Origin of the sequence: Peptostreptococcus sp. (assembly GCF_036639115.1) — a bacterium.
Lineage (GTDB): Bacteria > Bacillota > Clostridia > Peptostreptococcales > Peptostreptococcaceae > Peptostreptococcus.
Window position 1 is genome coordinate 6,267 of sequence record NZ_JAVWJH010000002.1, and the last position, 230,686, is coordinate 236,952.

Consider the following 230,686-nt stretch of genomic DNA (forward strand, 5'->3'; position numbering starts at 1 on the left):
AGAAGTATAGAAGTATAGAAGTATAGAAGTATAGAAGTATAGAAGTATAGAAGTATAGAAGTACAGAAGTACAGAAGTATACAGAGGAGTGATATTATGGGTTTGGTAGACAGATTAAAAAACGAAAATAGAGAATTGGTATTTAAAGAGTTACTAGGTAAAAAATATAGTGATTTAGATGATTTTGATATAGTGTATTCTCCAAATGAAGAGTTTATATTGATTGATGTTAAAAGATTGGTTTTAGAGCATAAAATTAATGAAGCCGAAGATGTTTTATTTGCAAGCCTGGAGAAAAACAGATCTATAAATATGCTTTTTATTGCAGGTGAATTTTATACGATGCTTATGGATTTAAGTGATGAAGAATTAAGAAAGAATAATTTTTCTAGAGGTGAAGTTAAAGAAGGAATGAAGGATGCTAAGGCTATGTTTAGTAAGTCCTAATTTTCAAATAAAAAATAAAAGTTTTGATAATTAATAAAATTTTTAAAAAAATGAAAAATACTTAAAAAAAGGCTTATAATAAAGAAATTAATATTTTTTTGATTAATAAAATAAATATATAACTTGAATTTTAAAAAGAAAAGTTGTATAATAGGTACTTAGTTAAATTTCCGAAAAAAAACACGCAGCAAAAAAGCCACATGTCAATGTATAAAATGAATTTGTGATGGAATTCTATTTTATTACATTATTTTTGAATTGTCAATGTTTTTATTAGAATTTATCTAAAATAATTTAATTAATATAGGAGAGTGCAAATGAAGATAGGTTTTGACCACAACAAATACTTAGAGGAACAGTCCAAATATATTCTAGAAAGAGTTAATAACTATGATAAGTTATATATAGAATTTGGCGGGAAACTAATAGGAGATCTACACGCTAAAAGGGTATTGCCTGGCTTTGATGAAAATGCAAAAATTAAGGTTCTTAGCAATATGAAAGATCAAGTTGAGGTAGTTATCTGTGTGTATGCGGGTGATATAGAGAGAAATAAGGTTAGAGGTGATCTAGGTATCACATATGATATGGAAGTAATGAGATTAATAGATGATCTGAGAGGATACAACTTAGATGTTAACTCAGTAGTTATTACAAGATATGAAAATCAGCCTGCCGCAACTATATTTATCAATAAGCTTGAAAGAAGAGGTGTAAAAGTCTATAGACACCGACCTACTAAGGGATATCCTACTGATGTAGATACAATAGTAAGTGAAGAAGGCTTTGGAGCCAATCCCTTTATTGAAACAACAAAGCCTATAGTAGTCATGACAGCACCTGGACCAAATAGTGGTAAGTTGGGAACTTGTTTAAGCCAACTTTATCACGATAATAAAAGAGGAGTAACAGCTGGATATTCAAAGTATGAAACATTCCCAGTATGGAATTTGCCTCTTAAGCATCCTGTGAATATAGCATATGAGGCCGCTACAGTAGATTTGAAAGATGTAAATATGATAGATTCTTTCCATTTAGAAAAATACGGAGAGACTACAGTAAATTATAATAGAGACTTGGAGTTATTCCCAGTATTAAAGAAAATAATAGAAAAAATAACAGGCAAAGAAAGTATATTCCAATCACCTACTGACATGGGAGTTAATAGAGTTGGATTTGGGATAATAGATGATGAAGTGGTAAGAGAAGCTTCTATTCAAGAAATTATAAGAAGATATTTTAAAACTCTTTGTGAATATAAAAAGGGTGGTATAGACAAAGAAGCTGTTTCAAGAATGAAAATGATAATGGAAGAGCTTGGATTAAAAGATGAAGATAGAAAAGTTGTTAAGGCTGCAAGGGATTATAGAACCAATGATTGTGAACACGTAGATGGAATTTGCCCTGTGGTTGCACTTGAATTGGCTGATAAAACAATGATGACAGGAAAGTTTTCTAGTTTGATGAATGGTTCAGCAGCAGTAATACTGAATGCAATAAAGTATTTAGCTGAAATTCAAGATGATATGCACATTATTTCACCCGCTGTATTGGCACCTATTATCAATTTAAAGCAAAATGTATTAAAGAGTAGAAATGTATCTTTAAATGCAGAGGAAGTGTTGATGGCATTAAGTATTAGTGCAGTTACAAATCCAGTGGCACAATATGCTATGGATAGATTATCTTTGCTTAAAAATTGTCAAGCTCATTCGACCGTAATTTTATCTAAAAGTGATGAACAAGTGTTTAGAAAGTTAGGCATAGATGTGACTTGTGACGCAGAATTTCAATCTACTAACTTATATGAAGGATAAAAATAAGAAAAAATTGTAAAAATACATAAATAAAAAATAAAAACTGCACACAAAAGAGTTTGTTTTTTTAAAAACAAGCTGTGTGTGGTTTTCTTTTAGCTTGAAAAAAAAGATAAAAATATACTTTATAAAAAAAATAAGCTGCAAATATAAAAAAAGTGTTGTATAGATACATATAATTGCTATTTTAATAATTATAGTTAAGAAAAGTAAATTATAACAAAATTTTTAAAATTTATTAAAAAAATATGCAAATTAGACTATATAATAATGCTTAGTATATGCTATAATAGTATATATGGATATTACGCAGCGAAAGGATGTTATTATAATGGAAAACAATTTAACAATGCAAGAACTACTTGACATGCAAGAACAGGAGTTAAGTAAAATTAATGTAGGTGATGAAATCATTGGAAAGGTAACACAAATAAACCAAGACAGTTTAGTTTTGAAGCTAGATGTTGACTTTGATGGTGTTATACCTGATGGTGAACTTAATCTTGACAGAGGTCAGAGTATAGCAGATGTTTACAAAATAGATGATGAGGTAACTGGAGTTATAACAAATATCAGTTACAAAGATGCAACTATCAAAATCTCTAGATTAAAGTTAGAACAAAAAAATGATCTTAAGGAATTAATAGACGCAATGGAAGAACGTCAGAAGATAAACGTTCATTCATTCAAGGCACTAGAAAGAGGATTATATGTAAGATATAAGTCTCATACTATGTTTATGCCTATTTCTCAGATCGACACAAAGTTCGTAAAGGATACAAACGAATATGTAGGTCTAGATATGGATGCCTATGTTAAGGAAGTAAACCCTAGAAAGAACAGAATAATAGTTTCTCATAGAGAAGTTGCTCAGGAAATATTAGATGCTGAGAGAAAAGAAAGAAGAGAAAGCAGAAAGGCCGAAAGAGATGCTGAAAGAGCTAAGATAAAGGCTGAGAAGGAACAGAGAAAGGCTGAAAGAGAAGCTTTATTTAATGAACTTGTTCCTGGAGAAAAGAGACATGGTAAGGTAACTAACATAATGCCTTATGGCGCATTTATAGACTTAGGTGGCATAGAAGGTCTTGCTCATATAAACAACCTTTCATGGACAAGAGTTGAATCTGTTGAATCTGTGGTAAATGTTGGAGATGAAGTTGATGTATTTATACAAAATGTAGATCCTGAAACTCATAGAATAGCATTATCACTTAAGGATCCAGACCAGGACCCTTGGAAGTTAATAGCTGATGAAGTAAATGTTGGATCAGTTATAGATGCAAAAGTACTTAGAATTATAGACAAGGGAGCTTTTGTTGAAGTTAAAAAGGGTGTAGAAGCATATTTACCAATAGGTGAATTAAGCGAAAAGAGAGTTAATAAAGTTGAAGATATAGTTAATATTGGAGACACTGTTAAGGCAGCAATAATAAAATTCAACCCTAACAACAAGAGAATGATGCTTTCTATAAGAGAATTAACAAGAGAACCTGAAGAAGATTTATCTAAATATATGTCAATAGGTGATGATACAATTGGCAATATCGGTGAAGTTCTAAAGGAAAAGACTGGATCATTAGACGAAGAATAATGGATTCGTATAAATAAAATAGTTAAGATATTATAAAGGGGGGTGCGTAGGCGGCCCTCTTTTTATTACCAGTAGTATATTATATAAAATTTAATGACGAGGTATGGGGATGGAGAATAAGCGTAATATCAATTACGTGTCTATTATTATATTTACATTAGTTTTTGTATTAATATTTTTTTTAAATGTAAACACACCGTTTGTAGCGGATGATTTTAACAATATGTTTGTCGAGGGGAATGTTAGAATCACAAATATATCTCAGGTTATAAGTAATCAAGTATACAGATACTATAATACGAATGGTCGAGTTATTTCGCACACTATAGGTGGAATAATTTTAATGTTTGATAAAAAAATTATTAATATAATTAATTCAATAGGTTTTTGTTTGTTATTATATATAGTATATAGATACACCGATTTAACTGAATCGTATGGAAGAATTAAGCATAAGAAACACAAAAATATAATTGATGAAACTAGAAGAAAAATAAATTTACACAATGCTCTTTTTGTTTTATTAGCTTTTTTATTGATTTGGAGATTTACACCAACTTTTGGTCAAGATTTTCTATGGGTAATAGGTGCAGCAAACTATATGTGGACTAATATTATTTTATTATCAGTACTTATAATTGCTAGAAAAATTGCGGTACTAGAGAAGCCTATTGAAAAGACCTCCTTTTTATTATTTACAATATTATTATCTGTTATAGCGGGATGGACAAATGAAAACTCAGTACCTGCAGTACTGTTAATATTGTTGTATTACATAATTAAGATGTATGTAGATGGAAATAAAGATATAATTAGCATGGTGTTTATATTTTTTAGTATGTTATCAGGATTTTTAATAATGATAACTGCTCCAGGAAACTTTAAGAGGGTACAGTTTTTTAATGAACCAGATGAATTATTTTTAAAATACTTTCTAAGATTATCTAAAATGAATGAAAATTTCACCAAATATTTTCTAATTTTACTTCTTATATCGATAGCATTAGTCATATTAGCTAGATTTATACATACTGGGAAATCGATTGAGACAGAAGTTTATTTAATAGCAGCTCTTGTATCTTTTTATGCTATGATAATGGCCCCAACATATCCTTGTAGGGTTATGGTTATTACTGTATTATTATTCACTATCTCAATAGTAATGAATATATCGATAATAGCTAGAATCAATTCAAAGCTTTCAATAATAATAATGACTTCGGCTATACTTGTGTTTGGATATTATTTTTCTCAAAGCTACCCCGAAGCTCTAAAAGATAGCAGCGAATATTACTCGAGATATAATGCCAGAGAAATGATAATAAAAGACAATAAAAATATGGGTCACATAGATGAAATACAAGTACCAGAAATAACAAGTGATAATCCGTATACAGCTGCATATGGTCTAGAGGACTGTAAATATAATAAAGAAGATTGGATAAACGTTACTATTGCCAGATACTACGGTGTAAATTCAGTGGTATTGAGAGAGTGAAAACTTAATAAATATAAATTATAACCATAAAAATATATAGATTGGAGGAAACATTATGTCCAAAAAGAAAGTAAAAACAAATGCAATGCGAATCTTAGAATCGGAAGGCATAGAGTATGTGGAACACTCATACCCAGTAGATAAGGATCATGTAGATGGTATTACCGCAGCAAAGCATTTAAATAAAGATCCTAAAACTGTATTTAAAACCTTGGTAACACAGGGGCAAAGCAAGGAATACTATGTATTTGTAATTCCAGTTGCAGAAAATTTAGATATGAAAAAAGCTGCAAAAGCATGTGGAGAAAAAAAGATAGAAATGATCCATGTAAAAGACATAAGCAAGATAACAGGTTATGTACGTGGAGGATGTTCTCCTATAGGAATGAAAAAACAATTTGCTACTTATATAGATAGCTCAGGGGAAACTATAGAAAGTATTACTGTGAGCGCAGGAAAGATAGGATATCAAGTAGAATTATCGCCAATAGATCTAATAAAAGCTTCTAAGGCTGAGTATGCAGATTTATTGATGTAGGTGGTGGGAAAATGAGAAAAATTAATTCGAAAGTAATAGAAGATTTGGTCAAAGAAATGTGTATCGATGGATGCATCAATCTAGATCAAAGTGTGATAGATAGTTTTAAGGAAAATAGAAAAAAAGAAGATAGTGAAGTAGCAATTAATATATTAGATATTTTAATAGAAAATGCGAATATAGCGAAAGAAACAAATAAGCCACTATGCCAAGATACAGGTATGGCAGTTTTCTTTGTAAAAATTGGACAAGATGTTCATATCAAGGGAGATACTATTACTGATGCAATTAATAAAGGGGTGAGCAGAGGATATACAGAAGGCTACCTTAGAAAGTCAGTAGTAAGTCCTATTGAACGAATTAACACAAATGATAATACACCAGCAGTAATTCATTACGATATAGTGCCTGGTGATAAAGTTGAAATAGAATATGCGGCTAAAGGATTTGGAAGTGAAAATATGAGTCAGATGAAAATGCTCAAACCTTCTGATGGAATAGAAGGAATAAAAAGCTTTATCCTGCAAGTGGTAAAAGAAGCAGGTCCTAATCCATGTCCTCCTATAGTTGTAGGAGTAGGAATTGGTGGAACGGTAGATAAATGCGCACAAATAGCAAAAAAATCACTATTTAGAGAAATAGGAGTGCATAATTCTAATGAAAAGATAAAAGCGCTAGAAGAAGAGATGCTTGAAAAAGTTAATAATCTTGGCATAGGTCCTCAAGGCTTGGGTGGAAAAACGACAGCATTAGCTGTAAATATTGAAACTTATCCGACTCATATTGCAGGTCTTCCTGTAGTCGTAAATATAAACTGTCACTCATCAAGACACAAAAAAGTAATAATATAGGAGGAAATGTATGATTGAATTAAAAACGCCTTTTGATCAAAAAGAAATAAACAATTTAAGAGCGGGAGATATAGTAAACATAACAGGAACTCTATACACAGCAAGAGATGCTGCACACAAAAAAATGTGTAGCTCAATAGAAAATGGGGAAAAACTTGCATTTAATCCACAGGGGCAAGGAATTTATTATGTTGGTCCATCTCCCGCAAAGCCAGGTGAAGTGATAGGTTCAGCAGGTCCAACTACAAGTTATAGAATGGATGACTTGACAATACCACTTTTGGAAAAAGGATTAAAAGTTATGATAGGAAAAGGAAAGAGAAGTAAGTCTGTTATTGAGGGAATGAAAACATATGGAGCCGTATATTTAGTAGCAATTGGAGGTGCAGGAGCATATATATCAAACTGTATCAAAGAATGTGAAGTAATAGACTATGAAGACTTGGGAGCAGAAGCGCTCAGAAGGCTTGAGGTGGAGAATATGACTCTAACTGTATGTATAGATTCTCAAGGTAATAATTTATATGAAAAATAGATTTGAAGCTTCAAAATATCAGATAAAAGTCTATTCAAAATCGATTTTTAAAAGTATAATATAATTTAAATAGAGTTATTTAAAACTAATTAGATTGGAGAAATAAATGAACTATTCAGAAGAGGCATTGAAAATTCATTCAGAGAAAAAAGGAAAGATAGAAGTAATAAGTAAGGTTAAGGTTGAAAATAAAGATGATTTATCTGTAGCATATACTCCAGGAGTTGCAGAACCTTGTCTTAAAATAAATGAAAATATAGATGATGTTTATAAATACACATCAAAGGGAAATATGGTAGCTGTTGTAAGTGATGGTTCTGCTGTGTTAGGTTTAGGAAATATAGGAGCTGAGGCATCTATACCAGTTATGGAAGGAAAGGCAATTTTATTTAAAGAATTTGCTAATGTAGATGCGTTTCCTATATGTATATCTTCTCAAGAAGTAGAAGATATAGTTAAAACTGTAAAAATGATAGAACCAGTATTTGGTGGAATAAATCTAGAGGATATATCAGCTCCAAGATGTTTTGAAGTAGAGGATAGATTGAAAAAAGAATTAAATATCCCAGTATTTCATGATGATCAGCATGGAACAGCGATTATTGTTACAGCAGGAATAATAAACGCTGTAAAGTTAATAGATAATAAAGAGATGGAAGATCTTGAAATAGTGATAAATGGTGCTGGTTCTGCAGGGATTGCCATTTGCAAAATGCTTTTGAACATGAAGGTTAAAAATATTGTATTATGTGATAAAAATGGAGTTCTAGAAGAAGATTCAGAAGGAATAAATTGGGCTCAAAAAGAAATGTTAAAATTGACAAATAAAAACAAGGAAAAGGGAAGTTTATCAGATGCTATCAAGGGGAAAGATGTATTTATAGGAGTGTCTCGTCCAAAAATGCTAACTGAGGCTATGATAAAGACAATGAATGATCAGTCTATAGTATTTGCCTTGGCAAACCCTACTCCAGAAATAATGCCAGATGAAGCCAAAAAGGCAGGGGTGTTTATCATTGGAACTGGAAGAAGTGATTTTCCAAATCAAGTAAATAACGTATTGGCATTTCCAGGTGTATTCAAGGGAGCTTTGGAATGTAGAGCATCTCAAATAAATGAAGAAATGAAGGTAGCTGCAGCCAATGCAATAGCGGATTTTATACCTAAGGAAAAATTAAATACTGAGAATATACTTCCAAACGCATTTGCTGTAGGTGTGTCTGAAGCAGTGGCAAATGCTGTAAAAAAGGCAGCTATTGAGACTGATGTAAATAGGATTTAAGAGAGGTGAAAAATTGATAGAATTCGGAAAGATTAATAAATTAGAAGTAATAAAGCAAAAGGAATACGGATATTTTGTAGGAATTAAAGATGGTGAAGATAAGATAGAAATATTACTGCCAACTGGTAATATAGTAGATCCTGAATCAGTAGTAATAGGTGAAGATGTCGATGTATTTGTATACAAAGATTCACTTGGAAGACTTGTGGCTACTCAAAAGACTCCTAAGGCATTTGCTGAGGAGATAGCAGTATTGACTGTTGCAGAAAATACTGAAATAGGTAGTTTTGTTAACATAGGTTTGGAAAGAGATGTCCTTGTACCTTTTAGAGAGAAAAAGTATCCTATATTTGAAGATGAAAAATATCCTTTTTATGTTTATGTTGACAAGTCAGGAAGATTGGCTGCTACAACAGATATTGAGGAACATCTATCTCTAGATAGCAAGATGAACTTGGAAGATACTTGTAATGCATATGTATACGGATTTCAGAGCAATCAAACTGCGCTTGTATGCATAGAGCCAAATATATCAGGAATAATACTAAGAGATGAGTATTATACTTCTTTAAAAGAGGGCGATTATTTGAAAAACCTTAGAGTGATAAAAATTTATGAAGATGGTAAGCTTGGTCTAACAACAAGAGCTGAAAGAAAAGAAGAAATGGATTCTCTAGAAAAAAGAATCTTCAGCTATATGGAAGGCAATGACGGATTTATGAGATTTAATGACAAGTCCAATCCAGATGATTTAAGAATGGTATTTAATACAAGTAAAAAGAATTTTAAAAGAACTTTGGGAAATATGATGAAAAACAATATAGTAAGACAAGATGAAGATGGAACTTGGTTAATCTAAAGCGAAATTATTGCCGAATATATTGAATAAATGAAAATAAATTGCAAAAAAATATAAAAATGAAAAAAATTATCTTGAATAAAGTGCAATAAAAATTTATAATATAGTTATAGCATGAAATATTTACACAAAATAACATTTGAAACGAGAGAGAGAGGGATTTTTGTGAAAATTTACGTTTGCAAGGATTATGAAAGAATGAGTAAAGTAGCCGCTAATTATTTAGCAGCCCAAATTAATATTAAACCGGATTCAATACTAGGTCTAGCAACAGGTTCAACACCAGTAGGTATGTATGAAGAATTGGTTAAAAAATGTGAGTCTAGAGAGATAAGTTTTAAAAATATAAAGACTTTTAATCTAGATGAATATGTAAACCTACCAAAAGAAAATATAAATAGTTATTATACTTTTATGCATAGTAATTTATTTGATAAGGTGGATATAAATCAAAATAATATAAATATGCCAAATGGAAATACTAAGGATTTTGATAGCTATTCAAAAGAATATGAAGAGGCAATAGCATCAAATGGGGGACTTGACTTACAAGTTTTGGGAATAGGAAATAATGCTCATATAGGTTTTAATGAACCAAATGAATATTTCTCAAAAGAAACAGGTGTTGTTGATTTGACAAAAAGCACAATAGATGCAAATTCAAGATTTTTTGACTCTATTGAAGAAGTTCCAAATCAAGCAATTAGTATGGGAATAGGCACTATCTTTAAATCAGAAAAAATAATTTTATTGGCATCAGGTAAGACAAAGGCTGAAGCGATAAATAACACTGTAAACGGACCTATAGATCCACATGTTCCTGCATCTATACTTCAGTTACATAAGAATGTTTTATTAGTTGTAGATGAGGAAGCAGCATCTTTGCTAGATAAAAATAGCTATGAAATTGTATAAATTTTTATAGTGATTAACGAAATTTTGGAATTTACGTGCAAAATCACATAAAAAAGCTTATAATAGAAGAGTAACATTGTAAGTTTTATTACAATGTTGTCGTTTGACTCCCAACGATTTTGTTGTAGAGGAAAAACACCACTAAAACAAGTGGTGTTTTTCCTTTTTTAGAAGATATTCCAATTTATATAACAATAAGGATATATAGGAGATATACTTCCATATATACATAATATATATGAGTGATAATAGGGAAGAAATCTGATAAGAAGATAATCTAAAAAAGATTGAAATATAAAGGGATTAAAGGGATTAATGGTATTTAAACAAAAAAAAAGAAAGGTTGAAAAGATCAACCCCTCTTTTTATGTGAGAAATACTTAAAAAGAAATGTAATTTTTTAAGTATCTTTATTATACAATAAGTTAGTCAAAAAGTCTAATAAATTTTATTATAAATCTCTATCTTGTGATATAATAAAATAGATTTGTTAGTTATATATTGATTATAAATTTGCAATTATAAATATTAAATTTTGCAATAGTATTAACGTTTTAAAAAATTACAATACCAAAGGAGAGTTATATGTCGTTTTTAGATACATTTCTAAGTAAACAAGATAATGTTGAAATTAAGAAGTTAAATAAAATAGTGGAAAATATCGAAGGATTGGAAGAAGAAATATCATCACTTTCAGATGAAGAATTGTCAAATAAAACTTCTGAATTTAAAAAAAGATTAAAAGATGGAGAAACAGTAGATGATCTTTTGGAAGAAGCATTTGCGGTAGCTAGAGAAGCTTCAAAAAGAATTTTAGGAATGAGACAATATAAAGTTCAGTTAATCGGTGGAATAGTACTCCATCAAGGAAAAATAGCTGAAATGAAAACAGGTGAAGGTAAAACTTTAGTTGCAGTTGCACCATGTTACCTAAATGCTCTTGCTGGTAAGGGAGTGCATGTAATAACAGTAAATGACTATCTAGCGGAACGTGATGCTGATACAGTAAGACCAGTCTTTAATTTTTTGGGTATGACTGTAGGTACAATAATAACAGGACAAGATCCAAACACTAGAAGAAAGCAGTACAATTGCGATTTGGCATATGGTACGAACGCTGAGTTTGGATTTGACTATTTGAGAGATAATATGGTTAAAAGATTATCTGATAAGGTACAGGCTCCACTATCATATTGTATAGTCGATGAGGTTGACTCAATACTTATAGATGAGGCTAGAACACCTTTGATAATATCTGGAGAAGGAGATCCAATAAGTGATCTTTATTATAGAGCAGATGATTTCATAAGAACAATTGATGAAGATGATTATGATCTAGATAAGAAAGAACATACAGCTTCTCTTACTGAGTCTGGATTTAAGAAAGCAGAACAATTTTTTAAGATAAGAAATATTACCAATATAAATAATATGGCAATATATCATCATATGAACCAGGCACTTGCAGCTCATAAATTGATGGATATAGATGATGATTATGTTGTTAAAGATGGGGAAGTATTTATAGTTGATGAGTTTACAGGCAGAATTATGGATGGAAGAAGATTCTCAGATGGTCTTCATCAGGCATTGGAAGCTAAGGAAAGAGTAAAAATTAACTCAGATAATAAAACTATGGCAACAGTAACTTATCAAAACTTTTTCAGAATGTATGACAAAATGTCTGGTATGACAGGTACAGCTAAAACTGAAGAAGGAGAATTTGAACAGACATACCATACAAATGTTGTTCAAATACCTACAAATATGCCAGTAATAAGAAAAGATTTGGATGATAAGGTATATACTACTGAAAAAGCTAAGTTTGAAGCAGTAGTGGAAGAGATAATAAAGATACACTCTACAGGTCAACCTATCTTAGTAGGTACAGCAACAGTAGAAAAATCTGAATATCTATCTTCACTACTAAATAAAAGAGGCTTAAAACATGAGATTCTAAATGCTAAAAACAATAAAAAAGAAGCTGAAATAGTAGAAAAAGCTGGTACTATAAATGCTATTACCATTGCTACTAATATGGCAGGTAGAGGTACGGATATAAAACTAGGTAACAATGATTCAGAGATGGAAGAAAAGGTAAAAGAGCTAGGTGGTCTATATGTTATAGGTACAGAAAGACATGAAGCTAGAAGAATTGACAATCAGCTAAGAGGTAGATCTGGTAGACAAGGTGATCCTGGTGTATCAAGATTCTTTGTAAGTATAGAAGATGAAATAATCAAACTATACGGTGGTGCAGCCATTAAAAGAGCAAGTAAAAGATTAAAGCCTGATGAACATGGAGCAATCTCTAGTAAAAGGCTTAGTAGGGCAATAGAGAATGCTCAAAAGGGAATTGAGGGTAAAAACTTACAACAAAGAAAAGATGTACTTAAATATGACAATGTTATAGATAAACAAAGAAAAGTAATATACGCTGAAAGAGATAAGGTAATAGAAGGAGTAGATCTTACAGATACTATTATGCATATGGCAAATGACGTAGTAAAGGAATATGTAGATAGATACATAGACTGTAAACCTAGAAATTACTTCAAATACTATAAGAGTATGTACAATGCATTTATGCCGGATGCAACTCTTATTATTCCAAATGCAAGTCAAATGAATCCGAAAGAATTTACAGATAGCACTCTTGATATAGTAAAGAGAGTATATGAACTAAAAATGATGCTTTTGTCAGAAGAAGAATTCTATATGCAGCAAAAGGAGATACTACTAAAAGTTGTCGATAAATATTGGGTGGATCACATAGACCTAATGGATCAGATGAGACAAAGTGTAGGTTTGGTATCTGTTGCACAAAAGGACCCAGTAAAAGAATATACTATTGAAGCTTATGAAATGTTTGAAACTCTAAATAGAAAGATAAGAATGGAAACACTAAAGTTTGTGTTCTCATTTGAAGGTTTAGAGGACGACGAGTAATATGGAAACAAAAGGAGTTAGCAGCCTTAAGCAATTAGTTGGTGAATACTATATAAAGATTAGAAATTATTATTTAAATAAAAAGAGAATAGATGAAAAATACATTCAAATTAGAGTAGAATCTATTGATTTACTACGAGGTATCGCAGTTATATTTTCAATATTTTTGATATGCCAAGGACTTGAAGAGAGTGTAAATCCGAAACACATGATCTCTATTTGGAATGGAATGGCGTTTGCAGATTTGATATTACCATTTTTTATACTAATAATGGGTATGTCAATACCATTTTTTGTAAAGAAGAATCATCAAAATGGAAAAAACGTCTCTGAAATATCAAGGAAAGTATTTAAAAGGTCAATAGCACTATTTGTTATTGGTATAATTTATAGTATTTTGTTTTTGCCATCTAATGGCGCTGTCAGATTGACAGGACCATATCAGCTGCTAGCAATCAATTATGTAATATGTACAATGGTTTATTTAGGGTTTCTTAAGTTGAAAATAAAAAATAATGCATTAACATATGTATTTATTGGTATAGGTACTTTTGTATCTGTTGTTTTCACTGCAATAGCATTTAAAAATGGGTATTCAATAGAAAAAAGCGTATTTGTAACATTAGATAAATTGATACTTAAAGGATTTTCTAGTCGTTCATTGGCAAATCCAGAGGGTATACTGGCAACATTTTCTGCTGTGTCTTTAACTATGTATGGATTAGCTTTGGGTTGTATATTAAACAAAAAACCTATAGAGGATAAGAAGTACATAAAGTATAAAAGAAAAAAAATGATAAAAGAACAGGGATGGAGCTTCAAAAATTTGGGATCAGATATAAAGAACTGGCTAAATCCAAAGTCAATAAAATCATTATTAAGTAACTATTACAGACTTAATAATGAAGCAAAAAAACTTATAAATTTAATACTCATGGGCATAGGCTTTTATCTAATGTCCAAAATATTAGGGGTTTGGATACCTCTCAATAGAAATGTGTTTAGTATTACTTTTGTCATGAGAGTTAGCTCATATATGTTTTTTATAGAGACTTTGGTCTATGTACTATTTGATATCATAGGTTTTGAGTTTGCTACATACTTAATCAAGAGAATAGGTAAAAATGCAATATTTGTTGTTTTGTTTATTTCATTGTTTCATAGATTGTTGAATTTAATAAAGATCAAATCAATCTATACAGGAGCTTGGATGAGCTTTAACAATTGGTTTACAAATGATTTTATTCTTCCAATCTCAGGTGTTGATTCTGCATCTGCAATATATGGTATTGCAGTAACTTTAATATGGGTATTGATTATGAATCTACTTGAGAAGTATGAGGTAAAAATTAATATATAGTGGTGGAGGAAATATGTTTAATAAGAATATAGGAAAAGAAAGGATAAAAATAAGGATAAAAAAAATGGTTATCCTTATTGTTTCTTTGATTTTGATACTAGGTCTCTTCAAACTATTCCACTATTATGGAAGTCAAAGAAAGATAATATCTGAATTTAAAGATACAAAGATAAGAGAAAGATTGATAACAAATAATAAAAAAGTACAAATGGACAAACCTTACAAGGTTAGAAATGATATTGTATATGTACCAGTATTGGAGCTTTGTAAAAATTTCAATACCAGTGCAAGCTATAAGTTTTTACCAGGTGGAAAAATCAAACTAAAATATAGAAAATCTACGTATATTTTGGAGAGAGGGTCCAATGAAGTAAGGTTTGAAGATAATCACAATGTTATAAAGATGGATGGTATCGTTGAATTTATGGATGATACTCTTTATGTTCCACTGGACTTTATCTATAAAATATTAGATGTAAATGTTGTTCAGGCAAGTGATGGAACAGTATATATGGATAACTACCCAAAGAAGTTTAATTATTCTTGGGTAAAAGAAAATAGATATATAGCACATGCTCTAGGTGGAATAGATGGAAATGTATACACAAACTCTAGAGAGGCTATGGAAAAGAGTTATAAGAAGGGGCTAAGAGTAATGGAGGCAGATATGTCACTTTCATCAGATGGAAAGCTGATACTCCTTCATTCTACAGATGCGACAAGTCTATCTAATCTTGGATTACCAACTTCTTGGAAGAAAGAGATGCCTTCAGAAAAAGAATTTCTTGAAGAAAAGATATTGAATAAATATCATACTCTTAACTTTAAGCAGGTGGCTGAATATATGAAAGAACATCCAGATATGTATCTTGTGGTGGATTTAAAGAAAAATGATATACATGAGGTTGAGGATTGCTATAGAGAATTGGTAAAGGTTGGTAAGGATGTAGACCCAACAATTCTTAATAGAATAATACCACAGATATATTATGAAGAAATGTATAGACCTGTAATGAATATATATGATTTTAAATCTATGATATTTACGACTTATAGAATTGAAGAGATGGAAGTAAATAAAGTGGTAGATTTCTCATATGAACATGGAATAAAAATAGTCGCAGCAAATAAATTTAAATTCTCTAAGGAACTGACAACAAAACTAGTTGATAGAGGAATTAGTCTTTATATGTTTACATATAATGATGAGGATGCTGTAAATGCATTAAGAAATAATTACGTAAGTGGATTCTATACAGACTTCTTACCAAAGGAAAAAATAGAAAGAAATTCAGAAGGCAAGGTAATAATTAATAATAAAGATTCAAACAAAGAAAAAGAAAATGAAGAAAATAATGAACAGTAAATATATAATAAAAGCAAGTTCTTTAAAAGGGTTTGTATTTATATAGGAAGCTTGATAAAAAGATAAAATAAATTAATATTATTATTCTAGGTTACAAACTGTAACTTTTGTGCTATAATATATCGAGAAGAGTTGATATAAAAGTATGAGGAGTTACAGAATGTAACCTTTGTGCCTTTTATTTTAAAATGTAATCATGTGATAATTTTTTAAGGAGGACAAAAAGTGAAGTATATTGCTAAAAAATGTGTGGCAATTGCCCTAGCTATGATGATGGTCAGCTCAGCTGTAGCCCCATCTGTATTTGCCGAATCTAATGTATCGGGAAATAGCGAGGAAGCAGTTGAAACGATTGACAATAATCAAAAATCAGTTCCCACTGAAGAAAAGAGTGGTGAAGATTCATCTAAGAATCTAGAAAATGCTAGTCAGGGAGTAGATATGACTTCCGAAAGTAAATTGGATGCTGATTATGCAAAACAAGACGCAGGTGTAAAATATCTATACGGAAGTAATAGATTTAAAACAGCGGTTAAGGTAAGTCAAGAAGGTTGGCCAAATGGTGCAGAAAATGTAGTTATAGTAAATAGTAAAAATACTATAACGGGAATTATTGCAACACCTCTTGCAACTGCCCATAATGCACCTATACTTATGACAGAAGAAAATAACTTGATAGGTGATATATCAAATGAATTAAAGAGATTGAAGCCTAAAAATATCTATATAGTTGGTGATAGAAGCATAATATCAAAAGAAGTTGCTGATAGCATGAAATCTGCTACTGGTGCAAATATAGTAAGAATCTTTGGTAAGTACCCTGGAGAAATATCTGCTGCTGTAGCACAGAACATTGCCAAGGTAAAAAAGGTAGATACAGCATATGTAGTAAGTGTTACAAATGGTGTGGCAGATGCCTTAACAATAGCTTCTAAGGCTGGAGAAACTAAGAACCCAGTAATAGTAGTGGATCAAAATTATATAAATGCAAATGCATTTACTTTCCTATCTACTAATGTATCGAATGTATATTATGTAGGAGGAGAGAAATCAATCTCAACTTCTTTGATAAATCAGATAGATGGGGTAGTAAACAATGCAGGTGCAGGAAATAGAGTTTATGGGTCAAATAGACACTCAACAAACGTAAATGTTGTAAATAGATTTTACAAAGATGCAAATCTTCCAGCAGTAACAGTAACAAAATCGGATGATGTAGGTCTTGTAGATACTGTTCCAGCAGGTCCTTTGGCGGCTAAAAATAATTCACCTATAGTAATAACTGAAAAAAATTCAGTTCCAAAGGTAACTAGTGAATTATTGGATTCAAGAAAAACAAATAGTATTTATCAAGTTGGTGGAGGAATATCACCTTCTGTAACAAATACTATTCAAACTAAGTTATCAGAAGATGCAAAGCCACTTCCAGAAGATCCTAAGCCAGATCCAGAACCAGAAAAGCCAACTACACCTCCAGATAACGGAGGAAACAATAATGAAAATCCTGGAATAGTAAATGCTATCAAGGGTAAGAAAATTGTAATAGATGCTGGTCATGGTGGAAGTGATAGTGGAGCGTTAGGTTTATATGGAGTAAGAGAGAAAGATTGGACATTAAAGACTGCTAAGGCATGTGCAGATTACCTGACTAAGGCAGGAGCTGTAGTTATAATGACAAGAACAACAGATGTGTACCCAACACTTCAGGATAGAGCAAATTTAAGTAATAGTAAAAATGCTGCATTCTTCTGTAGTATACATTACAACAAGGGTGGTAATGTAATAAATTCATCAACAGGAGAACTTAGTGGTACAGGAGTAGAAGTATTTAAGGGTGAAGGATCATATGCGAATAGGGCTTCACAGAATGTATTAAATAGTATACTTCAGGGATTTGACCTTAGAAATAGAGGTACAAAAGATGGTACACAGTTATATGTAGTTAGAAATACAAATGCACCTGCAATTCTTGTAGAAGGTGGTTTCTTATCAAATTCTAAGGACGTTAGGTTATTAAATAACGATGCAGGACTAAAGAAAATGGGAGAACAAATAGCTAAGGGAATAATAGCGACATTTGAAGGAAAATAAATAAAGATTAGTTAAGATGACATACATTAAAATTGTATGTCATCTTTTTTGTGTTCAATAATATCTATATTCAAGAAGAAAAGCTAATAAAAAAGGCCCTGCAATCTAAAAAATACTAAATTTAAATTAAATATATAAAGTGAAAAAGCTTTAAAATAACAAGATTTAGATTTAAAAAATATGTATAGTATATGAGGTTTTTGAGAATATAAAAAGAAAAAGCTGTTGTTTTTTAGATAAAAAGTGAATTTTGTTTTTTATTATTATGTGTTTATACTTTTATAAACAAATTAACGGCTTATTAAGAGTTTTAAAAAAATGTAATTTATAGTATAATAGAGAAGTGAAAATTAATGATAGAAATTATAAAATATTAGGAGATAGTAAATGAAGAAGTATTTAAAATATATTGCCATAGTATTGGTCTTGGCAGTAGGCTACAAGGTAGCGGATAAAGTATTGGATAAAGTATACTTATCAAAATATGACATAGTAGACTATACAGGAGATACTAGATACTCTACGGTTAATGAAGTAATGGATAAAAGATTTAAAAAATCAGACACTGCGATTTTAGTTAATACAAACTATCTAAATCAAGCAATAGCAGTATCACCATATGCATATTCAAATGATATTCCTGTTTTATATACTGAAAAAAATAAAATACCAGAACCAGTATATGAAGAATTGGAAAGGTTAGGTGTAAAGAAGGTTATAATGATCGGTGGAGTAAACTATATCTCCAATGTTGTAACTAGATCTTTAGATAGAAGTGGATATGAAACTGACAGAATAGTGGACTCAGGTGGTATCAACTTTTCTGTGAAGATGGCAGAAATGATGGACGATCAAAAGAATATAGATTCAATAGCAGTGGTAACGGATGATGAACTAGATATTCCAAACGGAATATCATTTTTACCTGTAGCACAGACACAAAATATTCCAATAATGGTAACAACAAATAGTGATGATGATATTATAAAATTACAGAAATTTGTAAAAAAACATAATATCAAAAAAACATATTTAGTTGGAATAAATAATTACTATAATACAAATATAGAAAAAACTCTTCCAGGAGTTGTAAGAATATCTGGAAAAGATAGATATGATATAAATAGAAAAATAATGGATAAGTTCTTCAATGACAAAAACAATAAAAAGGTATACGTATCTAAAGGTGGAGAAGTAATACACAAAAGACACATTGCTCCAGGGCAGCTAATAAACGCTCTAGCAATAGCTCCTCTAGCATCTGATAACAAAGCACCGCTTATGTATATAGATGAGAACTACTTTAGTTCTGATGAGTCCAGATTGATAAATGAAAAAGGCTACAAGGAAATTAATCAGGTAGGCTTTAAGATAGAAAGAAGAAACTTTTTCAATGTGGAAAGATTTAAGGTATTTACTACTATAGTTTTAATTCTTATATCATTGCTAATGGTAATTAGATTAATTAGGTTTAAAGTCAAATAGATAAATGTAATTATAGATACAAGCTAGAGTGGTATTCTAATATTAGATAGCTTGTATTATAATTGTTTTTTTAGTATAATATCATTTGGCGTATAATGTGAAAATAGATATTAGAGGCTGTATTTATGCAGTTTTTGAAATCATTTCTAATCTAATTTTCTTTAGAGAGTCGAAAATTATACATAATCGAAATTAACTTTACACGGTACAAATATAGTGCAGTACTTTGTAAATATGGAGGGAGGACAGTATGTCTTTTAACAAATATTCAGGAGAAGACACTGTATTAAAGGAATACATTGATAGCATAGATTATAGCATTGTCAAACATGGGAAGCTATTTGAATCATATCAACGTTTTTTTGATATATTGCTATCGCTAATAGGGCTTATTGTAGGTGTACCAATAATAATTATATTTGGTATACTAATAAAGATAGAGGATAGAGGTCCAATTACATACAAGCAAGAAAGACTTGGGAAAAATGGGGAAGAGTTCTATGTATATAAGCTAAGATCTATGAGAACTGATGCAGAAAGATTTGGAGCACAGTGGGCAGAAAAAGATGATCCAAGAATTACAAAGGTAGGTAAGTTTATAAGAAAAACTAGAATTGATGAAATTCCTCAGCTTTGGAACATTCTTAAAGGCGATATGGGAATTATTGGACCAAGACCAGAAAGATCTATATTTACGAAGGAATTTGAAGAAAAATATTCGAATTTTGTTTATAGATTGGCAGTTAAGCCAGGACTGACTGGGTGGGCACAGGTAAATGGTGGCTATGAAATGGACCCTGGTGAAAAATTGGAATATGATTTATATTATATAAAAAATAGAAGCGTGCTACTGGACATTAAAATAATTTTTATGACTGTAAAAGTTGTCTTTACTGGTGACGGTGCGAGATAGAAAGGAAATTTGAATGAGTAAAAAATTTATTGATAATCTGGTTTCTGTGATTGTACCTGTATATAATGCTGAGGATTTCATGAGAGAAACTTTAGATAGTATATTAGATCAGACATATAAAGATATAGAGATAATGTGTATTGATGATATGTCAACTGATTCTTCTAGAGATATTATAGCTGAGTATGCATCAAAGTATGATAATATAAGGCCAATACTTCTTGAAGAAAATGGTGGTGTGGCAAATGCTAGAAATACTGGTATAGCAAATGCTAGGGGTAGATACATTGCATTTTTAGACAGTGATGATGTTTGGCTACCTGAAAAAATAGAAAAACAGATTAATTTTATGAAAGAAAATAACTATGCATTTACCTTTACAAGCTATAGATTTATGGATGTAGATAGTAATTTGCTAAACACTGTTGTTAAGGCAAAAGATGAGTTGACGTATAAGAAGTTGTTAAGACACAATGCGATATCATGTCTGACTGTGGTAATAGACAGAGAACACATAGAAGATATTTATATGCCTAAGATTCATCATGAGGACTATGCAGCATGGCTTCGTATATTAAAAAGAGGTCATAAGGCTTATGGACTAGATGAAGTGTTGGCAAAATACAGAACCAGACAAAATTCTTTATCTGGAAATAAAATTAAAGCTGCCGGATGGACTTGGAATATATTAAGAAATGAGGAGAAGCTGGGATTGTTTAAATCTATATACTGCTTCTGTTATTATGCAATAATAAATGTTTATAAACACTTTATTTCTAAGTAAAAGGAGGTAGTATGAAATTTAGCTTATTGCTCGGTACATATGGATCGAGACTGAAGGAATTAGACTATCTTTTTGATAGCCTTGATAGACAGACATATAAAGATTTTGAACTTATAGTTGGTTCTCAGTCAAATTTCGATGAGATTGAGGAACTTCTAAAAAAACATAAATTTGAATATAGACATGTGCGTGCAGATGGAATTGGGTGTGCAAATAGTAGAAATGCTACTATGAATTTGGCTAGTGGGGATGTTTACACATTTACAGATGATGACTGTTGGTATAAAGATGACACATTAGAAATAGTAAAAAAATATTTTGAAGAATATAATCCAGATATTGGAACATTTCAACACTATGACCCAATAAAGGAAAAATCGACAATAAATTACCCTAAAGAAAAAATACTTGGTTTAAGTAAGTTACAGACCTTAAAACAAGCTACTTTGGATATGTGGTTTAACTCATTGAGTATAGATCCACATACTCATAAGTTTGATGAAAGGTTTGGAATAGGAACTAAGTATAATTCTGGTGAAGAAAATATATACATTATGGATGCCTACAATGAGGGAAAAAGAAAAATGTATTATTTCCCTGAAATAGTAGCCTACCATCCATATAAAGAGGTAAACTATATAGATAAAAAATCAATGATAGGAAAAGGACCTTTATTTAAGAGGTTATTTGGCTCTTTTATGGGATTTTTTATGTTTATAGCATTTGGATTTAAAAAGAAAAAAGAAATAAAAGAAAATAATAACGGTGAATTTTGGGGGATATTTGGGGATTCTCTAAAGGAACAATTGAAGTTTAAATTATAAAATCTTAATAGAGTATTAAATTGCTACTAGATTAAAGAAGAAATAGATATTAGGCAGAGATGTCTATATAGAAATGAGGTTTTAATATATGTTAAACGAGAAGTGGAAAAATAGGTTGGGAGTAGCCGTTATATTCTTAGCTATTATGAAATATTATGGAGTATATTTTGGATTTAGTAATTTTTCGAAATATTTTATGTTGATTTCTTTGGTGTTGTCAACAGTACTTATTATTTCTAATAGAAAACAATACAACATTGTACATATAGGATTTTTATTATTAGCTGGATTACAGTTTGTGATATCTAAAAATATTACAGTAGTCTACACATATTATTTGTGTCTTGCACTTTATGCAGCTGATTTTAGAGTAATAGTAAAGTGGTTTACCATTACTAATGCTGTATTATTTTCTATATATTTAGCTATGAATGTAGTGGGAATACACCCTACAGAATATTTAGAAGGAAGAAATGACTTTGGATTTGGAAATCCAAATACAGCATTTATAAGTATGTTTCTAATATGGTCTGCATACTTTTACTATGTGTATAATAAGAAAAGAAAGATTGACTATATACTTTTGTTTGCTCTGATATTTTTAATGTATACTCAGACAACTACTAGGACTGGACTTCTTACAGCAGTAATGACGATTCTTGCGTTTATAATACTTGAGAATATGGATCTGAGTAAGAAATATGCTAGGATATTTGTATCATCATTCCCAGTATTAATGTCATTGTTGAGTTTGGTAATCGCTATATTCTTAAGCGATAATTATTTCTTCAATAGTGTGCTTTCTCACAGACCCTTATATTGGCATTCATATGTAATGCATCCTTCAAGAGGAATAAACTTATTTGGATATGCTTCTAATATAAGAGATATATTATTTACTCAGAGAATGCCACTTGATAGTGGATATATATGGTCTTTATATAGTTCGGGGATATTGGTATATACAGCTCTTATAGCTATGATGTGTTATACGCTATATCAGCTATGTAAAAAGGACAAAAAGGCAGAGATACTTTTAATTGTCAGCCTTTTGATATATTGTTTTGCTGAAAGTATAATGTTAGATTTGGCAACGAATATAGGACTTGTATTGATAGTTGGTGGAGTATCAAATCTTAGTCTCGAAAATATAAAAAATATGAAATTAAGAGTTAAGTCAAAAAAAACCGTGTAATTTCATATGATGAATGAGGAGAATATAAATGAAAGATGCTTTAGTATCAATAATAACTCCTGTATATAATGCTGAAAAGTTTATAATAGAGACAATTGAGTCGGTGCAAAATCAGACATATACAAATTGGGAGATGTTATTGATTAATGATTGTTCTACAGATTCATCAGCTGATATAATAAAAGAAAAGGCTGCTGAAGACTCTAGGATAAAATATATAAAACTTGATAAAAATTCTGGTGCAGCGATAACTAGAAACACGGGTATCGCAAAAGCTCAAGGTAGATATGTTGCATTTTTAGATAGTGATGATATCTGGAAGCCAGACAAGTTGGATAAACAACTTGCACTTATTAAAGAAAAAGGTGTTGGTTTTTGCTTTACTTCATACAGATATGTAATGCAAGATGGAGTTCCTACAAATAAAGTTGCAAGGGCACCAGAAAAGATAGACTATAACGGTCTGCTAAAAAATACTATTATAGGATGTTCGACTGTTTTGATAGATAGAGAAGTAATAGGCGATTTTAGAATGACTAATGTAAGAAGGGGTCAAGATACAGCCACTTGGCTTCAGCTTCTAAAAAGAACAGAATATGCATATGGAATTCATGAGGATTTGGTATGGTATAGAGTGGTCGATGGATCGCTTTCTCATAACAAATGGAATGCAATTAAAAGAACTTGGAATACATATAGAAATGTAGAACATTTGAGTCTACCAAAAGCTATGTATGTTTTTGTTTTTTATGCGTACAATGCTCTAAAGAAGAGAATAAAAAATGAAAAGTAGTAAATATAGTAGGGCTTTGTATAGTTTTGTTAATTTATCTGAAATTAGACAGGCTTACAAAGTCCTTTTTAGTTTAGATTAAGAGGGGTTTGCTATGTGTAATAACTATAAAATATCAAAAGTTATGATAATAGGGGCTGGTGAAGCTGGCCAAATGGTAATAAGTGAAATAGATAAGAATAGAAAAAAACTAAAAAGAGAAGTAGCTGTGATAATAGATGACGATAAAAGTTTGTTGGGCAAATTAGTATGTGGTCATGAGGTAATGGGAGATACATCTAAAATTTTAGAACTGATTAAAAAAGAAAATATTGATGAAATAATATTTTCTATAGCAAATATTAAAAGCAGCAAAAAAAGAGAAATATTAGATTTATGTAAATCTAGTGGATGTTATACGAGAACAATACCTAGTATGACAGAAATTATAGATTGTCAGGTTGACTTTAAAATAATAAGAGAAGTTGAAATAGATGATTTATTGGGAAGAGACCCAATATATCTAGATACATGTAAAATTAGCCAGCAGATAAAAGGTAAGGTTATAATGGTTACTGGTGGTGGTGGAACAATAGGGTCTGAACTTTGTAGACAAATATCAAAGTATCATCCCAAAAAATTAATTATACTAGATAATTTTGAAAATAATGCCTACGCTATCCAACAAGAGTTAAAAATGAAATATCAAAATGAACTTGATTTGGAAGTTGTAATAGCTACTATAAGAGAAGAAAAAAGATTAGAAAAAGTATTTGCTAAGTATAGACCGGATATTGTATACCACGCAGCAGCTCATAAACATGTTCCTTTGATGGAAGATAATAAAACAGAAGCTATAAAAAATAATGTATTTGGAACATTGAACCTTCTAAAGGTAGCTGATAAATTTAAAGTTCAAAGATTTGTACTTATATCAAGTGACAAGGCAGTTAACCCAACAAACATGATGGGAGCTACTAAAAGAGCTGCAGAGATGTTGATACAGACATATAATGATATTAGTAAAACAGAGTATGTGGCAGTTAGATTTGGAAATGTATTGGGAAGTTCAGGATCAGTTGTACCTTTGTTTAAAAACCAGATAGCAGCAGGAGGCCCTGTGACCGTTACTCATAAGGAAATCATAAGATACTTCATGACTATACCTGAAGCAGTATCTCTAGTAATGCAGGCAGGAGCTATGGCTGATGGAGGAGAGATCTTTGTTTTAGATATGGGTGAGCCTGTAAAGATAGATGACTTGGCTAGAAATATTATAAAACTTAGTGGATTTGAGCCTGACGAAGATATAAAGATAGAATATACTGGGCTAAGACCAGGTGAAAAGTTATATGAAGAACTCTTAATGGCTGAAGAAGGTCTTAAAAATACAGAACATAAAAAAATATTTATAGGTAAGCCAAAAACTTTCAATAAAGAGGAAATATTTTTCTTGCTTGAGAAACTAAAGGAATCTGCATTTAATGAAAGAGAAGAGGAAATGGATCCTATTATGAGAAAATTAGTTACTACTTATATTAGGCCAGAAGATGTAAATGAAAAACATCTATAAAAAATATCAATGAGAATTAATTCTATTTAATTATATAGAATTTGCTAGAAAAACGAACTAAATTGATAAAGAAATATTTTGAAGAATTAAACCATAAATAAAAATAAAGATTTAGTAATATTAGAGGAGAAAAAAATGTCAAAAACAGCAAAAGCGACCTTTCTTTTGATGGTGGTCACTATTTTGTCAAAGATTTTTGGGTTGGTTAGAGACAGTGTTTTGGCGGCTGCTTATGGTACAGGAACTTACGCTGCTGTATATGCTACTGCCAATAATATACCAACTGTTTTGTTTGCGGTGATAGGGTCAGCTCTTGCAACGAGCTTGATACCACTTTATAGTAAGCTCGCAAATGAAGATTCAGAAGAAAGAGCAATGTCTTTTTTGAATTCAATAATAAACATGGTAGTATTAATTTGTCTAGTTCTATCAATAGTTGGTGTTATATTCGCAGGACCATTGGTGAAAGTATTTGCACCAGGATATAAGGGAGATGTATATGCTCTATGTGTTCAGTATACAAGAATATTGCTTCCAAGTATTGTATTTGTAGGACTTGCAAATATATTTACAGCCTATCTGCAAATTAAAAAGAGATTTGTTATACCAGGCTTTATTGGAATGCCATACAGCATAATAATAATAATATCAATATTTTTAAGTATAAAAACAAGCCCAATGGTACTTGTAATAGGAACATTAATTGCAATAGCCTCAAAAGCACTATTTCAAGTTCCGTTTATTTATAAAGAAGGATACAGATATTCTCCAAAAATTGATTTTCATGATAAAGTGATGAAGGAGATGCTTATTCTAGTAGTTCCAGTAGTAATAGGCGTGGGAGCAAATCAAATAAATTCAGTAGTAGATAAATCATTAGCATCTCTGTTGGGAACCAATGTGGTAGCATCATTTAGTTATGCAATGAGACTTTATGAGTTTGTACAAGCACTTTTTATTACATCTGTATTAGCAGTTGTATATCCTAAATTTTCAAAGCTAGTAGTTAGCGACAAAATGGAAGATTTTATGGGAAGCATGTCACAAACTATGAATGTGATTATTGTGGCATTAGTTCCTATAATAGCTGGATGTATGGTTCTTTCCAAACCAATTGTAGAAGTGTTATTTCAAAGAAATGCATTTACGACGGAAGATACTATTATGACAGCGAATATATTGGTAATATACGTTACTGGGATCTTAGCATTTGCTCTAAGAGATGTTATGAGTAGAGGATTTTATTCTTTAGAAGATAGTAAAACACCTATGATCAACAGTATTGTAGCAATAGTATTTAATATTGTATTAAACCTTCTATTTATAAAACCACTTGGATATAGAGGCTTGGCAATAGCTACAGCAATATCTGCTTATATAGGATTAATTTTGTTTAATAAGAGTATGAAAAAGAAGATAGATATATATACTCCAAAAAATAATATAATAGTATTTATAAAGAGCTTTATATCATCCGCAATTATGGCTTTGGTTGTAAAATTTGTGTATGATGGACTGAGTCCATATCTAGTTGGAGGACTTTTAATGAAGGTTGCTAATTTAGGTATAGGTGTTCTTTCTGGTGTAGTAGTATATGCGATAGTTATGTATTTTATGAAAATAGATGAATACACAATGATTGTAAATCTAGCTAAAAATACTTTGAAATCAAAATTAAAAAAGAAATAATATAAGACAATTAAAAATAATACTAAGTAATTATTTGGGAAATTTAATAGAAATATTAAATTTCCCATTTTTTGTTTTGTTTAACAGAAGGTTTAAAAAACAAAAAATAAGTATATTTATATGAAAAAAATATATTTTTATTAATTATAAACCATTTAAAAAACAAAGTTACTAAAAAAGATACTAAGAAATAAAATTAGAATAAAAATAAAAAAAGATAGTTTTTTTATTTGCAATTACTTATAAATGTTAAAATAAATGGCTTTTATGAATAAAATACTTAATAAAATATTGTATTTATAAAATAAGCTAAGTCAATTTTTTGAATATTTGCTTAAAAAGTTACAAAATAATAAAGAAAAAGTAACGAATTACATTAAAAAGTTACAAAATGTAATTTATTCCTTGCATATTGGAATATGATGTGATAAAATTAAATTTGTCGAATAACAGAAGTGATAAGAGGAGGTTGTGATGCAGTTTAGTAAAAAGAGAAATAAAAAGATAATAGCTGTAGCCTTGGTTACTCTGATGATGGCCTCTGGTGCAGGGACTTTGGTCTCGTCAGCAGACACTGTAGAACAGACAGAATATATTACAGAGTTTACGGAAAATCAGGAGAATAACGAAGTTACAGATAACAATAGTATAGAAGACAATACGGCAAAGGAAGATACAGTCAGTCTTGAGACAGATGTAAGTTCTGAGACAAATACTACTAGTCTAGGGGGGGAGCAAAGTTCAGCAAATAAAGCGAACAGTATTAATGGAGAAATTATCCAAAATGCACCCGACAATGTAGTTGAAGAAAGCTCAAGCTTAGAAGCAACAGATCTCAATATGGCTGCTAAAACTGCTTCAAAGTCTTTTAACGGATTTTCAAAAGAAAATGGAAAGTGGTACCTATACTCTAATGGAGCAAAACAAAAGGGATGGGTCGATTATAATGGTGTTAGATATTATATATTAAACACATATGAACTTCCACAGAATATGTGGAGAATGATTCAAGGTCAGAAATATTATTTTAATAAAGATGGTGTTATGATTAGGGATCAGAAAATGAGCATAAATGGAAAAATATATCAGTTCAATAAAGAAGGACATCTGATAGCTAATGATAATACCACACATGTTGGTATTATGACAGAGCAGCAAAAAGCAATTTATGCTAAGGGTGAAAAGAACCTTGTTGATGCTGCAAAAAATGTGAAAAATGGTATATTCCAAGAAGATGGAAAATATTACAAATATGTAGATGGTCAAAAAACAAGAGGCTGGTATCAGGAAGGAAATAAAAAATACTACTTCCTCAATACATATAACAGAGCAGAAAACATGTGGAGAAAAATAGATGGCAAATTATACTATTTTGGAAAAGATGGTGTTATGTACGCTAATACAATTAAGTACATAGGTACACAAACATATAAGTTTAATCCAGATGGATCTCTAAATGCCAATGCAGCCACTACAATTGCACTTATGGACATATCTATTAGAACTAAGGCTGACAACAGCTCACAGATAATAGGGAAGTTTATAAAAGGCAATGGAGTAGAAGTAATTGATAAGAATGGAAATTATTCAAAAGTGAGAACAGGTGACGGAGGAGTTACAGGTTGGATACCAAGTAATTCTATAGTTACGCTGTCACAAGAAAAAATAAATAGTGTAATATCGGTAGCTAAATCTAAGTTAGGAAGTCCATATGTATGGGGGGCAACTGGCCCATCGACATTTGACTGTTCTGGACTTATGTTGTATTCATTTAAAAACGGTGCAAATATTACCTTGCCAAGAGTTTCTAAGCATCAGGCTACTGTAGGTAGATATGTATCTAGATCTGAGCTAAGACCTGGAGATATGGTATTCTGGGGTAATCCAGTTCATCATGTGGCTCTTTATATAGGAGATGGCAAATATATTCATGCTCCTCAACCAGGTGACTATGTAAGAATAGCAAATTTAGGTTCATACACTACTGCAAGAAGAGTAATAGAATAATAAATAGTTAACTAAGGTGAGGTTTTCCTCACCTTTTTTTAATTATACAATGGATGAATATAAAATGATTGTTAAAAAACTAATTTAATAAGCTCGAAAGTGAAAAATCTTTAAAAAGAAAGCATTTTTCAAAATAGTCTTACAAATTAAAAAAAAACTATTGTTTTTATTTATAATACATGATAACATTGATATAAGATATAAGAAACAACAGAAATACATCTAAAATACATGTTAGCTTTTGAATTTTTGAGAGTTCATATGATTTTATATTTATTTCTAATTAACTTGTATTATATTCATCCCTTGTGTAAAATTATATTTAAAAGTATAAATTTAGGAGGGGAAAAGTATGAAGAAATTAGTATCAATAGCAATGTCTATTGTATTAGCACTTGGTATAGTGATTATACCAAAGGGTCAACAAAATACGGCCAAAGCTGATAGTACAGAAATGAGAGCAGCATGGATTTCTACAGTCTATAATATAGACTGGCCATCAGATTCATCAAAAGGCAATCCAGAAATGCAAAAAAGACAATACATTGAGTTACTAGACAAATTAAAACAAGCTGGAATAAATACTGCAGTAGTGCAGGTAAGACCAGAGTCAGACGCATTGTATCGTTCAAAGATTAACCCATGGTCAAGATTTTTAACTGGCACACAGGGAAAAGATCCAGGTTACGATCCACTTGCATTTATAATTCAGGAGTCTCACAAGAGAGGTATCAAGGTTCATGCATGGTTTAATCCATACAGAGCGAGTATTTATGCTGATAAATCAAAGTCAGCTGCAAATAATCCGATTAACCAACACCCTGATTGGACTATAAAGCATAATAATAAGTGGTATTATGATCCAGGTAATCCAGAAGTAAATAAATATATTGTGGATACAGTGGCTGAAGTAGTAAGTAACTATGATATCGATGGAGTTCATTTTGATGATTATTTCTATCCAGGATCAGATTTTCCAGATGAGGCAACATTTAAGAAGTATGGATCTGGAAATAAGGATAATTGGAGAAGATCAAATATAAATAATATGATTAAAAGTGTAAGAGATAAGGTTCACTCTATCAAACCAAATGTTTCCTTTGGTGTAAGTCCTGCAGGTATATGGAGAAATTCATACAATGATCCAAATGGTTCAAAAACTTCTGGAGGAGAGTCTTACAACGCGCAATATGCAGACACTAGATATTGGATAAAGAATGGTCTTGTAGATTATGTGGTTCCTCAGGTTTATTGGAGAATAGGACATCCAAAGGCGGATTATGCGACACTAGTGAAATGGTGGTCAGATCAGGTAAAGGGTACAGGAGTAGATCTATACATTGGACAGGGAATATATAAACATGGTCAAGCTGAGTATGGTGGAGAAAATGTTGCTCGAGAAATTAAGAGTCAAATAGAGTTAAATAGAAAATATCCTGAAGTAAAGGGAAGTATGTATTTCTCAGCAAAAGATATTGTAGATCAACCTCAGGTTTATAATGACCTTAAAAATTTATATAAAGATCCTAATGAAAGACTTCCTTATCAAAATGCAGTTATGGGTAAAGATAGATCTGAAACTGCTATAGAGGTAAGTAAAAAAGGATGGGCCAAGGGCTCTAAAAACGCAATACTTGTAAATGGTGAAGACTTAATGTCAGGAGTGATTTCAAGCCCACTAGCAGCTAGCTATGATGGACCTATATTACTTAGCTTCCATAACAAGGTGAGTCAGGCAACAATAAACGAAATGAAAAGACTAAAAATAGATACGTTGACTATTTTAGGAAATAGCAATTCGATATCTCAAAAAGACATAGAAAACATAGAAAAAAATATACCAAATATATATATTAATAGAGTATTTAGTACAAATCCACAAGATGAATCTACTAAGATAGCAGATTTGCTTCAAAAAGAACATGCGGCAGATACTGTATATATCGCAAGTGAAGAAGCAATGGTAGATGTATTGTCTATAGCACCTAAGGCTGGAAATGAAAGAAATCCAATACTTATAAGTGGAAAAGATAGCATGAGCCAAAATAATATTAATTGGATAAAAGAACACAATATAAAGAATATCTACTTTGTAGGTGGACCAACTGTTCTTTCAGATAATGTAATAAATCAAGTTGCTAAGGCAACTGGCTTAGATTTGAGTCATAATAGATTCTTCGGTTCAAATAGGATAGAAACAAACTCTAAAATAATTGATAAATTATACAATGATAAATTTTCATTGAAGGCATTTGTAACGAGAAGTGATGCACCAATAGATGCTATCACAGTAAGTGCTTTTGCACAAAAGACAAATTCTCCTGTTATACTTGCTGGAAATAATGTTTCTACTTATCAAAGAAATGTTTTGGAACCAAGAAGTGCAAGTTTAGTTTATAAAGTTGGTGGTGGAATTAACCAGAACTCTTATAATCAGATATACAATTTACTTGGTGGTATAATGAAAAATTAATTTAGATAACTATGTATATACCCCCAAGTAATTGAGTAGAGAGTATTATTCGGAAAGGCCGATTAATATAATTTAAATAATACTTTGGGGGTGTTTTACGTGAGTGAAAGTTTATTAAAAATTGTACAATCCATAAACGGTGTTTTATGGGGGTACGTTCTTATCGTAATGCTTGTAGGTTGTGGAATCTTCTTTACTTTTAATTTAAGAGGCATTCAGGTAAGAAAGTTTGGAAAGGCTTTTAAGCAAGCCTTTGGTGGATTTACGCTTAGAGGTAAAAAGGCTGGTAAAGATGGTATGTCATCATTTCAGTCACTTGCTACAGCAATAGCAGCACAGGTTGGTACAGGTAATCTTGCCGGTGCAGCTACAGCAATAGTATCTGGAGGTCCAGGAGCAATATTTTGGATGTGGATAAGTGCATTCTTTGGTATGGCTACAATATTTGCCGAAGCAGTACTAGCACAGACGTTTAAGAAGGAAGTGGATGGACAGATTACAGGGGGTCCAGCATATTATTTGAAATATGGTATGAAGAGTAAATTCTTATCTACTCTATTTGCAGTATCTATCATAATAGCGCTAGGATTTATAGGTAATATGGTTCAGGCCAATTCAATTGGTGTTGCATTTGAATCTGCATTTAACATGGAGCCTTTGATAGTAGGTATAATTCTTGCAATAGTTGCAGGCTTTATATTTATAGGTGGTATAGGAAGAATAGCATCTTTTACAGAGAAGCTTGTTCCTATTATGGCAGCTTTTTATATTGTTGGTGGTGTAATAATACTGGTAATGATGGGAAGCGCTACTGGAGATGCTTTCAGACAAATATTTATAGGTGCATTTGACCCAACAGCAGTTGTTGGTGGTGCAGCTGGTATCGCAGTAAAGGATGCAGTTAGATATGGTGTTGCTAGAGGACTATTCTCTAATGAAGCTGGTATGGGTTCAACTCCACACGCACATGCAGTTGCTAAGGTTGAAGATCCAGCTCAACAAGGTCTTGTAGCTATAGTAGGTGTATTTATAGATACATTTATAGTATTGACTATTACAGCATTAGTAATAATTGCAACTGGGGCAAACCTATCTGGAGAAACAGGTATTGCAGCCACACAAAAGGCTTTTGAAATAGGCTTTGGTCAATTTGGTATAGTCTTTGTAGCGATAGCATTGTTATTCTTTGCATTTTCAACTATTATAGGCTGGTATTTCTTTGCAGAGGCAAACGTTAAATTCTTATTTGGAAATAAAGCCCTAAATCCATTTAGAGTAGTAGTATTGCTATTTATAATAGCAGGAACAACTATGCATGTCGAATTAGTCTGGGAACTAGCAGATATGTTTAACGGTATCATGGTAATACCAAACGTTATAGGTTTAGTTGGACTATCTAAGATAGTAAAGAAGGCTATGGTAAGTGCAGAAGAAAAACATATGATATAATTTAAGCTATAGATTTGTTTATATAGGCAAGATTTATTTATATAAATAAATTGATATATAGATATAATTTTATTAAAAATCAGAAATGGTTATTACAAATATTTCTCAATAAAAACCCCTAAGAAGTTAACTAACTTCTTAGGGGCTTTTTTAATTATTTTATCTATCGAATATATATGATTTTACAAGTGCTAAAGCTTCTCTTAAATATGATTTTATCAAGACTGATTCAGGAGTTTTTGCAGGGACTCCATAGGGATCAAAATTATTTCTCTGGGCCAACATCTTGGCTCTAAATATATGGTATTTATTAGAAACAATATTAACTTTTATTCTTCCATCTTTTTCTATCATTTCTCTAGACATCTTCATATTTTCAAATGTATTTTCAGACTTGTCTTCTACTAATATTCTACTTTCATCGATACCTTTTGAAATGAAGTATTTTTTTATTGCTTGACCTTCAGGGATGCTTTCATCATGACCTTGACCACCTGTGGCTATAAGTATAAGCTCAGGATCCTTTTGCATATATTCTAATGCCGCTTCCATTCTATATTTCAAGGATTTAGAAGGTCTGTCACCATGAAGTTTTGCACCTAAGACCATTATATAATCAGCATCTTCATTATAGTTATTTCTACCTCCGTATATAATGATAGCCTCTAGTATTAGCATGACACATACAAATATCAAAATTAAAGTTTTTATAAGGGAAAAAAGCTTGTCCATACTGATTGATCTCCTTTCACAAAGTAATAGAGTTCCAGTTAGGAACTCTGTTACTTAAATATATGTTTTTATTCTAGATAATATATTTTAAATTATTTTATACATACTACAAATAAATACAAGATGTGTAATAGGAAAATTAATAATAAAATATATGAAATTTTTATATATTTAGAACATGAACTAAAAAACAGATAAAATTTAATAGTTTGTCTGTACAAAATAAAAATTAAAACTATTTATTTTCGTTAAATTCAATATCATTAAATATAAAGTCTTTTAAAAACTGTATTGATTCATCTTCGTATCTAAGGACCCATCCATAGTTACCATATATTCCTCCAGTAGAATATTTAGGTGAAGAAACTATCGGGAATTCCATTTGTTTCATATTATCTGGGCCAATTCTCATTATATCCATACCATATTTTAACATATCCATTGTTTTCATATTAGTACTAACATAAGGAGCTGCTGCCTTAAGTATAAATGGATATTTAAACTTAGGAGTATTTTTCATTTCTTTTATAATGCTCATTACTATCATACGCTGTCTATTATCTCTACCAAATGCACTATCATTATGTCTTATTCTTGCATATGATAAGGCCTGATAACCATTTAATTTCTGTTCACCAGTTTTTTCTATCAGTTTCATTTCACCCTTATCCTCATTAGTGCTCCATTTATATGTTTCTGGTATAAACTTATTTAACTCATTGATTTCATTTGCAGTAACATCTAATGTTACACCATCTAAAGCATCGATAATGGCAATGAATGATTCAAAATTAATAAGAGCAAAGTCATTGATATCAATACCAAAATTTTGTTCGATTGTCTTTATCAAAAGATCTTCTTTTCCAAATGCATATGCATGAGTTAGTTTTGAATATCCATGTCCTGGAATATCGACAAAGGTATCTCTAGCAAGTGATGTAATTTTAATATCTTTATGTATTTTATCTACAGTAAGAATCATCATAGAGTCTGTTCTAGCGCTTGTGTCTCCTGGTCTAGCATCACTTCCCATAATAAGTATGTTACTAATACCATCCTTGTTAGAGTGAGATAGGGTATCTAGAGAATCTGTTTTAATATTAGAGTCATGCATATCTCCCAACATAGAAGAGGTTAGTCCAAATGCAGCTACGGGAAGTGCAATCACCAATATTAGTAAAAGCACCACTATTTTTTTTAGTTTTGACATATTTTTTATCATCCTTCCTTGTTAAGCAGGCGAAATAACATTTCACCTTGTAGTAATTTTTCTTGAACAAAATATATTACTATAAGATTTCTTTTTATTCATATTTAAAAATTAATACTAGCAATTATATCATAAAATAGATATTTTTTATATACATTTACTTTTTATATATATTTGCACAACATGTATATAACATTCTACATCAAAAAAATTAATTTAAGCATAAGAAAAAGCAAAAAAAATATTAATAATATCTTAAATTATATAAATATATAATTTAAAGCGGCTGTTAGAAGACATACAATTTAAGATATAAATTAAAAGAATATAAAATAAAAAGACTGCCTAGGCAGTCTTTTTGTGAGTTAATATGAAATACTGGAGTATTCTGGGTCAGATGCATATTGCGACTCCTCACCCTTTTCTTTCCAATCATTTGATGCTTTTTCAATATCTTCTTTTGTAGGTTTTTTATTATCAAAAATAAATCCATGTAAAAGAGGAACTTCATACTGTTCAAATGGAATGACATATCCAGATTCTGGTAGTCTAATTTCATTTTCAGGGTGTAGTGGGAACTGCATTGTATTTAGATGCAAATCACCAATTCCTAGAACTTCTTTTCCAAGAGCCATTATAGATCCTGGATCCATGTTTGTCTGAACATAAGGAAGAATCGAATTTAATAGTTTTGGATATTTTGTGACAGACATTTTACTTACTTTTGTAATAATAGCTTCTATAACCTGTCTTTGTCTATCATCTCTTTCCATAGTACCATCATTGTGTCTTATACGAGCAAAGGCAAGAGCCTGGTATCCTGTAAGATTCTGTACACCAGTTTTCTTCATGTATCTAATAGGGGGCTTGTTGCTCTTTTTATCCCATTGATAACACTCATATATAAACTTATTCATTTCTACAATTTCTGGATCTGTAATTTCGACTTCTATTCCACCTACCGCATCTACTATATCGATAAATGAGAAGAAATCAACCTTCGCATAATTCTGAATATCTAGCTTGAAGTTTTGCTCAATAGTTTCGATGAGCAGTTTTTCTTTACCATACGCGTAAGCATGAGTCAACTTCTGAAATCCATGACCAGGAATACTAACATAGGTATCTCTACCAAAAGATGTTAGCTTTAAGCTTTTGTGTTTATTATCAACTGTCAATATCATCATTGAATCAGATCTTGATACAGTTTCTCCTGGACGCGCATCGCTTCCGACCAATAAGATATTGGTAATTTCATTATCATATTTGTATTCGTTTGAAGCAAGCATATCGAAATTTCCATCGATTTGCATGGTTTTAAGTTTTGAGTATACTACTCCTGCACATGAAGCAGGTATAGCTACTACTAGCACAGCTAGAAAGATTACAAACTTTCTAAGACCGGACAAAAAATCACCTTCTTTTCATTTTTAAGTTACACATTACCTATTATATTAAATAAAAGCATTATAGTAAAGAGATAATATATAAATTTTTCTGTATTATATAAGTAGAAAACTTCAACTCTATGTTATAATAATGGTGATACTAAACTTTAAGGAGGATTGAATGGTAAAATTAGTAGTGGTAGATATGGATGGGACTTTTTTAGATGATAACAAAAAAATGAGTCCAGAATTTGATAAAGTGTTTAAATATTTGAGATCTCACGGTATATATTTTTGTGTAGCAAGTGGAAGACAAATGGCAAGTTTGAAAAAAGAATTTGCAGGTTATGAAGATGATATTTTATTTATAGCAGAAAATGGAACAGTAGTAGAATTTGATGGTGAATTAATATCAGTTGATGAATTAAGCATAGAAGTTACCGAAAAAATACTAAATAGAATAAAATATTTGGGACCAAAAAAGAAGGTAGTATATTGCACTAGAGAGTGTTCTTATATAGATGGATTAGAAGATGAGCAGGCTATAAAAAATGCACAACAATATCTTCCAAGTCATAAAATAGTTGATAATTTCGATGAAGTGGATTCACTTCCAGTTAAGGTATCATTTTACTCAGAAGATGGATATGATCATGACTTTGAAGCTATTGTTGAAGAGTTTGGAGATTTGGCAACCGTGTGCACATCTGGATTCGAATGGTTAGATATTATTTCCAAAAATGCTAGTAAGGGAAATGGCATTCAAAAGATACAGAAACTTTTAAATGTTGATGATAGTGAGATTATGGCTTTTGGGGATCAGATGAATGATTTTGATATGTTGAGCAAGGCATATTATAGTTATGCTATGGATAATGCTGTCGATGAAATAAAACAAATATCAAGATTTAGTGCTCCTTCAAACAATGAATATGGTGTTATTCAAGTTTTAAAGGAATTTTTTAAGATAGATTAGAGGTCGCTATGAAACGAAGAAATAGAAAAAGAAGAAAGATAAATAAGAAAAAGCTTTTATTAGTTTTTATTGCATTAGCTCTTTTACTTTTCCTTATTTTTAAATTAGCGGTTGGAATAAAAGGATTTGTTTTACCTAAGACGAAGGAAAGCTTGCCTATAAAATCAGAACAAGACGTAAATCAAGAGGAAAAAAAGATAATAAATATCATGATAGATCCGGCAAAAGGTGGATCCAATACTGGAATGTCCACTCCGAGTGGTACTATGAGTGAAAAAGAAATAAATCTTGACATTGCTAAGAAAATACAAACCTATATTTCTAAGCACAAAGATGTAAGGGTAATGCTTACTAGAGAATATGATGATGATAAAAGTTTGAAAAATAGAGTAGATCTTGCAAGAGAAAATGAAACAGATGTATTTGTATCTATAAGGTTAAATGCTCAAGGAGTATCAAATCAGGCAGAAGGGCTGGATACATACTACCTAGCACCTAAGCCAGTGAAGACATCGAAGAATGATACAAAATCTCAGAAAAAGGAAGGCAAGAGCTCAGAGGAAGGTTCAAATGATGAAGAAGAGTCCAAATTAGATTCAAACTCAAAGAAAGAAAAAAAATCAGAGACCTTAAACGCTAAAAATAAAACAGATGATAAAGTAAAAGAAAAAAAATCAGATGAAGAAAAATCTGAAAAACAAACTGTTGTAAAAAGAAAAAATCTATCTGAAACTCTTGCAAAATCGATACAGTCAACAACGCTCTCTTTTGTAGAGATGAAAGACAGAGGAGTAATACAAAATAATTTTGATGTTTTAAACTACACTGATATGCCATCAGCAATAGTTCAATGTGGGTTTATATCAAATAAAAATGATGCTGAAAAGCTTTCAAATGAGGCTTTTAGACAAGAGTTGGCTGATGGAATAAGTGAAGGCCTTCTTTGCTTCATAGATGATAATAGAAACGATATAATAAAAGATAGAGTAAATTATAGATAATTTTGGAAGGAGATAGCTCGTGAACCTTTACAGCACTTCAAAGGACTATAGAGAGCAATTGAGTGAGGAAAAGTGTAAAAAAAATGGTATATATTATACTCCGGAATCAATTGTAAAGTTAATGGTAAAAGAAGTTTTACAGGAAAAGAAAGAATATGATGATATTAAAATATTGGATATTGCTTCTGGATGTGGTGTTTTCTATAGTGAAGTTTTGAATTACCTAATAGAAAAAAACAGGGAAAAGAAACCTTTACTTGATGTGAAAGATTACATATCAGATAACTTGTATTCGGTAGAAAAAGATATTGGTTCTGTTGAAGTGTTGAAAGGCTATCTTCAAAAAAATTATAATCTGAAAAAAGGTTATAAAAATAATATAGTCACGGATGATGCTTTATTTCCAAGAAATAAAGTGCTCAAAAAAGGAATGTTTGATATTATTATTGGAAACCCACCCTATGTAGGTCATAAGAGCATAGATATCGAATATTCAAGTAAGCTTAGGAAGTACTATCCAGAAGTTTATGCAAATAAATCAGATATATATTATTGTTTTTTTAAGGTTGCAATTGACTATTTAAAAGAAGGTGGAGTAGCATCTTTGATTGTTCCAAGATATTTTTTGGAGTCACAGTCTGCCTTATTGGTGAGAAAGTTTATAGAAAATAATGTTACTATTGTTGATATTGTGGACTTTAGAAACAGTAATGTGTTCTTAAATGGGGTAGGAGTATCTCCTTGTATAATAACTTTTAAAAAAAATAGAAGTAAAGAGTCAGAAGAATTGTATAAAAAAAGGGATAATCAATCTAGAGACTCTAAAAAGACCGTTGCGTCTTTGAATTTACCGAATATTCGTATAATAAAAGATAAAAAAGATTTAGAAAGACTTTTAGAGGGTAAATTCATAATAGGCAATGGCTATATGGATATAGATAAAACATCGTGGTCTCTTATTACTCATAGAGAAAAAATGATAATGGATGCAATTAGAAAGAAAAAAAGCTACAGGCTAGGTGACATTGTCAATAATTATCAGGGGATTATAACTGGATGTGACAAAGCATTTATATTGGACAATGACTCTGAGATGCTTGAAGATATAGATAAAAAAACTAAAAAAAGGTGGATTAAATCTAAGGATATAAATCCATATTTTATAGGAAACTCAAATAAAGTTCTTATATACACTGACGACATGGAATATAAGGATATTCCTAAGAGATATAAGGCTCAGCTTAAAAATTATGAAAAAAAATTGAGTTCTAGGAGAGAAGTCTTAAGAGGCATCAGAAAATGGTATAAGCTTCAATGGGGAAGAGAAGCAAAAACATTTGAACAAGAGAAAATAATATATCCATTTAAGAGTAAAACGAATCGATTTGCTTTAGATTTGGGTGAATCTTTTTTTAGTGCAGATGTTTATTTTTTTACGATAAAAGATGAATTTAAAGAAAAAATTTCTTATATATATTTGTTATCAATTTTAAATTCAAGGGTATATCAAATATATATGCAATCTTTTTTAAAAAAGATGGGTAATTCTATATATGAATACTATCCATACAGGCTGTTAGAAACATATATATTGCTGGATGAATCTTATGAAGAGATAGAAAGTTTAGGCAAAAGAATTCTTTTGGAAGAAAATGAAGGTAATGTACAGAATTTGATGAATAAAATTGATCTTATTTTAGAAAAAAGTTTAAATGTAACAGACTTTGCAAAAAAGTAAGAAAAATGTGGAAATTTTTCTGTAAATGTTATAAAATAAAATCATAGGTCTTATTTGTGATATATTTTTAAATAAATAGGGACATAAATTGACCACGAGGGTCAATAAGTGGTAATTAAAGATTAATTATGAATATATAATGGAGGTTTTATTATGAAGAAGGAAGTAACAATAATCAATGAGACAGGTCTACATGCAAGACCAGCAAGTATGTTTGTAAAGAAGGCGTCAGAATTTAAGTCTTCTGTAGAATTAATTCATGACGATGAAAAGGTAAATGCAAAATCTATAATGGGAATAATGAAGTTAGGATTAGCTAAGGGGACAACTGTAACTATAGAAACTCACGGTGAAGATGAAGAATTAGCATTAAATTCTATCGTGGAATTAGTAGAAAACGGTTTCGGCGAAAAATAGTATATTTGAGATGAGATGTTAAGGGCTAAGCCCTTAACATTTTTTATAAAATTAAAAAGAATAATAAAAAATAAAAATAAACAGAAGATAGCAACTTCTTACTTCTGTATTAATGTAAGAATTTGGAGGTAGAATTATGATGATGAAAGGTATAGGGGCGTCACCAGGAATAGCATTAGGAAAAGCTTTGGTAGTCGAAGAAAGCGAAATAATAATAGATAAAAAAACAATATCAGATGTAGAAGCAGAGCTCAAAAAACTTTCTGATGCTGTATTGTTATCAAAAAAAGAATTGACAAAAGTAAAAGAAAAAGTAGCTCAAGAAGTTGGTGAAGAAGAGTCTGAAATATTTGGAGCTCATTTATTAGTTCTAGAAGACCCTGAATTCATTGGTGAAGCAGAGAATAAAATAAAAAATGAAACTGTAAATGCTGAATACGCATTAAATGAAGTAAAGGATATGTTCGTATCTATATTTGAATCTATGGATAATGCATATATGAAGGAAAGGGCAGCCGATGTAAAGGATGTTACAAATAGAGTATTAAGACATATATTAGGGATAAAAGTGGTTGATTTATCATCTTTATCTGATGAAATAGTTTTGGTGGCTCATGATCTTACTCCTTCTGATACTGCAACTATGGACAAGGCAAAGGTTTTAGGCTTTTTAACTGATATAGGTGGAAGGACATCTCATACAGCTATTATGTCAAGAACTCTTGAAATCGCAGCAATAGTTGGGCTAAGTGATGTAACTAAAAAAATAAAAGATGGCGATATGATTGTATTTGATGGAGATCTTGGAGAGGTATTTATAAATCCAGATAAAAATCTTATAGATGAATATAAAGAAAAGAAAAGATTGTTTGAAGAAGAAAAGAAGGCACTTGAAGAGCTTAAGGGAAAGGCATCTATAACATTAGATGGAAAACACGTTGAATTGGCAGGTAATATAGGAACACCAAATGATATTGAGGGTCTTATTAAAAATGATGCAGAGGGAGTAGGTCTATATAGAACAGAATTTTTGTATATGAACAGTGATAAATTCCCAGAAGAAGAAACACAATATGAAGCATATAAGGCTGTTCTTGAAGGTATGAATGGTAAACCAGTTGTAATAAGAACATTAGATATAGGTGGAGATAAGAAATTGAGTTATTTTGAGATGGAAAAAGAAATGAATCCATTCTTAGGTTATAGGGCTATCAGATTATGCTTGGATAAAACTGACATATTCAAAACTCAATTACGAGCACTTTATAGGGCATCTGTTCATGGAAAGCTTAGAATAATGTTTCCTATGATATCTTCGCTTGAGGAACTTTTAAAGGCAAAAGAAATATGTGAGGAGGTAAAATCTGAACTAAAGTCTGAGTCAATAGTATATTCAGAAGATATTGAAATAGGTATGATGATCGAAATACCTTCAGCAGCTATTATTTCTGATGTGCTTGCAAAACATGTGGACTTCTTCTCAATCGGTACAAATGATTTGATTCAGTATACTTGTGCAGTTGATAGAATGAATCAAAAGATTAGTTACCTGTATAACCAGTTTAATCCAGCAGTTCTTAGACTTATAAATTTAGTTATAAAAAATGCTCATGCTGAAGGAAAATGGGTAGGAATGTGTGGTGAATCTGCAGGAGATCAGAAGATGATTCCAATTTTGCTTGGATTTGGATTAGATGAATTTTCTATGTCACCAATATCTATCTTAAGAGCCAGAAGATTGGTAACTTCAGTCAAGCAATCTGACATGAAGAAGCTATCAGATGAGGTTTTGAGTCTTACAAAAGCGGAAGATATAGAAGCATATATGGATAGGTTTATAGAAAATAATTAATTATAAGTTTATTATAGAAAAATAATTTAATATTGTTTATAAAATTAAAAATACTTGTAAAAGACAGCATATGCTGTCTTTTATTTTTGTATAAAGTTTTATTGGAAAGTTTGCATTTGAATTTTTGTATTTTTTATAAGAAACTAGAATATATAATAATGTAAGTACAAAATATAAATTTAATGTAAAACAAATGTAGGTTATAAGTATGCCTAAGAAATAAAAATGGTGCTAAAAAGTATATTGAAAAAATCCTAAAATTTATTAATATATAAAAAGTATGCTATAAATAATATTATTTGCTTTTTAGTAAGAATTTATTTAAAACAATTTGAATAATTTTATTTTAAATATAACTATTGACTATGAATATTGCAATTTCAACAGAAAGTTTAGAAGTTTAAAATAGTGGTCAAAAAAAGTCCATTAGGGACGAAAAAATACACTAATACAATATATATAAGTGTTTTTATCTTTTTACACATATATATGATATACTATATATAAAAAGTAGGCATATATGATAGCATATATGCTGTCTATTTTGATTAAAAGTATAGACAAGTACAAAAAATTATGCTAATATAAAATTGTAAAGAAAAACAAACATATTTAAAATTACAAATAAAATATATTAAAATTACGGGAGGCGCAACATGCTAGGAGATATTGTAAGATATAATTTTTTCGCTTTAGATGATGCTAGTGAGGAGACTTATTTATTGGACTATGCTATAGTTTTAGATGGAGACGATGAAAACGATAACATTAAGATACTACCATTTACAAGTAGGTATAATAAGGATTCAATAGAATCTTTTTGCATTGGATGTATTCCTGGTTTTGTAGAAGTAAAAAATGAGGGATATGTAAACAATAGACAATATGTACATTTTAATAAAGTTTTGGAAGTGGATAAGGCTGAATTGTATCCAGTTCATCATCAAGATGTATATGGACGTGTTCTAAGAAATAATGTTGGAAACCCTATGAATGTAGCATTAGCAGAAGAACAGTTAGATAGAATAATGGATAAGTACGGAATTTATGAAGAGGGTGAGGAAAAAAATCTCATCAATTTACTAAAAAAATCTCATGCGACTTTTACTTTAAATAGCGATCAGAATAATATTGAAGAGCTACGTGAAGTCTGTGGTAAAGAGATGGAAAAATACAGAGAATACAATTTCAATGATAAGAAAATAGTGGTATTCTTTGTGGATGGAGAAAGATATTCAGTAGTTATGAGAGATACTAATAATAAAGATTTAGATACTAGAAATAACGACTTAAAAGAGATATTAAGCTAATACGAAATGATTAAATTCATATGTGATCATTATATATGAATTTATACAACAATAAATTACTAATACGTTTTGTTTACAAAACTACCATAATCACTTAGAAATAGTCAGTCGCCAGCTGGCTATTTTTTTATTTGTTCAATAATATTTTATAAGGGTATATAAGAAAATATAAGCTTGTGCTTTTTAAAAAGCATTCTAGCAATATAGATATATATAATATATGATAAAATTATTCGAAAATGTTAATGAATATATTTAAATTTATGAATAAATTAATGAGTATATTTATAAGTTTAAAAATTCAGTTCATTGTCTGAAACTTGCTTACAAAACAGAAAAAATATAATTTTGGAGCATATCAATATAATTGCAATTAGTAGTTGACATATTGATAGAGCTAGTTGCTTGCTATCAACTATAGAAATTCATATAATTAATGATAGAAAGAAAAGAAAAAGAGAAAAAAACATATTATATTATTAAGGAGGCAATGTTTATGATTTTTGCAGATAAGTTGATACAACTACGTAAAAAAAATGGATGGTCACAAGAAGAACTTGCTAATCAGTTAAATGTTTCAAGACAGTCAGTTTCAAAATGGGAGGGTGCACAGTCTATTCCAGAATTAGAAAAAATAATAAAACTTTCAGAAATATTTGGAGTGAGCACTGATTACCTATTAAAAGATGAGATGGAAGCCGATAGAGAAGATTTTCATGCTCAAGAGAAAAGTTTTTTAAAAAGGGTGTCTATGGAAGATGCTCATAAATTTCTCGATTTAAAACTAGAAAGTGCAAGGGCTATATCTTATGGAGTTTTTCTTTGTATACTATCACCAATAGCTTTATTGATATTAGGTGCTATGAGTGAAGATCCCAGATATGGTATATCGGAAAATATTGCAGCTTTAGTTGGAGTTATAATACTACTTATTATCGTATGTATAGCAGTTGTAATATTTATGTCATCTGGAAATAAGATGTCTTCCTTTAAATACCTAGAAGAAGATGTATTCGAAACAGAATACGGAGTAACTGGAATGGTAAAAGAAAGGAAAGAAAATTATAGAGATAGCTATAACAAAAAAAACATTATTGCAACATGTATATGTATAATTGCTGCGATACCAATACTTGTAGGAGCTATGATTAGTGAAGATAATGATATATATGCTGTATTGACGATATCATTTTCATTGATAATTGTAGGTATAGGAGTATTTATGTTTACTAAAAATGGTATAATTTGGTCCAGCTTTGAAAAATTACTACAAGAAGGTGATTATTCAAAGAGTAAAAAACAGGAAGAAAAAGATTTTTCTAGTATATCGGCCGCTTATTGGATGATTATAACAACTATATACCTAGGATATAGTTTCATCTCAGGAAATTGGGGGCTTAGTTGGATTATATGGGTTATAGCAGGGGTGCTGTACCCAGCCATAGTATCTATAATAAAAGTATTTAGAAAAAAATAGAGTAAAAAACACCTATCTATAAATAGATAGGTGTTTTGATTTCATTAAAAGTTAAAAATTATTTTAAATTAGTTTCCATTATATCCTTGCTTGAATGCACCAACAAATATTGATCTCGCTTCAGAAACTTGACCACCCTGTATTGGATTATCTCCTTCAAGGTCGTTAAACATCTGAGAAGCAACTTGATCTATGTTTGATCCATCTCCACCACTTTGCTTGTAGCTAAGACCCGAACTGTATCCAGAGCTTCTTATTTCACTTCTAATATTATTATTTAGGCTAGAAACAGGTGGCACAAATTCATCTCCACCGCCATTATTTCCACCGGAATTATTGTTTCCTCCAGAATTGTTATTTCCACCAGAGTTATTATTTCCGCTTGAACCATTGCTTCCGCTAGAACTGTTATTTCCGCTATTTCCACTAGAACTGTTATTGTTTGAGTTGCTAGAGTTGTTCGAACTGTTAGAGTTTGAACTATTGTTATCTTCGTCATCGTCACTATTATTGTTCTTAGAACTATTCTTAGAACTATTCTTGTCACTTGAATCCTTATCGGAATCATCGTTTAAAGAATTGATATCAGAGCTCTTACTTCCATCCTTGTTCTTACCATCTGAATCCTTATCATCAGTAGGTGCCTTTCCACGAACCTTTTCAACATCAGAACGTATCTGATCCATCATATCCTTAAACTCTTCGAATAATTTATCGTATTCTTTTTGTTTTTCTTGATACTTACTAGGTTCTGTTACTACTGTATCTGCTAACTCAAGAGATATACCATACATCTTGATTAAAACAGATTTGGCCTCAACTAAAGGCTTATATAAGGTTTGAGTATTCTTTAATAGTGTAACACCATTTTTAATAGAGTCTTTTGCAGTTACTGCATCTCTTTCAAGATCAGGGTTTTTGCTGACATCATTTATTGTCTTTAGATTATTTTTCAAATCATTGTAATAAGAAAGAATTTCCTTATACTCAATTACAACCTCTTCAACATTATCTTTTGTTATTTCAGTTATATATTCAATTTTTTGGTTAGCCTTGTCTGTAGTGTTGCTTTTCTTTTTTGGACCACACGCAACCATAGTTGCTGACATAGTCAAAGCAAGCAACGTTACCATCGTTTTTTTGAATAATTTCAAAATATTCACCTCCATTTGTACATATGTATCATTATAACATAGAATTTTAATTTAAAATATAAAAAATGTCAAATTAAGTGTGGGATAAAAATATAAAAATATAAGCTAAAATCCATCAAAATCAAGAGAAGGTGTACTTTTTATAGGGCATAGGCTTTATATTAATAAAAAAAAATAGATAAAAATAAAAAAAGATAAATAATTATGAGAAAGTACTTTTTTTATTATATGAATTTCTTATTCTTTTTAAAACTCTTGTATATTTATGATATAATGATATTTGAATGATTTATAGAAATTAAAGGAGGAATATGTTTTGAAAATAATACATAAGTATAATATGAACGGCTACAATATAGTAGTAGATGTAAATGGCGGTGCAGTTCATGTTGTAGATGATGTAACTTATAGAGCTTTGGACTTTTATGAAGATAAAAATTTAGAAGAAATTATATCACTATTGGCAGATGAATTTGACAGACAAAAAATAGAGGAAGCATACAATGAAATAGAAGAGCTAGTAAAGGAAGGTCTTTTATATACAGAAGATGAATATGAATTTCATCCAAGCTTTGTAAATAGGGAACCAGTAGTAAAGGCACTCTGTTTAAATGTTGCTCACGATTGTAATTTAAAGTGTAAGTATTGCTTTGCAAAGCAAGGAGACTTTGGTGGTAACGCTGAGTTGATGTCTTTAGAAGTAGGTAAAAAAGCAATGGACTTTTTAGTGGCAAATAGTGGAAATAGAAGAAATCTTGATATAGATTTCTTTGGTGGAGAACCACTTATGAACTGGGAAGTTGTAAAAGAGTTGGTAAAATATGGTAGAGAAATAGAAAAGCCAGCTGGAAAAAATATGAGATTTACAATTACTACAAATGGTGTGCTATTAGATGATGAAAAGATAGATTTCATCAATGAACATATGCACAATGTAGTACTTTCATTAGATGGTAGAAAAGAAATAAATGATCAGATGAGATTGACTGTAAATAATAGAGGAAGTTATGATACTATAGTACCAAAGTTTCAAAAGTTAGTTAGCCAAAGACCTAAGGACAAGTATTACTATGTCAGAGGTACATTTACAAGAGACAATCTTGATTTTTCAAAAGATATTAATCATTTTTCAGATTTAGGATTTGAACTAACATCGATAGAACCTGTAGTAGATGACGAATCAAATCCATTTGCACTTAGAGATGAAGATTTACCTAAAATATTTGAAGAATATGAAAACTATGCAGCTGAGCTTGCACAAAGACAGTTAGATGGTGAAAAATTGAAATTCTTCCATTTTATGATAGATTTAAATCAAGGACCTTGTGTAATTAAGAGAATAACTGGTTGTGGAGCAGGTAATGAATATGTATCAATAGTTCCAAATGGAGATATCTATCCATGTCATCAGTTTGTTGGAAAAGAAGAGTTTGTAATGGGAAATATTTATGATGATGAAATAACACTTCCTGAAGCTATGAGAGAAATGTTTAGAGAAGCTCATGTATACAATAAAGAAAGCTGTAAAACTTGTTGGAATAAGTTCTATTGTTCAGGTGGATGTCATGCAAATGCAATTAATTTTAATGGAGACATTAGAAAGCCATATGAACTAGGATGCGAAATGCAGAAAAAGAGAACAGAATGTGCAATAATGATACAGGCAAAGCTATTGACTGAAGGAAAATAATTTAAACAAAAAATATAGAAAGACTGCAATCTTGTATAATTAAATAGATTATTATAGGTGCAGTCTTTTTTGAAATATCAGTTAACTTTTTTGAGTAGTGGTTTTGCTTCAATAAATATTTTAAAGGGTGAAGATTAGAATATGAGAGTAAGCTATAAGTATCTAGGTAGGTATAAAGAAATTGCTACAGTTTTGATCAAATATGGATTTGGATTTGTAGTGGAAAAACTAAATAAAGATGCAGTTGCTTCTAAAGTGAATACTCACTCTCCAAAAGGTGAAGTTAAATCAATGACTACAGGTCAAAGGATGAGACATGCTTTTGAAGAGTTGGGTCCCACTTATGTTAAAATTGGTCAGATTTTAAGTACAAGAAAAGATATTTTTGATGACGAGATAATATCAGAGTTATCTAAGCTAAGAGATCATGTAATACCAATAGACAATGACGTGGCAATGGCGATATTAAGAGAAGAACTTGATTGTGATTTGGGAGAAGTTTTTACACGTATTAGCAAAGAACCACTTGCAGCAGCTTCTATAGGTCAGGTGTATGAGGCAAATTTAATAGATGGTACAACTGTAGTAGTTAAGATACAGAGGCCAGAAATTGAAGAAACCATAAAGGCAGATCTGAATATACTTAAAAGACTAGCAGACAGTCTTAGTTTTTTAAACAAAGATTGGAATATAGATGCTAGGGAAATGATAGGGGAGATGGAAGTTCAACTGTTAAGGGAGTTGGATTACAAATTTGAAGCTATAAACGGCATTAAATTAAGAAAAATATTTGAAAATAGTAATGAGGTATTTATTCCGAGAATATTTGATGAATATACTACAAAAAAATTGTTAATAATGGACAAGGTAGAAGGAATATGTATTTCTGATATTGAAAAATATCAGGTTAGTGAGGCTGATAAGAAAAAAATTGTGGATATAGGCGTTAGATCATTTTTTAGACAAGTTATGACGTGTGGCTTTTTTCATGCAGATCCACACCCAGGTAATATATTTATTACTGGAAATGGAAGCAACAAAAAACTTGCCTATATAGATTTTGGTATGATCGGTTTAATAGATGAAAAAACTCTTAAATATTTAAATCAATTGATAATAGCATCAACTAATAAAAATATAGATAAGATAGTTAGAATACTAACAGATATGAAAGCAATGCCAACGGAATCTAATAATGAAACTTTAAGAAGAGATCTTTTGTATTTGATACATTACTATTATGACGTTCCTTTTGATAAGATGAGTATTGCCGAGATATTGAATGAAGGTTTTAGGTTTATGAGGACTCACAATATAACACTTCCTTCTCAGTTAGTTTTGCTAGGGAAGACCGTAATCACCCTAGAAGGAACTTCTAGAGGATTATACCAAGCCTTTAGCGTGGAGACGATAGCAAAGTCGTATATGAAGTATTATAGAGATGAAAAATTAAATCTTAAGAGAAATATGTCAAGATTGAAATCTGATATAGATGAATACTATTATGATATGGTTACAGTGCCAGGACAGTTAAAAAATATTTTAAATATACTTGAAAAAAATAAATTAAAATTAGAAGTTGGAGAGGTAAAAGCTCCTAAGATGGAAGAAAATATTACTAATTTTACTACACAGTTATCAATGAGTGTAATGTTGGCAGCCTGTATAGTAGGTTCTTCTTTAATACTATCATCTGATAATATTAAATCTAATAAAATGATTCAATATATAGGAATAATGGGATTTATACTATCTTTTATCATCGGTATTGTATTAGTCATTTTAATACTGAAGAGTAATTATAGAAAAAACAAGTAATTTCATAAACTAAAATAAGAAAAATGTTTTTGAAATTAGAAGGGAGGTGCTTTATGAAAAAATGGACATTGTTGAAAAAAACAAAAGCAAGTGGAAATAAATTTACAAGGCAATTAAATATAGATGACAATATAGCACAAATAATGTTAAATAGAAATATATCAGAATATGAAGATATAGAAATGTACATAAATCCTTCATTTGATTTTTTAAGAGATCCATTTTTATTGTTGGACATGCAAAAGGCTGTCTCTAGAATAAAATTAGCAATTGAAAAGAATGAAAAAATATGTATATATGGAGATTATGATGTAGATGGAGTTTCTTCCACATCGATACTAAAGATATATTTTGAATCAATAGGCTATCCAGTTGACTACTACATACCAAATAGGTTAGAAGAAGGATATGGATTGAATAAGGAGGCTATTGACTGTGTTTATAACATGAAAACAGACCTTATGATAACTGTTGATTGTGGTATTACATCTGTATCTGAAGTAGATTACGCAAATAAATTGGGTATAGATGTAATAATAACAGACCATCATGAATGTCAAAGTGAAATACCAAATGCGTATGCTGTGATAGATCCTAAGAGGAAGGACTGTGAATATCCTTTTAAAGGCTTATGTGGATGTGGTATTGCTTTAAAGCTAATAAACGCTTTGAGTGGAAAAGAAAATTTCAAGGAAAATATTAATGATTACCTTGAAATAGTTTCTTTGGCAACTATTTGTGATATTATGCCTGTATTGGATGAAAATAGAATAATTGTAAAAAATGGCCTTGAAATTCTAGCCCGTGGAAATAATGTGGGCATGAAGGCTTTGATAAAGGTTTGTGGATTGGAAGGTAAGAAAATAAAGAGCTCACACCTTGGGTTTGCAATAGGGCCAAGAATAAATGCGTGTGGTCGACTAGGATTTTCAAATCTAGGAGTTGAACTATTCACAGAAAAAGATCCGATAAAGGCAGAAAAAATAGCCGAATTAATGGATCTAAAAAATCAAGAAAGACAAGAGATAGAAGCTAGAATTCATAAAGAGGCAGAAGAGATGATAAGCGCAAATCCTTCATATGAAGAGGGGAAAGTAATTGTTCTAGCAGCAGAAAATTGGCATCATGGAGTAATAGGTATAGTTGCCTCAAAGCTTACAGAAAAATATTACAAGCCATGTATACTTCTTTGTATAGAAGGAAAAATGGCCACAGGATCAGCTAGATCTATAAAGGGATTTGATCTATTTAGTGCACTTTATGAATGTAGAGATTTAATGGAAAGATTTGGAGGTCATGAGCAAGCAGCAGGGCTGACTATTGACATAGATAATATTGATGAGCTTAGAAGAAAAATAAATAATATAGCAGATAATAAACTAGAAATAAAGGACTTGATTGAAGAGATAAAGATTGAATATGAGATAGAAGAAGAAAATATCAATTTAGATTTTGTAGACAAACTTCATGTGTTAGAACCTTTTGGAATTAAAAATCCAACTCCTTATTTTTTAATGAGAGAGTGCTATGTAAAAAGAGCATACTTAATTGGAAAAGATAAGAGTCATCTTAAGATGACTATAGTAAAAGATAAGGAAATTGAATGTATTGGATTTTCGATGAGTTATTTAATGGACAAATTTGACGTTGAAGATATGGTGGATATTGTTTTTCAAATAGATGAAAATACATACAATGGCAAGACAAAAGTTCAACTACTTTTAAAAGATATAAGATTAAATCGACCAAAAAATATTTTAAAACGTCCTCAGTATCTAAAAGAAATAGACAAACTATTAAATTTAAACAGAGCTTATATAAGTTCTAATAGGCAGAATTCTTCTAATATTGAAGAATTAGATATGGCAAATAAAGAAAAAGAAAAAAATAAAAAAATAGACACTCACAATGAAAAAAATGATAAGAACAACATAATAAATACTGATAAAATAAATAATAAAATAAGTGAGTATTTTGATATAACAGGCAATAAAATATGTAAAATAGCAAATATAGCTGATATACTAAGTAATGATGATTTAATAATCATAAATAGTATGAGAGGTTTTTTTAGAGCTATTTCTGATATTAATATAGCTTCTGATGAAAAAATCAACTACATATTTTTATCCAATATTGATAAAATTGATTTAAAAGTATATAATAAAATTATTATGTATGATTATTTTGATAATTATCAGGAAATGGAATACATTTTAAAGAATAAAAATAATAATTCGGAATTTTTAATTAATTTTGAAAGCAGTGATTACATATATATAAGGAATAAATTTAGGGAGATTGACTTTGTGAGAGACAATTTTGTATTAGCTTATAAGTTTTTTATGGTAAATAAGAAACAAACTATGCGCTATAGCGAATTTATCGAGATACTAGGACTTTCTCCTATTAAAGTTTATACTATATTGAAAGTATTAGAAAGTGAAGACTTACTGAACTACAAGATAGACTATGATAAAGATTTATTTGAATTTGAGTTGTTGCCAAAGCCAAATAAGAAATTGGATTTAGAGCAAAATAAAATTGTGAAGTTTCTCAATTCGAAAATACAAATTGACTAAAAAGCCAATATTTATGGAGGAAGAAATGAATTTAGAAAAAAAAATTAGAAACATACAGGATTTTCCAAAGCCTGGTATAGGGTTTAAGGATATCACTACTTTACTAGCAGATGGAGATGCTTTTAGATATGCTATACAGCAGATAGCAGAAAATATAAAGGGACTAGGAGTAGATGTTATTGTTGGTCCTGAAGCTAGAGGCTTTATACTAGGAACTCCTGTAGCATATGAGCTAGGCATAGGATTTATACCTATAAGAAAGCCTGGTAAACTTCCAGCAGAAGTAGAATCATATGAATATAGCCTAGAATATGGTACAGATCGTCTTGAGATACATAGAGATGCTATAAAGCCAGGAGATCGAGTTGCAATAGTTGATGATTTGTTGGCAACAGGTGGAACAATCGCAGCAGCCACAAAATTAGTAGAAAATTTAGGTGGTGAAGTAGTAGCATTGGAGTTTTTAATAGAGCTAGACTTCTTAAATGGTAGAGGCAAATTAGATGGATATAATGTAAACTCACTGGTACATTATTCAGAAGAATAGCTGTGAGTCTTGTTACTTTTAGTTTGAATTAGCGAAATAGAATTAGAGGGGTGACATTATGTATGATGAAGATTTAAAAAAATTAATAGAGAAAATAAAAACATATTCACCAAATGCTGATTTTGATAAAGTGGCAAGGGCTTATAATTTAGCAAAAGAAGCACACGAAGGTCAGTTTAGAAAATCTGGTGAACCGTATTTTATACATCCAAAAGCTGTAGCTAATATACTAGCGGACATGCAGTTAGATGAAGACACGATCTGTGGTGGGCTTTTACATGACGTAGTTGAAGATACTGATTATGAGTTGGATTATATAGAGGAACAGTTTGGTAAAGACGTTGCAATATTAGTTGATGGCGTTACCAAATTGGGTAAGATCAAGTATATGACTAAAGAAGAGTCACAATCTGAAAATTTAAGAAAAATGTTTTTGGCTATGGCTAAGGATATGAGAGTGATACTGATCAAACTGGCTGATAGACTTCATAATATGAGAACTCTTGAATATATGAATCCAGAAAAAGCTAAATATAAGGCTCAAGAAACACTTGATATCTATGCTGGGATTGCTCACAGATTAGGTATTTCCAAAATAAAATGGGAACTTGAAGATCTTTCTTTGAGATATCTTGACAGCGAAGGATATTATGAATTAGTAAATATGGTAAAAATGAAGAGGGAACAAAGAGAGAAATATATAAAAGATATTGTAGATTTACTCGAAAAAACCTTCGATGATATGGATATAAATTGTGAAGTATATGGAAGACCAAAACATTTTTATAGTATATATAAAAAGATGCAAAAAAAGCATAAAAGTTTTGATGAAATATATGATTTAACAGCGGTAAGAGTTTTGGTAGATTCAGTAAAGGATTGTTACGCTGTTTTGGGAGTGGTCCATACTTTATGGAAACCAATACCAGGAAGATTCAAGGATTATATAGCAATGCCAAAGCCAAATATGTATCAATCACTTCATACTACAGTAGTTGGTCCAGATGGAGAACCTGTAGAGATACAGATTCGCACTCATGAAATGCACAATATTGCTGAGTATGGTATAGCAGCTCATTGGAAATACAAAGAAGGTGTTTCTGATGATGATATGTCAAAGGCTGATGAAAGACTACAATGGCTAAGACGAATGATGGAGTGGGAAAAAGATGTTACCGACCCACATGAATTCTTAGATGCCTTAAAAGATGACGTGTTTAGTGCACAAGTATACGTGTTTACACCACAAGGAGATGTAATAGAACTTCCTAATGAAGCAACTCCAATAGATTTTGCCTATAGAATTCACTCTAAGGTTGGAAATGCTTGTGTTGGTGCAAAGGTGAATGGAAGGATAGTTCCACTAGACTATAAGTTGAAAAATGGTGAAATAGTAGAAGTGTTGACTTCATCGAACTCTCCAGGACCAAGTAGAGATTGGCTAGGAGTTGTAAAGACACCGAATGCAAGAAATAGAATAAGGCAGTTCTTCAAAAAAGAAAGACGAGAAGAAAACATTGAACGTGGAATAGAAATTTTAGACAAAGAATTTAAGAGAAACAATATAAATAGAAATGATGCAGAGACTACAAACATATTAAAAGAAGTTGGTAAAAAATTTAATCAGCCTGATTATGAAGATTTTTTGGCAACTATAGGATATGGTGGTATAGCTGCAAATCATGTTTTAACCAAAGTAAAGGATGTCTTGCTCAAAGAGGAAAGAAAGCAAGAAAAAGAAGAAAGAGCAACTCAAGAGGAAGATATTGAAAGACACAATATCGGTGAAACAGATAAATCAAAATATAAGTCTAAGAAAACAGAAAAAAGACATATAGGTGTACAGGTTGATGGATTAGAAGGAATATATGTTAGATTTGCAAAGTGTTGTAATCCACTTCCAGGTGATGATATAGTTGGATATATTACAAGGGGAAGAGGAGTTACAGTACATAGAGTAGACTGCGAAAATATTATTCGTGATAAAGAACAAAATTATAGTAGAATGGTAAAAGTATCTTGGATAGATGACAATAACTCTAGATTTGAAGCTGAGATAGAAGTAATAGCTGCAGATAGAAGAGGAATTGTAAATGAAATTACCCATGTTATATCTAATGAAAAGATTGGCCTTGCAGGAATATATGCAAGAAAGGGACATGAATTAGGAATAACTGTAAATATAATATTGGAAGTCAACGGTATTGAAGAATTAAAAGATATAGTAAAGAAAATAAAAAATGTACCAGGTGTAGAAAATGCATTTAGAGTACATGGAAAATAAAAATTGAAGGAGTATCTATGAGAGCAGTAGTTCAAAGAGTAGTATCATCTAATGTAAAGGTGGATGGTGAAACTACAGGTGAAATTGACAAGGGGTTATTGGTTTTACTAGGAGTAGGAGAAGATGATACTCCCAAAGATACCTCTTATATGGTAGATAAGATAGTAAACCTTAGAATATTCGAGGACGAAGATGAGAAGATGAACTTGTCTTTGAAAGATGTTGGCGGAGAACTTTTAGTAGTTAGCCAATTTACTCTTTATGGTGATTGTAAAAAGGGAAGACGTCCAGGTTTTAGCGATGCTGCAAGACCAGATAAGGCTGATGAATACTATATAGATTTTGTTAATCAGGCAAGAGAGTTAGGAGTTAAAACAGAGACTGGAAGATTTCAGACACATATGATGGTAGAATTGATCAATGATGGACCTGTTACACTTCTTGTTGACTCTAAGAAGAATTTTTAGGAGGAAAGAATGAAGATAAAAGTGTTTGTAGATTCGGTTATGCAGGAAAATTCATATATATACTATGATGAAAAAACTTTGGAAGCTATAATAATAGACCCTGCACTTTGTTTAGAAAAGGAAAAAAAGTTTATTGATGACAATAAGCTTGATGTAAAATATATAATGCTTACACACTCCCATGCAGATCATGTTGCAGATGCAGAGGCACTGAAAGAATATACTGGTGCACCTATAATTGCAAATAAGGATGAGAGAGAAATGTTAATCGATGCAAAAAAGAATTTAAGTAGCGATTTCTTTACACATGGAATTGAATTTGAAGCTGACAAGTATGTTTCTGAAGGTGATAAGATTCAGTTAGGAAATCATACATTTACATTTATTGATACTCCAGGACACACAACAGGTGGTATGTGTATTAGATGTGCTAATGATTTATTTACAGGTGATACACTTTTCATGGGATCTATAGGAAGAACTGATTTATATGGTGGTGATTACGATAAAATGTTAAAATCACTTAAAAAACTAAGTAAGTTGGAAGATGGCTTAAAGATATATCCAGGTCATGGACCAGCAAGTACTATAGGTGTGGAGAAAGAAAGTAATTATTATATGAAATTGGTGATTTAATGATAAAAGTACTATTGCAAGGGCACGATTATAGATATGAAATTGCAGAGTTCTTGAAGTTATTTTCTTCTGAGTTTTCCTTTTTGGATAGCTCAGAAGATTTTGCTGTTAATCAAGATATGCAAGATTCAGAAGTGTTAGTAAATGAGTTGAAAATTGTAAAAGGAACAGATAAGGTATTAATATATACGAATACTAAAGTTTTTCTCAAGGGTATAGAAATATACAACGGAGAAATAAAAGAAAGTATAGATATAGAAACTGCTGAGAATTCATTGGTAAGTAATTGCGAAAATGAAGAAGATGGAATAAATATAAAAACAAAACTAAAGAATACTTCAGTAAGTAAAGTAATTGAAACTGAACACAATAAAAAAATATTTGCAAAAACTAATAAAAAATTAGATAATAATATTAAGACCATATCAAAGCGAATAATCCAAAGGAGTATGTATAATTATCTATTAGATAAATTTGATGCAAACGTTCCATGGGGCATACTTACTGGTATTAGACCTGTAAGTATTGTTAATTCACTATTTGATACAGGTATGACAGAAGATGAAATAAGGGAAAATATGAAAAGAGAGTACCTTATAAAGGAAGAAAAGCTAGATTTAATTATAAAAACTGCATCAATAGAAAGACAATATATATATCCTTTATCAGAGGATAAAATTTCTTTATATATCAGTATTCCATTTTGTCCTACAAGATGTTTATATTGTTCATTTCCATCACATCCTTTAGGTAAGTTTGGAAGCTTAAGACATGTATATGTAGAAACACTTCTAAAAGAAGCAAGAGGTGTAGCTGAATTGATAAAGATGCAGTCAAAGGAAATAGAAACTCTTTATATAGGAGGTGGAACTCCTACAGCTCTAGAAGCAGAGGATTTAGAATATTTAATTTCAGGAGTGTTTGATATATTTGATCTATCTAAAATTAAAGAATTCACTGTAGAAGCGGGTAGACCAGATACTATTACAGAAGAGAAGTTAAAGACACTAAAAAAACACAATGTTTCTAGAATAAGTATAAATCCGCAGACTATGAATCAAAAAACTTTAGAAACTGTTGGAAGAGAACATACAGTCGAAGATATCAAGGAGTGTTTCTATATGGCAAGAAGATTAGGCTTTGATAATATAAATATGGATGTAATACTAGGGCTCCCTGGAGAAAGTCCTGAAATGGTAGAAAATACTATTGAAGAAGTTGTATCTTTGGATCCCGAAAGTGTAACAGTTCATACCTTAGCTCTAAAAAGAGCCTCTGATCTAAATATAAACATGAATAGTTATAAAGACGCCTTAGCAAGCTATCAAAAAATGATAGAGATGATAGCAATATCAAGACGTCATATGAAAGATAATAATTATAATCCTTATTATATGTATAGACAAAAACATATGCTTGGTAACTTAGAAAATATTGGTTATTCAAAAGAAGGCTATGAGTGTTTATATAATATGCAGATTATGGAAGATAGACAGTCCAATTACGCAATAGGTGCTGGAGCAGTATCGAAATTTGTTTATTTGGAGGATACAAGAATTGAAAGAGTAGATGACGTCAAGAATCTAGAGATATATCTAGAGAGAGTAGACGATATGATAGATAAAAAATACAGGGAGGTAGAAAAAAATGCTAACAAAAGCTCCAAGAGGGACTAAAGATATTACACCTTCAGAATCATATAAATGGAATTATTTGGAGACAAAGTTCAAAGATCTTTGTTCATTATATGGATATAAAGAAATAAGAACACCAATATTTGAACATACAGAATTGTTTCAAAGAGGTGTAGGGGATACTACTGATATAGTTCAAAAAGAAATGTATTCCTTTAAGGATAAGGGAGATAGAAGTATCACTCTAAAGCCTGAAGGTACAGCTGGTGTAGTGAGAGCCTTTATAGAAAATAAGATGTATGCAGATGCTCAACCAACAAAATTATGTTATATTACGCCATGTTTTAGATATGAAAGACCTCAATCAGGAAGACAAAGACAATTCCACCAATTTGGTATAGAAGCCATAGGAAGTGATACGCCTTCACTAGATGCTGAGGTTATAGAACTTGCGACTCAGTTTTTAGGAGAAGTTGGTCTAAAAGATTTATCAGTATCAATAAATTCAGTAGGTTGTCCTGTATGTAGAGAAAGTTATAATGAAAAATTAAAAGAATACCTAGCTGCTAAGGCAGATGTTCTTTGTGATCTATGTAATGAGAGACGAGAAAAAAATCCTATGAGAGTTATTGACTGTAAAAACGAGACTTGTCAGGCTAATATTAAAGACATACCTCTTATAGCTGATAATCTATGTGAAGATTGCCAAAATCATTTTGATACCCTTAAGAGTTATCTTGATGAAATGGATATTAAATATGAGGTTGACAAAAAGATAGTAAGAGGACTAGACTACTATAAGAGAACTGCTTTTGAGATTATTTCAAATGATCTAGGAAGTCAGTCAACTGTGTGTGGTGGTGGACGATATGATGGCTTAGTAGAACAAATAGGAGGTCCAGAAGGATTCAGTGGTATTGGATTCGGATTGGGTGTAGAAAGACTATTGTTGACATTAGAAGCTAATAATATTGAAATACCTAAGCCTGAAAATACAGACATATTTATAGTTACTATTGGTGATACTGCAAAGCTTAAGGCATTTAATATTTTAAAAGAATTAAGAAGCAATCACATTTCTGCTGATAAGGATCACCTTGATAGAAGTGTAAAGGCACAGTTTAAATATTCTAATAAAATAGATGCAAAATATACAATAGTAATTGGCGATGATGAACTTGAAAAAGATGAGGCAACGCTTAAAAATATGAACACTGGGGATCAAAAGCTTATCAAGCTAAGTGAACTAGTTGAAGAACTAAAAAAGGAACTATAATTCGGAGGTAATTAATTGGATAATTTAAAGGGATTTAAGAGAACTTGTTACGCAGGAGAATTAAGATCTTCTGATATCGGAAAAGAAGTAATAATAATGGGTTGGGTCCAGAAAAAAAGAAATCTTGGTGGACTAGTATTCGTTGACTTAAGAGATAGAGGCGGAATATCACAGGTTGTATTTGATACTGATGTGAGCAAGGAAGCCTTTGAGAAGGCAGAAAAGCTAGGAAGTGAATACGTAATAGCCGTAAGAGGTAAAGTATATGAAAGACAATCTAAAAACCCAAATATTCCTACAGGAGATATTGAAATATTCGCTGAAGAACTAAGAGTATTAAACGAATCTCAGACACCACCAATATATATAAAAGATGATGATGATGTAAGTGAAGCGTTAAGACTTAAATATAGATATTTAGATCTTAGAAAGCCTAAGATGCAAAGAAATTTGATGCTAAGACATAAGGTAGCCAATGTAGTAAGAAACTATTTATCAGATAATAACTTCTGTGAAATAGAGACACCTTTCTTAGTGAAGCCAACTCCAGAAGGTGCTAGAGATTATTTAGTACCATCTAGAGTAAACCCAGGAAGATTTTACGCACTTCCACAGTCTCCTCAGCTATACAAGCAGTTACTAATGGTTAGTGGAATGGATAGATACTTCCAGATAGTAAAATGTTTTAGAGATGAAGACCTTAGAGCGGATAGACAGCCAGAGTTTACTCAAATAGATTGTGAGATGTCTTTTGTTGAAGAAGAAGATGTTATGACAATGATGGAAGGTATGCTAAAGAAGATATTTAAAGAAGTAATGGACAAAGATATAAATATACCTTTCCCAAGAATGACATATGCAGAAGCTATGAGTAGATATGGCTCAGACAAACCAGATACTAGATACGGACTAGAATTTGTCAATATTACTGATACAGTTGCAAATTGTGGATTCAAGGTATTTTCAGGATGTGCCAAAGAGGGATATTCTGTAAGAGGTATCAATGTTGAAGGTGGAGCAGATGAATTTACTAGAAAGGGAATAACTCATCTAGAAGATCATGCAAAGACTTATAAGGCAAAGGGACTTGCTTGGATGAAGGTAACTGATGAAGGTGTTACTTCACCAATAGCAAAATTCTTTAATGAAGAAGAGTTAGATTCTATAATGAAGGCAATGAATGCCAAGGTTGGAGATTTACTTTTATTTGTAGCCGATAAGAATTCTGTAGTACTTGATGCTCTAGGACAGGTGAGAATAGCAGTAGCTAATAAATTGAATTTAGCTGACAAAAATCAGTTCAATATGCTTTGGGTAACTGAATTTCCAATATTTGAAGAAGATGAAGAAAATGGAAGATTCTCAGCAATGCACCATCCATTCACTTCTCCACTTGATGAAGATGTAGATGATCTAGAGAGTGGTGATAAGCTAAAGTTAAGAGCAAAGGCTTATGATATAGTAATGAATGGGTACGAAGTGGGTGGAGGATCAATAAGAATATCAGATTCAGATATCCAACAGAGGATGTTTAGAGCATTAGGTTTCACAGATGAAGAAGCTTACAGCAAATTTGGATTCTTGATTGATGCATTTAAGTTTGGTACACCACCACATGGAGGACTAGCCTTTGGTCTAGATAGACTTGTTATGCTTCTTGCAGGAGCTGATAACATTAGAGAGGTAATTGCTTTCCCTAAGAATCAAAATGCAGTTTGTCCGATGACAAATGCACCTTCAGTAGCAGAGGACGAACAATTAGAAGAACTAAGCATAAAGATAGATATAAACGAAGATATAAAAGAGTAGTTTATATAGATCTATTTGCTTTGTAGCTATAATTATTTTAGAAAAAGAGGTTGCAAATGGATCAGAGAGGATACGTTGTAGACGTTGTAGACGATAGAACCGCTAAATTTAAGATGCAAAGGCAGTCAGCTTGTGCAAAGTGTGGAAAATGCTTTGGATCAAAGAGTAGTGAGTCACAAGATATTATCGTTGAAGTAGATAATGAATTAGGTGCTAAGGTAGGAGATTACGTTGAAGTGAGTATGGAGCACGTAAACGTTATGAAAGCTATTGGTATAGCATATGGAATACCATTGATTGGACTATTGATAGGAACAATAGGATCATATTATATTTTACAAAATGTAGTAAGTGGATCTAGACTAGAATTTTATAGTATAGGTATAGGACTATTATTTACTGCATTTGCATATTTAGGAATAAAGCTTAAAGATGCGTCTATTAGAAATAGTAGGAAGTATATGCCTACAATAACACGCATTATGATAGATTTAAGTACACAAAAAGTTAAATAACTATTTGATGTGCTAAATAAAAATTTGGAGGAAAAACATGGAATTAATTGATAGCTTAAAAGCTCAAATCGAAGGTAAAAACGTAAGAATCGTATTACCAGAAGGAACAGAACCTAGAATAATAGAGGCTGCTTCTAGACTACACAAGGAAGGGGTAGTAGTACCAGTACTAGTTGGTAGTGTTGATGCTGTTAAGACTGTTGCTAAAGAAAAGAATATAGATTTGAATGGCGTTGAAATAATTGACCCAGCAAACTATGATGAATTTGATGCTATGGTAGCTGCTTTTGTAGAAAGAAGAAAAGGTAAGGTTACAGAAGAAGATGCTAGAAAGAAACTTTTAGACGAAAATTATTTTGGAACTATGCTTACATATATGGGTAAGGTAGATGGTATGGTAAGTGGTGCAGTTCACTCAACAGGTGACACTGTAAGACCAGCTCTACAGATAATAAAGACTAAGCCAGGCGTATCTAGAACAAGTGGTGCCTTTGTAATGATAAAGGAAGACACTAAGTATATATTTGGTGATTGTGCTATAAATATAGAACTAGATGCTGAAGGTCTTGCTGGCGTGGCTGTAGAAAGTGCAAAGACAGCTAAGATGTTTGGAATAGATCCAAAGGTAGCAATGTTAAGTTTCTCAACTAAGGGATCAGCTAAGCACGATCTTGCAACTAAGGTTGAAGAAGCTACTAAGTTAGCTCATGAATTAGATCCAGAATTAGCTTTAGATGGTGAATTGCAGTTTGATGCTGCAATGGTAGAATCAGTTGGACAGCAGAAGGCTCCAGGATCTAAGGTAGCAGGTAATGCAAATGTATTTATATTCCCATCTCTAGAAGCTGGTAATATAGGTTATAAGATTGCTCAGAGATTAGGTGGATTTGAAGCTTTAGGCCCAATACTTCAGGGATTAAATAAGCCAATAACTGATCTATCAAGAGGATGTAATGCTGAAGATGTTTATAAGTTAAGTATAATTACTGCTTGTCAGAGCGTTATGTAATTTAATATTCAAACAGTACCCCTAGGGGTACTGTTTTTTTATATAAAGTTTTATTTGGATAAGTAATGATCAGTGAGGATAAGTAGATATTGGATTTCATACGTTATAAAACGGCTTTTATTTGGTCTAATGAAGTATTTTAAAATATCAATTTAGAGTTAAAAAATAACTGTAAGGATAAGGAAGAAAAAAGAAGTAAGTACTTACACATTCCAAAATCGGCTCAAAATAGTAGTTAATTTATGTTATAATATAAGAGGTTAACTTATAAAGACCGTTAGTTAAAATATTTTTAGAAATAGGATAGGTTAGATATTTATGGGGATTAAGAATAAATTAGAAAAAATTACTAGATTGGCGAAACAATCAATCAATATGATATACTATAATTTTAAAGCAAAAGCTTATAAGAATGATTCTAAGTACAGAGATTTATGGATAATATCTGAAAGAGGTACAGAGGCAAAAGATAATGGCTTTTGTTTTTTTGAATATCTTTGTAAGAATCATCCAGAAATAAATGCTAGATATGTGATAGATAAAAAAGCAGCTGGAGAAGACTACAAAAAACTTCTTCCGTATGAAGATAGAGTGATAGCTTATGGTGGAAGTGAGCATAAGATAGCATATATTTTAGCTAGCCATGCAATATCATCTCATGCGGGATTTTTAGAGCCTTGGAGCTATAGATTATACAAACTTTTGCTTGATAGAAAAGATAAAAAAATATTTATTTTTTTACAACATGGTGTGATACTTCATGATTTGAGTGAGTTCGTATCAAAAGAAAAAATAAAAGCAGATTTATTTATAACTACCACAAAAAGGGAATTTGAATCAATATCCTCAGATAGATATGGATATAATGAAGGAGAAGTTGTTCAAACAGGAATTGCAAGGTATGATAAACTCAATGAATTTGAATTGAAAAATGAAATACTTATAATGCCTACATGGAGAGAAGGTATAATTACTCCATCATATAAAAAGAGCGACAAAAAAGATATTGATTTATTTGTAAATAGTGAGTATTTTAAAAGATTTAACTCTCTGATAAATAATAAGCGTTTAGAGTTAGCTTTGAAAAAAAATAATATAAAGTTGATTTTTTATCCTCATTATGAAATACAGCCATATTTGGAATGTTTTAAACAGATAAATAGTGAATTAATATTGGCATCAAAAGAAAAATATGATGTTCAGGGGCTTTTAAAGAGTTCAAAAGCTTTAGTTACGGATTTTTCTTCTATACAATTTGATTTTGCTTATATGAGAAAACCGCAAGTATACTATCAATTTGACTCCATAGAGGAGCATTATAAAATGGGCTATTTCGAATACGACCGTGATGGATTTGGTCCAGTGTATGATAAAGAGGAAGAAGTCGTTGATTATTTAATAGAATTAATGGAAAACAACTTTGAAATAGAGGAAAAATATCTGGAAAGAATTAATAAAGATTTTAATATTAGGGACTCACATAATTGTGATAGAATATTTGATGAAATAATGAAGATAAAAAAATAGAGCTGTTAAATTGAAAATATTTCAAATGGAAGAAAAGCTTCAATTTAAATAGTAGAAAATAAAAAGGAAAGAGGAATTTATATGAAAATTGCTATTGCTGGAACAGGATATGTTGGCCTAGTGACTGGCGTATGTTTAGCACATAAGGGTATTCACAATGTGATTTGTGTTGATGTTGATGAGAATAGGATAGAAAAATTAAAAAATGGAGAATCTCCTATATATGAGAAAGATTTAGAGGATTTATTGAAAGAAAATCTTGAAAATGAAAATATTGAGTTTACAACAGATAGCAAACTGGCCTATAAAGATGCAGACGTAATATTTATAGCTGTTGGTACTCCTGAAAGATCAGATGGATCAGCCAATCTAGAATATATCAAGCAAGTGGCACGTCAGATAGCAAATTTTGCCCAGAAGGATTGCTTAGTGGTAATTAAATCAACAGTTCCTGTTGGTACCAATGAAGAAATTGAAAATTATATAAAAACACATATAAAAAATGATATATGGATAGAGTTGGCATCAAATCCTGAGTTTTTAGCACAGGGAACTGCTGTTAGAGATACCCTATATGCCTCAAGAATAGTAATTGGTGCTGAAAGTCATAGGGCAGGAGAAATACTTGAAAAGGTATATGAAAATTTTGATTCACCAAAAGTAATTACAAATAGAAATTCTGCAGAAATGATTAAGTATGCTTCAAATGATTTTTTGGCACTAAAAATATCGTATATGAGTGATATAGCAAATCTGTGCGAAATAGTAGGTGCAAATGTCGAAGATGTGGCTCATGGAATGAGCTTTGATGATAGAATTGGATCTAAATTTTTAAGAGCAGGTATAGGTTACGGAGGTTCTTGTTTTCCAAAGGACACAAAAGCACTACATTGGCTATCGAATTCAAATGGTTATGAACTTAAAACTATAAGTGCGGCAATAGAAGTAAATGAAGCGCAAAAGTTAAAATTAATTAGAAAAGCGGCTCAGGATATGGATAACTTTGATGGCTTAAAGGTGGCCGTTTTGGGTGTAACATATAAGCCAGGAACAGATGATTTAAGAGAGGCACCATCAATTGTAAATATAAACAATTTACTTGAAAGAAACGCCTCTGTATATGCATATGATCCAGTTGGATTAGATAATGCAAGAAAAATTTATGATGATAAAATAAACTATTGTGACACAATAAATCAAGCCCTAAAAGATGCGGATATATGTTTTATAATGACTGAATGGGAAGAAATTAAATCGATTGAACCTGAATCTTTTGTAGAACTAATGAATGATCCACTTGTGTATGATGGAAGAAACTGTTATGACCCAAAGGTTATGGCAGATAATAATATTACTTATTATTCAATAGGTAGAGCAAGTTACTAAAAATTGAAAGAGGAAATATATAATGAATGTATTAATAATAAGAAATGCTGAAGCAAGCACAAATGCAAATATTCGTAGAGTGGTTTCGGCTCTTTTATCTGCAGGTCATAAACCAATTATTTTGTCTAGGGCAAGAACTTGCCAAGAAGATGAGCCTGTCTATATGAAAAAAGACATTATTGTAGATGACGTTAGAGTAGATAATTTTGAACTTCAGTTAAAGGGAAAAACGGAAAAAGGTCTAAAAAATATTACAACAGTATATACATATATAAAAACAGTAACAAGATGGATGATGGAGAATATAGATAGTTTTGAGGCTATACATGCATTTGATTTGGACAGTGGTTTGGCTGCTCATAAACTTGTTGGAAAAAAATACTTTGTCTATCACATAGCAGATTTTTATGCAGATAGTAGAGCGAAGATACCTAAGGCATTGAAAGATATGATAAAAAAGATGGAATTTGATATTATAAAAAGTGCTGATCATACAATAATATGCACAGATGAAAGAAAAAAACAAATAGAGGGTTCTAAGCCTAAGAAGTTAAGCGTTGTTTATAATTCTCCTAGTATAGATAAAAATATGGAAGAAAGCATAAATAGTGGTTTGGATAAAAAAGCAAGTGATATGAAAAAATTAAAGCTCTCTTATATAGGGATGCTTTCAAAGAGAAGATTTATCGATACTGCTCTAGAAGTAATATCAGAGTTTGATGATGTGGAATTAACCCTTGCTGGAAGTGGTGACTTGCTAGATATGAGCAAGGAATATGCAGAAAAATATGATAATATACATTATATTGGCAAAATTCCTTATGAAAAAACTTTTGATATATATAAAGAGTGTAATCTTATGTTTGCTATATATAATCCAAATATAAATAATCATAGATATTCCGCAGCCAATAAAATATATGAAGCGATGCTTTTAAATAAAGCAATTGTTGTGGCAAAGAACACATCTATGGATGAAATAGTAGACAAACATGACATTGGATTTAGTATTGATTATTCAAAGGAAAGTTTCCGTGAACTTATAAATAAATTGAGAAATAATTTAAATATATTAGATGAAAAATCTGGTAATATGAAGGGTGTATATGAAGACTATTCTTGGGAAAAAATGAAACAAAGACTAGTTGATATATATGCTGAATTAGGAGATGAAAATTAAATATGGTAAATGTGGTTGGTCTAGGCTATATAGGTCTCCCTACATCTTTGATGCTTGCTGCACACGGAATAGAAGTTGTAGGAACTGATGTAAATATAGACATAGTAAAAAAATTGAGAAACAAAGAAATAACATTCAAAGAAGAAGGATTAGAAGAACTTCTTGATAGGGCAATTGATAAAGGAATAGTTTTTAGTGATGAATATCAGGTCGTTGACTACTATATAGTGGCAGTTCCTACACCATATGACTCACTTACAAAGCGAGTAGATACCGTGTATCTTAAACAAGCGGTAGAATCGGTGGTAAAGGTATGTAATAATGATGCTACGATAATAGTAGAGTCCACTGTATCACCTGGAACGATAGATAGAGTAGTGAGGCCAATAGTAGAGTCTAGTCATAAAAAATGTAACATAGTACATGCTCCTGAAAGAATACTTCCAGGAAATATGGTATACGAACTCCAGAATAACTCTAGAACTATTGGTGCAGATTCAGAGAAAGTTGCAAAAAGAGTAAAAAAAATATATGAATCTTTCTGTAAAGGTGAAATAGTAATTACTGACATAAGAACAGCAGAAATGACAAAAGTAGTCGAAAATACATATAGGGATATTAATATAGCCTTTGCGAATGAACTTGCAAAGATTTGCAGATATGATGATATGGATGTTTATGAAATAATAAAAATAGCAAATAGACACCCAAGAGTAAATATATTAAGCCCAGGCCCAGGTGTAGGTGGACATTGTATATCAGTAGATCCATGGTTTTTGGTGGGAGATTATCCAAAGTTTTCGCAATTAATATCTACTGCAAGACATATAAATGATTCTATGCCGATATATGTTATAGATAGAATCAAAGAAATTATGGATAAAAATAATATAGATTCCTTTTCTGATGTAGGTCTATATGGCTTGACTTATAAGCCAAATGTAGATGATACAAGAGAATCACCAACTATTCAATTATTGAATCAGTTGGATGAAAAAGATAGAGATGAAATAAAAAAGTATGACCCTATGATAGAAAAGAAAATGTATAAAAATCAATTAAACAATTTACAAGACTTTGTAGATAGTGTAAAGCTTGTAGTGATAATGGTTGATCATAGTGAAATACTTAATTCGGAAAAACTATTAAATGATAAAATAATACTAGATACCAAAAATGTAATAAAAAATTTACCAACATACAAGTTATAAATATTTTAATTATTATAAGTTGTAATCTAAACACCAAATAAAATTGTGTTATAGTTGGTAGAGGATTTGATTTTATATTCTGGTGTCAAAATGTGAGGTAAATACATGAAAAAGATAATGTTGGTCTTTGGAACCAGACCTGAAGCAATAAAGATGGCTCCTTTAATAAAAGAATTAGAAAAACGTGAAAACATAAAAACTTTGGTATGTGTTACAGCTCAACATAGGGAGATGTTAGATCAAGTACTAGATATATTTAATATAGTTCCTGATTATGACTTAGATATTATGAAGGAATCTCAGACTTTGAGCTATATTACAAGCAGTATATTGAATAAAATAGATAAGATAATGAAAAAGGAATCACCAGATGTAGTAGTTGTACACGGAGATACAACCACTACTTTTGCAACGTCTCTAGCAGCTTTTTATAATAAAATAAAAATAGCACATGTTGAGGCGGGTCTTAGAACATACAATAAGTATTCTCCGTATCCAGAAGAAATAAATAGACAGATGGTAGGTTTAATTTCTGACTATAACTTTGCTCCAACAAAACTAACAGCGAATAATCTAATTGAGGAAGGTAAAGATAAAGGTTCAATATTTATAACGGGAAATACGGCTATAGATACACTGGCCTATACCATAGATGAGGATTATTATGATGAAAATATAGAGTGGGTAGGAGATAGTAGGTTAATACTTCTTACAGTTCATAGACGTGAAAATATTGGAAAAGCAATGGAAGATATATTTGAGGCTGTAAGAAAAGTTTTGGAAAAATTTGAAGATATAAAGGTAATTTATCCTCTACATAAAAATCCAGAAGTTAGAAAATACGCAAAAAAATATTTTGCAGATCTGGATAGAGTTAAATTGATAGAACCTTTAGATGTAGTAAAATTCCATAATTTGATAAATAAATCCTATTTAGTAATGACGGATAGTGGCGGTATTCAAGAAGAGGCTCCAGCACTTGGAAAGCCAGTATTGGTACTAAGAAATGAAACCGAAAGAAAAGAGGGTGTAGAGTCTGGTACTCTAAGACTTCTAGGAACAGATAAAGAAAATATTTTTAAGAATACATGTGAAATTTTAGAAAATGAAAAAATTTATCAAAAAATATCAAGCTCTAAGAATCCTTATGGAGACGGTAGAGCAAGTGAAAAGATAGCTGATATTTTGCAAAGAGAGGATATCTAGATGAATATATTATATTTAGTAAATATGAATGAAAATAATATAAAGGGTCTCTTTACAGCTAATCATGAAAAGATAATGGCTATCCAAAGTTTACTAGGTAAAAATGATACTTTAAATATGTATTCTGTTCAATTTTATGATGTAGGTGTAGGAAAAATTCTTAAAAAAATAAAAGGTAAGAAGTTGTTTGTAAACAACGGAGAATCTTTTGAGAGAGATGGAGTAGTCTATAGAAAAGAGTACTTAAAAGTAAATATAAGAAATAGAATGATAGAAAAACAAGATGATGATTATGAAAAATATAAAGAGTTTATAGAAAAGCATGAAAAAGAAATATTAAATTGTGATGCAGTGGTTGCTATGTGGGGCTATCCTCATGGTAGGCTTGCATATCATATTGGAAAAAAATATAATAAACCATACTTTGTTCAGTATTATGGAAGTGATATACACACTAATCCATATAGAAATGAAAATGTTAAAAAAAAGGTTGTAGAGATACTGAATAATGCAAGTAATAATTTTTTTGTGAGTGAGAAATTAAAAGAAAGTGCAAATGGTTTAGGTTGGAATAAGAATAACTGGTCTTTAACAAAAAATGGAGTTAATTTTAAAAAATTCTATCAAATAGATAAGAAAGAAAAAGAAGAATTGAAAAATGAATTATCTATTAAAGATGAAATAGTAATTGGATATGTAGGGAGTCTTACAGAAGTAAAAAGATCAGATGCTTTAATTGATATATACTCTAAAGTAGATGAAAAAAGAAAATGTAAATATATCTTTGTTGGAGACGGCGATATGAGGTCTCAAGTGGAAGAAGATGCGAAAAAAAATAATTTAGATACTATTTTTACAGGAAATGTAGATATTTCTGATGTAAATAGATATATGAATTTGATGGATATTATGGTACTTCCTAGCAGAAGAGAAGGATTTGGTAGTGTAATTGTAGAGGCAAATTCATTAGGAGTACTAGCTATTGGATCAGATGCTGGAGGTATTCCTGAAGTAATAGGTAATGACAGATATATAGTCAAAGAAGGGGAAAACTTCGAACAAAGATATGCTGATACAATAATTGAATCTATTGACTCTGGATGGAGTAAGGAAGAATTAATAGATAGAACAAGAAAAGAGTATGATTGGAAAAATATAGCTAGAGACGACTTAGATATAATCAGGAGAGTAATTAAACATGAAGAGTAAAAAAATGGTAAAAAATGTAGTCCTTCTTATGGCTTTAACATTAATATCAAAATTTATTGGTTTTTTTAGAGAAATAGTAATGGGCTATTGCTATGGTGCATCTATGCATAGTGATGCTTATTTTACAGCATACGATATACCAAAGGTGCTTTTTTCTTTAATTGCTACAGCTATTGCGACTACCTTTATACCACTTTATTACAAATCAAAGGAAGAAAAAGGCGAACAAGGTGCAATAGATTTCACCAATAATATTATAAGTATAACTTTGTTGTTTGGTATTGTAATATCTGTGTTTGCCTTTATATTTATGGAAAAACTGGTAAATATATTTGCAATAGGTTTTAAAGGGGACATTCTTCACGAAACTGTATTCTTTGCAAGAGTGATGCTACTTGGCTATATTTTTTCAGGTCTAAGTAGTATTATGAGTGCCTACCTTCAAAGTAATGAAGAATTCTTTATACCAGGAATCATTGGTATTCCATATAATTTAATAGTTATAACATCGATGATTGTTAGTGCTTATACAAAAAATATTTATATATTACCTATAGGAGCTTCTTTGGGCTTGATGTCTCAATACTTGGTACAAATACCTAAGTCTGTAAAGCTGGGTTATAGGCCAAGATTAAAGATAGATTTTAGAGATAAATATATAAAAGAAATGTTGATATTGGTACTACCTGTATTAATTTCAGTATCAGTTACCCAAATCAATACGGTCGTGGATAGAACTTTGGCATCCACTCTTGTGGTAGGAAGTATGTCATCTTTAAACTATTCCAATAAATTGATGGGATTTTTTATTGGTCTGTTTATTACAACAATTAGTATAGTAATATATCCACAGCTATCTGAGCTATCTACCAAATCGAATAAAGATGAGTTCAATGAACTTATAAAAAAATCGATTAATATAGTATTTATTTTGATGATGCCCATAACTTTTGGATGTATAATGCTAGCAGAACCTATAGTATCAGTTTTATTTATGAGAGGCGCGTTTGATGCTCAGGCGGTAGAACTTACTACAAATGCCTTGATGTTTTATTCTGTAGGTATGATTGGTCTTGCAGTTAGAACGGTAATTACAAAAATTTATTACTCTATAGGGGATACTAAAACTCCAATGATCAATTCAACTTTGGCTGTGTTAATAAATATAGTTTTGAGTTTGATATTAATAAAACCTATGCAAAATGGAGGTTTGGCATTTGCAACAAGTATTTCTTATATTATTAGTATGACTATGCTTTTGGTGAAGCTAAAAGGAAAAGTTGGAGATTATGGTATATCAGAAGTTAGGAAGACAATAATCAAGACTACGCTAGCTTCTGCAATTATGGCATTAGTAATTAAATTAGAATATAGCCTAATATTTGATATGGTAGGAAATGGTAAATTACAGGATCTGATATGCTTAATTATAGCAGTTGCAACGGGTATTGTTGTATACTTTGTTTCTGCAAACATTTTTAAAATACCAGAAATAAAATATGTTGTATCTGAAATTAAAAATATAAAAACAAAAATAAAGAAAAAACATTAGGGGGGCATATGAATAAAAAAACAAGTATTTTATTATGCTCTGTTCTTCTGTCTAGCAATTTGATGCTATCTACATCATCAGCAGAAACTAACGTAGATCAAGAATCTAAGAGTGAGATGGAAGTAAGAGATAGTTTAGATCCAGAATCAATAAAAACTTATAATAAAACAATGAATACTAATTTTAATACAATAACTGGAAAAGATAGGTATGAAACTTCAGTAAACATATCAAAAAAGACATTTGAATCTTCAAGGTATGCGATAATAGTAAACGGAGAAAAATATCCAGACTCCATAAGCTCGATACCAGTGGCAGCTAAGCTCGAAGCTCCTATAATTTTGACAAGGGGTGTAGAATTAGAAAAAGAGATAAGCGAAGAAATAAAAAGGCTTGGAGTAGAAAATGTATATATAATCGGAGGTATTAACTCCGTATCAAATAAAGTAGAAAAAGAATTAAAGGATGAAAAAATAGAGGTTACTAGATATAGTGGGCAGAATAGATATGATACAAATAGAGAAGTAGTTGATAAAATATTTGATGAAGAATTTGATAGGTGTGTGTTTGCTAGTGGTGAAAATTTTGCAGACTCAATATCTATAGGTAGCTACGTTTATAAAGAAAGACTTCCAATACTTTTAATATCTGATTGTAAAGAAAAAAATGATTTTAAATATATTGAAGGCAAAAATATTAGGGAGTCACTTGTTATAGGTGGAGAAAAAGCAGTATCTAAGGAGGACTTCAATAAACTAGAAAATCCAAGAAGATACAGTGGAATAAATAGATATGAAACATCTGAAATAGTTAATAGAACATTCTTTAAAGAAAAATCTACCCTAACAATGACTACAGGAGACAATTTTGCTGATGCTTTATCAGGTGTACCTTATGCCGATAAAAATAATTCCAATCTTGTATTGTATAATAGAAATCCAAAAACATATCCAGCAACTGAATCATATGAAACAATTAATGTTGTAGGAGGATCTTTGGCAAAGAAAATTAAAAAAGTTGTTCAAGGTAAAATAGTATACAATGATGACTATATCAAATATGCGGATTTGTTACTTGAAAATAAAATAGCAAAAGATGCTAATATAAACGATTTTTTTGTGTTTGATGGAGATTTTAAGAAGGCTTCTAGTGAAAATCGTACAGATCAAAGAAGGATATATGGATTTTTCTTTTTAAACGATTTGTCAAATGCTTATAATGATACTGGCAAGAGAGAGTACATAAGAAAGGGAATTGAGTATATAAAGGCATTTGAAAGTCAAAATAAATTTGATCTGTCAAGTATGATGTGGCATGATGAAACAGTTGGAAGAAGGCTCAACTATTATCTTAATTTTTATAAATCGGGATATAATGTTATGAGCGCGAGTGAATTGGATTTACTTAAAAAGGCTATGGCTGATATGGCTAATAGGATTGCATACACAAACTTTTGGGCTGGAATCAATAATCACGGAATGTTTCAAGATTTAGCGATTTTATGTTATGCAGATGAGTTTGGAAATAAAGATATGTATAGATTGGCAGCTAGAAGGCTAGAAACCTACTTTGAAGAGTGTTTTGATAAGGATGGAGTCCATCTTGAAAATTCACCAGAGTATCATTTTGTTATTTTGGGCGAATTAAAACATGTTATAGATAATGTGGACAAGAATGCTTTTAAAGATTATAATCATCTATACCAAACATACAAAAACTCCGAAGCTTTTTCTAGAGCAATTATTCTACCAAATGGATACCTACCTAATATTGGTGATACAAAAACAGAAAAAATTAATTTAAATGATTACTATGCAGGGGATCCAAATAATGAGAAAATCTATGGAAGAAGTACTTTTTATGATGCAGGTTATGATATAGTTAAAAACAGTGAATCATATTTATTATTTAGAGCAGGATATAAAAATGATGTTCATCACCACAATGATGATTTATCAATATGGCTGTATAAAAATGGTAATATAATTACAGAAGTAGGTTCCTTTGGATATGAATATTCAAATCCATATGCAGATTATTCTACCTCATTTGAGGCTCATAATAATTTGGTAGTGGATGGAAAAAATGTGGCTAAGGGAAGAGATGTAATATTACAACAAGCTCCTAGTAGCAATACTATGAAGGGATCAAGCAAGAGGATACAAAAGGTTAAATTTGAAAGACAGCTCGATTATAATGATAATCTTACAAACGTTAAAATTACCGATAAAATAGAGTCTCTTGATAAAAAAGAACACAAATATGAACTAAGATTTCACTTAGATCCAGAAATAAGAGCGGAAATAGTAACAAATTCTGATGGTGAAAAATTGGTACAATTGTATAGAAGAAATACATCGATAGGACAGATAAAGGTAAATACAGGTGATATATCGGTGATAAAAGATGTTTATTTTCCATATTACTATGCTCAACCAGAAGCAACTGATGTGGTCCATATAGAATTAAATGCAAAAGATGCAAATATAGAAACAAATATAGAATTAAAGTAAAAATAAATTTTAAAAATTAAAAAGCTTAAAAACAAAAAAACTCCTAGGCGATCGCCTAGGAGTTTTTATCGTCTTAAATTTTGAATGAATATTTGAAAATCTGAAATGGACTGTGCATTTTTAAAACCATATCTTCTAGCTATATGATCGCTATTATTTATAAGTTTTTTTATTGGATTGCATATGCTATCAAATGAATTATTAGGGTTGATTTCATGTGCCAGATAAAGTACGATACAGATTACAAGAGCAATTCTATTTGTAGATGAGTTGTCCTTAAATAAAAACATAAATTCTTTCCATTCTTCCCTAACAACAGGCATTGTTTTTATTTTTAAATCAATCCCATTTTTATTATGAGCGCATATATTTCTTATTATTTTTATTAAATTCATCCATGTTACCAACTCATTTTTTGTGCAGCGATAATGGTTGGAAATTTCTTTTAAGTTAGCTGTAGACATACAGTCCAAGAGCTTGATCACTTCTCCAAAAGAAATTATATCTACCATTATCCATACAGTGGGATATTCACCTTCTATTTTATAATGTTCAAATTCTGACTTTTTTACCCTTTTTACGGAATTGTGTAATGTATATTTAAATTGTTTTTCAATAAGTTTAATTGTTTTTTTATTATACAACTCTCTATTAGACCAAGATGAGAAGTTGAGATAGCCCATAGCTCCATAGCGAGCACTTAGGGTGTGTGCAATCTGTGTTTTGATGGAAACTTCAATATCCTCTATAAAATGGAGAAGAGACAGTCTAAAATCTTTATCTTGATTATATCTAAAAACAACTTCATTAAAAGAAATATTACTATATCTCATCTTTAAAAGCTTATTGCTTGTTTCTGATAAAGTTGCAAATGGATATGTGAATTCCTTAAGTTTATAATATCCTATATCCTGTAAAATATTTGCAGCTTTTTTTCTATCTTCAACATACATGCCTCTATCAATGAGCAAATCTATTTGTTCCTCAAAAGTAAGGTGTTTCTCATATTCTTTGTAATTTTTGGCCATAATGTAATCCTCAAATTCTTTTGAAATTAAGATTATAAAAAATAAAAAGTTTTTTAATAATCCTTTGCATAAAAAAACCTCCACATCAGAACGTATCTGTAATTTGGTGGAGGTATCGAAATCTTTCTAAAAACTATATCTTTTATTAACTTGATTATACTATAAAAAAACTATTTTTGCAAATAGTTTTTCAAAAAACAAAATTTAGAAAATTTAGTATTCAAGATTTTTATAAAGATAAATAAGGTTAATAAATATATGTATTATAGAAATAATACTACAAAGTCGTAAAAATAGTATAAAAAATAAAAGTATAAAAAAGAGTGGTGTTTTAATGAAAAATCCGTATTCAGTAAAACTCAATATAAATGACTAATTATAATTTTTTATAGTTAAATATAGTAACAATATAATTATAAAAATGTCTTAAAAAATTTTTTATATTATCAATTTTAATATTTTTCTATGTATAAAAATTATTAAAGATTAAATAGAAAATTAATAATATTGGATGGAAAAATTAGAATTTAAAAAATAATTTGCATTTTCTGAATAATGTGTTACAATATAGTTATAATTCATTTTAAATGTTCCTTTTAAAAAATTGTTTTTTATTTAAAAGTACTGGCTGTCCATTTTGGGCAGCCATTTTTCTGTTAATTATAATATAAAATATAATTTTAAATATATAATATAAAAAATACACAAAAATGAAGATTAAGTGTTAACATAGAATATAGTGGATTTTGAGTATAAAAAAATAATGAAGACAATAATAAATTATAAAATAAGAAAGTGGAATTAACAGGGATAATAATGAAAAAAATTATATTAAACAATAAAATAAAATTTGAAATTCAAAGAAAAAATGTTAAAAATATAAATCTTAGAATAACGAAAGAAAAAGAAATTTATGTTTCTGCAAATAAGTATATTTCAGAAGAAAAAATAATAAACTTCGTGAAATCTAAGGAAGAATGGATTTTAAAAAAGTTTGAAGAAATTGAAAGTAAAAGGCTTATATTAATTGAAAAAAGGAAATATGGAACAGGAGAAAACTATAAGATTTTGGGAGAGGATTACTTTTTAAAACTAATTTTAAATGCTGAAAATAAGGTGATTGAAAAAGATAATACAGTACAGTTATTTTTAGATGATTTAGATAACATGGATCTAAGAAAGGATCTTATTGAAAAATGGTATGAGAAAAAAATCAATAATATATTCGATAAATCTTTAAAAAAAATGCTCGTCAAACTATATCCATATTATAAAAAGACACCACTAATTGATCATAAGGTGTTTTCTAATAAATGGGGAGTTTGCATGGTAAATAAGAATAAAATAGTTTTAAATACTGATCTGATTTGTATATCAGAAGAATGTATTGATTTTGTAATGCTACATGAATTGATTCATTTCATACATCCAAATCATAGTAAGAGTTTTTATTCGCTATTGGAAAAATTAATGCCTGATTGGAAAATAAAAAATGAGAAACTAAAGCAAATTATAATAAAGAGATTATAATTTATAAATTAAAAATCGTATTTTTGGGTATTATTACATGTATAAGCAATTTACAGAATATTTATTTAAATTATATATGAAAAGTGGAGGCTTGTTATGAAAAGAAAGATATTATCTGAAGTTAAAGGATTTGAAACAACGGATGGAGCAGGTGTTCGTTTGATGAGAGTTTTAAGTAGAAGATCTTCCAAAGCATTCGATCCTATACTTATGTTAGATTCTTTTGATAGTACCGATCCAAAAGATTATATAGCTGGATTTCCAATGCACCCTCACAGAGGAATAGAAACAATTTCTTATGTTTATAAGGGCAATATGTTACATAAGGATAGCTTGGGTAACCAGGACGCTATCACAGATGGCGAATTACAATGGATGACTGCAGGATCTGGCATCTTACATTCGGAAGAAATACCTGTATCAGAAAGAATGTTGGGAGTACAGCTTTGGCTGAACTTACCTGCAAAAGATAAAATGGTAGCACCAGAATATCATGCTATTAAAAATAAAGATATAGAGGAAATAGAAATTGATGGTGGAAAATTAAGATTGCTGGCAGGTAATTATAAGGGAAATAAAGGTTATCAGTCTAAGCATCTACCACTGAACTATTATGACATACAGCTAGCTCCAAATAAAAGTTTCAAAATTGAAACTGAGAAAGATTCTTCGCTTTTATTATTTACTTTAGTAGGTAAGGCCTTAATAGATGATAAAACTATAGAGGAAAAAACAGCAGTAAAACTTGGTGATGGTGATGAAATTGTAGTTTCGAGCCTTTATGAAGATTTGCAATTGTTATTTGTGGAATCAAAGTATTTGGGAGAGCCAATATCTTGGGGTGGACCTATTGTAATGAATACAAAGGAAGAATTAGACAGAGCTTTTGAGGAATTAGAAAACGGAAACTTCATAAAAGATGAAATGATATACGATTAAAAAGCTAGATAGATTTTTAAATTAGAATAACACAATCTAACCTAGTTCTATATACAGAGATAAATGTTATATAAAGATGAAAATTATGCATGTTATTAAAATATAAGGCTTGATTTAGATTGATATTTTATAAAAATAATATTAGGAGGTCATTTTATGACAAAAATAAATGAATCATTGAGAAAAAGAAGAACATACTACAATATAAATGGAGAATCCCCAGTATCAGAAGAGAAGATAGTAGATACTATAAAGGAGCTTACAGAACTAGTTCCAGATGCTTTTAATATGAAATCTCAAAGAGTGATAGTTGCCTTGGGTGATAAGCATAAAGAACTATGGGATGGTGTCTATGATGCCTTTGATGGACAAGTTTCTAGAGAGAAATTGGACTCTTTTAAAGTAGGAGTGGGAACTGTATTATTTTTCTATGATAATAAGACAGTTCAGACAATGAGAAAAAATTATGCTCTATATGAAGCTCAGTTTGAGAAGTGGGCATTACAATCAAATGGAATGCTACAGATTTCTGTATGGTCAGCACTTGAAGAACTCGGATTGGGAGCATCTTTACAGCACTATAATCCAGTAATCGACGATATGGTAAGAAAGATGTTTGATGTGGATGAAGACTATATAATGTTGGGTCAAATTGTTTTTGGTGGTGTGGCATCAAATGCGGATCCAAAAGATGGTGAAGATGTAGAGAAGAGATTTAAAGTAGTTAAATAAATATAAAAATATATGATAATTGAGTTTTAGTGTAAATTATTGTAAGATTTTAAAGTGATCTTAATTTATTAAGATCACTTTGCTTATATATAGGAAATATTAAATAGCTAGTTGGTTAAAATAATAATTAATTAATTTAACTCAAAGAAATAAGATAATGTTGTTTTATTATTTGTTGAGCATTATATACAGGCTAATAAAAATATATAATTATTTTGTTTTTACAAATAAAATCAAACTGTTGAGTGTAAATAAAAAATAATTAGCTAGAATATTGAAAGTATAATATAAAAAATATTTTTAATGATAAAATAAATTTTAAAGATTGATGAAGAGTGTATTTTAATTAAATATCTATATAACAATTTTCTATAGAATTACTTTTTAAATAGAATAATAATAGTCAAACTTATTTTAAGAAAAGTCTGTATAGTTTTAAAAAAGAAAAGATTATTCAGTATTATCAATAATAATTAAATGTATTTTTTTAAAGAAAGAGAATACATTATAATAAAATGACAAAATATTAATAAAGTATAAAAGTAAAATTGATAATTCAATATCTATTTTTTAATTTATAAAAAACATTTTCCTTAAAAATTAAAAATACTATTTACAAAACTATAAAAGAGAGAGTACAATATAAAGAGACATAAAAAGGTGTTTTACAATGTGAAATTTGGGGGTGCTTATGAAAATTTCAAGTATAAATAAAAGTATAGCAATTTCATTTAGAGAGCTCATGTCAGAATTACGCCCAGAGATTGCGATAGAAATTTTAGATGAAGACTACGAGTTATTAAGATTGGGAATGATCGAAGAAGATGCTTCTTGCACAGTTAAAATTGATATTTCAGATGACGAAGTAGAATCTTTATGTGATGAAATTGTACAATTTCAGGCTGATTCATATGATATTTTAGATGATATTCCTGACTTTAATAGTGAAAACTACAAAAAATACGAAAGATATAGATGGTTACCTAGTATGTTTTTATAAAGTCACATAAAAAATTGTGATTTTGTATAGAAATAAATTATATATTTATACTCTTTTCAATATATTCTATATAAGTATTGAAAAATTATAAATAACGTTGAAAGTATTTAAGAAAGGTCTAAAATACTTGATTATTAAAAAGGCTAACAAATATATGGTTTAAAGGCAAATTCTAACAAGTTTAGAGTTTGCTTTTTTATTGCCTGTAGTTGGGTAATATATAGTATATAAGACTTAACACAAAATATTATAATTGATAGAGTTTAAAGCGGTAAAAATAAGTAAAGTTATATTTTGTAAGTGTTTGAAAAAAGTTTTTAACAGTGAAAACATGACAAATTAATCTTATTATAATTGAATTTATATTTTAAAAGTATTATTTGTGGAGATAAATAATAAATGGAAGAATAATAATTTATGTAAATGAATATCGTATTATTTTGCTTAGAGTAAGTAAAGGATGCTTGTATAGAATATAAGTATCTATAGTTTGCTTATATTTAAAATTTAAGTAAATTATACAAGATGAAAAAAGTTATATAAAAAAATTGAGTTACGAGGTAATATGTATTGAAATCTATTAATTGATAACTATAATCATTGAGGGCTTGTAAAAAGTAATTGCTAATATTATAATTATATACAAGAAGATAAATAAAGGAGGAAGTTATGTTAGATAAAAAAGTTTTGTTTAATGTTATCACTTCTGCTATGCAAAATGGTGCAGATTTCGCAGAGGTATTTGTTGAAGATAGAAAAAACACAACATTACTATATTCAGATAAAAAAGTAGAAAATGCGGTGTTAGGAAATGATTTTGGTGTAGGTATTAGAGTAATAAAGGCTTTTAATACTGTATATGCATATACAAATGATATAAGCGAGGAAAACTTAATAAAGGTGGCAAAAGACGCTGCTTTGGGATTAAAGTCTTCTGTTCTAAATCAAGTCTTAGATTTTACAAATAAAAATATTGTAATCGATAATACTCCTATTAAAATATATCCTTCTGATGTTGATTTATCCAAAAAGTTGGATATTATAAGGGAAACACATGACACTATTATGAATTATGACGATATTATAGTACAGGCCAGTACAGGATATCTTGACTCTGATCAAAAGATACAAATAGCTAACAGCGAAGGTCTTATGGTAAGTGATAGAAGAGTAAGAACAAGGTTGATTCAAAACGCTGTTGCATCCTACAATGGAGAGATACAGTCTGCTGGTTCGAATCCAGGTGCCGCTATGGGATTTGAGTTTTTTGATACAATTGATATAAATGATGTAGCAAGAGAGGCAGCTAGGATTGCAGTCACAATGGTAAAATCACCGTTTGCACCCTCAGGAGTAATGCCTGTTATAATGGATAATGCCTTTGGAGGTGTATTATTTCATGAAGCATGTGGACATGGCTTAGAGGCTGAGTTTGTATCAAAAGGATCTTCTGTTTATGCTGGCAAAATGGGTGAAAAAATCGCATCAGATGTCGTAACAGCAGTGGATGATGGAACGCTCAAAAATCAGTGGGGTAGCTCAAATATCGATGATGAAGGAACTGCCACTCAAAGAAACACTCTAATAGAAAATGGTGTATTAAAATCGTATTTGGTAGATAATCTTAATGGAAAAAGAATGGGAATGGAATCTACTGGATCTGCTCGTCGTCAATCATATAGATATGCTCCTACATCAAGAATGAATAATACTTTTATAGACAGAGGTACTTCAAGTTTTGATGATATGGTATCAGGAGTAGATCATGGACTATATGCGGCAAAACTAGGCGGCGGTTCTGTGGATGTAGTCACAGGTGAATTTAATTTTGCAGTGATGGAAGGTTATATAATTAAAAATGGAAAAATTGATAGTCCAGTCAAGGGAGCCTCACTAGTAGGAACTGGCTTGGAGGTTCTTCAAAAGATTGATATGGTTGGTAAAGACTTAGAGCTTGGAGAAGGAATGTGTGGGGCTAGCTCAGGAACTATACCAGCTGGTGTAGGACAGCCACCTGTTAGGATTAAGGGTCTTACTGTAGGGGGGAGAGATTAGGAGGTTATAACTGTGAAATATACTGAATTAAAAGAAGAAATTTTCAATAAAGCTAAAGATAAATTTGATGATTACGAAATTTTTATAAATAATATTAATACAAGCGTTGTGTCTACGTACAATGAACAATTAAATAAATATACAATATCTGAAAGTGGAGGAATATCTTTTCGTGGAATAAAGGGAAATATGGAAGGTTATGCATATAGCGAAAATGTATCCAAAGAATCAATTGATTATTTGATAGATATGGCATATCAAAGCATGATAGCTGTTGGTGAAAAAGAAGAAATATTTATATACAAACCCAATCAAGAGGAAAAAATCAACATAATTTCTCAAAAGAGTAGCATTAGCTCTGATAAGAAAATAGAAAAAATACTTTCTATGTACGACTTAGCAAAATTAGAATCAGAAGAAGTACATCAGCTAGATGGACAAGGAGTCGAAATATTTGAAGATAAATATATTGCTAATAGTCATAATTTAGAAAAATATGAGGAAAATTCATATAGTTATGCATATGCCTATGTAATATTAAAGAGAAACGGTGAGATGAAGTCGGGTATGGAATTTGCTTTTAAAGATAATTTTATGGATTGTGACTTTGAGTACATAGCAAAGAGTGCTGTAAAAAAGGCAGAAAGAGAATTTGGAGCCAAAGCGGTTGATAGTGGTAAGTATGATATAGTAATTCTTAATGAAGAGATATCTAGCCTGTTGGGTTCTCTTAGCCCAGCATTTTCCGCAAAAAATGTTCAAAAGAAAATGTCTCCTCTTGAAGGGATGTTAGGCGAAGTTATAGCATCAGATAAACTGACTATTAGAGATTTGAGGTCTTTACCTGAAACAAATGTTATTGAAAGTTTTGATGATGAAGGTATTGAAACTAAAGACTTAGAAATAATAAAAAACGGAAAATTATTATCTTATGTACACAATATGGAAACTGCTAGCAAAGATGGAATCGACACTACAGCAAATGCTTCTAGATCATACAAATCTGTATCTAGTCCAAGTATTAGAAACATGGTGATAGATGGAGGTACTTTAGATTTTGAAGGACTATTAAGAAAAATGAATAACGGCTTGTTGATAACAAGTCTTCAAGGTCTTCATTCAGGGTTAGATCCAGTTTCGGGAGTATTTTCCCTTCCTTGTAACGGCTTCTTAGTAGAAAATGGAGAAATAAAAAGAGCTGTTAATCAGATTATACTTTCATCAAATTTAAAGGAGTTTATTAAGTCTATTGATGAGGTTGGGACAGATAGAAGAATTACTTTGGATGGATCATATGTTGCAAGTATGTTAGTAAAAAATATAAGTATTTCAGGAATATAGAGTAGAATTTATAGATATCTTGATATAGTCTAATTTTAAGATTATATCAAGATATTTTTTTTGTGAAAAATCATGGAAAAAATTAAGTTAAACAAAGTTTATTCAAAAAAACACAGAAAAAAAGGAAATAATAATGATAAAAAAATATTTATGTTAGTTATACTATTTTAATATAAATTTAATATGAAAAAATTAAGAGGTGTTTTTGATTATAATAAGATGAAAATAAGTTGAAAAAATAAAAAAGCTTCTTAAAAGTATAGTGAAAAGGAAAAACGCTTTTTTGCACTTTATTTAGCAGTAATTTCAGTAAAAAGGAATAGGTTACAGTTTTAAAAAACTATTGAAAAACAAATGGAAAATTGATAGAATATAAAAATAATGATTAGAAATAAGGTATTATTTTTAAAAAATAACAAAAAGATAGGAGTGATAAATATGTTAGCATTGGAGTATTTCAACCGCACAGATTTTGGGCAATTAATTAGTTGGATTGACTCGCCAGCGTTTTTGCTCCACTGGGGTGGTCCGAAATTTGACTATCCAGTTGATGAGCTACAGTTGGAAAAATACATTAAGGATTCAAATAATAGTAATTCAGAAAATTTGATTTACAAAGTAGTAAGTATAGAGACTGGAAAGGTTATTGGACACATTTCTCTAGGTGAAATAGATAGAAAAAATAAGTCAGCAAAGATAGGAAAAGTTTTGATTGGTGACAAGGATGTAAGGGGCAAGGGTATTGGTCAGAGAATGATAAAAGAAATATTGAGAGTAGCATTTGACGAGCTAAATCTTCATAGAGTAAATCTAGTAGTATTAGAGACTAATGCTTCTGCTATTGAATGTTATAAAAGGGTAGGGTTTGTTGAAGAAGGTAGAATGAGAGATGCAAGGAAGAAAGATGACAAATACTACAGCTTGATCGAGATGAGCATTTTAGAGAATGAATATTATGCAAGCAAAACCTAGCGAATATAGTTAATAAAATCAATTGAATAATCTAAAAAAAGAATAGCAATTATCTGAAAATTATAATTAAACTTTATTTAAGTAGAAGATTCTAAAATTAGAGTCTTCTACTTTTTCTATTTCAAGAAAAAATAAAAAATATATATAGTTATATTTCAAACGATAATATCCTATACAATGTAGAAAAAAATTGAAAAATATAAGTAAATCATAGGAAAAAAAGAAAATAATTAAAACTAATAAAAAAAGATACTTCATTTAAAAGCTTAGAACACTATGATTTTAGACTATTTTTTAAAGGGAATGTAAAACAAAAACACACATATGGAAAATATTGGTTAAAACTTAACAAAATGTAGGTAAAAATTTGTTTTTTATTAAAAAACAAATTAAAAACAAAAGACCAAATTATTAAAAATAAACATCTATTATAAAATAAAGATTTAAAAAAGAAAGGTGTTTAGCGTAAAATAAGTATTTATTTAATAAAAATAAATATATGATAATGTTTTCTTTCGCATTAATCAAGATTAATTTTAAGATTGAATTTAATATTATTTAGTGGTAGTATAGTTACTGTAATAAATTTCAAAAAGAAAGAAGGTTTTTTTATGGAAAAGAAAATCGGTTTAAAAAGCTTGGTTTTCATGAACGTTTCTGCCCTTTACGGAATTAGATGGATAGCAAAATCAACATCAAATAGTTTCGGATTAGGCCTAGGAGCGATACCTACATGGTTTATTTTTGCAATAGTATATTTTATACCAGGATCATTAATATGTGCTGAATTAGCGGCTACATTTAAAGATAAAGAAGGTGGACTTTACGATTGGGTAAAAGAAGCTTATGGTGAAAAGTATGGTTTTATGGTTTCTTGGTTGAATTGGGTAGCTAAGATATTTTGGTACTCATCATTTCTTACATTTTTGGCGATAAATGTATCTTATACTTTAGGAATGCCAGCTCTTGCAGATAACAAGTATTTTACACTTATATTCTCTATAGCAATTTTTTGGGTATTATCATTATTATCTACAAGAGGAATAAGTTTTGCTCAGATATTTACTAATACAGGTGCATTAGGATCTACAATCCCTAGTTTAGTATTGGTTATATTTGCGGTTATTGGTGTTTTAGTACTTCAAAAGCAGGCCCCAGCATCAGTGTATAGTGTACATACATTGATTCCAAAGATGAATGCAGACTCTTTTGTCGCAATATCATCTATTATGTTTGGATTTGCGGGTGCAGAGACTTTGGCACCATTTATAAAAAATATTGATGAACCTGAAAAGAATTTCCCTAAAGCAATATTAATGTCAGCTCTTTTGGTAGCAGTTTTATATGTAGTGGGAACTATTTCTATAACACTTCTTATAAATCCAGATGAAATAACTGCTTCTAAGGGATTGCTAGATGCTATAGGCAGAGGTTCAGCATTACTTGGAATAGGACCATTCTTCTTGCAGATCATTGCAGCAGGAATTTCTTTTTCTGTAATTGGAGCGATAATACTTTATATATCATCTCCAATTAAGATGTTATTTGGATCTGTAGATGGAGTATTCAGTGAAAGATTAACTAAGACTAATAAGTATGATATACCTGTAAATGCAGTATATGGACAAGCAGCATTAGTTACTATAATACTTCTTCTTACAAACTTAATGCCATCAGTAGACGCAATATATAATGTTCTTTTAACTATGACAGCTCTTGCTTCTTTATTCCCATACATTATTTTGTATGCTAGCTACATAAAGTTGAAAAAGGAAAAGCCAGAATTAGAAAGACCATATAAAATGGTTAAAAATGATAATACAGCAATATGGATTGCAAGATTCTTATTGACAATTACTGTTATAGGTCTTGTACTTACAGCATCTCCAGTTATGAATTCATTTGCAGAAAACGTGATATATGAAATAGAAATGATAGGCGGAGGTATATTAATAATAATTTCAGGCCTATTAATGTGGAGACGTAAAGAAAAAAAGGCAATTAACTAATATTTATATAAAGAAAAAGGAGCAGAATTCTGCTCTTTTTTTATAAAAATTTATTAACTTAATTTGTAAAGCTCATTCGCTATATAGTATAATTGAAGTATTTTAGAAGGGAAGTGATTATAATTTTAATAGTTAGAAATTTAAAAATAGGAGAGGGATTGCCTAAAATATGCGTGCCAATAATTGGGGAAAATAGAGAAGAAATACTTCAAGCAGCAAGAGAAGTTAAAAAGCATGGTATTGATATTATTGAGTGGAGAAGTGATTATTATAAGGAGGTATTAGACTATGATAGGCTGATATCTTTATTAATAGAACTAAGAGAGGTGGTAAAAGAAACAGTAATTATTTTTACTTTTAGAACTTCAAGCGAAGGAGGCAACGGGGGAGTAAGCGATAAAATTTACGAAGAACTTAATATCAAAATAGCAGAGAGTGGATTGGTAGATATAATAGATATAGAATGTATGTCAAAAGAAAAAATAGCAAGAAAGCTAATAGAAAAAATTCATGAAAGAGGTACTAAAGTGATAGGATCTAGTCATAATTTTAATAATACTCCAAGTACAGAAATTATAGAAAAAAAATTCATGAAAATAAATAATTTTGGAGTTGATATCTTGAAAATAGCAACAATGTCAAATAGTGAAAAAGATTCATTAAATATGATTTTAGCTAGTAAAAATATATCCGATAAATTGTTTGATAAGGCGGTTATTTCGATTTGTATGGGAAATTATGGCATGGCAACTAGACTCTTAGGCTCAGCAATAACATTTGCTTTTATGGGTGAAGGCTCTGCTCCGGGGCAAATATCAGCATTGGATTTAAAAAAAATATTTAGATAAATAGAAATAAAAATAGCAGCTATATAGACTGCTATTTTCAGTTATTAATTAAATTATTTTTATATAGAAAAATAGCCCTAATGTCTAATTTGTTTGCATCACATTCTAGACATTATAAGTAACTATTATTCGTTGGCATTGAAGATAGATTGTTGCAAAAGTACAACAAATAATAATATATATAAAATTTCTTAAAAGTAAGAAAAAATATATAAGTTTATCTTTAATTAGAATAAAATTAAAGTAGAATGTATATAAAACTTTAGAGTACTCTTAAAAAAAGATTTATTACAAACACATTATACTAGAAAAATATATTATTTGCAAGAATATAGCTTACATATAGAATATACTAATAATGTTTGTATAGTGTATATACTTATTTACACAATATAAAACACCCTTGATATCAAGAGTGCCTTATATTGTATAAATCTATTAAATTTTATAAAATAATGATTGTAAAGTTTTAGTTATAAAAGAGTATTACTTATATAGTTTTATAAAAAATATTATTTTATTTTCACTAAAATACATATATATTAAGACAAAAGTAATAGGAAAATATATTAATCCTGAAGGTAAGCTTGTATTAATCTAAAAGTATTTTCAGCACCCTCGATGTGACTTCTTTCGTAACCATGTGAAGCATAAACACCTGGTCCTATAAGGCCGTGTCTAATGTCGTGTCCTGCTGCCAAAGTAGCCTCAACATCTGATCCATAGTAAGGGTATATGTCTACTGCATATCCGATTTCATATTTATCTGCCAAGTCGATTAATCTGTTGACTACATCATAGTTATAAGGACCACCCCTATCTTTTGCAGCTATTGATACTTGTTTTTCTGTGCAGTTTAGCCCTTCACCAACACATCCCATATCAACAGACCAAGCTTCAGTAACACCATCAGGGCAAGGTGAAGATCCACCATGACCAACTTCTTCATAGATAGTAAAATGCATGTAGACTGTTCTATCTAGATCAATTTTATTGTCTGATACGTATTTTGCATATCCTAGAAGGACAGCTGCTGAGAGTTTATCATCCAAAAATCTACTTTTGATATATCCTGATTTTGTAACTCTAGTTCTTGGTTCAAAGCATATATAGTCACCAGATCTGATTCCAAGCTTTTCTACATCTTCTTTAGAAGAGACATCTTCATCGATTACGATTTCAATACTGTCCCAATTACGTTCAGTTTTATTATATTCTCCATTCACATGAAGTGAGGCATTTATAAGCTGACATGTACCTTCATAGATATTACCTTTTCTTGTAATTATTCTAACATTTTCGGCTTCAGCATTATTTGGATTCATTCCTCCGATGTTAGTCATTTTAAGACGTCCATCTGATTTAACTTCATGAACCATTGCTCCCAAGGTATCACAGTGCGATTCAAATAATATTGCATCATTTTCGTTCTTTCCTTTAAGCTTTGCTACAACGCCACCCTTTATAGTTTGGTAGGCGTATACTCCCATGCCTTCTAGTTCTTTCATCAAATAATCCATAACAAATTTACCATAACCAGATGGGCTATCAATGTTTAATAGATTCTTTGCCTCTTGAACTATGTAGTCGCTATAATCCATATAAGCATCTTTTTTAAAATTATTCAAAACTAAATCCTCCTGTATTAATAACTTAGCAAATTCCACTATATATAATTTATAATATCGGAATATTTTGCTGAATAGTTTTTATTATAAATATAATAAAAACTATTACCTAATTATATGATACTACTTAATGAACTTTATTTGTAGGGGTATATGCAAAAATTTTGAAAAATTTTGAAAAATCACTACCTTTAATGAATAATAAAACTGCTCAACAGCATTTTTACTGTTGAGCAGTTAATATTAATCTTTTTTAGTTGTACTTCTTTCAGTTGTATCTTTTTCCATTGTATCTATTTCTGTTGCAGACTTACTATCTATATTTTCATCAAATTTATTTTCATCGAAGCTATTATCCGTATCTTCATAGTCAATAGATGAGCTTTTGTGATAAATTTTAACGTCTTTTTCAATGCAATTTCTTTCCTGACAAATTTGATCAGGTTTGCAATTACAGTCTTGCTTATCTTTATTTTTTTTCTTCTTTTTTGAAAGACCCAAATCTACTGCAAAATCTTCAGTTCTGCTTCTTTCCATTTTTTCTATTTCTTCTCTTTCTCTAGAAGCTATATCGATATTTAAGCTATTTAACGATTCATTCATTTCTTTTCTATCTAGAATGAATCTATTTCTAGTTCTATTTTTGCCAAAGTTTACCCAATTTTCATATTTAAAAGAATCATTTTTCATAAATGCTTTTTTTAGCTGGTAGAGGTTCAATACCTTTGACATTGAAGACATTACCAATATTCCAAGAGCTATTCCCAAGCTAGTTATAAAAGCTCTAGTACCAACTGTAGCAGCCTGTAAATATTCCTTTTGAATAATATAGTAAACTGTATTATATAGCCCGAGTCCAGGAACAAGCGGTAGTATACCTGGAATTACAATTATAATAGCAGGTTGTTTTAACTTTCTGGCTAGGTACTCTGCTGATAGAGAGACAAATCCCGCAGCCATGAAAGAAAATATCATTGGATTTTCATAGTGTTGGGAAGCTATTACATATATAAGCCAGCCAATTCCACCTACCATTGAATCATAAAAGAGTATTTTTCCTCTAACATTAAAAAATATGGCAAATCCACAAGTTGCTATTGCAGAAAAAATAAAGTGTTGCCATAGTGGAACATCATATATACTCATTTTATACACCTCCAATTCCAAGTACAAGAGCTACACCAGAAGCTATAGCAGTTACTATTACAAATACCTCAAATAACCTCGATGTTCCAGAAACCAAATTTCCAGAAATCAAATCTCTCATTGCCTTTACAAATGAAACACCAGGAAGAAGTGGCATAATGGAACCAACTATCAATGCTGATGGGCTAGAGATTATACCCCAATTATGCATTACAACTCCCATACCAGTAATCACTATGGAAGCAAGAAGTGCGGAGAACATCACTATAGCACTATATTTCATTGTTTTATCATATACAAAAGTACCTATTATTGAAACTAAAACAGTTAACATAAAGGTATGAATCTGATTACCGCCCAAAGTGGCAGCAAAACCTGCAGATGCAATTCCTGTTCCTAAAAAATATATAAGACTGGGATAAGCATTTAGCTTATCAATCCTATGTAGTTCTTTTATTTCTTCGTTAATATCCGGGTCAACTTTGTTTACAAATTCTCTTGAGAAATTGTTTAAAAGAGAAATTTTATCTAGATTCATTCCTCTTGTATCAATTGTTTTCATAAAACATAATCCATCAAACTTATCATCTGATATAATAATTACGGTTGGAGTGGTAAAGCAGTTTATATGATTGTATCCTCTAGATTTGCATATTCTAAGAACACTGTCTTCTACTCTATATGTTTCGGCTCCATTTTTAACCAACAATTCTCCAAGAAAAAGTGCAAGTTTAATTGTTTGCATTTTATATTCTTTATCTTCAAGTTTATTTACCACGGATGTCCTCCTTTCTATACATAAAATGTATACATCAATTTTATTTTATTATACTACAAGATTGTTTTAAAAGTATTGATTTTATAATGTTTGTAAACACACTGTTTCTATAAGAGCTATATGTAAAATGTATTTACAAAAAAACTTTAAAACTTTCTTATTTCAAAATACATAAATACTATACAACATGTAACTGAAAATGTATATACATATTTAAAAAAATTACATATATATATTATAAGCAATAAAATAAATAATTCAATTGATAAAATAGTTTCCATTATAAATTAAAAAAAGAATTTTATGTTATAAAAGGTTGGTAGAAATACTTTCAAAAAAAGATCGAAACTTTATTAGTGAAGAAAAATTTTTTTAAAAGGATCTATTAATAATGCTTAATTAGAATATATATAAAAAGAGATGATTTTGAAAACGTTTTTACATTTATAAAAAAAGAGTTATTTTTATTAGAATGAAAGCTTGCTTTTAAAGTGAAAAATTGTGGTATAATATTGAATTGGGAATAGATACGTATATTGATTTGTGTGTGACTTACATCATAAAGGGTATATATAAAGTAAGTGCGCAAATCATATTTTCTTTGGAATGTTTAAAGTAATGTTTTGAAAAATAACCAAAGAAAGCTCGTAAGAGTATATATTATACGATAAAGCTTATTATTTCAAAAAATTTAAAATAATGAGCAAAGACAGTAGTTTTAAATAGGAGGAATATTTATGAAAAGGAAAATGTCAGTGGTTCTTTCAGCAACTTTAGCCTTGAACATGGTCGCTTTTGGTGCCAGCCAAATTTCAAATGTACATGCTGAAGAGGACACAAATCAGTTTGAAGCAGTTTCTAACTTAGATATGGACAATGCTAAAAGAAGTGAAACTGAAGATAGTATATTAAAGCCAGGTACTCCAAATGCACCTACGCTAAAAATAGATGACTATGCAAGCGCAATGGAGGACATAAAAAAAGATTTAAATAAAGATATCAATTTACCTTTATTTGTAAGCTCTTCACAGAGTGCTATCAAGGGGAAATTGATGAAGGGCGTAGGTGTAGCTCTTTATAAGCTTAGTGACCAAGAAGTAAAGAATAAAGAATTTACTCCAATTGCTAATGGATCAAATAGTGATAACTTAATATCTGATAGCAAATTCAATATTCAGTCAGAAAGTGGAGATTTTTTACTTCCTTTCAAAAATGAAAATTTAAAACCAGGAGATCACATGGGAATATGTGTTTCATATTCAGTTCAAGGTCAAAATAAAACATTTATAATTGACTCTATATATTTAGGAATTAATGCTCCAACAGTAAAGTTAAATGAAAAGGTAGATATTAATTCTTTAATAACAGGACTTCCAAGTGACGCTACAATTGAAGTGGTTAAGGATGTAGATACTACTACAATAGGAAGTCATGAAGCAAAGATAAATATAAAATATCAAAATACATCTACACCATTATCATTACCTGTATTAGTTAGCTCTTCTGGTGGATCAGGTCAAGGTGAAGTAGTAACAAGTCCTTATAGAATAGCAGGAAGTAATAGATTTTCAACAAATATAGAATCTATAAAAAGAAACTTTGAAAAGGGTAAGGTAGATACAGCGATAGTAGCTTCTGGTTACAACTTTGCGGATCCACTAGCAGCTGGACCTTTGGCTATGAAAATGAATGCTCCAATAGTATTTTCAGGTGATAAGGGACTAAATTCTGAGGCTATTAAGGCAATTAATGATTTAGGCGTGAAAAATGTAATAGTAGTAGGTGGAAATAACACAGTTCCAGCAAGCGTGGAAACACAACTAAGTGGACTAAATGTTAGAAGAATCGCTGGTGTTAACAGATATGAAACATCTAAGCTAATAGCAAAAGAATACGGACCTTCTCGTAGTGTAATATTCACTGATGGTAGAATGTTTGCGGATGCATTGTCAGCAACACCTCTATCTAAAAAGATAGGTGCACCTATAGTATTAGTGAGAAATGAAGCAAATATACCTTCAGATGTTAATAAGTATAAAGATGCTTATATAGTAGGTGGTAAAAATTCAGTAAGTTTAGGAATTGAAAATAAATTGAAAAATTCTATTAATAAAGACAAAGTTTATAGAGTATTTGGTGCAAATAGATCACAAACATCGACACAGGTATCAAAGCTTGTTAAATTTGATAAAAATATCATAGCAAATGGAAATAGTTTTGCGGATGCTCTAAGTGCAGTAAATATGCTAAATACAGGTGGTAAAAACCTAGTCTTAGTTGGAGATACAAGAGCTTCAAGTGATGTTATGGAATTCGTAAACGGAAAGACTAATTATATTATAGGTGGTTATTCAACAGTTCCAAAATCAATATTAGGATTTTAAGAGAATAATTATTTAAATTTAATCGTATAGTAAAAGTATTATTTCTTTAAAAAGAGCCTTATAAATAATTTATAAGGCTTTTTTATTGTGTATATAAATTAGTTGGACTAAACTTTAAATATTCAGAAAATATTGATTTTTATGTCTATATATGTTAATCTAAAAGTACAAGATAGTGTTATTTTCTATTATTATATAATGTTGATTGATAGAAAAGATTGTTATTTATTAAGAAGTTAATATTTTTAGAAGTTTTTATTAAAAATATTATTTGTAAGAATTTGAACGTATTATTTTATAATTAATTCAAATATTGATTAGCTAAGGAGGGGATTATATGAATAATCGTAAAAAAGTAAGTATTTTATTGGTTTCTAGCGTTGCCTTATCATCTGGCCTTATCCAAACTCCTGTTATGGCATATAGCAGTCAAACAGAGCATGTGGGGGATATAATAAACCACTCTCCTGAAATGATGGTAAGTGGTGAGGGGATTAATCCTAGAAAAATTGTTGATAAAGATAATATACAGAAAATAACTGACTTGTATAGAAAGGCAGAAAAAATAGAATTAGATAGCTCAAAGATTTTAGATAGCTATGATTTATATTTAAACTTTGCTAATAATGTTACTATAGGTTTTAGAACAAAAGACTTAAATGGAGAATACCTAGGGTATTGCACCATGGGAGAACAGATAGTTCCATTTAAGACAAAAGAAAACATAGCTGCAAAAATATTAGAGATAGTTAAAGATACAAATAAGTTTACGGAGTATTATGAAGATGGGCAATCAATACGTGAGGGAGACTCAGTTGCTAGATCTGTTGAAATTAGTAGGGCAACCTACTCGTCAGCGGACAATGTTATCATCTCAGGACAAGATGGCATTGCGGACTCTCTTGCATCAGCACCTCTATCAAGCTTTTTAAAAGCACCAGTGTTGGTTACAGAAAAAGACAGTTTAAGAGGAGAATTAGAGGCTGAAATAAATAGATTAGGAGCTAAAAATATATACTTTACATCTGGAGATAATGTTATAAGTTCTAATGTAAAAGATAAATTAAGAAAAAATGGGTATAATATAACTGACTTGTCTTCTAGAAATAGATATGAGACATCAGAGAAAATCGCAGAATATCTCGTATCAAAGGATGGAAGTGGAGAAAAAACTATTTTAATAAATGGTAAAAATTATGCCGATGCTCCTTCGATATCAGCGTTTTCATATGAACAAAGGGCTCCGATACTACTTACAAATGGTAAGATATTGAGAAAAGAAACATTTGATATCATCAAGAAAAACCAAAATTTATTGATAGTAGGGGGATACAATTCTATACCAGAAGCTATGCAAAACAAATTAAGTGATAATTATATCAAAAATGCTAGACTGGATGGTAAGAATCGATACGAAACTTCTAGAAATATAGTATCTGGATTATTTACCGATACAGACAGACTTTTGATTGCTGATGGAAATAAGGATTTAGCTGCAGGAATACTATCAGCAGGATACTGTGTTGAAAATGATAGACCATTATTACTTGTAAAAAAAGGTGATAAGAATAATGATGCATTAAAGGATAAAAATAAGATGTATTTGTCTTTTAAATCATATGAAAATTTACAATAATGACATTAACCAATATTTAAGATAGCTTACTGGAAGATTTCTCAGTAGGCTATTTTTGTTTAAAATCAAAAAAAATAAAAGTTTATATTTAGTAAACAATAAAGTGCTTTTTATTAAACAGCTGTGATTTAAAAAGCTCTATAAGACATCAGATATGCACGTTTAAGGAGAATATTATTTTTCTTATTATTTTCGAAAAAATTATTGATTTTTTTGTGTACAGCATATATAATTAATCTTGTTTAATAATAATAAACAAATAGTTTAGTGTTTAGTAACTTAAAACATACAATAATTGATGTATTTAATAATTGTATAAAAATATTTTTAAGTATGAGAACTTTCTATAAAAGCTAATAAGGAATGGAGGGAATGAGATGGATATTGGTGAGAAGATTAAAAGATTGCGTACAGAAAAACAACTGACCCAGGAGGAGTTGGCAAATCGATGCGAATTGTCAAAGGGTTTTATTTCACAGCTAGAAAATGACTTAACATCACCATCAATTGCTACTTTGGTAGATATATTAGAAATATTAGGGACAAATTTAAGGGATTTTTTTGCAGAAGAAGTAACTGAAAAAATAACTTTTAAAAAAGATGACATGTTCGAGACAGAAGATTTTGAATTAGGATATACATTTAAATGGCTAGTTCCAAACTCACAAAAAAATGATATGGAACCTGTTCTCGTAAAGGTTGAAGCAGGTGGAAGATACAAAGAAGATAAACCTCATGAAGGTGAGGAGTTTGGATACGTTCTAAAGGGAACAATATGCCTATATATAGGTGATAAAAAATTAAAGGTTAGAAAAGGAGAAAGCTTTTATTACAAACCAAAAAAGAATCATTACATTACGAATGAAGGGAAGACTCCAGCTGAACTAATATGGATTAGCTGCCCACCATCATTCTAATTTTAATAAAAGGGGTGAAGTATTTGAAAAATAAATTAATAGAGTTAAAAAATATTTCAAAATCGTTTGATGATAATACAGTGTTGGATAATTTTAATCTTACAATAAATGAGAATGAATTTTTGACACTTTTAGGTCCAAGTGGATGTGGAAAAACAACACTTTTAAGGATAATTGCAGGATTTGAATTTGCCGATGAGGGAGATGTGTACTTTGGAGGATATAAGGTCAACAGTGTACCAGCCTATCAAAGAAATATAAATACAGTATTTCAAAAGTATGCGTTATTTCCACATATGGACGTATATGATAACATAGCTTTCGGTTTGAAAATCAAAAAGCTAGATAAAGAGACTATAGACGAAAAGGTGAAAAATATGCTTGGTCTTGTATCTTTATCAGGTTATGAAAAAAGATCTGTAACAAGCCTATCTGGGGGACAGCAACAGAGAGTTGCTATAGCTAGAGCCCTAGTTAATGAACCTAAGGTGTTATTACTAGATGAACCTCTAGGGGCACTTGATTTAAAATTAAGACAAGAAATGCAAAGCGAACTGAAAAAAATACAAAAAAAATTAGGAATTACATTTATATTTGTAACTCATGATCAAGAAGAGGCTTTGAGTATGAGTGATACTATAGTGGTTTTAGATAAGGGTGTAATTCAGCAAATAGGAAGCCCAGTTGACATATATAATGAACCGCAAAATGCATTTGTAGCTAACTTTATTGGAGAAAGCAACATAGTAGACGGAGTTATGCATAATGATTTTGATGTTGAATTTTGTGGCAAGAAATTTGAATGTGTCGACAAAGGATTTGAAAAAGATGAAAGGGTCGAGGTAGTAATAAGACCAGAAGATATATCTATGGTAAGTGCACAAGAGGGTATGCTAAAAGGTATAGTAAAGTCATCAATATTTAAGGGTGTTCATTATGAAATAGAAGTAGAAGAAAATGGCAGAAAATGGCTTCTTCAAAACACTAAAAGCGCTCCAGTTGGAAGTGTATTGGGAATGTCATTTACACCTGAGGATATTCATATAATGCATAGAGGAGATGCATAAATATGAGAAGAAAAATAAGAAAAAATACGGAAGCAGATAAGAGAACAAGTAGAATGGCCTACCCTTATGCACTGTGGTCAGTGATTTTTATTCTTGTTCCGCTCGTATTGGTTGTTTTTTATAGTTTTACACAGACATCGGATGCAGGGATCACTTCTTTTACTTTTGACAACTATAAAGAAGTATTTAATCCTTTATTTTATAAGGTATTTTTAAGATCATTTGTATTATCAGGAATAGCTACAATCGCCTGTATATTAATAGGTTATCCAGTTGCATATATAATTTCAAAGATGGATATTAGTAAAGGTTCAACATTGATATTATTATTTATACTTCCTATGTGGATGAACTTTCTTCTTAGGACCTATGCATGGATAGCTATACTTGGCAAAAATGGACTTTTAAATAATTTTTTAGCCTTATTTGGGCTTCATCCGAATTCCATACTTTACACTAGTTCTGCAGTATTATTAGGTATGATATATAATTTTTTACCTTTTATGGTGCTTCCTATCTACACAACTTTGCAAAAGATTGATGGAGATTTGGTCAATGCAGCAAAGGATTTAGGAGCTAACGATATTACGGTATTTAGAAAGGTTATATTTCCGCTTAGTATGCCAGGCGTGATGAGTGGAGTAACAATGGTATTTATGCCTTGTGTTACGACATTTGCAATATCAAGATTGCTTGGTGGAGGAAAGACTATGTTGGTCGGAGATTTAATTGAGCAGCAGTTTACTACAGTTGGTGACTGGAACTTTGGTTCTGCAGTTTCTATTGTTATGATGCTTATTATACTAGTGTTTATGGGGCTAATGAATAAGGTCGATAGAGAAGCTACGGAAGGAGGCGGTCACAGTGTTAGGAAAAAGTAAAAGAAGAAAAATTTTCTCCAATATATACTTAGTATTAGTGTTTATTTTTCTGTATGCGCCAATTGCGGCATTGATTATATTCTCTTTTAACAAATCAAGGTCAATGGGTCATATTACTGGATTTACATTGCAGTGGTACAAGCAACTTTTGCAAAATGAGACCATAATGAGTGCACTCTATTATACATTGACAATTGCCATACTTGCATCGGTTATCTCTACGATATTTGGAACAATAACATCTATAGGAATATTTAAGATGAGAGGTAAGGCTAGGATGACTCTTTTAAATATAAATTATCTTCCAGTGCTTAACACTGAAATAGTAACAGGTATTGCAATAATGAGCTTGTTTGCATTTTTTAAGATGAACTTTGGTTTTAAGACTATGCTTTTATCTCATATAATGTTTTGTACACCTTATGTAATACTTTCGGTTCTTCCAAAGCTAAGGCAGCTTCCTGAGAATGTGGAAGAGGCAGCACTTGACCTTGGAGCAACTCCCTGGTTTGCTATAAGAAAAATTGTAATACCACAGATTAAACCAGGAATTATATCAGGTTTTCTTATGGCATTTACAATGTCAATAGATGATTTCGTAATATCATTTTTTAATACAGGAAATGGAGTAAGTAACCTATCTATAGAAATTTATGGTATGGCTAGAAGAGGTATTAAACCAGAAATTAATGCTTTATCTACTCTTATGTTTACTACTGTGCTGATACTTTTATTCCTTGCAAATAGAAGGGATTCAATTATTAAACAGGCTTCAAATAGAATGTAGATAAAGAGGAGGGTATTATGAAAAAAAATAAAATAATAAAATTATTATTAATGTTGTCAATAATTATATCTGGCTCATTTTTATTTGCAGGATGTAGGGCTGGTGGACAGGATTCTTCTAAGGTATTAAATGTATATAATGTCGGGGATTATATAGATGAAAGCCTTATAAAAGAATTTGAGAAAAAAACTGGTATAAAAGTACAATATTCTACCTACGATACAAATGAGATGATGTATCAAAAAGTAAAAAGTGCTAGTACCAAATATGATTTGATATTTCCATCTGACTACATGGTACAAAAGATGAGCAATGAGGGCTTATTAAGAAAGATAAATTATAATAATATACCAAATTATAAATATATAGATCAAGAGTTTTTACACAATAAATATGATCCAGACAATCTTTATTCTGTACCATATATGTGGGGAACCTTGGGAATTGTATACAACAAAAAACTTGTAAAAGAAAAAGTAGATAGTTGGGATATACTATGGGATCAAAAATATAAGAGAAACATACTGATGTTTGATTCAGTTAGAGATACTATGGGAGTGGCTCTAAAAAAATTAGGCTATAGTGTAAATACGAAAGATCCAAAAGAAATAGAGGCAGCAAAAAATCTTTTAATAAAACAAAAACCATTGGTTTTAGCATATGTTAATGACGATGGTAAAGATAGAATGATAGGTAATGAAGCCTCTATGGGAATATTTTATTCTGGAGATGTTCCTATGATGAAGCAAGAAAATAAGGACTTAGAGTATGCTATACCAAAAGAAGGTAGTAATATCTGGACAGATGCGATATGTATTCCTAAAACTGCAGACAATCAAGACTGGGCAGAGGCTTTTATAAACTTTCTCTGTGACCCAGAAGTTAACGCTAGAAATACAGAATATATAGGATACTCTACTCCTATCTCAGAAGGAAGAAAGAAGCTTCCTAAAGAGATGAGAGAAGACCCTAGTTTATACCCAGATAAAGACATCATAAAAAAATGTGAGGCATATCTAGATCTTGGACCTACAATTAAAATTTATGATAAAGCATGGATACAATTAAAAAGTAACTAATTGATAAATCGGAGTAAAAATAATTACTTCGATTTATTTATTTACTATTCTTTAGAAAAACTTAAGGCTTAATTTGTTGACATATCTAACTTTATTTAAGATAATATCATTATATTTAATAGTAATATTTAAGCTAAAGTATAGACTATTGTATAAAATGAATAAAGGTGTACCGTTTGGTAAGCCTGTTTGTTTTACTAAATATAAAGTTATGATACAAAAGTAAAACAAAGGGCTTAGAGAGGAGATTATGGAGATAGATATAAGCAAAGGAATAGGAAGTTTATATTCTGAAGAAGAAATATTAAATAATATTAATAAAGAAAATAATAAAAATATATCATCTAGATCTAATAAAGTATCTATAAGTACAAATAAAAGTAAAAAAAGGTCAAGAAGAAAGAAAAAAATGAAAAAGTGGCCAATACTATTATTAATATTATTTATGATAGCTGGATATGGAGCAATCACAAGCATTAAAAATTCAAATAATTTAATGATAGATAGAAACAATATCGACAAGGAAGAATTTATTTCAAGAGTAGAAAATGTAGCAATAACTGAATATAAAAAAAGTGGAGTACTACCCTCAATTACCATATCACAGGCAATCTTAGAATCTAGTTGGGGAAACTCTAGTCTGGCAATAGAAGGAAATAACTTATTTGGAATCAAAGCTGATAAGTCCTGGACTGGAGAAAAAATAAACTTCAATACAGAAGAATATAATAAGTCATATGTTAAAGCTGATTTTAGAAAATATAATTCATGGGAAGAAAGTATACAGGATCACAGTCGATTTTTGATGGAGAATAAAAGATATTTAAATAGTGGGCTTTTTAAGAGTAAAAACTATAAAGATCAGGCACAAGCTTTGGAGGATGCAGGATATGCAACCACTATGGATTCTGCAGGAAATAAGATTTATGCCGAAAAGTTAATAAGAGTAATTGAGAGCAATAAGTTATATGATATTGATAACAAAGTAATTAATAAAACAGAATAATGCTAAAAAATATTAAATTAAATATTAAATTAAATATTAAATAAAATGCAGATGAGAAAGTTTTGAGTTCATATTTTAAATATAAATAAATTATGTTTTAATAAAAAGGTTTATTTTTAGTGAAAAGTATGATAAAATAATTAATTGTTGAGTACAGCAGATGATCGCAGGCAGAAATGCGTGAGGAAAGTCGGAGCACCACAGAGCAGGGTGCTAGGTAACGCCTAGTGAGAGCAATCTTAAGGATAGTGCAACAGAGAGATACCGCCGTTTACGGTAAGGGTGGAAAGGCGAGGTAAGAGCTCACCAGCACATAGGTGACTATGTGGCTATGTAAACCCCACCTGGTGCAAGGCCAAGTTAGGAATTAGGAGTGTAGCTCGCACTCCCCAGATGGTAGGCCGCTTGAATTTATTGGTGACAATAGATCTAGAAAGATGATCATCTAATACAGAACTCCGCTTATAGCTGTGCTTAATAAAAATAGCTGCATTGTTTTCAATGCAGCTATTTTTATTAATAAGGAAATAGGTCTAAACAATACATTGCGGAGTGTATCAATACATATTTATATGGATTTATACAGCCATATATTGTATAATAGAAATGTATATTGCAAAACATTTTTTTGCGAAACTTAACTAGTAAGGAGTGAAGGTTTTGGATAACTATGGAAAAGAATTGATCCAATCTGCTGTTAGAGAGGTAGATAGGAAGTTTATAGAAAATAAATATGAATTTAATCGCGAACTGAACAACGCTTTGCGAAACAAATACAATAAAGTAGAAAAAGATGAAGAAAAGTATATTGAGCTTTTAAAGTTTAATGTGATTTACTACAAGGCTATTATAAAAAAGTTAGAGACTATAATAGAAATGTGGATACAAAATGGAGTAATATCAAGTACAGAGTCTGTTGATAAGAGTATAGAAAACATTACTCGATCTTCAAGAAAGTATGTCAATGAAGCCATGAAAGGTGGAACTCAGCATCTAAATGACAAGGACAAAGAGATATTCTTTTCCTATGACAATAGTAGTGGGTTAGAAAGAATTGAAAAGGTGGAAAATGACTACAAAATATTGAATATTTACAAAGATATGTTGGGAATGGTGATAGCTGAAATTTCCAGTAATGTAGATAAATACAAAGTTATTTTAGATATGAATTTGGCTGAAGTGAAAATTGACACAATGGATGAGATATTCAAGATGGTCAATGAAATCCTATTTAGCGAGGATCCTTCTAAAAGTGAATTTGAAGATGAGGCATTGGTAGGGGAAGAGGAAATTACTACCAGAAATGTTGAGGACTCAGATAAATGCACTAGCTTTAAAAAATATGTATCAATGATTAGCACACCAGAAATTTCTGTGAAGATTAACGATATGTTTAGAAGATCAAACGATTTAGAGGGGATTGAAGAAGATGAAGATTCATATCTTTTTTCAGTTGAAATGAAAGATTATGTATCTTGTATGGTTCTTTTGCAGGATTATCTTCCAGAAGATAATAGATCCTTTATAAAAAATATATTTAGGGCATTTGTAATTGGTAAGATAAGTGAAGAACAGTTTAGAGAGCTTTGTGATAAGTTTATAAGAGAACACACATTCCTAGATAAGAGAACATGGTTAGAATGTCAAAAGAATGTAAAGTCAGATTTTAATATGGAAAATAATAATTTCTTCGGCGAGAAAATTCTAGATCATAATGCAGAAGATCTTTCTAATGATGAAATGATGGATTTATTGATTCATCTTGAAGAGGATGTCAGTATAGAAGAAGGCATCGAGTACGCCATAGAAGATTCTTTTGCTAGACAGGATGAAGAGAATATTACGGGATTTGCTCAAAAGCTTAAACAAGGAATTTCTTCTATTTCAGATAAATTAAAGATGAATGAAGATCATGGACATGAAGAGTATGATGAATATGAAGATGACTATGATGAAGAGTTCTACGATGATGAATTTGAAGATGATATAGATGATTACAATGAAGAATATGATGGGAAAGAAAGCTTTACTAGCAAAATAAAAAATCTATTTAGTAAACATAAGTATGAAGATGATGAAGAGTATGAAGATGATTACTATGATGAAGACGAAGATGATTTTGACGATAGTGAAGATTATGATTTGGATCCAGAAATGTTTACAGGAGATGAATCTATTCAGGATGAAGGCGCAATAGAAATATTAAAGATGCGTGAAAAGAGTAAAAGAAGAGATGATGAAAGAGTAAAGAAAGAATTCAATAAATTGCAGAGCGAAAGACAGCTAGCAGAAGAAATAAATAAAAATGGATCTATGTCTTTTGTAGATGATGAAGATATAATATTTGATGAAAATGATTATATCTATAAAAAAAATAAGGAAAGAAAAAAGAATTCACTAGACAAAAGAAATAAAGATTTATTCGATCATACAATAAACGGTGAAATATCAATTGAAGAAGTAAATGATTCACAACAAACTGGCAAAGAAAAGGCAGATTTGGAAGAACCACTGACTCCTGTTGAGATCGAAGAATACAATAAGGAAGAAAAAAATGAGTTTAAACCTATTTTAGGAGAGACTCAAAGACTTCATACTGGAAATATAAGAAGATCAGATGATAAGACTACAGTCATAGAATTGGGAACTTTAGACAGTATAAAAGAAAAAGAAAAAAAACATCCTCACATAAAGGACGAGATACAAAAAATAGATAGAAATAAAAAAGTTTACTCTTATGAAGAATCTTTACCATCTAAGGAAAAGTCGGGAGAAGATGAAGATAATTCGAAAAATAAAGTAGTTAAAAAGAAGGAAACAGATCTTAAAAAAATTGATGATGGACATGTATTTGAAGAACTAGAAGCTATGAAAGCTATGAACTTTAAGGACATCTCAGTAACTCCAACTGATTCAAACAAAGGGGAAAAAGTAGACTTATCTTCTTTTGGAAAAAATAAAAATAAATCGATTAAAAAGACTGCTAATGAAAAAATAGTAAAGAAAAGTGATAAACAAAAAGATCAAGAAGATACAAAAAAAGAAAATAAACAGCCTATAAAGAATAAAGAAAATAACAAAACTAGAGATAATAAATCATCTTTAAAAAATAAGATAGGAAATATTGGCAAAGGGATTGTAGGAGATGACACTAGTGAAACAGTAATGTTTTCTAAGAAAAAAATAGTAAGAGATACTATAATAGTTGTCGCTATAGTAGTGCTAGTATTTTTCTCATATGTATTTATTATTAAGGGATTTAAGGTTCCAACAGTGGAAGAAACAAATAATAATACAAAGATAACACAAAAGGCTAAAAATGAAGAAAATGCAGACTCTAGTAATAAGGATTTAAACAAGGATACTAAGGATATTGCTCAGAAAACTGAAAAAGAAAAAGAAAAAGATGAAATAGAAACTAAGGCAGGAGAGCTAGATAGAGAGGCAGAAAAGTACAAAGGCCAAAAAGGTGTGTACTACACAGTATTTATCGGAGCGACAAAGGATAAAGATGGGGCTGAATCAGTTGCATACAACTTTGCACAAAAGGGAATTGACTCTAAGGTTGTAAGAAATGGTGGATATTATATGCTAAAGGTTGGAGAGTATTTTGATTACAATCAAGCACATTATCAATCACAAAAAATAAGCTCAAAGGGAGTACAAAATTATATTGCTTCTCAGAATAAATATTATGACTTAAAGATTGAAGCATATCAGACCAGAATACCAAACCTGTCCGCAGATCAGCTTAAAACTGACTATGAAGATATCAAAAATCAAATATCTTCAACAGGAAAGAATTCTCAATATGTTACAAATCTAGATGAAATTTATTCAGAAGCTATAAAAGAGAAACAATAGATTTATTGTATTAATATACTGATATTAAGGAGGAACAGGTTTTGTTAAAACTTGGAGAAAAAATAATATTTAGTATAAAATCTGGGTTCAGTCTAAATGGGACATATGATTACAATTTAGATGACAAATGCTTGCAATTAACAAACCTTGGAAACATATATGTTTCCAAGGTTGATTGTTTACCAGAAGAAAGTTCAGATTTTATTATGTATGATTACTCTGAAGAGGGGATTAATCTGTATTCAGAATTAGATGGTGAAAGTATCAATATTATTTCTGAAGAGTTGCCTTTTAAAATTATAGAAGGAAACCATAAAACAGAAGTAAAGTTAAGTCTTATTATGATATTAGATTTTGAAGAATTTGCAAAGATAGATGAAGAAATTAAAAACATGATCTTTGATTTTAGACAAGGTGATATCATTATGACAGCAGATGGCAAATATACATTTGCTGGAGAGTTGGAAAGAGAAGGAGCTAGATTAATATTCAATAGTGGAAGAAATCGATTCGAGCTGAATTTTGAAGATGTTGAAAGTTTTTCTGAATCGTTTAATAGAATCAACCTTAGGGGATATTTTTACATGGATACAAATTCTATAGTAATGAGAAATATTTCTTTTGTGGGAGCTCTTGAGCAGTATATACTTCCTAGAGAGTTTGAAAAAACGGTATCTGAAAACAAAAAAATTGGTCGTTTGCCTAAAGAAGATCCAGTAGTTTTTTGTAAAATAACAGGAAGAATAAAGGATAAAACTTATTTGTCTAAAAATATGTTTCTTATAAATCATGATAATTTATTTGTTTTTTATGAAAAGAGACAGAAAAATGAAGTTATATGCAAAGAAATAGAAAGCTTTACAAAATATGATTTAGGGAATGGTAACTATATAGTTTATAACGGTGACGATGTATACAATATGTACATTAACAAAGATGATGCAGAAATGGTAGGGTTTAATAGCATGGGCGAAATTGATGAGAAATATCTAGGCTATACGGAAGGTATGAGACCTTTCTTCATAGAGATTGATAAAGATTTAATAAAAATATGTAACTCTAAAGAAAACGCGATATTAAACATTAAAAAAGAAGAAATTTCTGAGATAAACATTCATGAAGAAAAAGAAACAATTAGTGAAAATTTGCTTAATGTACAGATAAGATATACAAATAAAAAAGTGAATTTAAACTTAAATAGGAAACTAGTTACAGAATTAATAGATGAAGTATTTTCAGGGTACCAAAAATCACTATTTGATCATATTTCAGTAGAAGAAACATATGATAATTGGGTTAAAACTGTTTCTGATATGGTGATATATAATTTGTTTGGCCAGATATATGGATTAAGTGGTAAGTTATCTATAAATAGGCCTGAAAATTATGATATTTTAGAGTGGGTTGATTTTGTAAATGATTTCTATGAAGAAATTGAATCTCAAAAGAGAAACACTGATGAAATAACAGTTTACCTTACAGATATATTGGAGAAAAATGAATTAAAATACTTCAGAGGCTTAGAAAAAGAGTGTGATATATCCAGTTTAGAAAAATTGAGTTCACTTTTGATAGAGATGAGAAGAGATATAAATTATGATCTAAATGATATTCTTAAAAAATTTGATATGTTAGAATATATTATTTTACCTAAAGAAATGAGAAAATCATCAATTAGACTTCTTAAGGAGAGTCAGATATACCAAATAGAATATTTTGGTGGAATGGCCCTTAAGAAAATCAAACATCTGATATATGGCATGTTGCCATATTACATAGAAAAAACAATAAAGAGTATATTTGAAATATATTATGATATTTATAAGAATTATGAAAAAATCGATGAAAATGAATTAAAGGTTGAATTGATGAATAGAATAAAATCGGCATATATTTTTAAGCAGTTTTCTATCAGTGAAGAATCTTGTGTTTTAAGAAAAGATGCAATAGATGATTTATATTCTTTGGTCAAATTTTCTTCGATGAGAATAGATAGTGAATTTTATTATACAGGTGGATATAGATAAGTAAAGCTGCTTTATAGTTACTAAATAAATAAAAATTTTGTGTTTTATGGAAAGCTGTAGAAAAATGTAGTATTATAAGTAGTATATTCTTTTTGCATATTACTTTGAGAGAAAGACCAATTATGATATAGTTTATTCTTACAATATATAATATCTACATGATTAACTAGAAGGGAATGGTTAAAATACTATGTTGATAGGCGATATAATGAATAAAGAATACAGATTATGTGAATTTGATGAAAGAGAAAAAAGCGTGTTATATCGATTAGTAGATTTAGATGATCTACTTTTGGAAGATGCTAATATTGATGAAGATAATATTTTGGAAATTGTAGATCCAGATATAGCGGGCAAACTTATTTAGAGGAGATGATAAATTTTATGGATACAATATTATTAGCGGGTGGTGCAGGTTATATAGGAAGTCATACTGCTGTGGAACTATTGAATTCTGGTTACAATGTTATAATAGTTGACAACTACTCTAATAGCTATCCAGTTGTAATAGATAGGATTGAAAAAATCACTTCAAAGAGACCTACTGTATATGAAACAGATACTAGAAGTAAAGATTTTGAAAAAGTATTTAAGGAAAATAAAATAGATGCAGTAATAGATTTTGCAGCCTATAAATCCGTTGGAGATTCGGTAAAGGAACCTTTAAAATATTATGATAATAATATTTTATCACTTTTAAATACACTTAACTTGATGAAAAAATATAATGTGAATAACTTTGTTTTTAGCTCATCAGCTACTGTATATGGAAGTGTACCAGAAAAAGATCTTCCAGTTGATGAGGATTACGGAAGAACTACTACCAACCCATATGGAAATACAAAATTAATGGGAGAAGAAATACTTGAAGATTTATCACATTCGGATAAACAATTCAATACCATTATTTTGAGATATTTTAATCCAATTGGTGCACATAAATCGGGACTTATCGGGGAAGAAAGTACAGACGTTCCAGCAAACATAATGCCTTACCTTACAAAGGTCGCTATTGGCGAGCTTCCATATTTAAGAGTATTTGGAAATGATTATGAAACATCTGATGGTACAGGCGTAAGAGATTATATACATGTTGTAGACTTGGCGACAGGCCATGTAAAGGCTCTAGAAAGACTTTTGAACAGTGATACTGGGCTAGAATACTATAACCTGGGAACAGGTAGAGGGTATAGTGTTATGGAGCTTATAAACGCATTCTCAGATGTTTGTGGTAAAGAAATTCCTTACAAAGTTATAGAAAGAAGAGAAGGAGATGCCGCTTCTTCTTATGCAGACTCATCAAGAGCGAAAAAAATGCTAGGATGGGAAGCTATGCATAATTTAAAAGACATGTGTGAAGATTCATGGAGATGGCAAAAAATGAATCCAAAAGGATATATTGAATAACAATTGTAGATCAGAAGATGTACTGAAGGAGGAATTATGTTCAAAAAACTTGTTTCTGTTGTTTTGATTACGATGCTAGTTATTTTTATACCTGGGTGTAGTAATGATAAAAGCGTGAAATCAGACAACAAAGATATCACTAATAAAAAGGCAGAAGTAACAGTATATCTACCTGAAGGACAGGATATAGACAATAAATACAAAGATGATATTAATATAGCAGTCAATTATTTGCCAGATAATGGTAAAGATTTTACTCAAAAAGACGTAAATGCTATTGTAAATAATATAGATAAACATGTAAAAGTGCTAGTTATAAGTACTGAAAAAAGTGGATTAAACGATGTATTTAAAAAAGTAAAAGAAAAATTACCTGGAGTAATAACAGTCGCAGGTGACATGGGAGAGATGCATAATGATAATCTCGGAAAATTATTAAAAAATCCTGACTTAGATGTAGGATTTAGGTTGGAAAAAAATAAAGGTGGTCAAACAGCAGTCGAAATGGCCGAACAGATGAATGCAAAGAAATTTTTATATTTATATGTGGACAATGCTAAAGAAAATCCAGATGTAAATGAAGATATGAATGAAGCCCAGGCCTACTGCAACAAAAATGGGATTGAGTTTTCTAAGCTTGCTGTAAGTAGTGAAGATATAAATTCAGGTCTCGCTGAAAAGATAAAGGCAGCTTCACCAGACAATATAGAAAATTTGGCAGTATACCCTGGAAGTTCCGATTTATCAAAAGAAACATTTAATGGTGCAATTAAATATTTTTATATTATTCCGGACTTAAATAGTGGACAAGATGGTAAATTATTATCTGAAAAGTTGAATTTAAAAAAAGAATATGAAGAGCTAAGTAGAGTTTTATATGATAAAAAAGTTCAGGAAAAGCTAAGTAAAATAAATATGGATGGAAAAATAGCTGGTATATCAGAAGGCGTTGGAGCTGTACCTGCCGAGCTAACAATAGAAATAGCTAAGTATATGTATGAAAGAAATTATATGATCGAAGAGTGCTATACAGATGCGTCTGTAAAGGATAGAGCCAATAGGAATTTAGACTTGTCTGTACTTCCAGAATATATAGGCTCATCTTCAGGGTATATCAAAAATCTAGTGCTTAGTCCAAGAGTTTATTAGTGGAGGAAAAGATGAATAAAAAATTTAAAAAAATTGTTCTTGCATCTGCTTCTATAATTCTATCATCAGTTCTATTGATTGGATGTTCAGGAAAAGAAAGTAAAAATCAAACTGAATTACTAGATAGCAAGAAGGATTTGAATACAAAAGTGGCAATAGTCACTCAGAGTAAAAAGGAAAATGAGAGATCTTTCTCTTCTGCTGAATCAGAAAAATTAAATAGTTTATATAGAATTGAAAGAGACCCTAATAAAAAAAGCAGTGTAGAACATTTTGTATTACCAGATAATTTTGAGAATAACGAAAAAGAAACCCAAAAGGTGTTTGATAAAATAAAAAAAGATAAAAAAATAAATGTTTTGGTTTTATCTTCAAATAAACCAGGAACCTTGGAATATGTTAAGGAGTTAAAAAAGGAAAGAAAAGATATAATGACTATATCAGCTAATTTAAATGAAGATGATAAAAGTCTTATTAATAATTTTGATTTAAATTTTGAGTCTGGTAATATTGACAGAGGTGAAAGAATAGCGGAATTGGCAAAATCACTAGGAGCTGAAAGATTTATTTACTTTACTTCTGATAAAGATTTAAGCATTGATAAAAATAAAAAAATATTGGATGGAATAATATCTAAATCTAAAGAATGTGAGATGCCAATTGAAGAGATAAAAATACCAAGTGAGTTGGATTCTTATCAGAAGAAGGCATTTTTATCAAATCAGATTGATGAGTTAGTAAAAAAATATGGAAAAGATATTAACATATATACCTTTGATAGTGATTTAGATGAAGTATTAGCTAGTAAACTTTTAGACAAAAAGTTTTTTGTTTCAGAGTTTTCTCAACCAAATGTATCTAAATTATTGATGAAAGTATATGGTAAAAAGGGAATTTCTAGAATGCAAGAAAATTATGTATGGATGAACTCTCAGATAGGAACATTTTTGAGAGTTAACTATGATATAGAAAGAAGAGTAGGAGCGAGTGCTGTTGATGCAGATTCTTACATCATCAAATTTGCTTCTGAGCTAGGTTCAAATCTTAAGAGTAAAAGTAAGGGTGCTCAAACAGCATATAACTCATACTTTTTAGAAAAAATATCTAGAGCAAGGGGAAAGACTGAAAGTGGATTTGTAAATAAATATAAGGGTGTGGGCAATTTTAAAATTATTGATCCAGACCAAATAGTGTATTAATATTTATGTCGCAAAAATAAATTATTAGGAGAGATTTAAATATGGTTATGATAATACCAAAAGATTACAAGTGTGAACTTGGAGTATTGGAGACACAAAAGGCTATAAAAAATTTAAAGGACTTTTTTCAAACAGAATTAAGTAAAGAACTAAATTTATTGAGAGTTTCTTCACCTTTATTTGTACTACCTGAGTCAGGTACAAATGATAATTTAAGTGGAGTAGAAACTCCAGTAAGTTTTAGTGTACCTTTTCTAAATAAAAAGGCAGAAATAGTACAATCACTTGCAAAGTGGAAAAGAGTGGCAATTAAAAAGTATGGTATTCCAGTAGAAGAAGGAATATATGCAGATATGAATGCAATAAGAAAAGATGAAGAGCTTGATAATATTCATTCATTTTATGTAGATCAATGGGACTGGGAATATAGAATTAATAGAAGTGATAGAAACTATGAAAAGTTGGTTTGGATAGTAGAAAAAATTTATAAGGTTTTTAAAGAAACAGATGAATATATTTCACAACTATACCCAATGTTTGAACCGATGCTTCCAGATCATATTACTTTTGTATCTTCACAAGAGTTAGAAAATGAATGGCCAAACTTGGAGCCAAAAGAAAGAGAAAGAAGGATTGTAAAAAGACATAAGGCAGTCTTTTTAACTGAAATAGGAAAAACTCTAGAATCAGGTGAAAAACACGATGGAAGATCACCAGATTATGATGACTGGGAATTAAATGGAGATTTTTTATTCTATAATCCTACACTAGATGATGTTATAGAACTATCATCTATGGGTATAAGAGTAGATGAAGACTCTTTAGAAAAGCAGTTGGAAATAGCTGGGGCTGAAGAAAGAAAAAATCTTGAGTACCATAGACTTTTATTAAACAGTGAACTACCTTATACAATAGGTGGAGGAATAGGGCAATCAAGAATATGTATGTTCTTCCTTAGAAAAGCACATATAGGTGAAGTTCAAGTTGGTATATGGCCAAAGGGAATGATTAAGGATTGTGCAATAGCAGGGATTGACTTATTATAATAGCTATATAGCGAATATTAGTAAATTTTTTGATTAGTTATTACAATATCACTTATACTTATATCTAGACTATAGATTTGGTGTGATATGTAATAACTAAAATATTTTGGTAGTAAAGTTGAGCTGATGCCGATAAGTGCTATAAGATTAAGCTATGAGTCATTACTCAACCATTATACAAATTTAATATTATATATTAAAAATTTGGAGGGAATATGTATAAATTAACAGGTGTATTACTAAGTGAGGAAGAAATAAAGGCAAAGGTAAAGGAACTTGCTTCAATAATCGAGAAAGATTATGAAGGACAGTCAGTGTTATTAGTAGGTATATTGAAGGGTGCAAGTGTATTTGTTGCCGATTTAATGAGAGAAATTGACTTAAATGTAAATATAGACTTTATGAGTGTATCTAGCTATGGAAGTGGAACAGAATCTTCAGGTACTGTAAAAATTCTAAAGGATTTGGATGTAGACATAGAAGGAAAGAATGTATTGATAGTTGAAGATATAATTGACTCAGGAGCAACGCTTAGAAATCTTTATGATACTTTAATGACTAGAAATCCTAAGAGTTTAAAGCTTTGCACTCTTTTGGACAAGCCACATAGAAGAAAAGTAAAGATAAATGTTGATTATGTTGGATTTGAAATTCAAGACAGATTTATAGTTGGATATGGAATAGATTATGATGAAAGATATAGAAATCTTCCATATATTGCGATAGTAGAAGATGTTCAAGAATAATTAATAGATTTTGAGAAAAAACATGGCATGATTTTGTATTTATTTACAGATTTTACCATGTTTTTTCTCAAATTAAATGTATTTTGATGAGGTGTAAAATGAAGACTAAAAAATATTTTTTCTTTGATATAGATGGAACAATAGCTGTTGGGATGCCTAGATATGTACCGGAATCTACAGAGAGAGCACTCAATAAGCTAAAGGAAAATGGACATTTTATAAGTATTGCTACAGGAAGAATGCATGTAATGACAACTGAGTTTTGCGAAAAATTTGATATTAAAAACATGGTAACAGATGGTGGAAATGGGATAGTTTTAGATGGTAAGAAAAAAATTGAACCACTAAACAAAAAAATGGTAGAAACTGCTATAAAAGCTTTTGAAGATAACAACATTCCTTGGAGTATTTGTATAAGAGATGAAAGAGTTTGGCATACAAAAGATGAAAGATTTCCAGAAGCGATAAAAAATGTAATAAAAATACCGAATTACATGCAGACAAATATTGATCCTGACTTAAATATTAAAAATATTGATACTGTATACAAAGGTTTTGCATATCTCAATAAAAAGCAAGAAGATAGTATTAAAGAACTGAAAGATGTTACTTATACTAGATACAGTGATGAATATATAATAATTGAAGCAGATGATAAGTCAAAAGGAATAAAAGAAATCATGAAAATAATGGATATTAAAGATCAAGATGTTGTTGTCTTTGGAGATAATACTAATGATATTAAAATGTTTAGACCTGAATGGACTTCAATTGCAATGGGAAATGCTGTAGATAGCTTGAAAGAAATTGCTGATTTTGTAACTACAGACGCAGATAAAGATGGTATAGAAGTTGCATGCAAACATTTTGGTTGGATAGACTAATAAGAAATTATAATAACTGCAAGAGTAACATTTTTGAGTTATAGACAACTTTTTCAATTATTATAATGGATTGTTTTTAAGCATATAAACAATTGATCATAATTTGTGAAAGTATATTATACTATAAAAATTTACTTGGATGATTTCTATAATATACTTTTATCTCAGTATGATTGATTAGTATTAAAGGAGTACATATGAAAAAAGTGTTAGTAATAGGTGCTGGAGCTGCTGGAACAATGGCTGCATATTTTGCAGCTAACTCAGGAGCAAGAGTGACTATTTTAGAAAAAAATAAAATGATAGGTAAAAAATTAAGAATAACAGGCAAGGGAAGATGCAATATTACTAATGCATCAGATGTTGAAGAAATAATAAAAAATATATATAGAAATGGGAATTTCATGTATAGTTCACTTTATTCTTTTAGTAATGACGACTTGATGAATCTATTTGAAAGTTATGGATTGAAGTTAAAGGTTGAAAGAGGTAATAGAGTATTTCCAGAAAGTGACAAGGCAATAGATGTAGTAAGAACAATAGAAAAAATGATGGATGATAAAAAAATAAAGATAGAATATAAGAATAATGTAGAATCAATACTTGTAAAAAATGGTAAAGTCGAGGGAGTAAGGCTAGATTCTGGAAGGGAGGTCTTATCTGACTCTGTAATTATAGCTACAGGTGGGGTCAGTTATCCTATAACAGGATCGAATGGGGATGGATATAGAATTGCTAAGCAGTGTGGTCATAGTATTACAAGACTTAAGCCAGCGCTTGTAGGCATAGAGATAAAACCATTACCTAAAAGAGAAATGATTGGTTTAAATTTAAGAAATATAAGCATTAGTCTTAAGAAGAATAATAAAAAAATATATGAAGATTTTGGAGAACTAGAATTTAGAGATTATGGAATAGACGGACCTGTAATTAAATCAGCTAGTTGCTATGTTGAAAATTTAGAAAAATATAATTATCAAATAGAGTTGGATTTAAAACCAGCTTTATCTTTTGAAAAACTAGATAATAGGATACAAAGGGATTTTAAGAAGTATATGAATAAGAAGTTTGAAGATTCATTGATTGAACTACTACCAAAGACTATGATTGATTTTGTTATAGATAGTAGTGAAATAGAGAGAGATAAAGCAGTTCATCAAATAACGAAGGAAGAAAGATACAAGCTTATTCATAGTATTAAAAATATAAATTTTGATGTTAAAAAGTTAAGGCCGATAGAAGAAGCAATAGTAACTTCAGGTGGCATAGAAATAAAGGAAATAAATCCAAGCACAATGGAATCTAAAAAGGTTAAGGGGCTATACTTTGCAGGAGAAATTGTAGATATTGACGCATATACTGGTGGATATAATCTACAGTCAGCATTTTCAATGGGATATCTTGCAGGAATATCTTCAGTAAATGAAGAATAAAAGCATTTAGATTGCGTGGGCATTTAGTATAAGACTAGACATCAAAGATCTTTTGATGAAGGGTATTTATGAATTATTTAATTCTTATAATTTTATAAGTATATTTTATATTTTATGTCATACTTTTAAAAATGTTTATATGAATGTATTAATTGTGATAATTTAATATTCAAATAAGTAAAGGCTGAAGTTATGTTGAAGTATTATAACAACTATAACTCAGCCTCTCTTAAACCTATTAACTATAAATGCTCAAATTTTTAAAATGATCTCCGTAGAATTCAGCAAAAATATAACCCTAATATAAAAACATATAGGGTGACTTTGCTGGCAAGTAAAAACTATTTAAACAGTTTTTACAACATAATTGAATATTTTTTCGTTTCCTAAATCGATGTTTCCTGTCTTTACGAATTTCTCAATACAATCTATGTCGCACTGCGTCAAATACTGAGCAGGTATAGACAAGTCATATCCACTATCTACCAGAACTTCATTTAATTTGAATATACTAGAAAAAGATGCTCTCTGTGAATAATATCTGGATTGTTCCTTTTGTTTAGCCAAACTCTTATTCTGTATTTCAATTAATGTGTCCACATACTCCTTGTAAGTGTCTCTAAATTCAGGTATAGATACATTTATGCCTTTCAAAATATCCGTCATATCTTGATCAGCTAACATATTGTCTACAAATTGCTCAGATGTAAGCTTGCCAGAAATTATTCCCTTTTGATACTTACGCAATACTTTTTTTGTTTGAGCATAGATTCTATAACGTGCATCTAAATTCAGTTGTAAGAATTTCATCCGAATCACCTCTAATATAATTATACTATAAAGAATTCTTAAAATCCATAGCTTTTAAGAAAAAACAATAAATTTACAGAAAATTTCTAAAATTTATTTTTATTTATTATTTTATAAATATAAATAATAAAATATAAAAAAAGCGTATAAATAACAATAAAAAAATAAGTGAAATATAATATCTTTGAAATTAGTATAAAAAAGAGAGAGACTATAGTATAATAAGGGGTAACGTAATAATATTTGGAGGATTGATTATGAGCGATGTAAAAAGAATGAAAAATCTAGTAGAAATATCTAAAATAGTAACTAGTTCAGATAACTTTTTTGAGATAAAAGATCTAATAATCAACAAAATGCTCAATGTTGTTCACCCTACCAAGGCTTGTGTTAACCTTTTTTATGACAAAGATTATAGCTATTCTCACTTGGTATGTTCTGCGACATTGGATTATATACCTAAATTATTTCCGAAAAATGAAGAATATGGAGCTAAGATTGACTTTAATCTTTATCCAGAATATATTCATGAGGCGGTATTTCAGCAGAAAGTTGTAGTAATTCCAGATGTTTTAAATGATAAAAGAGCTGATGGAGAGCAACAAATGGCAATACAAGAAAATTATACTGGGCGAGCAGTTTTTCCATTTGTAATAAACAAAGAAACAGTAGGCTTTATGACTTGTTATTTGCAAAAAGATGAAGAAATAACACAAAGAGATATAGATTTTATTACTCAGGTCGCCTCTTTGATGTCTCTGTCTATATCAACAACCAATAAAAATAGAGATATCCAAGGCTTAATCAATAAGCTAAGGACATCTATTTCAAATATAAATAAAGCAGCTAGAAAGTTATATTCATCTAAGGATATATTCTATTATCTAAATAAGATGGCTTCTGTAATTGCCGACACAACTAATAGTAAATACGCAGTCATTAATGTATATAATACGGGCGATAAGGGAGAGATTCTGGGGCAAAAAATCAGTACGGCTTTTCCTCAAGATAAAATGAACCAACTAAATTCGATAATGCCACAAATCATAAAATCAAATAAGTTTTCAGGTTTAAATAACTCTATAAAAATGAAATTACCAGATGGAACCATTGTAGAAAACTATTTGTTTTATAAATTTGTTATAGATTCAAATTCCGAACTAGTAGTGGTATGTGCAGGAAGTGATAACTATAGTGCAGATGATGAAAACACTATATCTATTTTATCAAAACAAGTAAGAAGTAGTATTCAAGTATATGAATACTATCAAAATGAGGAAAAACATAAGGATATAGAAAATGATCTGTCAATATTAAAAAGACAACAAGGTCTAATAATGAATAGCAATAGTGATCTAGAGGTATTTTCAGATAATCAAATGTATTTTTACCATGAAACGGCTAAATTGGTAGGAGGAGATTTCTATAACGCTATTGATTTGGGAGATAAAATAATTTTTATCGTGGCAGATGTAATGGGACATGGAGTAGTATCAAATTATATTGTAGCTATTATAAAAGGTGCTTTCGATATATTGGCGAGATATACTACATCACCAAAAGAAATTCTTAGACAAATGAATGACTATTTATATAATGAGTTTGACAAAATGGGAATATACTCTACGGCAATAGTGGGAGTATTTGATAAAAAGAGACTGAAGTTGACTCTAGCAAACGCTGGTCACTATTTTCCAACTATTGTGTATAATGATTACACAATAGTAAGTGAACAAGAGGGAGAAAGAGGAATACCAATAGGAATAATGCAAGGTTCACCATATACAGATGTTAGTTATGATCTATCAAATGTTAGAGAGTTGTGCTTCTTTACAGATGGCATCTTGGAAATGAAAAATGAAGAGGGTGTTGAGTTTGGTTTGGAAGGTCTAAATCAATTTTTGATTGAAAATATTGATAGCGACAAAAAGACAACTTTAGAGAACATGAAAAGTTGCATAGATAACTTTGTATACAATCAAGAAAAGTTAGATGATATATTGGTTGTATTTATAAAAGATAAAGAACTAAAAGATAAATAGAGAAAGTAAAATAATTTGATAAAATTTGCATTAATTTATAAAAAACGTGAACAGATTAACGATAAACATATTTTTTGTTGTAAAAATCATTTTAATAAACTTTTTTGACAGGGAATAAATTAGCTTTAAAAGATCAAAATTAATTTTAAATGTTTAAAAGTCAATATGTTTATAAAAATAAACGGGAGAGCGTAATCATGGATTAAATATGAAATTAGTATGATTATAAATAGACAAAATAAATTTGTTTATCAAGTTGATTTTTTTTATCTTTTTTAGTATAATTAAGTCTGTAGTTGAAAGGTAAGTAAAAATTACAAGTTATTTATATGTGATTTTTCAACTATTACTGTTATTAGATTAAATATGGAATAAATTGCTAAATCAATCTGTAGTCGTTTTTTTTTGAAAAAACGTTATCCAGATTATCGGCTAGCAATTTATTTTATATTGTATACAAGAAACATTATATTAATAATTGAAATTCTTAAGGAGGAATTAAATCATGGCTAAATTTATGAAAACAGTTGATGGTAATACAGCTGCTGCTCATGTATCGTATGCATTTACAGATGTAGCTGCTATTTACCCAATCACTCCTTCTTCAACAATGGCAGAAGTTGTTGACGAATGGGCATCTCAGGGAAGAAAGAATATATTTGGACAGGTAGTAAAGGTTGTAGAAATGCAGTCTGAAGGTGGAGCAGCAGGTGCATTCCACGGATCTTTATCAGCAGGTGCATTAACATCTACTTATACAGCATCTCAGGGTATGTTATTGATGCTTCCAAACATGTACAAGTGCGCTGGTGAATTATTACCAGGTGTATTCCATGTTACAGCACGTGCTCTAGCTTCACAGGCACTATCAATATTCGGAGACCATCAGGACGTTATGGCAGCTAGAATGACTGGATGTTGTTTATTAGCATCTGGATCAGTTCAGGAAGTTGCTGATATAGCTCCAGTAGCTCACTACGCTTCTATAGAAGGTAAACTACCATTTATACATTTCTTTGATGGATTCAGAACTTCTCATGAAATTCAGAAGGTTGAACTATTTGAAAACGATGATTACGCTAAGTTATTAAACTTCGACGCAGTTAAGGAATTCAGAGATAGCGCACTTTCTCCAAATAAGCCAATAACTAAGGGTACTGCACAGAACCCTGATATATACTTCCAGACAAGAGAAGCATCTAACAAGTACTATGACAACATCGTAGGAATAGTTGAAAAGTACATGAATAGAATGTCTGAAATGACTGGTAGAAAGCACGGATTATTCGATTACTACGGAGCAGAAGATGCTAAGTATGTAATGGTAGCTATGGGATCAGTTACAGAAGCTGCTGAAGAATTAATAGATGTACTAAACGCTAGAGGTGGAAAGTACGGTATAGTTAAGGTTCATTTATATAGACCTTTCTCTAAGAAGCATTTCTTAGATGCTATGCCAAACACTGTTGAAAGAATAGTTGTATTAGACAGAACTAAGGAACCAGGTGCTAACGGCGAACCTCTATACTTAGACGTAAGAGATATCTTCTACGGTGAAGAAAATGCTCCTATGATTATAGGTGGTAGATACGGACTAGGATCTAAGGATACTATACCTACAGATCTAAACGCTGCATTTGAAAACTTAACTGCTGATGCTCCAAAGGATAGATTCACTCTAAGCATAACTGATGATGTTACAGATCATTCAATTGCTGCTAAGGAAGAAATCAAGATAGCTCATCCAGGAACAGTAAGATGTAAGTTCTGGGGTCTTGGTTCAGATGGTACTGTTGGTGCAAACAAGCAGGCTATAAAGATAATAGGTGACAACACTGATAAGTATGTTCAGGCTTACTTTGACTATGACTCTAAGAAGTCAGGTGGAGTTACAATGTCACATTTAAGATTTGGTGACGAACCAATCAAATCTACATATCTATTAGATGAAGCTGACTATATAGCATGTCATAAGCAGAGCTATGTACATCAGTATGATGCAATAAAGGGATTAAGAAAGGGCGGAATATTCGTTCTTAACACTATCTGGACTCCAGAAGAACTTGATACTCACCTACCAGCTCATTTAAAGAGATACATTGCTGAAAATGATATACAGTTCTATACACTAGATGCTGTTCATATAGGTAAGGAAATTGGATTAGGAAATAGAATAAACATGATTTGTCAGGCTGCATTCTTCAAGCTAGCTAACATAATACCTGAAGAAGACGCTGTTAAGTACCTAAAGGATTCTATAAAGAAGACTTACGGTAAGAAGGGTGACAAGATTGTTAACATGAACTACGAAGCTGTTGATCAGGGTATGGGAGCTCTAGTTAAGATAGATGTTCCTGCTTCTTGGGCAAGCGCAGTAGATGAAGAAACAAAGGTTGAAGCTGATGAACCAGCATTCATAAAGAATATATTAAGACCAATGACTGCAGTAGAAGGTAATAGTCTGCCAGTATCTGCATTCAATGATAGAGAAGACGGTCGTTTCCCAGCTGGTACAGCTGCATACGAAAAGAGATGTATAGCAGTAGACGTTCCAGAATGGCAGGTAGACAACTGTATCCAGTGTAACCAGTGTTCACTAGTATGTCCTCATGCTGCAATAAGACCATTCTTATTAACTGAAGAAGAAGCAGCTAATGCTCCTGAAAGCTTCGTAACTAAGAAGGCAGTAGGTAAGGGATTAGAAGGATTACAGTATAGAATACAAGTTTCAGCTATGGACTGTACAGGATGCGGAAACTGTGCTGACATATGTCCAGCTAAGACTAAGGCATTAGTAATGAAGCCAATGGAAGAACAGATGGAAGTTCAGGAAGATAACTGGTACTTCGCAACTGATTTCTCTAAGGTATCTGCTAAGCCAGAAGTTATGTCTAACACAACTGTAAAGGGATCACAGTTCAGACAGCCACTTCTTGAGTTCTCAGGAGCTTGTGCTGGTTGTGGAGAAACTGCTTACATGAAGTTAGCTACTCAGTTATTTGGACCAAGAATGATGGTTGCAAATGCTACAGGATGTTCTTCAATCTGGGGTGCTTCAGCACCATCAACTCCTTACACTATTAACCATGAAGGTAAGGGACCAGCTTGGGCAAACTCATTATTTGAAGACAATGCTGAATACGGATATGGTATGTACTTAGCTGTTAGCCAGTTAAGAGACAAGGTTAAGAATTTAGCTGAAGAGTTAGTTGGATTAGTTTCTGATGACGCTGAAAAGGCAGTTATAAACGAATTCTTAGCAAACATGTTCAATGGTGACACTACTATCGCTACAAGTGAATCATTCACTTCATTAGTTGATAAGTATGCTGCTGAAGGTAAGTACTCAGATGTAGTTGCTGAATTAGTAGAATTAAAGGACTACTTCGTTAAGAGATCTCAGTGGATCCTTGGTGGAGACGGTTGGTCATACGATATCGGTTACGGTGGATTAGATCACGTTCTTGCTTCAGGAGAAGATGTAAACGTACTAGTATTTGATACAGAAGTTTACTCTAACACTGGTGGACAGTCTTCAAAGGCTACTCCAGCTGCTGCAATGGCTAAGTTTGCTGCTGCAGGTAAGAGATCTAAGAAGAAGGATCTTGGTATGATGGCTGCTACTTACGGTAACGTATACGTTGCTCAGGTATCTATCGGTGCTGATAAGAACCACTTCTTAAAGGTATTACTAGAAGCTGAAAGATATGATGGACCATCTCTAATAATAGCTTATGCTCCATGTATCAACCACGGAATTAAAAAGGGTATGGGTAAATCAGTAGAAAACGAAGCTGATGCAGTTAAGGCTGGATACTGGCACCTATACAGATTCAACCCACAGCTTAAGGCTGAAGGTAAGAATCCATTCTCATTAGATTCTAAGGAACCAACAGAATCATTCAGAGAATTCATCTTAGGACAGAATAGATATTCTTCAATAGCTAAGATGTTCCCAGAACAGAGTGAAGAATTATTCACTATGGCTGAAGAGAATGCTAAGGAAAGATATGAAGGCTATAAGAAAATGGCTGAAAGCAAGTAATTAGTTACTGTTTTCATAAACTAGAAATAGTACATGATTTGATAGTTATGATTTGATATATGATGCCCTGAGTGTTTGAAATATAACACTCAGGGCATCTTTTTATTAAAAATAAAATTAGTTGAAATTCTGAAATATTTAAAAGTAAAAAAATAATTAATATAAGTTAAAGATATAAAACCCTATATTATAATAAGGGAAGCAATGATAGTACAAAATAATCTTATGTAAAATGGTTGGATTATGTATAAAATTTTTCGGACTATTTTTTGGTCTATTCAAATTTTCTCGGAAATATGATAGTATTTCTATTAGAGAGTAAATGCGTTAGGAGGATTTATGTATACAAGGAGGTATGAATATGCTGATTAAACAAGTGTACAATAATAATGTAGTACTAGTTTTGGATGCTTATTCTAAAAAAGAATATATTCTGACTGGAAAGGGTATCGGGTTTCAGAAAAAAAAGGGAATGCTTGTAGATGTTGATATGGTTGAGAAAAAATTTATATCAGATGATGCAGGTGTTAAAAAAAGGTTGATGTCCTTGGTTGAAGAAATTGAAGAAAAGGTTTTTGAAGTTACGGCAGAAGTTATAAAAATAATAGAAGATTATCTTCAAGAAGATTTATTTCAATATATTTATATATCTTTGACAGATCATATTGGGTTTGCAATAAAAAGGGCAAAAAATGGTATGCTTATAAGAAATACTTTTTTACATGAGATAAAAAGAGTCTATAAAAAGGAATATGAGGCTGGCCAACTAGCTGTAGACTATATAAATAAAAGCTTTGATATAAATCTTACAGATGACGAAGCAGCCTTTATAGCTACTCATATAATAAATGCATACTATCAGGGAAATAGTAGTAAGTGTGATGAAGACATGAAAGTTTTAAAAATTTTGAAAGATGTCTTGAATATTATCAGATATTATTATAAAATAGATTATAGAGAAAACGATTTAGATTACGATCGTTTGGTGACACATATAAGGTTTTTCGCCAAGAGGCTTTTATCAGGAGAGTTGTCTTCTGATGATAATGGTGATTTGTTGGATGTGGTTAAAATTAAATATGACAGGGCATATGGATGTGTTCAAAAGATAAAGGTATACATTAAAACTAATTATGATTATGATATTAGTAAAGATGAGGAACTTTACCTGATGATACATATTGATAGAGTCACTAAAAAATTACAATAGTTTTTACTAAGGTTGTTACTGAAGAAGGCAAGACTTAGGTATATGTAAGAATAAATGATGTTTTGAGAGAATTTGTTTGTTATAATTTCTTTCTTTATTTATTATTTATTGTTACATGTGCTTAAGTCTTTTTTATTATTATAAATACAAATGATTAGAATACTTTATGATTCGGTATATATAAAAATGTAAGCTAATTATTAATGAAAATTCAATTTTTATGAAAGAGTTTGAAATTATTAAAAAAATATAAAAATCTGGAAATATTTTGATTATTTGTATTAATAATATAGAAAGACTAGCACATGGAAAAATATAAAAGTTTTTATTTTAAGAAGGAGGATCTCATGGGAGAAAACAAAGTTTTTGGTGTTTTACAGAGAGTTGGTAGATCGTTTATGCTTCCAATAGCAATCTTACCAGTTGCAGGTCTATTTTTGGGTATTGGAGGTTCATTTACCAATACTACAATGTTAGAGGCTTATGGATTAATGGGTGTATTAGGACCTGGTACATTTGCAAATTCAATACTTACAGTAATGAAAAGTGCAGGTGATATAGTATTTGCAAACTTACCAATACTATTTGCAATGGGAGTTGCAATAGGAATGGCTAAGGCAGAAAAGGCTGTTGCGGCTTTGTCTGGTGCATTAGCATTTTTCATAATGCATGCGTCAATTGGAGCTATGATTGAAGTAAACGGCGGAGTAGAAAAGATGATGGAAGGGTCTACTACATTGACAGTAGGTATCAATTCATTACAAATGGGTGTATTTGGTGGTATTATTGTAGGGTTAGGAGTTGCAGCCTTACATAATAGATTCTATAAACAAGAACTACCACAGGCACTATCATTCTTTGCTGGTACTAGATTCGTTCCAATAATATCTGCTGTAGTATTTCTAGTAGTAGGAGTATTGATGTTTTATATCTGGCCAACAGTTCAATTTGGAATTAATGCTGTAGGACATGTAGTTAGAGTATCAGGGTATTTTGGAACATGGGTGTACGGATTCATGGAAAGAATTTTGATACCGTTTGGACTTCATCATGTATTTTACCTACCATTCTGGCAAACATCTGTTGGTGGTACTATGATGGTGGCAGGTAAAATGATAGAAGGTGCACAGAATATATTCTTTGCTCAGCTTGCAGATCCAAACACTACATCATTTAGTGTGGAAGCTACAAGATTTATGTCAGGTAAATTCCCACTTATGATATTTGGTTTACCAGGAGCAGCTTTGGCAATGTATAAAACTGCCAAACCTGAAAAAAGAAAAGTTGTAGGTGGACTACTATTTTCAGCAGCACTTACATCTATGTTGACAGGTATTACTGAGCCACTAGAATTTACATTCTTATTTGTTGCACCATTTTTATATTTAATTCACTGTATCCTTGCAGGTTTATCTTATATGTTGATGCACATACTTCAAGTTGGTGTAGGTATGACATTCTCAGGTGGTCTTATAGATATGACTTTATTTGGTATATTACAGGGAAATGCAAAGACTCATTGGGTTAGAATAGTTATAGTTGGTATTGGATATTTCGCTTTATACTATTTCTTATTTAGTTTCTTAATCAAAAAATTTGATCTAAAGACACCTGGTAGAGATGATAGTGCAAATGAAGAAGTAAAACTTTACACTAAGGCAGATGTAAATGCTAAAAAGGGTAAAGGCGATTCCAAAGAATCAGATGCACCTATAGACGAACTTTCAATGGCGATTGTTCATGGTTTAGGTGGAAAGTCAAATATAGAAGATGTTGACTGTTGTGCTACAAGATTAAGATGTACAGTAGTAGATTCTAAGAAGGTAAAGGATGATATATTAAAGGCAACTGGAGCCGCTGGAGTAGTAAAAAGTGGCGGTGGAGTTCAGGTAATATATGGACCTAGGGTATCTGTTATAAAGTCAAACTTAGAAGAATATATAGAAGCTTCTAGTGCTGATGATGCCTATCTTGATTATGAAAAAGAAGAAAAAAATATAGAGTCAACAGATGAAGCTAAAAAAGTGGATGTATCTACTAGCGATATAAAAATAGTTTCACCTGCTAAGGGAGAACTTTTAGATATATCAAAGGTTGCTGATGAAGTATTCTCACAAAAATTGATGGGAGAGGGATTTGCAGTAAACTCAGTAGATGGAGATATATTTGCTCCAGTTGCGGGTGAGGTAGGAATGGTATTTCCAACTAAACATGCGATTATAATTGCAACAGATGACGGATTAGAGGTTCTTATACATATGGGTCTAGATACAGTTAAATTAGAGGGCGAAGGATTTGATATAGCTGTTAAAGTAGGCGATAGAGTAAATGCTGGAGATAAGCTTGCTCATATGGACAATGAATTTATAAAATCTAAGGGATATGACACAATAACACCTGTTATTTTCACAAACCTAGAAGCTGGAAAGAAAGTCGAAGTAGAGGCAGGAAATATTTCTGCGAAAGAAGAAGGAAGAATAGCAGTTAAATAATAATAGGCAAAAAATAAAATATATGGATATTTAGTAAGATTGATTGAAAAACCCAAAAGAGACACTCATTGAGTGTCTCTTTATTTGTCTATAATATATTGCACCTGAAATAGTCAATAATCATATTTAGGCAAAGATGTTTCCTTAGCTTGTCTACTTTGAACCTCTATTACCACTATCGATAACTCTGTTGACTTATCGATATAATCCAAAAAACTAAAGTGAAAAATAAATATTAAAAATTTGTTTATATAAATATTTATTTTACTACTTATAAATAATCTACATATTAAAATATCTACATATAAAATTTCTGGAAATACGTTTTTTAAAATAAATATTAAATATACGGAAGAAGCTTTCTATAAAGGCTTGAGATAGGTAAACCCATCACAGTATAATAGTCACCCTTTATTTCTTTAATTAAAAGAGAACCCATATCTTGAATTCCGTATGCACCTGCCTTGTCCATAGGTGAGCCTGTTTTTATATAATCTCTTATTATATTTTCCATACAATCATCATATTTGAAAAATTCTACCTCTGTATAATTTGTGAAGGTAAACTCTTCTCTTCCGTCTATAAATAAACTTACGCCAGTATACACTCTATGTACATTTCCACATAGTTGTATTAATGTTTGATAAGCATCTACTTCACTTGATGGTTTGCCTAGTATTTTAAGGTCGCTAGCGACGACTGTATCAGATCCTATTACGATATGGTTAGGATTGGTCAATGATACACTTTTAGCCTTATTATATGCTAAAGAAGCAGTTAAAGTATCTGCTTGAGTATATATATCACATTCTTTTTTTTCTTTTAAAATTTGATTTTCTATTTCTTTTTCATCTATGTTTGAAACAACTGTTTTAAATGAAATATTACACATTTCCAAAAGTTCTTTTCTTCTAGGGGATTTGCTTGCAAGTATTATATTCATTGAAAATTCCTTTCTAAATTAAAGTTTATAATATATTATATCTTTAGTTAATATATTAATATATCTTGCAAGAAAAAGAAAGCTATAATTAAGCTAGCTGTATAATTATAGTATTATATGAAGAAAGAAATTATATAAAAAATTAAAAGGATGTCTTAGATGGATTTAAATTGTGTTTTATATGAACATCTCAAGTTTGCTAGAAATAAGGTACAAAGCAAGGTTTATGAAGGTTTTAAGATGAAAAAATGAAAGCCTTTTTACCTAAAATAAAGGTTTTTATGGTATAATTACTAATATGTAATTATTAAAGATTTGTATGAAAAATAATGATTCCTATATTGGGAAAGATAGATTTAGGAGACCATTTAAATATTTATCATTAACTATTAATTATTTTTATATTTATATACAAAAAATTAATACGATGTTAAATAGACTGATAGTAAATCTATTAGTTAAGCTTAATTAAGTAAAAACTAGGGAGGTTTTATGGAACAGTTATTAAACAGAGAAGTGATAGAATTTATAATGTATTTTTTTATATACGCATTTTTGGGATGGCTTGTGGAAGTTTCTTATCATGCTCTTAAGTGTGGTAAGTTTATAAATAGAGGAATGCTTGCAGGAGCAGTGTGTCCTATATACGGATTTGGGGCTGTAATTATTGTTTACTTTTTAGAACCAGTAAAGGACAACATATTTTTATTGTTTATTGGTTCTGCAATCCTATGTAGTGTGTTAGAATACTTGGCAGGCCTTATTTTAGATAAACTTTTTCATAAAAGATGGTGGGATTATTCAGATGTTCCATTCAATTTAGGAGGATATATAAGCTTACAATTTACGGTATATTGGGGTATAGGCGGAATTATATTAATAAGAGATGTTCAAGAACTTATAGAGGCCTTTGTTGCTTTGTTCAATACAGAAATATTATTTGTGTTTTCAGCTATATTTGCAATTATAATGCTCATAGACGCATTGGCAACTGTCGCATCAATTAATAAGTTTAATAGAAAGCTAGAGCTTTTAAGTGAGCTTCAGGGGCAAATACATAAGGTAAGTGATGTGATAGGCGAAAATGTTAGTGAAGGTACTCTTGAGATAGTAGATAGAGGACAACCAATAATCGACAATATAGAAAGTAAAACATCTGATATAAAGGAAAAGTCTACTCAAGCTAAGCGTGAATTTGAGGGAAGAAAAGATAGACTAGTATATGAAATGCAAGAACGTTCCGATGAAAAGAAAAAAGAAAAAGAGGACAATAAGAGAAAAAGAGATCTTGCAAGAGAAAAATTCAAAAAAGAACTATCTCATAAAATATATAGTAGAGAAGTAAAGCTTGAGAAGTTTACAGTAGATAAATTGAATAAACTATATCGTAATATTTATGGCAAGGATGAGTTTACAGATAATAAAAATTACACAGTATCCGAGCTTAAGGAGAAAAAGAAAGAGATTCACGGTAGTTTAAAACACAGTGAGAGAAGACTTTTAAAGGCATTTCCGGATCAAAAGGAACATAAGCGCGAAGAAGAGTTTAATGAAATAAAAGAAAAATTAAAAGATAAGTAGACAAAACTTTAGAACTACAAATCTTGCAAATATTTTAATTATAATATATTATAGGTAATGTATATTTGTATATTTATGAAATTTTTAATCTTGTTTATAAGGATTATAAAATATTTTATAATCTATTTGACGATATTTAAAGTGTTTTACTATATAAATATATTAATTATAGAATTAAAACAAGACAAATTGTCTAATGAATAATAAAAAGAGGTGGACATTAAAATGGAAAATAAGAAGATACAGCCGATATTATGCGGGGGTGATTTGAACTGTTATAGTGTTGCTAGAGCATTTCACGAAGAGTATGGAGTTACTTCAATCGCTTTTGGAAGGTATTATCTAGGAGCTACCAATCATAGCAAGTTTATTGACTTTAGAGAAACTCCGGAGATTACAGATGAATCAAAATTTGTTAAGATATTACTTGATGAAGCAGACAAACACGGTGAAGATGAAGTATTAATTCTTATGGGATGTACGGATGAATATGTAGAATTAATCATAGATCATAGAGATGAACTTAAGGATAAGTTTATAGTTCCTTATATAGATTCTGATCTAAAAAATAAACTAGTAGAAAAGGATTCTTTCTATGATGTTTGTGAGAAGTATGGTTTAGATTATCCAAAGACATATGTATACAATAAGGGTGATAAAACAAGAGAGTTTGACTTTCAATATCCAGTTATTGTAAAGGCATCAGATAGTATATCTTTCTTCCAGAACCCTTTTGAAGGTATGAATAAAGCTTATATTGCACATTCTGAAGAAGAGTTTGGAAATATTATGGACGAAATATATTCTCATGGATATGAAAAAAGTATGATTGTACAAGATCTTATTCCAGGAGAGGATGATCATATGAGAGTGCTTACTTGTTATTCAGATAGATTTGGAAAAGTAAAGATGATGTGCTTAGGTCATGTACTTTTGGAAGAACATACACCAAAGGGAATAGGAAATCATGCAGCAATAATAACTGAATACGATAAAGAATTAATGGAAAAATATAAAGAATTCTTAGAAAAAATCGGATATGTAGGATTTTCAAATTTTGATATGAAATATGATGATAGAGATAATAAATATAAGGTTTTTGAAATAAACTTAAGACAGGGAAGAAGTAACTATTACGTAACATCTTCAGGAAACAACATAGCTAAGTATGTAGTAGAAGACAGAGTTTATGAAAATGAAATGGACCTTAAAATACAAAAAGATGAATTTTATTGGCATGTAATTCCAAATGCAGTCGTTTATAACTATGTTTCTGATAAGAAACTTGTAAATAAATGCAAACAATTGGTAACGAGTGGAAAAAGTGCGCATTCATATGAATATGATTACGACTTAAAAGGAAACTTTAAAAGAAGCCTATATATAAAATTGTATGGAATAAATCAAAGAAAGAAATTTAAAAAATACTGTGGAAAGAAATAAGTAGTTTGGAGATAGTAATATGAAAAAAGAAAAAACTGTAGGAGTATTAGGCGGACTAGGTCCAATGGCAACTGTTTATTTCTATGAATTAGTAGTAGAGATGACAGAAGCGTCTAAGGATCAAGAGCACGTAGATATGATTGTGGTTAATAGAGCAACCACTCCGGATAGAACAGCTTATATAGTAGGTGAATCAGATGATTCTCCATTAGACTACATTGTGGAAGATGCCAAGAGATTGGAATCAATAGGTGTTGATTTTTTAGTATTGACTTGTAATACAGCACATTATTTCCACAAAAAAATAAATGATAGTGTAGATATTCAATTATTGAATATGATTGAAGAAACTGTTGATTATGCAATAGGTCAAAATCATAAAAAAATAGGAATATTAGCCACAACAGGAAATATAAAGACTGGTCTTTATCAAGATATGTGCAAGACAAAGGAAGTGGATTATTATGTTTTAGATGATGAAAATCAAGAAAAAATAATGAAGATAATTTATGAAGATGTCAAGGCAGGAAAAGCAGCTGATATGAATATGTTTAATGAAATAATTGATGTTTTGAAAGAAAACAATTGTGACTGCGCTATATTAGGATGCACAGAATTATCATTGATAAAGAGAGATGAAAAATTGCCAGATGAATTTTTTGTAGATTCATCTGAAGTATTGGCTATGAATACAATAGTAAAATCAGGAAGAAAACTGAAAAAGAGAGTTTAAGAGGTGTAGGTATGAAACTCAGTAGCATATTGGAAGGGATTGAATGTATATCTAATATAAATCCCTCTGAAACAAATAATATAGAAATTCAAGATATAGTATATGACTCTAGAATGGCAAAAGATAATTATATCTTTATAGCTATAAAGGGCGAAACAATGGATGGACATGACTTTATAGAAAATGCATATAATAATGGATGTAGAGTATTTGTCGTAACAGAAAATATAGAGCTACCAAAGGGAAGTATAAAAATACTATTAAATGATACTAGGTTGGCACTGTCAAAGATGTCATCTAATTTCTTTGGGGATCCATCTAGTAAAATTAAAGTAATAGGTGTAACAGGTACTAAGGGAAAAACAACTATTACAAATTATATTAGAACAGTACTTTGTGAATCTGGACTTAATACAGGTGTAATAGGTACAAATGGAGTATTCTACAATGATGTAAAAACAAAGACAGTAAATACAACTCCTGAAAGTTATGATATTCATAAAACTATAAAAGAAATGGTCGATGCAGGTGTAGAATGTGTAGCTATGGAAGTTTCATCTAGTGGGCTTATGATGGATAGAGTACATGATGTAAAGTATGATGTAGGTATATATACCAATCTATCACCAGATCATATAGGACCTAAAGAGCATCCTACATTTGAAGACTATAGATATTGTAAGAGCAAGTTATTCTCGCTTTGTAAGCATGGAATAGTAAATATAGATGACGATAATGCTTGGTATATGATCGAAAATGCAAAATCAGATATATCTACATTTTCAATACATAAAGATAGTGATTTAAAGGCTGAAAATATTCATTTAACAAGAAATGAAAAAACATTAGGAGTAGATTTTGACTTTACAGAAGACGACAAAGTTAAAACACATGCTCATATATGCTCTCCAGGTGAGTTTAGTATATACAATGCTTTGGCTGTAATATCTGTTTGTAAATATCTTGATATTGATGATAAAAAGATGTTAAATTCACTATCAGAAGCAAAGGTAGATGGTAGAGTTGAAGTATTGCCTGTCCTACCATATGCAACCGTGGTAGTAGATTATGCTCACAATGGTATGAGTCTAGAAAATGTACTTGAAACACTTCACATGTACAAGCCAAATAGAATGATTTGTTTGTTTGGATCAATTGGCGGAAGATGTGTAATTAGAAGAAAAGAATTAGGTGATGTAGCAGCAGAATTGGCTGATATAACAGTAATTACTACAGATAATCCAGACAATGAAGAGCCAATGGATATAATAAATGATATAGCAGATTCTTTTGTAGATTCAGAATGTGAAATCTATAAGATAGCTGACAGAGCAGAGGCAATCTACAAAGCTCTTAGTATAGCAGAAGAGGGCGATATGATTCTGATAACTGGTAAGGGTCATGAGAAATATCAAATTATAAATGGCGAAAGAGTTTTCTATGATGAAAAGGGCGAAGTAATAAAAGCTGGTCAAAGAGTAAGAAAAGAAAAAGGATTAGAATAATAAGCATATCAAAATATATAAGAATTTATAATAGATTGATACTTATTAAGAAATAAATTAAAAAAATAAAGGGATCTATTTCAAAAAAATTGAAATAGATCCCTTTTCTGATTAAAATGACATTGTATGCTTTTATCGTGTGTATCAAATCTTTGATCATAAGACTATCTCAAATTTCTAGATGTAAAATTTGTATTTTTATTAGTATCTTTTCTGCCTGTTATAGCGAAGATAGTGTATTCAATTCCAGATACCAAAAATGTAATTCCAAGAACTATTGCCAACGATATGTTAGCTACCCAAGGATTTATTATAATACATATACCACCGATAAGAAGAACTACATTAGCTAAGATTCCCAATACGTATAATCCAAAACTAATTCTCTTTAAGATATTTAGAGAGAAGAAATTACTTACAGAATCATAAATAAACCATATAGCAAGGATATATGCAAATATGTTATTTGCAAATATAGGCTTTAATATAAATATAAATCCGATTATACACAGTAATATACCTAAAACTAAAAAAGTGTTGGCTTTAAAGGCAACAAAGTCTCTATTTTTAAAATATAAATAGATAAAATGAATACCTTTTAAAATTGCGGCTGCACCAATAATATATCCTAAAACTGTAAAGGTAGCAGTAGGTTTGGTAAAAGTAAATACGGAACATATAATCAACAAAATACCTAAAATTAACTCAATAGCACTTCTCTTATTCATAATAATACCTCCATGATAAATTAATAATATTATATCATAAAATTAAAATGATTTGTTAATACAGAAACACTATTAGTTTCAATTAAGTGTTTACACAATCTATATTATCTTCTTAACAGCCATTTCTGTGTATATATCAAAGCAAATAAAAAATAGGATAAGTCTTATTTAAACATATACAAACATAAAAATAGAAATATATTAAAAATGCCAAAGGAAAAAATAAAAATATATTAAATACACAAATAAAAGATTGTCGAAAATAGAGAAAGAACACTATTTAAAAGTTAAAATCTATAACTAAATAAATGAAAATAGAAAAAAGCAATAATTAGAGTTTTATGATTGTGGTATTATAGATATGATCTATAAATTATACAGAAATTATATTTAATAAGGAAGGAAAGAGTATGTTATCAAAAAAAGCTATTTTAGGTACAATATCATGTGCTATGATATTGAGTTTATCATTGACTGCATGTAATAATGACGACAATGATAAAGCAAAAGAAACAAAGGAAGAAACTGTAAAACTCTCTAGCATCTCCACAGAGGATGCTCAAAAGTATGCAGCAGATGACAATTATGTATTTGTGGATACAAGAAATGATAGTTACTACAACGGATTTAAGCAAGAGGGAGTATCCAAGGGAGGCCATATAGAAGGAGCTGTCCAGTATACTGCCGATTGGGTAGGAAAAGTAAACAAGGATAAACTTTCAAAATTTGTTGAAGACAAAGGAATCGATAAAAATAAGAAGATTGTAGTTTATGATACAGAATCTGAAAATATAAACAAAGTTGGTAAAGAGTTAAAAGATTTAGGTTATGATGTATTAGCCTATGATAAACTTGATGAATACTCTAAAAATGATCAAAACAAGATGAACAGTTTCCCGAGATATGAGCAATTAGTAAATGCACAGTGGGTAAAAGATTTAACTGATGGAAAAACTCCAGAAACATTAAAAAATAAAGATTATATGATATTTGAAGTATCTTGGGGTCCAGAAGATCAGGCAAAAGATTATAAAAAATCGTATATAAAAGGATCTTATCATTTTAATACAGACTGGATAGAGAATGGTCCGGACTGGAATTTATCAAAGCCTGAAGTAATAAAGAAGAATCTTGAAAACGCGGGTATTTCAAAAGATAAGACAATAGTTCTTTACTCAAATGATGCTTCTGCAGCTGCAAGAGTGATGTTTGCTCTAAAATGGTCAGGTGTTGAAGACGTAAGAATATTAAATGGTGGGTTGGAAGCTTGGCAACAAGAAAAATATCCTACGGAAGAAAAAGTAAATATACCTAAAAAAGTTGAAGATTTTGGAACTCAGATACCTGCGAATCCTCAAATTGATATAGCAACTCCTAAGGAAGCTATAGAAAAAATGGGAAGTGAGAAACTAAAGTTAATAAGTATTAGATCTTGGGAAGAATACATCGGAAAGGTGAGTGGCTATGACTACATACCTAGAGCTGGAGAACCAAAGGGAGCTATATGGGGATTTGCTGGAAGTGATGCATCTAGTATGCAAGATTACTACGATCCAGATGGAACATTTAGAAATCCTTTAGAAATGGCAAAACTTTGGGAAAAACAAGGAATATATAAGGATGATCAAGGAGCATTCTATTGTGGTACTGGATGGAGAGCTGCAGTGCCTTGGGAAATGACTCAGATGATGGGTTGGGATAACTTTGTATTATTTGATGGTGGATGGAACATGTGGCAGATGGACAAGGAATTACCTGTTCAGATTGGCGCACCAAACAATATGAAAAAAACTGATTCAGCAAATGATTTTAAATAGATAGAGAAGAATAAGAAATGAAACTTCTAAAAATAACTAGGTATATTATAGAGCTTATCGCTTTGTTATTATTTGTATTGGTAAATTACTTTACAAATGCTAAAATGGGCATGATGAGACACGTAATGTATAAAAATATATGGTTTGGAGAAAAAGTATTTACTAGTAGTATAATAAATATATTAGCATTAATATCAGTGTTATTGATATTAGCAAATTTATTTTTTATAGTAAAAAATAAATATTCTTCTTTACATGATATATTTATAAGTGTAGCAATTCTTTCTTTATCAATATTTTTCGCCAAATATTTTAATGTAGAAAGAATTTTCACATATTATTATATGATGATATCACTATCGATTATAATATTTTGTGAATTACTAAAGGTTTTAATCAATATAAAATATAAAAATAAATCAAATATTGATAAGTTCTAATGATATAAATATAAAGAAATATGCTTATAAATTAGAGGCTATCGGAATCCGATAGCCTCTAATTTTTATTTGTTTAAAAAACAGATCGAAAAGGATTTATTTAAAATAAATAAAGAATAAAAAAGTTAAAAGAAGTCTAAAACATTGATTTTATAATATTTATAAGATATAATATAGAGTGTTAAAAAGCGTGTTTTTTTATTTTATATGTTTAGTTAGGTATTTTTTTATTTAATAAAATACTTTAAAATATAATTAATAACACATAAATTGATTTATTTAGTGGAGGTAATATATTATGAAATTAGGTATTGTAGGATTGCCAAATGTTGGTAAGAGTACTTTGTTCAATGCTATCACACAGGCTGGAGCTGAATCTGCCAACTATCCTTTCTGTACAATAGATCCAAATGTAGGGGTTGTATCTGTACCAGATAGTAGACTTAACAAGTTAAAAGAACTTTATGATTCTAAAAAAATTGTTCAGACAGCTATTGAGTTCGTAGATATAGCAGGTCTTGTAAAGGGAGCATCAAAGGGAGAAGGCTTAGGAAATAAATTCCTATCAAATATTAGAGAAGTAGATGCTATCGTCCATGTTGTAAGATGTTTTGAAGATTCAAATGTAGTACATGTTGATGGTAATATAAATTCTTTGAGAGATATTGAAACAATAAATTTAGAATTAATATTTTCTGATGAAGAAATATTGGATAGAAGAATAAACAAGACAACAAAGGGATTAAAAGCAGATAAAACTTTGCAGTCTGAGTTAAATATATTGAAAAAATTAAAGGAAACTTTGGAAGAGGGAAATAGTATAAGAACTATGGACTTAACTGAAGATGAGTGGGCATTTGTAAAGACTTTGGATTTACTAAGTTCAAAGCCAGTAATATATGTTTCTAATGTATCTGAAGATGATCTAGTAAATGATGGTGCAAATAATGAGATGGTTAAGGCAGTGAGAGAATTTGCAGCAACTGAGGATTCAGAAGTTGTAGTGGTATCTGCTCAGATTGAAGCAGAAATTGCCGAATTAGAAACTGAAGAAGAAAAGCATGAATTTCTAGAAACTTTGGGTCTAGAACAGTCAGGCCTTGACAAATTGATACAATCTTCATATCATCTTTTAGGGCTAATTTCTTTCCTTACAGCAGGTCCTCAAGAAGTAAGAGCATGGACTATTAAAAAGGGAATGAAGGCTCCACAAGCTGGCGGGAAAATTCACTCTGATATAGAAAGAGGATTCATAAAGGCCGAAACTATAGCTTATGAAGATCTCCTTGAACATGGAACAATGTCCGCAGCAAAGGAAAAGGGACTTGTAAGATTAGAAGGAAAAGACTACATAGTAAAAGATGGAGATGTAGTTTTATTTAAGTTTAACGTATAAAATAAAATAAAAATTAATCTAAAAATTTGAAGTAGTTACTTATAATTAATTATAAGTAACTACTTTTTTTATTAATTATGAAATATATTTTCTGATTTAAAAATAAAAATATTTTATAAAAAGAAAATTACAAAATTATAAGCTGGTAAAAAAATAATCCGATGAAGTTTAATCGTATCTAAATAAAACACAATTTTTCATAAAAAGAATAAAAAATAAAAAATAACATTTAAGTAATAATGTGTGCAAGTAAAAAAGAGATTATCTAAATATTCTAATAATATTAGGGTATATACATTAATGTGTTGCAATATCGTTTATTTAAAATTTAAATACCAAAGCAGTGGTATCTAAAGTTTAGTACCAGTAAAAATGAATTTTAAAATTAAAGTGATAGAAAAAAATTAAATATATTAGACTTTTTAAAAAACAATAAAATTTTATCTTGTAAAGCTTGCTAATACTTATCTTTAAAAAACAAATCATTAAAAATGCGAAAAAAATAAAAATTGGTTGACAATATAGACAATTAGAAATATACTATAAATATAAGAAGTGGTAGTTACCAGTTAGGTAAAGTAATCACGTAAAATTTTAAAATGGAGGATAAAAGATGATTAGTATAATTATTTCTGGTCACGGCAACTTTGCTTCTGGACTGTATAGTGCTATGAAATTGATTTCTGGAGAATTTGAAAATGTTTCTTTTTTCGATTTTGTAGAGGGAAAGACAAGTGATGATATGGATAGTTTTTACAATGAAACAATTAAAAACTACAAATCAGATGTGCAAGATATTGTAATCTTAGCTGATCTTGCTGGAGGAACACCTTTTAATAGAGCAGTAACGATGTCATTGATAGATGAGAAGATAAAGGTTGTCTCTGGAACAAATTTACCAATGCTTGTAACAGCCGTTATGAGTAGAGATCTGTATTCTCACGATAATATAGATGAGTTTGTAGAAAATCTATTACTTGAGGGTAAGGGTGGTATAGAAACATTTAAGCTAAAAGAAAAAACAAAGCAAGAAGATATAGAAGAAGGAATATAATTTTATAGGAGGAGTGAAATGTTTAATATAAGCGATGAAAATTTAAAGTCGTTGGGAGCGTATAATACTGTCAGGGAAATTCAATCTCAACCAAGACTTTGGAAAGAAACTTTTAAATTATATGAAGAAAACAAAGAAAATATAAAAAAATTTATTGAAAATATTGTTAAAAAAGACAATAGGAAATTAAGAGTGATATTTACAGGAGCGGGAACTTCAGCATATGTTGGAGACACAATAGTTCAGCACCTTAAGACACTTAATGATGAAAAAATTGTATTTGAAAGTATAGCTACAACCGATTTGGTATCTTGTCCATACAATCATTTTAACTCTAATGACAAGATTTTATTGGTATCTTTTGCAAGAAGTGGTAATAGCCCTGAAAGTTTGCAGGCAGTAAAATTAGCAAATCAAATAGTAAAAGATATTTATCATATGCCAATAACTTGTGCAAGGACAGGTAAGCTAGCAGTAGGACTTGCTGGTAAAGAAAATGCAATGGTTCTTACGACTCCAGAAGAATCAAATGATAAGGGCTTTGCAATGACATCCTCATTTACTTGTATGATGTTATATTCTTTGATGATATTTGATAATATAGATGAATCAAAGAAGGAAGCCATGCTAAATACAATAATCAAGATGGCAGATAAATTAATATCTGATGAGTCTTATGTAAATAATATAGTAGAAAATAATGATTTCAATAGGGTTGTATACCTAGGTTCGGGAGTATTAGGATCTCTTACAAGAGAGGCTCAACTAAAGCTTTTAGAACTAACTGCAGGAGAAATAACTGCATTATATGAAACATCTATGGGATTTAGACATGGTCCAAAGTCATACATTAATGACAAAACAATCGTTGTATCTTTTGTCTCATCAAATCCATATACACAAAAATATGATTTAGACATAATAAGTGAAATAAGATCAGATCAAATTGCTTCACATATAGAACTTGTATCTCAGGAAGATTTGGGAATTGAGAATAATTATAATTTTGGGATGAAAGAAAGTATAGCTGACGAATATGCAGCTTTTCCTTATATAATATTTGCTCATATTCTTGCTGTTAGAACGTCTCTAAAAGTAAATAATACACCAGACACACCATCAAAGAGTGGAACAGTAAATAGAGTTGTTAAGGGTGTTATTATACACGAGTATGAAGCTTAGAAAATATAGTTTGGTGACAATAAAATATAGATATGTTTTTTAACCATATCTATAATGAATGTAATTATATATTTACACAATGAGGAGGAAATTTTATGAATACACCTAATATTTTAGCTACAAGAATTGACAATAGACTAGTTCATGGTCAGGTAGGAATGACTTGGTCAAACTCAATAGGGGCAAATCTAGTGGTTGTAGCAAATGATGCAGTATCAAAAGACAATGTGCAACAAAGCTTGATGGAGATGGTTCTACCAGATACTATAGGTATCAGATTTTTCTCTATAGAAAAAACTATAAAAGTAATACACAAGGCTTCTCCAAAGCAACATATTTTCCTAGTGGTAAAAACTCCACAAGATGCTTTGAAATTAGTAGAAGGCGGAGTACCTATTAAATCAATAAATATAGGAAATCTACACTTCGGTGATGGAAAAAAACAGCTTACTTCAGTTATTTCAGTAAACGATGATGATGTTGCAACATTTAATAAGCTACATGATTTAGGAGTTGAATTAGAGGTAAGAGGAATACCAACTGATAAATCAACAGATTTAATGAAAATTTTAAAAGAATATTAAAACTTAATAAAATAGAAAGTGAGTATATAGTTTTAGTTATTTAGACAGTATTATATTGAATATTAAATATGTATTAATATTAATAATTTTTAAAGGAGTGTGAAAACATGCTATTAAAAGCGATACTTATTGGATTACTTGCAGGTGTTGCAGGCGTGGACATGTTCGATGGATTAACTCACATCCATAGACCCATAGTTACTGGACCTATTATAGGTCTAATCCTAGGAGATTTTCAAACTGGACTAATTGCTGGTGCTACACTAGAACTAGTTTGGGCAGGTATGGTTCCCCTAGCAGGTGCTCAGCCACCTAACGTTGTTATTGGAGGTATCATAGGTACATCATTCGCAATATTAACTCATCAGGACCCTAAGGTAGCTGTTGGTATAGCTGTTCCTTTTGCTGTTGCAGTACAGGCACTTATTACATTGTTCTTTACAGCATACTCTCCAGTAATGCATAAAATGGATACTTATGCAGAAGAGTGTAATACAAGAGGAATAGAAAAACTAAACTATCTTGGTATAGGAATATTATTCGTTGCATACTTTATCATAGCTTTCCTACCAATTTACTTTGGAGCAGATAAGGCTGCAGTCTTGGTTTCTGCAATGCCATCTTGGATAATTGAAGGACTAAAGGTAGCCGGTGGAATAATGCCAGCAGTTGGTTTTGCAATGTTAATGAAGATTATGTTTAAGTGGTCATATGCACCGTTCTTTATAGTAGGTTTTATAGCAGTAGCTTATCTAAAACTACCTATATTGGCAGTGGCACTAATTGGTGTTTCAATAGCAGCATATGATTATTTCAAGGATTCAGGTGAAGGAAAAACAGTCGTAGCAGCTGGACCTTCAGGAGATGATTTTGAAGACGAGGAGGATTATAGCGATGGCATCTAATACATATAAAGACCCCGAAGTTAAAAAAGTTTTAACCAAAAAAGACTTAAATACGATGACTTGGAGATCCTTGCTTTTACAGGCCTCATTCAACTATGAAAGAATGCAGGCAGGTGGATGGCTATATACATTACTTCCAGGTCTAAAGAAAATACATACAAACAATGAAGATTTATCTGAAGCAATGGATGATCATCTACAGTTTTACAATACACATCCATTCTTAGTAACATTTATAGCAGGTATAATTTTATCAATGGAAGAAAATAAGCAACCAAGAGAAGTAATAAATGGTATTAAGGTTGCTCTTATGGGACCTCTTGGCGGTATAGGTGACGCGCTATTTTGGCTAACACTTTTACCAATAACAGCAGGTATAGGTTCTTCACTTTCATTAAGTGGAAACCCTTTAGGTCCAATACTATTCTTGGTAATATTCAATGCAGTTCACTTTGCACTTAGATTCTGGCTTATGAACTATGGATATACTACAGGTACAAATGCTATTAATGCACTAAAAGAGAATACCAAAAAGATATCTCGTGCAGCTACAATAGTTGGTCTATCAGTAGTTGGTGGATTGATAGCTTCTTATGTCAACTTTACATTACCTATTAAAATTCAGGCTGGTAAGATTGTATTTAATTTACAGACTGACGTTTTAGATAAGATAATGCCAGCATTGTTGCCTTTGGGTTATACTGCACTTTGCTATTGGTTACTTAAGAAAAAGGAAGTTTCTCCATTAGTATTAATACTTATAACAGTAGTACTAGGATTAGTTCTAGCATTCTTTGGAGTATTTCCAGCATAAAAATAATATAAAATTATATTAGGGCAGATAATTTATCTGCCCTAAACAATATAAAAATAGGAGTAAAAAGATGATTTTAACTATTACGCCCAATCCATCTGTTGATATTTCTTATAAAATAGATCATTTACTCATAGATGATGTTAATAGATGTAGCAATGTAAGAAAGACTGCGGGTGGAAAAGGGCTAAATGTAAGCAGGGTACTAAAACAGTTGGGAGCAAATGTAGAGGCAACTGGATTTATAGGAGGAGTACTGGGAGATTTTATTATAGGAGAATTAGATGCTTTGGGCATTGAAAATTCATTTATACATACAGACTCAAATACGAGAAATTGTATAGCAATACTTCATGATGGAAACAATCAGACGGAAATCCTTGAGCAATCAGAGGCTATTGATTCAAAATATGAAACCATTTTTGAAAGGGATATAGTTAATATTATGGGTGATAAAACTATAATTACTTGTTCAGGCAGCCTACCAGTTGGCATATCCGAGAATTTCTACACAGATATAATAAACATATCCAAAACTATGAATAAAAAAATAATTGTTGATACATCTGGTAAACAATTAGAAAAAGTTTTACTCAACGATGTTAAACCATTTGCTATAAAGCCTAATACAGATGAAGTTAGAGATTTATTGATAAAAAATGATACTGGATTTAATAAAAATACTAAAATAGATGTAAATAATATATCTAGTATATTAAGAAATAAGCTATTTGATGGTATTGAACTTATATTGGTATCTGCAGGTGGAAATGGAGGATACTTTAAGTACAAAGAAGATGTATTTAAAATAGATATTCCAAAGGTTGAAGCAGTAAATCCTGTTGGTTCAGGAGATTCAACTGTAGCAGGGCTCGCATATGGGCTGTCAAAAGCTAGTAGTGTAGAAGAATCAGTAAAAGTAGCAATGACTTGTGGGATTTTGAATGCTATGCAGGAAAAAACAGGTTATATTGATACAAATGGTTTTGATAAGATATACTCAAAAGTTTGTGTCAAAAAATTGTAGAGAAAATATAATAGAATAATATAACTTTAAAGAATGAATAGCTACAAAAATTATTTATGGATATAAGTTTTGGATAAATATAAAGGAGAAAAAATGCTAAATTTAACAGAAAATAAAAAAAGATTACTAGAAAAATTATCAAATAAGGATAATGTAATAGCTGCATTAGCAATTGACCAAAGAGGGGCTATTAGAAAAATGATAGCAAAAATAGATGAAAGTTTGGTAAGTAATGAATTTATATCAGACTTCAAGGTTGCAGTAAGTGAAGAACTAACAAAGTATTCATCTTCTATATTACTCGACCCAGAATACGGATTGGCAGCAGCTAAAAGAAAAAATAAGGATGCTGGACTTTTGATAGCATATGAAAAGACAGGATATGACGCTACGGAAAAGGGAAGACTCCCAGATTTGCTTCCAACATGGTCAGCTAAAAGATTGAAGGAGCAGGGAGCAGATGCAGTAAAGATACTTCTTTACTATGATATCGATGAAGAAGACTATATAAATGACCAGAAAAGGGCTTTTGTAGAAAGAGTTGGATCTGAGTGTGTAGCAGAAGATTTACCGTATTTTTTAGAAATAGTGACATATAGCTGTAAAGACCTAGATGCAAAGGGAGAAGAATATGCAAAGCTTAAGCCAAGAAAAGTTATTGAAGCTATGAAAGTTTTCTCAGATAAAAGATATGCAGTGGATGTTTTGAAGGTTGAAGTTCCTGTAAATATGGATTATGTAGAGGGATATGCAAATGGCAAGGTATTGTATTCGAGAAAAGAAGCTTTATCTTACTTTAAAGAACAGTCTGATGCAACTGATTTACCATTTATATTCCTTAGTGCAGGTGTAAGTGCAGAACTTTTCAAGGAAACTCTAAGATTTGCTCATGAAGCAGGATCTAAATTTAATGGAGTACTTTGTGGTAGAGCAACTTGGGCAGATGGGCTTCCAGAATACGTGAAATCTATAGAAGGTGGAAGAGAATGGCTTAGAACTCAAGGTAGAGAAAATATTGAGTCTTTAAATGCGGTTTTGAAAGAAACTGCAACTCCATGGAGTGAAAAGTTATAAAAACACTTAAAAATAAACTGATAGTATGTTATCATAGTCTATGATTTTAAAATTAATCTTAGCAAGGAGTTGATGATATGTCAGAAGAACACAGAAGTGAGAAACCACTTTACTTACAATTAGCATCTGTGATTAAAAGTGAGCTCTGTGAGAATCTGGATCCAAACGACAAGTTACCATCAGAAAGAGAAATATGCAAGATTTTTGATGTTAGCAGAACTACAGTAAGACTAGCAATGAAAGAGTTAGAAGACGAAGGCTACATATATAGAGTCCACGGAAAAGGTACTTTTGTATCAGCAATCAATAAAAACAAGCAAAATTTAGGAGACTACTATAGCTTTACTGAACAGACAAAAAGACAAGGAAAGGTGCCTAAGTCGGTAGTTTTAGAGTTTGAAATTGTCAACTCGAATTATTTTATTGCAGGACAGCTAGGAATAGATCCTGGTGACAAAATAATAAGATTTGTAAGATTAAGGTTGGCTGATAATATACCTATGATGATTGAAACAACATATCTACCATATGATAGGTTTAGTACTCTAACTGAAGAAAAATTAAATGAAAAGCCAATGTATGATATTTTCAAAGAGGATTATAACTCTAAGATAGTGACGGCAGAAGAAACTTTTTCAGCAGCTATTATTGGAAGAAAAAAGTCCGAATTGCTTGGGGTATCAGAGGGAGATGCTTGTTTGAAATTATCTAGAACCAGCTGGGATTCTAGCAATAGGATTATAGAGTTTACAGCTAGTACAGCAAGAGCAGATCAATTTAATTATAAAGTGTATTACAATCATTAGAAAGAAAAAATTTTTTATAAAAGTAATTGCTATGTTAAATATACCCAGCTATTAAAATGTTTTAATAGCTGGGTATAAGTTTGTAAAATAAAAAAATAAACTGTCATAAGCTTATGACAGTTTATTTTTTATTAATCCGCATAATCTCAGTATTAAGTAAAAGCCTAAGCAATTATATTTTGATTCATTGTAGAACTATTACTTAAGTAAATTACCATCTAAATATACGGCTTCAAGATCATAGTTTGAATCCAGAACAACTAAATCTGCATCTCTATCGATATCTATTTTCCCGCACACATCATCAATTCCTACAGATTTTGCAGGTACTAATGATGCCATTTGAAGGGCTTCAAATGGAGAAGCGATTCCCCAATTTATAACGTTTTTGACACCATCTTTTAATCTCAAAATTGACCCTGCAAGACTTCCACTTTCCAATCTAGCAGTACCATCTGCAACCTTAACATCGAAGTCACCTAGCTTGTAGTCACCCTCAGGCATACCACCAGCCATCATACAGTCAGTAATAAGTGCAACACTGTCATAGCCTCTACACTTCATGACAACGTCTGCTGCAGCGGGATGAACGTGATGTCCATCGCATATTAATTCAGCATAGACGTCTTTCAAAGTCAGTGCAGCTCCAACCATACCAGGCTTTCTATGGTGAAGAGGGCTCATTCCATTGTATGTATGAACAAATATACTAGCACCAGCATCTACTGCTGCCTTAGCTTCTTCATATGTCGCATCACTGTGCCCAAGAGCAACATACACTCCAATTTTTCTAGCTTCTTTAACAAATTCTTCTGTTCCGTTCAATTCAGGAGCAATTGCTATTTTTTTGATAATTCCACCTGAAAGCTCTTGCCATTTTTTTAATTTATCTATATTTGGTTCAGAGAAGTAAGAAGGATTCTGTGCCCCCTTATGTTTAATAGTGAAAAATGGACCTTCTAGGAATATTCCACGAATCTTAGCACCATTACAATTTTTATTTTCTCCAACCACTTTTACAGCCTGGTTTAAATTTTCAGTTGAAGAAGTGAGAGTAGTAGGTAAAAATGAAGTTACGCCTATCTTTACAATATCTTCGCAAATTATTTTCAAACCCTCTGCATCTTTATCCATAATATCATGTCCAGAAAAACCATGTACATGAGTATCTACAAAACCAGGGGCTATAATACTATTTTTATAGTCTATACAATCTTTTAGGTTACTTGAATTTTCAATGATATTTTTAATTTTACCATTTTCTATTTCCAGAGCACCATTCTCCAAAACTCTATCTTCCAAAACAATATATTTAGATTTTATAAACATATTTGACCTCCTATTCAAATTATATATACTTATAATTATACCCCTCAAATGCTAGTAATACAATGTGAATTGAATATTTTTTTCATCATATAGAAAATTCAATTTAAATATTTATTGAGAGTCTTAATTATAGAAATATAATGTTTTTACAATGAGAATTTTAAAATACTTTTCTATACTTATATGTAAACATTTATGTGTAAAAACAATCTATACAAAATACAAATTATAAAGAGAATTTAATAGTAAGTTATGGTAAGTTTAGTATAATTTTCATTATAATAAATATAAAATACTTATAATGGGCAGTATATTGGTTATATAATGCGGTCTAATAAACACTTTAAAATAATCTTGTAGTACAAAGTTTAGTCTCTTAGTTATTTGCTTAAAAACATATGAAAAATTTAAAAGAATCTTTTGAATCTGTTGGAATTTAATAAACTATAATTTTATGGTATAATAACAAAATAGACGTAATGGGTAAAATACAAGAAAAGAGGGAGCAAAAAATGTTTGTTGATTTTGAATGTGATAATTTAAAAAAAGCAATAATAAAGAATTATAAAGAAAAAATTGATTCTAATTTTGATGGTACTGAAGTAACATCAGAAATGATGGAAAAATTTGATTTATTAGATTTAAATGAATCAGGTATTAGCAGTTTGAAGGGGATAGAATATGCTAAAAATGTAAGACATTTGTATGTTGCATTTAATTCTATATCAGATGTAGAACCTTTAAAGAACTGTCAAAACCTAGAAAAATTAGATTTTCATAAGAACAATGTAGTGGATATATGGCCTTTAGAAGGGCTAAGACGTTTAGAATTTTTAAATATTTCCAATAATGGAATTACAGATGTTATGGCACTAAATGATATTGCCAATATTGACGCTATAAATATAAAGGGGAATAATATAGAAAACCAATTACCACTGCGTCATATAAGATTTGTAAAAAAATAAGGAGAGAAATTTAAATATGTCTAATATAAATATATTTGACTTAGACAAAGGTGTGTCTTTAGGTCTTATTAAGAATAGCAAGTTTAAATCGAATTTGATTTCAATATATTTCGCAAGGAACCTGAAGAGAGAGGAGGCCACAAAGGTATCATTATTATCGAATATGTTATCGATGGGCACAATGAAATATCCTACAATGAGAGATATTTCTAGAAGGTTAGATGAATTATATGGAATGTCTATGAATGTTGGTGTTAATAAACACGGTGAAAAAGCATTGACTTCCTTTAAATTTCTAAGCGTTTCAGACAAGTATCTAGATGAACCTATTTTTGAAGAGGTAGTGGATTTTATAAATGAAATAGTTTCAAATCCTCTAGTAATAGATGGTAAGCTAAATCCTGATATGTTTGAAGTTGAGAAAGAAATTCTAAAAGATGAAATAAATTCAAAGATTAATGATAAAAGGATATATGCAGCTATAAGGTGCATAGAGGCAATGTGTTATGATGAGCCTTACTCTATAGATCAGGTAGGATATGTAGAGGATTTGAAATCGATAACACCTGAAAATATGTATGAAATGTATAAAGAGTTCATAGCAACATCAAGAATCTTTATAACGATAGAGGGTGATTTCGATGAAGAAGATGCATATAAAATATGTCGTGATAAGTTTAAATTTGATAGAGGCAATATAGAAAATATAGAAAGAGAAAGATTTGATATAGTTCCTCATGACCCAACGTATTTAACGGAGATAATAGGAACAAATCAAGGAAAACTAGTGATTGGATATAGAACAGGTGTCGACTACAAGGACTATGAAATGTATTATAGTCTTATGGTGGGCAATAGTTTGTTCGGGGGTGGACCACACTCAAAGCTATTTAATAATGTGAGAGAAAAGGAAAGTATTTGTTACTATGCGAGCTCAACCCTAGAAAAGTGTAAGGGGCTTATGATTGTAAGCTCAGGTATCGAAGTTAACAATTATGAAAGAGCCTTAGAGCTTATAACGAAAGAATTGCAAGATGTTATAAATGGTAATTTCTCAGAAGAAGATGTAGACAATTCTAAAAAAAGTATACTTAATGCCTTGAAGGCATCATATGACTCTGTATCAGGAGAGTCTGATTTTACATATAATCAATTTATAAGTGGAACAAATTTAGAAATTGATGAAGTTATAAACTATGTATCAAATGTAGATAAAGAGAGTATTGTTAGGTCGATGGCAAATATTTTTGAAGATACTGTTTACTATTTAAGATAATAAAATGGTAAATTATAAGAAAGATTTGTAAATAATGAAATGATATCTACTAATATTTTTGTTAAATGAAATTTTTATATATTTTAGTAATTTATAAAAAATGTTAAATATGAATGCAATTAATATTTAATAAAAAATATTTGTGTCATCATTTAAAAAATATTTGGGAGGACTTTGATGAATAAAATTTACAATGATATTATAAATGAAGAGTTATATTTTGATAAGATGGACAATGGACTTGAGGTATTTTACATACCTAAAGAAGGCTTTGTAAATAAGTACGCTGTGTTGGGAGTTGACTTTGGATCAAATGACTTAGAGTTTATCCCAATAGGAGAAAGTGAGCGTATAAGAGTTAGTGAAGGGATAGCGCATTTTTTAGAACATAAAATGTTTGAACAACCCGATGGGTCAAATGCTTTTGATGAATTTTCAAGATTGGGTGCAAGTGCAAACGCCTTTACTGGATTTGCAATGACAGCATATTTGTTTTCTGCAACTGAAAACTTTTATCCTTCCCTAAAACATTTAATTGAGTATGTTGAAACTCCATATTATACTGAAGAAAATGTAGAAAAGGAAAAGGGAATTATTGCACAAGAAATTAAAATGTATCAAGATGATCCAGATTGGAACGTTTATTTTAATTGCTTAAAGGCAATGTATTCAAAACATCATACTAACATAGACATTGCAGGCAGTGTAGAAAGTATATATAAAATAACTCCAGAAGAGTTGTACAAGTGTTACAATACTTTTTACAATCCAGCCAACATGAAGTTGTTTATTGTGGGAGATTTAGATCCAGATAAATTAATTGAGACTATTAAAGAAGCCAATGATGATGAAATTGACTTCTCAGAAAATATAGAAAGATTTATGGAAGAAGAACCAATAGAAGTGAATGAAAGATTAATAGTAGATGAATATACCGTGTCCATGCCTATGTTTTATATAGGCTATAAAGATGCCTATGTGAAAAGAGAGCCTAGAGAAAGTTTAAAGCTAGAGATAATTACAGACATGCTATTTGATATAATATTTTCGGAAAGTGGGGATCTTCATCAAGATTTATACAAAGAGGGACTTATTATCGGTGGCATATCTGGAGGATACTTATCTCAAAAAGACTACTCATATGCAGTTGCTTCAGGGGCATCAAAAGACCCAAGAGAAGTAAAAAGAAGAATTGATGAGTATATTGAAAATCTCAAAAAAGTAGGTATTGATAGTTATGAATTTGAAATCAACAAGAAAAAGAAAATAGGAGCGTTTTTAAAGTCTTTTGATTCAATTAACTACATTGCTAATAATTTTTTGAATTACATGTTTAGAGGTATTAATTTCTTAGAATACTTCGAAGTGTTAAAAGAGATTGAAATAGAAGATGTAAATAAAAGGTTATATGAGTTCTTTAAAGAAGATAACAGTGTATTATCTATTGTAGAGCCTAAAGAAACTACTAGGGAATTTAACCAATAATTTAAAATTTAATCAATGCTAAAAAACTTTAAATTTTTGTATTGAAAAAAAGACTATATATTCTATTCAATATAATTTATAATTGAATAGAATATATTATTTTTAAAGGATAAATACGAGGAGGAAGATATGAATAGAGTAGCATTTTCTGTTTTTGGCATAGATGTAATGTGGTATGGAATACTTATAGCGATTGGGATGTTATTGGCAGTAGCATTGGCTACAAGAGAGGCTAAAAGAGTTGGCTATAAGGAAGATGATATAATAGACTTAGCATTATTTGTAATTCCACTTGGAGTAATAGGCGCAAGAATATACTATGTGATATTTAGCTGGGATAACTACTCAGGTAGCATAGCAGCAATGTTTAATATACGTGGCGGTGGTCTAGCAATACATGGAGGAATTATAGCGGGAATTATTACGGGAATAGTATTTTCAAAGGTAAGGAAGTTGAACTTTTTTAAACTTGCAGATATAGTAATACTAGGTGTTCCACTAGCACAAGCCATTGGTAGATGGGGTAATTTCATAAATCAAGAAGCATATGGTGGACCAACCAATTTACCTTGGGGTATACTAGTAGAAGGACAAAGGGTACACCCCACATTTTTATATGAGTCAATATGGGATTTATTAATATTTATATTGATATTTACAAGAAGAAAAGAAAAAAAATATGAAGGTTATATATTAGTACAGTATTTGGTATTGTATTCATTTGGAAGATTCTTAATCGAGGGTCTTAGAACTGATTCATTGATGTTTGGTCCTATTAGAATGGCTCAGCTAATTAGCCTAATAGGAATAGCAGCAGGTATTGTATTACATATAGTTTTATTAAAAAGGAGTAAAAATGGAGTTTAATCATGTTTCTGTACTTTTAAATGAGTGCATTGAAAATCTTAATATAAAGCCAGATGGTATATATGTGGATTGCACTATGGGTGGTGCAGGTCACAGTAAGGAAATAGCAAAGAAATTATCAGATGATGGTAGGCTTATTTGCTTTGATCAAGATATCAATGCGATTAATGTAGCAAAAGAGAGACTAGCAGAATTTGGAGAAAGAGTAATACTTGTTCACAGTAATTTTGAAAATATAAAAAATGAAATAAAAGCTTTAGGCATAGATAAAATAGATGGTGTTTTGGCTGATTTAGGAGTTTCATCACATCAACTAGATGAGGCCTCAAGAGGATTTTCTTATATGAATGACGCCCCACTTGATATGAGAATGGACAATAGATGTGAAAACTCTGCGTGGGACATAGTAAATGATTACTCAGAAGATCAGCTTCATAAGATTATAACAGAATATGGAGAAGAAAATTGGTCAAAGAGAATAGCTAAATTTATAGTTGAGGAAAGAAAAGAAAAGACAATAGATACAACATATGATTTGGTAGAAATTATTAAAAAGGCAATACCAAAAAAGGCTAGAATGAATGGACCTCATCCAGCAAAGAGGACATTTCAGGCTATAAGAATAGAAGTAAATAATGAACTGGGTGTAATAAAAAATATGATAGAAGATGCAGTTAGCATTATGAATCCAGGCGGAAGAGTATGTATAATAACATTTCATTCCTTAGAAGATAGAATAGTAAAAAATGAATATAAGTATCTAGCTCAAGATTGTATTTGCCCACCAGAGATGCCATTTTGTCAGTGTGATAAAAAAAGTGAAGTAAAAATTATTACCAGAAAGCCTATTTTACCTAGCGAAGAGGAAGTAAATGCCAATCCAAGATCAAGAAGTGCAAAATTAAGGGTGGCGGAAAAAAAGTAAAACTGGTAATATAATAGATGTTGAAAAATATGGTTTGTAAATAGCAGATATTTTTTATAACTGAGTAATAATAGATTTCCATTGCAATTTAAGCTTGTGCTTACTTATATCATGGATGACTATGTTTAGAAATAGTTAAAATCATTTTGATTTAGCTATTTCTAAAATTTATTACTTGATTATAGATATGCTATTTATTATTTCCATTTATTTTAGGAGGAATAAGATGATTAGCTTAACAGTTGAAGAAATACTCAAGTCAACAGAAGGCAAATTGATCGATGGTAATGAAAATAATGAGATCAAAAAAATTGTTATAGATAGTAGAATGGCAGACAGTCAGTCTTTATTTGTAGCGGTTATAGGTGAGGTGCAAGATGGACATAAGTACATCAAGGATGCCTTTGACCTTGGATGCAGAGCATTTTTGATTAGTGATGAATCTTTTATTACAAAAGAATTAGAAACTTCATCAGTAATTGAGGTAGAAAATACAGAGATAGCTCTTGGTAAGATTGCAAAATATTACAGGGGAGCATTTGATATTCCAGTAGTTGGTGTTACGGGCAGTGTTGGTAAGACAACTACTAGAGATATGATATATTCTGTATTGTCTAATAAATTTAACACATTAAAAAATGAAAAGAATTTAAATAATCAATTTGGAGTACCTCTAACCCTGTTTAATCTTAATAGAGAACATGAATGTGCCATTATAGAGATGGGCATGTGCGGATTTGGTGAGATTGAATACCTAGTAGATATAGTTAGACCAAAAATAGGTGTCATATCTAATATAGGAATGTCTCACATCGAACTTCTTGGATCACAAGAGGGTATTTTCAAAGCAAAAATGGAAATTGCTACATATTTTGATGAAGCGTCCACTTTAATAGTTAATGGTGATGATCAGTTTTTATCAAAAGTATACAAGGACTATAATAAAGGCAATAAGGAAGGCTATACCGTATATTCTTTTGGAAAAGGAAGGGATAATACAATTTCTTGTAGAAAAATGACCTCAATAGAAAATGAAAAAACAATGTTTACTGTTTCTATAGAGGGAATAGAAGATGAGTTGGATTTTGAGATTCCCACTATTGGAGAACATAATGTATATAATGCAATGTCTTCAATACTTGTAGGTAGAGTTTTGGGAATGAGCATAGAAGAAATTCAAGAAGGTCTATTAGCATTTCAGCCAACTCAGGACAGACAAGATATAATAAAAACAGACGATTTTACAATAATAAACGATGTTTATAATGCAAGCCCAGACTCTATGATAGCTTCAATGAAGGTTCTTAGTCTGTATGATAAGAGAAGAGTAGCTATATTAGGAGATTGCCTTGAAATGGGTGAATTTGCTGAGGCAGCTCATAGAAAAGTTGGCGTTCAAACTCTTGACAAAGTAGATGTGATAATCACTACTGGCGAGGCAGCTGAATTTATAGGCACTGAAGCCAAAGAGCGTGGATTTGATTTAAGTAAGGTATATCATTTTAATACAAAGGAAGAATTAATAGCTTCACTATCTGATATATTAAAAAAAGATGATGCTATATTAGTAAAGGCATCTAGAGGAATGAAATTTGAAGATATAGTAAAGTATATAGAGGGAGGCTGTAAATGCTAGGATTTAAAGATTTAACCTTAACTGCAATTATTGCATTTGTTTTGGTTATGGCTATGGGGCCAGTTTTAATACCATTTTTACATAAATTTAAGTTTGGACAAACTGTGAGAGATGATGGCCCACAGAGTCATCTAAAGAAAAATGGAACACCTACAATGGGTGGTGTAATGATGATGTTAGCAATCTTAATAGCTACACTTTTAAGAGCGGATTTAAATACAGAAATATTTATGGCTCTTTTATGTATGCTAGGATTTGGAATGGTTGGATTTATAGATGATTTCGTGAAGATAAAAATGACAAGATCTCTTGGGCTTACAGCTAAGCAAAAGATTGCGTTACAAGTTATTTTAGCTCTAGTAATTTCAATATATAAATATAAAGCAATAGGAAGTGGGATACAGTTTATAGTTCCATTTTCACAGGCAGGAATTAATATAGGCATAGCTTATGTTCCTGTAATGTTAGTTGTAATACTTGGAACTGTAAATGCGGTCAATCTTACTGATGGATTAGATGGATTGGCTAGTGGTATAACAGCTATAGTGTCTACTTTCTTTATGGTATTTGCACTTATTATAGCAAATAATGCAGGTATGTCTCAGATGGCAGCAGCCACTTTAGGAGCTTGTGTCGGCTTTATGTGGTTCAATGTGAACCCAGCTAAGGTATTTATGGGAGATACTGGTTCGATGGCATTAGGAGGGGCTGTTACAGCCTTTGCTATATTTACCAACTCAGTACTTATAATACCAATTGTCGGAGGAATATATTTTGCAGAAGCACTATCTGTTATAATCCAAGTTCTTTACTTTAAGAAAACTAAGAAGAGAATATTTAAAATGGCTCCTCTTCACCACCATTATGAACAGTGTGGATGGCCAGAGACAAAGGTTGTATTTATATTTTGGATAGTTTCCATCGTTCTTGCATGGATCGGTGTTGTAGCGATGTTTTAGTAATACATAAATTAATAAAGAGGTGACGGGCATTGTTTAGTAAAAACAAGATATTAGTTGTAGGTATGGCAAGATCAGGTATAGCTTCAGCTAAGTATTTATTAAGAAATGGAGCCGAAGTTATAATTAACGACTCAAAAAATGAAGAAAGTTTAAAAGATGTAATTAAAGAATTTGATGAATTTGAAAATGTAAAATTTTTATTTGGAAGAAATCCAAATAGTGAGGATATATCAGATATAGATTTTGCTGTGGTATCTCCAGGGGTTCCGCTAGATCTTGACTATATACTAGAAATGAAAAAAAATGGTAAGGAAGTATTTAGTGAAATAGAACTAGCCTATAGAGCTAGCAGAGAAAAAAACTTGAATTTCATAGGAATTACGGGTACTAATGGAAAGACGACAACAACTTCAATAGTAGGTGAAATAAGCAAAAAGGCAGGATATGATACTTACATAGTTGGTAACATAGGAAACCCCGCAATACATGCCGTTGAAGAAGCAAACAATGGTGCAGTTTTGGTAACAGAGCTATCAAGTTTTCAATTAGAAAGTATAGTTGATTTTAGACCAGTAGTATCTTCTGTTTTGAATCTTACAGAAGATCATATGGATAGACATCATACTATGGAAAATTATGCGAAGGCTAAAATGATGGTCTTTAAAAATCAGGTTGATAACGATATTTGTGTTTTAAATTATGATGATGAAGCCACTAGAAAAATGGCTGAATCTTGTAAGGCGAAAGTTGTTTATTTTTCCAGAAAAACTCAATTAGAGGAAGGTATATTTTTGGATGAAGATAAAAATATTGTGATGAAGCTTAACAACAAAGTCCAAAAAATAATGAACTCTAAAGAATTAAGTCTTCCTGGGGGACACAATTTAGAAAATTGTATGGCAGCCACAGCAATCTGTTATGAATATGGAATTAATATAGAAGTGATAGTAGAAGTATTAAAGACCTTTAAGGCGGTTGAACATAGGCTAGAGTATGTAGATACTGTCAAAGGAGCATCATATATAAATGACTCGAAGGGTACTAACCCAGACTCAACTATAAAGGCAGTTCAATCTTATGATCACCCTATAATTTTAATAGCTGGTGGATATGATAAAGGTAGTGACTTCAATGAATTATTTGAAGTAGCTAAAAAACATGTTAGAAGTATTGTAATACTAGGACAAACAGCAGATCTTATAGAAGAAACTGCAAAAAAACATGGTATCAATGATATATACAGAGTAGAAACTATCAAGGAAGCTGTGTATAAATCATATGAGATAGCTAATGAAAATGATGTTGTATTATTGTCTCCCGCTTGTGCAAGTTGGGGAATGTACAATAACTATGAAGAAAGAGGAATAGATTTTAAGACGAGTGTTCAAGAATTAAAAGAAAAACAATCTTAAAATTAGAAGGGAAAGTATTATGAGAGTTATATTATCAGGTGGGGGAACTGGAGGCCATGTGTACCCTGCAATTGCAATAGCTAATAAAATAAAAGAAAAAAATCCAGACACTGAAATTTTATTTGTTGGTACTCAAGAAGGTATAGAATCTGAAATCGTACCGAAGTATGGTTACAATATAGAATTTATAAAAGTAAAGGGTTTTAAGAGAAAAATAGATTTTGAGAACGTGAAAAGAGTTTTTATGTTTATAAAGTCTCTCGGAGATTCTAAAAAAATAATTAAAAATTTCCATCCAGATATAGTAATAGGAACTGGAGGATATGTAAGTGGATCTGTAGTGCTAAAGGCCAGTAAAATGGGAGTTAAGACTTTTGTTCATGAGCAAAACTCATTCCCAGGAATAACAAATAAGATGCTTTCAAAAAATGTTGATTTTGTTATGACAAGCTTTGAAGATTCACATAAAAGATTTCCAGAAAAAGCTCATAATAAATTGTATCTTACAGGAAATCCCGTAAGAGATGACATATTAAATGCAAATAGAGAATCATCAAGAAAAAAACTGGAGATACCTATGGATAAAAAGATGTTTTTAGTTGCAGGTGGTAGTGGAGGATCTGAAGAAATAAATGATGCATTAAGTTTGGCACTACCTAAAATGATAAAAGAGGATTTTGCATTTACAATATCTACTGGAAGAACATATTATGAAAAATTCATGAGTCAATATGGTAACTTAGAGTTTAAGAGTTATCAAAGAGTAGTTCCATATTTAGATGATATGGCTGACAATTTGGCTGCTGCAGACTTGGTGATTGGAAGTGCTGGAGCTATATCAATGGCAGAGATGACGTCTGTTGGAATACCTGCTATAATAGTACCAAAGGCTTATACTGCTGAGAATCATCAAGAGTATAATGCTAAGAGTCTTGAAAGTGCAGGAGGAGGCGTCTGTATCACAGAAAAAGAGTTAACTCCTGAAAAATTAGATTCAGTAATCTTTGAATTACTAGGAAATGATGAAAAATTAAAAAATATGTCGGAGTGTAGCAAAAAATTTGGAAAAAGAGATGCGATTGACTTAATATATGATAAAATCAGTAAAGAATGCTTTTCTAAATAGATAAAAGCTATAAAAATGCAAAAAAAAATTAAAAATATGTTGCAATAAAGGTGTTTTATAGGATATTATAGAATAGATAGAATGATATTTATTTGATGATAATATATATAATAGTATTTGTTTGAAAATCTTAGATATAAAAACATTATTTGTTGATAAAAAAGAAAATATTAAATCAGACATAGACTATAGTGTGAATGGGGGTTTATAAATGTTGAACTTTGTTGAAGAGCAAACAGGCTCTGCCAATATTAAAGTTATTGGAGTCGGTGGTGGCGGAAATAACGCTATTAATGTTATGATCAGCTCCGGCGTAAAGGGCGTTGAGTACATAGCAGTAAATACTGACAAACAGGCTTTAGATTCTTCTAAAGCGGAACATATATTACAGATCGGTGAGAAGCTGACTAAGGGATTAGGCGCAGGTGCTAACCCTGAAAAAGGTAAAAAAGCAGCAGAAGAATCTGCAGACGAACTAGCAAAAGCCATAGAAGGTGCAGATATGGTATTTGTAACAGCTGGTATGGGTGGTGGAACTGGTACTGGTGCCGCTCCTGTAGTGGCTCAAATTGCCAAAAATGCAGGTGCACTTACAGTAGCTGTAGTTACGAAGCCATTCTCTTTTGAAGGTAGAGTAAGAATGAAAAAGGCTGAAGAAGGTATCGCAGAATTAAAGAAAAATGTCGATACATTAATTACAATACCAAATGATAAAATACTTCAAATAATAGAAAAAAGAACAACTATAACAGAAGCTTTATCAAAGGCTGATGATATATTAAAGCAAGGTATACAGGCTATATCTGGCTTAATATCAGAAGCAGCTCTTATCAATCTTGACTTTGCTGACGTTGAAGCAATAATGAAGGACCAGGGACTTGCTCATATGGGTATGGGTACATCTTCTGGTGAGGATCGAGCTCTTGTAGCTGCAAAGCAGGCTATAGAATCACCTTTATTGGAGACTACAATAGATGGAGCAAAGGGTGTATTGATAAATGTAACTGGTGGGGAAGACTTAGGATTGCTTGAAGTAAGTGAAGCAACAGAAATAATAAGAGAAAAATGTGATCCAGATGCAATGATTATATTCGGTGCTGCTACTAGAGAAGATTTCGGTGATGAAATCGTGATAACAGTGGTTGCAACAGGTTTGCAGGATGATGCTGATGATATCTTTAATACTCCACAGTTAAGAAGACAGCCAGCACAACCTCCTATAACACCAAAGTACAATGAAGTGCAGAGAGTTAAAGAGCCACAGAAGGTTGAAAAAGCAAAGCCAGCTGAAGAGACTTTCGCAAATAGTTTTGACGATACTGTGACAGCAGGAGATGACGATATGGTTATCCCTACTTTCCTTAGAAGAAAGAAGTAAAAATATCAATATAAACGGAATAGGGCTCAGCGTATAGTTGAGCCCATTTTATTAATAAATTAAGTTTTTAGAAAGAGGTGAAAAGTATGCTTTGTCCTTATTGTGAATGTAAAGAATCAAAAGTTCTTGATTCAAGGCATATAGATTCTACATCTATAAGAAGAAGACGTGAGTGTGAAAAGTGCAAAAAAAGATTTACTACTTATGAAAAGATAGAAATGGTTCCAGTGATGGTAATCAAAAAAGATGGAAGAAGAGAAGCTTTTGATAGAGATAAAATTAAATTTGGTTTAATCAGATCATGTGAAAAAAGACCAGTGTCAATTGCGACAATAGATGATGTTGTAGATTCCATTGAATCGGAAATAAATAAGATGTACGTTGATGAAATTGAGTCCACTAGAATTGGTGAAATGGTGATGGAAAGATTAAAAGAAGTCGATGAAGTAGCATATGTTAGGTTTGCATCAGTATATAGACAATTTAAAGATTTAAATACTTTTGTCAATGAATTAGAGAGCATACTGAATGAAAAGGATAAAAAAGAGGAAGAATAATCTTTATATAGAGGAGGTATCACTATGGCAAAAATACTTGTGATAGATGATGAAGAACATATATTAGAGCTTCTAAAATTTAACTTAGAGGTGTCGGGTCATCAAGTTATATGTTGTACTAATGGAAAAGATGGCCTTAAAATGGCTAGAGAAGAAAATCCTGACTTGGTACTATTGGACTGGATGCTTCCTAATATAAGTGGTATAGATGTCTTAAAAGTCATAAGAGAAGATGATAAAATAAGTGACCTTCCAGTAATTATGCTGACAGCTAAAAATATGGAAGATGATAAAATAGAAGGTCTAGATAGAGGGGCAGATGATTTTATCACTAAGCCATTCAGTATAAAAGAGTTAATGGCGAGAATAAAAACAGTTCTTAGAAGATATCATACTTCTGATGAGACTGCACTTAAGGCAGGTAAGATATCTCTATATCTAGACAGACATGAAGTCTATCTCGATGGAGAAAAAATAGAACTAACCTTGAAAGAGTTCGAATTATTAAAACTTTTAATACAAAATAGAGGAAAAGTTTTGACAAGAGATTATTTACTAGACAAGGTCTGGGGTTATGAGTTTTTTGGAGAAACGAGAACTGTAGATGTCCATATAAGGTATCTAAGAAAGAAGCTTGGGGAAAATTCAAATATAGAGACCATTAGAGGTGTTGGATATAAATTGAATTAACATATTTAACAAGTTTGAGTTATTGATGAGTTTTATAAAAGATTGTAAATTATTAGAGATAGTGAATCATGAGTATAAACATAGTTATAAATTGAGCTACGTATTTTTTATTAGAGGATATTTTTAAAAAGCAAGCGTTCTGATGAAAGTGGGTTAAATAATTGGAAACAATAAGTATGTACAAAATAAATCATATTATAGCACTTGTTATGATAATATCGTGGATAGTGAGTCTTCTTTTGTATAAGGAAATAAGAAATTTAAGAGATTTTATGCATGATGTGATTAATTCATCAAAAAAAGTTAAAAATATGGATTTTGATGCAAAGTTAAATATATCTAAACATGCAGAATTCAATACTTTTGCGGGGGATTATAATGATATGATAGATATGTTGGAAAGATCTTTTGAGCAAGTAGAAGGTAAAAATATTCAATTAAATTCTATACTAAAATCAGTATCAAATGGAATTTTGGTAATCGACGTATCTGATAGAGTTTTCCTTATAAATGACAAGGCAAAAGAATATCTAGGCTGTCCTATAGAAAAATCTATAGAATTGGAGTCTATATATGATGTAATTAGCGATAAGAAAATACTGGAATTTATACAATATAACATAAATAGAGATACAAGCATAAGTAAAGAAATAAAATTGGAAGGTGGAAAGATATACAATGTAAAGGTAGATCCTTTGAGTATGGAAAGCCGCAAAGAAATATTAATAGCATCTGTGGTAAACATAGAAGATATTACTGAAAGAATAAAGCTAGAGAATATGAGAAGTGATTTTGCAGCCAATGTTAGTCATGAACTCAAAACTCCTCTTACGTCTATACAAGGGTTTGTAGAGACTCTCAAAACAAATGATGATACCATCAGTCCAGAGATGAGAAAAAGATTCTTGGAGATTATAGAAAACGAATCATACAGACTGAGGATTTTGATAAATGATATTTTATTACTATCATCAATTGAAGGCGATGAAGAATTAAATAACGAATGGGTTGATCTTGAAAAAGTAAATGAAAGAATCTTTAATATGCTAGCGGATAAAGCTAAAAGTCAAGAAATTCATCTAGATGTAGAATACAAACTGAATAAAAATGATGAAGGAAAATTCATGATATTGACTCAAAAACAATACTTTAAAGAGTTGATAATTAACCTAATGACAAATGGTATCAAATACAACAATCCAGGTGGTTATGTGAAAGTTGTATATGAAGAAGATCAAAATAATTATTACGTGACTGTTCAAGATAATGGTATAGGCATAAGTGAAGATGAAAAAGATAGAATATTTGAGAGATTTTACAGAGTAAGTAAGTCTAGAAATAAAGATATAGATGGTACAGGACTTGGACTTGCTATTGTAAAGCACATATTGATTTCATTAAATGGTGATATATCTTTAGAGTCTAAACTGGGAGAAGGATCTTCATTTAAGATAACACTTCCAAAAAACCATAATAAAAATAATGACACTATATATTTGAGCCCAAATAATGTATAATTATAAGTTGATTGACAAATAAAATAAGCCTAAAAATAAAAACAAATGAAATAACAATTTAAGACAGGAAGTGATATATTGAGTAATGAAAATAGACCAATAGTAGCAGTGGTAGGAAGACCAAATGTTGGAAAATCAACAATTTTTAATAAATTAACAGGAAAGAAAATATCTATAGTTGAAGATACTCCTGGAGTAACTAGAGATAGAATTTTCGGAGAAGTTGAATGGCTAAATAAGTATTTTACAATAATAGATACAGGTGGTATAGAGCCAGATTCAGATGATATCATAGTATCCCAAATGAGAGATCAGGCAATGCTTGCAATAGATATGGCACATGTAATACTATTTATCGTTGACGGTAAAGGTGGCCTTACTGCAGCAGATAGAGAAGTTGCTGAAATACTAAGAAAGACAAAAAAACCTGTAATATTGGTAGTAAATAAGATAGATTCTAAGAGTCAGGAAGATTTAATGTATGATTTTTATGAGTTGGGTCTAGGTACTCCAGTTCCAGTATCTGGTGCAAACAGTATCGGATTGGGTGATTTGCTAGATGATGTAGTAGAAAATTTCCCAGATGGATTAGATACAGAGTATGATGAAAGTATTGTTAGAGTGGCTATAACAGGTAAGCCAAATGCTGGAAAAAGCTCGATACTAAACAACATATTGGGTGAAGAAAGAGTTATAGTTTCTCCAATAGCAGGTACCACTAGAGACGCTATTGATACATATGTAGAAAGAGATAACAATAAATTCCTTTTAATAGATACAGCAGGTATAAGAAGACGTAGTAAAGTATATGAGAGAGTAGAAAAATTCTCAGTTTTAAGAGCTATGACAGCTGTTGATAGAGCAGATGTAGTGCTTATAGTAATAGATGCGACTGAAGGAGTTACAGAGCAGGATACAAAGGTTGCAGGACTAGCACATGACGAGGGTAAGGGATGTATATTTGTAGTTAATAAATGGGACTTGATTGAAAAAGATAATAAAACTATGATTAACTTTAGAAATAAAATTAAAATGAAATTCCCATTCATGAATTATGCACCAATACTATTTGTATCTGCAGTAACAAACCAAAGAATTAATAAGATATTACAAACAGTTATGGATGTTTCTTATGAACAAAATAGAACTGTAACAACATCAGTTTTAAATGAAGTATTAGGTGAAGCGGTTATGTTAAACCAACCACCTTCAGATAAGGGTAGAAGACTAAAGATATATTATGGAACACAGACAGGAACTAAACCTCCTACTTTCACATTGTTTATTAATGACAAAAAGCTTACTCATTTTTCTTATACAAGATACTTAGAAAACAGATTAAGAGAAAATTTTGGATTCGAAGGTACATCTATAAAGATAGAGTACAAGCAAAAAAGAAGATAACAGGGGGGAAGTAATGTGCTTTTATTATATGTTTTAATTATAGTATTATCCTACTTAATAGGAAATATCTCTAGTTCATATATAATTAGCAAGGCAATATTTGGCAAGGATATAAGAATGCAAGGTTCCAAAAATGCTGGTACAACTAATGCTCTTAGAACATTTGGTTTTAAGGCAGGTTTTGCCACTTTTCTTGGAGATTATTTCAAGGGAACAATTGCAGTCTTAATTGCTATGTTTATAGCTAGAAAAGCGAATCTAGATGTAGATCTTGCCAAATATATTGCAACTTTAGCAGTTGTAGCTGGTCATAATTGGCCAGTCCTACTTAAGTTTAAGGGTGGAAAAGGAGTTGCCACTACATATGGAGCTCTACTAGCTATAGCACCCTTACCTACATTAGCGAGCATGCTATTTTTCATAGTATTGGTCTTGGTAACTAGATATGTTTCAGTAGGTTCAATACTGGGAGTATGTCTGTTCCCAATACTTATGTATATGAGAGGCGATTTAGGTGGTGTATGGGTATGCTTATTGCTTTCTATATCAGTTATTTATAAGCATAGAGAAAATATCAAAAGATTGCTAAAGGGCAAAGAAAGTAGACTGGATTTAAAGAAAAAATAACCAAACATAATTTGGGCAAAGAAAGTCAGATTTGAAAGGGGTTATATATAGATGAATAAGGTATGTGTATTAGGAGCTGGTAGCTGGGCTACTGCTTTAGCGAAAGTATTAAATGATAACGGAAATGAAGTAATACTTTGGGCAAGAAGACAGGAGCAATGTGATGAAATAAATAACTGTCACACAAATAAGAAATATTTAGATGGAATTGTACTAGATGAAAAGTTGAAAGCCACTGCTGATTTAAAGTCAGCTATTGAAGGGGCCAAGGTTATTGTTCTTGCAGTTCCATCACAACAAGTAAGGGGAGTTTGCCAAAAGATAAAGAGTTTTGCTTCAGATGAGCAGATAATAGTCAATGTAGCAAAGGGAATTGAGAATAAGACAGGAAAAAGAATTTCCCAGATATGCTTGAAAGAACTTCCTAATAATAAATATTGTATGCTATCAGGGCCTTCTCATGCTGAAGAAGTCTCTAGAAATATTCCCACAGCAGTAGTTGCCGCTTCAGAATGTATAGAAACATCACAAATTATACAAGATTATTTTATGAATAAATACTTTAGAGTATATACAAATCATGATCTAGTAGGTGTGGAACTGGGCGGTGCTACTAAGAATATCATAGCTTTCGGAGCAGGAATATTGGATGGTCTAAACTATGGTGATAACTCTAAGGCAGCTCTTATGACGAGAGGCTTGACTGAAATTAGTAAGTTTGGAGTAGCAATGGGTGCAGAGCTGTCTACTTTTTCAGGATTATCAGGAATAGGAGATCTTATAGTAACTTGTACCAGTATGCATTCGAGAAATAGAAGAGCAGGTATACTAGTGGGCAAGGGTCATTCTATTGAAGAAACGAAAAAAGAAATAGAGATGGTAGTTGAAGGAATAACAGCTACTGTAGCAGTATATGAAATGGCAGAAAAAATGAATATTGAAATGCCGATTACTGAATGTATATATAGAGTTATTACCACAGATCTTGATCCAGAAGAGGGTGTTATGGAGCTCATGACAAGATCAAAAAAACATGAAAATGAATCTATATTTAAATTATAATGCATAAATTTTAAAATAATACATACAATCTTATAAGTTTTTGATATAATAATACATATGTGGTATTATGCTTATTGAGATTTAATTATTTTCATCATGATTTTAAAAAAAATAATACTATGAAAGTAGGTGTATTAATGATGAGTATTGATAAAAATTTAGATAAGGTAAGACATAACATAGAGGATGTAGCCCAAGAATGTGGCAGAGATTTTGAAGAAATATTATTGCTTGGAGTTACCAAAACTGTTGATACAGACATGGTAGAAGAGGCAATTAAGTATGGAATCACCGATGTTGGAGAAAATAAGCCCCAAGAACTAAGTAGAAAATATGAAGTTATTGGAGATAGAGTAAAGTGGCATCAAATAGGTTCCCTACAGACCAATAAAGTAAAATACATCATAGATAAAGTTGAGCTCATACATTCTTTAGATAGGATGAGTCTTGCAAAAGAAATTCAAAAAAGAGCAGAGCAACATGATGTTACTGTAAAGTGTTTGGTACAAGTGAATATTTCAAAAGAAGAGTCAAAACATGGTATATATAGAGAAGATGTAGAGAACTTCATTAGAAATTGTTCTGCAGAATATGATAGAATTAAAATTACGGGATTGATGACAATGGCACCATTTGATGCTGAGAAAGAAGAAGTAAGATCAGTATTCAGAGGTCTAAAGAAATTATCAGAAGATATTTCGAAATTAAAGCTTCCAAATGTCGAAATGAAGGATCTTTCAATGGGAATGAGTCAAGATTTTGATATAGCTATTGAAGAAGGAGCAACGATTGTCAGAATAGGTACATCCATTTTTGGAAAGAGAAGTTATAACAAATAAAATATACAGACATTGCTAGGAGGTAAATTATGGCAGGTTTTAAAGATAAAATGGGAAAATTAAAAGACTGGATGATAACAGACGATGAAAACTCTGATGAAGAATACGATTCATATGAAGATGAATATGAAGATAGCTTTGAAGAATATGATGACAACTTTGAAGAGTATGAAGAAGATGCAGATACTACACCTACATCGTCATCATCATCATATGCAGCTGGTATAGCTGCAAGTAGAGTAGCAGATTATCAGGCTCACAATCAGATGAAGGTTGTAATCGTTGAGCCAAAGGTATATGATGACGCAGCTACAATAGCTGACCATCTAAAACTTAGAAAAACTGTAATAGTAAATCTTGAAAATATGACACAGCAAAATACTAAAAAGTCTATATTTGACTTTATGAATGGAGCTGTATACGTATTGGATGGTAGCATACAGAGAGTTTCAAAATCTATATTTATTCTTGCACCGAAAAATGTTGATGTCGATGCTAGTATAAAGAAAGAACTTGAAAGTAAAGCTATTTTTCCTTGGCAAAGTAGATAATTTAAAGCGAGGATAAGAATATGGGAATGGTGAAAGTTGCACTGCAGTATCTGATAAATATTATAGTTTGGGTGATTATCGCAAAAGCTATACTTTCTTGGTTTCCTGGAGCACAGAGTAGTAAGTTATACACTATGTTGGACCAATTTACAGAACCTGTAGAGGCTCCTATAAGAAAGATTTTTGGAAAATATATGTCGGGACCACTCGATTTTACCCCTATGATAGCGATTATAGTTCTTATGATAATAGGAAACCTTATATCGAAATTTTTATAGGTGAATTATGGATAAATTAAAGCTTACAAATCACATTAAAGATGATGATTTAAGAATTAAGATGTATAGAATTGTTGATATCTGTAATTTAGTGCTTAAAAACTATGAGTATCGACAGACAGAGTTTTTAAATCCATTTGAAATTAAAAACGCGGTCGCAATAGTTAACTCTCAACAAGATCTAGCTTGTAGGGTTGATGGTGGATATGATGGTGCAGAAAGATCTGTATTATCAATTTTTCCATATTACCAAGAAGTGGAAGATTCTGATGTTGAGATTAGTTTTTTACAGATTGATGGAAATTTTAAATTTTCATCTGTTTCACATCGAGATTATCTAGGTTCTATATTGGGTCTAGGTATAAAAAGAGAAAAAATTGGAGATATACTAGTGCATGAAGATTACTGTCAGGTAATAGTAGAAAGTGAAATATCAGATTATATAGTATATAATTTAGATAAAGTTGCAAATAATAGAGTAAATCTAAAAAAAATAGACAGAAGTGATATAATAAGATCAAGTCAAGCTTTTGATGAGAGATCACTAACTGTATCTTCTCTTAGATTAGACAATATTATATCTGCAGTTTTTAAGCTGTCTAGGCAAGAGGCGACAAAGCTAATAGATGTAGGATTTGTTTCAGTAAATTATGAGAAAATCAACAAACATTCAAGTTTAGTCGATGGAGAGTCGGTAATCTCAGTCAGAAAAAAAGGAAAGTTTATTTTGAGTGAAGTAGGAGATACTACAAGAAAAGGCAAAATCAAAATAAAAACAAAAATATTCGTATAGGAAGTGAGATAAATGATTACACCAGAAGAAATAAGCAATAAGGAATTTAAAAAGGGATTTAGAGGATATAGTGAAGAAGAAGTAGATGTATTTCTAGATCAGTTAAAAGATGACTATGAAGTTATTGTAAAGGAAAATGAAGCCGTAAAAGAAAAGTTACTTATGTATCAAGAACAAGTAAGTAAGTATTCTAGCATAGAAGAAACATTGAAGGAAACTTTGATTACAGCCCAAAGTGCTGCAGAAGACACGACAAGTGCTGCTAATAAAAAGGCAAGAATAATAGTTCAAGAAGCTGAGCTTCAGTCAAAGCAAATAATTGACAGTGCAAACAATAAGGTAGTAGAAATAAGAAATGAATATGAATCTCTTATAAAAGAATTTAAGGTATTTAGAAATAAATTTAAATCTTTACTAGAAGATGAAATGGAAAATGTTGATGATATCTTTAGTGATATAACAAATGAAAATGATGGCTTTAATCAAGTGAATTCACCAACAACTTTTGAAGGAACAGGTACTATGAGAATGTCAGTTCTAGAAGATGTTCAGGAAGAAGAAGAAAATAACATCGGTATTCAGACAGTTGAAGATATACAAGAAACTAAGCCAGAAGATGAGTCGGGTTCTCCTGAAGATATATTTAAAATAAAGTAGTGTTTTAGACCAATTTCAGATTAAATACCTTATAAAAAGTATAGTATTTTCAATAAATTTGAAAAAGGTTTTTAAAAACTATTGACGATTTGTTTTTTTTGACATATAATCAATAAAAATAGATTTATAAAAGCTATGACGAAGAGAGTAGTGTATATATACTTTTTAGCGAGTCGGGTTTGGTGTGAGCCGATAAAGGATTATATATGTGAAGATCACTTCTGAGCAGAAGGCTGAAAGTCAATCTGACAATTAAGCTAACCGGGTGGTTTCGATATAGACCTTTGAGAGTTCAGGTACAAGCTTTATCTGTATTTGAGAATTAGGGTGGTAACGCGATTTTAGCTCGTCCCTTGCATTGCAAGGTGACGGGTTTTTTTATTTGTAAAAATATATCAAGAAATCATCTTATTTAATATATAAATTTTAGAAAAGGAGATAAAAATATGGGAAAAGAATTAGTATTCGATAAGCTTTATGATGGAAGTATATCTCAAGCTGAAGAACAAACTTTAAAAACTTGGAGAGAAGATAATATTCTTGAAAAAGTTCTTGAAAAAGGAAAAAATGATCCTACTTTCGTATTTTATGAAGGACCACCAACAGCAAATGGTAATCCTGGAATACATCATGTTATATCTAGAACATTAAAGGATTGGGTCTGTAGATACAAAACAATGAGTGGCTACAAGGTGCCAAGAAAAGCAGGTTGGGATACACATGGACTACCTGTAGAATTACAGGTTGAAAAGCAGCTTGGACTATCAGACAAAAAGGCTATAGAGGAATATGGTATAGCAGAATTTTGTGACAAGTGTAGAGAGTCTGTATTTTCATATGAGAAAGAATGGAGACAAATGACTGAAAGAATGGCTTACTCAGTAGATTTGGATGATCCATATATAACATTAGACAATGACTACATAGAAACTCTATGGTGGATATTAGATAAATTTAATGAAGAAAATATGCTATATGAGGGACATAAGATACTTCCATATTGCCCTAGATGTGGTACTGGACTGGCTTCACATGAAGTAGCTCAGGGATATAAAGAAGTAAAGACAAATACTCTTGTAGCTAAATTTAAAAAGAAAAATACTGAAAATGAGTATTTTTTAGCATGGACAACTACTCCTTGGACACTACCTTCAAATGTTGCGTTAACTGTTAATCCTGAAATAGATTATGTTAAGGTTAGAAAGGGAGAGGAAGTATATTATCTAGCTAAGGCTTTGGCTGACAAACACCTAGGTCAAGGTGAATATGAAGTCTTAGAAACTATGAAGGGTAAAGATCTTGAATATCAAGAGTACGAACAACTAATGCCATTTGTAGATGTTGATAAGAAAGCTTTCTTTATCACTTGTGGTGATTATGTAACAGTGACTGATGGTACTGGTATAGTTCACTCAGCACCAGCATTTGGTGAAGATGACTATGCAATGGGAAGAAAATATTCACTTCCATTTGTACAACCAGTAGATGATGAAGGAAAGTTTACAGCTACACCATGGCAAGGAAAATTTGTAATGGAAGAAGGCCTAGATGTAGAAATAATCAAATGGCTTGCTAAAGAAAATAAGTTATTCTCAAAGGAAAAAATGGTTCATAACTATCCACATTGCTGGAGATGTTCTACTCCATTGGTATACTATGCAAAGCCAGGCTGGTATATAGAGATGACAAAACTAAAAGATCAATTAATAGAAAATAATAACGGAGTAAATTGGTACCCAGAGTTTGTAGGTCAGGGAAGATTTGGAAATTGGCTAGAAGAACTAAAAGACTGGGCGATATCTAGAACAAGATACTGGGGAACTCCATTGCCTGTATGGAAGTGTGAATGTGGAACTAAGAGCACAGTTGGATCTAGACAAGAATTGGTTGACAGAGCAATAGAAGATGTAAACCCAGAAACAATAGATCTACATAGACCGTACGTAGATGATATACACCTAAAGTGCCCAGATTGTGGGAAGCCAATGACTAGAGTAACAGAGGTAATAGACTGTTGGTTTGACTCTGGATCAATGCCTTTTGCACAATGGCATTACCCGTTTGAAAATAAGGAAAACTTTGATCAGTTATTCCCAGCTGACTATATATGTGAAGGTATAGATCAAACTAGAGGATGGTTCTACTCATTGCTAGCTATATCAACATTTGTAACAGGAAAAGCACCTTACAAAAATGTATTGGTAACTGATCTTGTGCTAGATAAAAATGGAAAGAAGATGTCAAAATCTAAGGGTAATACAATAAATCCATTTGAAATGTTTGATAAATATGGAGCAGATGCCTTAAGATGGTACTTACTATACGTATCACCACCTTGGACACCAATAAAGTTTGATGAAGAAGGATTGAAAGAGATAATCTCTAAGTTTATAGGAACTTTAAAGAATACTTATAACTTCTTTACTTTATATGCCAACACAGATAATTTAAATCCAAAAGATTTCTTTGTGGATTACAAGGAAAGACCAGAACTAGATAGATGGATTCTTTCTAAGTTTAATAACTTGAAGAAGGAAATAGAAGAAAATCTTGAAATATTTGAAGTAAACAAGTCAATAAGAAGATTGACTGAATTTTTAAATGATGACTTATCTAACTGGTATATAAGAAGAAGCAGAAGAAGATTCTGGGGAACTGAATTAACAGAAGATAAGATGGCGGTATATAATACTACTTATGAAATATTAACTGAGTATTGTAAGATGATAGCTCCGTTTGCTCCTTACCTGTCAGAGGAAATGTACAGAAAGTTAACTGGAGAATATTCAGTTCACTGTGCAGATTACCCAAGATATGATGAGAGATTAATAGATGAACGTCTAGAAGAAAAAATGGACCTTACAAAGAACCTTGTAACTCTTGGTAGAGCTGCTAGAGAAAGCTCAAAAATAAAAGTAAGACAGCCTATATCAGAGGTACTTATAGATGGTAAATATGAGAGTATAATATCTGATCTTGTCGGCCTTATAAAAGAAGAGCTAAATGTAAAGGAAGTAAAATTTGTTAAAGATTTAAGTGAATTTATGAACTTTACATTGAAGCCAAACTTCAAGGTATTAGGACCAGTTTTAGGCAAAAATGTCAATAAATTTGGTAAGTTACTTTCAACACTGGATTCCCATGAAGTGGTAGCAAAGACTGAGTCTGGCGAAAAGGTAAAGGTTGATCTAGATGGTGAAGAATTTGAATTTGGTAAAGAAGAAATATTAGTAAATATAGAATCTAAGCCAGGATTTAATGTTGCAATGGAAAATAATCTATTTGTAATATTAGAAACAGTTCTTACTGATGAGCTAATCAATGAGGGACTTGCTAGAGAATTTATATCTAAGGTTCAACAGATGAGAAAAGCTAGTGGTTTTGAAGTTTTAGATAATATAAATGTTTACTACAATGGTGACGCTGATATTCAAAGAGCAGTGGAAACATTTGATGAGTACATAAAGAATGAAACACTTTCGTTATCTATAAATAAAGTTGACGATGAAAGCCTAGAAATACAAAATCTTAATGATCATGAAACTGGTATAAAGGTAGAAAAAGCATAAATATTTTATAGTACACATTTATGTATTTCGATGGATTTTTGATATTTGAGAAATATTATAGATCCTAATATAGCAGAAAACTTTATTAAGCATATTGTGATATACTGGAAGTATGCAATATTCTTTTAGAAAAACTAAAAAAGAAGTATATATTTTAAAGAGTTGTTGCGTTTGCAGCAACTCTTTTTTATAAAAATTATGAAACTAAGTGTCTAAATATGGTATAATATATCTTAGGAAATTATGCAGTTTGGTGGTGATTAAATGAGAATTAGAGCACTAGATGTTACAGAGGCAAATGAATATATAAAAAGGATTTTAAATGATGATCCAATTTTAAGTAATATCAAAGTACGTGGGGAAATATCTAATTTTAAACTTCACTCTTCAGGAAACGTATATTTATCTTTAAAAGATGACAATTCAAAGATAAACTGTATGATTCATAGAAATAGTTTTGATAAAAATCTGGAATTAGAGGACGGTAAAAAAATAATTGCAGATGGTTACATATCTTCCTATGTTAGAGGAGGAGTATATCAACTATATATAAGAAATATAGAGATCGAGGGCGAAGGAGAACTTTATAGAGAATTTATCAAATTAAAAAAGAAACTAGAAAAAGAAGGATTGTTTGATTCTCAATATAAAAGAGAAATTCCAAGATTTCCCAAGTCTATAGGTGTAATAACGTCACCTACAGGTGCGGTTATTAGGGATATTATAAATGTAGTTAAGAGGAGATATCCAAAGCTTAGTATAAAGCTGTTTCCTGTTCTGGTACAAGGGCAAGGTTCAGCAAAAGATCTTGTGGATGGACTAGAATTTTTTAATAAAAATAAGAACGTCGATATAATAATAATAGGTAGAGGTGGAGGTTCATTAGAAGAACTTTGGTCCTTTAATGAAGAGAGTGTGGCAAGGGCTGTGTTTGAATCTAAAATACCTGTTATATCAGCTGTAGGTCATGAAACTGACTTTACTATCTGTGATTTTGTGTCGGATATGAGGGCTCCAACTCCATCTGCAGCTGCTGAGATAGCAACTCCTAATATAGATGATATAATAAGACATCAAAACAATATACTAAGGTCTATGGAAAGTTCAATGGTAAATACTATTAGATACCAAAGACAAAAGATTGACTCACATTTTCATAGATTTAACTTATATAAGGAAAGATCTTTGTTTACAGATAGATATATGGAACTTGATAGATATCAAGAAAAAATAGAAAAAGCAATGGAACTTTTGTTGAGACAAGAAAAGGAAAAATTAAATGTATTTTCTAACAGTATGGCGAATTTGAATCCATTTTCGGTACTTGAAAGAGGATATATTGTAGCACAAAAGGGTGAAAAGCTAGTATCAAGTATTTCAGATGTTTCTATGGGAGACAAATTAGATCTTAGGTTAAATGATGGAACTATAAAATGTGAAGTAATAGAGAAGTAGGCGAGGTTAATTTATGAATGAGATAGATTTGAAAGATTTATCATATGAAGAAGCAATGTCTAGAATGGAAGAGATATTAAAAAAATTGGAAACAGGAAACAATAAGTTGGATGATTCTCTAGCGTTGTATGAAGAAGGAATCAAATTATATAGATATTGTAATGAAGTATTAGACAAAGCAGAACTAAAGGTAAGCAAGTTTAATAATCAAAATGAAGAAATAGAGGTGGATATATAATGGATTTTATCTCTGAGTTAAAAGAAAAAAGTAAATATATAGATTTAAAGTTAGAAGAGTATATGCCAAAAGAAACTGGTTATCAAAAAACTGTATTTGAAGCTATGAATTATAGCTTAAGAGCAGGTGGGAAAAGACTAAGACCAGTGCTTTTAATGGAATCTTATAGACTTTGTGGTGGTAAGGATGAAGCATTTATCCCATTTAGTATCGCTATAGAAATGATACATACATACTCTTTAATACATGATGATTTACCAGCCATTGATAATGATGATTTAAGGAGAGGTAAAGCAACAAATCATAAAGTATTTGGAGAGGCAATGTCAATATTAGCAGGAGATGCACTTTTAAGCCATTCTTTTGAAATAATGCTTGGAGAAAGCATAGTATCTAAGTATCCAAACAGAGGTCTTAATGCTAGCTATGAAATATCTAAGGGCGCTGGTATATATGGAATGATTGCGGGACAGGTAGTAGATGTAGAAAGTGAAGGAGAGCATATAGATAGAGAGAAGCTAGACTTTATACATATGAATAAGACTGCCAAAATGATTATTGCTAGTATGAGAGCTGGTGCCATGCTTGCAGGTGCAGAAGCTGATAAGTTAGATGCAGTGAGCGTATATGGGGAAAGAATAGGTCTTGCATTTCAGATAGTAGATGACATATTAGATGTAGTTGGAGATGAAAAAACTCTAGGAAAACATGTTGGTAGCGATATAGAAAATGAGAAGTCTACTTACCCTGCTATTTTTGGTATAGACAAATCATGGGAAATTGCTAGAAAACTAATATCGCAAGCAAAGGAAAAGTTAGATATTTTTGATAGTGAAGATTCTCTATTTTTATCAAATCTATCTGACTATATTATTAATAGAGAATATTAGATTTATTATAGGGGGAAATAATGAATTATTTCATAGATTTTTTTGCAAACAAGACATTATGGATAAGTGTACTTTCATGTTTTATTGCACAGTTCTTTAAAATGTTTACAGGAAAAAAGAGGGTTGAGCTATCTAGAATATTTATTTCTGGTGGTATGCCTAGCTCTCATAGTTCGTTTGTCAGCTGTATGACTACTATGATAGGACTGGGACATGGATTTAATTCAGATATTTTTGCCGTAGCTGCTGTTATTTCATGTATTATAATGTATGATGCATCAGGTGTGAGACAAGCAGTAGGTAAGCAGGCTACAATATTAAACCAACTTGTGGATGCTTGGCAGAGTAAAAGGCCAATTCAGCAAGAAAAGTTAAAGGAGTTAATAGGGCATACTCCTAAACAAGTACTATTTGGTGCTTTGCTTGGAATTGTAGTTGCAATAATATTTTATTAGTTAGGTGATAAAGATGTATAAACTATTAGAGGGTGTAAATTCACCCCAAGATATAAAAAAAATGAATACAAGTCAACTGAAAGAATTATCAAAAGAAATAAGAAAATTCTTGGTTAAAAATATTGCAGAGACTGGAGGTCATTTGGCCTCTAATCTAGGCGTTGTAGAGATAACTCTTGCTCTGCATAAAGTATTTAATAGTCCGGTTGATAAGATTGTGTGGGATGTAGGGCATCAGTCTTATGTTCATAAGATAATAACAGGAAGAAAAGAAGAGTTCCCTACATTGAGACAATATAAGGGACTGTCTGGATTTCCAAAAGAAAGTGAAAGTGAACATGACACTTTTGATACGGGACACAGCTCTACATCCATATCTGCAGCACTTGGAATAGCAAGTGCAAGAGATATTAAGAAAGAGGATTATGATGTAGTGGCGGTGATAGGTGATGGTGCTATAACTGGTGGAATGGCAATAGAAGCATTAAATAACCTTGGATATATGGACAAGGACATGATTATAGTATTTAACGATAATGAAATGTCTATAGATAAAAATACGGGTGCTTTTTCTGCATATATGTCAAAGATTATTCAAAACAGTGAAGCTATGACATTTAAAGATAGCATAGATAAAATAATGAATATGACTTCTGTTGGTGAAGCTTTTTCAAAAAGAGCAAATAGATTGACTGATTCAATAATATCTAGCATATCTCCATCAGAGTGTAGCTTTATGGATGCTCTGGGTGTGAAGTATATTGGTCCGATAGATGGCCATAATATAGAAGAAATGATTGATATATTAGAGTATGCAAAGCATATTGATGGTCCAAAGTTTATACATGTAAAGACTGTTAAGGGCAAGGGATATAGATTTGCAGAAGAAAGACCAGATGCCTACCATGGGGTAGGTAAGTTTGATTATAGAGAAGGTGTAAAAAAATCAGAAAAAAGATCAATTTCATCAATAGTTGGAATGACACTTTCTGATATGGCAGACTCAAATAGTAATATAGTTGCCGTTACAGCAGCCATGCCGTCTGGAACAGGACTTAATATATATGAAAAATTCCATCCAGATAGATATTTTGACGTTGGGATTGCAGAACAGCATGGAGTTACATTCTCAGCAGGATTGGCAAAGGCTGGTATGAAACCGTACTTTGCAGTTTATTCAACGTTTTTACAAAGAGGCTATGATCAGTTGATACACGATGTGTGCATTACCAAGAAGCCAGTTACTTTTTTAATAGATAGAGCAGGTTTGGTTGGCAATGATGGTGAGACACATCATGGTGAGTTTGATTTATCTTACCTAAATCCAATACCAAATATAACGGTAATGGCACCATGCGATACAAGAGAAATGATCGATATGATGTTTTTCTCACAAAACATTTTATCGCCACTAGCGATTAGATATCCTAGAGGAAGTGAGTACTATCTTGATAAAGATAGATATAGCTTTATGAAATGTTCTAGTATAGAAAAATTACCGCTTACTATTGATAATATAGGTAGACCTCAACTTATCTATGATGGAATAAAAGAAAATACAAAAAAGGTAGCAATACTATCAATAGGAAATATGTTGATTCCATCTATGGAAGCAGTAGATATGATATTAAAAGACAATAAAAATATATCTTTTAGGCTGATAAATGCGAGATATCTAAAGCCATTGGACGAAAAGAAGTATTTAGAATTATTAGATGGTATTGACAAGGTGTATACTGTTGAAGATAACGTAATAACAGGTGGTTATGGAAGTAGTATAGAGCATTTGATAAAATCAAATGATATAAATATAGATTTAGAAATAATAGGCATTCCAAACAGATTTGTAGGTCATGGAAATACAGATGAACTAATGGATGAAATAGGGATGTCATCTGAAAAATTAAAAGAGAGAATAGAGGGTTTTTAATGAAAAAAAGAATTGATGTTTTGCTTGTAGATATGGGATACTTTGAAAGTAGAGAGCAGGCGAGAAGACATATTATGGCAGGAAGTGTATTTGTTGACAATCAAAGAGTTGATAAAGCAGGTACAGCTGTCAAAATAGATTCTGATATAAGAGTAAAGGGAAAACTAATACCATATGTTAGCAGAGGTGGATTAAAACTTGAAAAGGCACTTAAAAACTTTGATTTAACGGTTAAAGATAAGGTTTGTATGGATATAGGTGCGTCTACAGGAGGCTTTACAGATTGTATGCTCCAAAATGGGGCAAGAAAAGTATATTCAGTGGATGTAGGATATGGACAATTAGCTTGGAAACTAAGACAAGATGAAAGAGTGGTTTGTCTTGAGAGACAAAATATAAGGTATTTGGATGAGAGTATTTTGGATGAAAAACCAAATTTTGCATCTATAGATGTATCTTTTATATCTTTAAGGTTGGTACTTCCAAAAGCGTGGAGCATATTAGCTGAATCAGGAAGAATTGTGGCGCTTATAAAACCTCAATTTGAAGCAGGTAGAGAGAAAGTAGGTAAAAAGGGAGTTGTAAGAGAAAAATCAACACATATTGAAGTTATTGATCGTATTTCTAAAATTGCGATTAAAGATGGATTTAGAGTACTAGATTTAGACTTTTCACCTATCAAAGGGCCTGAAGGAAATATAGAGTATCTAATATACTTGGAAAAAGTAGATAATAAGTTAGAAGAAGATGCTTCAATAGACGAATTTGAAAAGTACATAGCTGATAACAATTCATTGGATGGATATAATAATTCATATGATGACTATTACAAAAAAATTGTCGGGTTAGTAGAGGAGTCACATTCTTTAGACAAATAGTTTGGGGGAAGTTATGATTTACGAATTATATATGAAAAACTGTGCCTTAGTGGATGAGTTAAGGGTAAACTTTGGAAAGGGTTTAAATATACTCACTGGAGAAACAGGATCTGGAAAGTCTATAATTTTAGAAGCACTAAATCTTTGTCTAGGAGGAAAGTATGATAGAACATTTCTTAGAAGGGGATCTCAATTGGGAGAAGTCGAAACAGTCCTATTTGTTGAAAATGAAAATTTCATAAAACAGTTAAGAAACTTGGATATAGAAGTAGATGAAGATAATTTGGTAGTTGTTTCAAGAAGACTTTTCTCAGATGGCAAAAGCACAACGAAAATAAATGGGAAAAATATAAAAGTCTCAGACCTGAAAAAAGTAATGTCATTAGTGGTTGATATGCATGGCCAACATCAAAATCAAGCGCTTTATAGTAAAGAAAATCACCTAGAATTTTTTGACTTATATGGCAAGAGTAAGGTGAAAGAGAGACTAGAAGAATATAAAAAAGAGTACAAAGAATATAATAATATACAAAAGCAAATATTAAAACTCAATGACAATAAATCTGAGATGGAAGTTCAGCGCGAGAGAGATCTCTTAAAGTTTCAGATAAATGAAATTGAAGTAGCAAATTTAAGTAATGAGGAATATGAAGATTTAAAATTAAAAAAAGAAGTATTTGCAAATAGTGAAAAAATATTTAATTCACTAAATGAAGCCTATACACTGCTACATTCAGGACAGTTTAACTCAGAAGAACAAGTAGGTAAAGCTTCCAATGCTATAGCTAATGTAGCAAAGTATGATAAACTTCTAGAGGAAATAGAAGTATCTACAAACAATGTACTTTATGAACTAGAAGATCTTTCGGGAAACATTAGAAGTTATCTTGATAATATAGACTTCGAACCATACTTACTAAATGAAGTACAAGAAAAATTAGAAGTAATTAATAGCTTGAGAAGAAAGTATGGAGATACGATAGAAGATGTTTTAGACTATTGTAGCAAAATAAAGGCAAATCTCGATGATATAGATAATAGAGAAGAAAAAAACAATGAGTTACAATCAAGTTTGTTAAAAAAAGAAAAAGAACTTGCAATTAAAGCACAAGTACTTTCGGATGATAGAAAGAGGGTTGCAAGTGAGCTAGAAAAGGAGCTTTTAGACGAGTTATCTAGCTTGAATATGAAAAATACAAAATTTAAGGTTGATTTCAAAAAAATAGAGTATAATGAAAACGGAAATGATGATGTCGAATTTTTGGTATCATTTAATCTAGGTGAAGAGATGAAGCCACTATATAAGGTGGCTTCTGGTGGAGAAATGTCTAGATTTATGTTAGCATTTAAATCGATATTATCTGACGTTGATAAAATAGATTCATTGATTTTTGATGAAATAGATACAGGAATAAGTGGAAGAGCAGCACAGACCGTTGGAGAAAAATTATCTAGAATATCCAAGGAGAAACAGCTTATATGTATTACGCATCTACCACAAATTGCTTCATTTGCAGATGAACATTTCTACATAGAAAAGAATGTAGAAAACGACAGAACCTATACATCTATTGAAAAGCTGAACAGAGATTCAAAAAAAAATGAGATTGCAAGATTGATATCTGGCATGAGAATAACAGAGAAAACAATAGAACATGCTGATGAAATGTTAGATATTGCTGATGAAATAAAAAAATAATTTCCCATTTGATAATGGTGAATCTAGGAGGTAAAGATGCGAGTAGAGGCGAAGTTAAGAAAAGATAGAAAAACAAAAAAGCTCGCAAAGAGGATAATGGCTGGTGAAATAGCTGTTATTAACCACGTGGATATAGATGAAGTGGCTGCAAAATCTTTGGTAGAAGCTAAAATAAAGCTAGTCATCAATGCTGCAGAATCTATAAGTGGTAGATATCCAAATGCAGGACCTAATATATTGGTTAAAGAAAACATACTTATAATTGATAATGTTGGGGAAGAAACTTTTGATTCTCTTGAAGAAGGGGATATAATTGTCGTTGAAGAAGGCAAAATATACAGGGACAATGAACTTTTGGGCGAAGGTGAGGTAATGACGGCAGATGTAGTAGCTCAAAAAACTAAACATGCCTATGAAAATATAGGTGCTGAGTTAGATAGGTTTATAGACAATACTATAGAGTATGCAAGAAAAGAAAAGGGAATGATTTTGGGAGATGTAGAAATTCCTAAAATGAAGACAAATTATGATGGAAAGCATGTCTTAGTAGTAGTAAGAGGTCATAATTATAAGGCTGACTTACAAGCAATAATATCGTATATAGAAGAAGTAAAGCCTGTACTTGTAGGAGTTGATGGAGGGGCTGATGCGCTTTTAGAATCTGGATATAGGCCAGATGTAATTGTAGGAGATATGGACAGTGTGTCCGATGAAGCTCTTAAATCGGCGAAGGAAATTGTTGTACATGCCTATACTAACGGTAAGGCACCAGGCTTAAAAAGAGTAGAGGATTTGGGTCTAGAAGCAGTAATATTTGCATCTCCAGGAACTAGTGAGGATATTGCTATGCTGGCAGCATATGAATACAATGCCAAGCTTATAGTTGCTCTTGGAACACACTCCAATATGATCGACTTTTTAGAAAAAGGTAGAAAAGGAATGGCATCTACATTTTTAGTAAGGTTGAAAATTGGGGCAAGACTAATAGACGCTAGAGGAGTAAGTATGCTTTACAAGAGTAGATTGAAGCTAAAATATATTGTGGCTTTAATTGTAACCGCACTTTTTCCAGTATTAATTCTAATATCTCTATCTCCAAAAGTGCAGACTTTTATGCAGCTTGTAGAGATAAAGATGAGACTATTGTTGGGAATGTAGGATGTTTATCAAACAAACATCTATATATAAATAATTAAAAACAGGAAGGTTGATGAAATGCATATTAATTTTAAATATTTTATTGTCTCAATTGGATCTATATTTTTGGCTTTGGGAATAGGTATCTTAGTAGGATCAAGTCTTGGAAATAATGAGACTATTCAAAAGCAAAATGAAGCAATTGTAAAAGATATTGATGAGCAATTCAATGAATTAAAAACAAAGGACGAACAACTAAGTGAAGAGAATAGTTCTTTAAAGGAAAATATGGGTAAGTATAAAAAGTATATCGAATCCAATGAAGCTCTATTGACAGCAGGTAAGTTAACAGGAAAGCAAGTAGGAATAATTTCTTTTAGTGAAAAAGATTCTTCGGAAAATTTAGATTCTGTAATAGCTAATGCGGGTGGAAACGTAGCTTTTGATATAGTTATTAATGAATCATTATTTGAAAAGGGAAGCGCACAAAAGATTAATGAAAAACTACAGACAAATATATCTAAAGACTCAGAGTTAATAGACCTTGTTTCAGATGCTATTAAAGAATCAGATTCAAATGGAAGATTAAATGTTCTTTCAGAGTTGGGTTATGTAAAGGTAGAAAAATATACAAATCAGTTTGATGCAGTAAATAATATAGTAGTATTTAACAATCCAGCCACAAAGATGAAAAATAAGGTAGCCACACTTGAAAAACCAGTAATAGAAAGTTTAAAAAGTGAAAAACCAGTATTAGTTGTTCAAAACTCTTCTTCAAATAAGGAAAGTCTTAAAGAATTATCAAAACTAAGAGTAGCTACTATAAATAATATTGATCAATCTATGGGGCATATATCATTAATAACATGTTTGACAAATGATAAAATAATAGGTGATTTTGGAAAGACTGATGATAATATGGTTACGATACCAGTGACTAAATAATGGAGGAAAAGATGTTTACTAGTGTAATAATACCAGCATATAATGAAGCTGGAAGAATAAAAGACACCTTGGATCACATAGTCGACATCGATATAATAGATGAAATATTAGTAGTCGATGACGGTTCAAAAGACGATACGGCAAAGGTTTTAGAAGATTATAAAAATAGTAAGGTGAAGTATTGGGTACAAAACCCTAATCAAGGAAAAGGAAAAGCTCTTGAAAAGGGTCTTGAAATGCTAGATAAGGATAGTAATATAATAGTATTTTTGGATGCTGATATAGGAAAAACATCATCAGAAGTTGTAAAGATTATACAACCTGTAATTGATGGAAAATGTGATGTTGCCATAGCAAAGTTTAGACCAGCCAAGAAAAAGGGTGGAATGGGATTTGTTAAAAGACTTGCTAGAGATTCTGTATATGAATTAACGGGTGTGAAACTAGACTCAACGCTGTCAGGTCAAAGAGCTTTTAAAAGAGAAGTAATAGAAAAGTTTGATTCAATACCTGATGGATACGGAGTAGAGGTAGGTATGACAGTTGACATATTGAAGTGGAACTACACAATAAAAGAGTATATAGTTGATATGACTCACAATGAAACAGGAAGGGACCTAAGTGGATTTATTCATAGAGGTAAACAGTATTTACATATTAAAAAGATAGTAAAACAGAAAAAACTAGAATGGAGGAGATAACTTTGTACACTTACTTAATGACTTTAATGTTATTTTTTGTAGGAGTAGCAGTAACATTGTTATCAATACCATTTTTATCTAAAATGTTAAAATCAAATGGAATGATAAGGCCAAACTACAGAGGAGAAAAAATTCCTGTAAGTATGGGAATTTGTTTTATACCAGCACTCATAATAAACTCAGCAATATTATTGTATTGTAATGTTGAAGTGACAAGGCTTTTTAGGGTATATATCTTATTATTTGGAGTAATGTCAATGTGTTTTGCAGGTATAATAGATGATAGTATAGGAAATAGAGATGTAACAGGTTTAAAAGGTCACTTTAAATCTTTACTTAATGGGAAGTTAACTACTGGAGGATTCAAAGCACTTTTGGGTGGATTAGTTGGACTGGTAATAACCGTTTCAATATCAAAGTCTATTTCCCATATTATAGTAGGAACTTTAGTAATAGCACTTTCTACTAATCTTATGAACCTTTTGGATTTAAGACCAGGTAGAGCGATTAAGGTTTATCTGTTATTATCTATCATAATATTTATATTTAGTCCAGTGTTTGAAAAAGAGTTAATGATGCTGATTGTACCAGCTGTTATAGCATATTTCTATTATGATTTAAAGGCAATGTCTATGATGGGTGATGCTGGATCAAATGTATTAGGGATATCTATAGGTATATTTATGGTTACATCATTTGACCTAAAGGTACAAATATTTTGGTTAGCTATTTTAGTGATAGTACACCTTATAGGGGAAAAATTCTCTATAACAAAACTTATAGAGAATAACCATATATTAAACTATATTGATAAACTTGGAAGGAATTAACATGATTAGTAAAAAATTGGGAATAGTAAATAAAATCAAAAGTGAGAATGAATCGATACAAGATTTATTGGTTGAAATTGATGGTAATATTGAAAGAGCATATAATTATATTCAATTGACAGGAAAAGCAAAGATAGGTGATAATCTAGTACTTAATACTACAGCTGTTGAACTTAGTTTGGGAACGGGTGGATTTCACTTTGTAATACTAAATATTGATAATCCGGAGTCTGAACTTTCAGATGGTGGGCATATAATGAAACTGAGATATACCCCTATGCAGATAAAGGTTGATTCTGTGGAAGAGCAAGATAGTCAATATCATGATATATTCAATGATTTTGTATGTTTGGAAAGGTTACCTGTAGCCGTTGGAGCACTACATAGCATTATTCCACCTTTTGCAGCGACTTTTAAGAAAAATTGTCCAGAAAAAAAATTGGTATATATAATGACTGATGGTGCAGCATTACCGATAGCTTTTAGTAAAAATGTCGAAAACCTAAAGAAAAAAGGTTTGATAGACGCTACTATTACTTATGGAAATGCATTTGGCGGAGATTATGAATGTGTAAATATATACACAGCTCTTATCACTGCAAAAGCTATTTGTAAGGCAGATTGCGTAATTGTAGCAATGGGACCAGGTATTGCAGGTACAGGTACAAAATATGGGTTTAGTGGTATAGATCAAGGGATGATAATAGATGCTGTGGAAAAGCTAAATGGAGAATCCTATATAATACCAAGAATTAGCTTTGCAGATTTAAGACCAAGACATATAGGTATATCTCATCATTCAATAACCATTTTGAGTGAAATAACAAGTAAAGCAAGTAATCTTGTCATAAATTCTGGCTATGATGAATCAAAATTGAAAATAATAAAAGATCAAATACTTTGTAACAGCATTGCAGAAAAACATAAAGTATTCTTTACAGAGTACGAATCTACAAAAGATGATTTAGATAAGTTTGACCTTAAGGTTAAGAGTATGGGCAGAGGATTTGACGAAGATAAGGAATTTTTTATTGCAGCATCAACAGTTGCTAATGAAATTTCTAAAAAAATAAATGATTAATGTACTTAAATAGTAAGAAAGTTTAGATTATAATATAGTGACTAAAACACAAAATCTCAAACTAGAAAAAATATAAATGGTGTTAAATTGATAAAGAGGTGTTTTAATATGTATGATAAAGTTAAAGAAAGTGTTGATTATATAAAGGGAAAAATACATGAAAAGCCTGAAATCGCTTTGATTTTAGGATCAGGATTGGGAGATTTAGCCGAAGAAATAGTAGACCCAACTGTAATACCCTATAGAGAAATTCCGAATTTCAAAGTGTCTGAAGTGGCAGGACACAAAAGCCAACTTGTAATTGGTAAACTTTGTAATAAGTGTGTACTAGTGATGCAGGGAAGATTTCACTATTATGAAGGGTATTCTCAGTCTGAAATAACTTATCCAATAAGAGTATTTAAGGAAATGGGAATAGAAAAATTATTGGTGACCAATGCAGCAGGTGGGTCAAATAAGAGTTTTAAGGCTGGAGATCTAATGGTTATAAAAGATCATATTAATATGAGTGGTTCAAATCCATTGATAGGACCAAATAATGAAAAATTTGGACCTAGATTTCCAGATATGTCTCAAGCCTATTCTAAGTCAGGTGTTGAACTTATTAGAAAGTGTGCGGAAGAACTATCACTAGATCTTAAAGAAGGTGTGTATATGTTTTTCTCAGGACCAAACTATGAAACTCCAGCAGAGGTAAAAATGGCCTCCATACTGGGGGCAGATGCTGTGGGTATGTCTACTGTACCTGAAGTTATCGTAGCGAATCATAGTGGTATGGAGGTATTTGGTATATCTTGCATAACAAATATGGCAGCAGGAATATTAGATCAACCTCTAAATCATAAGGAAGTAATAGAAACTACGACAAGAGTAAAATCAGATTTTTCAGGTTTAGTTAAAAGCTTTATAGAAAAAGTATAGTTAGAAAGGAAAGTGCCCATGAGTAGAAAACAGACACAATCTAAAAAAGTGGTAAGGAAAAGAAAAAAGAAGAAGAAAATAAGAGTTTTTAGACTCTTAATTGTCATATTTGTAGTTCTAGCAATAATTGCTGGAATTGGAAATATATATTATAGAAGTGCATCAAAGGCAGTGGATCCAAAATCGAACAAAGAGATAATAGTTGAGATTCCAGAAGGGTCAAGAGCGAAGGATATTTCTACAATCCTTAGAGATGAAAAGCTAATTAAAAATAAGAGAGTATTTATATCAAATGTAAAAAACTCTAAAAATGCTGAGAAAGTAAAGGCTGGTAAATATAAGCTTTCTCAGAATATGGACAATAAGATGATAATAGATAAGCTAGTTGCTGGAAAAGTATATCAAGATGGCATAAAAATTACTTTTCCAGAAGGAAGCGTATCCACTGACATAGTTGACAAATTGGTAAAAAGTGGATTAGGTAAGAGAGAAACATATGTCAAATTATTTAGAAGTCCTAAAGAGTTTTCAAAAAAATATAACTTTTTATCAAATAACAAAATAACAACACTTGAAGGTTTTCTATATCCTGAAACTTACTTTTTCAAGAAGGGTACTAGTGAAAAACAGGTGTTTGAAAAAATGTTGGCAGAATTCGAGAAAAAATATAATAAAAATATAATGCCAATTGTAGAAAAAAATAAGCTTGATTTTTATGATACAGTAATAATGGCATCTATTGTAGAAAAAGAAGCTATTAATGATGAAGATAGAGATACAATAGCTGGAGTATTCTACAATAGATTAGATAAGAATATGAAGCTTCAATCTGATGCGGTACTTCAGTATGGATTACCAGAGCGTAAGAGTAGAGTCTTATACAAAGACCTAGAGGTTGAAACTCCATATAATCTATATATACATGCTGGACTTCCACCAACTCCAGTGGCAAATCCAGGGATTGAATCTCTTATGGCCGCAGCTAACCCTAAAAAGACAGATTATCTTTACTTTGTAACTGGAACTGATGGCAAAAATTATTACAGTAAGACTTTTGAAGAACATAAGGTCCATGCTGATAAATATCACAAGGATCTAGATGCCAAGGAGTCAAAAGATAAAAAGAACTCAAGCAGTTCTAAGGGATCAAGTGATAGCAAAAGTTCAAATAACAAAAAGGAATCAAAAGATAATAAAAGTTCAAGTAGTGAAAAAAAGTAAAAAAGTTTCAAATAGTGTAATTTAAAAAGATAAATAAAAGAAAATATATGCGGGGAAAGATTTCTTTCCCTGCTTTTTAAAGCAATAATAAGAAAGCGTAAGTTTTATAGTTTAAATAGAAGGTGACAGAATGAGTAATATAGTAAACGATGTAGTAGAAGATTATATAAGAGGAACACTAGCGGAAAATACAGGTCAAATCAAAGAAATGGAAAAATATGCTAAAGAAAATAGCGTTCCAATAATACACAAGGAAGTGTCTGAGTTGTTGAGAGTTATTCTTAATATACATAAGCCAAAAAGAATACTTGAGATAGGTTGCGCTATTGGATATTCATCAATATTCTTTTCGTCAGTATTAAATAACGATGTTGAAATAATAACAACAGAGAGAAATCCAGTGATGTTGGAGCAGGCTGAAAAAAACATAGAAAAAGCAGGTTTGAATAATATAAAAATACTTGTTGGGGATGCACAGGAAACGTTAAAAAATGTAGAAGGTAATTTTGATATGATATTTATAGATGCTGCCAAAGGTCAATACAAGATGTTTTTTGATACTGTAATTGATAAGTTAAATGTAAATGGTATAGTGGTATCAGACAATATCTTATATAAAGGGATGATAGCCGATGATGGCTTGGTTGTGAGAAGAAAGAGAACAATAGTAAAAAGAATGAGAGATTATTTAGACTATCTATGCCAAGCTGAATATTTGGATACATCTATAATACCGATTGGAGATGGAGTTGCCATTAGTTATAAAAATGGTGATAGAAAATAAAAAATTAGGGTATCTTGAATATGTTGAGAAAAATACTTGAAAATAACGGAACTATTTGATACAATTATTTATTGATTGAATTAAGAATAGTTATTAAATAGTATCGATAATAAATAATGGAAGGTGAAAAAATGGAAAAAGTTGAATTATTAGCCCCAGCGGGAGATCTTGAAAAACTAAAAGTTGCCATTGAGTATGGAGCAGATGCTGTATACTTAGGAGGAGAGCAGTTCGGTATGAGAACTGCAGCAAAAAACTTTACAATAGAAGATATTAAGGAAGGTACAGAATTTGCACATGAGAGAGGTAGAAAAGTTTTTGTAACTGTAAATATAATACCTCACAATGAAGATTTTGTTGGATTTGAAGACTACTTAAGAGATTTGGAAGCAGCAGGAGTAGATGCTTTATTGGCAGCTGATGCTGGAGTAATTGATGTAATAAAGTCTACAGTACCAAATATGGAAATACATCTAAGTACACAAGCTAACACTACAAATTATCAAAGTGCTAATTTCTGGTATAATCAAGGTATAAAAAGAGTAGTTATGGCCAGAGAGTTATCTTTTAAGGAAATTAAAGAAATAAGAGATAACACACCTGAAGACATGGATATAGAAGCGTTCATGCATGGTGCTATGTGTATATCATATTCTGGAAGATGTTTGATAAGTAATTATATGACTGGTAGAGATGCTAATAGAGGTTCATGTGCTCAGTCATGCAGGTGGAAGTACAGTTTGGTAGAAGAAAAAAGACCAGGAGAATATTTTCCAATATATGAAGATGGAAGAGGAACGTTTTTCTTTAACTCAAAAGATCTTTGTATGATTGAATATATCCCACAGCTTATAGAATCTGGAATTACTAGTTTAAAAATAGAAGGTAGAATGAAGACTGCATATTATGTGGCAACCGTTGTAAGAGCATATAGAATGGCAATAGATGCATATTATGAAGATCCAGAAAACTGGAAGTTTGATCCTATCTGGTTAGAAGAATTAAAAAAGGGAAGTCACAGACACTTCACTACAGGTTTTTATGAAGACAAACCAGGAGACGAAGAGCAAAATTATGCTTCTGCTTCTTATGTTAGAAATTATGATTTCATAGGAATTGTACTTGAAGATAGAGATGAAAATGGACTTGTAACAGTTGAACAAAGAAATAAAATGATAGTTGGTGATGAAATAGAAATAATGGGACCATACACAGATACTATTAGTACTACGATTACAGAGATGTATAATGAAGATGGAGAGCCAATAGAATCAGCTCCTCACCCAAGACAAATAGTAAAGATGAAGTTCCCAGAAGAGGTTGCTAGAAACTTTATTCTTAGAAAAGCTATAGAAGAAACGAAGTAAATAATTAAATAGATTAATAAAAAGCATCGATATATTTCGGTGCTTTTTTATTTTTTTGCCTATATTATCTATAAGAATCTATAAATTATATAATTATAAGGAGGACGTTTTATGCAAAGAAGGGCTAGCTTATCCATAGATATAATATTTTCAATATTATTGCTTTCTGTAATTACATATTTGATGTCTGTATCGTTTTCAAATATAAAACAGATGAATGAAAATGTAGATGAAGAAAATGATTCATTAGAGCTACTTGAAGGATTAGCGGAAAAAGAGAATAGAAAGATATCGCTTAACAGTATGGATTCACTTGATACAGAAGATAAGGAAGAAAATTTTGATGGTTATAATATAAAGATACAAAGAGACTTACTAGAAGAAAATTTTGGTCTGGTAAAAAGTAAAATTACAATATTAAAAGATGATTCAAAACAATCAATAGATACATATTCAGTGGTAGGAGGAAGTCTCTAAAATATTGCTATATGTGTATGTGATAAAGAGTTTTTATCACTGATTACTATACAGATCAGCCATAATCTAAAAGTATAATAAAGTATGAGGCGATTTAAATGAAAAGAAATATAGGAAAAAAAGGATCAGTTACAATCAATACTATAATAACTATGTTTTTTGTAATATGTATTATTACATCTTCAATTATAGCAACAAAAGGTCTATATAAGCTATCAACTGAGAACAAAGACATGTCTATGAAAGACTATGAAGCTAAACTTGCCGAATCGCTATGTCAGATAAATTTTTATTATTCTATTGAAGAAGCATATATAAAATCAAATGGAAGTGAGGAGTTTTGTAATTCATTTAATAATTTTGCTAGTCAATACTTTATAAATGTATTTGAGAAAAAATATTGTTATAGCGATAAGGTAAGCATAGATTATTTTTATGATAAAGAAAATATAATAGTAGAAGATGCTTTTGTTGAATTTTCAATTGTAATAAAATATAAAAATAAATCAATTGAAAGGAATACAATTAAAAGATGTATGATAGAAAATCCTTATAAGAAATTTTCTATAGGAAAAAACGAAAAAAAATTAAATTTAACAAAAGAGGAAGTAAAAAATCTATTTAAATATCTAGATTAGAGGATTGTTTAAGCTATGAAGAAAAGAAGGGGATATCTTATGGTAGAAATAATAGTTACCTTGACTATTATTGGACTTATTTTTATGATAGGCACACCCAAAATGAAAAGCAGAAATGTAGAATTTAATAGTTTGATTTATGAATTTAAATCCGATCTTAGAATTGTAGGTACAAGATCTATGAATAGAATTGATTCATACACTATATTATTAAATAAAAATAACTATTCGATATATGAAAATAATAAAAAAATTAAAAATAAGAAATTTAAAAGCGGGTACTTTATTCTTTCTGCAAAAAAAAGAATTGAATATACAAATACCTCTAGATTAGGGGCACCAGATAGAGGCATGACCATATATATATTTGACTCCAAGGAAAAAGAACTTGAAAGGATAACTATCATGATTGGAAGTGGCAGGATAATGTCTTATAGAGAAGATTATCTGGATGATAATAATAAAAAATTAATTGATCATTTAATTGAAGTAAGCTAGAACTAGAAAAGCTATAATAAAAAATAAGTATCAGAGGAATTAAAGATATCACTATATATTTACAGATTATGCCAAAATAGAAAGTCTATAAGCATGAGGAGAATAATAATTTGCTACAACTTATACAAATTAAACTCTATTTGTGGCAAAGTAAGGAAGGTTAATTTTAAAAGGATATAAAATGAAAAAGAAATTTGCTCAAAAGGATGGATATATTTTAATAGAGGCATTAATTTATATCAATACAGTATTTATGATATCTATGTTATTATCTTTGCTAATATTTTTTTCTGTGAAAATATATAGAGATACTATGATAATTAATGAGTTGAAAGAAATAGCTATTGTTGTTGAAGATAGAATTAAATATGATATAAAGCAATCAATTAGCCTAAATTCTTTTAATGTAGACAATTCAAGCGTAGGCAATAAGAAATTTTTAGATGTAGGTTATAAAAAAATTAAAGTACTTTACTATAATAGTTATGATCCGAAAAATCTAGGGCATGTGTGTAAAAAGAAGTTAACAAACTACAATAATACAATAAGTATAGGTATAAAAGGTCAATACCAAATAGGTAATCATGTAAAGGCTATGTACATAAAAGAAATAAGAGATAAATATGAAAATGTGTATGAACTTTCTTTTATAATTGTCTATGAGAATGAAAAGAGGGAATATAGCAGTCATTTTGATGCATATTTCTAAATAATTGCCATAAAGCCTTGTAAAATCAAGCAAAAGATGGTATTATAATAAGAGAATATTTCGTGTGGAGTGTGAGGCATTTTTGGCTCACATTTTTTATGCACATTTTTTATTTGGGTGTTATAAACACTATTTTACAATTGAATATGGAGGTGTGAGTTTATGAAAAAGAATACTGCACAAAGAGTTGAAGAACTAACTCAACCAATTGCTGACCAATTTGGTTATGAACTAGTAGACGTAGAATACGTCAAAGAAGCAGGTATGTATTATTTAAGAGTGATACTAGATGATGAAAATGGTATCGGATTGGATGAGTGTGAAAAAGTAAGTAGACTATTAAATCCATTATTGGATGAAAAAAACTTTATTGATGAAAATTACTTTTTGGAAGTGTCTTCTCCAGGTATTGACAGAGTACTTAAAAGAGACAAAGAATTTTCCAAATATAAGGGTAAGCAAGTGGATGTAAAGTTATATAAAAATGATGAAGATTTGAAAACTAAACAATTTGAAGCAGTTCTATCTGGACTTGATGAGGATGGAAATGTCGTTTTGTTAGTAAATAATAATGAAAAAAAACTATCTAGAAAAGAAATAGCACAAATACGTCTTTCCGTGATATTTTAAGTAATTGGAGGAATAAAAATGAATACAGAATTTATGCAGGCTCTAGATGAACTTGTAAAGGATAGAGGGATAGACAGAGATGTGTTGCTTGAAACTATTGAACAGGCACTAATTTCTGCATATAAAAAGAACTTTGGATCAGCTCAAAATGTGAGAATTGATTTAAACAAAAATACTGGTGATATAAAAGTATATTCACAAAGATTAGTAGTAGATGAGTCAGACTTATATGATAATTTCTTAGAAATCGAGTTGGCAGAAGCTAGAGAAATTAGTCCAAACTACGAATTAGGAGATGTTGTAGAACATGAGGTTACTCCTAGAGATTTTGGTAGAATAGCAGCTCAAACAGCTAAACAAATAGTAGTTCAAAAGATTAGAGAAGCTGAAAGAGAAATGACTTACAATGAATTTGTTGAAAAACAAGATGAGTTAGTAACAGGTGAAGTATCAAGAATCTCACATAGAGAGGGAAAACAGATAGTCTTTGCTCAGGTTGGAAAGGGAGAGGGAATACTTCTTCAAAGTGAGCAGATACCTAGAGAAGAATACAATATAGGGCAGATGATGAAGTTCTATGTAGTAGAAGTTAATAAGACTAATAAAAATCCTCAAATAGTTCTATCTAGAAGTAATCCAGGGCTTGTAAAGAGACTATTCGAAATGGAAGTTCCTGAAATACAAGAAGGTGTGGTACAGGTAAAGTCAATATCAAGAGAAGCAGGCTCAAGAACTAAAATGGCTGTAAAATCAGTTGACCCTAAAATTGATCCGATTGGTGCATGTGTTGGTACACAAGGATCAAGAGTAAGAAATATAGTTGATGAACTTGGCGATGAAAAAATTGATATTGTAAAATACAGCGATGATATAGGCGAATTTGTAGAAGCAGCTCTTAGCCCTTCAAAGGTTACAGAAGTATTTGTAAATAATAGGGAAAAATCTGCAGTTGTAATAGTTCCTGACTATCAACTGTCACTTGCAATAGGTAAAGAAGGTCAAAATGCAAGACTTGCAGCGAGACTTACAAACTGGAAGATTGATATAAAGCCAGAAAATGACTTTAGTGAGGATGACAAGCAGGCTTTATTAGCTAAAATAGAAGCAGACGATATTGCTTTTGCTGAAGAGTTAAAGGCTGCAGAAATTGCAAGAGAAAAGGCAGAAAAAGAGGCTGAAGAACAGGCTAAAAAAGCCGCTGAATTGGCTGCTATTGAAGAAGCAAAAAGACTAGAAGAAGAAAGCATAGAAGAAGAAAATCTAGAATCTGAAGTTGAAGAAGAAAACGAAATAGATGATATTGAAAAATCAGTGGAAGAAATAGAATCAACAGATGGAGTATCAGTGGAGGAAGTAGAGCCAACAGAAGAAGCAGAAGAAAACCTTGAAGACAATTTTGAAAAAAATATGGATAATGAGGAGTTTGTTATTTCTGATGAGGACAATGAAGAACTGAAATATCTAAACCTTGATGATAAAGATTTTGAATATGATGAAGATGAAGAAGATAGAGATGATGAAGAACTTTATTTTGATGAAGATGAAGATTTTTAGTATAAACACTTGTAACTAAATCGAGGAGGTGTAGCTATGAACAAATCTAAAAAAATACCTCAGAGAAAATGTATTGCCTGTCAAAAAAGAGGCGATAAAAAAACTTTAATTAGAATAGTGAAAGATAAAGAAAATAAAATCTTCCTAGATCCAACAGGTAGAGCAAATGGAAGAGGTGCATATATTTGCGCCACAAACGAATGTCTTGTAAAAGCTATTAAAAGTAAGGCTTTGAATAGGGCTTTCAAAATGGATGTAGATGATGAAGTCTATGAACATCTTATAGAGGAACTAGACAAGCTAAAAGAAAGAGAAAAGAGCGAATCATAATATGAATGAGAAAAAAATATACTCATGGCTAGGACTAGCTAGGAGATCTGGAAATCTTGTATCAGGAGATGATACTACTCTTAGAGAAGTAAAGAAAAAAAGAGTAAGTCTAGTAATAATAGCAAGTGATGCATCAAAGAATACGAAAAAATTATTCTCAGATAAATGCAGCTTTAGAAGTATTGAATTTTACGAGTTTGGTGAAAAAAATAAAATCGGAAGTTCAATAGGAAAGAGCCCGAGAGCTGTGTTAGGAATAATGGATAAAAATATAGCTATAGAGATAAAAAAATTGTTAACTGAAAGTGAATAATTTTTATTTCATATAGAGGGCCAATTTGTAGGAGGTGGTATTTATGTCTAAAACTAGCATAAAACATATTGCCGAAGATTATAACATGAGCGAAAAAGAGCTTATGAATAAGATTAATGACTTTGGTATTGAAATAGTAGAAAATGAATATATAGAAGAAGGAAATGTAGAGCTTCTAGTAGAAATGTTAAACGAAGAGATAAAAGAAGAAAAAGGAAACGTTATTGAGGCAGGTAAGAGCATTACAGTTCAAGACTTAGCTACAGAAATGAACAAGTCAGCATCTGAAGTAATAATGAAGTTGATGAAAATGGGAACAATGGCAACTATCAATCAGGAGATCAGCTTTGAAATAGCATCGTTAATATGCAATGAATTCGGATATAACTTGATTAAGAGTGATACTTCAGAAATAGAAGAACTTGAAATAGAAGCTTTGATGGAAATAGAAGAAGATGATGAAAAAGATTTACTTCCTAGACCACCAGTAGTTACAGTAATGGGACATGTTGACCATGGTAAAACATCTTTACTTGACGCTATCAGAGACACAGATGTTACATCAGCAGAAGCTGGTGGAATTACTCAGCATATAGGTGCTTCTGAAGTAAATGTAAATGGACAAAAGATAGTACTACTGGATACACCAGGACATGAGGCGTTCACATCTATGAGAGCTAGAGGTGCACAGGTAACAGATATAGCTATATTGGTTGTAGCGGCAGATGATGGTATAATGCCACAGACTGTTGAAGCTATCAACCATGCTAAGGCTGCAGGCGTTCCTATCATAATAGCTATCAATAAGATAGATAAGCCAGGTGCAAATCCAGAAAGAGTAAAGCAAGAATTATCAGATCAAGGTCTATTGGTTGAAGACTGGGGCGGAGATGTAATCTCAGTTGAACTATCAGCTAAAAAGAGAATAAACATAGAAACACTTCTAGAAATGGTACTTTTAGTAGCAGAGGTAGAAGAGTTAAAGGCAAACCCAAATAAGAGAGCTGTTGGTACAGTTATAGAAGCAGAACTTGATAAGGGAAGAGGTCCAGTAGCTACTGTATTGGTACAGGGCGGAACTCTAAGAGTAGGAGATCCTATAGTGGCTGGCGTTGCTAGTGGTAAGGTTAGAGCTATGATTAACTACAAGGGAAGAAGAGTGAAGGAGGCAGGTCCTTCTACAGCAGTAGAAATACTTGGTCTATCTGAAGTTCCTTCAGGTGGAGATCAGTTTGTTCAGGTACCTAATGATAAGGCAGCAAGATTAATAGCTGAAAAAAGACAGGAACTTAGAAGAGAAGAAATGTTAAAGGCTTCTTCTAAGATCTCTCTAGAAGATCTATTTGAACAAATGAGTGAAGGAAAAGTAAAGGATCTAAACATAATAATAAAGGCAGACGTACAGGGTTCTGTGCAGGCTGTAAAGCAGAGTTTAGAGAGACTTTCAACTGACGAAGTACAGATAAAGGTAATACATGGCGGTGTTGGTGCGATAACAGAGTCAGACGTTTTACTTGCATCTGCTTCTAACGCTATAATTATCGGATTTAATGTAAGACCAGTAGCTGGTGCAGATCAGTTGGCAGAAAAAGAAACAGTAGATATAAGAACATATACTATAATCTATAAGGCTATAGAGGATATGAAGGCTGCTATGAGTGGTATGCTTGATCCTGAGTATGTTGATGAAGATACTGGTAAGGTAGAGGTAAGAGAAGTATACAAAATATCTGGAGTAGGTACAATTGCTGGATGTTATGTATTGACTGGAAAAATATATAGAAACTGTAAGGTTAGAATAGTTAGAGATGGTATAATTATTCATGAGGGTGAATTAGACTCTCTAAGAAGATTCAAGGATGATGTTAAGGAAGTAGCTCAGGGCTATGAATGTGGTTTAGGATTTGTAAACTACAATGACGTTAAAGTTGGAGATATAGTAGAGGCTTATATTGTCAAAGAAGTAGAGAGAACAATAGACTAATTACATTTCTCATATATAAGAAAGAGGTGTAGAAAATGGCTTCAAATAGAATAAAAAGAATAAGTGAAGAAGTTAAAAAAGTTATAGGTAAAATGCTTATAAATGGAATAAAGGATCCTAGAGTAACATCTATGGTAAGTGTTACTGACGTAGAAGTTACTAATGACTTGAGATATGCTTTTGTATATGTCAGCCTATTAGGTGGTGACGAAGAAGAGTCTCTAAAGGGTCTAAATAATGCAAGAGGATACATAAGAAGAGAAGTAGGAAAAGCTGTCAAGTTGAGATACGTTCCTGAAATAATGTTTAAGATAGATGATTCTATTGAAAAGGGAATGCAGATGGATGAACTAATCAAGAGCGTAAGATCTAAAGAAGATTAGTTTTTTCACAAAAGCATTAAACATTATAGTGATATAATTTTAATTTTGATGTATAATAAATGATGTCAGTAGTTCTTGCTGACATCATTTTTATTTTACGTAAAGGATGTGATTTAATGAATAATTTTATTAAGGATATAGACAATATACTTGATTATATTGAAGAAAATGATAAATTTTTGGTGACATCTCATGTTAGCCCTGATGGTGACAATATCGGATCATCGCTTTCTATAAATAATTTCTTGAAAAAGATTGGTAAGGAAGTAATATATGTCTTAGACGATAACTATCCTGAAAATCTGATGTTTCTTTATAAAGAGGATCTAAAGAAAAAATCATCTGATGTAAAGAGCAATGACTATACAGTGATAGCTTTAGATGCAGGTGACTATTCTAGAATATGTGTTGATAAAAAAATATTAGAACAATCAAAAGGTATAATTTGTATAGATCATCACGTAACTAATGGAGATTATGGAATATTAAAGTATGTTGATATTGAAGGTTCGTCTACTTGTGAGTTAGTATACAATCTAATTATGAGATATGAGGAAAGATCTAAAATAAAAATTATTGATGAGGATATAGCAACATATCTTTATGCAGGACTAATAACAGATACTGGTAATTTTCAGTATTCTAATACAGAAGAATCATCATTTTTTATGGCAGCGGAACTATTATCTAGAGGTGCTAAAAAAAGTTATTTAGTAGAAAAAATATTCCAAAGCAATTCATTAGAATTTTATAAAATTTTAGGAGAGGCATTGGATAATCTAGAGATCATAGATTCTAAAATATCAATTACTGCAGTTGCAAAAGAAATGATGGATAAACATAAAGTAGATTATGGTGATATTGATGGAATAACACCATATACAAGAGATATAAAAGGTATTGAATTGGGTATTTTTATAAAAGAAAAAGAAATTGGAGAGATCAAAGTTAGTTTTAGATCTAAAAATTATGTAGATTGCTCTAAACTTGCTTCAGAATTTGGTGGCGGCGGTCATATAAGAGCTGCAGGATGTACAATCAAGGATTTGGATATAGAAGTTGCTAGAAAAATATTGATTGAGAAAGCTGTTGAATATATAAATATAAAAAATTAGAGTAACTCATGTATATTATATATGAAGGATGGTATTAATAGAAATATGGATAGAGTTTTTAATATTAATAAAGCTGTTGGAATGACATCTCATGATGTTGTTTATAAGGTGAGAAAGATACTTGGGACAAAAAAAGTAGGACACACAGGAACATTAGATCCAGACGCTCAAGGGGTACTTCCTATCTGTGTTGGAAGGGCAACTAAAGTAAGTGATCTAATATTAAATAAGGATAAAAAATATATTTGCGAACTAACATTGGGTGTCAGTACAGATACATATGATGCTTCAGGTAAAGTAATAAGTGAAAGTGAAGTAGGTCATCTTTTAGAAGAAGATGTTTTAAAAGCAATCTATTCACACAAGGGAGAAATATCTCAATACCCACCAATTTATTCCGCACTTAAGGTAAATGGGAAAAAGATGTGTGATTTGGCAAGAAGCGGAAGAGCTGATGAAATTGAAATAAAACCAAGAATGGTTAACATAAAATCCATTGATATTATAGATGTAAACCTTCCGAAAGTAACATTTGAAGTAGAGTGTAGTAAGGGAACATATATAAGGAGCTTGTGTCATGATATAGGCAATTTACTTGAGGTAGGTGGACATATGTCGTATCTACAGAGAACAAAGAGTGGTGTATTTGAAATTGACAGAGCAATCACACTAGAAGAACTGATATTATTAAAAGAGGAAGAAAAACTTTTAGAAAATAGCTACTCAGTTGAAGATGTTCTTGTAGAATTTCCAGAGATAATTTTACATAAGAGTGCAGTTACTTATTATTCAAATGGTGGAAAAATTGAAGAAAAAAGATTTATAGAAGGTGATTACAAAGATTCTTCTTCGGAAAGAGTTAGGGTTTATACACCAGAAAAAGAATTTATTGGTGTTGGAAAACTATCCTTGGAAGATGATATATTAATGGTTAAGAGCGAAAAAATATTTAAATTGGGATAATGGTGGTAAAATGATAGTATTTAATAGTTTAGATGATATAGATATTCCATTTGAAACATGTGTCACAATAGGCAACTTTGATGGAGTACATAGAGGACATCAGACCTTAATAAATAAGGCAATTGACTATTCAAAAAAAAATGATGTTAAGAGTGTAGTTTTTACATTTTCAAATCATCCAGTAAATTTTTTTAAACCTGGATATGTCAAAAATATAATTTCTGCTGAGGAAAAAGAAAGAATTGTAGAAAATATGGGGGTAGATATCTATGTATGTGTACCTTTTGATGAGAGTATGACACAAATATCTGCTAGGTATTATGTGGAAAATATTTTGATAGACAAGCTTCATGTAAAAAAAATGGTAATAGGTCACGACTTTAGTTTTGCTAGAAAAAAGGAAGGTAATCCAGAGCTTCTTAGAAAATTTGGAGAAGAAATGAACTTTGAAGTGGAAGTAGTAACACCCGTTCTTTTAGATGGCAAAAGAGTAAGTTCAACAGATATTAGAAGATACATAGCAGAAGGTGATGTTGCAGCTGCTGAGAACCTATTAGGCCACTACTTTGCAGTTGAAGGTAAAGTTGTAAGAGGTAGACAAATAGGTAGAACAATAGGCTTTCCAACTGCCAATATGGAGTATGATAGCTGTATGATAATACCAAAAATTGGTATATACGCAACTCTTACAATAGTTGATGGGCAAATATACTGTGGAGCTACTAGTATAGGTACCAACCCAACTGTGAATGGTAAAAAACTAAGTATAGAAACTTATATACTAGATTTTGACCAAGAAATATATGATAAAGAAATAAGAGTAGAATTTGTAGAAAAAATGAGAGATGAAATTAAGTTTGAAAGTAAGGAAGCTTTAAGACAGCAACTTGTTAAAGATACTGATTACGTTAGAAATAACTATGTGAAGTGTCTGAAGGGAAGCATAGATAAATGTGAAGAATTCAGCACTAAAATAGAAAATATAAGACAAATTTTAAAGATAAAAAACTAAATCATTATCTTGAACTAAAAACCTTACTATGATATAATGATATAGGTTTCAACCTGAGCTCGGCTTTTGAAATCTCCATTCAAGGCTTAGCTTTAGGCGATTATAAAATTTAGGAGGAAAACAATAATGAACAAAGAACAAATAATCAAGGATTTTGCAAGAAAAGAAGGGGATACTGGTTCTCCAGAAGTACAGATAGCTTTATTAACAGCTAGAATAAATGAATTAAATGAACATTTAAAGGTTCATAAGAAGGATCACCATTCAAGAAGAGGACTTTTAAAGATGGTTGGTAGAAGAAGAAACTTACTAACTTACTTAAAGAGACATGACCTTGAAGGATACAGAGCTTTAATAGCTAAATTAGGATTAAGAAAATAGTTCTTTTTAAGCAGATATGATTTATTTCATATCTGCTTTGTTTTATGCTTTATAATGAGCTTTTCTTATCATTTTGGATATAAATCTACTTTTATAGCTCAAAATGTGATAAAATGTTTTTATAATGTGTTACGTATGTGCAAATAGTGTTTGATATATACAAGTGCATAAAACGAGGACAAAAAGTTAGGAGGTACTACTTTGGACATAAAATTAGTATGTGACAGTTTATGTGACATTCCTGATGAGATAGAAGCGAAGGAATATTTGGAAATGATTCCTCTTACCCTTATTATGGATGGCAAAGAATATAAAGATGGTGTTGACATAAATAAGGAAGAATTTTATGAGATTGTTTTAAAGTCTGGAGAAATTCCTAAGACTTCTCAAGCAACATATATGCAGTTTAAGGAAGTTTTTGAAAGAAATGTAAAGGAAGATAAGATTGTACTTTGTTTGACAGGGGCATCAACAGCAACAGGAACATACCAGAGTGCAATGCTTGCAAAGGATGATACGCAAGGAAATATTCATGTATTTGATACTGAAAACTTATCTCTTGGTGCAGGACAATTCGTAATAAGAGCATGTGAAATGATAGAAGAAGGAAAGAGTGTAGATGAGATTATAGAAGGATTAGACTCTATAAGAGATAGTGTTGAAATATTATTTGCACCAGCATCATTTGATTTTCTTAAAAAAAGTGGAAGAGTTCCGCTTACAACAGCTATAATAGGAAATATGCTTAATATAAAACCTATTTTCAAGATGAAAGAAGGAAAAATTAGCTTAGAGGCAAAAGTTAGAGGAATAAAAAAACTTGTATCTAAATTGGTGGATCTTACACTTGAAAAAAACAGTGAAAATTTATCAAATATAACTGTAACTATTGGTCACGGATGTAATCTAGATGATTTTCAAAAGCTACAAAAAGAGGTAGAAGAAAAATTAAAAGGTAAAGTGAAAAATATAATGATTACAAAAGGCGGAGTATGTATATGTTCTCATACAGGCCCTGATATAATCGCAATAAGTTTTTCAAAGTAATTACAACACTAAGGAGGAAACTATGTTCGAACATAGAATTTTTGAAACACAATTAGCTGGTAGAACTCTATCAGTTGAAATAGGAAAAATATGTGAAATGACAAATGGTAACTGTATTATAAGATGTGGAGACACAATGCTTATGGTAAATGCTACTAAGTCAGCACAGCCAAGAGATGGGATTGACTTTTTCCCACTAAGTGTAGATTTTGAAGAAAAACTATACTCAGTAGGTAAAATTCCAGGAGGATTCTTAAAGAGAGAGGGTAAGCCATCAGAAAAGGCAGTACTTACTTCAAGATTAATTGATAGACCTTTAAGACCACTATTCCCAGAAGGATTCAGAAATGATGTTCAGATAGTAGCAACAGTTCTATCTGTAGATCAGGATTGTACTCCAGACATATTAGCTATGATAGGTTCATCAATAGCACTATCTATATCTGATATACCTTTTGATGGTCCAACAGGATCTGTTTTGGTAGGTAGAGTAGATGGAGAGTTTGTAGCAAATCCAGATAAAGAACAAAGAGAAAAGAGCGATCTTCACCTTGTAGTATCAGGTACAAAAGAAGCCATAATGATGGTTGAAGCTGGTGCTGAAGAAGTAGATGAAAAGGTAATACTAGATGGTATACTTTTTGCTCATGAAGAAATCAAAAAAATCGTAGCATTTATAGATGAAATTGTAGCAGAAGTTGGACATGAAAAGTGTGCAGTAGACCTTCATATACCTTCAGAAGAAACAAGAGCTATGGTAGATGAATTTGCTAGAGAAAAGATGCGTGAGGCTGTTAAGACTGTTGAAAAGATGGAAAGAACAGAAAAAATGGACGCAGTTAATGAAGAAACTCTAGCTTACTTTGAAGAAAAGTTGGAAAATTTTGAAGAAGTAGCAGGGGATATAGAAGACGTACTTCATGAAATCATAAAAGATGAAGTTAGAAGCTTAATAGTAGATGATAATGTAAGACCTGACAATAGAGATTTAAGTGAAATTAGACCAATATGGTGTGAAACTGGTATGGTACCAAGAACTCATGGTTCTGCAATATTTACTAGAGGTCAGACTCAGGTTCTTAATATAACTACATTGGGAGCATTGGGAGATGTTCAGAAGTTAGATGGATTAGATGATGAAGAAAATAAGAGATATATGCATCACTATAACTTCCCATCATATTCAGTAGGTGAGACAAGACCTTCAAGAGGTCCAGGAAGAAGAGAAATAGGACATGGTGCCTTGGCTGAAAGAGCTTTAGTTCCAGTGATACCTTCACAGGAAGACTTCCCATATGCTATAAGATTAGTATCGGAAGTACTTAGTTCAAACGGTTCAACATCACAGGCTTCTGTTTGTGCTTCTACACTATCACTATTAGATGCAGGTGTTCCAATAAGAGATATGGTAGCAGGAATTGCCATGGGTCTTATAAAGCATCATGACAAGGTTGCAGTTCTTTCTGACATACAGGGTATGGAAGACCACTTGGGTGATATGGACTTTAAGGTAGCTGGTACTGAACATGGTGTTACAGCTATACAGATGGATATAAAGATAGATGGTATAGATGAAGACGTTCTTAGAACTGCTTTAAAGCAGGCTAAGGAAGGTAGAATGCATATACTAGGAGAAATGAAGAAGGTAATATCTCAGCCAAGTGAAGAGTTATCTCAGTATGCTCCAAAGATAGTTAAGATGTCAATAAATCCAGATAAGATAAGAGATGTAATAGGACCTGGTGGAAAGATGATCAATAAGATTATAGATGAAACTGGTGTTAAGATGGATATTGAACAGACTGGTGAAGTATTTATAGTTGGTGTAGAATCAGATATGATAGCAAAGGCTAAGTCTATGGTTGAGGCAATAGTTGCTGAAGCAGAACCAGGAAAAATATACAAGGGTACTGTTACAAGAATAGAAAAATTTGGTGCATTTGTTGAAATTCTTCCAGGAAAGCAAGGATTACTTCATATTTCTCAGATATCAAATAATAGAGTAAATAAAGTTGAAGATGTCTTATCAATGGGCGATGTTGTCGATGTATTGGTAACAGAAATTGATGATAAGGGCAGAATAAACCTTTCAATAAAAGCAATAAAGAATAATTAATATTATTTCAAATATTTAAATCAGTGGATTTTTTCACTGATTTTTTTATTTTTAATTTAAGATAAATTTAACTCTATATCAACTAAGAAATATTGAGTCATGTATTTGCTAGAGAAAAATTAGTAAATACATGAAATTATTTTTGAATACCAAAAAACACAAAAAATAAAAAAATTTGCAAACAAAAGTAAATCAAAAAACACCTTATAAGTAATCGAAAAAAAATCAATTTCATGTTATACTTATTTTAGCTTGATTTATAGATACTTTGAAGCTATATTGAATGACTTTAATGAAAAACAGATTAATAATAAAGCTATATTATAAAAAAGCTAAAAAAATAATGAAAATAAGGAGGTGCAATTTGAAAATAAAAAAATATATTGCTAAAGTAAAAAAAATCAATAGTATAAAAATAATAATTCCCATGACATTTTTATTTGTGTTTTGTAATTTTGCAGTGATTTCAAATGCCCAGTACAATAGAATATCAGGAAATAATAGATATTCGACAGCAGTAGAGATTTCTAAAAAACTAGAAAACAGTCAAAATATAATAATCACAAGTGGATCAAATTATATAGACGCCCTTTCTGCAACTGTTTTGGCAAATGCAACAAACTCAAGAATATTACTAGTAGATAATGGAAAGATAGATAAAAAAACTTTGGCGGAAATAGAAAGAGTTTCTCCTGAGAAAATTTATATTTTAGGTGGAGAAAAAAGCGTTCCAAAAGAGATTGAAAGTGTACTAAGTAATAAATACAATAACATAGATAGAATATCAGGAAGAAACAGATATGAAACATCTATGAAAATCGCAGAAAAAATTAGTGAAATAGTAGAAATTAAAGAAGTAGCTGTTGCGAGTAATGAAGCTGATCTAATAAGTGCAAGCTCTTACTGTAAGGGAAATATACCAATTATATTGATTGATAGCAAAAACCCGAATACCGATTATATAAATTCTAGAAAAGAAGTTAAAAAAACAGTATTTGGAGGAGAAAAATCAGTCAATGCAGACACTTATAAAAAAATTGGAGCAAGTAGTAGAATAAGTGGAAATAATAGGTATACAACGGCCATAGAGGTTGCAAAACTAAATCCAGAGAATACAAAGGCATATGTAGCTAGCGGAGAAAATATTATAGATGCTCTTACATTAGGACCTCTGGCAAATCAAGATAATGCCAACATAATATTATCTAGAAAAATAGGATTGTCAAAAGAAACTATACCCTACGTTGAAAATAGATATAAAGAAAATATAACTATAGTAGGTGGAAATAATTCTGTTCCAGATGATGTATTTAGAAAGATAAAACCACAGCCAGTACCAACAGATAGATCGAGCTTTGAGTACTGGGATTATTATAATCATTATAAAAAAGATGTAATAATGTCTAAAGAGGAAATTAAAAATAAAAATAAACAAAATATATCGGCATCAAGATATCTTTATACAGTTGAGAATATTAAAGGTGAGTATGGTGTTGTATCTAAAAGGGTAGTGATGAAGGCAAAACCTATATCTGGAAAAAATCCTGACTCATTTGACGATTACAGTGCAGTTACGGGGCTATTTCCCTGGGATGAGTTGGCGATAGTAGGTTATAATGCTGATAAGTCATGGGCGCACGTATTTACTACGGACTATGAAGGCTGGATCCCAACAAATTCAATAATGAAATTATCAAGAGAAAAAATGCTAGAAATTAGAGAGCAAGAATTTATAACATATATAAATAGACAGACCAAGACTAATACAGGTGATGTAATAGATATGGGAACATACCTTCCTCTTAAAGGAGAAGACTCTAATAGCTATAAAGTGTTTATACCTATTGCAGGAAATAACTACAGAAGTAAAACTGTAGATATACCCAAAAATCAAGCGGTAAAGGGTTATTTAGAATTTACTGAAGCAAATGTTATAAAGCAAGTATTGAAGTTTCAAGGAGAAAAATATGGATGGGGTCATAGCAATATGACTAGGGACTGTTCTGGTCTAGTCAGAGATGTATATAGAAGCTTTGGTATAGTAATGGCAAGAGATGCTTCATCTCAGCAAAGTGATATAATTGGTAAAAAAACAGACTTTAGAAATGCAAAGAGTCAAAAAGCTAAAGAAGATCTATTATTAAGACAGAGACCAGGAAATTGCTTTTACCTACCAGGACATGTGTTTATGTACTTAGGTAAAGATCAAAATAATAGACCTATGATAATACACCAATATGGACACACATATATCAATGGGAATAAGGTAAATAAATTTAAAACAGAGATTACAGATTCAAATCAAAAATCTACGCCGAGCAATTCTTTTTTATATTATGTAAGCACAGGTGTTAATTTTTATGAATAAATAAGATGTAAAAAATGAATAAATATTGTATAATATGGTAGGTAAAAGGTTTGGTAATTAAAACCTAAATCTACCATATTATAATTTAAATAGAAAAATATCACATATGAAAAATAATATTTAAAGTATATTTTACCTAAAATATCTAAGTTAAAATCAAGAAAAAAATGATAAGATATGCTATAATTATAAGATATGCAAATTAACAAATTTATTATTTTAGTTGGAAATTTTTCTATAAATGAATTATAATATAAAGGATTTATAAAATTATAGATAGCACTATTAGTTAATTAAAAATATGGAGGTGAATACTATAAAATATAAACAGTTGGATAATGGACTTAGAATTGTTGCTGAAGAAATACCCTATGTAAGGTCAGTTTCTCTAGGAGTGTGGATAAATGTGGGATCAAGAATGGAAAAGAATGAAAATTCTGGTGTCGCACATTTTATTGAACATATGTTATTTAAAGGTACTGACAACAGAACTTCTAAAAAAATTTCAAATGACATAGATTATTATGGCGGAAATATAAATGCATTTACTACTCATGATCATACTTGCTATCACGTAAAAATGCCATCAAATCATATTGATAGAGGTATAGACGTTTTATCTGATATTATAAGAAACTCTAAATTTGATGAATCTGAAATTGAAAAAGAAAAATTGGTTATATCAGAAGAAATCAAGATGTATCAAGATTCTCCAGAAGACTATGTATATGATGAACTTTTAATGAGAACATTTAAAAATAAGGGCATAGGAAGAAATATACTTGGAACAACGGATACAGTTGAAGGCATGGATAGAGAAACTATCATAGAGTTTTTTGAAAACTATTATGTAGCAAATAATTCAGTAATAGTCGTAAGTGGTAACTTTATATTTGAAGAAATTGTTGAAAAAATAGAAGAGAGTTTCAAAAGTTGGCAGATGAAAGATTTGACACCTATTAGAGAAGGGCAATCTTTCCATATGACAAAATTCTTAAAAGATAAGGATGATGAACAGGCAAATATTGCTATTATATATGAGTGCCCAGATGATAAAATAGATAAGGATTTTTACTCTATTAAATTATTGGGAAATATATTGGGTAATAGCCCTAGTTCAAGGTTATTTCAGCATATAAGAGAAGAGAGGGGTCTATCTTATAGTGTTTATACATCTGATACTTTTTATGTTGATTACGCAGAGTTTGGAATATTCTCTAGTGTAGCATCAGAAAATCTTTCGGAGGTATATCAGTTAATCTTAGAGGAAATAAGGGATATAAAAGAGAATTATATTTCTGAAGAAGAATTAAGATTCGCTAAAGAACAGTATAAAGGCAGCGTTATAATGAACTTAGAAGACACTGAAGATAGAATGATGTTGATTGGTGAATATGAAGTTGTCAATAAAAGGTTAAAAGAAATTGATGAAGTATTAAATATCGTTGAAAGTATTGATATGGACTATATGAAGTCAATAATTGATAAAATATTCCAGTCGGATATGTCTGTAGGTGTTACAGGCAAATCAGTGAGAAATATTATGAATAAAATAATGAAATAAGAGGTGGTCTAATGGCTAAAAAATCTAATGGTAAAAAACCTAATAGACGTCCTAGCACTAATAAAAAACCAACAAAAAGAAAACAAGCTAAAAAAGCTCCGAAAAAAATGAAACTCAGCTCTGAGTATCATAATTTAATATTAATATTTTTAGGTCTGTTTTTTGCTTACGGGCTATTTTCAAGTTCGGGAGCTTTAGTTCCAAAAGTAATACAAACAGTATTTAAAGGTTTGTTCGGTGGACTAGCTATATTGGTTCCAATAGTAATGGTCATAATTGGTGTTTTAGGATTTATTGATGGTAATGAAAAAATTGATAGATTGAGAAAAACAAAAATGTTTTATATTATTGCGGTCTTTTTAATAATATATTATGGTTTGATTAATTATGCTCAGACACCTTCCGAGGGATTAATGAACATAGATGTTATTCAAGATACTATAAAAATGGGAGTAACTAGAGAAGGTATGGGACTTATACCTTCATTTGTAACTTATTATTTAACACATATATTAGGCTTGATGGGAGCATGGTTACTTACAATATTTGCTACTATAATAGCTGGTCTATATATATTTAAAATATCAGTGGATGATATTTTAAGCTTGATTAATAATCCTAAAGAAGGAAAAACAAACATATTCTCTAAACTAAAACTATTTAAGAAAAAGAATATAGATGGAGAAGATGTAGTAGATGATGCTACTATTATCAGTAAGACTGGATTTTTTGATAAGGTAAAAGAAAAATTAGGAAAGTCTTCTGATGATATGGTTGATGATGGCGTTGATGACGGTGACAAAACAATAAAGATAGTAGGCTTTAACAAGGCAGAAGATGATTATCTAGAAATATTAGAAGGAACTCAGGGACTTTCTGACCTTGAGATACTTCAGAAACTTCAAAATGAGGAACCTGTTTTAAATGGAATAATATCACAAGAAGACATGAATTCTGAAGATAACTTACCAGCAGATTCACTTTTTGATAATCATAACTTTGATTTTGAAAATGATTTTAATAAAGATTTCAACAATGACCTAAGTAAAGATTTGAGCAAGGAATTAAATAAAGACTTGGACAATAACTTTAGTGATGGTAATTATCAAGATGAAAGAACAAAGGTAGGTAAACTATCTAGTGATTTTGATAAATTAAAAAATCTTCAAAACTCAGAAAGCTTAAATGCAATTTCTGATTTAAAGAAAAAGGCTTCAATAACAAATAGGGAAGATTTAATGAATTTTAGTGAAGAAGATGGTATGGATGAAAATGAACATCTAAAATATGTGGACTATAAAAAACCATCAGTATCTCTCTTAAATAAAGTACTTAATAAAAATGACAAGAGATCCAAACAAAAAGTACTAGAAAATGCAAGACAATTGGAACAAACTCTTAGAGATTTTGGTGTAGATGCAGCTATAAATCAGGTGACAGTTGGACCTACAATCACAAGATATGAAATACAGCCTAAGCCGGGTGTAAAGGTAAGTAAAATTGTAAATCTAACAGATGATATAGCTCTAAGTCTTGCAGCAAAGAGCATTAGAATGGAAGCACCTATACCAGGTAAGAGCGCAATTGGTATAGAAGTTCCAAATGATGAACCACAAATGGTAAGCGCAAGGGAAATTATTGAAAGTAGTGAATTTAATAATTTTAAATCCCCACTTGCTATGGGACTAGGAAAAGATGTTGCTGGAAATATTATAATTGGAGATATAGGTAAGATGCCACATCTATTGATAGCTGGTTCTACTGGATCTGGAAAGTCAGTATGCGTAAATACTTTGATTACAAGTATACTTTATAAGGCTAAGCCAGATGAAGTGAAATTAATGCTTATAGATCCTAAGGTTGTGGAACTTGCAAACTATAATGGCATACCACATCTATTAATACCAGTAGTAACAGATGCAAAAAAGGCTGCCAATGCACTTTGTTGGGCGGTAACAGAAATGAACAGAAGATATAAATTATTTGCAGATGCTCAGGTGAAAGATATTACCAGCTATAATGACAAGACAGATAATCCTCTTCCAAAGATAGTTATAATAATAGATGAGCTTGCCGATTTGATGATGGTAAGTGCAAATGAAGTGGAAGATTATATATGTAGATTGGCACAGATGGCTAGAGCTGCAGGAATGCACTTGATTGTGGCGACTCAGAGACCTTCTGTAGACGTTATAACAGGTGTAATTAAGGCCAACATACCTTCAAGAATTGCATTCGCTGTATCGTCTCAGACAGACTCAAGAACTATTATAGATATGGGTGGAGCAGAAAAACTTTTAGGAAAGGGTGATATGTTATTTTACCCTCTTGGTGCATCTAAGCCAAGAAGACTACAAGGGGCCTTCATATCAGAAGAAGAGTCAGATAGAGTGATAGAATATGTCAAGAAAGAAGCTGGGGGTGTAGCACCAAGTTATTTTGGTGAAATAGAAGAATCTATATCCAATATAAACACAATTAAATCAGATGATACAGATGAATTTCTTTATGATGCAATAGAGTTTGTAGTTAATAATGGGCAAGCATCAGCTTCAATGCTTCAAAGAAAATTTAAAATAGGATTTAATAGGGCTGCTAGATTAGTTGATGATATGGAAGAAAGAGGTATTGTTGGACCTAGCGAAGGAAGTAAACCAAGAAAAGTTCTTATATCAAAAGAAGAACTTTCACAATTATAAGAAATAATGGAGGAATAAATTTTGAAAATAGCGTTAGAATCATTAGGATGTTCAAAGAATCTAGTAGACGCGGAAATCATGCTAGGAATATTAAATAAAAGTGGTCATCAATTAGTTGGTGAATGCGAAGATGCCGATGTAGTAATAGTAAATACATGCGGATTCATTGAAGATGCTAAGCAAGAATCAATTGACACAATAATAAGCTATGCAGATTTAAAAAATGAAGGAGTAATAAAATATCTTTTAGTATCAGGATGTCTTGCTCAGAGATATACTGAAGAGTTACTAGAAGAAATTCCTGAAATAGATGCAATAGTGGGAACAGGAAGTTATGATAAAATCACAGAAGTAGTAGATAATTTAGTTGATGATGGAAAAGTAGTAGAAAAAGGAGATATTAATTTTTCTTTTGATGAAGAACTTCCAAGATATATATCTACACCGCCATATCTTGCATATTTAAAGATCGGAGAAGGTTGTGACAATAACTGTACTTACTGTATAATTCCAAAGTTAAGGGGAAAATACAGAAGTAGAGAAATAGAAGATTTGATAGAAGAAGCTAAGGGATTGAAAGAATCTGGTGTAAAGGAATTGGTGGTAATTGCTCAAGATACTACTGTTTATGGAACAGATTTATATGGAAAGCCAGCATTAGATAAACTATTGGATGAGCTTGCAAAGATAGGTTTTGATTGGATTAGAGTGCTTTACTCTTACCCAGAAGGAATAACAGAAGAGATAGTGGATGTTATAGCAGCAAATGACAATATATGTAGTTATTTTGATATTCCTATGCAACATGCAAGTAACAGTGTATTGAAACTGATGAACAGAAAAACTTCAAGAGAGGAATTAAAATCAAAGGTAGAAATGATAAGAAATAAAATACCTGATGCAACAATTAGAACTACTTTGATAGTAGGATTCCCAGGAGAAACAAATGAAGATTTTGAAGAGTTAGTTGAATTTGTAAAAGAGATGAAACTTGATAGAATGGGTGCGTTTAAATATTCTAGAGAGGAAGATACAGCAGCCGATAAACTTCCTAATCATATTGATGAAGAAGTTAAGATAGAAAGATTGGAAAGAATAATGATGGTTCAACAGTCTATATCAGAGGATCTTAATCAAATAAAAATAGGTCGTGTATATAAAACTTTGATAGAGGATAGAGTAGACGATACATTGCTGATAGGAAGAACTCAATGTGATGCTGAAGATATAGATAGCGTTGTATATGTTGAGACTAATGAAGACCTTGAAATTGGAGACATGGTAGAGGTTGAGATTGAATCTGCATATGAGTATGATTTAAAGGGAAAGTTGAAGAAATAGTCAAAATATATATTTCAATAAAACCTATTTCGAATTTTAAGTTCGAAATAGGTTTTATTTTATTAACGAAAAGAATTGGATTAGTAAAAGAAATAGTATACATACTTAAAGTGAAGTATGATAAACTATATATACACAGTATTATTGATCTATAATATCTATGTGTATATATTACAAATTAAGGAGGGATTATAATGAATCTACCTAACAAACTAACAGTTTTTAGAATGTGCATGGTGCCGTTATTTGTATTATTTATGTATTTACCAATACCTGGAAAGTATTTGATCTCGTTAATAATATTTGCCGTAGCAGCTGTAACGGATGCCTTGGATGGAAATATCGCGAGAAAATATAATTTAGTTACTGATTTTGGTAAATTTATGGATCCGCTAGCAGATAAACTATTAGTAATAGCAGCTCTTATCTGCCTTATAGAGGTGAGATTGGTTCCTGGATGGATAGTTCTTATAATTGTAGCAAGAGAGCTTGCAGTAAGTATTATGAGGGCTATAGCAGCGGCTGATGGGAAAGTAATAGCAGCTGGTGGAAGTGGTAAACTTAAGACTATTGTACAGATGGTCTCTATAGTATTTTTACTTTTTGGAGCACACATAGACTCTTCAATTGTATTAACTATAGGAACAGTACTAATATATATTGCAGCAATCCTTACTGTATATTCAGGATATGAATATTTTGCGAATAACAAATCATTATTTGAGGATAGATAGACATATTTGAGGGGCTATTATATAAGCACATAAAACCGGTAAAGCATTGTATGTTTTACCGGAAATTTATGGATTTTAAATTAATCTTGAATTTTAAATTATTTGTAGGCAAATATATAGAAAATAATTTGAAAGTTTATAAGAAATACAAGTGATTTTAAAGATAATTTGACTATATAACAATAGTATAAGTATTGCTTGATTGAAAAAATAAAAATTATTAAATAAAAAGAACAAATGTTCTTGACTAAGAAGGAAGTAATAGGTATAATATTTTATATGATGAATGTGAGTTTGTAGAACATAAGAAAGGATAATATTATGACAATAGATAAAAATAAAATGGATGCTTTAAATGAGGCGTTGGGTAAGATTGAAAAAGAATACGGAAAAGGTTCAGTAATGAAATTGGGAGAAACTACTTCTCTAGAAATAGATGCAATATCAACGGGTTCAATAGGACTTGATATAGCTTCAGGAATAGGTGGTTTACCTAGAGGAAGAATAATAGAAGTATATGGTCCAGAATCTTCTGGTAAGACAACTGTTGCTCTTCACTGTATAGCAGAAGCTCAGAAAAAAGATGGAATAGCAGCATTTATAGATGCAGAACATGCACTAGATCCAGTATATGCAAGAGCTCTTGGAGTAGATGTTGACAATCTTGTAATTTCTCAACCAGATACAGGGGAACAGGCACTAGATATTGCAGAATCATTGATTAGATCAGGTGCTATTGATATATTGGTAGTTGACTCTGTTGCAGCTCTAGTTCCAAAAGCAGAAATAGAAGGCGATATGGGAGATTCTCATATAGGTTTACAGGCAAGACTTATGTCTCAGGCTCTTAGAAAATTGACAGGTTCTATAAAAAAATCAAATTGTGTTGTTATATTTATCAATCAGCTAAGAGAAAAAGTTGGTGTAATGTTTGGTAATCCAGAGACTACAACTGGTGGTAGAGCATTGAAGTTCTTCTCAAGTATGAGAATTGAAGTAAGAAGAATAGATAGTATCAAGCAAGGAGACAAAATGCTTGGTAGTAGAACTAGAGTTAAGATAGTTAAAAATAAGGTTGCCCCTCCATTTAAGCAGGTTGAGTTTGACATTATGTATGGAACTGGAATATCAAAGACAGGAGATCTACTTGATGTGGCTGCGGGGATAGATGTAATCAAAAAAGCAGGTGCATGGTATAGCTATAATGATGAAAAAATGGGACAAGGTAGAGAAAATTCAAAGAGATTCCTAGAAGAAAATGAAGATATAGCTAGAGAAATAGATGCAAAAGTAAGAGAGTATTATGGCTTAGAATTTGATCCAACTGCAACTATAAATGTGAGTGAATCTAAAGAAGAAAAATCAGTACAGTCAAGTGACTCTAAAAAAGAAGATAAGAAGGAAGCTTAAGAGCTAGTCACTTATATATAGAAAAACATAAATCAAAAAATAATATATTATTTTATGGTGTGGAGTAGAAAATTCTTTCTTTTCCACACTATTTTTTATATTTAAAAATTAATATTTTAAGGCTCAAAATAGTTCATATGTGAACCTTTTCCAACGTTTTTTATTTATCATTATATTTATATTCAATTGACATAAGCACTAAAAAATAATAAAATAAACATATAGGATTGACCTATACTTTTAATTTGTGACTTTTTAATAAAAAGCTAGAGCATTTTTACTTTTAAAATGCTTTCAAAAAAGAATTAGAACATTGAAAACAGAATAATACAAAGGAGGTGGACACAATTATAGTATATATTATATTAACGGCAGTAATTGCTATAGTATTAGGACTATTAATTGGTTATGTTATCAGAAAAAATATCTCTGAAGCAAAGTTGGGACAGGCTGAAAGTCTTTCAAAAGAAATAATTGAAAAAGCCAACAGAGATTCTGAAACAGTGAAGAAAGAAAAACTTCTTGAAGCGAAAGAAGAAATTCATAGATTACGTACTGAGGGAGAGAAAGAAAACAAGGAAAGAAGAAACGAAGTACAGAAATATGAAAAGAGAGTTTTGCAAAAAGAGGAAAATTTAGATAGAAAGGTTCAATCTTTGGAACAGAAAGAAAATTCTTTATCAAAGAAAAATGAAGCGGTATCTAAGAAGGAAAAAGAAATAGAGGAAATTAAGGAAAGACAACTTCAAAAGTTGGAGAGTATTTCTGGATTTACTACAGAAGAAGCGAAGGATATAATTCTTTCCAATGCTGAAAGAGATGTCAGAAGAGAAATGTCTCTTATGATTAAGGAAAAGGAATCACAGGCAAAGGAAGAAGCTGATAAGAGAGCTAAGGAAATTATAGGATATGCTATTCAAAAGTGTTCAGCAGATCACGTAGCAGAGACAACAGTCTCAGTAGTCAATCTACCTAACGATGAAATGAAGGGTAGAATAATCGGTAGAGAAGGTAGAAATATCAGAGCTTTAGAAACATTAACAGGTATTGATTTAATAATAGACGATACTCCTGAAGCTGTAATATTATCTGGATTTGATCCAATAAGAAGAGAAGTAGCTAGAATAGCACTTGAAAACCTAATCAGTGATGGTAGAATACATCCAGCAAGAATAGAAGAAATGGTTGAAAAGGCTAAAAAGGAAGTTCAGGATATTATTAAAGAAGCTGGTGAACAGGCAATGTTTGACACTGGCGTACATGGATTACATCCAGAGTTAGTTAAACTACTTGGTAGGTTAAAGTATAGAACTAGTTATGGACAAAATGTACTAAAGCACTCTATAGAGGTATCTATATTAGCAGGAATCATGGCCGAAGAAATCGGTGCTGATGTAAAGCTAGCCAAAAGAGCTGGTCTTGTTCATGATATAGGTAAGGCAGTGGATCATGAAATAGAAGGAACACATATTGAAATCGGAATGGACTTATTGAAGAAGTACAAAGAATCAAAGGATGTTATACATGCTATGAGTACTCACCATGGAGATTATGAACCTCAAACAGTAGAAGCAGTGCTTGTAACTGCTGCAGATGCTATTTCAGCTGCTAGACCAGGAGCTAGAAGAGAAACTCTAGAAGCCTACATTAAGAGACTTGAAAAGTTAGAAGAAATTACAAACTCTTATGAAGGTGTAGAGAAATCATTTGCAATTCAGGCAGGTAGAGAAGTAAGAATTATGGTTAAGCCAGAAGAAATAAATGATGAAGAAATACATCTATTAGCACGTGATGTGACTAGGAGAATTGAAGATGAACTCGATTATCCAGGTCAGATCAAGGTCAGCATAATAAGAGAAACTAGAGCAACTGACTATGCAAAATAGATAGAAAATATATAAAATTTAATATGATTTTATTTAGCCCCAAAAGTTATTAATTAGCTTTTGGGGCTTTTTAATATTAATATGTTTGTCACCTTTTAAGAATGGGAAACTATAATATATAGGAAAAATTTTAAGAATTATAAAGATATTGTAATTGAGATGGAGGAAAAGATGATTTTAAAGTACATATATCACAGTGGTTTTCTTTTAGAGTTGGAAAATTGTTCATTTATATTTGATTATTACAAAGGAGATATTCCTGAAATAAGAAAAGATAAAAAGTTGTATGTGTTTAGTACGCATGCACATAAAGATCATTACAATGAGAAGATTTTTGATATTTTTGGATCTTATAAAGACGTTGAATTTATACTTTCAGATGATATAGAGGTAAAAAATCCAGAGTTTAGAAAAAGAGCAAAGTTTATTTCTATAAATTCAAATTACACTATTGATAAACTGAATATTGAAACTTTTGAAAGTACTGATGAGGGCATAGCAATTATGATCGAAGTAGATGGTAAGACTATATATCATAGTGGAGATTTAAATTGGTGGACTTGGTTAGGATTTGAGAGTGAAGAAGAGTATCAAAGTATGACAGATAAATTTAAAAAAGAAATCGATAAGATGAAAAATAAAAAAATAGATTTGGCTATGATGGTTCTAGATAGTAGGCAGGGAGAGAGATTTGATTGGGGAATGAAATATTTTCTAGAAAATACAAATACAAGCTATGTTGCTCCTATGCATTGCTGGGATAAGTTTGAAGTAATAGATAAATTCAAAGAAAAACACCCTCAGTTAGCATCAAAGACTAAGATTATATATACTAATAAAATAGGAAGAGAAGGATATATAATAGATTAATATTTTGAGAACTTGCTAAAAAATAAATATTGCTAAGATTGAAAAATACTAAAAGAAATACAAAAAATAAATTTTGTATTTTTATATTTTAAAAACACCTGTATATAATAAAAGATAGAGGTGTTTTTAAATTTAAGTTAAAAGTTTAGATGTCAATTTAAATCATTAACTTGAAAAAAATATGAAGATTACTAGAAAAATTACTGAAAAGGTATTATACTAATTACTAGATGTGTAAAATTTAAAAATATTAATAAAGCCTTGTGCTAGTAAATATATAATTAAAATAATGTTTAGCAGAAAATTTATAAATTGCAATATAATAATATGCTCTAAAACAGAGTATATAAATTGGAGAGGAGGATGTATGGAAAATTTTGTTGAATTTTTGGAATCAATAGAGATAACAAAAGAAAATTTAATTAGAGGATTTGAAGAAGTTGAAATAGAAAAAACTATTTATAAGAAAAGATCTGCAAAATGCTCTTTTTATATAAAATCAAAGTCTATATTACTGCATAGTAGATTGGACAATATATGGCAAGAAATGGAAAATAAACTATGCCCTCCTCTTGGATCAGTGAAATTGATATTGAGAGTAGAAGGATTAGAAAAGAAAACTTTAAAAAGTATAATGAAAAAATATTGGCCGAATATTTTTTATATGATAAAGATGGAGTGTCCTTCAGTTTTGGCATATGGAAAAGATTTGGAACATCTTTGCATGGATGATATCTTAAAAATAAAAGCTCCAAATTCTTTTATATACAATAGACTTTTAGATAAAAAAATAGATGAAAAAATAGAGAACATGATTTTAGAAGAATTGGGAATAGAGGTAAATGTATTTCTCGAAAAGGCAAAAAGTAACATCCATGATAAAAATGAGATTGAAAAAATCATAAAAAAACAAGAATCAGAAGTTCAAAAAATTATATCTAGATTAGAAATTAAAAATGAAGAAGATAAAAATACAAATGAAGAAGAAAAGTATGTAGTAGAGTTTGAAAAAGATCCCGATGTAATATATGGTGAAGATGCTAATGCTTTTCATAAGGATATAAAAAATATAGATGAAAATACAAACACAGTATCAGTAACAGGAAAAGTTTTTACTGTGGAGTCAAAAGAATTAAAAAATGGAAAAACTCTTTATAGTATATTCATAACTGATTATAGCTCTGCACTATGCTGTAAGGTTTATTTAAATGATATGAATAAAGAATCTGTAATAAGCCAAACTAAGGTCGGAAGTTATTTAAAAATCAAAGGTGATATATTGAAAAATTATTATACTGGAGATATAGAAATGAATATTACTGGTATAAAAAAAGAAAAAGAAACTAAGAAAAAAGATACTTCGAAAGAGAAAAGAGTAGAGTTGCATGCTCATACTCAAATGTCTGCTATGGACTCTGTAGTGCCTGTAAAAGAGCTGGTTAATACAGCGTTGGATTGGGGACACCCTGCGATTGCAATTACGGATCACGGTGTTGTACAAGGCTTTCCAGATGCTATGAATGCATCAAAGGGCAAGGATATAAAAATACTTTATGGTGTGGAAGCATATTTAGTGGACGATAGCCAAGACATTATACAAAATGCAAATGATGGTGATTTTAATCAAAGATTTGTCGTGTTTGATATAGAAACTACAGGCCTATCTCCAATTAACGATAATATCACAGAAATTGGTGCAGTTCTTGTTGAGGGTGGAACAATAAAAGATCAATTTAGCACATTTGTAAATCCTCAAATGGATATACCATATAAAATTCAAGAGCTGACTGGAATAACTAATGAAATGGTAGATGATGCACCCTCAGTAGAGGAGGCACTTGAAAAATTTATGGAGTTTGCAAAAGATTCTATAATGGTAGCTCATAATGCGGATTTTGATACTGGATTTATATCTGAAAAATGTGCTTTGGCAGGAATAGAATACTCTCATGAGAAAATAGATACACTAATGCTATCAAGAGTACTACTCACTAATATCAAAAGATTTACTTTGGATAAGGTGTCTAAGGAGCTGGGAATCAGTCTAAAAGGTCACCATAGAGCTGTAAATGATGCGGCTGCAACAGCAGAGATTTTCATGAAATTTTTGGAAAGATTTAAAAAAGATGGAGCAGAAAAATTATCAGATGTAAATAAAATTTATGGCAAAGTAGATTATACTAAGTTAAGACCGACACATGCTACCATATATGCCAAAAATCAGACTGGATTAAAACATCTATATGAGTTAATCTCTGACTCTCACATAGAGCACTTTTATAAAAATCCCAGAATATTAAAAAGTATTCTTTTAGAAAAAAAGGAAGGACTAATAATAGGAAGTGCGTGCTCAAGTGGAGAACTTTATAATGCAATTCAAAGAAATAAAAGTGAAAAAGAAATAGAAAAAATATTAGAATTATATGATTTCATAGAAATTATGCCTCTTGAAAATAACAATTATATGATATTAAATGGAGAGGTAAAAGATGAAGATGAGCTCAAAAGGATAAATATGAAATTGCTAGATCTAGGAGAAAAATATAATAAACCAGTAGTCGCTACTGGGGATGTCCACACAATGGAATCCTATCAAAAAATATATAGGAATATATTGAGATATTCTCAAGGATTTAATTTTGTCGATTCGGGTGAATGCCTAAACTTTAGAACTACTGAAGAGATGCTTTTGGAGTTTGATTATCTTGGTGAGGATAAAGCCTATGAAGTAGTTGTAACAAATACAAATAAAGTGGCAGATATGTTTGAAGAAGTTCTGCCTATACCAGATGAAACCTATCCTCCAGTGATTGAGGGTTCAGAAGATGAACTAAGAAGAATGTGTTTTGAAAAAGCTTATAGAATATATGGTGATCCACTTCCAGATTTAGTAAAGGCGAGGTTGGAAAGGGAGCTTAACTCTATAATAGGAAATGGATATGCAGTGATGTATATAATAGCAAATAAGCTAGTTGCAAAGTCAATGTCAGACGGCTATCTAGTGGGATCAAGAGGTTCTGTTGGATCATCTTTTGCTGCTACTATGAGTGATATTACAGAGGTTAATCCACTTCCAGCTCACTACATATGTCCAAATCCAGACTGTAAACACAGTATATTTTTTGGAGTTGGTGAGATAGGTTCTGGTGTGGATCTAGATCCTAAGGACTGTCCGAAGTGTAACACACCTATGATAAGGGATGGACATGATATCCCATTTGAAGTATTTTTGGGATTTGAAGGTGACAAAGAGCCAGACATAGACCTGAACTTCTCGGGAATCTATCAGCCTGTTATTCATAAGTATACAGAAGAATTATTCGGTGAGGGTTATACTTATAGAGCTGGAACGATCGGTACAGTAAAAGAAAAAACAGCTTTTGGACATGTTAAAAAATATTCTGATGAAAATAATTTGGATTATACTTCAGCAGAAAAATCTTGGCTATCCCTTGGATGCAGCGGTGTCAAAAGGACTTCAGGTCAGCACCCAGGAGGGGTAATGGTAATACCAGATTACAAAGATGTACATGATTTTACGCCAATACAATATCCTGCAAATGACAAAGAATCTGGAGTGAAAACCACTCATTTTGACTATCATTCAATAAGTGGTAGAATTCTAAAGCTAGATATACTGGGACATGATGGTCCTACTATAATAAGAATGCTTGAAGATATGACAGGAATAAAAATAACAGATATACCCTTAGATGATAAGGAAACAATGTCACTTTTCACATCAACTGAAGCTCTTGGTGTTACTGAAGAAGAAATAGATACACCAGTAGGAAGTCTTGCTGTGCCAGAGTTTGGAACGAAATTTACTAGACAAATGCTTATAGATACACAGCCTACAACATTTGCAGAGCTTGTAAGAATCTCTGGACTTTCCCATGGTACAGATGTTTGGGTCAATAATGCACAAGATCTTGTTAGAGGAAAAGTTGTTGGACTAAAAGAAGTAATATCGACAAGAGACGATATAATGAATTATTTGATATTTAGCGGATTGAAACCTAAGATGGCATTTACAATTATGGAAAATGTAAGAAAAGGTAGAGGTTTAAAGCCTGAATTTGAAAAAGCTATGATAGATAATAATGTTCCAGATTGGTATATTAATTCTTGTAAAAAAATAAAATATATGTTTCCTAAGGCACATGCCGTTGCATATGTTATGACCTCATTTAGAATAGCTTATTGTAAGGTGAACTACCCAGAAGCATTTTATGCTACATATTTTACAACGAAGGTTGACGATTTTGATATAGAATTGGTTACAAAGGGAATCGATGTAGTAAAAGAAAGAATGGAAGAAATTAGAGAACTTGGAAATGAAGCAACTACCAAAGAAAATAGTCAATATACTATTTTGGAAGTTGTAGTTGAGATGTATGCTAGGGGAATAGAGTTTATGAAAGTTGATTTGTATAACTCTCATGCTTCAGAGTTTCACATAGCAGAGAAAGGAAAGATTTTGCCTCCTATGGTATCACTTCAAGGTATGGGACAAAATGCCGCGGAAAGTATAGTTGAGGCACGTAAAGATGGAGAGTTTTTATCAAAAGAAGACCTTTTAAAAAGAACTAAAATATCAAAAACTGTGGTTGAAAAACTTACGGAACACGGGACACTTAAAAATATGAGTGAGAAAAATCAAATATCATTTTTTTAAAGGAGAAAAATTATGAGTAAAAAAGTAAAAATTAATTTATTAAGCATAGGGACGGTGTTTTTCTGGTCCTTGGCATTTCCTTTTTCAAAGGTCGCTATGCAACATTTTTCTCCATATGCGCTGGGATTTTTGAGAGTTTGTATAGCTTCAGTAACATTATTGATTATAGGAAAGTTTGCTGGAAATAGACTTCCAAAAGTTAAGGACTTAGGATGGTTATTTCTAGCTGGGGCTTGTGGATTTGGTATTTATCTGTTTGCATTTAATAGAGGAATTCAGACATTAAGTTCCGCATCTTCAAGTATAGTAATTGCACTTACACCAGTAATGACAGCCGTAGCTGCACATTATTTATATGGAGAAAGAATAAATAAACTAGGATGGCTAATGCTATTTACAGCATTTTCTGGAGTTGTGATAATGATGCTTTGGGACGGTGCCTTATCTATTAATACAGGCATGTTATGGACTTTAGGTGCAGCAGTAGTATTTTGTGCCTATAATATCTTGAATAGAAAGCTATCAACTATGGGATATAAAGCCATAGAAATAGTAACCTATAGTATGATTTCAGCTATAATTGTTTTATCTCCATTTTCAGTTCAAGGTGCGAGAGAAATAATGAGTGCAAGCCCTAAATATATTGCAGTGTTACTAATGTTGGGAGTATTAAGCAGCGCTCTTGCATATTATCTTTGGAGTCTTGCACTAAGCATGACAGAAAAAACTAGCGATGTTACAAACTATAGTTTTTTGACTCCATTTGTAGCAACATTAATGGGATCAATAGTATTAGATGAAGTACCTGGCATGGGTACAATTATCGGTGGGATTGTGATAATAGCTAGTATTATTGTATTTAGCAAAAAAGGGAAAATATAATTAATTAAAATAATTAATTATAACTATTAAAATTATGTTTTTATTCGTATTATTAATATGAATTATAAAAAAAATGAAAATAACAATAATAATAATTAGTAAAAACATATTAAACTAAAAAATAGTAATTGATTTTTAAGTATTATTAAGCAATCTTAAGCAATATATAGACAAATCAATGGTTTACGTGATATAATTAGTTGGATAACTATTAATATAATATATAATAATAAATTGGAGGAATTGAAATGATAACAGCAAGTGATTTTAGAAAAGGCGTTACTTTTGAAAAAGATGGTCAGCCTTGTCTAGTAGTTGACTTCCAGCATGTTAAGCCTGGAAAAGGTGCTGCGTTTGTAAGAACAAAGTACAAGAATTTAATTACAGGAGCTACAAGAGAAGAAGCTTTTAACCCAAGTGATAAATTCCCAAAGGCTAATATAGAAACTAAGCAGATGCAGTATTTATACAATGATGGTGAATTATACTACTTTATGGACCAAGAAACTTTTGATCAAATACCTCTAAACTATGAGCAGGTAGAAGATGCAATAAAGTTCCTTAAGGAAAATGAAGTTGCAACAATAAGATTTCATCAGGGAATGCCATTCCAGGTAGAAGGTCCAAACTTTGTTGAACTAGAAGTGGTAGAAACTGAACCAGGAATCAAGGGTGATACAGCAAGTAATGTTACAAAGGCTGCTACAGTTGAAACAGGTGCAGTAGTGCAGGTACCATTATTTATTAACGTTGGTGACAAGGTTAAGATAGATACAAGAACAAGTGAATATCTATCTAGAGTAAACTAGTTGAAAAATAAAAATACCTGTTCATGCTACAGGTATTTTTATTTTTTAGAACGTAGATATATAATCATATAAATATAACAAATATAGTGGGAGAAAAGAAAATCTTTTCTTCCTGCTTACTATTAAGAACAATTAATTTAAATTAAGGAGTGGTGGCCATGGCATCATTTGAGGATGCAATTAATCGAAATATCGATGAATTTGAGAAAAAAATAGGATATAATTTTAAAAATAGAGAGTATATACAAATAGCACTTACACATTCTTCTTTTGCAAACGAGCATAAGCAGTTTAAGTACAATGAAAGATTAGAGTTTTTGGGAGATTCAGTGCTTGGATTAGTAGTAAGCGATTATTTATTTAATGAAAGAAAAGACTTGCCAGAAGGTAAGTTGACTAAATTGAGAGCCAATGTAGTTTGTGAAGAATCTCTTAGCAGAGTGGCTAAAAAATTAGATGTTGGTAATTTCCTTTTCTTAGGAAAAGGTGAAAAAATTTGCGGTGGAAGAGACAGAGATTCCATACTTGCAGATGCAACAGAAGCTATAATAGCAGCAATATATCTAGATGGTGGTATTGAATGTGCTAAAAACTTTATATTGTTTAACCTAAGGGATGTAATATCTAATACAGTAGATGGAAATATCTTCAGAGACTATAAGACAATTTTACAAGAAATTATACAAAAGAAAAATGGTAAACTTTCATATAGACTTGTAGAGGAAAATGGGCCTGATCACAATAAAGAGTTTGAAATGATTGTAAAAAGTGGTCATACAATTTTAGGTCAGGGTAGAGGAAGAAATAAAAAAGAAGCAGAAAAAGAAGCAGCAAAAAATGCACTAATAAATATGGGAGAAAGTATATAATGATAAAGAAAAAGATAATACCTATCTTTGTGCCACATCAAGGATGTCCTCATGATTGTATATTTTGTAATCAGCAAAAAATCACAGGTGTTTCTACGGATATGACTGGTGAAAAGGCAAGAGAGATTATAGAAGAAAGTCTAAAGACTATAGATATGGATGCAGAGATAGAGATTGCATTTTTCGGAGGAAGTTTTACAGCAATTGATAAGGACAAGCAAATAGAGCTTCTTTCAGTAGCTAAAGAATATAAAGATAAAAAAATAGTCAAGGATATAAGAATGTCAACTAGACCTGATTGTATAGACGAAGAAGAACTCACTCTTATAAAAAAATATGGAGCTACTATAATAGAACTTGGAGTGCAATCTATGGATGAAGATGTTCTTTTGGAAAGTTTGAGAGGACATAAGTCAGATGTTGTAGTAGAGAGTTCAAGACTTATAAAAGAATTTGGATTTACATTAGGGCTTCAGATGATGGTTGGTCTTCCAACTGACTCTGAAGAAAAATGTATTTTTACAGCCAGAGAATTTATAAAAATAAAACCAAGTTTCGTTAGAATATATCCAACATTAGTAATCAAAGAAACGGGTCTTGAAACGGCATATAATGAGGGATACTATAAGGCATTTAAGCTAGATGAATGTATAGATATAGTAAAGAAACTTATAGTACTATATACTGTAAATGATATAAAAATTATAAGAGTAGGACTACAGGCTACAGATGATATTCAACTAGGAATAGATGTGCTTGCAGGTCCGTATCACCCTGCTTTTAGAGAGCTTGTAGACTCAAGGATGATAAGGGACTATTTGGAGGCGACAATTCCAAAAAGCTTTGAAGAACTAACAATATATTCTTCAAACTCACATATTTCTACAATTGTAGGAAATAAAAGATCTAATAGAATATTTATTAATGATAATTACAAGGCAAAATTTAAAACAAAAACTGATAACAGCTTGAAAGATAAGATGTCAATAGAAGTAGATGGAAAAATAATTGATGAAATTTCCTTCAGAGATATGATTTCAAAGCTAGAAAAAATATATAGCCTGTGTTAATCGAAAGGAGATAGAATGTATTTAAAAAAGCTATCATTAAAAGGCTTTAAATCTTTTCCAGTAAAAACAGACATATTCTTTGAAGAAGGTATTACTGCTATAGTAGGTCCTAATGGTAGTGGAAAGAGTAATATTTCGGACGCTATCAGATGGGTGCTTGGAGAGCAAAGCGTGAAGAGTCTTCGTGGCGAAAAAATGGAGGATGTAATATTTTCTGGAACAGATTCTAAAAAGCAATTAAATTACTGTGAAGTGGCTCTTACTTTAGACAATCAATTAGGAGAAATCGATATTGATTCAGATGAGTTAGTTGTAAAAAGAAGGGCATACAGAACTGGAGAATCAGAATACTATATTGATGGGAAAAGTTGTAGACTAAAAGATGTTAAAGAGACATTGATGGATACGGGCATAGGAAAAGACGGCTATTCAATAATAGAACAAGGAAAAGTTGATGAAATTTTGAGCAATAACCCTGCAAATAGAAGAAAGATATTCGATGAAGCATGTGGTATTGCTAAGTATAGATATAGAAAAAATGAAGCAGAAAAAAATCTAACTAAAAGTAGTGAAAATCTTGCAAGGATAGTTGATATTTTTACAGAGATAGAAAACCAACTAGAACCGTTACAAAAACAGGAAGAAAAAGCTAAAAAATATTTAACTCTTAGTGAAGAACTTAAAAAACAAGAATTAAATGATATTATAGCTCAACACAGTGACTATGAAAACACAATAAATGATTTGACATTTGAAGTAAATGAAATAGATAAAGTGTTGGAAAATCAAGATAGAGAAAAAGAAAAACTAGAAATAGAAATAAGTGAGTTTGAAAAGGATATTCGGGCAATAGAGATTCATATTGAAGAATTAAATAAGCAAGCTTTTGATATTAATGATTCTGTAAATATGAATAAATCAGACTCGGAAATTACACTTGAAAAAATAAAAAATTATACAAATAATATAGATAGAAATATTGATGAAGTTGATATTATAAATAAAAAAATCTTGCTCGCTAAAAAAGAATTAGAAAAAGCAAACAACAAGGCTAATGAAAATTCATATATTATTGAGGACTTTGAAAAAGAATTAGATAGTATTTATGAAAAAAAACGAGCATCAGAACTTAAACTAAACAAACTAAATTCTGAACTTGAAGAAAATAAAACTTTATCTATAACATTTTTAAGAAAAAGAGAAGAAATTTCAAATAATTTAGCTAAAGTATCTGCTAATATAGAGAATATCAACTCTAAAATACTAGATTTACAGTCAAATATAGAAAACTATGAGGAAGAATCAAATACCATAGAGTGTGACATGAAAGAAAAGCTAACTAGAGAGTCAAAACTAAAAGAAGATCTGTCAAACTGTATGGAAGAATTGCTATTGTATAAAGAAAAAATTCTTAGAATTAGTGAAGAAATCGATATATGCAATAAAGAGTACCAAAAAATAAATATAGAAATAGGCTCTTTGAAGGCTAAACAAGCCACATATATAGATATGGAAAATCACCATGAGGGATTTAATAAGGGTGTTCGTGAAATACTTAAAAGTAAGGAAATATCAGGAATACATGGTGCATTTGGAGAATTGATTAAGCTAGATGAAAAATATGAAAAGGCAATTGAAGCATCTTTAGGTGCAGCTATTCAAAATGTAGTAGTCAAAGATGAATCCATAGCAAAGCAGTCTATAGATTATTTGAAAAAAAATAATTTAGGAAGAGTTACATTTTTGCCTATGAGTATTATGAAAGGCACAAAATTTGATATATCTTCAATGAAATCAAGTGTTAGACCAATAGGTGTAGCATCAGATTTGATTAGATTTGATGAACAATATAGAGGAATAGTGGATAGCTTATTGGGCAGGGTTGTAGTTATTGATAGTATAGATAACGCTATAATATTCGCAAAAGATACGAATCATAGATATAGAGTAGTTACTTTAGATGGTGATATATTAAATCCAGGAGGTTCAATGACTGGAGGAAGTCTTAGAAGTAGTGGAAATATACTGTCTAGAAAAAGAATAATTAATGAACTTGAAGAAAATATAAAGAAATCAAGTAATAATTTAAAGGAAACAAAATTATCTATTGATGAAAAAATAAAAATGAAAGAAGAGTTAAAAAATAAAAGAAACTTGCTTCTGGAATCTAAGAACAGGATTGAGGGAGAAAAGATTTCTTTAGAGACTCAAATAAAAATGATAGAAACTTCTTTGGAAAAAAGAGTTAAGACTATAGAAATTAGCAAGGATAAGCTGTCTACTGCTAATAAAGAGTTGTCTAAAAATAAAGAGATATGCAACTCTTACCAAGATAAATTGGATACCCTTTCAGAAGAAAATAATACTAACAACTCAAATATAGAAAGTCTTGCTATAAATCAAAAACAACAAAGTTTGGAGTTTGAGGAAATAGTAAAAATCTTTAATGATAAAAATATTGAGTTAGCCAGATTAAAACAGCTTTTTGAAAATAATATATTAGAGTTAGAAAGAATAAAATCTGATATAGAAATATCTCAAAAAAGGGAACTTGAAATCAAAGAAAATATAGAAATTAGCAAGTCTGAAATAGAAGCTCTAAAAACACTGGCTGAAAAATATAAGTCAGAATATGAAAAAGAAAAAAGCAAGTATGAAGAAATCTCTAAAATGATAGAAAGTAAAAAAGAAGACAGACAAATTTTAAAAGAAAAATTTGAAGATAAAAAATCTGTTCTTAGAAATAAAGAAAGAGATAGTATAGAAAGCAAAGAAGAAAAGTTTAAACTTGATTCTAAGATGGAGAGAAATAAAAGTAGTAGAGATAATCTTCTTTCAAATTTATTTGATAAGTATGAAATGACTCTAGTACAGGCCCTAGAGTTTAGGGATCCATCTATTAAAATTGATCATAAGCGAATTGAGAAGCTAAGAAAAGCTATTAAAGAACTAGGAAATGTAAATATAGATTCTATAAAAGAATACGAAGAGGTGAAACTTCGCCACGACTATTATAGGGATCAAAAAAATGATCTAGAAGAGGCTATAATTTCTTTGAATGAACTAATTGATGATTTAGTAGAAAATATGGAAAAAGAATTCCTAGAGAAATTCGAGATTATTAATGAAAACTTTAAAAATGTCTATCAAAAATTATTTGGCGGGGGCAAGGCAGATTTAAAACTTTCTGATAAAGAAAATGTTTTAAGTTGTGATATTGATATAACAGCTCAACCTCCAGGCAAGAAGATGAAGAATCTTTCACTTTTATCAGGTGGAGAAAAAGCTTTAACTGCAATATGTATATTATTTGCAATATTAATATCAAAGCCAACTCCATTTTGTATTTTAGATGAAATTGAGGCTCCATTAGATGATGTCAATGTATATAGATTTGGAGAGTATCTAAAGGAACTTAGCTCATCTACACAGTTTATAGCAGTTACTCACAGGAGAGGAACTATGGAGGTAGCTGATTATATATATGGTATAACTATGCAAGAAAAGGGAGTTTCATCCGTGATTAGCCTAAAACTAAAAGAAGCTGCTGAAATTATTGATAAATAGGAGGGCTATATGTTTAAATTTTGGAAAAAAGATAAAAAAGATGAATTAGATCCAGAAGAAATGGATAAGTTGGAAGAAGTGTCTTTAGATTCTGAAAAAGCGGTATCAAATGAAGATATTAATGCTGGAAAAAAACTCGATGAAAAAGAGTTAGAGATCAGTAGTGAAAAGATTTTTGATGAAGAAGAAGCAACTGTTAAGAAAGCTCAAGAGGGTGAAGTTGAATCCTTAGATGAGAATATTGAGGAAGTTGAATCTAAAAAAGTTGAATCTGAGCATGCTGAATCTAAAGAAGTGAATATAGAAGTAAATGGTGTTTCAAAAGAGGCTTTGGAAAACCAAGGAAATGAAAAACCAAAGGGAATATTTTCTAGATTACTGGAAGGTCTTTCAAAGACAAAAGATAATATTACTGGAAGAATTGATAGTATATTAAACTCTTATACAAAAATAGATGAAGATTTATTAGAAGAATTAGAAGAAATATTGATAACTGCAGATGTTGGTGTAAATACTACAATGCTTATAATTGATCAGTTAAGAGATATGATCAAGGAAAGAGGAGTAAAGGATCCAATGCAGGTAAGAGGTCTTTTAAAGGAAATAGTAGAAAATATTCTTAGTGAAGGTAATTCTAAGCTTGATATAGAACCTGCACCAGCAGTTATTGTAATGGTGGGTGTAAATGGTGTAGGAAAAACTACGACTATAGGTAAGTTAGCTCAAAGATATAAAGATGATGGTAAAAAGGTAATGTTGGCAGCTGCAGATACATTTAGAGCAGCAGCTTCAGAGCAATTAGAGATTTGGGCAAATAGAGTAGGTGTAGATATTATTAAGCATGGTGAAGGTGCGGATCCTGGCGCAGTGGTATTTGATGCTATAAAGGCTTCACAGGCAAGAGGGGTAGATTTACTTATATGTGATACTGCAGGAAGGTTACATAATAAGGCAAATCTTATGAATGAACTAGGAAAAATATTTAAAATAATAGAAAGAGAATTTCCACAAGCTAAAAAAGAAATACTTTTAGTTGTCGATGCTACTACTGGTCAAAATGCAGTTTCTCAAGCAAAAACATTTAAAGAAGTAGCAAATATTACTGGGATTGCACTGACTAAATTAGACGGAACAGCAAAGGGTGGAGTAGTGCTAGCTGTTAAATCTGAAGTAGATGTTCCTGTAAAATTAATAGGTGTTGGAGAGAGTGTAGAGGACCTTCAAGACTTTGATGCTAAGGCATTTACAGAAGCTTTATTTGGTCAGTAGATCTGTAAGGTAAAAAAACCTTACAGATATCAAAAAAAGTATTGACTTTTTTCTTGTGATGTTATATTATAATACTTGTGTAAAGTGAAATGCCTTTACAGAGAGGAGTGGCTATGAATATTGATAAGATGGTAGAAATAGAAATATTAAATTCACAGTATGCTTCCTTATTGACTAAGAAGCAGAGAGAAATAATCGCTATGTATTATGAAGAAGATTATTCTCTTGGAGAAATTAGTCAAATGTTAGATATTTCAAGACAGAGTGTCTATGATAGTCTTAAAAGGTCTGAAAAGTCGTTGAAAGACTATGAAGATAAGCTTGGAATGGTAGAAAAACTTCATAAGCTAGAAGATTTGTTGAATAGCTTAGACGAAAAAATTGATATTTTTTCCAAGGATTTTGACAAGTATGACGCTGAAAATTCAACTCAGCTTAAAGTAATAGTAGAAGAGATTAGGGAGTTGTTATAATGATATTTGAAGGACTATCAGATAAATTACAAAACGCCTTTGGTAAGCTAAAGTCTAAGGGCAAATTGACAGAAGCAGATGTAAAGAGCGCAATGCGAGAAGTAAAAATGGCTCTTCTTGAAGCAGATGTAAATTACAAAGTCGTAAAAGATTTTATAAAGAAAGTTGAATCAAGATGTGTAGGTGAGGACGTTATGAAAAGTCTTACACCAGGACAGATGGTTATTAAAGTTGTAAATGAAGAGTTAACTTCTTTGATGGGAGATGTTCAGAGTAAAATTACAATAGCATCGAACCCTCCGACAATTATAATGATGGTTGGACTTCAGGGTGCTGGTAAGACTACAACATCTGGAAAATTGGGAGGCTATTTAAAAAAAGAAGGTAAATCACCTCTATTAGTAGCTTGTGACGTATATCGACCAGCCGCAATTAAACAGTTAGAAGTAGTTGGCGAAAAGTTGGATATTCCAGTATTTGCTATGGGAGATAAGGAATCTCCAGTAAACATTGCAAAAGCAGCAGTTGAACATGCAAAGAAAAACTCAAATGATGTAGTTATTATAGATACTGCAGGTAGACTTCATGTAGATGAGGTTTTGATGCAGGAATTGAAAGACATAAAATCTGAAGTGAATCCTCAAGAGATTCTTCTAGTAGTGGACTCTATGACTGGGCAAGATGCAGTCAATGTATCTGAAAGTTTTAATGAGATACTTGGAATTGATGGTATAGTTCTTACTAAACTAGATGGTGATACTCGAGGTGGTGCTGCATTATCAATTAGGGCAGTCACTCAAAAACCGATTAAATTTATTGGTATAGGAGAAAAGCTCGATAATCTCGAACCTTTTCATCCAGACAGAATGGCCTCTAGAATACTTGGTATGGGAGATGTTTTAAGTCTTATAGAAAAGGCACAAGATGCCATGGACATGGAAAAAACAAAGGCACTTGAAGAAAAACTTCGTAAAAACGATATGGATTTTGAAGATTTTCTAACTCAGTTAGAGCAAATTCAAAATCTCGGACCTTTAGACAAGTTATTGGATTTGGTTCCTGGTATGGGTTCAATGAAATCACAGCTAGGTGAAGTAGATGCCAATGGAAAAGAAATAAATAAGACAAAGGCAATAATTCAATCAATGACGGTAGAGGAAAGAAGAAATCCGCAAATCATGAATGGTTCTCGCAAAAAGAGAATAGCAAAAGGTAGTGGTACAAGTGTTCAAGATGTAAATAGGTTGATAAAACAGTTTAATGAAATGAAAAAAATGATGAAAATGTTTCAATCTGGAGGAAAGATGGGCAAGTTAAAAAAGGGAGGCTTCCCAAAATTGCCAAATCTACCTTTTTAAATACTAGTGTACATATTGGAAATGATTGCAAATAAAATATGTAATTTTATTTACAAAACAAAAAAGTTATGATATAATTTCTGAGTATTTTATTTAGATAATAAGTGGAAACTCGGGGGATTATCTATAATAAATAAAGAAAGTTAAATTAAATTTGGAGGTATTTTAATGTCAGTTAAAATAAGATTAAAAAGAATGGGTACTCATAAGAGACCTTTTTACAGAGTAGTAGTAGCAGATGAAAGAGCACCAAGAGATGGTAGATTTATAGAAGAAATAGGATACTATAACCCATTAACAGAACCAAAGCAGGTTAAGATTGATGAAGAAAAGGCTATAAAGTGGTTAGTAACAGGAGCTCAGCCTACAGAAGTAGTAAAGAAATTATTCGCATCAAACGGTATAACTGAAAAGTTCGAAGCTGCAAAGACATCTAAGTAATCCTTTTTGGAGATGATAATATGAAGGAATTAATTGAAGGCATAGCTAAGGCTCTTGTTGACAATCCTGATCAAGTAGTAGTTGAAGAAATAGTTGATGGCAAGGATATTTTACTTAAATTGAAGGTTGCAGATTCAGAAATGGGTAAAGTAATTGGGAAAAAGGGTAGAATAGCCAAGTCCATGAGAACTGTTTTAAAATCAGTTTCCAACAAGAAGAAAGTAAATGTAACTTTAGAAATAGTAGAGGATTAGGCATTGCCTAATCCTTTTTAATATTTAAGTTAAAGAGAGGTTTTATATGAAAAATACTTTAGAATACTTTAAAATAGGCAAAATTGTAACTACAAAGGGCTTAAAGGGAGAATTAAAAGTCTATTCACATACGGATGAGGTAGAAAGATTCTTGGAACTTGAATACTTTTATATGGGAAAAGATAGAGAAACTAAGTATTATATAGATAAAGTAAATGTTATAGCAAACAATATGGTAACAATAAAAGTAAGAGATTATGATAGTGTTGAATCTGTGCAAAAATTTGTACAGAAATTTATGTATATAGATAGAGAAAATAGCTACGAGCTTTTGGAAGACGAAATGTTCATAGTAGATATGATAGGTATGGAAGTAAAGAAAGAAGATGGTACATTAATAGGCATTTTGGAAGATGTGTTGCAATATAGCGCTAACGATGTTTATGTAGTAAAATCAGAAGACGGTGAAGAGTACCTTATACCAGCAACCTATGAAGTGGTACCAGAAATTAATGCCAAAGAAAATTATATCATAGTAAATCCTATACCTGGACTTTTAGACTAGGCGGTATTTATTTATGAAAATTAACGTAATGACACTTTTCCCTGATATATTTGATTCATATATTGGAGAAAGTATGATGAAAAAAGCTGTAGATAATAATATATTAGACGTAAAAGTTTATAATATAAGAGATTTTTCGGAAAATAAACATAAGAAAGTAGATGACTATCCTTTTGGTGGTGGAGCAGGTATGGTAATGACAGCTCAACCAATATTGTCTACATACAAGCATATAATAGAAGAAAATAAATTGAAAAATCCTAGGGTGATATATCTTTCTCCAAAAGGCAAAACATTTACTCAGGATATGGCAAAGGATTTATCAAAAGAAGATGATATAATATTTCTTTGTGGGCATTATGAAGGAATAGATCAAAGAGTTATAGATATGATAGTGACTGATGAATTATCAATAGGAGACTATGTTTTAACAGGTGGAGAGCTTCCTGCTTTAGTAATGATAGATTCTATATCCAGGCTTATTCCCGGAGTGTTGAATAAAACAGAAAGCTACGAAGATGAAAGCTTTGAAGGTGACCTACTGGAGTACCCTCAATATACTAGACCTCGCGAGTATGAGGGCTATGAAGTTCCTGAGGTAATATTATCTGGAAATCATCAGAAAATTGAACTATGGCGTAAAGAAGAGTCTCAGAAGATAACAAAGGAAAGAAGACCAGATCTATGGAGTAAGTATGTTGAAAAACATCCTCCTGAAACAGCAAAAAAAAATAGAAGAAGAAAAAGAAAAAATAAAAGGTTGGATTAAAAATCCAACCTTTTATTTATTGGTCTACTTTACTATAGCCTTATGATAAGTTTTCTTACCCTTACGTATTATAAGCTTATCTTCAAGCATTTCTTTTGTTATCTGCATGTTTATATCATCAATATTTTCATCATTAATATAAACTCCACCTTGGTTTATAAGTCTTCTTGCTTCACTCTTTGAAGGAGCAAGACCGCATTCTAACATTAAATCCATTATATTAATAGAACCATCAGTTAATTTATCAATTGATATTTCTGTAGTTGGCATAGAAGAGTCATCACTTCCGCCTTCAAATAAAGCCTTAGAAGCAGTTTGAGCCTTATCAGCATCTTCCTTACTGTGAACTAAGCTAGTTAATTCATATGCTAATATTTCCTTTGCATCATTAAGCTTTGCACCTTCCCAAGAACTCATTTTTTCGATTTCTTCTAAAGGTAGGAATGTAAGCATTCTTATACATTTCATAACATCTGCATCAGCTATATTTCTCCAGTATTGGTAGAAATCAAAAGGAGATGTCTTCTCTGGATCTAGCCATACTGCGCCACTAGCTGTTTTACCCATTTTCTTACCTTCAGAATTGGCAAGAAGTGTGATAGTCATAGCGAAAGCGTTTTCACCTAATTTCTTACGAATAAGATCAGTACCAGCTAGTAGGTTTGACCACTGGTCATCTCCACCTAACTGCATATTACATCCATATTCTTGGTATAAATGATAAAAGTCGTATGATTGCATAACCATATAATTAAATTCTAAGAATGAAAGTCCTTTTTCTAGTCTCTGCTTATAACATTCTGCTCTTAGCATATTGTTTACAGAGAATTGTGCACCTACTTCTCTCAATAAATCAATGTAATTAAGTTCTAGTAGCCAATCTGCATTATTGACCATCTTTGCCTGTCCAGCGCCTTCGCCAAACTCTATAAATTTTGCCATCTGTATTTTGAAACGATCACAATTGTGCTGTATTATTTCAGGAGTCATCATTTTTCTCATGTCAGTACGTCCTGATGGATCACCAACATATCCTGTTCCTCCGCCTACAAGGACGATAGGAGTGTTGCCAGCCATCTGAAGTCTCTTCATAAGAGAAAGTGCCATGAAGTGACCTACGTGAAGTGAATCTGCAGTTGGATCAAAACCTATATAGAAAGTGGCTCTACCTGTATTGACTAATTCTTTGATTTCTTCTTCGTCCGTAACCTGTGCTATTAAACCACGGGCTACTAATTCTTCGTAAATTTCCATTTTCTACACCTCTTTCAAATTTTTGTTGGTAAAATAATATCAAATTTCGATATAATTTACCATATATTATATAATAAAAGAACGCGATTGACTAGGTATCTATCGAATTCTTTAATATCAATTATATGAAACTAGTTTATATTATACACTAAAGATTTTAAAAATAAAAGGGATAAGCAAGCTTTTTTATAAAGTAAAAGCTTGCATTATATTATTGTAGATAAAAAGCTTTTTTTACTTAAAAATTA

General features: G+C 30.9%; 185 protein-coding genes, 1 other RNA gene, 1 pseudogene and 1 other annotated feature. Of the genes and pseudogenes, 174 read left to right on the forward strand and 13 right to left on the reverse strand.

The window, feature by feature from the left end; all coding sequences use genetic code 11:
- The first annotated feature begins 96 nt into the window (after positions 1–96).
- The 25 genes from RR561_RS02410 (at position 97) to RR561_RS02530 (ending at position 33,263) form a co-directional block, all read left to right on the forward strand.
- On the forward strand, positions 97–447 hold the full coding sequence (locus RR561_RS02410) for a DUF6483 family protein (RefSeq protein ID WP_332505833.1): 351 nt from the start codon (positions 97–99) through the stop codon (positions 445–447).
- A 317-nt stretch (positions 448–764) separates the two neighbouring features.
- Positions 765–2,264, forward strand: a complete 1,500-nt coding sequence (locus RR561_RS02415; RefSeq protein ID WP_332505834.1) for a DUF1846 domain-containing protein — start codon at positions 765–767, stop codon at positions 2,262–2,264.
- A gap of 331 nt (positions 2,265–2,595) precedes the next feature.
- Positions 2,596–3,855, forward strand: a complete 1,260-nt coding sequence (locus RR561_RS02420) for a 30S ribosomal protein S1 (protein WP_332505835.1) — start codon at positions 2,596–2,598, stop codon at positions 3,853–3,855.
- A 109-nt stretch (positions 3,856–3,964) separates the two neighbouring features.
- Positions 3,965–5,353, forward strand: a complete 1,389-nt coding sequence (locus RR561_RS02425) for a DUF3329 domain-containing protein (protein WP_332505836.1) — start codon at positions 3,965–3,967, stop codon at positions 5,351–5,353.
- Between the two features lie 55 nt (positions 5,354–5,408).
- A complete protein-coding gene (gene ybaK, locus RR561_RS02430; protein WP_332505837.1) occupies positions 5,409–5,891 on the forward strand; it encodes a Cys-tRNA(Pro) deacylase in 483 nt (160 codons plus the stop codon).
- Between the two features lie 11 nt (positions 5,892–5,902).
- Positions 5,903–6,742 (forward strand): fumarate hydratase, encoded by an 840-nt coding sequence (locus tag RR561_RS02435; protein ID WP_332505838.1) that lies wholly within the window; start codon positions 5,903–5,905, stop codon positions 6,740–6,742.
- A 10-nt stretch (positions 6,743–6,752) separates the two neighbouring features.
- Positions 6,753–7,277, forward strand: coding sequence for a Fe-S-containing hydro-lyase (locus tag RR561_RS02440; RefSeq protein ID WP_332505839.1), 525 nt, complete (start codon positions 6,753–6,755; stop codon positions 7,275–7,277).
- A 106-nt stretch (positions 7,278–7,383) separates the two neighbouring features.
- Positions 7,384–8,559 (forward strand): NAD(P)-dependent malic enzyme, encoded by a 1,176-nt coding sequence (locus RR561_RS02445; protein ID WP_332505840.1) that lies wholly within the window; start codon positions 7,384–7,386, stop codon positions 8,557–8,559.
- Between the two features lie 13 nt (positions 8,560–8,572).
- On the forward strand, positions 8,573–9,418 hold the full coding sequence (locus tag RR561_RS02450) for a CvfB family protein (protein ID WP_332505841.1): 846 nt from the start codon (positions 8,573–8,575) through the stop codon (positions 9,416–9,418).
- A gap of 165 nt (positions 9,419–9,583) precedes the next feature.
- Positions 9,584–10,333: a glucosamine-6-phosphate deaminase gene (nagB, locus tag RR561_RS02455; protein WP_332505842.1), complete on the forward strand. Its 750-nt coding sequence runs from the start codon at positions 9,584–9,586 to the stop codon at positions 10,331–10,333.
- 585 nt (positions 10,334–10,918) lie between these two features.
- Positions 10,919–13,282: a preprotein translocase subunit SecA gene (gene secA / locus RR561_RS02460; protein WP_332505843.1), complete on the forward strand. Its 2,364-nt coding sequence runs from the start codon at positions 10,919–10,921 to the stop codon at positions 13,280–13,282.
- Position 13,283: 1 nt separating this feature from the next.
- Entirely contained in the window at positions 13,284–14,642 is a 1,359-nt protein-coding gene (locus RR561_RS02465; protein ID WP_332505844.1) for a DUF5009 domain-containing protein, read from the forward strand.
- Positions 14,643–14,655: 13 nt separating this feature from the next.
- A complete protein-coding gene (locus RR561_RS02470) occupies positions 14,656–16,008 on the forward strand; it encodes a phosphatidylinositol-specific phospholipase C/glycerophosphodiester phosphodiesterase family protein (RefSeq protein ID WP_332505845.1) in 1,353 nt (450 codons plus the stop codon).
- A gap of 225 nt (positions 16,009–16,233) precedes the next feature.
- The gene (locus RR561_RS02475) at positions 16,234–18,099 is read left to right on the forward strand and encodes an N-acetylmuramoyl-L-alanine amidase (RefSeq protein ID WP_332505846.1); all 1,866 of its coding nucleotides are present in this window, start codon (positions 16,234–16,236) and stop codon (positions 18,097–18,099) included.
- A gap of 387 nt (positions 18,100–18,486) precedes the next feature.
- Positions 18,487–19,584 (forward strand): cell wall-binding repeat-containing protein, encoded by a 1,098-nt coding sequence (locus RR561_RS02480; protein WP_332505847.1) that lies wholly within the window; start codon positions 18,487–18,489, stop codon positions 19,582–19,584.
- Positions 19,585–19,834: 250 nt separating this feature from the next.
- Positions 19,835–20,497: a sugar transferase gene (locus tag RR561_RS02485; protein ID WP_332505848.1), complete on the forward strand. Its 663-nt coding sequence runs from the start codon at positions 19,835–19,837 to the stop codon at positions 20,495–20,497.
- Between the two features lie 13 nt (positions 20,498–20,510).
- Positions 20,511–21,281: a glycosyltransferase family 2 protein gene (locus tag RR561_RS02490; protein ID WP_332505849.1), complete on the forward strand. Its 771-nt coding sequence runs from the start codon at positions 20,511–20,513 to the stop codon at positions 21,279–21,281.
- Positions 21,282–21,292: 11 nt separating this feature from the next.
- Positions 21,293–22,105: a glycosyltransferase family A protein gene (locus RR561_RS02495; RefSeq protein WP_332505850.1), complete on the forward strand. Its 813-nt coding sequence runs from the start codon at positions 21,293–21,295 to the stop codon at positions 22,103–22,105.
- Positions 22,106–22,193: 88 nt separating this feature from the next.
- Positions 22,194–23,300, forward strand: a complete 1,107-nt coding sequence (locus RR561_RS02500) for a hypothetical protein (RefSeq protein ID WP_332505851.1) — start codon at positions 22,194–22,196, stop codon at positions 23,298–23,300.
- A gap of 28 nt (positions 23,301–23,328) precedes the next feature.
- The gene (locus RR561_RS02505; RefSeq protein ID WP_332505852.1) at positions 23,329–24,093 is read left to right on the forward strand and encodes a glycosyltransferase family 2 protein; all 765 of its coding nucleotides are present in this window, start codon (positions 23,329–23,331) and stop codon (positions 24,091–24,093) included.
- 94 nt (positions 24,094–24,187) lie between these two features.
- Positions 24,188–25,645, forward strand: a complete 1,458-nt coding sequence (locus tag RR561_RS02510) for a polysaccharide biosynthesis protein (RefSeq protein WP_332505853.1) — start codon at positions 24,188–24,190, stop codon at positions 25,643–25,645.
- A gap of 135 nt (positions 25,646–25,780) precedes the next feature.
- Positions 25,781–27,334 carry a murein biosynthesis integral membrane protein MurJ gene (murJ, locus tag RR561_RS02515; RefSeq protein WP_332505854.1) on the forward strand — a complete coding sequence of 518 codons (1,554 nt, stop codon included), beginning with the start codon at positions 25,781–25,783 and terminating at the stop codon, positions 27,332–27,334.
- Positions 27,335–27,808: 474 nt separating this feature from the next.
- Complete coding sequence (locus RR561_RS02520; RefSeq protein ID WP_332505855.1) at positions 27,809–29,341, forward strand: C40 family peptidase; 1,533 nt, start codon at positions 27,809–27,811, stop codon at positions 29,339–29,341.
- Between the two features lie 352 nt (positions 29,342–29,693).
- Positions 29,694–31,814, forward strand: coding sequence for a family 10 glycosylhydrolase (locus RR561_RS02525; RefSeq protein ID WP_332505856.1), 2,121 nt, complete (start codon positions 29,694–29,696; stop codon positions 31,812–31,814).
- A gap of 99 nt (positions 31,815–31,913) precedes the next feature.
- Complete coding sequence (locus RR561_RS02530; protein WP_332505857.1) at positions 31,914–33,263, forward strand: alanine/glycine:cation symporter family protein; 1,350 nt, start codon at positions 31,914–31,916, stop codon at positions 33,261–33,263.
- Between the two features lie 159 nt (positions 33,264–33,422).
- Here the strand turns inward: RR561_RS02530 and RR561_RS02535 are convergent, their stop codons facing one another.
- The 3 genes from RR561_RS02535 to RR561_RS02545 form a co-directional block, all read right to left on the reverse strand.
- The gene (locus RR561_RS02535; RefSeq protein ID WP_332505858.1) at positions 33,423–33,995 is read right to left on the reverse strand and encodes a YdcF family protein; all 573 of its coding nucleotides are present in this window, start codon (positions 33,993–33,995) and stop codon (positions 33,423–33,425) included.
- 235 nt (positions 33,996–34,230) lie between these two features.
- Entirely contained in the window at positions 34,231–35,205 is a 975-nt protein-coding gene (locus RR561_RS02540) for an LCP family protein (RefSeq protein ID WP_332505859.1), read from the reverse strand.
- Positions 35,206–35,570: 365 nt separating this feature from the next.
- Positions 35,571–36,614, reverse strand: a complete 1,044-nt coding sequence (locus tag RR561_RS02545) for an LCP family protein (RefSeq protein ID WP_332505860.1) — start codon at positions 36,612–36,614, stop codon at positions 35,571–35,573.
- A gap of 160 nt (positions 36,615–36,774) precedes the next feature.
- Here RR561_RS02545 and RR561_RS02550 point away from each other — a divergent pair, with 160 nt between their 5' ends.
- From RR561_RS02550 to RR561_RS02580, 7 genes are all read left to right on the forward strand, one after another.
- Complete coding sequence (locus RR561_RS02550) at positions 36,775–37,569, forward strand: HAD family hydrolase (protein WP_332505861.1); 795 nt, start codon at positions 36,775–36,777, stop codon at positions 37,567–37,569.
- 8 nt (positions 37,570–37,577) lie between these two features.
- Positions 37,578–38,570, forward strand: a complete 993-nt coding sequence (locus tag RR561_RS02555; protein WP_332505862.1) for an N-acetylmuramoyl-L-alanine amidase family protein — start codon at positions 37,578–37,580, stop codon at positions 38,568–38,570.
- A gap of 19 nt (positions 38,571–38,589) precedes the next feature.
- The gene (locus RR561_RS02560; RefSeq protein ID WP_332505863.1) at positions 38,590–40,308 is read left to right on the forward strand and encodes an Eco57I restriction-modification methylase domain-containing protein; all 1,719 of its coding nucleotides are present in this window, start codon (positions 38,590–38,592) and stop codon (positions 40,306–40,308) included.
- Positions 40,309–40,461: 153 nt separating this feature from the next.
- Positions 40,462–40,725 (forward strand): HPr family phosphocarrier protein, encoded by a 264-nt coding sequence (locus RR561_RS02565; RefSeq protein ID WP_332505864.1) that lies wholly within the window; start codon positions 40,462–40,464, stop codon positions 40,723–40,725.
- 136 nt (positions 40,726–40,861) lie between these two features.
- A complete protein-coding gene (gene ptsP / locus RR561_RS02570) occupies positions 40,862–42,577 on the forward strand; it encodes a phosphoenolpyruvate--protein phosphotransferase (RefSeq protein WP_332505865.1) in 1,716 nt (571 codons plus the stop codon).
- A gap of 656 nt (positions 42,578–43,233) precedes the next feature.
- Positions 43,234–43,887, forward strand: coding sequence for a hypothetical protein (locus RR561_RS02575; RefSeq protein ID WP_332505866.1), 654 nt, complete (start codon positions 43,234–43,236; stop codon positions 43,885–43,887).
- Positions 43,888–44,383: 496 nt separating this feature from the next.
- Positions 44,384–45,364: a helix-turn-helix domain-containing protein gene (locus tag RR561_RS02580; RefSeq protein WP_332505867.1), complete on the forward strand. Its 981-nt coding sequence runs from the start codon at positions 44,384–44,386 to the stop codon at positions 45,362–45,364.
- Between the two features lie 68 nt (positions 45,365–45,432).
- On the opposite strand, the gene RR561_RS02585 is transcribed toward RR561_RS02580, so the two are convergent.
- Positions 45,433–46,518, reverse strand: coding sequence for a hypothetical protein (locus RR561_RS02585; protein WP_332505868.1), 1,086 nt, complete (start codon positions 46,516–46,518; stop codon positions 45,433–45,435).
- Positions 46,519–46,834: 316 nt separating this feature from the next.
- Here RR561_RS02585 and scfB point away from each other — a divergent pair, with 316 nt between their 5' ends.
- From scfB to RR561_RS02685, 20 genes are all read left to right on the forward strand, one after another.
- Positions 46,835–48,208 (forward strand): thioether cross-link-forming SCIFF peptide maturase, encoded by a 1,374-nt coding sequence (gene scfB / locus RR561_RS02590; protein ID WP_332505869.1) that lies wholly within the window; start codon positions 46,835–46,837, stop codon positions 48,206–48,208.
- 141 nt (positions 48,209–48,349) lie between these two features.
- Positions 48,350–50,026 carry an ABC1 kinase family protein gene (locus RR561_RS02595; protein ID WP_332505870.1) on the forward strand — a complete coding sequence of 559 codons (1,677 nt, stop codon included), beginning with the start codon at positions 48,350–48,352 and terminating at the stop codon, positions 50,024–50,026.
- Between the two features lie 53 nt (positions 50,027–50,079).
- The gene (gene recJ / locus RR561_RS02600) at positions 50,080–52,608 is read left to right on the forward strand and encodes a single-stranded-DNA-specific exonuclease RecJ (protein WP_332505871.1); all 2,529 of its coding nucleotides are present in this window, start codon (positions 50,080–50,082) and stop codon (positions 52,606–52,608) included.
- Positions 52,609–52,633: 25 nt separating this feature from the next.
- Entirely contained in the window at positions 52,634–53,155 is a 522-nt protein-coding gene (locus tag RR561_RS02605) for an adenine phosphoribosyltransferase (protein WP_332505872.1), read from the forward strand.
- Between the two features lie 58 nt (positions 53,156–53,213).
- Complete coding sequence (locus tag RR561_RS02610) at positions 53,214–55,439, forward strand: RelA/SpoT family protein (protein ID WP_332505873.1); 2,226 nt, start codon at positions 53,214–53,216, stop codon at positions 55,437–55,439.
- A gap of 17 nt (positions 55,440–55,456) precedes the next feature.
- Positions 55,457–55,906 carry a D-aminoacyl-tRNA deacylase gene (gene dtd / locus RR561_RS02615; protein ID WP_332505874.1) on the forward strand — a complete coding sequence of 150 codons (450 nt, stop codon included), beginning with the start codon at positions 55,457–55,459 and terminating at the stop codon, positions 55,904–55,906.
- Between the two features lie 9 nt (positions 55,907–55,915).
- Positions 55,916–56,542, forward strand: a complete 627-nt coding sequence (locus RR561_RS02620; protein ID WP_332505875.1) for an MBL fold metallo-hydrolase — start codon at positions 55,916–55,918, stop codon at positions 56,540–56,542.
- Positions 56,542–58,218 (forward strand): coproporphyrinogen dehydrogenase HemZ, encoded by a 1,677-nt coding sequence (gene hemZ, locus RR561_RS02625; RefSeq protein ID WP_332505876.1) that lies wholly within the window; start codon positions 56,542–56,544, stop codon positions 58,216–58,218. Before RR561_RS02620 ends, hemZ begins: the two co-directional genes overlap by 1 nt.
- Entirely contained in the window at positions 58,190–59,452 is a 1,263-nt protein-coding gene (hisS, locus tag RR561_RS02630) for a histidine--tRNA ligase (RefSeq protein ID WP_332505877.1), read from the forward strand. The genes hemZ and hisS overlap by 29 nt, the downstream gene beginning before the upstream one ends.
- 15 nt (positions 59,453–59,467) lie before the next feature.
- Positions 59,468–61,261, forward strand: coding sequence for an aspartate--tRNA ligase (aspS, locus tag RR561_RS02635; protein WP_332505878.1), 1,794 nt, complete (start codon positions 59,468–59,470; stop codon positions 61,259–61,261).
- A 56-nt stretch (positions 61,262–61,317) separates the two neighbouring features.
- Positions 61,318–61,776 carry a SoxR reducing system RseC family protein gene (locus tag RR561_RS02640; protein WP_332505879.1) on the forward strand — a complete coding sequence of 153 codons (459 nt, stop codon included), beginning with the start codon at positions 61,318–61,320 and terminating at the stop codon, positions 61,774–61,776.
- Positions 61,777–61,813: 37 nt separating this feature from the next.
- A complete protein-coding gene (gene pta / locus RR561_RS02645; protein ID WP_332505880.1) occupies positions 61,814–62,785 on the forward strand; it encodes a phosphate acetyltransferase in 972 nt (323 codons plus the stop codon).
- A 318-nt stretch (positions 62,786–63,103) separates the two neighbouring features.
- Positions 63,104–64,312 carry a CDP-glycerol glycerophosphotransferase family protein gene (locus RR561_RS02650; RefSeq protein WP_332505881.1) on the forward strand — a complete coding sequence of 403 codons (1,209 nt, stop codon included), beginning with the start codon at positions 63,104–63,106 and terminating at the stop codon, positions 64,310–64,312.
- A gap of 81 nt (positions 64,313–64,393) precedes the next feature.
- Complete coding sequence (locus RR561_RS02655) at positions 64,394–65,698, forward strand: UDP-glucose dehydrogenase family protein (protein ID WP_332505882.1); 1,305 nt, start codon at positions 64,394–64,396, stop codon at positions 65,696–65,698.
- A 22-nt stretch (positions 65,699–65,720) separates the two neighbouring features.
- Positions 65,721–66,878: a glycosyltransferase gene (locus tag RR561_RS02660; RefSeq protein ID WP_332505883.1), complete on the forward strand. Its 1,158-nt coding sequence runs from the start codon at positions 65,721–65,723 to the stop codon at positions 66,876–66,878.
- Between the two features lie 2 nt (positions 66,879–66,880).
- Positions 66,881–68,089, forward strand: a complete 1,209-nt coding sequence (locus tag RR561_RS02665) for a nucleotide sugar dehydrogenase (RefSeq protein ID WP_332505884.1) — start codon at positions 66,881–66,883, stop codon at positions 68,087–68,089.
- Positions 68,090–68,194: 105 nt separating this feature from the next.
- The gene (wecB, locus tag RR561_RS02670; RefSeq protein ID WP_332505885.1) at positions 68,195–69,295 is read left to right on the forward strand and encodes a non-hydrolyzing UDP-N-acetylglucosamine 2-epimerase; all 1,101 of its coding nucleotides are present in this window, start codon (positions 68,195–68,197) and stop codon (positions 69,293–69,295) included.
- On the forward strand, positions 69,296–70,504 hold the full coding sequence (locus RR561_RS02675) for a glycosyltransferase (RefSeq protein WP_332505886.1): 1,209 nt from the start codon (positions 69,296–69,298) through the stop codon (positions 70,502–70,504).
- Entirely contained in the window at positions 70,494–72,056 is a 1,563-nt protein-coding gene (murJ, locus tag RR561_RS02680; RefSeq protein WP_332505887.1) for a murein biosynthesis integral membrane protein MurJ, read from the forward strand. The genes RR561_RS02675 and murJ (RR561_RS02680) overlap by 11 nt, the downstream gene beginning before the upstream one ends.
- 8 nt (positions 72,057–72,064) lie before the next feature.
- Positions 72,065–74,569, forward strand: coding sequence for a cell wall-binding repeat-containing protein (locus RR561_RS02685; protein ID WP_332505888.1), 2,505 nt, complete (start codon positions 72,065–72,067; stop codon positions 74,567–74,569).
- 65 nt (positions 74,570–74,634) lie between these two features.
- On the opposite strand, the gene RR561_RS02690 is transcribed toward RR561_RS02685, so the two are convergent.
- Positions 74,635–75,597 carry an Abi family protein gene (locus tag RR561_RS02690; protein ID WP_332505889.1) on the reverse strand — a complete coding sequence of 321 codons (963 nt, stop codon included), beginning with the start codon at positions 75,595–75,597 and terminating at the stop codon, positions 74,635–74,637.
- Positions 75,598–76,413: 816 nt separating this feature from the next.
- On the opposite strand from RR561_RS02690, the gene RR561_RS02695 reads away from it, so the two are divergent.
- From RR561_RS02695 to aroD, 9 genes are all read left to right on the forward strand, one after another.
- Positions 76,414–77,127, forward strand: coding sequence for a M48 family metallopeptidase (locus tag RR561_RS02695; RefSeq protein ID WP_332505890.1), 714 nt, complete (start codon positions 76,414–76,416; stop codon positions 77,125–77,127).
- A gap of 96 nt (positions 77,128–77,223) precedes the next feature.
- On the forward strand, positions 77,224–78,066 hold the full coding sequence (locus RR561_RS02700; protein ID WP_332505891.1) for a pirin family protein: 843 nt from the start codon (positions 77,224–77,226) through the stop codon (positions 78,064–78,066).
- Between the two features lie 156 nt (positions 78,067–78,222).
- Positions 78,223–78,798: a nitroreductase family protein gene (locus RR561_RS02705; RefSeq protein WP_332505892.1), complete on the forward strand. Its 576-nt coding sequence runs from the start codon at positions 78,223–78,225 to the stop codon at positions 78,796–78,798.
- A gap of 691 nt (positions 78,799–79,489) precedes the next feature.
- Positions 79,490–79,798, forward strand: coding sequence for a hypothetical protein (locus RR561_RS02710; protein ID WP_332505893.1), 309 nt, complete (start codon positions 79,490–79,492; stop codon positions 79,796–79,798).
- A gap of 669 nt (positions 79,799–80,467) precedes the next feature.
- Positions 80,468–81,853, forward strand: a complete 1,386-nt coding sequence (locus RR561_RS02715; protein WP_332505894.1) for a TldD/PmbA family protein — start codon at positions 80,468–80,470, stop codon at positions 81,851–81,853.
- A 12-nt stretch (positions 81,854–81,865) separates the two neighbouring features.
- Complete coding sequence (locus RR561_RS02720; protein ID WP_332505895.1) at positions 81,866–83,194, forward strand: TldD/PmbA family protein; 1,329 nt, start codon at positions 81,866–81,868, stop codon at positions 83,192–83,194.
- Positions 83,195–83,632: 438 nt separating this feature from the next.
- Positions 83,633–84,166 carry a GNAT family N-acetyltransferase gene (locus RR561_RS02725; RefSeq protein WP_332505896.1) on the forward strand — a complete coding sequence of 178 codons (534 nt, stop codon included), beginning with the start codon at positions 83,633–83,635 and terminating at the stop codon, positions 84,164–84,166.
- A gap of 611 nt (positions 84,167–84,777) precedes the next feature.
- Positions 84,778–86,175 (forward strand): APC family permease, encoded by a 1,398-nt coding sequence (locus tag RR561_RS02730; RefSeq protein WP_332505897.1) that lies wholly within the window; start codon positions 84,778–84,780, stop codon positions 86,173–86,175.
- Between the two features lie 158 nt (positions 86,176–86,333).
- Entirely contained in the window at positions 86,334–87,023 is a 690-nt protein-coding gene (gene aroD / locus RR561_RS02735) for a type I 3-dehydroquinate dehydratase (protein WP_332505898.1), read from the forward strand.
- A 569-nt stretch (positions 87,024–87,592) separates the two neighbouring features.
- Here the strand turns inward: aroD and RR561_RS02740 are convergent.
- The 3 genes from RR561_RS02740 to RR561_RS02750 all read right to left on the reverse strand — a co-directional run bounded on the left by RR561_RS02740 (position 87,593) and on the right by RR561_RS02750 (position 90,575).
- Positions 87,593–88,651 carry a M42 family metallopeptidase gene (locus tag RR561_RS02740; RefSeq protein WP_332505899.1) on the reverse strand — a complete coding sequence of 353 codons (1,059 nt, stop codon included), beginning with the start codon at positions 88,649–88,651 and terminating at the stop codon, positions 87,593–87,595.
- A gap of 243 nt (positions 88,652–88,894) precedes the next feature.
- Positions 88,895–89,797: a threonine/serine exporter family protein gene (locus RR561_RS02745; RefSeq protein ID WP_332505900.1), complete on the reverse strand. Its 903-nt coding sequence runs from the start codon at positions 89,795–89,797 to the stop codon at positions 88,895–88,897.
- A gap of 1 nt (position 89,798) precedes the next feature.
- Positions 89,799–90,575: a threonine/serine exporter family protein gene (locus RR561_RS02750; protein WP_332505901.1), complete on the reverse strand. Its 777-nt coding sequence runs from the start codon at positions 90,573–90,575 to the stop codon at positions 89,799–89,801.
- A 737-nt stretch (positions 90,576–91,312) separates the two neighbouring features.
- Here RR561_RS02750 and RR561_RS02755 point away from each other — a divergent pair.
- From RR561_RS02755 to RR561_RS02845, 19 genes are all read left to right on the forward strand, one after another.
- On the forward strand, positions 91,313–92,959 hold the full coding sequence (locus RR561_RS02755) for a cell wall-binding repeat-containing protein (RefSeq protein WP_332505902.1): 1,647 nt from the start codon (positions 91,313–91,315) through the stop codon (positions 92,957–92,959).
- Positions 92,960–93,296: 337 nt separating this feature from the next.
- The gene (locus RR561_RS02760; RefSeq protein WP_332505903.1) at positions 93,297–94,595 is read left to right on the forward strand and encodes a cell wall-binding repeat-containing protein; all 1,299 of its coding nucleotides are present in this window, start codon (positions 93,297–93,299) and stop codon (positions 94,593–94,595) included.
- A gap of 377 nt (positions 94,596–94,972) precedes the next feature.
- Complete coding sequence (locus RR561_RS02765; RefSeq protein WP_332505904.1) at positions 94,973–95,512, forward strand: helix-turn-helix domain-containing protein; 540 nt, start codon at positions 94,973–94,975, stop codon at positions 95,510–95,512.
- 23 nt (positions 95,513–95,535) lie between these two features.
- Entirely contained in the window at positions 95,536–96,579 is a 1,044-nt protein-coding gene (potA, locus tag RR561_RS02770) for a spermidine/putrescine ABC transporter ATP-binding protein (protein WP_332505905.1), read from the forward strand.
- A gap of 2 nt (positions 96,580–96,581) precedes the next feature.
- Positions 96,582–97,460: an ABC transporter permease gene (locus tag RR561_RS02775; RefSeq protein WP_332505906.1), complete on the forward strand. Its 879-nt coding sequence runs from the start codon at positions 96,582–96,584 to the stop codon at positions 97,458–97,460.
- 103 nt (positions 97,461–97,563) lie between these two features.
- Positions 97,564–98,247 carry an ABC transporter permease gene (locus RR561_RS02780; RefSeq protein ID WP_334309582.1) on the forward strand — a complete coding sequence of 228 codons (684 nt, stop codon included), beginning with the start codon at positions 97,564–97,566 and terminating at the stop codon, positions 98,245–98,247.
- Positions 98,248–98,264: 17 nt separating this feature from the next.
- On the forward strand, positions 98,265–99,326 hold the full coding sequence (locus tag RR561_RS02785; RefSeq protein WP_332505908.1) for an ABC transporter substrate-binding protein: 1,062 nt from the start codon (positions 98,265–98,267) through the stop codon (positions 99,324–99,326).
- Between the two features lie 250 nt (positions 99,327–99,576).
- Positions 99,577–100,332: a glycoside hydrolase family 73 protein gene (locus RR561_RS02790; RefSeq protein WP_332505909.1), complete on the forward strand. Its 756-nt coding sequence runs from the start codon at positions 99,577–99,579 to the stop codon at positions 100,330–100,332.
- A 148-nt stretch (positions 100,333–100,480) separates the two neighbouring features.
- Positions 100,481–100,813, forward strand: an RNA gene (gene rnpB, locus RR561_RS02795) — RNase P RNA component class A.
- 170 nt (positions 100,814–100,983) lie between these two features.
- On the forward strand, positions 100,984–104,196 hold the full coding sequence (locus tag RR561_RS02800; protein WP_442952297.1) for an SPOR domain-containing protein: 3,213 nt from the start codon (positions 100,984–100,986) through the stop codon (positions 104,194–104,196).
- A 41-nt stretch (positions 104,197–104,237) separates the two neighbouring features.
- Positions 104,238–106,223, forward strand: coding sequence for a hypothetical protein (locus RR561_RS02805; protein ID WP_332505911.1), 1,986 nt, complete (start codon positions 104,238–104,240; stop codon positions 106,221–106,223).
- Positions 106,224–106,431: 208 nt separating this feature from the next.
- Complete coding sequence (locus RR561_RS02810) at positions 106,432–106,590, forward strand: hypothetical protein (RefSeq protein WP_332505912.1); 159 nt, start codon at positions 106,432–106,434, stop codon at positions 106,588–106,590.
- A gap of 17 nt (positions 106,591–106,607) precedes the next feature.
- On the forward strand, positions 106,608–107,630 hold the full coding sequence (galE, locus tag RR561_RS02815; protein ID WP_332505913.1) for a UDP-glucose 4-epimerase GalE: 1,023 nt from the start codon (positions 106,608–106,610) through the stop codon (positions 107,628–107,630).
- Positions 107,631–107,666: 36 nt separating this feature from the next.
- A complete protein-coding gene (locus tag RR561_RS02820) occupies positions 107,667–108,779 on the forward strand; it encodes a DUF3798 domain-containing protein (RefSeq protein WP_332505914.1) in 1,113 nt (370 codons plus the stop codon).
- 11 nt (positions 108,780–108,790) lie between these two features.
- Positions 108,791–109,978, forward strand: coding sequence for a DUF3798 domain-containing protein (locus tag RR561_RS02825; protein WP_332505915.1), 1,188 nt, complete (start codon positions 108,791–108,793; stop codon positions 109,976–109,978).
- A gap of 41 nt (positions 109,979–110,019) precedes the next feature.
- A complete protein-coding gene (gene asnA / locus RR561_RS02830) occupies positions 110,020–111,024 on the forward strand; it encodes an aspartate--ammonia ligase (protein WP_332505916.1) in 1,005 nt (334 codons plus the stop codon).
- A gap of 215 nt (positions 111,025–111,239) precedes the next feature.
- Positions 111,240–111,770, forward strand: a complete 531-nt coding sequence (hpt, locus tag RR561_RS02835; RefSeq protein ID WP_106776383.1) for a hypoxanthine phosphoribosyltransferase — start codon at positions 111,240–111,242, stop codon at positions 111,768–111,770.
- 98 nt (positions 111,771–111,868) lie between these two features.
- On the forward strand, positions 111,869–112,654 hold the full coding sequence (locus RR561_RS02840; protein WP_332505917.1) for an HAD-IIB family hydrolase: 786 nt from the start codon (positions 111,869–111,871) through the stop codon (positions 112,652–112,654).
- 173 nt (positions 112,655–112,827) lie between these two features.
- The gene (locus RR561_RS02845) at positions 112,828–114,087 is read left to right on the forward strand and encodes an NAD(P)/FAD-dependent oxidoreductase (RefSeq protein ID WP_332505918.1); all 1,260 of its coding nucleotides are present in this window, start codon (positions 112,828–112,830) and stop codon (positions 114,085–114,087) included.
- Between the two features lie 345 nt (positions 114,088–114,432).
- Here RR561_RS02845 and RR561_RS02850 read toward each other — a convergent pair whose 3' ends face one another.
- Positions 114,433–114,897 (reverse strand): hypothetical protein, encoded by a 465-nt coding sequence (locus RR561_RS02850; protein WP_332505919.1) that lies wholly within the window; start codon positions 114,895–114,897, stop codon positions 114,433–114,435.
- Between the two features lie 257 nt (positions 114,898–115,154).
- Between RR561_RS02850 and RR561_RS02855 the strand changes: the two genes are divergently transcribed.
- The 4 genes from RR561_RS02855 to RR561_RS02870 all read left to right on the forward strand — a co-directional run bounded on the left by RR561_RS02855 (position 115,155) and on the right by RR561_RS02870 (position 124,686).
- Positions 115,155–116,939, forward strand: coding sequence for a GAF domain-containing SpoIIE family protein phosphatase (locus RR561_RS02855; RefSeq protein ID WP_332505920.1), 1,785 nt, complete (start codon positions 115,155–115,157; stop codon positions 116,937–116,939).
- A gap of 505 nt (positions 116,940–117,444) precedes the next feature.
- Positions 117,445–120,984 carry a pyruvate:ferredoxin (flavodoxin) oxidoreductase gene (gene nifJ / locus RR561_RS02860; protein ID WP_332505921.1) on the forward strand — a complete coding sequence of 1,180 codons (3,540 nt, stop codon included), beginning with the start codon at positions 117,445–117,447 and terminating at the stop codon, positions 120,982–120,984.
- Positions 120,985–121,345: 361 nt separating this feature from the next.
- The gene (gene licT / locus RR561_RS02865; RefSeq protein WP_332505922.1) at positions 121,346–122,194 is read left to right on the forward strand and encodes a BglG family transcription antiterminator LicT; all 849 of its coding nucleotides are present in this window, start codon (positions 121,346–121,348) and stop codon (positions 122,192–122,194) included.
- A 347-nt stretch (positions 122,195–122,541) separates the two neighbouring features.
- Positions 122,542–124,686 (forward strand): PTS transporter subunit IIABC, encoded by a 2,145-nt coding sequence (locus tag RR561_RS02870; RefSeq protein WP_332505923.1) that lies wholly within the window; start codon positions 122,542–122,544, stop codon positions 124,684–124,686.
- A gap of 340 nt (positions 124,687–125,026) precedes the next feature.
- Here the strand turns inward: RR561_RS02870 and RR561_RS02875 are convergent, their stop codons facing one another.
- The gene (locus RR561_RS02875; protein WP_332505924.1) at positions 125,027–125,629 is read right to left on the reverse strand and encodes a Maf family protein; all 603 of its coding nucleotides are present in this window, start codon (positions 125,627–125,629) and stop codon (positions 125,027–125,029) included.
- Positions 125,630–126,121: 492 nt separating this feature from the next.
- On the opposite strand from RR561_RS02875, the gene RR561_RS02880 reads away from it, so the two are divergent.
- The 4 genes from RR561_RS02880 to RR561_RS02895 all read left to right on the forward strand — a co-directional run bounded on the left by RR561_RS02880 (position 126,122) and on the right by RR561_RS02895 (position 130,891).
- Positions 126,122–127,210 (forward strand): putative ABC transporter permease, encoded by a 1,089-nt coding sequence (locus tag RR561_RS02880; protein ID WP_332505925.1) that lies wholly within the window; start codon positions 126,122–126,124, stop codon positions 127,208–127,210.
- 225 nt (positions 127,211–127,435) lie between these two features.
- Complete coding sequence (locus RR561_RS02885) at positions 127,436–128,653, forward strand: carboxylate--amine ligase (RefSeq protein WP_332505926.1); 1,218 nt, start codon at positions 127,436–127,438, stop codon at positions 128,651–128,653.
- Positions 128,654–128,672: 19 nt separating this feature from the next.
- Positions 128,673–129,386, forward strand: a complete 714-nt coding sequence (locus RR561_RS02890; protein ID WP_332505927.1) for an aspartate/glutamate racemase family protein — start codon at positions 128,673–128,675, stop codon at positions 129,384–129,386.
- Positions 129,387–129,397: 11 nt separating this feature from the next.
- Complete coding sequence (locus RR561_RS02895) at positions 129,398–130,891, forward strand: UDP-N-acetylmuramoyl-L-alanyl-D-glutamate--2,6-diaminopimelate ligase (RefSeq protein WP_332505928.1); 1,494 nt, start codon at positions 129,398–129,400, stop codon at positions 130,889–130,891.
- A gap of 164 nt (positions 130,892–131,055) precedes the next feature.
- Here the strand turns inward: RR561_RS02895 and RR561_RS02900 are convergent, their stop codons facing one another.
- Positions 131,056–131,619 carry an HdeD family acid-resistance protein gene (locus RR561_RS02900; protein WP_332505929.1) on the reverse strand — a complete coding sequence of 188 codons (564 nt, stop codon included), beginning with the start codon at positions 131,617–131,619 and terminating at the stop codon, positions 131,056–131,058.
- A 410-nt stretch (positions 131,620–132,029) separates the two neighbouring features.
- Here RR561_RS02900 and RR561_RS02905 point away from each other — a divergent pair, with 410 nt between their 5' ends.
- From RR561_RS02905 to RR561_RS02955, 11 genes are all read left to right on the forward strand, one after another.
- A complete protein-coding gene (locus tag RR561_RS02905) occupies positions 132,030–133,436 on the forward strand; it encodes a rhodanese-like domain-containing protein (RefSeq protein WP_332505930.1) in 1,407 nt (468 codons plus the stop codon).
- A gap of 17 nt (positions 133,437–133,453) precedes the next feature.
- A complete protein-coding gene (locus tag RR561_RS02910) occupies positions 133,454–133,876 on the forward strand; it encodes a hypothetical protein (protein ID WP_332505931.1) in 423 nt (140 codons plus the stop codon).
- Positions 133,877–134,174: 298 nt separating this feature from the next.
- Positions 134,175–135,272, forward strand: coding sequence for a redox-regulated ATPase YchF (gene ychF / locus RR561_RS02915; protein ID WP_332505932.1), 1,098 nt, complete (start codon positions 134,175–134,177; stop codon positions 135,270–135,272).
- Between the two features lie 613 nt (positions 135,273–135,885).
- Entirely contained in the window at positions 135,886–136,326 is a 441-nt protein-coding gene (locus tag RR561_RS02920; protein ID WP_332505933.1) for a PTS sugar transporter subunit IIA, read from the forward strand.
- An 18-nt stretch (positions 136,327–136,344) separates the two neighbouring features.
- Entirely contained in the window at positions 136,345–137,508 is a 1,164-nt protein-coding gene (locus RR561_RS02925) for an SIS domain-containing protein (RefSeq protein ID WP_332505934.1), read from the forward strand.
- A gap of 95 nt (positions 137,509–137,603) precedes the next feature.
- Positions 137,604–138,092, forward strand: coding sequence for a PTS N-acetylgalactosamine transporter subunit IIB (gene agaV / locus RR561_RS02930; protein WP_332505935.1), 489 nt, complete (start codon positions 137,604–137,606; stop codon positions 138,090–138,092).
- A gap of 107 nt (positions 138,093–138,199) precedes the next feature.
- Positions 138,200–138,997 (forward strand): PTS N-acetylgalactosamine transporter subunit IIC, encoded by a 798-nt coding sequence (agaW, locus tag RR561_RS02935; RefSeq protein ID WP_332505936.1) that lies wholly within the window; start codon positions 138,200–138,202, stop codon positions 138,995–138,997.
- Positions 138,987–139,811 (forward strand): PTS system mannose/fructose/sorbose family transporter subunit IID, encoded by an 825-nt coding sequence (locus RR561_RS02940; RefSeq protein WP_332505937.1) that lies wholly within the window; start codon positions 138,987–138,989, stop codon positions 139,809–139,811. Before agaW ends, RR561_RS02940 begins: the two co-directional genes overlap by 11 nt.
- A 70-nt stretch (positions 139,812–139,881) precedes the next feature.
- Positions 139,882–140,838: a hexose kinase gene (locus RR561_RS02945; RefSeq protein WP_332505938.1), complete on the forward strand. Its 957-nt coding sequence runs from the start codon at positions 139,882–139,884 to the stop codon at positions 140,836–140,838.
- 93 nt (positions 140,839–140,931) lie between these two features.
- Entirely contained in the window at positions 140,932–141,912 is a 981-nt protein-coding gene (gene lacD / locus RR561_RS02950; RefSeq protein WP_332505939.1) for a tagatose-bisphosphate aldolase, read from the forward strand.
- 77 nt (positions 141,913–141,989) lie between these two features.
- Positions 141,990–142,718, forward strand: a complete 729-nt coding sequence (locus RR561_RS02955; RefSeq protein WP_332505940.1) for a GntR family transcriptional regulator — start codon at positions 141,990–141,992, stop codon at positions 142,716–142,718.
- Positions 142,719–142,916: 198 nt separating this feature from the next.
- Here the strand turns inward: RR561_RS02955 and nagA are convergent, their stop codons facing one another.
- Entirely contained in the window at positions 142,917–144,047 is a 1,131-nt protein-coding gene (gene nagA, locus RR561_RS02960) for an N-acetylglucosamine-6-phosphate deacetylase (RefSeq protein WP_332505941.1), read from the reverse strand.
- 512 nt (positions 144,048–144,559) lie between these two features.
- Here nagA and RR561_RS02965 point away from each other — a divergent pair.
- The 75 genes and pseudogenes from RR561_RS02965 (at position 144,560) to trmD (ending at position 229,184) form a co-directional block, all read left to right on the forward strand.
- Positions 144,560–145,015 carry a leucine-rich repeat domain-containing protein gene (locus RR561_RS02965; RefSeq protein ID WP_332505942.1) on the forward strand — a complete coding sequence of 152 codons (456 nt, stop codon included), beginning with the start codon at positions 144,560–144,562 and terminating at the stop codon, positions 145,013–145,015.
- A gap of 16 nt (positions 145,016–145,031) precedes the next feature.
- Positions 145,032–146,291: an EF-P 5-aminopentanol modification-associated protein YfmF gene (gene yfmF / locus RR561_RS02970; protein ID WP_332505943.1), complete on the forward strand. Its 1,260-nt coding sequence runs from the start codon at positions 145,032–145,034 to the stop codon at positions 146,289–146,291.
- A 177-nt stretch (positions 146,292–146,468) separates the two neighbouring features.
- On the forward strand, positions 146,469–147,776 hold the full coding sequence (yfmH, locus tag RR561_RS02975) for an EF-P 5-aminopentanol modification-associated protein YfmH (protein WP_332505944.1): 1,308 nt from the start codon (positions 146,469–146,471) through the stop codon (positions 147,774–147,776).
- Between the two features lie 93 nt (positions 147,777–147,869).
- Positions 147,870–148,643, forward strand: a complete 774-nt coding sequence (gene lgt / locus RR561_RS02980) for a prolipoprotein diacylglyceryl transferase (RefSeq protein WP_332506271.1) — start codon at positions 147,870–147,872, stop codon at positions 148,641–148,643.
- Positions 148,633–149,568, forward strand: coding sequence for a 16S rRNA (cytosine(1402)-N(4))-methyltransferase RsmH (gene rsmH, locus RR561_RS02985; RefSeq protein ID WP_332505945.1), 936 nt, complete (start codon positions 148,633–148,635; stop codon positions 149,566–149,568). Before lgt ends, rsmH begins: the two co-directional genes overlap by 11 nt.
- A 226-nt stretch (positions 149,569–149,794) precedes the next feature.
- Positions 149,795–151,204, forward strand: a complete 1,410-nt coding sequence (locus RR561_RS02990) for a UDP-N-acetylmuramoyl-tripeptide--D-alanyl-D-alanine ligase (RefSeq protein WP_332505946.1) — start codon at positions 149,795–149,797, stop codon at positions 151,202–151,204.
- The gene (mraY, locus tag RR561_RS02995; RefSeq protein ID WP_332505947.1) at positions 151,198–152,163 is read left to right on the forward strand and encodes a phospho-N-acetylmuramoyl-pentapeptide-transferase; all 966 of its coding nucleotides are present in this window, start codon (positions 151,198–151,200) and stop codon (positions 152,161–152,163) included. Before RR561_RS02990 ends, mraY begins: the two co-directional genes overlap by 7 nt.
- Positions 152,164–152,195: 32 nt before the next feature.
- Entirely contained in the window at positions 152,196–153,578 is a 1,383-nt protein-coding gene (murD, locus tag RR561_RS03000; RefSeq protein ID WP_332505948.1) for a UDP-N-acetylmuramoyl-L-alanine--D-glutamate ligase, read from the forward strand.
- A 19-nt stretch (positions 153,579–153,597) separates the two neighbouring features.
- A complete protein-coding gene (murG, locus tag RR561_RS03005; RefSeq protein ID WP_332505949.1) occupies positions 153,598–154,704 on the forward strand; it encodes an undecaprenyldiphospho-muramoylpentapeptide beta-N-acetylglucosaminyltransferase in 1,107 nt (368 codons plus the stop codon).
- 211 nt (positions 154,705–154,915) lie between these two features.
- Positions 154,916–156,082 carry a cell division protein FtsZ gene (gene ftsZ, locus RR561_RS03010; RefSeq protein ID WP_332505950.1) on the forward strand — a complete coding sequence of 389 codons (1,167 nt, stop codon included), beginning with the start codon at positions 154,916–154,918 and terminating at the stop codon, positions 156,080–156,082.
- An 86-nt stretch (positions 156,083–156,168) separates the two neighbouring features.
- Positions 156,169–156,639, forward strand: coding sequence for a transcriptional regulator NrdR (gene nrdR, locus RR561_RS03015; protein WP_332505951.1), 471 nt, complete (start codon positions 156,169–156,171; stop codon positions 156,637–156,639).
- Between the two features lie 24 nt (positions 156,640–156,663).
- Complete coding sequence (locus RR561_RS03020) at positions 156,664–157,329, forward strand: response regulator transcription factor (protein ID WP_332505952.1); 666 nt, start codon at positions 156,664–156,666, stop codon at positions 157,327–157,329.
- 176 nt (positions 157,330–157,505) lie between these two features.
- Positions 157,506–158,846, forward strand: coding sequence for an ATP-binding protein (locus RR561_RS03025; protein WP_332505953.1), 1,341 nt, complete (start codon positions 157,506–157,508; stop codon positions 158,844–158,846).
- 78 nt (positions 158,847–158,924) lie between these two features.
- Complete coding sequence (gene der, locus RR561_RS03030; RefSeq protein ID WP_332505954.1) at positions 158,925–160,250, forward strand: ribosome biogenesis GTPase Der; 1,326 nt, start codon at positions 158,925–158,927, stop codon at positions 160,248–160,250.
- 15 nt (positions 160,251–160,265) lie between these two features.
- Positions 160,266–160,877: a glycerol-3-phosphate 1-O-acyltransferase PlsY gene (plsY, locus tag RR561_RS03035; RefSeq protein WP_332505955.1), complete on the forward strand. Its 612-nt coding sequence runs from the start codon at positions 160,266–160,268 to the stop codon at positions 160,875–160,877.
- A 51-nt stretch (positions 160,878–160,928) separates the two neighbouring features.
- On the forward strand, positions 160,929–161,939 hold the full coding sequence (locus tag RR561_RS03040; RefSeq protein ID WP_332505956.1) for an NAD(P)H-dependent glycerol-3-phosphate dehydrogenase: 1,011 nt from the start codon (positions 160,929–160,931) through the stop codon (positions 161,937–161,939).
- 137 nt (positions 161,940–162,076) lie between these two features.
- Positions 162,077–162,778: a YggS family pyridoxal phosphate-dependent enzyme gene (locus RR561_RS03045; protein WP_334309579.1), complete on the forward strand. Its 702-nt coding sequence runs from the start codon at positions 162,077–162,079 to the stop codon at positions 162,776–162,778.
- Positions 162,779–162,807: 29 nt separating this feature from the next.
- The gene (locus RR561_RS03050) at positions 162,808–163,329 is read left to right on the forward strand and encodes a cell division protein SepF (protein ID WP_332505958.1); all 522 of its coding nucleotides are present in this window, start codon (positions 162,808–162,810) and stop codon (positions 163,327–163,329) included.
- Between the two features lie 20 nt (positions 163,330–163,349).
- On the forward strand, positions 163,350–163,607 hold the full coding sequence (locus tag RR561_RS03055; protein ID WP_332505959.1) for a YggT family protein: 258 nt from the start codon (positions 163,350–163,352) through the stop codon (positions 163,605–163,607).
- Positions 163,608–163,614: 7 nt separating this feature from the next.
- The gene (locus tag RR561_RS03060; protein ID WP_332505960.1) at positions 163,615–164,400 is read left to right on the forward strand and encodes a YlmH family RNA-binding protein; all 786 of its coding nucleotides are present in this window, start codon (positions 163,615–163,617) and stop codon (positions 164,398–164,400) included.
- A gap of 12 nt (positions 164,401–164,412) precedes the next feature.
- Positions 164,413–165,057, forward strand: a complete 645-nt coding sequence (locus RR561_RS03065) for a DivIVA domain-containing protein (protein WP_332505961.1) — start codon at positions 164,413–164,415, stop codon at positions 165,055–165,057.
- A 126-nt stretch (positions 165,058–165,183) separates the two neighbouring features.
- Positions 165,184–165,414, forward strand: a binding site (T-box leader).
- Between the two features lie 89 nt (positions 165,415–165,503).
- The gene (gene ileS, locus RR561_RS03070) at positions 165,504–168,626 is read left to right on the forward strand and encodes an isoleucine--tRNA ligase (RefSeq protein WP_332505962.1); all 3,123 of its coding nucleotides are present in this window, start codon (positions 165,504–165,506) and stop codon (positions 168,624–168,626) included.
- 264 nt (positions 168,627–168,890) lie between these two features.
- The gene (gene xseA, locus RR561_RS03075; RefSeq protein ID WP_332505963.1) at positions 168,891–170,081 is read left to right on the forward strand and encodes an exodeoxyribonuclease VII large subunit; all 1,191 of its coding nucleotides are present in this window, start codon (positions 168,891–168,893) and stop codon (positions 170,079–170,081) included.
- Between the two features lie 13 nt (positions 170,082–170,094).
- A complete protein-coding gene (xseB, locus tag RR561_RS03080; RefSeq protein WP_332505964.1) occupies positions 170,095–170,319 on the forward strand; it encodes an exodeoxyribonuclease VII small subunit in 225 nt (74 codons plus the stop codon).
- A complete protein-coding gene (locus RR561_RS03085) occupies positions 170,319–171,209 on the forward strand; it encodes a polyprenyl synthetase family protein (RefSeq protein WP_332505965.1) in 891 nt (296 codons plus the stop codon). The genes xseB and RR561_RS03085 overlap by 1 nt, the downstream gene beginning before the upstream one ends.
- A 20-nt stretch (positions 171,210–171,229) precedes the next feature.
- Positions 171,230–171,664 (forward strand): divergent PAP2 family protein, encoded by a 435-nt coding sequence (locus RR561_RS03090; RefSeq protein ID WP_332505966.1) that lies wholly within the window; start codon positions 171,230–171,232, stop codon positions 171,662–171,664.
- 13 nt (positions 171,665–171,677) lie between these two features.
- Positions 171,678–173,594: a 1-deoxy-D-xylulose-5-phosphate synthase gene (dxs, locus tag RR561_RS03095; RefSeq protein ID WP_332505967.1), complete on the forward strand. Its 1,917-nt coding sequence runs from the start codon at positions 171,678–171,680 to the stop codon at positions 173,592–173,594.
- Entirely contained in the window at positions 173,594–174,472 is an 879-nt protein-coding gene (locus tag RR561_RS03100; RefSeq protein ID WP_332505968.1) for a TlyA family RNA methyltransferase, read from the forward strand. Before dxs ends, RR561_RS03100 begins: the two co-directional genes overlap by 1 nt.
- Before the next feature lie 13 nt (positions 174,473–174,485).
- A complete protein-coding gene (gene recN, locus RR561_RS03105) occupies positions 174,486–176,171 on the forward strand; it encodes a DNA repair protein RecN (protein ID WP_332505969.1) in 1,686 nt (561 codons plus the stop codon).
- A gap of 36 nt (positions 176,172–176,207) precedes the next feature.
- A complete protein-coding gene (gene steA / locus RR561_RS03110; RefSeq protein ID WP_332505970.1) occupies positions 176,208–177,329 on the forward strand; it encodes a putative cytokinetic ring protein SteA in 1,122 nt (373 codons plus the stop codon).
- Between the two features lie 57 nt (positions 177,330–177,386).
- Positions 177,387–178,253, forward strand: coding sequence for a copper transporter (locus tag RR561_RS03115; RefSeq protein ID WP_332505971.1), 867 nt, complete (start codon positions 177,387–177,389; stop codon positions 178,251–178,253).
- An 11-nt stretch (positions 178,254–178,264) separates the two neighbouring features.
- On the forward strand, positions 178,265–178,954 hold the full coding sequence (locus tag RR561_RS03120; protein WP_332505972.1) for a glycosyltransferase family 2 protein: 690 nt from the start codon (positions 178,265–178,267) through the stop codon (positions 178,952–178,954).
- 2 nt (positions 178,955–178,956) lie between these two features.
- Positions 178,957–179,784: a hypothetical protein gene (locus RR561_RS03125; protein ID WP_332505973.1), complete on the forward strand. Its 828-nt coding sequence runs from the start codon at positions 178,957–178,959 to the stop codon at positions 179,782–179,784.
- A 1-nt stretch (position 179,785) separates the two neighbouring features.
- A complete protein-coding gene (locus RR561_RS03130; RefSeq protein WP_332505974.1) occupies positions 179,786–180,865 on the forward strand; it encodes a DUF3866 family protein in 1,080 nt (359 codons plus the stop codon).
- Between the two features lie 108 nt (positions 180,866–180,973).
- The gene (locus tag RR561_RS03135; protein WP_332505975.1) at positions 180,974–181,786 is read left to right on the forward strand and encodes a purine-nucleoside phosphorylase; all 813 of its coding nucleotides are present in this window, start codon (positions 180,974–180,976) and stop codon (positions 181,784–181,786) included.
- 18 nt (positions 181,787–181,804) lie between these two features.
- Positions 181,805–183,007, forward strand: coding sequence for an endolytic transglycosylase MltG (mltG, locus tag RR561_RS03140; protein WP_332505976.1), 1,203 nt, complete (start codon positions 181,805–181,807; stop codon positions 183,005–183,007).
- 130 nt (positions 183,008–183,137) lie between these two features.
- Positions 183,138–183,791: an O-methyltransferase gene (locus RR561_RS03145; protein WP_332505977.1), complete on the forward strand. Its 654-nt coding sequence runs from the start codon at positions 183,138–183,140 to the stop codon at positions 183,789–183,791.
- 131 nt (positions 183,792–183,922) lie between these two features.
- The gene (locus RR561_RS03150) at positions 183,923–185,158 is read left to right on the forward strand and encodes a peptidase U32 family protein (RefSeq protein WP_332505978.1); all 1,236 of its coding nucleotides are present in this window, start codon (positions 183,923–183,925) and stop codon (positions 185,156–185,158) included.
- A 111-nt stretch (positions 185,159–185,269) separates the two neighbouring features.
- Positions 185,270–185,635, forward strand: coding sequence for a hypothetical protein (locus RR561_RS03155; protein ID WP_332505979.1), 366 nt, complete (start codon positions 185,270–185,272; stop codon positions 185,633–185,635).
- 98 nt (positions 185,636–185,733) lie between these two features.
- The gene (locus RR561_RS03160) at positions 185,734–186,273 is read left to right on the forward strand and encodes a hypothetical protein (protein WP_332505980.1); all 540 of its coding nucleotides are present in this window, start codon (positions 185,734–185,736) and stop codon (positions 186,271–186,273) included.
- Between the two features lie 39 nt (positions 186,274–186,312).
- Positions 186,313–186,771 (forward strand): pilus assembly FimT family protein, encoded by a 459-nt coding sequence (locus tag RR561_RS03165; RefSeq protein ID WP_332505981.1) that lies wholly within the window; start codon positions 186,313–186,315, stop codon positions 186,769–186,771.
- A 181-nt stretch (positions 186,772–186,952) separates the two neighbouring features.
- The gene (locus RR561_RS03170) at positions 186,953–187,480 is read left to right on the forward strand and encodes a hypothetical protein (protein ID WP_332505982.1); all 528 of its coding nucleotides are present in this window, start codon (positions 186,953–186,955) and stop codon (positions 187,478–187,480) included.
- Between the two features lie 162 nt (positions 187,481–187,642).
- On the forward strand, positions 187,643–188,110 hold the full coding sequence (rimP, locus tag RR561_RS03175; RefSeq protein WP_332505983.1) for a ribosome maturation factor RimP: 468 nt from the start codon (positions 187,643–187,645) through the stop codon (positions 188,108–188,110).
- A gap of 18 nt (positions 188,111–188,128) precedes the next feature.
- Positions 188,129–189,292, forward strand: a pseudogene (gene nusA / locus RR561_RS03180) (transcription termination factor NusA); the annotation flags it as partial.
- Positions 189,293–189,700: 408 nt separating this feature from the next.
- Positions 189,701–189,994, forward strand: coding sequence for an RNase P modulator RnpM (gene rnpM / locus RR561_RS03185; protein ID WP_332505985.1), 294 nt, complete (start codon positions 189,701–189,703; stop codon positions 189,992–189,994).
- A gap of 1 nt (position 189,995) precedes the next feature.
- Complete coding sequence (locus tag RR561_RS03190) at positions 189,996–190,307, forward strand: L7Ae/L30e/S12e/Gadd45 family ribosomal protein (protein ID WP_106776442.1); 312 nt, start codon at positions 189,996–189,998, stop codon at positions 190,305–190,307.
- A gap of 43 nt (positions 190,308–190,350) precedes the next feature.
- Positions 190,351–192,291 (forward strand): translation initiation factor IF-2, encoded by a 1,941-nt coding sequence (gene infB / locus RR561_RS03195; RefSeq protein WP_332505986.1) that lies wholly within the window; start codon positions 190,351–190,353, stop codon positions 192,289–192,291.
- 35 nt (positions 192,292–192,326) lie between these two features.
- Positions 192,327–192,674, forward strand: coding sequence for a 30S ribosome-binding factor RbfA (rbfA, locus tag RR561_RS03200; RefSeq protein ID WP_332505987.1), 348 nt, complete (start codon positions 192,327–192,329; stop codon positions 192,672–192,674).
- Positions 192,675–192,790: 116 nt separating this feature from the next.
- Positions 192,791–193,789, forward strand: a complete 999-nt coding sequence (locus RR561_RS03205; protein ID WP_332505988.1) for a DHH family phosphoesterase — start codon at positions 192,791–192,793, stop codon at positions 193,787–193,789.
- 45 nt (positions 193,790–193,834) lie between these two features.
- The gene (gene truB / locus RR561_RS03210; protein WP_332505989.1) at positions 193,835–194,752 is read left to right on the forward strand and encodes a tRNA pseudouridine(55) synthase TruB; all 918 of its coding nucleotides are present in this window, start codon (positions 193,835–193,837) and stop codon (positions 194,750–194,752) included.
- Between the two features lie 10 nt (positions 194,753–194,762).
- On the forward strand, positions 194,763–195,764 hold the full coding sequence (locus RR561_RS03215; RefSeq protein ID WP_332505990.1) for a bifunctional riboflavin kinase/FAD synthetase: 1,002 nt from the start codon (positions 194,763–194,765) through the stop codon (positions 195,762–195,764).
- Between the two features lie 123 nt (positions 195,765–195,887).
- Complete coding sequence (gene rpsO, locus RR561_RS03220) at positions 195,888–196,145, forward strand: 30S ribosomal protein S15 (RefSeq protein WP_334309584.1); 258 nt, start codon at positions 195,888–195,890, stop codon at positions 196,143–196,145.
- Positions 196,146–196,346: 201 nt separating this feature from the next.
- Entirely contained in the window at positions 196,347–197,192 is an 846-nt protein-coding gene (locus tag RR561_RS03225; protein WP_332505992.1) for a DegV family protein, read from the forward strand.
- Positions 197,193–197,214: 22 nt separating this feature from the next.
- Positions 197,215–199,308 (forward strand): polyribonucleotide nucleotidyltransferase, encoded by a 2,094-nt coding sequence (pnp, locus tag RR561_RS03230; RefSeq protein WP_332505993.1) that lies wholly within the window; start codon positions 197,215–197,217, stop codon positions 199,306–199,308.
- 364 nt (positions 199,309–199,672) lie between these two features.
- On the forward strand, positions 199,673–201,676 hold the full coding sequence (locus RR561_RS03235) for a cell wall-binding repeat-containing protein (RefSeq protein ID WP_332505994.1): 2,004 nt from the start codon (positions 199,673–199,675) through the stop codon (positions 201,674–201,676).
- A 307-nt stretch (positions 201,677–201,983) separates the two neighbouring features.
- Entirely contained in the window at positions 201,984–203,240 is a 1,257-nt protein-coding gene (locus RR561_RS03240; RefSeq protein WP_332505995.1) for a M16 family metallopeptidase, read from the forward strand.
- 11 nt (positions 203,241–203,251) lie between these two features.
- Positions 203,252–205,939 carry an FtsK/SpoIIIE family DNA translocase gene (locus tag RR561_RS03245; RefSeq protein ID WP_332505996.1) on the forward strand — a complete coding sequence of 896 codons (2,688 nt, stop codon included), beginning with the start codon at positions 203,252–203,254 and terminating at the stop codon, positions 205,937–205,939.
- Between the two features lie 18 nt (positions 205,940–205,957).
- Complete coding sequence (rimO, locus tag RR561_RS03250; protein WP_334309585.1) at positions 205,958–207,280, forward strand: 30S ribosomal protein S12 methylthiotransferase RimO; 1,323 nt, start codon at positions 205,958–205,960, stop codon at positions 207,278–207,280.
- Positions 207,281–207,474: 194 nt separating this feature from the next.
- The gene (gene pgsA, locus RR561_RS03255; RefSeq protein ID WP_332505998.1) at positions 207,475–208,014 is read left to right on the forward strand and encodes a CDP-diacylglycerol--glycerol-3-phosphate 3-phosphatidyltransferase; all 540 of its coding nucleotides are present in this window, start codon (positions 207,475–207,477) and stop codon (positions 208,012–208,014) included.
- 321 nt (positions 208,015–208,335) lie between these two features.
- Entirely contained in the window at positions 208,336–209,424 is a 1,089-nt protein-coding gene (gene recA, locus RR561_RS03260) for a recombinase RecA (protein WP_332505999.1), read from the forward strand.
- Between the two features lie 347 nt (positions 209,425–209,771).
- Positions 209,772–211,310, forward strand: coding sequence for a ribonuclease Y (gene rny, locus RR561_RS03265; RefSeq protein WP_442952298.1), 1,539 nt, complete (start codon positions 209,772–209,774; stop codon positions 211,308–211,310).
- 171 nt (positions 211,311–211,481) lie between these two features.
- Entirely contained in the window at positions 211,482–212,180 is a 699-nt protein-coding gene (locus tag RR561_RS03270) for an MBL fold metallo-hydrolase (protein WP_332506001.1), read from the forward strand.
- A gap of 367 nt (positions 212,181–212,547) precedes the next feature.
- Positions 212,548–216,858, forward strand: coding sequence for a PolC-type DNA polymerase III (locus RR561_RS03275; protein ID WP_332506002.1), 4,311 nt, complete (start codon positions 212,548–212,550; stop codon positions 216,856–216,858).
- A gap of 12 nt (positions 216,859–216,870) precedes the next feature.
- Positions 216,871–217,740: a DMT family transporter gene (locus RR561_RS03280; protein ID WP_332506003.1), complete on the forward strand. Its 870-nt coding sequence runs from the start codon at positions 216,871–216,873 to the stop codon at positions 217,738–217,740.
- Positions 217,741–217,988: 248 nt separating this feature from the next.
- Positions 217,989–218,549, forward strand: coding sequence for an elongation factor P (gene efp / locus RR561_RS03285; RefSeq protein WP_106776458.1), 561 nt, complete (start codon positions 217,989–217,991; stop codon positions 218,547–218,549).
- A gap of 158 nt (positions 218,550–218,707) precedes the next feature.
- Positions 218,708–219,418, forward strand: a complete 711-nt coding sequence (gene rnc / locus RR561_RS03290; protein ID WP_332506004.1) for a ribonuclease III — start codon at positions 218,708–218,710, stop codon at positions 219,416–219,418.
- Between the two features lie 2 nt (positions 219,419–219,420).
- Entirely contained in the window at positions 219,421–220,488 is a 1,068-nt protein-coding gene (locus RR561_RS03295) for an elongator complex protein 3 (protein ID WP_334309586.1), read from the forward strand.
- A gap of 15 nt (positions 220,489–220,503) precedes the next feature.
- Positions 220,504–224,055 carry a chromosome segregation protein SMC gene (smc, locus tag RR561_RS03300; RefSeq protein ID WP_332506006.1) on the forward strand — a complete coding sequence of 1,184 codons (3,552 nt, stop codon included), beginning with the start codon at positions 220,504–220,506 and terminating at the stop codon, positions 224,053–224,055.
- Between the two features lie 9 nt (positions 224,056–224,064).
- Positions 224,065–225,324 carry a signal recognition particle-docking protein FtsY gene (ftsY, locus tag RR561_RS03305; protein WP_332506007.1) on the forward strand — a complete coding sequence of 420 codons (1,260 nt, stop codon included), beginning with the start codon at positions 224,065–224,067 and terminating at the stop codon, positions 225,322–225,324.
- Between the two features lie 113 nt (positions 225,325–225,437).
- Positions 225,438–225,797, forward strand: coding sequence for a YlxM family DNA-binding protein (gene ylxM, locus RR561_RS03310; RefSeq protein ID WP_332506008.1), 360 nt, complete (start codon positions 225,438–225,440; stop codon positions 225,795–225,797).
- Entirely contained in the window at positions 225,797–227,155 is a 1,359-nt protein-coding gene (gene ffh / locus RR561_RS03315) for a signal recognition particle protein (protein ID WP_332506009.1), read from the forward strand. The genes ylxM and ffh overlap by 1 nt, the downstream gene beginning before the upstream one ends.
- Before the next feature lie 168 nt (positions 227,156–227,323).
- Positions 227,324–227,596: a 30S ribosomal protein S16 gene (rpsP, locus tag RR561_RS03320; protein WP_332506010.1), complete on the forward strand. Its 273-nt coding sequence runs from the start codon at positions 227,324–227,326 to the stop codon at positions 227,594–227,596.
- A 20-nt stretch (positions 227,597–227,616) separates the two neighbouring features.
- Positions 227,617–227,850, forward strand: coding sequence for a KH domain-containing protein (locus RR561_RS03325; RefSeq protein ID WP_332506011.1), 234 nt, complete (start codon positions 227,617–227,619; stop codon positions 227,848–227,850).
- Between the two features lie 46 nt (positions 227,851–227,896).
- Entirely contained in the window at positions 227,897–228,415 is a 519-nt protein-coding gene (rimM, locus tag RR561_RS03330; protein WP_332506012.1) for a ribosome maturation factor RimM, read from the forward strand.
- A 13-nt stretch (positions 228,416–228,428) separates the two neighbouring features.
- Positions 228,429–229,184, forward strand: coding sequence for a tRNA (guanosine(37)-N1)-methyltransferase TrmD (gene trmD / locus RR561_RS03335; protein ID WP_332506013.1), 756 nt, complete (start codon positions 228,429–228,431; stop codon positions 229,182–229,184).
- Between the two features lie 24 nt (positions 229,185–229,208).
- Here trmD and tyrS read toward each other — a convergent pair whose 3' ends face one another.
- Entirely contained in the window at positions 229,209–230,438 is a 1,230-nt protein-coding gene (gene tyrS, locus RR561_RS03340) for a tyrosine--tRNA ligase (protein WP_332506014.1), read from the reverse strand.
- Between the last annotated feature and the right edge of the window lie 248 nt (positions 230,439–230,686).

Excerpts from the sequence above, each read along its gene's own strand:
- RR561_RS02505 (WP_332505852.1), top strand. The coding sequence starts at position 23,329 with ATGAAAGATGCTTTAGTATCAATAATAACTCCTGTATATAATGCTGAA.
- nagA (WP_332505941.1), bottom strand. The coding sequence starts at position 144,047 with ATGTTTATAAAATCTAAATATATTGTTTTGGAAGATAGAGTTTTGGAG.
- RR561_RS02810 (WP_332505912.1), top strand. The coding sequence starts at position 106,432 with ATGAATAAAGAATACAGATTATGTGAATTTGATGAAAGAGAAAAAAGC.
- RR561_RS02465 (WP_332505844.1), top strand. The coding sequence starts at position 13,284 with ATGGAAACAAAAGGAGTTAGCAGCCTTAAGCAATTAGTTGGTGAATAC.
- RR561_RS03245 (WP_332505996.1), top strand. The coding sequence starts at position 203,252 with ATGGCTAAAAAATCTAATGGTAAAAAACCTAATAGACGTCCTAGCACT.
- RR561_RS02525 (WP_332505856.1), top strand. The coding sequence starts at position 29,694 with ATGAAGAAATTAGTATCAATAGCAATGTCTATTGTATTAGCACTTGGT.
- RR561_RS02695 (WP_332505890.1), top strand. The coding sequence starts at position 76,414 with ATGAAAAAAATTATATTAAACAATAAAATAAAATTTGAAATTCAAAGA.
- xseA (WP_332505963.1), top strand. The coding sequence starts at position 168,891 with ATGAGAATTAGAGCACTAGATGTTACAGAGGCAAATGAATATATAAAA.
- RR561_RS03190 (WP_106776442.1), top strand. The coding sequence starts at position 189,996 with ATGAATGAGAAAAAAATATACTCATGGCTAGGACTAGCTAGGAGATCT.
- RR561_RS03170 (WP_332505982.1), top strand. The coding sequence starts at position 186,953 with ATGAAAAAGAAATTTGCTCAAAAGGATGGATATATTTTAATAGAGGCA.
- efp (WP_106776458.1), top strand. The coding sequence starts at position 217,989 with ATGATAACAGCAAGTGATTTTAGAAAAGGCGTTACTTTTGAAAAAGAT.
- RR561_RS02470 (WP_332505845.1), top strand. The coding sequence starts at position 14,656 with ATGTTTAATAAGAATATAGGAAAAGAAAGGATAAAAATAAGGATAAAA.
- RR561_RS02580 (WP_332505867.1), top strand. The coding sequence starts at position 44,384 with ATGATTTTTGCAGATAAGTTGATACAACTACGTAAAAAAAATGGATGG.
- RR561_RS02440 (WP_332505839.1), top strand. The coding sequence starts at position 6,753 with ATGATTGAATTAAAAACGCCTTTTGATCAAAAAGAAATAAACAATTTA.
- ileS (WP_332505962.1), top strand. The coding sequence starts at position 165,504 with ATGGGAAAAGAATTAGTATTCGATAAGCTTTATGATGGAAGTATATCT.
- RR561_RS02605 (WP_332505872.1), top strand. The coding sequence starts at position 52,634 with ATGAATTTAGAAAAAAAAATTAGAAACATACAGGATTTTCCAAAGCCT.
- steA (WP_332505970.1), top strand. The coding sequence starts at position 176,208 with ATGCGAGTAGAGGCGAAGTTAAGAAAAGATAGAAAAACAAAAAAGCTC.
- RR561_RS02420 (WP_332505835.1), top strand. The coding sequence starts at position 2,596 with ATGGAAAACAATTTAACAATGCAAGAACTACTTGACATGCAAGAACAG.
- RR561_RS02825 (WP_332505915.1), top strand. The coding sequence starts at position 108,791 with ATGAATAAAAAATTTAAAAAAATTGTTCTTGCATCTGCTTCTATAATT.
- RR561_RS03040 (WP_332505956.1), top strand. The coding sequence starts at position 160,929 with ATGAATAAGGTATGTGTATTAGGAGCTGGTAGCTGGGCTACTGCTTTA.
- RR561_RS02435 (WP_332505838.1), top strand. The coding sequence starts at position 5,903 with ATGAGAAAAATTAATTCGAAAGTAATAGAAGATTTGGTCAAAGAAATG.
- RR561_RS03120 (WP_332505972.1), top strand. The coding sequence starts at position 178,265 with ATGTTTACTAGTGTAATAATACCAGCATATAATGAAGCTGGAAGAATA.
- RR561_RS03325 (WP_332506011.1), top strand. The coding sequence starts at position 227,617 with ATGAAGGAATTAATTGAAGGCATAGCTAAGGCTCTTGTTGACAATCCT.
- RR561_RS03055 (WP_332505959.1), top strand. The coding sequence starts at position 163,350 with ATGGGAATGGTGAAAGTTGCACTGCAGTATCTGATAAATATTATAGTT.
- RR561_RS02820 (WP_332505914.1), top strand. The coding sequence starts at position 107,667 with ATGTTCAAAAAACTTGTTTCTGTTGTTTTGATTACGATGCTAGTTATT.
- ylxM (WP_332506008.1), top strand. The coding sequence starts at position 225,438 with ATGAATATTGATAAGATGGTAGAAATAGAAATATTAAATTCACAGTAT.
- agaW (WP_332505936.1), top strand. The coding sequence starts at position 138,200 with ATGCTATTAAAAGCGATACTTATTGGATTACTTGCAGGTGTTGCAGGC.
- infB (WP_332505986.1), top strand. The coding sequence starts at position 190,351 with ATGTCTAAAACTAGCATAAAACATATTGCCGAAGATTATAACATGAGC.
- rimM (WP_332506012.1), top strand. The coding sequence starts at position 227,897 with ATGAAAAATACTTTAGAATACTTTAAAATAGGCAAAATTGTAACTACA.
- RR561_RS02870 (WP_332505923.1), top strand. The coding sequence starts at position 122,542 with ATGGGAGAAAACAAAGTTTTTGGTGTTTTACAGAGAGTTGGTAGATCG.
- rnpM (WP_332505985.1), top strand. The coding sequence starts at position 189,701 with ATGAACAAATCTAAAAAAATACCTCAGAGAAAATGTATTGCCTGTCAA.
- RR561_RS02920 (WP_332505933.1), top strand. The coding sequence starts at position 135,886 with ATGATTAGTATAATTATTTCTGGTCACGGCAACTTTGCTTCTGGACTG.
- RR561_RS02875 (WP_332505924.1), bottom strand. The coding sequence starts at position 125,629 with ATGAATATAATACTTGCAAGCAAATCCCCTAGAAGAAAAGAACTTTTG.
- ffh (WP_332506009.1), top strand. The coding sequence starts at position 225,797 with ATGATATTTGAAGGACTATCAGATAAATTACAAAACGCCTTTGGTAAG.
- RR561_RS02480 (WP_332505847.1), top strand. The coding sequence starts at position 18,487 with ATGAAGAAGTATTTAAAATATATTGCCATAGTATTGGTCTTGGCAGTA.
- RR561_RS03025 (WP_332505953.1), top strand. The coding sequence starts at position 157,506 with ATGTACAAAATAAATCATATTATAGCACTTGTTATGATAATATCGTGG.
- RR561_RS03090 (WP_332505966.1), top strand. The coding sequence starts at position 171,230 with ATGAATTATTTCATAGATTTTTTTGCAAACAAGACATTATGGATAAGT.
- RR561_RS02425 (WP_332505836.1), top strand. The coding sequence starts at position 3,965 with ATGGAGAATAAGCGTAATATCAATTACGTGTCTATTATTATATTTACA.
- RR561_RS02485 (WP_332505848.1), top strand. The coding sequence starts at position 19,835 with ATGTCTTTTAACAAATATTCAGGAGAAGACACTGTATTAAAGGAATAC.
- RR561_RS03270 (WP_332506001.1), top strand. The coding sequence starts at position 211,482 with ATGATTTTAAAGTACATATATCACAGTGGTTTTCTTTTAGAGTTGGAA.
- mraY (WP_332505947.1), top strand. The coding sequence starts at position 151,198 with ATGCTAGGATTTAAAGATTTAACCTTAACTGCAATTATTGCATTTGTT.
- RR561_RS02620 (WP_332505875.1), top strand. The coding sequence starts at position 55,916 with ATGAAGATAAAAGTGTTTGTAGATTCGGTTATGCAGGAAAATTCATAT.
- ybaK (WP_332505837.1), top strand. The coding sequence starts at position 5,409 with ATGTCCAAAAAGAAAGTAAAAACAAATGCAATGCGAATCTTAGAATCG.
- rpsP (WP_332506010.1), top strand. The coding sequence starts at position 227,324 with ATGTCAGTTAAAATAAGATTAAAAAGAATGGGTACTCATAAGAGACCT.
- RR561_RS02660 (WP_332505883.1), top strand. The coding sequence starts at position 65,721 with ATGAATGTATTAATAATAAGAAATGCTGAAGCAAGCACAAATGCAAAT.
- nifJ (WP_332505921.1), top strand. The coding sequence starts at position 117,445 with ATGGCTAAATTTATGAAAACAGTTGATGGTAATACAGCTGCTGCTCAT.
- RR561_RS03280 (WP_332506003.1), top strand. The coding sequence starts at position 216,871 with ATGAGTAAAAAAGTAAAAATTAATTTATTAAGCATAGGGACGGTGTTT.
- dxs (WP_332505967.1), top strand. The coding sequence starts at position 171,678 with ATGTATAAACTATTAGAGGGTGTAAATTCACCCCAAGATATAAAAAAA.
- RR561_RS02445 (WP_332505840.1), top strand. The coding sequence starts at position 7,384 with ATGAACTATTCAGAAGAGGCATTGAAAATTCATTCAGAGAAAAAAGGA.
- RR561_RS03150 (WP_332505978.1), top strand. The coding sequence starts at position 183,923 with ATGGAAAAAGTTGAATTATTAGCCCCAGCGGGAGATCTTGAAAAACTA.
- RR561_RS02675 (WP_332505886.1), top strand. The coding sequence starts at position 69,296 with ATGAATATATTATATTTAGTAAATATGAATGAAAATAATATAAAGGGT.
- pta (WP_332505880.1), top strand. The coding sequence starts at position 61,814 with ATGGAATTAATTGATAGCTTAAAAGCTCAAATCGAAGGTAAAAACGTA.
- RR561_RS02690 (WP_332505889.1), bottom strand. The coding sequence starts at position 75,597 with ATGGCCAAAAATTACAAAGAATATGAGAAACACCTTACTTTTGAGGAA.
- RR561_RS02540 (WP_332505859.1), bottom strand. The coding sequence starts at position 35,205 with ATGTCAAAACTAAAAAAAATAGTGGTGCTTTTACTAATATTGGTGATT.
- nrdR (WP_332505951.1), top strand. The coding sequence starts at position 156,169 with ATGCTTTGTCCTTATTGTGAATGTAAAGAATCAAAAGTTCTTGATTCA.
- RR561_RS03065 (WP_332505961.1), top strand. The coding sequence starts at position 164,413 with ATGATTACACCAGAAGAAATAAGCAATAAGGAATTTAAAAAGGGATTT.
- RR561_RS02885 (WP_332505926.1), top strand. The coding sequence starts at position 127,436 with ATGGAAAATAAGAAGATACAGCCGATATTATGCGGGGGTGATTTGAAC.
- RR561_RS03215 (WP_332505990.1), top strand. The coding sequence starts at position 194,763 with ATGATAGTATTTAATAGTTTAGATGATATAGATATTCCATTTGAAACA.
- RR561_RS02990 (WP_332505946.1), top strand. The coding sequence starts at position 149,795 with ATGATTAGCTTAACAGTTGAAGAAATACTCAAGTCAACAGAAGGCAAA.
- RR561_RS02650 (WP_332505881.1), top strand. The coding sequence starts at position 63,104 with ATGGGGATTAAGAATAAATTAGAAAAAATTACTAGATTGGCGAAACAA.
- RR561_RS02955 (WP_332505940.1), top strand. The coding sequence starts at position 141,990 with ATGTCAGAAGAACACAGAAGTGAGAAACCACTTTACTTACAATTAGCA.
- wecB (WP_332505885.1), top strand. The coding sequence starts at position 68,195 with ATGAAAAAGATAATGTTGGTCTTTGGAACCAGACCTGAAGCAATAAAG.
- RR561_RS02655 (WP_332505882.1), top strand. The coding sequence starts at position 64,394 with ATGAAAATTGCTATTGCTGGAACAGGATATGTTGGCCTAGTGACTGGC.
- xseB (WP_332505964.1), top strand. The coding sequence starts at position 170,095 with ATGAATGAGATAGATTTGAAAGATTTATCATATGAAGAAGCAATGTCT.
- mltG (WP_332505976.1), top strand. The coding sequence starts at position 181,805 with ATGAGTAGAAAACAGACACAATCTAAAAAAGTGGTAAGGAAAAGAAAA.
- RR561_RS02850 (WP_332505919.1), bottom strand. The coding sequence starts at position 114,897 with ATGAAATTCTTACAACTGAATTTAGATGCACGTTATAGAATCTATGCT.
- RR561_RS02880 (WP_332505925.1), top strand. The coding sequence starts at position 126,122 with ATGGAACAGTTATTAAACAGAGAAGTGATAGAATTTATAATGTATTTT.
- RR561_RS02595 (WP_332505870.1), top strand. The coding sequence starts at position 48,350 with ATGAGAGTAAGCTATAAGTATCTAGGTAGGTATAAAGAAATTGCTACA.
- RR561_RS03135 (WP_332505975.1), top strand. The coding sequence starts at position 180,974 with ATGTATGATAAAGTTAAAGAAAGTGTTGATTATATAAAGGGAAAAATA.
- RR561_RS03050 (WP_332505958.1), top strand. The coding sequence starts at position 162,808 with ATGGCAGGTTTTAAAGATAAAATGGGAAAATTAAAAGACTGGATGATA.
- RR561_RS03100 (WP_332505968.1), top strand. The coding sequence starts at position 173,594 with ATGAAAAAAAGAATTGATGTTTTGCTTGTAGATATGGGATACTTTGAA.
- RR561_RS03165 (WP_332505981.1), top strand. The coding sequence starts at position 186,313 with ATGGTAGAAATAATAGTTACCTTGACTATTATTGGACTTATTTTTATG.
- RR561_RS02840 (WP_332505917.1), top strand. The coding sequence starts at position 111,869 with ATGAAGACTAAAAAATATTTTTTCTTTGATATAGATGGAACAATAGCT.
- RR561_RS02500 (WP_332505851.1), top strand. The coding sequence starts at position 22,194 with ATGTTAAACGAGAAGTGGAAAAATAGGTTGGGAGTAGCCGTTATATTC.
- RR561_RS02900 (WP_332505929.1), bottom strand. The coding sequence starts at position 131,619 with ATGAATAAGAGAAGTGCTATTGAGTTAATTTTAGGTATTTTGTTGATT.
- RR561_RS03275 (WP_332506002.1), top strand. The coding sequence starts at position 212,548 with ATGGAAAATTTTGTTGAATTTTTGGAATCAATAGAGATAACAAAAGAA.
- RR561_RS02785 (WP_332505908.1), top strand. The coding sequence starts at position 98,265 with ATGAAAAAAAATAAAATAATAAAATTATTATTAATGTTGTCAATAATT.
- truB (WP_332505989.1), top strand. The coding sequence starts at position 193,835 with ATGGATAGAGTTTTTAATATTAATAAAGCTGTTGGAATGACATCTCAT.
- RR561_RS03205 (WP_332505988.1), top strand. The coding sequence starts at position 192,791 with ATGAATAATTTTATTAAGGATATAGACAATATACTTGATTATATTGAA.
- smc (WP_332506006.1), top strand. The coding sequence starts at position 220,504 with ATGTATTTAAAAAAGCTATCATTAAAAGGCTTTAAATCTTTTCCAGTA.
- ftsY (WP_332506007.1), top strand. The coding sequence starts at position 224,065 with ATGTTTAAATTTTGGAAAAAAGATAAAAAAGATGAATTAGATCCAGAA.
- RR561_RS02710 (WP_332505893.1), top strand. The coding sequence starts at position 79,490 with ATGAAAATTTCAAGTATAAATAAAAGTATAGCAATTTCATTTAGAGAG.
- RR561_RS02945 (WP_332505938.1), top strand. The coding sequence starts at position 139,882 with ATGATTTTAACTATTACGCCCAATCCATCTGTTGATATTTCTTATAAA.
- ychF (WP_332505932.1), top strand. The coding sequence starts at position 134,175 with ATGAAATTAGGTATTGTAGGATTGCCAAATGTTGGTAAGAGTACTTTG.
- recN (WP_332505969.1), top strand. The coding sequence starts at position 174,486 with ATGATTTACGAATTATATATGAAAAACTGTGCCTTAGTGGATGAGTTA.
- RR561_RS02775 (WP_332505906.1), top strand. The coding sequence starts at position 96,582 with ATGAGAAGAAAAATAAGAAAAAATACGGAAGCAGATAAGAGAACAAGT.
- RR561_RS02855 (WP_332505920.1), top strand. The coding sequence starts at position 115,155 with ATGAGCGATGTAAAAAGAATGAAAAATCTAGTAGAAATATCTAAAATA.
- RR561_RS02665 (WP_332505884.1), top strand. The coding sequence starts at position 66,881 with ATGGTAAATGTGGTTGGTCTAGGCTATATAGGTCTCCCTACATCTTTG.
- rimP (WP_332505983.1), top strand. The coding sequence starts at position 187,643 with ATGAAAAAGAATACTGCACAAAGAGTTGAAGAACTAACTCAACCAATT.
- licT (WP_332505922.1), top strand. The coding sequence starts at position 121,346 with ATGCTGATTAAACAAGTGTACAATAATAATGTAGTACTAGTTTTGGAT.
- RR561_RS02890 (WP_332505927.1), top strand. The coding sequence starts at position 128,673 with ATGAAAAAAGAAAAAACTGTAGGAGTATTAGGCGGACTAGGTCCAATG.
- ptsP (WP_332505865.1), top strand. The coding sequence starts at position 40,862 with ATGATGATGAAAGGTATAGGGGCGTCACCAGGAATAGCATTAGGAAAA.
- RR561_RS03045 (WP_334309579.1), top strand. The coding sequence starts at position 162,077 with ATGATGAGTATTGATAAAAATTTAGATAAGGTAAGACATAACATAGAG.
- trmD (WP_332506013.1), top strand. The coding sequence starts at position 228,429 with ATGAAAATTAACGTAATGACACTTTTCCCTGATATATTTGATTCATAT.
- hpt (WP_106776383.1), top strand. The coding sequence starts at position 111,240 with ATGTATAAATTAACAGGTGTATTACTAAGTGAGGAAGAAATAAAGGCA.
- galE (WP_332505913.1), top strand. The coding sequence starts at position 106,608 with ATGGATACAATATTATTAGCGGGTGGTGCAGGTTATATAGGAAGTCAT.
- pnp (WP_332505993.1), top strand. The coding sequence starts at position 197,215 with ATGTTCGAACATAGAATTTTTGAAACACAATTAGCTGGTAGAACTCTA.
- RR561_RS02565 (WP_332505864.1), top strand. The coding sequence starts at position 40,462 with ATGAAGAAGGAAGTAACAATAATCAATGAGACAGGTCTACATGCAAGA.
- RR561_RS02535 (WP_332505858.1), bottom strand. The coding sequence starts at position 33,995 with ATGGACAAGCTTTTTTCCCTTATAAAAACTTTAATTTTGATATTTGTA.
- dtd (WP_332505874.1), top strand. The coding sequence starts at position 55,457 with ATGAGAGCAGTAGTTCAAAGAGTAGTATCATCTAATGTAAAGGTGGAT.
- RR561_RS02415 (WP_332505834.1), top strand. The coding sequence starts at position 765 with ATGAAGATAGGTTTTGACCACAACAAATACTTAGAGGAACAGTCCAAA.
- RR561_RS02760 (WP_332505903.1), top strand. The coding sequence starts at position 93,297 with ATGAATAATCGTAAAAAAGTAAGTATTTTATTGGTTTCTAGCGTTGCC.
- agaV (WP_332505935.1), top strand. The coding sequence starts at position 137,604 with ATGAATACACCTAATATTTTAGCTACAAGAATTGACAATAGACTAGTT.
- RR561_RS02790 (WP_332505909.1), top strand. The coding sequence starts at position 99,577 with ATGGAGATAGATATAAGCAAAGGAATAGGAAGTTTATATTCTGAAGAA.
- RR561_RS02745 (WP_332505900.1), bottom strand. The coding sequence starts at position 89,797 with ATGAGTATATATGATGTTCCACTATGGCAACACTTTATTTTTTCTGCA.
- RR561_RS02755 (WP_332505902.1), top strand. The coding sequence starts at position 91,313 with ATGAAAAGGAAAATGTCAGTGGTTCTTTCAGCAACTTTAGCCTTGAAC.
- RR561_RS03160 (WP_332505980.1), top strand. The coding sequence starts at position 185,734 with ATGAAAAGAAATATAGGAAAAAAAGGATCAGTTACAATCAATACTATA.
- RR561_RS02495 (WP_332505850.1), top strand. The coding sequence starts at position 21,293 with ATGAAATTTAGCTTATTGCTCGGTACATATGGATCGAGACTGAAGGAA.
- RR561_RS02705 (WP_332505892.1), top strand. The coding sequence starts at position 78,223 with ATGACAAAAATAAATGAATCATTGAGAAAAAGAAGAACATACTACAAT.
- RR561_RS02520 (WP_332505855.1), top strand. The coding sequence starts at position 27,809 with ATGCAGTTTAGTAAAAAGAGAAATAAAAAGATAATAGCTGTAGCCTTG.
- RR561_RS02905 (WP_332505930.1), top strand. The coding sequence starts at position 132,030 with ATGTTATCAAAAAAAGCTATTTTAGGTACAATATCATGTGCTATGATA.
- RR561_RS03060 (WP_332505960.1), top strand. The coding sequence starts at position 163,615 with ATGGATAAATTAAAGCTTACAAATCACATTAAAGATGATGATTTAAGA.
- hisS (WP_332505877.1), top strand. The coding sequence starts at position 58,190 with ATGCTAACAAAAGCTCCAAGAGGGACTAAAGATATTACACCTTCAGAA.
- yfmH (WP_332505944.1), top strand. The coding sequence starts at position 146,469 with ATGAATAAAATTTACAATGATATTATAAATGAAGAGTTATATTTTGAT.
- RR561_RS02685 (WP_332505888.1), top strand. The coding sequence starts at position 72,065 with ATGAATAAAAAAACAAGTATTTTATTATGCTCTGTTCTTCTGTCTAGC.
- RR561_RS03145 (WP_332505977.1), top strand. The coding sequence starts at position 183,138 with ATGAGTAATATAGTAAACGATGTAGTAGAAGATTATATAAGAGGAACA.
- RR561_RS02925 (WP_332505934.1), top strand. The coding sequence starts at position 136,345 with ATGTTTAATATAAGCGATGAAAATTTAAAGTCGTTGGGAGCGTATAAT.
- RR561_RS02410 (WP_332505833.1), top strand. The coding sequence starts at position 97 with ATGGGTTTGGTAGACAGATTAAAAAACGAAAATAGAGAATTGGTATTT.
- RR561_RS02730 (WP_332505897.1), top strand. The coding sequence starts at position 84,778 with ATGGAAAAGAAAATCGGTTTAAAAAGCTTGGTTTTCATGAACGTTTCT.
- pgsA (WP_332505998.1), top strand. The coding sequence starts at position 207,475 with ATGAATCTACCTAACAAACTAACAGTTTTTAGAATGTGCATGGTGCCG.
- RR561_RS02550 (WP_332505861.1), top strand. The coding sequence starts at position 36,775 with ATGGTAAAATTAGTAGTGGTAGATATGGATGGGACTTTTTTAGATGAT.
- murJ (WP_332505854.1), top strand. The coding sequence starts at position 25,781 with ATGTCAAAAACAGCAAAAGCGACCTTTCTTTTGATGGTGGTCACTATT.
- RR561_RS02640 (WP_332505879.1), top strand. The coding sequence starts at position 61,318 with ATGGATCAGAGAGGATACGTTGTAGACGTTGTAGACGATAGAACCGCT.
- RR561_RS03155 (WP_332505979.1), top strand. The coding sequence starts at position 185,270 with ATGCAAAGAAGGGCTAGCTTATCCATAGATATAATATTTTCAATATTA.
- RR561_RS02780 (WP_334309582.1), top strand. The coding sequence starts at position 97,564 with ATGGGTCATATTACTGGATTTACATTGCAGTGGTACAAGCAACTTTTG.
- ftsZ (WP_332505950.1), top strand. The coding sequence starts at position 154,916 with ATGTTGAACTTTGTTGAAGAGCAAACAGGCTCTGCCAATATTAAAGTT.
- yfmF (WP_332505943.1), top strand. The coding sequence starts at position 145,032 with ATGTCTAATATAAATATATTTGACTTAGACAAAGGTGTGTCTTTAGGT.
- RR561_RS02895 (WP_332505928.1), top strand. The coding sequence starts at position 129,398 with ATGAAACTCAGTAGCATATTGGAAGGGATTGAATGTATATCTAATATA.
- RR561_RS02910 (WP_332505931.1), top strand. The coding sequence starts at position 133,454 with ATGAAACTTCTAAAAATAACTAGGTATATTATAGAGCTTATCGCTTTG.
- RR561_RS02765 (WP_332505904.1), top strand. The coding sequence starts at position 94,973 with ATGGATATTGGTGAGAAGATTAAAAGATTGCGTACAGAAAAACAACTG.
- RR561_RS03130 (WP_332505974.1), top strand. The coding sequence starts at position 179,786 with ATGATTAGTAAAAAATTGGGAATAGTAAATAAAATCAAAAGTGAGAAT.
- RR561_RS02575 (WP_332505866.1), top strand. The coding sequence starts at position 43,234 with ATGCTAGGAGATATTGTAAGATATAATTTTTTCGCTTTAGATGATGCT.
- RR561_RS02940 (WP_332505937.1), top strand. The coding sequence starts at position 138,987 with ATGGCATCTAATACATATAAAGACCCCGAAGTTAAAAAAGTTTTAACC.
- RR561_RS02715 (WP_332505894.1), top strand. The coding sequence starts at position 80,468 with ATGTTAGATAAAAAAGTTTTGTTTAATGTTATCACTTCTGCTATGCAA.
- recJ (WP_332505871.1), top strand. The coding sequence starts at position 50,080 with ATGAAAAAATGGACATTGTTGAAAAAAACAAAAGCAAGTGGAAATAAA.
- RR561_RS02610 (WP_332505873.1), top strand. The coding sequence starts at position 53,214 with ATGTATGATGAAGATTTAAAAAAATTAATAGAGAAAATAAAAACATAT.
- secA (WP_332505843.1), top strand. The coding sequence starts at position 10,919 with ATGTCGTTTTTAGATACATTTCTAAGTAAACAAGATAATGTTGAAATT.
- rnc (WP_332506004.1), top strand. The coding sequence starts at position 218,708 with ATGGCATCATTTGAGGATGCAATTAATCGAAATATCGATGAATTTGAG.
- RR561_RS02555 (WP_332505862.1), top strand. The coding sequence starts at position 37,578 with ATGAAACGAAGAAATAGAAAAAGAAGAAAGATAAATAAGAAAAAGCTT.
- RR561_RS02965 (WP_332505942.1), top strand. The coding sequence starts at position 144,560 with ATGTTTGTTGATTTTGAATGTGATAATTTAAAAAAAGCAATAATAAAG.
- RR561_RS03020 (WP_332505952.1), top strand. The coding sequence starts at position 156,664 with ATGGCAAAAATACTTGTGATAGATGATGAAGAACATATATTAGAGCTT.
- hemZ (WP_332505876.1), top strand. The coding sequence starts at position 56,542 with ATGATAAAAGTACTATTGCAAGGGCACGATTATAGATATGAAATTGCA.
- RR561_RS02510 (WP_332505853.1), top strand. The coding sequence starts at position 24,188 with ATGTGTAATAACTATAAAATATCAAAAGTTATGATAATAGGGGCTGGT.
- RR561_RS02490 (WP_332505849.1), top strand. The coding sequence starts at position 20,511 with ATGAGTAAAAAATTTATTGATAATCTGGTTTCTGTGATTGTACCTGTA.
- rbfA (WP_332505987.1), top strand. The coding sequence starts at position 192,327 with ATGGCTTCAAATAGAATAAAAAGAATAAGTGAAGAAGTTAAAAAAGTT.
- murJ (WP_332505887.1), top strand. The coding sequence starts at position 70,494 with ATGAAGAGTAAAAAAATGGTAAAAAATGTAGTCCTTCTTATGGCTTTA.
- recA (WP_332505999.1), top strand. The coding sequence starts at position 208,336 with ATGACAATAGATAAAAATAAAATGGATGCTTTAAATGAGGCGTTGGGT.
- RR561_RS03115 (WP_332505971.1), top strand. The coding sequence starts at position 177,387 with ATGCATATTAATTTTAAATATTTTATTGTCTCAATTGGATCTATATTT.
- lacD (WP_332505939.1), top strand. The coding sequence starts at position 140,932 with ATGCTAAATTTAACAGAAAATAAAAAAAGATTACTAGAAAAATTATCA.
- murG (WP_332505949.1), top strand. The coding sequence starts at position 153,598 with ATGAGAGTTATATTATCAGGTGGGGGAACTGGAGGCCATGTGTACCCT.
- RR561_RS02700 (WP_332505891.1), top strand. The coding sequence starts at position 77,224 with ATGAAAAGAAAGATATTATCTGAAGTTAAAGGATTTGAAACAACGGAT.
- rsmH (WP_332505945.1), top strand. The coding sequence starts at position 148,633 with ATGGAGTTTAATCATGTTTCTGTACTTTTAAATGAGTGCATTGAAAAT.
- asnA (WP_332505916.1), top strand. The coding sequence starts at position 110,020 with ATGGTTATGATAATACCAAAAGATTACAAGTGTGAACTTGGAGTATTG.
- RR561_RS02725 (WP_332505896.1), top strand. The coding sequence starts at position 83,633 with ATGTTAGCATTGGAGTATTTCAACCGCACAGATTTTGGGCAATTAATT.
- tyrS (WP_332506014.1), bottom strand. The coding sequence starts at position 230,438 with ATGGAAATTTACGAAGAATTAGTAGCCCGTGGTTTAATAGCACAGGTT.
- RR561_RS03085 (WP_332505965.1), top strand. The coding sequence starts at position 170,319 with ATGGATTTTATCTCTGAGTTAAAAGAAAAAAGTAAATATATAGATTTA.